The organism is Pseudomonas sp. B8(2017), assembly GCF_002113575.1.
Taxonomy (GTDB): Bacteria; Pseudomonadota; Gammaproteobacteria; order Pseudomonadales; family Pseudomonadaceae; genus Aquipseudomonas; species Aquipseudomonas putida_Z.
In genome coordinates this window covers 336,746-567,431 of record NZ_NEIO01000001.1, presented here as the reverse complement: position 1 = coordinate 567,431, position 230,686 = coordinate 336,746, and the positions used below count along the sequence as shown (strand labels likewise).

Sequence of the window (230,686 nt, the reverse complement as noted above, 5' to 3'; positions counted from 1 at the left end):
TTCCAGGTTGCGCATGTGCCGGTAGAGGAAGCGGCGGTCCTGGCAGATGCTGTTGCCGCAGATCGGCGACTTGCCTTTCGGTACCCACTGCTCGAGGAAGGCAATGGTCTGCGCCTCGGCTGCGGCCATGTCGACCTTGCTCTCGCGTACGCGCTGGGTCAGGCCCGAAGCGCCATGGGTGCGGGTGTTCCACTCGTCCATGCGCGCCAGCACTTCGTCACTGTGGTGGATGGCGATCACCGGCCCTTCGGCCAGGGTGTTCAGTTCGCTGTCGGTGACGATGGTGGCCATCTCGATGATGACGTCGCTGTCCGGATCCAGGCCGGTCATTTCCAGGTCGATCCAGATCAGGTTCTGTGGGTTTTGCATGCGGGGGCTCCTCGTATAGGCCGTCATAGTAGCGTAGTGGCCAAGGCACGCCCATTCACGGCGCGAAGGTAAGCCAAATGGTCCGGCGCCTGGCGTGCTAAACTGCCTGCCGTTTTCAACCTGCCCCCACGCACGGAATCTTCATGGCCAAACGCCAGCTCAATCGCCGCCAGAACTGGCGCATCGAAAAAATCCAGAACGAGCGCGCCGCGCGTGCGGCCAAACGCGAACAGCACGTGCTGCAGGAACTGGAGGGTGGCGACCTGGGGCCGGAACAGCTGGGCCTGGTGATTGCGCACTTCGGTGTGCAGGTAGAAGTGGAAGCCCAGGACGGCGAAGCCGCGGGCCAGGTGTTCCGCTGCCACTTGCGCGCCAACCTGCCAGCGCTGGTTACCGGCGACCGCGTAGTATGGCGCTCGGGCAACCAGGGCATTGGCGTAATCGTCGCGCAGATGCCGCGCAGTACCGAGCTGTGCCGGCCGAACAACCACGGCCAGCTGAAGCCGGTGGCGGCCAACGTCGACCTGATCGTGATCGTCTTCGCCCCCGCGCCCGAACCGCACCCCAACCTCATCGACCGTTATCTGGTGGCGGCGGAGCACGCCGGCATTCGCCCGCTGCTGCTGCTGAACAAGGCCGACCTGATCAACGACGAGAACGGCCCGGGCCTGCATGCGCTGCTGGAGGTTTACCGCGAGTTGGGCTACCCGCTGCTGGAGGTCTCGGCCCACCACGGTGACGGCATGCAACGCCTGCAGCAGATGCTCGACGGCCACATCAGCGTGTTCGTCGGCCAGTCGGGGGTGGGCAAGTCGTCGCTGGTCAACAGCTTGCTGCCGGACGCCGGCACCCGTGTCGGCGACCTGTCGGAGTGGTCTGGCCAGGGCACCCACACCACCACCACCGCGCGGTTGTACCACTTCCCCAACGGTGGCGACCTGATCGACTCGCCGGGCATCCGCGAGTTCGGCCTGGGTCACGTCAGCCGCAGTGATGTGGAGGATGGTTTCATCGAGTTCCGCGACCTGTTCGGCACCTGCCGCTTCCGCGACTGCAAGCATGATCGCGAACCGGGCTGCGCGCTGCTCAAGGCGCTGGACGAGGGGCGTATCAAGCAGCAACGGATGAACAGCTACCGCTCGATCATTGCCAGTTTGCCGGAAGACGCTTACTGACCGCTTGCCCCCCTCAGGTTCTGCGCCGGTTTCAGCTACGGCGCGATCCTGTGGGAGCGGCCTTGCGTCGCGAAAGGGGCGCGCAGCGGCCCCAGATATCAGCATTAATACAAATATTGCCGGGGCCGCGTTGCGGCCCTTTCGCGACACAAGGCCGCTCCCACAAGGGACCGCGCCGGACGAAAAACGGTTTACTGGTCCTTGGCCTCATCCATCTTCAGCGTCCCCTCTTCGAAGATGTTCAGCTTCTGGCGCAGTTCACGCGGCTGCATGGGGGCCTGTCCGGCCTCCCCTGGCGCCGCCGGTGCCGCAGCGGCCGGCGGCGCAGGCTCGGCAGCCGGTGCTTCCGGCGCGCCCTGCTCGCCTTCGATATTGCGCTGGGCCTTCTTGGTCAGCACGATGATGTCGATGCGGCGGTTGACCGGGTTGAACGGGTCCTTGCGATCGAACAGCGACGACGAGGCATAACCCACCACCCGCGCCACCTGGTCATCCGGGTAGCCGCCGGCCACGAGTGCACGGCGCGCGGCGTTGGCGCGGTTGGCCGACAGTTCCCAGTTGCCGAACTCGCCACTACCGGCATAAGGCTTGGCGTCGGTGTGGCCACTGATGCTGATCTTGTTCGGCACCGCCTTGATGGTGTCGGCCATGGCCAGCAGGATGTCCTCGAAGTACGGCTGCAGGCGCGCGCTGCCAATGTCGAACATCGGCCGGTTCTCGGCGTCCATGATCTGGATGCGCAGGCCGTCCTGGGTGATCTCGAACAGGATCTGGTCCTTGAACTTCTGCAGCTGCGGGTTCTCTTCCACCTTGTTCTGCAGTTCCTGCAGCAGCAACTCCAGGCGCTCACGCTCGACCTGCTCGGCCATGGTCTCCACCTGGTCCTTGTCCAGCTGGATGCTGGTATCAGGCGTCGGCTCCGACTTGGCTTCGGGGTTGATGGTCTTTTCCGGCGCCAGCTGAGGCGAGCCGCCCAGGTCGATGACGTAGGGCGTTCCGCTTTCCGAGAAACCGATCGGGTCCTTGAAGTAGCCGGCAATGGCGATCTTCTGTTCCGGCGTGGCCGTGGACAACAGCCACAGCACCAGGAAGAACGCCATCATCGCCGTGGCGAAGTCGGCGAAGGCGATTTTCCAGGCGCCGCCGTGATGGCCGCCGCCAAAGCGCTTGACGCGCTTGACGATGATGGGCTGATTGTTCTCCATGACTCAGCGACCGCGAACCGCTTGTTCCAGTTCGGCGAAGCTTGGGCGGTGCTTGGGGTACAGCACCTTGCGCCCGAACTCGACCGCCAGCGAAGGCGGCATGCCCGAGGCCGAGGCCACCAGCGAAGCCTTGATCGATTCGTAGAGGTTCAGCTCTTCCTTGGCATCGTGCTCCAGGCACTTGGCCAATGGGCCGAAGAAGCCGTAGGCCGCCAGGATACCGAAGAAGGTACCCACCAGTGCCGCACCCACATGGAGGCCGATAGAGGCCTGGTCACCGTCGCCGAGCGAGGCCATGGTCACCACGATACCCAGTACCGCCGCAACGATACCGAAGCCGGGCATGCCGTCGGCGATGCCGGTCACCGCATGGGACGGGTGCTCCAGTTCTTCCTTCATGCTCAGCAGTTCCATGTCGAACAGGCCCTCGAGCTCGTGCGGGGCCATGTTGCCGGTGGACATGATGCGCAGGTAGTCGCAGACGAACGCGGTCATGCGCTCATCGGCCAGCACCGTCGGGTACTTGGCGAAGATCGGGCTGGCGGCGGCATCCTCGATGTCGGCCTCGATGGCCATCATGCCTTCGCGTCGGCTCTTGTTGAGGATCTCGTACACCAGGCCCAGCACTTCCAGGTAGAAGGCATGAGTGAAGCGCGAGCCGAACATCTTCATCGACTTCTTGATGACGTGCATGGTCATGTGGCCAGGGTTGGCCTGCAGGAATGCACCAAAGGCCGCACCGCCGATGATCAGTACTTCGAACGGCTGGATCAGCGCCGCGATCTTGCCGTGGGAAAGCACGTATCCGCCGAGCACGCTCGCGAATACGACGATGATGCCGATAATTTTAGCCATAGGTTCAAAGCACTTGCTGTCGTGGTCAGGGGAAGAGACGGGAGCTTTAAAACTCTTCTTCTACTTATCGGCAGAACTGCGCCAGACTATAGCCACTCAATGCGAAAAGCCAGTTCGGACTGATGTCAAAATGCCAATTGAAACCAAGGTGCCCGCTCAGGCTCCACGTACGCTAGAGGCCTGGGTAAAGCTGCTCGAGAGTGTTCGCATCCCCGTGCCGAAGCACAGCTACGACCGGGTCATGGCCGCCATCCACGATAGCCGCCGCTCGCTGCGCGATATCGCCGAACTGATGCAGGATAGCCCGGCACTGGTGCTGTCGGTGATGCGCGAAGCCAATCACCCCACCAATGCCAGCCTGGCAGAGCCCGCCGAAAGCCTGGAAGTCGCCCTCAACCGCCTGGGCCTGGAGCGCAGCGAACAGCTGCTCAAACGCCTGCCAGCTGTGCCCGTCGAAGAAATCCCACCGGTACTGTGCCAGTTCCAGCTGATCAGCCAGCACGCCTCGCAGCAGGCCAGCGGCCTGTTCGCCAGCCGCCTTGCACGGCTGTGGCAGGAAATCCACTGGGGCAGCCTGTTGTTCCTGTCGCCACTCTGGCCGCTGGCGCTGGCCTACCCCAAGCTGCTCGATACCTGGGAGCTGCGGGTTATCCACAAGGGCGAAGACGCCGCCCATGTCGAGGAAGAACTGTTTGGCGTGCGCATCATGGAGCTTTGCCAGACCATGGCGGAGTACTGGCGCCTGCCACAATGGGTGACCCAGGGTTACCGCCTATTGCTGGAAGAACGCGAACAACTGGCCCAGGTGCTCAGTATCGCCCGCGACCCGGACCTGCTCAGCCAGCAACACCGCCTGGACGCCGAGCCTGGCCTGCGCCGCTGGTTCAACCAGCCGGCCAACACCGTGCTGCTGGCCAACAACCTGGCCCTGGCGGCACAGGTGGGCTGGGACAACCCGCACCTGCTGCGCTGGCAACTGTTGACCGCACTGTACCTGCAGACCTCGCTGGAAGACGTGCAGCAGCAGGTGCACCAGCAGGCTGCGGCCAGCGCCCGCCGCCATGCCCAGCATGCCCTGTTCCACCCGGCCGAAGCGCTGATCTGGCCCTGGCACCAGCGCCGCCCGCACCCAGACATGCTGGCTCCGCCACCGCCCACCAGCGACGAACTGGCGCGCTGGCGCAAGCTGTGCCAGGACCTTCTGGCCCAGCCCAGCCCGTTCACCAACAGCGTGCACCTGGCCACGCAGGTTATCGAGGCCCTTCTGGCCTCTGGCATGCAGCGGATCCTGCTGCTGAGCCTGGACAAGGCCAACGACCAGCTGCGCGTGCAACAGATGGCCGGCCTGCCCAAGGAAGCCGGGGCACTGGTACTGCCGGTGGCACAGAACAAACTGCTGCAAAAGCTGCTGGCCAAGGCCGGGCAATTGCGTATCACCCCGGAAAACCACAGCCAGTTCTCGGCCCTGCTGCCGGCCCCGCTGCGTGCCTTGTTCCGCAGCGAACACGTGCTGCTGCGCTCGCTGGCGGTGGCGGACCAGGTGCTGATGCTGATGGTGGCTGACCAGGGCTGCCGGCCCCTGGCCGATATCAGCGTGCAAGCCTTCGGCAAGACCGCACAGTGCACCGAACGGGCGCTGTCGGTGTTTGCCAACCGCAAGGCCTGAGCCTTGCGCTACAATCGCCCCTCTTTCCACACTGGAGACCGTGGATGACTGACTTTTCCGGCCTGCCCCTGGTGATCGAAGCCGCGGACCTGCTGTCGCGCCTGGATTCGCCACAGCTGATCCTGGTCGACCTAAGCAGCGCCAACCGCTATGTCAGCGGGCATATCCCCGGCGCACGCTTCGTCGAAGGCAAGCGTACCCAGCTCGGCCAGCCCCCCGCGCCCGGCCTGCTGCCGGCCCTGGGCGAGCTGGAAAAACTGTTCAGCGAACTCGGCCACCGCGACGATGCCGTGTATGTGGTGTATGACGATGAGGGCGGCGGCTGGGCCGGGCGCTTCATCTGGCTGCTCGACGTGATCGGCCACAAGCGTTACCACTACCTCAATGGCGGCATCCAGGCCTGGCCCGCCGACAAGCTCTCCACAGAAGTGCCCGCCAGCGGCAACACGCCGGTGCACCTGCGCATCGACAGTTCGCCCACCGCCACCCGCGAGTACCTGCAAAGCCGCCTGGGCGCCGACGATCTGGTCATCTGGGACGCCCGTGGCCCGCAGGAATTCAGCGGCGAGAAAGTGCTGGCAGCCAAGGGCGGCCACATCCCCGGCGCGATCAACTTCGAGTGGACCGCCGGCATGGACCTCAACGACCACCTGCGCATTCGCCAGGACATCGCCGAAGTCCTGCAGAAACTGGGCATCACCCCCGACAAGGAAGTGATTACCCACTGCCAGACCCACCGCCGCTCCGGTTTCACCTACCTGGTGGCCAAGGCCCTCGGCTACCCGCGCGTCAAGGCCTACGCCGGCTCGTGGAGCGAATGGGGCAACCACCCGGACACGCCTGTAGAAGTCTAAGGAACCTGCATGAAATCCCGTTTGTTCATCATCAGCCAGTACCTGCTGCCGCACCACCTGCTGTCGCGGCTGGCCGGCTGCATCGCCGAGTGCCGCGTGCGCTGGTTCAAGAACGCCTTCACCGCCTGGTTCGCCAAGCGTTACCAGGTCAACATGAGCGAAGCGCTGGTCGAGGACCTGAGCGCCTACGAGCACTTCAATGCATTCTTCACCCGCGCCCTGAAGCCGGGTGCCCGCCCGCTGGACGAGACCCCGGGCGCCATCCTGTGCCCGGCCGACGGTGCCGTGAGCCAGCTTGGCCCGATCGAGCACGGCCGCATTTTCCAGGCCAAGGGCCACGGTTTCAGCGCGCAGGAGCTGCTGGGCGGTGACCCGGCCATGGCCGCGCCGTTCATGGGCGGCGAGTTCGCCACCATCTACCTGTCGCCCAAGGATTACCACCGCGTGCACATGCCGCTGGCCGGTACCCTGCGTGAAATGGTCTACGTGCCGGGCCGCCTGTTCTCGGTCAACCAGACCACCGCAGAGAACGTCCCCGAGCTGTTCGCCCGCAACGAGCGCGTGGTCTGCTTGTTCGATACCGAGCGCGGGCCGATGGCCGTGGTGCTGGTTGGCGCGATGATCGTCGCTTCGATCGAAACCGTGTGGGCCGGGCTGGTGACGCCACCCAAGCGTGAACTGAAGACCTTCCGCTACGACGAAGCCAGCCGCGCGCCGATCCACCTGGAGAAAGGCGCCGAACTGGGCCGTTTCAAGCTGGGGTCGACTGCTATCGTGCTGTTCGGGCCGGAGCAGGTGAAGTGGGCGGAGAATCTGGGTGCTGGTTCCGCGGTGCGCATGGGGCAGCAGTTGGCGGCGCCTGTGCAGGTTTGATTGCCTGATGGAACCTGGGGCCGCTTTGCGGCCCTTTCGCGACACAAGGCCGCTCCTACAGGAGATATGCAATTCCCTGTAGGAGCGGCCTTGTGTCGCGAAAGGGCTGCTAAGCAGTCCCGGATTCTCAGATCAGCCGCGCGCGTCGCGGTCCCGCAGGCCCAGCAGATACAACACCCCATCCAGCCCCAGGGTAGAAATCGCCTGCTTGGCCGACTGGCGTACCAGCGGCTTGGCGCGGAACGCCACGCCCAGGCCGGCCAGCGACAGCATCGGCAGGTCGTTGGCACCGTCACCCACGGCAATGGTCTGCTCCAGCTGCAAGCCTTCTTCGCTGGCCAGCTTCTGCAGCAGCTCGGCCTTGCGCTGGGCATCGACGATCGGTTCCACAGCCACGCCGGTCACCTTGCCATCCACCACTTCCAGCTCGTTGGCGAACACATAGTCGATGCCCAGGCGCGCCTGCACCTGGCGGGCAAAGTAAGTGAAGCCACCGGACAGGATCGCCGTCTTGTAACCCAGGCGCTTGAGCTCGGCAAACAGGTTCTCGGCACCCTCGGTCAGGCGCAGCGACGCACCGATCTCGTCCAGCACGCCCACATCCAGGCCCTTGAGCAGCGCCATGCGCTCCTTGAAGCTGGCGCGGAAGTCCAGCTCGCCACGCATGGCACGCTCGGTGATCGCGGCCACCTGCTCACCCACGCCAGCGGCCTTGGCCAGTTCGTCGATGACTTCGGCTTCGATCAGCGTCGAGTCCATGTCGAACACCGCCAGGCGGCGGTTGCGGCGGAACAGGTCGTCCTTCTGGAAGGCGATGTCGATGCTCAGCTCTTCAGCCAAGGCGAAGAAGTCGGCACGCAGCGCCTGGGCATCGCTCGGCACGCCGCGCACGGAAATCTCGATGCTCGCCTTGCCCTTGTCGGTCTCGGCATCCAGCGCCACACGGGCCGACAGGCGCTCGATGCGCTCGATGGTCAGGCCGTACTGGCTGATCACCGCACTCACCCGCTGCAGCTGCTCGGGGGTGATCTTGCGGCTGAGCAAGGTGACGATGTGGCGCGCCTCGCCGTGGCCATCGGCCCAGTGCTGGTAGTCCGCCTCGGAAATCGGCGTGTAGCGGGCCTGCAGGTTCAGTTCGTGGGCCTTGGCCTGCACGCTCTGCAGCAGGGAGGTGGCCACTTCGTTGTCCGGGATATCGACCAGGATGCCGAACGACAAGGTACCGTGCATGACTGCCAGGCCAATGTCGAGGATGCTCACACCGCCCTGCAGCAGGACGCCGGTGATAGCCGCAGTGAGACCGGGACGGTCCTCACCGGTGATGTTGATCAGGACGATTTCGCGCACAACCTGGCTCCGACTTCGATGAAAAATGCGCATTCTACCGATTTTCCGTGACCGTCGGGCGCCAACGATACTTTGCCGACAAAACCCGGCTCGCTATACTGCCCCACACTTTCATGCCATTAAGAGCCGAGCTCAGTGAACCGGCCCACGCCCGTCAAAGCAGACAACTTCTTCCTGATGATCTATCGCGCCCTGAGTCAACGTCGCGTGCCGCTGGCACTGCGCATCGCCTGCACCAACATTTTCCTGGTGGCGCTGGCGTTGGTGATCTACGCCTGCGTGATGGGCCTGCAGTTCAAGCAGGCCATGCACGAGCAGGCCGATGCCCTGGGTCAGAGCCTGACCACCCAGACCGCCACCTCGGCGACCGAGCTGCTGGTGGCCAACGACATCCTCAGCCTCAACGTGCTGCTCGGCAACCTGGTGAAAAACCCGCTGGTGGCCCATGCGGCGATCTACAGCGTGGACAACCGTATCCTCGCCGAGGCCGGCCAGCGCCCGCGCAACAGCCTGCTGGGCGAGGCCGAAGGCCTGTACCAGACCAAGATCACCTTCCAGGACGTGACCGCCGGGCAACTGCGCATCAGCCTGGACATGAGCCAGTTCCAGCAGCCGATGCTGATCAGCCTGCAGAGCATGGGCATCCTTGCCGCCATCCTGCTGGTGCTGGCACTGACCCTGAGCCTGCGCCAGGGCCGCTTCATCACCCTGCCGCTGCTGCAGCTGCGGGTGTGGCTGCGCGACCCGCAACCCTATACCCCGGCTACCGACCGCCAGGACGAGATCGGCGACATCGCCCGCCAGCTGCACGCGCGCCTGGCCCCGCCGCCGCCACCTGAGCCGGAGCCCGAAGAAGAGGACGACGAGCAGTTCGACGACCTGCACGACGCCGCTCCGGCAGCCAAGGCTGCACCGCGCACCAAGCTTGCCGCCCAGGCGGACGAGGATGACGATGAAGCCTTCGCCGGCCTGCTGGACGACGAAAGCGCACCCAAGGCCGCCGTGGTCGAATCCGACGAGCCGCAGTACAGCGCCGTGCTCGCCGTGCAGTTGGGTTCGCAGGAGCAGTTGCGTCGCCTGCCGCGCACGCGCCTGACCGAACTGACCGAGCGCTACCGCGATTGCCTGGAGCACGCCGCCTCGCTCTACGACGGCGAAACCCACACGCTCAACGACGGCAGCACCCTGGTGCTGTTCCACAGCCGCGACTGCGGCGAGGACTACCTGACCAACGCCATCTGCTGCGGCGAGCTGTTGCGCGCCCTGGGCCATGCCCTGCAGATCGAGGTTGCGGACAGCGGCATTACCCTGCAGCTGCAACTGGGCCTGGCTCTGGGCAACGACCTGCAAGGGCTGGAGCTGGTAGACCTGCTGATGGCCGAAAAGGCCCAAGACGCCTTGGCGCTGTCGCAGCACAGCCGCAACCTGTTGCTGGTGGAGCGGCAGATCAGCGATGACACGCTGATTCGCCAGCGCGCCCGCATTCGCCCGATTGCCAGCCCCGAGGGCGCCTGCTGCGTGGAGCGCCTGATGGAGCCCTACCCGTCGATGCTGGAGCGGCAGTTGGCGCGGATGCACGAACGCCGGGTCTGATACCGGGCTGGCCTCTTCGCGGGTAAACCCGCTCCCACAGGGGCCTGCACCAACCTGTGGGAGCGGGTTTACCCGCGAAGAGGCCAGCACAGACAGTACAAAAACAGCAGATACGAAAAAGCCCGCATCGTTGCGGGCTTTTTCGTATCTGGCAGTTGGATCAGAACCGGTAGACTTCCATATCGGTACGAATCGGCGCAGCCATCGGGATCTTGGATTTCTCCGGCGTCTTTTTCACCTGCACCGGAGCAGCCGGCTTTTTTGGCGTCTCTTCGGCAATCGCCGGCTGGTTGGCCAGCGGCTTGACCGCAGTGCTCAGCTGTTCGGCCAGCTTCTGCAGCAACTGGCCCTGGGCCTGTACCTGCGACGCCTCGCTGCCCGCGTGTGGCTGTTCGAGGTGAACGATGCGGTTGTCACGCACATGGCCACGGCGGTCCAACAAGCGCCACTGGGCATCCAGGACGGCCGGCTGGTCCTTGCCCGAGTCCAGGCGAGTGATCGACAGCAGTACTTGTACATCCGGGTTGAAACCGGTCGCCGCCGGGGCCAGCACCACGCGCTGGCTGTCCAGGCGCCAGGCGAGTTGGCGCACCAGCAGCTGGTCGATATCCGACGAAAGGCTGCCGGCCCAACGACCGTCGGTCGCCGAACTCAGGCTGCCATCGGCCTGACGTTGCAGGAACGTCTCACGTTGCAGGTAATCGGCAACCGATACCGGGCCGAGCACCACGGCCATGCCCGCACTCTGCGAAGGCTGGCCAGGATCACCACTGTCGAGCTGGTACAGGGCAACCGGCTGGTGCATGGTGCACCCGCCAAGGCCCAGCAGGCCAGTCATCAACAGCGCAAATGGAAGGCGCAGAAATTTCATCATCCCATCCAGGCGGTCGCCAAAAGGCCAACCGCAGTGATACACATAGATTCAAACGGGCACACGGCCACGCCGGCACCGCAAGGGCCATATCATCCGCGAAATAACCGTCCGACTCCAGCATTTCTGCCCGGAACGACGCTGAAATTGCCGTTCCAGACATTTCAACCGGTTACGCCGGCACTTCCACCTGCAACCCATCGACCCGCTGGAACCCGCGTGGCAGCTTGCTGCCGCGCCGTCCGCGCTCACCCTTGTAATGCTCCAGGTCGTCCGCTTTCAGAGATAGGGTACGCTTGCCGGCTTGCAATACAAGTGTCGCGCCATCGGCAATCACAGCCAGATCGGTAACAAATTCTTCACGGCTGGCTACCCGGTCGCCCGGCACCCCGATGATCTTGTTGCCCTTGCCTTTGCCCAGCTGAGGCAGGTCGCTGACCTTGAACACCAGCAGACGGCCTTCGGTAGTCACCGCCGCCAGCCAGTCCTGCTCGCGGTTCGCCACCGGGCGCGGGGTCATGACCTTGGCACCGTTGGGCAGGCTGAGCAAGCCCTTGCCGGCCTTGTTCTTGGCCTGCAGGTCTTCACCCTTGACCACGAAGCCATAGCCGGCGTCCGAGGCCACCACGTACAACGCATCGTCGTCCGGCAACAGCACGCACTCGAAGGTAGCCCCCGGTGGTGGCGTCAGGCGGCCGGTCAGCGGTTCGCCCTGACCACGCGCCGACGGCAGGCTGTGAGCGGCCAGCGAGTAGCTGCGGCCAGTGGAGTCGATGAGCACGGCAAACTGGTTGGAGCGCCCGGCGGCGGCCGCTTTGAAGCCATCGCCGGCCTTGTATGACAGGCCGGTGGCATCGATGTCGTGGCCCTTGGCGCAGCGCACCCAGCCCTTCTCCGACAGCACCACGGTGACCGGCTCGGTCGGCATCAGTTCGTTTTCCGACAGCGCCTTGGCCTCGGCACGCTCGACGATCGGCGAGCGGCGGTCGTCGCCATAGGTTTCGGCATCCTTGATCAGCTCGCTGCGTACCAGTTTGCGCAGCTTGGCATCGCTGCCCAGCAGGGCGAGCAGTTTGGCCTGCTCTTTCAGCAATTCATCCTGCTCGCCGCGGATCTTCATCTCTTCCAGGCGCGCCAGCTGCCGCAGGCGGGTCTCGAGGATGTAGTCGGCCTGGATTTCGGTCAGGTCGAAACGGGCGATCAGGGCTTGCTTGGGCTGGTCCTCGGTACGGATGATGTGGATAACTTCATCCAGGTTGAGGAACGCGGTCAGCAAACCTTCCAACAGGTGCAGGCGCTTCTCCACCTTGTCCAGGCGGTGCTGCAGGCGGCGACGGACGGTAGTGGTACGGAACTCCAGCCACTCCAGCAGCAGCGCTCGCAGGTTCTTCAGCTGAGGCCGGCCGTCCAGGCCGATGATGTTGACGTTGACCCGGTAGCTGCTCTCCAGGTCGGTGGTGGCAAACAGGTGCTGCATCAGTTCATCGGCATCCACGCGGTTGGAGCGCGGGATGATGACGATGCGGCACGGGTTCTCGTGGTCCGACTCGTCACGCAGGTCGGCGACCATCGGCAGCTTCTTGGCCTGCATCTGCGCGGCGATCTGCTCCAGCACCTTGGCCCCGGAGACCTGGTGCGGCAGCGCGGTAACGACGATGTCGCCATCCTCGACGCGGTACACGGCGCGCATACGGATGGAGCCGCGGCCGCTTTCGTACATCTTCAGGATTTCTGCCCGCGGCGTGACGATCTCGGCCTCGGTCGGGTAGTCCGGCCCCTGGATGTGCTCGCACAGCTGCTCGATGGTGGCCTTGGGCTCGTCGAGCAGGCGCACACAGGCCGTGGCCACTTCACGCAGGTTGTGCGGCGGCACGTCGGTGGCCATGCCCACAGCGATACCAGTGGTGCCGTTGAGCAGGATGTTGGGCAGGCGCGCCGGCAGCACGGCCGGCTCCTGCAGGGTGCCATCGAAGTTGGGCACCCAGTCCACGGTGCCCTGGCCGACTTCGCTGAGCAGCACTTCGGCGTAGCGCGAAAGACGCGCTTCGGTATAACGCATGGCTGCGAACGACTTCGGATCGTCCGGCGCACCCCAGTTGCCCTGGCCGTCGACCAAGGTATAGCGGTAGCTGAACGGCTGCGCCATCAGCACCATGGCCTCGTAGCAGGCCGAGTCGCCATGGGGGTGGAACTTGCCGAGCACGTCACCGACGGTACGCGCCGACTTCTTGTGCTTGGCATCGGCATCGAGCCCCAACTCGCTCATGGCGTAGACGATGCGTCGCTGCACCGGCTTCAGGCCATCGCCGATGTGCGGCAGGGCGCGGTCCATGATCACGTACATGGAGTAGTTGAGGTAGGCCTGTTCGGTGAAGTCAGCCAGCGAGCGGCGTTCCACGCCGTCCAGGCTGAGTTCCAGTGAGTCGCTCATGCGGGCCTCGTCATTTCAGGTTCTGGCGCAGCAGCATGGTGCCGCCGCGCTGGGTAAATTCAAGTTGTTTCAGGGCACTCATGCCCAGCAATACGGTCTGCCCATCCAGGCCCGGCACCACGATGGCGCGTACGTCCTGCAGGCGGATATCCCCCAGCTGCAGGCTGGCCAGGCGCGTGCGGTAGCCTTCGGTACGGCCGTTGGCGGTACTGAGCTGCACCGGGCTGCCACGCTCCAGGCCCAGCTCGCGGCCCAGCGCCTCGGGGATGGCCACGTCGGTGGCACCGGTGTCGAGCATGAAGTGCACCACCTGGCCGTTGATCGCGCCATCCATCACGAAGTGGCCCTGGCCGTTGCCCAGCAGGCGCACCTCGATAAAGCCTTCGCCATGCGACGACTGCACCTGGGCATTGGGGTTGCGCTGGCTGTCTTCCCATTGGCCGAAGAAACGCGTGGCAAGGAACAGCGCCGCCGCCCAGGCGACGATCATCAATACCTTGCCAGCCCGCTTGCCCGGCGCCTGACTCATGGCTTGGCGCTCCATCCGCCTTCCGGCGCATCGAAGCGCCAGACGATCGGGCGTGCCTCGCCATCAGCGCGGGCGCCGTTGTTGTTGTCCACACCGATCCAGGCGCCCTTGGCATCGATCACCAAGGCCTCGGCCAGGCCGAACGGCTGTTGATAGCGGCGCGACTCGACCAGGGCATCGGCAGCGAACGACCAGCAGCGCTCGACCTTGCCACTGTCGGTATCCCGACGGCAGACCCGGTAGGCGTTGCGTTCGAGGGTGAACAGCTTGCCTTCGAACCAGGCAAGGTCAGCGAAGTCGCGCGACAGTGCCTGGGCATTGGGCATCTGCGCCGGCTGCATTTCGACGCCAGCCTCGCTCAGCAGCACGCAGCTGCGGCCGCAGGTCCACACCGATTGCTGGCGCTCGATGGCCACCAGGCCCCGCCGCTCGCGCTCGGCGGCCAGCCACAGGCGGTCACCCGCCGGGTTGATCGCCAGGCCTTCGAACAAGGCGTTGAAGTTCAGCAGCATGCCGCTGGCACGGGCCTGACGAACCATGGCCGGGTCGATCTTCAACCAGTCCGCTTCGCCTTCCAGCGGCAGTTGCAGCACCGCGGCATGCGCCTCGCTGACCAGGTACAGGTTACCCGCCTGGTCACAGCTGATGCCTTCGAAATCCAGCTCGCCACCACGAATATACGACGCCGCCCAGTTGCGCGACTTCAGGCCCCACGGCAAGCCACTTTCCGGCACCGCTGGCGGGGCGAAGGTGAGCGGCTGCGCGCGCCAGGTCGGGTTTTGCTGGTCGAAGCGGTAGATACGGTCGTCGTCGCGGTCGGACACGCCCCACAGCCCGCCCCGGCATTCCACCAGGCCAGACAGGTTGCCACCGCGCATGCCTTCGATCGGGTGCTCGGCGCTCAGCTTCAACTCTGGCCAGTTGCCCGCCAGGCTCGGCAGGGCAACCAGCGCCAGGCAGGCAGCCAGAAGCCGCCGAATCAAACCATGACCTCGGCCAGGTTACCCTTGGTTTCCAGCCAGCTCTTGCGGTCACCCGCGCGCTTCTTGGCCAGCAGCTTGTCCATCAGCTCGCAGGTGGCCTGCACATCGTCCAGGGTCAGCTGCACCAGGCGCCGGGTGTTCGGGTCCATGGTGGTCTCGCGCAGCTGTGGCGGGTTCATCTCGCCCAGGCCCTTGAAGCGGGTGACCTGTGGCTTGCCGCGTTTCTTCTCGGCCACCAGGCGATCGAGGATACCGTCGCGCTCGGCCTCGTCGAGGGCGTAGTAGATTTCCTTGCCCAGGTCGATGCGGTACAGCGGCGGCATGGCCACGTACACATGCCCGGCCTCGACCAGCGCGCGGAAGTGCTGGACGAACAGCGCGCACAGCAGCGTGGCGATGTGCAGGCCGTCGGAGTCGGCGTCGGCGAGGATGCAGATCTTGCCGTAGCGCAGCTGCGCAAGGTCAGTGGCCCCCGGGTCGACGCCAATGGCCACGGCGATGTTGTGCACTTCCTGGCTGGCCAGGACTTCACCACCGTCCACTTCCCAGGTGTTGAGGATCTTGCCGCGCAGCGGCAGGATCGCCTGGAATTCCTTGTCGCGTGCCTGCTTGGCCGAGCCACCGGCCGAGTCACCCTCGACCAGGAAAAGTTCGGCGCGCATCGGATCCTGGCCGGCGCAATCGGCCAGTTTGCCGGGGAGTGCCGGGCCCTGGGTGATGCGCTTGCGCTCGACCTTCTTGCTGGCCTTCAGGCGGCGACCGGCGTTGCTGATGGCCAGCTCCGCCAGTTGCATGCCCAGCTCGGGGTGGGCGTTGAGCCACAGGCTGAAGGCGTCCTTGACCACGCCGGAAACGAAGGCAGCCGCCTCGCGCGACGACAGGCGCTCCTTGGTCTGCCCGGAGAACTGCGGGTCCTGCATCTTCATCGACAGCACGAAGGTGATGCGTTCCCAGACATCTTCCGGCGCCAGCTTCACACCGCGCGGCAGCAGGTTGCGGAACTCGCAGAATTCGCGCATGGCATCCAGCAGGCCCTGGCGCAGGCCATTGACGTGGGTGCCGCCCTGGGCGGTAGGGATCAGGTTGACGTAGCTTTCCTGGATGCTGTCGCCGCCTTCTGGCAGCCACAGCAAGGCCCAGTCCACCGCCTCCTTGTTACCGGCCAGGCTGCCGCAGAACGGCTCGTCGGGCAGGCGTTGGAACTCGTTGACCGAATCGACCAGGTAGGAGCGCAGGCCGTCCTCGTAGTGCCATTCGACCTTCTCGCCGCTGGCCTTGTCCTCGAAGCTGACCAGCAGGCCCGGGCACAGCACGGCCTTGGCCTTGAGCACGTGCTTGAGGCGGCTGATGGAGAACTTCGGCGAATCGAAGTACTTGGGGTCGGGGCTGAAGTACACGCTGGTACCGGTGTTGCGCTTGCCGACCGAGCCGACCACTTCCAGCTCGCTGGCCTTGAAGCCATCGGCGAAGGTCATCTGGTATTCGTTGCCGTCACGTTTGACGCGCACGCGCACCTGGGTCGACAGGGCGTTTACTACCGAGATGCCCACGCCGTGAAGGCCACCGGAGAACTGGTAGTTCTTGTTGGAGAACTTGCCGCCGGCGTGCAGCTTGGTGAGGATCAGCTCGACCCCGGACACGCCCTCTTCCGGGTGGATGTCCACCGGCATGCCACGGCCATCGTCGCTGACTTCCAGCGAGTGGTCGGCATGGAGGATGACCTGCACCGAACGGGCGTGACCGGCCAGGGCTTCGTCGACACTGTTGTCGATGACTTCCTGGGCCAGGTGGTTGGGGCGGCTGGTATCGGTGTACATGCCCGGCCGCTTGCGGACCGGGTCAAGGCCCGAGAGGACTTCGATGGCGTCTGCGTTATAGGCGCTAGCGCTGGGAGTGGCCATAGGGTCTCGTCGTCAGTCTGGTGAATGCAAAAAAGTCAAAATACAGAAAAATCGAGCGCTGCGTACTGCCCAGGGGCAATGCCGGCAAAGGCCAGCAGTGCCGGCAGGCGCTCGGCGAAGCCCTGGAAGCTGTGGTCGCCACCGGCCTGGATGCGCAGCGCACAAGCACGGTAATAGCGCTCGGCGTGGCGATAGTCCAGGGTTTCATCGGCGGTCTGCAGCCACACTTGATAGCGGCTGGCGTCCACCGGGGCTGGTACTTCCAGCTCGGCCAGGGCCTGCACGTGATCGTGGGTCAGCTCCCAGGCTTCACCGGTGTAGTGATTGTGCTGGGTGCCCAGGTAGCCGTCGAAATGCTTGTGCGGTGTTACCGCCGGGTTCACCAGCAGGGCTTTGAGGCCGTGGCGCTCGGCCAGACAGGTGGCATAGTAGCCGCCGAGCGAACTGCCCACCAGCAGTGGCGCGCCCAGCTCGGCGATGGCCGCTTCGAGCTGGGCGATGGCCTGCCGTGGGTGGTGGTGCAAAGCGGGCACCCGCAGTTGGGCCGACAGGCCCAGTTGCTGCATCACGGCCTCGAGTTGGCGCGCCTTGGTCGAAAGTGGCGAGCTGTTGAAGCCATGGATATAGAGGATGGAACCCGACATGCTGCCCCCGGAATCTGTGGCTTCGCGCCCGGTGATATGGGCGCAGGGACGCGCAGTGTAGCGCGTTCGCCGGGTTTTGGCGCCGCACAGGGGTTTTAGCAACAAATTCTTCAACAGCTTTGAGAGTGCCGGGGGCGCTTTGCGCCCCTATCGCGACACAGGGCCGCTCCCACAGGGGTACGCGATCTCCTGTGGGAGCGGCCTTGTGTCGCGATAGGGCTGCGCAGCAGCCCCAAAATCTTCAATAACCAGGGCTATCGAAGTCGAGCTTCACCTTGAAATCCAGTGCCCGCTCCACCCCGGTCTCCAACCGCCCGTCGGCGTGCAGGCGCAGCCAGCGGTATCCAGGCTGCTCCTCGCTCACCTTGAAATCCTCGCTACGCGCCGCGAACTGGATACAGGTAGACGGCGTAGCCAGCAGGCGCAGGCCGCCACGCACTTCATCCCATTCCTGGTGCACATGCCCCCAGAGCAGCGCCCGCACCTGTGGATAACCCTCGACGATATCGAACAGCGCCTGGGCATTGCGCAAGCCGATCGGCGCAATCCAGGCACAGCCGATATCCACCGGCTGATGGTGGAAGCACACCAGGCAATGCCGTTCACCCGCCTCTCGCAAGGCCGTTTCCAGCACTGCCAGCTGGTCATCCTCCAACAGCCCGTGCGTCGCCCCGGGTACGGCCGTGTTGAGCATGACGATGCGCCACGCACCGATATCGGTCACCGCCTGTACCAGCTCCGGCGCCACTTGCGCCATGACTCGGGCCTCGTCATGGTTGCCAGGCAACCAGCGGGTGGGCACGGCAAACGGTGCGGTCAGCTCACGGAATGCTTCATAGGACGCCACGCTGGCGTCCTGGGACAGGTCACCAGTGCACAGCAGCAGGTCGACAAGCGGTTGCTCCCGCCGCACCTGGGCCACTACATGGCGCAGGCTGTCACGGGTATTGAGGCCCAGCATGCTGCCGGCCGGGTCGGCGAACAGGTGGGCATCGGTCAGTTGCACCACATGCACGGGGCGCGATTGGTCTGGCTGCGGCAACGGCCGTCTCCTCGAACGGATTCAGCGCGAATTATGGCTGCACAACGGGTGCGAGCAAACACCCACGAACGACCTGCGTCACACTTCAGCGAACGCTCGCCAGTTCGTGACCACAAGCCAGGCAGTGGCTCAGCCATTCACCGAGGAACAGGTTGAGCTGGGCCTTTTCGTCCGGCTGGTGCATGGCCTCGTTCGGATACGGGTAGATGCTACGCAGGCGCCGGGTGTGTTCGGCACTGACCACTTCGGCCATGCGCGCATCGTGGTACACCTGCACTTCCAGGTGCGGCACCGGCAACCACGGCAGGCTGTGCTCCTGGCGCACGTGCAGGGTGGTGGTGTACGGGCAGGCCAGCACCACGTCGAGCACCAGCACGCCAAGCATCTGGTCGCCCTGGGTCATGCCGATGCGGCGCGAACTCTGGGTGGTGCGCATGTCGGGCAACAGGCGCATCAGCCGGGCGTAGTTGGCCTCGCAGGCTGCCTGCAGCCCGACCAGGTCGACCCGATAACGCTCGCGCAGCAGGTTCACTTCCACATACCTCGTACTTCATCACGGTTCAGCGCCAGCCATTGCAGGCCGATGATGGTCGCCGCATTGCAGATGCGCCCGTCGCGCACCGCCTGCATGGCATCCTCGAACGACCACACGCGCACGCGAATGTCCTCACCCTCTTCTTCCAGGCCATGCAGGCCGCCCGCACCTTCGCTGCTGCAACGGCCGAGGAACAGGTGAACGTATTCGTCACTGCCGCCGGGCGACGGGAAGTAACGGGTCATCGGCCACAGGGCGCTGAAGGTCAGGCCGGCTTCTTCTTCGGCTTCGCGATGGGCCACTTCCTCGGGTTGCTCGTCCTTGTCGATCAGCCCGGCCACCATCTCGATCAGCCAGGGGTTGTCGACCTTGTCCAGTGCACCGACGCGGAACTGCTCGATCAGCACCACTTCATCGCGCAACGGGTCGTACGGCAGCACGCACACCGCATCATGGCGCACGAACAGTTCGCGGCTGATCTCGCGGCCCATGCCCCCGGCAAACAACTCGTGGCGCAGGCGTAGCTTGTCGAGCTTGTAAAAGCCCTGGAAGCAGTTGGCCCGCTCGATGATTTCGAAGCCCTTGGGCACTGAGTTCAACGCGTCTGACATGGAAATCCTCATTACCTCGAATACCGCATCGCGCCATCCTACTCTGCACGCCTGCCGGTTTCATCCCTTTCCGGCAACCGTTCGCGCACTCGGGACAGCGCGCCTTCTCTCTGTTAGCTTAGTGGCGAACTGAAGGCCGCGCAGACGGTCAAAGGCCGACTTTTCCCTGTTCTGCAAGGATCCTCATGACACTTGTCAAACTGACTTCCGTGGCTGTGCTGGCCCTGGCCCTGGGTGCCTGCCAAAGCCTGTTCACGCCCAACTACCGGGCGCCGCTCGAGGTCAAGCGTGATGCCTGGGAGCATGTCAAACCCGGCTGCAGCGAAAACGACTGCCCGCTGGTGAACATCGACATGATCCACTTCCCGGCCTTGCCCAAGCTCGATGGCATCGTCGAGAAACGCCTGCTGCAACTGACCGAAGACAACCAGCGCGGCAACGCACCGACCAGCCTGCAAGCCTACGAGCAGCAGTACCTGGCCAGTGCCGACAAGCGCAACAGCAGCTACCTGCAGGCCAAGGTACGCGAGCAGCATGACGGACTGGTGATCATCGAACTGTCCAGCTACCTGGACAGCGGCGGCGCCCATGGCATGCCCGGGCGTGGTTTCATCAACTATTCGCGCAAGCTGGACAAGGTGCTGACCCTGCAGGACATGCTGGTGCCTGGCCAGGAAGACACCTTCTGGAAAACCGTCGAGGAGTCGCACCGTGCCTGGCTGATCAGCGTAGGCATGGACAAGGACGCCGAGTTCATCAAGACCTGGCCGTTCAAGCAGTCGCCGCACGTCGCCCTGACGTACGGCGCGGTGGTGGTCAAGTACGAGGTCTATTCCATCGCGCCCTACTCGATGGGCCACGTGGAATTGAAGATCCCGTACCCACGCCTGAATGGCGTGCTCAAGCCTGAACTGTTTCCCGGCCGCGGCTGAAGCTCAACAGCCCGTGCAGTAGCCCTGCCAGCAGCAATGCCGGCAGGGTCGCACCCAGGTCGGGCGCTTGCGCGGCGATCAGATGGTACGCGGCAACGCCCACCGCCCAGGCCAGCAGTGCCTGCCAGTGCAAGCCATGCACCTGTGCCGGCAAGCGGCGGCGACGGATCACGTAATGGTCCATCAATACCACACCGAACAGCGGTGCAAACACCGAACCGATCAGCAGCAGGAAGTTCTCGTACTGTGCCAGTGGCGCCAGCAAGGCAATCAGCGTGCACAGCACGCCAATGGCCAGCGCCAGGTGCTCGACCTTCAGGCGCACCAGCACGCCGGTGGAAACGGCCGCCGAGTGAATGTCGGCAAAAGCCTTTTCCGACTCGTCCAGCAGAATCAGCAGCAGTGGAATGCCCATGCCGGCGCCCGCGAGGGCCAGCAGCAGAGCGTTGGCTTCGCCACTGCCGGCGAAGGCCAAGGTGTAGCCCACGCCCAGGCTCATCAGCCAGGTGTTGCCGATGAAGTAGCCCAGCACCGTACCGCCGAATACATGTTTGCCGTTACGGGCAAAACGCGAGTAGTCGGCGATCAGCGGCAACCAGGACAGCGGCATGGCGATGGCGATGTCGAAGCCCACGGCCAGCGACATCGAACCGTCACCGGCACGGTCCCACAGTGCCGCCAGGTCGGCCTTGGCGAACAGGTTCCAGGTCAGCCACAGGCAAGCGCCCAGCAGCAGCCAGATGCCCCAGGTGCGCAGCACCTTGCGTACGAACGCCAGCGGCCCACCGACCGCGAGCAGGGTGGCCAGCGCGCCGAAGCACAGGGTCCAGAGCACAGGACTGTTCCAGGCGCTGGCTTCGCCGAACGCCCGCGCGCCCAGCAGGCTGGCGGCATCGCGCATGACGATGATCTCGAACGCGCCCCAGCCCACCAGTTGCAGCAGGTTGAGCAGCGCCGGCAAGCGCGCGCCGTGGCCGCCCAGGCTCAGTTTCAGTGTGCCCATGGCCGACAGGCCGGTATCGCTGCCGATGACACCGGCAGCCCCCAGCAGCAGCACACCCACACCGGTGCCCAGGGCGATAGCCAGCACCGCGCCGGCAAGGCCCAGGCCAGGGGCCAGCATGGCGCCGACCTGCAGCACCATCAGGCCGATGCCGAGGGAGAACCATAGCGAGAACAGGTCGCGGGCGCCGAAGATGCGCTGGGCGGTGGGGACCGGGTGGTCGGGGGAGAATTGGCTGGGTGATGTCATGGTTGGCGCTCGCCGGCAATGTTGTTGGTGTTCCTGGCGAGGACTTCGTCCTCGTATCGCGACACAAGGCCGCTCCCACAAAAACCGCGCTGGCCTCAAGCCTTGCGCGGTCCCTGTGGGAGCGGCCTTGCGTCGCGAAAGGGCCGCAAAGCGGCCCCAGCGGTCTTAGACTTTGTGATACAGCTGGCTGCCTTCCTGGCGGAACCGCTCGGCCTGCTCACGCATGCCTTGCTCGACCGTCACATCCACGGTTTCGATCTTGGCGGCGTATTCGCGCACTTCCTGGGTGATCTTCATCGAGCAGAACTTCGGCCCGCACATCGAGCAGAAGTGCGCGACCTTGGCCGATTCCTTCGGCAGGGTCTCGTCGTGGTAGGCACGGGCAGTGTCCGGGTCCAGGCCGAGGTTGAACTGGTCTTCCCAACGGAACTCGAAGCGTGCCTTGGACAAGGCGTTGTCACGAATCTGCGCACCCGGGTGGCCCTTGGCAAGGTCGGCGGCATGAGCGGCGATCTTGTAGGTGATGATGCCGGTCTTCACGTCATCCTTGTTCGGCAGGCCCAGGTGCTCCTTGGGCGTGACGTAGCAGAGCATGGCGCAACCGAACCAGCCGATCATCGCCGCACCAATGCCCGAGGTGATGTGGTCGTAGCCAGGAGCGATATCGGTGGTCAGCGGGCCGAGGGTGTAGAACGGCGCCTCGTCGCAGCATTCCAGCTGCTTGTCCATGTTCTCCTTGATCAGCTGCATCGGCACGTGGCCGGGGCCTTCGATCATGCACTGCACGTCGTGCTTCCAGGCGATCTTGGTCAGCTCGCCAAGGGTTTCCAGCTCACCGAACTGCGCGGCATCGTTGGCGTCAGCAATCGAGCCGGGGCGCAGGCCGTCGCCCAGCGAGAAGCTGACGTCGTAGGCCTTCATGATTTCGCAGATTTCGTCGAAGTGGGTGTACAGGAAGTTTTCCTTGTGGTGCGCCAGGCACCACTTGGCCATGATCGAGCCACCACGGCTAACGATACCGGTGACGCGCTTGGCGGTCAGCGGCACATAGCGCAGCAGTACACCGGCGTGGATGGTGAAGTAGTCCACGCCCTGCTCGGCCTGCTCGATCAGGGTGTCGCGGAACAGCTCCCAGGTCAGGTCTTCGGCCACGCCGTTGACCTTTTCCAGGGCCTGGTAGATCGGCACGGTACCAATCGGCACCGGCGAGTTGCGGATGATCCACTCACGGGTTTCGTGAATGTGCTTGCCGGTGGACAGGTCCATGACCGTGTCCGAACCCCAGCGGATGCCCCAGGTCAGCTTGGCCACTTCTTCCTCGATCGAGGAACCCAGGGCGCTGTTGCCGATGTTGCCGTTGATCTTCACCAGGAAGTTGCGGCCGATGATCATCGGCTCCACTTCCGGGTGGTTGATGTTGGCAGGGATGATCGCGCGGCCACGGGCGATTTCCTGGCGAACGAACTCGGGGGTGATTTCTTTCGGGATGTTGGCCCCGAAGCTGTGGCCGGCGTGCTGCTCGTCGAGCAGGCCGGCGGCGCGTGCCTCTTGCAGCTTCATGTTTTCGCGGATGGCCACGTATTCCATCTCGGCGGTGATGATGCCCTGACGGGCATAGTGCATCTGCGAGACGTTGGCGCCCGCCTTGGCACGGCGCGGGTTGCGCACGTGGGCGAAACGCAGCTTGGCCAGTTCGGCATCGTTCAGGCGCTGCTGGCCGAAGTCGGAGCTCAGGCCGGCCAGGCGCTCGGTGTCACCGCGTGCCTCGATCCACGCCGAACGCACGTCGGCCAGGCCCTTGCGCACGTCGATGACAACGTTGGGGTCGGTGTACGGGCCGGAAGTATCGTAGACCAGCACCGGGGCATTGGACTCGCCACCGAAATCGGTCGGGGTGTCGTCCAGGCTGATTTCACGCATGGGCACGCGGATGTCCGGGCGCGAGCCTTCGACATACACCTTGCGCGAACGCGGGAACGGTTGCACGGACTGCTGATCGACTTGTGCCGATTCGCTGAGGTTGATCGCTTTTTCTTGTTTGGTCATCACAGGCTCTCCAGACGGCTTCCTAGCAGTGGAATGTCGGGGTGAACCTGAAAGGCGCGGACGCACCCTTGATGGGTGCAGTGCCGGATATGGGGGGTGCCTGAAGCTGCATGCAGCTGCGACATTCCCGGACCTGGCACAAGAGGCTCCCCGGGAAGGCGAGCAATCTTGTTCCCTACGCAGGCGCTAACCTGATCAGGTTCAACGGGATCCGCAACTTTGCGATCTCAGCCTTTGCTTCAAGGCACCCCGACAAGAACATGCGCAGTCTAGACTGGAGTGGTCGGCAAAGCCAAGCAGGTAAATGCGCGGATGATGAAAGGCACCCCGAGCGATTGTTGCCGGGTGCGCATGGCACTACACTGGCCCATCGCTCGATACTCAACAGTTCAGTAATTAAATTTCGTACAAGGATTGCCCCTATGCTGCGCAAACTCTCACTGGCAATAGCCGTGTCTTGTGCGTCCAACGGAGTGGTCTGGGCAGCGGACGTGCCCACTACAGTGAAAACCGACCTGGTCAGCGTCTATCAGGAAGCGGTCGACAACAACGCTGACCTGGCTGCGGCCCGCGCCGATTACGGCGCCCGCCGTGAAGTGGTACCGCAGGCTCGCGCCGGGTTGCTGCCCAACCTTTCGGCCGGTGCCGAAATGCTGAACACCCGCACCAAGCTGGACGAACCATCGGCCACCAGCAACCGCAGCGGCAATACCTGGAGCGCGACCCTGGCGCAACCTATCTTCCGCGCTGACCGCTGGTTCCAGTTGCAGGCGGCCGAGGCGGTCAACGAACAGGCGGCGCTGGAGCTGTCGGCGACCGAACAAACCCTGATCCTGCAAACCGCGCAGAATTACTTCGCCGTGCTCCGTGCCCAGGACAACCTGGCCGCGACCAAGGCCGAGGAAGCTGCCTTCAAGCGCCAGCTGGACCAGTCCAACGAACGATTCGACGTCGGCCTCTCCGACAAGACCGACGTGCTGCAATCCCAGGCCAGCTACGACACGGCGCGGGCCAACCGGATCATTGCCGAGCGCCAGGTACAGGATGCCTTCGAGGCCCTGGTGACCCTGACCAACCGGGAATACACATCGATTCAAGGCGTGGTCCATACCTTGCCGGTGCAGGTCCCTACGCCCAACGACGCCAAGGCCTGGGTCGAAACCGCCGGGCGCCAGAACCTCAACCTGCTGGCCACCAACCACGCGGTCGTCGCTGCCGAGGAAACCCTGCGCCAGCGCAAGGCCGGCCACGCGCCGACCCTGGACGCAGTTGCCAAGTACCAGAAGGGTGACAACGACAACTTCGGTTTCACCAACCCCGCACCGGCCCCTGTTTCGCGCTATAGCGGCGACGTCGAGCAGACCAGCATCGGCCTGCAGTTGAACATCCCGATCTACAGCGGCGGCCTGACCAGTTCGCAGGTGCGCGAGGCCTACCAGCGCCTGAGCCAGAGCGAGCAGCAGCGTGAAAGCCTGCGCCGCCAGGTGGTGGAAAACACCCGCAACCTGCACCGCGCGGTAAACACCGACGTGGAACAGGTGCAGGCGCGCAAGCAGTCGATCATCTCCAACCAGAGCGCGCTGGAAGCCACCGAGATCGGCTACCAGGTGGGTACCCGCAATATCGTCGACGTGCTTGACGCCCAACGTCAGCTGTACACCTCGGTACGCGATTACAACAACAGCCGCTATGACTACATCCTCGACAACCTGAGCCTGAAACAGGCGGCCGGCACCTTGAGCCCGCAGGACCTGCAGGACCTCAAGCGGTACCTGAAGCCAGACTACAACCCGGACAAGGACTTCCTGCCGCCGGACCTGGCGGCTGCAGCGGCGAAGAACTTCGAGCGTCGCCCCTGAGATAGAGGTGGATTTTCCGCAGGGTGGGTTGCTTTTGATGGCCTCATCGCCGGCAAGCCAGCTCCCACAGGTTCTGCACTGGCCTTAAGCCTTGTGCAGTACCTGTGGGAGCTGGCTTGCCGGCGATGAGGCCAGAAAACCCAACACAGAACTCAGCGGATAAGTGCACCCAGGCCATCGAGCAAGCGCTGCAACGCGCCCTGATTGGCCCGCATTACCGCCCTGCCCGCCTCGCCCATGCGCTGCGCGTCCTGCGGCAACTCGACCAGCCGCCGCACTGCTTCGGCCAGCCCGTCGGCATCGTCCACCTGCTGCAACGCCCCCGCCTCGCGCAGCATCGCGCTGATTTCGAGGAAGTTGAACACATGCGGCCCCATCAGCACCGGCAAGGCCAGCGCCGCGGGCTCCAGCGGGTTGTGCCCGCCGGTCGCCACCAGGCTGCCACCGACGAAGGCAATGTCGCCCAGGGCATAGAGGAACAGCAGTTCGCCCATGGTATCGCCGAGCAATACGCGAGTCTGCGCATCGACCGGCGTGCCGGCAGAGCGCCGCACGGTGGTGAACTGTTCGCTGCACAGCGTATGCACCGCTGCGAATCGCTCGGGGTGGCGCGGCACCAGGATCAGCAGGGCATCACCATGCACCTGCAACAATTGCCGATGTGCCTGCAGGATCAACGCATCTTCACCTTCGTGGGTGCTGGCGGCGATCCACACCGGGCGCTGTTCGGCCCCCCACTGTTCACGCAATGCCTTGGCACGCGGCAACAGTTGCTCATCGATCTTCAGGTCGAACTTGATCGAACCGGTGACCTGCACGCACTCCGGACGCGCGCCCAGGTCACGAAAACGCTGGGCCTCGGTTTCGGTCTGCACGGCAATCAGGCTCATCTCGGCCAGCATCGGCCGGGTCAGCCCGGCAAAGCGCCCATAGCCACGGGCCGAGCGCTCAGACAAGCGTGCGTTGGCCAGCGCTACTGGAATGCCGCGCTTCGCACACTGGTGGATGTGGTTGGGCCACAGCTCGGTTTCCATGATGATGCCCAGCTTCGGCTGCACATGGTCGAGAAAGCGCCCTGCCGCCCAAGGCAGGTCGTAGGGCAGGTAGCAATGCTGCACGCGAGGTTCGTCGGCGAACATGGCGCGAATACGCTCTGAACCGGTGGGGGTCATGCAGGTAAGCGTGATTGGCAATTCCGGGTAGGCCTTGAGCAAGGCGCGCACCATCGGTGCCGCCGCAATGCTCTCGCCCACCGATACCGCGTGTACCCAGATGCCGCCCCGGCGCATGGCCGGCAGCCTGAAAGCAAAGCGCTCGCCGATGCGTTGGCCATAGGCCGGCGCCTTGCGCGCGCGCAGGTACAGGCGCAGCGCAACCAGCGGCAGGCCCAGGTGAAACAACAAGGTATAGAGAGTTCTGTTCATGGCCGCGGAGTTTACCCGATCGCGCGCAGGTGCACCGCAAAGCGCTCGGCCAGCCACTGCGCGGCAGGCCCCAGTGGCTCGTCGCGGCGCCAGGCCAGTTCCACCACCAAGGCCGGTGGCCGCCACTCGCTGTCCAGTTCGACCATGTGCGCCTGGTAGGTCGGATACTGCACCACGTGCCGCGGCAGCCAGGCCCAGCCCAGGCCGCGCATCAGCAGTTCGGCCATGGCGTAGAAGCTGTCGGCGCGCCATACCTGCGGGCTGATCGCTTCGCCGCCGGGGTAGCCGCTTTGCTGCGGGGCAATCAGCAATTGTCGGTGACGCGCCAATTGCTGCCGGGTAACCCGGCCTTCGCCGGCAAGCGGGTGACCGACCGCGCACACCGTGACCATTTCCACACTGCCCAGGGCGCGCCGCTCCAGCGAGGCCGGGATGCTCTCGTGGTGGAAGAAAAGGCCAAGATCGGCGCGCCGCTCCACCAGCTTGCGCGCCACATCGCCCTGGGCACCGCTGGCCAGCTGCACCTCCAGGAATGGGTAGCGGCTGGCCAGCTCGTCGAGGCTGTCGATGACCGGCTGGTAGGGCATGGCTTCGTCCTGGGCGACCCGCAACAAGGCCTCCTGCCCGCGCATCAGCGCCAACGCACGACCATCCAGGCGCTCGCACTGGCGCAACAGTTCGCGGGCATCTTCCAGCAGGGCGCTGCCGTTCTCGGTCAGCTTGGGTTGTCGGCCACTGCTGCGCTCGAACAAGGTGACCCCCAGGTCGGTTTCGAGCAGGGCGATCGCGCTGCTGATCGCCGACTGGGCCTTGCGCTGCTCGCGGGCCACGGCAGAGAACGAGCGTAGTTCTGCAACGCGCAGGAAGGTACGCAACTGTTCAAGGTTCCACTGCTCGGCCATCGACCTATCTCCAATATTGATAGGTAATGACTTTACCCCATCCAGGTTACGTCTAGAATGCCCGACCAGTTACCGGAGGATCCCGCCATGAATGCCTACACCTACCTCGCCATCGCCATCTGCGCCGAAGTCATCGCCACCGCTTCCATGAAAGCGGTGAAAGGCTTGAGCACACCCTTGCCGTTGCTGCTGATGGTGGTTGGCTATGGCATTGCGTTCTGGATGCTGACCCTGGTGGTGCGCAGCATTCCGGTGGGGATCGCCTATGCCATCTGGTCGGGGCTGGGGATTGTACTGATCAGTGTGGCGGCGCTGGTGATCTATGGGCAGAAGCTGGATGTGCCAGCGATGCTGGGGATGGCCATGATCGTGGGTGGGGTGGTGGTGATTCAGCTGTTTTCAAGGACGGCTGGGCATTGAGGCAGCCTGTACGGGCCCTATCGCCGGCAAGCCAGCTCCCACAGAGTTGATACAGGCCGCAGGGTCAACGCCATCCCTGTGGGAGCTGGCTTGCCGGCGATAGGGCCATCACAGGTATACCCTGTATACTTGCCAGCTGTCCCAGTCTTCGAGGTACCGCCATGCCATCCGCCATTTCCACTGACGTGCTGATCGTCGGCGCCGGGGTCGCAGGCCTCTGGCTCAATGCCCGCCTGCGCCGGCTGGGCTACTCGACAGTACTGGTGGAACGCGCCAGCCTTGGCGGCGAGCAGACCATCAAGTCCCAGGGCATCATCCATGGCGGCACCAAGTACGCCCTGCACGGTGCCCTGACCGGCGCCTCGGAAGCCATCGCCGACATGCCGCGACGCTGGCGCGAAGCGCTGAGCGGCAGCGGTGAGCTGGACCTGACCCGCACCCGCCTGCTGTCCGACGCCCACTACCTGTGGTCACCAGGCACCCTGGCCGGCAACCTCACCAGCTTCTTCGCCAGCAAGGCCGTGCGCGGCCGGGTCGATCAGGTGAAGGGCGAGCAACTGCCGCCGGCGCTGCAGGACCGCGCCTTCAAGGGCAAGGTCTATCGCCTGGCCGAACTGGTCATCGACGTACCCAGCCTGCTGGCCAACCTGGCCGAACTGGCAGGCGACAGCCTGCTGGCCGGTGAGCGCATCGAGCCACTGCGCGAGGGCGACGACCTGGTCGGCCTGCGCGTCGACGGGCGCGACATCCGCGCACAGCGCATCGTGCTCAGCGCCGGCGCCGGCACCGAAGAGCTGCTGCATGCCCTGGGCCTGAACCAGCCAGCCATGCAGACACGCCCGCTACATATGGTGATGGCCAAGGGTGCCAACCTGAAACCGCTTTACGCCCATTGCCTGGGTGGCGGGCCAAAGCCACGGGTGACGGTTACCACCCACCCCGCCGCCGATGGCCAGTGGGTCTGGTACCTGGGCGGCGACCTGGCCGAAGCCGAAGGCGTTGCCCGCGAGCCGGCTGCGCAAATCGCCGCGGCACAGAAAGAGATCGCCAGCCTGCTGCCATGGGTCGACCAGAGCCAGGTGCGCTGGGCCACCCTGCGGGTCAACCGTGCGGAACCGGCGCAATCGGGCCTGGTACGCCCGGACAACGCCTTCCTCGCCGACCAGCAACGCCTGCTGGTCGGCTGGCCGACCAAGCTGGCCCTGGCACCGGACTTCAGCGACCGAGTCATCAGCCACCTGGAGCGCGACGGTATCCGCCCACAGGCGCAGGCCGACCTGGCCGACCTGCCACGCCCACCGTTGGGCGTACCGGCCTGGGAGCAACTGCTGCCATGAGCCTGCCGACCCTGCACGACTTCCATCGCCCCTTGGGCAGCACCGGTTTCAAGGTTTCGCCGCTGGGCCTGGGCACGGTCAAGCTGGGCCGCGACCAAGGCGTGAAGTACCCCACCGGCTTCACCATCCCCGGCGATGACGAAGCCCGCCTGCTGCTGGCCCAGGCCCGCGAGCTGGGCATCAACCTGATCGACACCGCCCCGGCCTACGGCCGCAGCGAAGAGCGCCTGGGCCCGCTGCTGCGCGGCCAGCGCGATGAATGGGTGATCGTCAGCAAGGTTGGCGAAGAATTCGACAATGGCCAATCACACTTCGATTTCAGCGCCGCCCACACCCGCCGCTCGGTGGAGCGCAGCCTGCGACGCCTGGAAACCGACCGCATCGAGCTGGTGCTGGTGCATTCCGACGGCAACGACCTGGCGATCCTGGAACAGCAGGAGGTCTACCAGACCCTTGCCGAGCTCAAGCAGGAGGGCAAGATCCTCGGCTTCGGCCTATCCGGCAAGACCGTCGCCGGCGGCCTGAAGGCGCTGGAGCAAGGCGACTGCGCCATGGTCACCTACAACCTCAACGAACAGGCAGAACGCCCGGTGCTGGACTACGCTGCCGAACACGGCAAGGCCATCCTGGTGAAGAAGGCCCTGGCCAGCGGGCATATCTGCCTGGCCCCGGGCGTTGACCCGGTGCGGGCCAGCTTCGAGCTGCTGTTCGCACACCCCGGCGTCAGCAGTGCTATCGTCGGCACCATCAATCCGTTGCACCTGGCCCACAACGTGGCCACCGTCGCCCGTATCCTGGGCCAGCATTGAGTTGCCCCAGGCCCACGGGCCTGGACTGACCCGACGCAAGGAGGAGCCTCGTGGCGCGAACGCTGATCCGCAAGAACCCGAGCAACTTCAAGACACTGCCGCTGCATGTCGAGGCCACGCCCGAAGGGCTGATCTACCAGAGCATCGGCATGCCGCTGAACTTTGCCCAGATCCAACAACGGCGCAAGGCCATCCAGTTGCCCGACGTGCAGCGCTTCGTGATCGAACTGGCCAACCTGGGCGTGTCGGTGCGGCTGACCCTGCATTGGCAGAACCGCGATTATTGGGTGCTGGTACGTCAGCGCCGGCAAGACCGTGGCGACGTGGTGCTGAAACTGATTTCCGGCTATGTGCCGGCGCAGGAGCTGAACCTGCCATTGCACACGGCCGTGCAGGAAGTGGCCGAGGAATGCCTGCTGGAAACCCCGGAAGGCTGGCTGGGCGGGCGCTTCAACGACACCTGGTTGCCGGTGCCCTACGCTGCCGCCCTGCACTACCGCGAAACCCCGCACTTCGTGCTGGCCCCGGAGTCCGGTGCCGCGCGCCCGGTGCACTGCGGCAAGCTGATGCTGCTGGAACGGCCACGGGCGTATGTGCACCTGCCCACCGCCTCGCTGCAACTGATCTACGACATGCGCCTGCAGGTACCCCGGGACGCCAAGAAGCTCAGCCTGTTCCACGTTGATGAGCGGCTGGAGGGCGACCAACTGGTGGCGCGGCTAAACCGCAAACGGCCAGACCTGTACCTGATGCCATTGAAGGACGGCCAGCCACTGGCTGAACTGTATACGGTAAAGAAGGATGAACTGGTGCCGGCGAGCACGCGCGGGCTGTACCTGGCCGAAAGTTTTGCAAGGCAGGAGGGCTGGGTGGTCACGGACGAGCGGGTGCGCTGGAAGGATTGGGTGAAGCAGCAGGGGTTGGTGGAGAACAAGCCGGTGCGGGCATCGCACCTGCAGCGGTTTGGCGACAAGGCGCGGGAACTGCTGGAGCGGGCGCGGACCTCATTGCACAAGTGACATCCTGGGGCTGCTTTGCAGCCCAATCGCCGGCAAGCCAGCTCCCACAGGTACTGCACAGGCCTTGAGAGCAGCGCGGTCGGGGTGGGAGCTGGCTTGCCGGCGATTGGGCCGCAAAGCGGCCCCAGCTTTCTCAGTTCTTGCGAATCTTCTCGACGATCGCCGTGGTCGAGCTGTTCTCGACCAGCCCCAGCACCTTCACGGTACCGCCATAGGCCTTGACGATATCGGCACCCACCACCTGGTCGATGCCATAGTCGCCACCCTTGACCAGCACGTCCGGCTTGACCTGGCTCAGCAGGTTCTCCGGCGTGCCCTCGGGGAAGCTGATGACCCAGTCCACTGCCCCCAGCCCGGCCAGTACGGCCATGCGCCGGTCGACGCTGTTGATCGGCCGGCCCGGCCCTTTCAGGCGGCTGACCGAGGCATCGTCGTTGACCGCGACGATAAGGCGATCGCCCTGGGCCCGCGCCTGCTCCAGGTAGGTGACATGCCCGGCATGCAGGATGTCGAAGCAGCCGTTGGTGAAGACGATCTTCTCTTTGTGCGCCCGCGCGTCGTCGATGGCCAGCAGCAGTTGCTCCAGGCCCAGCACGCCGCGCTCGGAGCCTTCCTCACGCTGGATCGCCCGGCGCAGCTCGGGGGCGCTGATCGCAGCCGTACCCAGCTTGCCGACCACGATGCCCGCCGCCAGGTTGGCCAGGGCCACGGCGTGGGGCAGGTCCTCGCCGGCAGCGATGGCCGCGGCGAGGGTGGAGATGACGGTATCACCGGCACCGGTCACATCGAACACTTCACGCGCCCGCGCCGGCAGGTGCAGCGCCGGCTGGCCGACGCGCAGCAGGGTCATGCCGTGCTCGCCACGGGTCACCAGCAAGGCGCCAAGGTCCAGGTCCTGCAGCAGCTGCAGGCCCTTGGCGACCAGCTCGGCCTCATCGGCGCAACGGCCGACGATGGTCTCGAACTCGCTGAGGTTGGGGGTGATCAGGCTGGCGCCCCGGTAGATGGAAAAGTCCTTGCCCTTGGGGTCGGCCAGCACCGGAATGCCCTTGGCCCGCGCCGCCTGGATCAGGCTCTGGTGGTTTTTCAGTGCGCCCTTGCCGTAGTCGGACAGGACCAGCACCTTGACGCCCTCGAGCAGGCTGTCGACCTCTGCGCCCAGCGACAGCGGGTCGGTGGCGAACGGTTCTTCGAAATCGATGCGCAGCAACTGCTGGTGACGGCTCATGACCCGCAGCTTGACGATGGTCGGCTGGTGCGCGATGCGCTGGAACACCGAGCGCACGCCTGCAGCCTGCAGGCTGTTGGCCAGGCTGTCGGCGGCCTCGTCCTGGCCGGTGACGCCAATCAGCGAAGCCGGCGCGCCCAGGGCGGCGATGTTCAAGGCAACGTTGGCCGCGCCGCCGGGGCGATCCTCGATCTGATCGACCTTGACCACCGGGACTGGCGCTTCAGGCGAGATACGCGAAGTACCGCCATGCCAGTAGCGGTCGAGCATGACATCGCCGACCACCAGTACCGGGGCTTGATCGAAACGCGGCATGGACAACTTCATGGGCAACCCATATGGAAATAATGAACAGGGGCAGGATATTAGCACAGGGTAGACGACGGCTTTATGGCCAGATCACCCCAGGAAAATTCCCGTGACAATCGGGGCCGCGATGGCCCCGATCAACGAGGGTTCAGGTGATATCGGCCTTGGCCGGCTCATCCAGGCCCATGGCATGCAGGCGGGCATAATGGCCATTGGCCGCGAGCAGCTCGGCATGGGTGCCGCGCTCGACCAGCCGGCCCTGGTCCATGACCAGGATCTGGTCGGCCTTCTCGATGGTCGACAGGCGGTGGGCGATCACCAGCGTGGTACGGCCCTGCATTACATGGTCCAGGGCAGCCTGGATATGCCGCTCGGACTCGGTATCCAGCGCCGAGGTGGCTTCGTCTAGGATCAGCAGCGGCGCGTTCTTCAGCAGTGCCCGGGCGATGGCCAGGCGCTGGCGCTGGCCGCCGGAGAGCAGCACGCCGTTTTCACCCACTTCGGTATCGAAGCCTTTTGGCAGCCGGTCGACGAACTCCTTGGCGTAGGCATCGGCCGCAGCGGCTTCGATGTCGGCGCGCGGGGCGCCGGCCAGGTCGCCATAGGCGATGTTGTTGGCCACGGTATCGTTGAACAGGGTGACATGCTGGGTCACCTGCGAAACGTGACGACGCAGGTTGCGCAGGCGATAGTTCTCGATCTCCACGCCATCGAGCAGGATCTGCCCCTGGTCGTGGTGATAGAAGCGCGGGATCAGCGCCGCCAGGGTCGACTTGCCGCTGCCGGAGCGGCCGACCAGGGCAATCATCTGGCCCGGCTCGGCCACGAAGCTGATATCGCTCAGCACCTCACGCTCGGTACCCGGGTAGGTGAAGCTCAGGTTGCGCACTTCCAGGCGCCCTTCCACCCGCTCCTTCTCGACGGTGCCGCTGTCCACTTCAGGCGCTTCGTCCAGCTGCTCGAAGATGCTTTCGGCACCGGCCAGGCCCTTCTGGATGGTCGAGCTGACTTCCGAAAGCTGACGAATCGGCTTGGGCAACAGACCGGCAGCGGTGATGTAAGCTACCAGGTCACCGGCAGTGGAATCACCGCGCAGGAACAACACCAGGAACATCAGCGCGGCCATGGCGGTGTAGATCACCAGTTGCAGCATCGGCGTGTACAGCGAGCCGGTCTTGGTCATTTGCAACTGCTTGTCGGTGTTGCTCTGGCTGGCCTTGCCGAAACGCTGCTCCTCGTAGGCCTCGCCGCCGAAGCTGCGCACCACGCGGTAGCCCTGGATGGTTTCCGAGGCAACGTGGGTGACGTCGCCCATGGCCACCTGGATTTTCTTGCTCTGCTTGCGGAATTTCTTGCTGGCGACGCTCACCATCACCGCGATTACCGGCAGGATGGCAACCATCACCAGTGTCAGGTGCCAGTTCATCCACAGCAGGTAGCCGAACAGGAACACCACGGTCAGGCCTTCGCGGATTACTACCTTGATCGCATCGGTGGCGGCACCGGTGACCATGGTCACGTTGAAGGTGATGCGCGAGATCAGGTGCCCGGAGTTGTGGTTGTCGAAGTAGCGGTTAGGCAGCACCAGCAGCTTGTTGAACAGTTCCACACGCAGGTCGTGCACCAGGCACAGGGAAACCTTGGCCAGGAAGTAGTTGCCGAGGAACGAGCCCAGGCCCTGCCACGCGGCGATCAGGATGATCAGCAGCGGCACAGCCTGCAGCAGTTGCAGGTCGCGCAGGTAGGGGACGTTGGGGAACAACACCGCTTCGGGGTTGCTCAGCCCATCGACGAAATATTTCAGGATCCCGGCCAGCATCGGCTGGGTCGAGGCAAAGATCACGAAACCGATGATGCTCAGCAGGAAAATGCCGACATAGGGTTTCACATAGCTCAGCAGCCGGAAGTAGATCTTCAGGCTGGAGGTGTGTTCCGCCGGTCGCGGTGTTTCGGCCATTATCAAGCTCGCTGTTCAGGTTGAACCGGAAATTTTACCACAGGCATCATTTTCGGCACGCCCCCATGGCAGCAACATGGCCAGGCCCACGGGCAGCCAGCTGATGAACCATTCGGCACGTGGCGTACCGGTAAGGCTGGCGGCATCGAACTGCATGGCCAGGGTGGAGTACACCCAGAAACCAAGCAGGATCTTGCCGAACAGCGTGCCGCGTGCGCGGACGATTTCGCCCAGGGTGCACAGCCACACCATGACCCACAGCAGCATGCCGGGCAGGCCCATCTCCACTGCGATGTGCGTGAACATGTTGTGGGTATGGTCGAAGTGCTTGCCCACTGCACTCACGTCGTAGGCAGCGCCCAGGCCAAGGCCGGTCCAGGGATGCGCGGCGATCATGTCGACCACGGCATGGAAGATTTCCGGCCGGTAGGACGAACCGCGCTGGGCGATCAGGTCGTACACGAGATAGAAGGCCAGGCCGGTGGCGATGGCCGCCAGCACGGCAAACACCCGGCTGTGGCGGTCACGGAACCACAGCGGGGCCAGGATCACGGTGAGCACCAGGGCCAGGATTGCCCCACGGCTCTGGCTGAGCATGGCAAACAACCCCAGGCACGCCAGCGCTGCCAGCCACAATAACTGCAGGCCACGTTGCCGCGGCGGCTCGTAAAGCAGGAAGAGCACGGCCGCACCGATGACGTAGGCGCCCAGGATCGGGTGCGATATCTCGCCGATGCCCTCCAGGCGGGCCAGCAAAGGCATGCCCAGCACGCCGTAGAAATGGATGACCGAGACCAGCGCGGCAACGGCCAGCAAGGCGCTACCGGCCAGCAGCAGCTGACGAATGCGGGCCTGGCCAAGCTGGCCCAGCAGCGGGAACGCCAGCAGGAATACCAGGATGTAGAGCAGGCGCTTGGCCTCGCGCTCCGGGTTTTCTGCGGCCGACCAGACCAGGCTGAGCCCGCTCCACGCCAGCAGCAACAACACACTCCCCCACAAGGCCGGCTGACGCCGCCAGGCCTGCACTATTACTTGCCTTGCGGACCACGCCATTACCAGCGTCGGCAACCACAGGAACAGCACCAGGCCTTGCTGATAGACCTTGTTGCTCGGTGCCAGGGCAATCGCTGCCAGGAACCAGACCAGACCAAACCCCAACCAGGCTTGCGCCCAGTTTTTTTGATACAACATCCTTTCCCCCGATGAATCAAAGACACCATCCAATGGTGCTACAACATTATTTTCGGCATTATTGCCGGTCATTCTGTTCGCCCGACGACAAGGCTCTATTCATGCAATGCTCCCGGCTCCCCCAGGTCGACTTCGATCAGCTGACACAAGGCGCACAGGTGCTTGAGGCAGATAGCCATGGCGCCAAAGTCTACCTGCTCGCGGATGGTAATTTCCTCAAGGTTTTTCGTAGGAAGCGGCTGATTTCATCTGCACTGCTGCGCCCGTACTCGCAGCGCTTCGTCGACAACGCCGCACGCCTTGCACAACTGGGCATCCCCACCCTGGAGGTGATCAGCCAGCACAAGCTCGACCTGCCAGGGCGTACCGCCGTGCTGTACCGCCCGCTGCCAGGGCGCACCTTGCTGCAGATGTCGCGCGATGAGGGTTTCAGCTGGGACACCTACCTGCCGCGCCTGATCGAACTGATCCGCCAGCTGCATCGCAGCGGCGTGTACTTCCGCTCGTTGCACCTGGGTAATGTGGTAGTCACCCCCGACCAGCAACTGGGCCTGATCGACGTGGCCGACATGCGCTTCCTGCGCCCGCCGCTGTCGGCGCGCATGATTCGGCGCAATGTGCAGCATATGGTGCGCTACATCGAGCGGGAGAACCTGGGCGACCGCTTCCCCCTTGCCGCTTTCGAGGCAGCCCTGCTGGCGCGTTGAGCGTCAACTGCGCAGCAGGCTCTGCGAACCGTTGCAGAATGCCTGCCAGGCCTGCTCCGGGGCCAGCGCCTGGCGCTGCCGCGCGGCTACCGCCGGGGCACTGAGCGACGCACAACGCTCGATCGCCTCGGCCCAGGCATTTTCATTGGTAACGGGCAGGTAGCCACCGGTGTCCTGCAACTGCTCACGGAACACCTGCAGGTCGCTGCACACCACCGGCACGTCGGCCATGACCGCCTCCTGCACCACCAGCCCCAGGCCTTCGGAGCGCGAAGGCACCAATAGCCAGTCGAATGCCCGGTACAGCTGCTGCAGGTCGTCTCGGTGACCACTCAGGTGAACACGACCAGCCAGGCCAAGCGCATCGATACGAGCCTGCAGCACCGCACGCAGAGGGCCTTCGCCGATGATTGCCAACTGCAGGTCCGACTGGCGCGCACTGGCCTTGGCGAACGCCTCGATCAGCATCTCGAAACCTTTGCTCTCCACCAGCCGCCCGACCGCGCCCAGCATCACTCCTGCTACCTGTGGCAACTGCAGGGCCTGCCTGGCTGCGTCCCGACTCAACAACGGTTCGGCGAAAGCCAGCGGGTCGAGGGCCATGCGCAAGGTTTGCACCGGCCTGCCCAGGTCGTGTTCGAGTGACGTGGCAAGTGTCTGCGAAACGGCGGCGATGCTCAGCCGCTCGGCCGGGAACATGCGCAACAGGCGAACGTCGCTGGCACTCAGGCGCGTCTTGCCGTGGAACAGCACCTTGGCACGCACCTGCGGAACCTGCTGCAACAACGGCAACACCAACCGCGCCACACCGACACCGTCGAGCAGCACGACTTCAGCCTGGGCCTCGTTCAGCGCCTTGCGCAAGCGCATGCGCAACCATGGGCGCAACAGGCGCCAGAAGTGCCGCCCTTTCAGCGCCCGTGACGGCATATGCCACTCCCGGGTCGAGCCAAGCCCACAGCAGAGCCCGCTACCCAGCAGCAGCCAGTTACTGATCCGGGCATCGGCACCCGCGTGCGACAGCACCTGCCGATGCACCTTGTGGATGGACATGTACGGCGTTCCACCCGCCCACATCATATTGACGATGTTCATGGGCCCTCTCCCGCTCATGTCAGGTGGGACAGCGACTTCACTGAACAAAAATGGTGATTCCCATGCCAATCACGGCACCCGCCACCAGCGTCAATGCCAACTTTATCCGATCACGTTTACGACGTTTGGCCTTGCGCTCCACTTCGATGGGCAAGGTCACGTGATTACCAAATCCAGTGTGCAATACTGCATCACCCTCCAAGGTGACCGCTGTCAGGTTTAACTCAGAATAGCGCCGGGAAAGTGCCTTCTCTCCAGCATAGGCGGCAAATGGCGCGCAACGCTGGTAATCGCTCAAACGACGCAGCCCGGGGTTGAGCGAAAACGCCTGCCACTCGGCCTTGTCGGACAGTAGCGGGTAGCAAGGCACCCCGGCGATCACCCGGCGATCGCCCAGATGGATGTACGGGCTGTGGATGGCCAGGTCATGGGCATGGCTCCGCAGCCACACCTGCAACAGGTCGGGGCTGACCTCCAGAATGGCCCGGGAGTCTTCGACGAAGCCCTGGCGATAGAAGTGCCAGTCGTCCTCGCAGTGAAAGATGTAGGGCGTCTTGACGTGGCTGTAGGCCAGGTCGATAGACGGCAGCTGGCCCAGCTTGGGCCGGTTGACGAACACCTTGCAGTGCGGTTTCCAGTGCTCAGGCACAGCGGCATGCACGGCATCATCACCGGAGTCTTCGGTGATAAACACTTCGCGAATGGGCGCAGTATTGTAGCGATCGAAACTCTCAAGGGTATCTTTGAGCAGATCGAACCGCCCACAACTGGTCACGACGAGCGTGACGTCACTCTCATTTGAAAAGCGCACCGGACTCCCTCCGCATTGCGACTATCGACTTTCAACGCCCGCTCCGCAGGCGCGAAAGTTCTTATGTTAGATGCCCAGCTTCAGGCGCAGCCGCTGCCATGCAGACAACGGCGGATGGGGCCTGAGCGCCGGGCGCATGTGGTCGACGATGCTACGTCCAACTGCCCCGAAACTGAAACGGGAAACCGCCAGGTGGCGGCCATTTTCTGCAATCTGCCGGGCAAGTTCAGGGTCCGCACGCAAGTGGCGGAGCTTTTCCTGGAGGGTCGGGATGCTGTCATAGAACACCACGTTGTGCATGTCCTGCAGGCCCAGCGCGCGGTTCTCTTCCTCGCCCTGGTCATACGCCAGCAACACACAGCCACAGGCCATGGCTTCGAAGTTCTTGATCATGTATTCGCCCATGCCGACGTCGGCACTGACGAAGAAGCGGATCCGGTTGAGCGTGTTGCAGTAGTCCTCACCCGACTTGGTACGGGTCACCACCAGGTTCTCGACGCGGCCCAGCTCGTCCAGCAATGCCTTGCGGCCGCTGTAGGCCACGCTGTTGGTGCTGCCGACGAAGGCCAGTTCGATGTCGCGCTCACGCCCTTGGTCGGCAAGCAACTGCTCGTCGTAGCCCTTGGGCACGAACACGGCGTCGAAACCTTCCTGGCGCAGGCGCTCGCTGACCATGTAGCCGGAGCTGATCACCCGCGCCCAGGGCAGCTTGCGGTAATGGGCGCTGAACTTGCCGGTGTACTTGCACGGGATGTAGTTCTGGTAGGCATCGTGCTCGAGGATTACCAGGTTCGGCACGGTACGGATGAACGCCGCCTGGCGGATTTCCTGCTTGAAACGCAGGAAGAAGACAATGCGGTCATAGCGCTCGACCTGCACTTCACGCTTGAAATAGCGGCGCAGGTTGCGCTGGTCTTCGCTGGTCAACCAGCGCAGGTCGCACTCGCAGTTGGCCGCGACGCCATCGTACAGGCGGTCGAGAATCGCCCGCTGTTCCTTCTGCACCAGAAATAGGACTTTCATTGGGTTCCTTGGGCGCTCTGCGCCATCGCGGTCAACCATGGGGCGTAGCTACAGCTCACGCCGCCAGAACAGTTCATGTCGGCGCACGGCCTTGCGGAAAAATTCATTCTCGCCGTAAGGCGACGGCCGCCGCCCGGCCAGCCAGCGCTGCAACAAGCGGCGCAGGCGGCGCTTGAACGGCGCCGGCGGCTGCAGGTCGTGCATCATGCCCAGGGCCATGGCCTTGTCGCGCTGGGTTGCCAGGTCCAGTACCAGGCTGCAAGGTGCCCACGCCTGGGCAGCGCTCAGCTGCGGCGGCAAGGCCACGCCATCACCACTGTCGCCCATCGGCCAGCGGTCGTTGTCATGCAGGTGGTTGGCGTAGCACAGCAGGGTTTGCGGCTGCCAGGCCAAGCCTTGCAAGGCTTCCAGCACCGCTGCCTGGGCACATATGTGGTCGGGGTGCGGGTCGAGCTGCGGGTGCGGCATCACCAGCACCTCTGGCCTGGCCATTTCCAGCAAGGCCCGCAGGTCGGCGAGCAGGTTGCGCCAGGTCGGCGCGCCATCGACATCGGCCGGCAGCGGGAACGGGTTGAATCGGCGGAATACGCGAATGTCGGCGAGGTCGGCCTCGCGAGAAGCGGCCGGCTGGTCTGGCGCAGCCTGCATGGCAGGCAGTTGCAGACAGAAGTAGCCCAGCTGCACGCAACGCGATTCCGCCACACCAGCCCAGCGTGGCACGGCAACACTATCCCAGGCCCTCAGGCGGCCCTTCAGGCGCGCGGCCTCGGCCTTTGCCAAGCCCATCTGCTGGTAGTGCTCGGCCTCGATTTCACCAGCGGTCAGGGTCACTAGCCAGGCTTCGTCGGCCTGGCTGTAAAGGCCGTAAGCGGCCAGCTCGGCATCATCGGCATGCGGCGCGATCACCATCACCCGGCGCCGTTGCAGCTCGACCGCCGGGGTTATCCACAAGCGCGGCTGGCCAGCCAGCCGGCAATGCCGGCCACGCAGGCGCAACGCGCCAGCCTGCAGAGGTGCGGCGAGGCCGGTGAGGTTGAGGAAGCGCACGCCATCGACGCCGCGCTCGAAGGTTTGCCGGTCGGCCTGCTCGCCAGCCACCAGCTCGACCTGCGGGTCCAGGAAGCGCCCCAGCCAGCTGCTTTTTACCCGCAGCTCGAGGACCAGGGTTTCGTTGCCCTGCAGCACGCACTCAGCCTTGAGCAAGCCGCCGCTCAGGCTGGCAGGAGCCTCCCGGGTCTGCTCGCCGAAGTCGTAGGCGTAGTCCTCACCTGGCGCGTAGAACAGGTGGTCGGCAAACCAGGCCTCGTGAGCCGCCCACAACAGCGGCAACAGCAGCAGTGGCAACCACCACCAGCTGAACGCACCTATGGCCACCAGCGCGACCAGGCCCGCCAACAGGCCCAGGCGCTTGTTGCGCCGGTGGCGCTTGAGCAACTGCTGCTTGCGACTCACGCCTGATACACCGGTACGGGGTTGCACCAGCGGTCCTTGTACTCGCGGTCGGCACGGCCGAACGAGAACCGCAGCGGCTTGTTGCGCGCACGGGCGTCTTCCCAGGCGGCCTGGGTATTGAGGAAGCTCAGCACACTGCCGGGGCTGAAGGCCTTGGTTTCAGGGTCAACACCGCCATTGATGTACTCGACGCTGATCCATTCCGGCGCTTCGACACGGTAAACCAGCTGGATGGCAATCGGCTTGCCGTCCAACAGTAGCACCGAGCCGATCAGCAGCTCGCGCAGGCGTTCCAGCACCTCGGCCATGCGCTCGGCGCCGGTGGCAGGGAAGCCCCAGCGGCGCTGGAACAGGTCGCAGTACATACTGGCGATTTCCTGCGCACTGAAGTCGCCGATCGGGCGCACCACTCCGCCCGCCTCTTCCAGCAGGCGCAGTTCGCGGCGCTGGTTGTAGCGGAACTTCTTCGACAGGTCTTCGTGGGCGCGGGCCATGGCCAGCTGTTCCTTCTGCGCCTTGAGGCCGCTGAAGCGGCCCTGGTTCAGTTCGGACAGGTAGCGCGCGGCATGGCGCAACGGTGCAGCGGCATCGGCCGCCGCCGGCAGGATGATCTCGGCGTTGCCCAGGTCGAACAGGGCCTTTTTGCCGGCGCGCTTGAGCACATCCTTGGACAGCGCAAGGTGGCGCCCCCAGGTGGGGATGGCGGCCTTCAGCTCGCCGGCCTGGTGCCAGCCCAGGTAACGCACCGGGATATGTGCCAGGTCCGCCAGCTGCTCGACCACCAAAGGATGGGTGGCAACACTGCCACCAAAGCGTGCCCATGCCTCGGCGTAGGCCTTGGCGTCGATAACTTGCCAACCGCGTTCGCGGAAGGCCTGGATACGGTTGAGCATCAGGCCTGCCCCACCAACGCACGAACTTGCGGCAGCTGCCAGAAGGCCTCGCGCACCGCCTGGTCAGAGAAGCGTTCACGCAGGCGCTGCAGCATGTGCTCGGCACAGGCCTGGCGCTGCTGCCCATCGAGCACAGCCATGTGCTTCAGGCCCTGGGCCAGTTGCCCGGCATCGCCCAGCGGGAACAGCACGCCAACACCCTCGACCACTTCGCGGGCACCGCCACAGGCCGTGGCCAGTACCGGTACACCGGCGACCATGGCTTCGAGCAGGACCATGCCGAACGGCTCATGGTCGGAGCTCAGTGCGAATACATCGAACGCCTGGAAGTAACGGCGCGCATCCGGCACTTGGCCAAGGAAGTCCACTTGCCCGGCAATGCCCAGCTCGGCGGCCTGGGCCTTGAGCTTGGCTTCCAGGCGCCCCTTGCCAAGGATTGCCAGGCGGGCGCCAGCCGGCAGCCCCGGTAGCGCTTCGGCAAAGCCACGCAGCAGGGTGGCCTGGTCTTTGTCCGGGTGCAGGCGCCCGACGTTACCGACAACCCACGCCTGCGCATCCAGGCCCAAGGCCCGGCGGGCCTCGGCGCGTGGCACCAGGGCTGCTTGCAGGGCGTCGATGTCGATGCGGTTGTACAAGGTCTGGATACGCTCTGCCGGCCACTGCGGCAGGCAGCGGCGCATGTCGTCACGCACTGCGTCCGACACACCCAGCAAGCTCAGGCGTTTGCTGAACAGGTTGGCGAAGATGCGTCGCCCCTTGCGCTCGTAGTCACCGAAAGCATGGTGCACGCCGATCACCGGCAAGCCGGTACCCAGCAACGCCACGTAGATCGGCTTGAAGCGATGGGCAATGCAGAAGGCGAAATTGCGCTCGGCCGCGATCCGCCGCAACGCACGGATGGCGCCGAGTTTCAGGCCGCGCACGGCCTTGGAACTGAACTCCAGGAACAGCACCTCGTCCGACGCGCAGCCAGCCGCTACCTGCGGGTCGGCGGCGCCGGTGAGGAACACCGTGGTGACCTGGTAGCCACGCCCCTGGAACAGGCTGGCGTACTGACGGGCGCAGTCCAGGAACGGCCCGTCATAGCCATGGCAGAACTGCAGGATGCGCGGTTCAGAGCGGCTGGTCATACGGGGCCGCGCCGTCCTTCACAACCAGAATGTCTTCCATGATCAGGTACTGCAGGTCCGAGCCGAAGAACATGTTCAGGGCGTCGGTCGGCGAACAGATCATCGGTTCACCACGGCGGTTCAGCGAGGTGTTCAGCGACACACCGTTGCCGGTCAGGTCTTCCAGCGCCTTCATCATGTCGTAGTAGCGCGGGTTGTACTCGCGCTTGAGCACTTGGGCACGCGAAGTGCCGTCCTCGTGGACCACTTCCGGCACGCGGGTCTTCCACTCTTCAGCCACTTCGAAGGTGAAGGTCATGAACGGCGCCGGGTGGTCGACCTTGATCATTTGCGGGGCGACGGTGTCGAGCATCGACGGGCAGAAAGGTCTCCAGCGTTCGCGGAACTTGATCTGCTCGTTGATGCGGTCGGCTACGCCCGGCACGCTCGGGCAACCGATGATCGAACGGCCGCCCAGGGCACGTGGGCCGAATTCCATGCGGCCCTGGAACCAGGCCACCGGGTTGCCGTCGACCATGATTTTGGCGATGCGCTGCGGCATGTCGTCGAGCTTGCGCCACTTTGGCGCGTTCGGGTGACGGGCACAGGCAGCGATCACGTCTTCGTTGGAGTACGAAGGGCCGAGGTAGACGTGTTCCATCTTCTCGACCGGCACGCCACGGGCGTGGGAAACGTAGGCGGCAGCACCCACGGCGGTACCGGCGTCACCGGAAGCAGGCTGGACGAACAGCTCTTTCAGGTCTGGGCGGGCGATGATCTTCTGGTTGAGCTTGACGTTCAGCGCGCAACCGCCGGCAAAGGCCAGCTTGCCGGTTTCACGCAGGACGTCGCCCAGGTAGTGATCGATCATCTGCAGGGCGATCTTCTCGAACAGCGCCTGCATGCTGGCCGCGTAATGGATGTACGGCTCGTCGGCGATGTCGCCTTCGCGCTTGGGGCCCAGCCATTCGATCAGCTTCGGCGAGAAGTAGAAGCCCTTGCCCTTCTCTTTATAGCGGCGCAGGCCAATGACGTTGGCGTATTCGGTGTTGATCACCAGTTCGCCGTTTTCGAAGCTGGCCAGGCGCGAGAAGTCGTACTTGCTGGCGTCGCCATACGGCGCCATGCCCATGACCTTGAACTCGCCATCGAGCATCTCGAAGCCGAGGAACTCGGTGATTGCGCCGTACAGGCCGCCCAGCGAGTCCGGGTCGAAGAATTCCTTGATCTTGTGGATTTTGCCGTTTTCGCCGTAGCCAAAGAAGGTGGTGGCGTATTCGCCTTTACCGTCGATGCCGAGGATTGCGGTTTTTTCCTTGAAGCCCGAGCAGTGGTAGGCACTGGAGGCGTGGGCCAGGTGGTGCTCGACCGGCTCGATCTTGACCTTTTTCGGGTCGAAGCCCAGTTGTTCCAGGCACCAGACAATCTTCTTGCGGTAGCGCTTGTAGCGACGGTTGCCCATCAGGATGGCGTCGAGGGCGCGGTCCGGGGCGTACCAGTAGCGCTTGGCATAGTGCCAGCGCGCTTTGCCGAACAGGCTGATCGGGGCGAACGGGATGGCTACCACGTCGACGTCGGATGGCTTGATGCCTGCCTGTTCCAGGCAGAACTTCGCCGACTCGTAGGGCATGCGGTTCTTCGCATGCTTGTCACGCACGAAGCGCTCTTCTTCGGCGGCGGCAATCAGTTTGCCGTCAATGTACAAGGCCGCGGAAGGGTCATGGCTAAGGGCGCCGGACAGGCCAAGAATCGTCAATGCCAAGGGATTAGCCTCTTCATTCGGTAGAAATGCGCCAGCGGCCTCTTGGGCGGGTGGCGGCTAAAGGGCGGGATTATAACGCAAACATCAGGATAGGCACTGCATTAACCTGTGGGAGCGGGCGCGCCCGCGAACACCGGCAAAGCCGGTGCCATGCACCGCAGCGCCTGCTTCGCGGGCACGCCCGCTCCCACAGATGCCCCAAGGCAACTGCCTATTCGGCGATCAGCCAGTCCATGCGGAAGCTGCCGGCGGTTTGCGCCAGCTCTTTGGCCAGCCATGGCAGCAGCTCCTTGAGCTCTTCTTCCAACCCCCACGGCGGGTTGGCGATGGCCAGACCTGAGCCATTGAGCCCCTGCGGGCTGTCCTGGTGGTGCACATACAACTCGACCCGCAGCAGTTTCGGTGCGCCGGTGCTGGTCAGGTCCTGGTAGAAGCGGGTCAGCGAACGCTGGTCCTTGATCGGGTACCAGATGGCCGCGACGGTCTGGCGCATGCGACTGATCGCCTCTTTCATGGCGGTAGTGCAGCGCTTGAGCTCGTCAGCCTGCTCGAACGGCGGGTCGATCAGCATGATCGCGCGCTTTTCCTGCACGGGCAGCAAGGCCCGCGGCATATGCCAGCCTTCGCCCAGGTGCACGACCACGCGTGGGTCTTTCTTCATGTTCTCTTTGAGCAGCGGCCCGTCCTCGGGATGCTTCTCGTTGAGCAGGGCGCGGTCCTGCTGGCGCATCAGGCGGCGGGCCAGCTCGGGCGAACCAGGGTAGTAGCGCAGCTCGCCATCGGCATTCAGGCGCTTGATGATACGCAGATAGTCGTCGGCCATGGCCGGCAGGTCATCGCGATTCCACAGGCGGGCGACACCTTCCAGGTACTCGCCGGTGCGGGTTGCCTGGTCGCCCTGCAGGTCATAAAGGCCAAGCCCTGCATGGGTATCGATATAGGCGAACGGCTGCTCCTTGCGCGACATCAGGGCGATGAGGCGGGTCAGCACGATATGTTTGAGGACGTCGGCGTGGTTGCCGGCGTGGAAGGCGTGACGATAGTTCATGGCAACTCCTGCGGGGGTGGCAAGTTTACCTTGCCTTGCAGGCGGAGTCAGGCCTGGCTGCTGATCGGCGACGGCATCTTCGCGGGTAAACCCGCTCCCACAGGCACCTCACAGAATTTGAGTTCTGTGCAATCCCTGTGGGAGCGGGTTCACCCGCGAAGCAGGCGCCGCCGACTCAACGGGTATTACTTGTCAGCGTGATACGCCGCATCAGCAGTCTCGAAGCGCTTGACCATTGCCTGCGACGGGCTGCCCAGCTTGCTCACCACGAAGATGGCGATGCTGGCGAACAGGAAGCCCGGGATGATTTCGTACAGCCCGAGGGTGTCGAAGTTCTTCCACAGGATCACGGTCAGTGCGCCCACCACGATACCGGCCAGTGCGCCGTTACGGGTCATGCCTTTCCACAGTACCGAAATCAGCACCACCGGACCAAAGGCAGCACCGAAGCCGGCCCAGGCGTAAGCCACCAGGCCCAGCACGCGGTTTTCCGGGTTGGCGGCCATGGCGATGGCGATCAGGGCGACGGCCAGCACCATCAGGCGGCCGACCCACACCAGCTCGACCTGCGAAGCGTTCTTGCGCAGGAAGGACTTGTAGAAGTCTTCGGTCAGGGCGCTGGAGCACACCAGCAGCTGGCAGCTCAGGGTACTCATCACCGCCGCCAGGATGGCCGACAGCAGTACACCGGCGATCCATGGGTTGAACAGGATCTTGGCCAGCTCGATGAACACCCGCTCGTGGTTCTCGCTGACCGGGCCTGCCAGGTCAGGATGCGCCGAGAAGTAGGCGATGCCGAAGAAGCCCACGGCGCAGGTACCGACCAGGCAAAGGATCATCCAGGTCATGGAGATACGACGGGCGTTGGCGATCGACTTCACCGAGTCGGCGGCCATGAAACGCGCCAGGATGTGCGGCTGGCCGAAGTAGCCCAGCCCCCAGCCCATCAGCGAGATGATGCCAATGAAAGTGGCGCCCTTGAACATGTCGAAGTGGGCCGGGTTGACCGCATCGATGGCAGCGAAGGTCGTATCGAAGCCGCCAGTGGAGATCAGCACGATCACCGGAGTGAGGATCAGCGCAAAGATCATCAGCGAAGCCTGCACGGTATCGGTCCAGCTCACCGCCAGGAAACCACCGACGAAGGTGTAGGCGATGGTCGCAGCGGCACCGGCCCACAGGGCGGTTTCGTACGGCATGCCGAAGGTGCTCTCGAACAGACGGGCACCGGCAACGATGCCGGAGGCGCAGTAGATGGTGAAGAACACCAGGATCACGATGGCCGAGATGATCCGCAGCAGGCCGCTGTTGTCTTCGAAGCGGCTGGAGAAGTAGTCCGGCAGGGTCAGTGCATCGCCGTTGTGCTCGGTCTGCACGCGCAGACGGCCAGCGACGAACAACCAGTTCAGGTAGGCGCCGACGGTCAGGCCGATGGCAATCCAGGCTTCGGACAAGCCGGAGAAGTAGATGGCGCCCGGCAGGCCCATCAGCAGCCAGCCGCTCATGTCGGAAGCGCCGGCGGAAAGCGCGGTGACCACGCTACCCAGGCTGCGACCGCCGAGGATGTAGTCGGAAAGGTTATTCGTGGAGCGATAGGCGGCGAAGCCGATCAGCACCATTGCCGCGATATAGACCACGAAAGTGATCGTTAGTGGATTGCCCATGCGTGTGCCCTGGCGTTTGTTTTTATGTCATGCACAACCGCAGCCATGGCGGTTGCACCCAGGCGGCGAATCCTATGCAACAACGCAAAGCGGGTGCAACCATTTTTCATTTGCAAGTTGCACCTTCTCGTGCATTTTCAGACAAATCTGATTTTTTGCTCCTTTTGGGAGCAACACCCCCGATTTTCAGAATGAAACGCACCGAAAACGACCCTTTTCCGCGCATGGAAATGAGAGTCGGACGAGTTGCACCTTTTCCATGAAAAATTCGGGTTGCACCTGGTTGCACCCGAATTGTCCTACAGCTACTCTTGGCGCCAGCTTAGGCCACAACCGTGGCAATAACGAGGATAAGAAATGGCGACGACCACCCTTGGGGTCAAACTCGATGACCCGACCCGTGAGCGACTCAAGGCAGCTGCGCAGTCGATTGACCGCACCCCGCACTGGTTGATCAAGCAAGCGATCTTCAACTACCTGGAGAAGCTCGAGGGTGGTGCCACCCTGACCGAACTCAACGGCCATGCCAGCAACCTGGCCGACGACGCCGGTGAGGTCCAACCCGACCACAGCCACCAGTGCTTCCTCGAGTTCGCCGAGAGCATCCTGCCGCAGTCGGTACTGCGCTCGGCGATCACCGCCGCCTACCGTCGCCCCGAGCAGGAAGTGGTACCGATGCTGCTGGAGCAGGCGCGCCTGAGCGCCCCGCTGGCCGAAGCGACCAACAAGATGGCCGCCGGCATCGCCGAAAAACTGCGTAACCAGAAGAGCGCTGGCGGTCGTGCCGGTATCGTCCAGGGCCTGCTGCAGGAATTCTCGCTGTCGTCCCAGGAAGGCGTGGCACTGATGTGCCTGGCCGAAGCCCTGCTGCGCATCCCCGACAAGGGCACCCGTGACGCGCTGATCCGCGACAAGATCAGCACCGGCAACTGGCAGCCACACCTGGGCAACAGCCCGTCGCTGTTCGTCAACGCCGCCACCTGGGGCCTGCTGCTGACCGGCAAGCTGGTGTCCACCCACAACGAATCCGGCCTCACCTCCTCGCTCACCCGCATCATCGGCAAGAGCGGCGAGCCGATGATCCGCAAGGGCGTCGACATGGCCATGCGCCTGATGGGCGAGCAGTTCGTCACCGGCGAAACCATCGCCGAAGCCCTGGCCAATGCCAGCCGCTTCGAGTCCAAGGGCTTCCGCTATTCCTACGACATGCTCGGCGAAGCCGCACTGACCGAGCACGACGCACAGAAGTACCTGGCGTCCTACGAACAGGCCATCCACTCGATCGGCAAGGCCTCCCATGGCCGTGGCATCTATGAAGGCCCGGGCATCTCGATCAAGCTGTCGGCGCTGCACCCGCGCTACAGCCGCGCCCAGTACGAGCGCGTGATGGAAGAGCTGTACCCGCGCCTGCTGTCGCTGACCCTGCTGGCCAAGCAGTACGACATCGGCCTGAACATCGACGCCGAAGAAGCCGACCGCCTGGAGCTGTCGCTCGACCTGCTCGAGCGCCTGTGCTTCGAGCCTTCGCTGGCTGGCTGGAACGGTATCGGCTTCGTTATCCAGGCCTACCAGAAGCGCTGCCCGTATGTGATCGACTATGTCATCGACCTGGCCAAGCGCAGCCGCCACCGCCTGATGATCCGCCTGGTGAAAGGCGCCTACTGGGACAGCGAAATCAAGCGCGCCCAGGTCGAAGGCCTGGAAGGCTACCCGGTCTATACCCGCAAGGTGTACACCGACGTGTCCTACGTCGCCTGCGCCCGCAAGCTGCTGGCCGTGCCAGAAGCCATCTACCCGCAGTTCGCCACCCACAACGCCCACACCCTGTCGGCCATCTACCACATTGCCGGTCAGAACTATTACCCGGGCCAGTACGAGTTCCAGTGCCTGCACGGCATGGGCGAGCCACTGTACGAGCAGGTGGTCGGCAAGATTTCCGAAGGCAAGCTGAACCGTCCGTGCCGCGTCTATGCACCGGTCGGCACCCACGAAACGCTGCTGGCCTACCTGGTACGTCGCCTGCTGGAAAACGGCGCCAACACCTCGTTCGTCAACCGCATCGCCGACCACTCGATCTCCATCCAGGAACTGGTCGCCGACCCGGTCGCCAGCATCGAGCGCATGGGCACCCAGGAAGGCAGCATCGGCCTGCCGCACCCACGCATCCCGCTGCCGCGTGAACTGTATGGCAGCGAGCGGGCCAACTCGGCCGGCATCGACATGGCCAACGAACACCGCCTGGCATCGCTGTCCTGCGCCATGCTGGCCACCGCTCACAACGACTGGAAAGCCACGCCACTGCTGGCCTGCGCTGCCAGCGAAAGCGCAGCCGCACCGGTGCTGAACCCGGCGGACCACCGCGACGTGGTCGGCCATGTTCAGGAAGCCACTGTCGCCGACGTCGACAACGCCATCCAGTGCGCACTGAATGCAGCACCGATCTGGCAGGCCACCCCGCCAGCCGAGCGCGCTGCCATTCTGGAGCGCACCGCCGACCTGATGGAGGCCGAAATCCAGCCGCTGATGGGCCTGCTCATCCGCGAAGCCGGCAAGACCTTCGCCAACGCCATCGCGGAAGTGCGTGAAGCCGTTGACTTCCTGCGCTACTACGCGGTGCAGGCACGCAACGACTTCAGCAACGACGCCCACCGCCCGCTGGGCCCGGTGGTGTGCATCAGCCCGTGGAACTTCCCGCTGGCGATTTTCACCGGCCAGGTAGCCGCAGCGCTCGCCGCCGGCAACCCGGTACTGGCCAAGCCGGCCGAGCAAACCCCGCTGATCGCCGCCCAGGCCGTGCGCCTGCTGCTGGAAGCCGGCATCCCTGAAGGCGTGCTGCAACTGCTGCCAGGCCGCGGTGAAACCGTCGGTGCCGGCCTGGTGGGTGACGAGCGCGTCAAGGGCGTGATGTTCACCGGTTCCACCGAAGTGGCCCGTCTGCTGCAGCGCAACGTCGCCGGCCGCCTGGACAACCAGGGCCGCCCGATCCCGCTGATCGCCGAAACCGGTGGCCAGAACGCGATGATCGTCGACTCCTCGGCACTGACCGAGCAGGTGGTGATCGATGTGGTGTCCTCGGCCTTCGACAGCGCCGGCCAGCGTTGCTCGGCACTGCGCGTGCTGTGCCTGCAGGAAGACTCCGCCGACCGCGTGATCGAAATGCTCAAGGGCGCCATGGCCGAAAGCCGCCTGGGCTGCCCGGACCGCCTGGCCGTGGACATCGGCCCGGTGATCGACGCCGAAGCCAAGGCCGGCATCGAGAAGCACATCCAGGGCATGCGCGAGAAAGGTCGCTCGGTCTACCAGGTGGCAATTGCCGATGCTGCCGAGCTCAAGCGCGGCACCTTCGTCATGCCGACCCTGATCGAGCTGGAAAGCTTCGACGAGCTCAAGCGTGAAATTTTCGGCCCGGTGCTGCACGTGGTGCGCTACAACCGTCGCAACCTGGACCAGCTGATCGAGCAGATCAACAACTCCGGCTACGGCCTGACCCTCGGCGTGCACACCCGCATCGACGAGACCATCGCCAAAGTGGTGGAAACCGCCAACGCCGGCAACATGTACGTCAACCGCAACATTGTTGGTGCAGTGGTAGGTGTGCAGCCGTTCGGTGGTGAAGGCCTGTCCGGCACTGGCCCGAAAGCCGGCGGCCCGCTGTACCTGTACCGCCTGTTGTCGACCCGCCCGGCCGACGCGATTGGCCGCCACTTCCAGCAGCAGGACGGCGAAGGCAAGCCTGACCGCGCCCTGCACGAACAGCTGATCAAGCCACTGCATGGCCTGAAGGCCTGGGCCGAGAGCAACCAGCTGGCCGACCTGGCCGCGCTGTGCAGCCAGTTCGCCAGCCAGTCGCAGAGCGGCATCGCCCGCCTGTTGCCAGGCCCGACCGGCGAGCGCAACAGCTACACCATCCTGCCACGTGAGCACGTGCTGTGCCTGGCCGACAACGAAGCCGACCTGCTGGCGCAGTTCGCCGCAGTGCTGGCCGTTGGCAGCTCGGCGGTATGGGCGGACGGCGAGCCGGGCAAAGCCCTGCGTGCCCGCCTGCCGCGAGAGCTGCAGGCCAAGGTCAAGCTGGTGGCGGACTGGAACAAGGATGAAGTGGCGTTCGACGCCGTGATCCACCATGGCGACTCGGACCAGCTGCGCGGCGTGTGCCAGCAGGTGGCCAAGCGTGCCGGGGCGATCGTGGGTGTGCACGGGCTGTCCAGCGGCGACCACCAGATTGCGTTGGAGCGCCTGGTGATCGAGCGGGCAGTGAGTGTGAACACTGCTGCTGCCGGTGGCAATGCCAGCCTGATGACCATTGGCTGAGGCTGAGGGTTGTTAACGAAAAAAGGAGAGCTTCGGCTCTCCTTTTTTTATGGGGGCTTGGGTTTGGCTGACAGGTGTTCAATTCGCGGACATAACCCATCAACTCCGACGACTGCTCACGGGCGTCCCTGCACGGGATGCCAGGCTCGATGCGGATTGGGTGTCTTCTGTTGTCATTGTTCAATCCCCTGATAATTCTCGAGTGCCTGGCCAGGCCTATTCGCGGGCGCGCCCGCTCCCACAGGATCACCAAAGGCTTCATGACTTGCACCGTACCTGTGGGAGCGGGCATGCCCGCGAAAGGGCCGGCTCAGGCGACACATCAATAAGCCTCAGCGCGAAGTTCGCGACTTAGATTAGGATCTTCGAGTGAATCTGCGTTCAGGGGTGGATCAGGAACTATCACCACCTGCGGTCAAACAAGAGGGTGGCAGCTGTGCATGGGTTGACAGACCGGTAGAAAAATCCAAAAAACCCGGCGCACACCGTTACCCGCGCTTTCGCCAGAGCCACAATAGGCACCAGCCTTTCCCAGCCTCCGAAGTCAGCATCAGCCCAATCCACACCGAGTTACTGATACTGGAAGCCAGCATCGGCAACAACAGGATTATGGATATCGACGGAACGATAAAAAAGATGCGAAAGGGGATCTGCACCATCGCCAAGTAGACAGCCAACCGGCAACGCATAAGAAACAACGCGCAGGTCGCTATCAACGAAAGCTGCAGAACCAGGCCTAGCCAGACGATTAGCTCTAGCCCTCCTCCCCAGATCTGCATGTTGCTCAATGCGTCCTTGAAATCCGTCCAGAAAGGTATGGCACCTCGCTCCGTACTGCGGAAGACACAAAGGCAGATGTAGAACGCGTCCATGCCTCCCCAAAACAGGAAAGCGATCGCATGCCAGCTCAAGTTCGAGTTCTTCAATATGCTCCCTCTTCGAACCGCGCCGGAATACCGAGCTTTGTAGGAGCGGCCTTACGCCGCGAAAGGGCCGCAAAGCGGCCCCGGCAAATTCTGCTGCCACGCTGCTCAAACCATGGACGAAAGTGTGACCAAAGCAAACAGCTGCGCTGCTGTAATTACGGCAGCCAGCAGCATCCACAACCAATTGGCCAGCGTGAAACGGCTGTTAGCCACCCCTGTCTCATCCCCCGCGCTGAAATTGGCGCCTTTCTGCATGGGCACCAGAATGACCAACCAAGCTGCTTGAATGACTACACCCGCAAAATACGCCGCCCACAACTGATCATCCAGAATCACACTGGCAGCCACCCAGGCAGCACACATACCGTAGTAGCCCAGCGTGAGCCCCAGAATGGACCAAGGGTAGGTTCTGCCTGACTCGCGAATATGATCATTCACCCTTCTCAATAACGGGTAGATGAAGAACACTGCAAGAGCGCTTCGCCAGAATGGGCTGACCTTTTCTCCTGTCCTCACTCCATGCAGCTTCCAGCTCTGATAAAAGCAATACAGCCAGTAAAAACCAAGGGTGAAGAAGGTCATTAGGCCAAACTTCAGGGGCGAGACTACGAAGAAGGGAAATTGCTTGCCCTCGAAATCATTCAAGTCGTTCTTGTGGACATCACTCATCAGAAAAGCCTCATTGCGAACACCAAAGCACGCATTCAAGGCCAAATGGCATTCGATCCGCAGTAGTCCAGTTCCGCTCTGACTTGTAGGAAACGTCTCTACATTTTCCTGCGCCTGTTCCGGCCCTTTCGCGGGTAAACCCGCTCCTACAGGTGCAGCGTTGATGGCCGCGGCTGCGCAGTACTTGTGGGAGCGGGTTTACCCGCGAAAGGGCCCGAACAGGCAAAACAACAACTGCCCCCGCGTGAGCTGTGCGACCAACCACCAGACATCCCGGTGTTCTCAACCCATATCACCCAAACCTATTAACCTGTCCCCCACCCCACCACCCTCCTACACTCGCAGCATCCCGCCTCAGGACCGCGACCATGCCCGAGACCCTGCTCAGCCCCCGCAACCTCGCCTTCGAACTCTACGAAGTCCTCGACGCCGAGGCCCTGACCCAGCGCCCGCGCTTCGCCGAGCACAGCCGCGAAACCTTCGATGCAGCGCTATCAACTGCCCGCACCATCGCCGAAAAGTTCTTCGCCCCGCACAACCGCAAGGCCGACGAAAACGAGCCGCGCTACGTGGATGGCCGCGCCGAACTGATCCCCGAAGTGAAACCCGCCGTCGACGCCTTTCTCGAAGCCGGCTTCCTCAACGCCAACCGCGACTTCGAAGCCGGCGGCATGCAGCTGCCGAGCCTGGTCTCGCAGGCCTGCTTCGCCCACTTCCAGGCGGCCAACGCCGGCACCACGGCCTACCCGTTCCTGACCATGGGCGCGGCCAACCTGATCGAGAGCTTCGGCAGCGATGAACAGAAACGCCTGTTTCTGCAGCCGATGATCGAAGGCCGCTACTTCGGCACCATGGCCCTGACCGAACCCCACGCTGGCTCGTCACTGGCCGATATCCGCACCCGCGCCGAACCTGCCGGTGACGGCAGCTACCGGCTCAAGGGCAACAAGATTTTCATCTCCGGCGGTGATCACGAGTTGTCGGAAAACATCGTGCACATGGTGCTGGCCAAGCTGCCGGATGCGCCGCCCGGCGTGAAGGGCATCTCGCTGTTCATCGTGCCCAAGTACCTGGTCAACGAAGATGGCAGCCGTGGCCCGCGCAACGATGTGCTGCTGGCCGGGTTGTTCCACAAGATGGGCTGGCGCGGCACCACCTCCACCGCGCTGAATTTCGGCGACAACGGCCAGTGCGTGGGCTACCTGGTCGGCCAGCCACACCAGGGCCTGGCCTGCATGTTCCAGATGATGAACGAGGCACGCATCGGTGTCGGCATGGGCGCGGTGATGCTCGGCTACGCCGGCTACCTGTATTCGCTGGAGTACGCCCGCCAGCGCCCGCAGGGTCGGTTGCCGGACAACAAAGACCCGCACAGCCCCGCGGTGCCGATCATCGAGCACAGCGATGTGAAACGCATGCTGCTGGCACAGAAGGCCTACGTGGAGGGCGCCTTCGACCTGGGCCTGTATGCCGCGCGCCTGTTCGACGACACCCAGACTGCCAGCGACGACAGCGCCCGCAAGCAGGCGCAGGAGCTGCTCGACCTGCTGACCCCGATCGTCAAATCCTGGCCCTCGACGTTCTGCCTGAAGGCCAATGAACTGGCGATCCAGATCCTCGGCGGCCACGGCTACACCCGCGAATACCCGGTTGAACAGTACTACCGCGACAACCGCCTGAACCCGATCCATGAAGGCACCGAGGGCATCCAGTCGCTCGACCTGCTGGGCCGCAAGCTGGCGCAGAACAATGGCGCTGGCCTCAAGCAGTTGATCCGGTCGATCGCTGCCACCGGCGAGCGCGCCAGCCACCATCCGAACCTCGACCCGCTGCGCCAGCCGCTGGAGCAACTGGTCAACCGCTTGCAAGGTGTGACCCTGGCCTTGCTGAGTGACCTGGCCCAAGGCAAAGTCGCCGGAGCCCTGGCCAACTCGGCCCTGTACCTCAAGGCCTTCGGCCACTGCGTGATCGGCTGGCGCTGGCTGGAACAGGCGATTCATGCCGAACTCGGACTGCTCAAGGGCAACCCCGCCGACCGCGACTTCTACCTTGGCAAGCTGCAGGCCGCGCGTTATTTCCTGACCTGGGAAGTACCTGGCTGCCATAATGAGCTGGCATTGCTCGAGGCGCGCGACGACACTTGCCTCACCATGCAGGACGAGTGGTTCTAAGGGGGAGCCACCGTGTACACGGAGGCTTCCACATGTTCGATACCAGCGCCCTGCTGCGCCAGCGCTTTGCCGCGCTGCGCAGTACGGCCGAGTTGTTTTCACTGCGCCATGTGAAACAGTCGCACCAGGCGCTGTCGGTTCGCCGCAACGTCGCGGAACCACCCTTCTTCAGCCAGGACGAGGGCGCCATGCTCACCGTGCGGGTGAATGGCGTGGAAGCCTATGCCGCCACCGCCGACCTGTCCCAGGCCGGCCTGCAGCGCGCCCTGGAGCACGCCGAGGCGCTGGCCCGGCAGATCGCCCGGTACAACCTGCTGGACCTGCGCGAGCAACCGGTGACCAGCGCACGCCACGACCACATTTCGCCCAACTTCGACCAACCCGTGCCCAACCTCGCCGACTGCCTTGGCCTGCTCGCTGCCGAATCGGCCAGCGTGCCCAAGGACAGCCGCCTGGTGGACTGGCAGGCCAGCCTGGGCCTGAGCCTGGTCGAGCAGACCTACCTGAACTCGGCCGGCGCCGAGCTGCGCCACGCCCAGCGCTTCCTGTTCCCGGGCCTGGGCGTGACCGCCAGCGATGGCCAGGACAGCCAGAGCCGCAGCCTGGGCCGCGACAACTTCGGCCAGCAGGGCGGCTTCGAGATCATCGAGCGCTGTGGCCTGGTCGGGGCTGCCCGCCGGGTGGCCGACGAGGCGCTGCAACTGTTGCTGGCACCGAACACCCCCAGCGGCCCGCGCGACCTGCTGTTGATGCCGGACCAGATGATGCTGCAGATTCACGAATCCATCGGCCACCCGCTGGAGATGGACCGCATTCTCGGCGACGAGCGCAACTACGCCGGCACCAGCTTCGTCAAGGCCGGTGACTTCGGCCACCTGCAGTACGGCTCCGCGCTGCTCAACGTGACCTTCGACCCGACCATCGGCGAAGAGCTGGCCAGCTACAGCTTCGATGATGACGGCACCCCGGCCAGCAAGCAGTTCCTGATCCGCGATGGCCTGCTGCTGCGCCCGCTGGGTGGTGCGCTGTCGCAGTTCCGCTCCGGCCTCGACGGCGTGGCCAACAGCCGCGCCTGCGGCTGGAACCGTGCGCCGATCGACCGCATGGCCAACCTCAACATCGAGCCGGGCGACCAGAGCCTGGATCAGCTGGTGAAGGGCATCGAGCACGGCATCCTGATGCGCACCAACCGTTCCTGGTCCATCGACGATGCACGCAACAAGTTCCAGTTCGGCTGTGAATGGGGGCAGTTGATCGAAAACGGCGAGCTCAAGGGTATCGTCAAGAACCCCAACTACCGCGGCATCTCCGCGCAGTTCTGGCGCAACCTGGCGGCGGTCGGCGACAGCAGTACCTTCCAGGTGCTGGGCACGCCCAACTGCGGCAAGGGCGAACCCAACCAGGTGGTGCGGGTCGGCCACGCCTCGCCGGCCTGCGTGTTCCGCCAGATCGACGTATTCGGAGGAGACGCCTGATGAAACACGCTTTCGAAACCCTGGTCGGGGATGTGCGCAAAGCCCTGCAGACGGGCGAACAGTTCACCCTCGGCTACAGCGCCGAACAGTCGCAATTCGTGCGTTTCAACCATGCCAAGGTGCGCCAGGCCGGCACCGTGAACCAGGCCGGCGCGCAACTGCGGCTGATCCGCGATGGCCGCCAGGCAGAGCAACAGGTGACCTTGAGTGGTGACACGCAACTGGATAGCCAGCGCCTGTTCACGGCCCTGGAGCAACTGCGCCAGACCTTGCCACTGCTGGCGGTCGATCCGTACCTGCGCCTGGACGAAAGCGCCTGGCACAGCCACAGCCAGCAGGAGCAGCCGCTGCCCGAACTGAGCGATGTGCTGACCTTGCTCGAGCGCGAAGCCGGCGACCTGGACCTTGTCGGCATCTACGCCGCCGGCCCCATCTGCCGGGGCTTCGCCAGCTCGTTCGGGGCCTTCGGCTGGCACCAGGCCAACAGCTTCAACTTCGACTGGAGCCTGTTCCACGAAAACGGCGAGGCGGTGAAGGCCAATTATGCCGGGCAAGTGTGGAGCGCCGACGACTTCACCGCACGCCTGCGCCAGGCGCGGGAGCAGCTGGGTTTCCTTGGCCGCCCTGCCGTCACGCTGAAACCTGGCAGCTACCGCGCCTACCTGGCCCCGGCGGCCATGGACGAAATAGCCGGCATGCTGTGCTGGGGCGGCTTTTCCGCACAGGCCCTGGCCACTGGCAACAGCGCCCTGCAGCGCCTGTACAACGGCGATGCGCGGCTGAGCCCGCTGGTTAGCTTCACCGAGCAGGTCAGCGGTTCGCTGAGCCCGGCGTTTTCCGATGAAGGCTCGCCGCGCCTGGATGTGCCGTTGATCCAGCAAGGCGAGGCCCGGCAGCGATTGATCAGTGCGCGCAGTGCGGCCGAGTTCGAGCTGCTGGCCAATGGCGCCGATAGTTACGAGTCGCCGTGTGCGCTGAGCCTGGCAGCAGGTAGCCTGCCGAGCGAGCAGATTCTGGAGCGGCTCGGTACCGGGCTGTACATCAGCAACCTGTGGTACCTGAACTATTCCGACTTGCCGGCGGCACGCATGACCGGGCTGACCCGCTTCGCCACCTTCTGGGTGGAGAACGGGCAGATCCAGGGCCCGGTGAGCACCATGCGCTTCGATGACAGCCTGTACAGCTTGCTAGGTAGCCAACTGGAGGACCTGACGCAGGAGCGCGAGATGATTCTGTCGACCAGTACCTATGGACAGCGCAGTACCGGGTCGAGTCATTTGCCGGGGGCACTGGTCAAAGGCCTGACCCTGACATTGTGATAGGCCATTCCGGCCTCATCGCCGGCAAGCCAGCTCCCACAGGGACCGCACCCAACCTGAGGTCTGTGGTAATCCTGTGGGAGCTGGCTTGCCGGCGATGAGGCCAGTACAGGCAATGCCGAACATTGAGGTTCCTCATGCCCGAACGCACCCCGCTGGACCCTGTCACCGCCCGCTGGATCCCTTGGGTGGTGGCCATCGCCTTCTTCATGCAGTCCCTGGACGGCACCATCCTCAACACCGCACTGCCAGCCATGGCCCGCTCGCTGGCCGAAGACCCGCTGCGCATGCAGGGCGTGATCATTGCCTACATGCTCACCGTGGCCCTGCTGATCCCCGCCTCAGGCTGGATCGCCGACCGCTTCGGCACCAAGCGCATCTTCTTCAGCGCCATCCTGCTGTTCAGCTTCGGCTCGCTGCTGTGCGCCGCCGCCAACAGCCTCGGTTTCCTGATCTTTGCCCGTGTCGTGCAAGGGCTGGGCGGTGCGCTGATGCTGCCGGTCGGTCGGCTGGTGGTCCTGCGCGCCTACCCGCGCACCGAGCTGGTGCGCATCATGAGCTTCATCACCATCCCCGGCCTGCTCGGGCCGCTACTGGGCCCGACGGTTGGCGGCTGGTTGGTGGAAATACTGAGCTGGCACTGGATCTTCCTGCTCAACCTGCCGGTCGGCCTGATCGGCTGCTACGCCGTGTGGAAGTTCATCCCCGACCTGCGCGGCGCCGAGCGCACCACGTTCGACGGCCCCGGGTTCCTGCTGTTTGGCGCAGCGATGGTATTGATCACCATCGCCATGGAAGGCCTGGGCGAACTGCACCTGCCGCACCTGCGGGTGATGTTGCTGCTGTTCGCCGGCATGGCCTGCCTGGCGGCCTACTGGCTGCGCGCCGGGCGCGACCCTGAGCCGCTGTTCTCGCCCAGCCTGTTCCGCGTGCGCACCTTTGCCATCGGTATCCTCGGCAACCTGTTCGCCCGGCTGGGCAGCGGCGCCCTGCCGTTCCTGGTGCCGTTGCTGCTGCAAGTGGCGCTGGGCTACTCGCCGGCCCAGGCCGGCATGAGCATGATCCCGCTGGCGGCTGCGGCGATGCTGGCCAAGTCCATTGCCCGACCACTGATCGAGCGCTTTGGCTACCGCATCATCCTCACCGGCAACACCCTACTGCTGGGCCTGCTGCTGGCCAGCCTCGGTCTGGTCGACGAACAGACGCCCTATGCCGTGCTGCTGATTCAGCTGGGCCTGCTCGGCGCGGTCAACTCGATGCAGTTCACCGCGATGAACACGGTAACCCTGATCGACCTCGACGATGCCAGCGCCAGCAGCGGCAACAGCCTGCTGTCGGTGGTCGCGCAGCTGGCCCTGAGCCTGGGCGTGGCATGTGCGGGTGCATTGCTCGGCGGCTTTACCGCAGCCGGCAGCGCCGACGGCGTGGAAACCACCTTGGGCGCATTCCAGCTGACCTTCGTCACCATCGGCGTGATGGCCATGCTGGCGGCGGCGATCTTCCTGCAACTGTCGCCGACGGACGGAAGGCGTGCCCGTCGTCCGGAACAACACATGGAGTCGTAGGGCGAATGGCCACGAGGCTGGTAGACTGTGCGGCATTTTTCGCTTCGCAACGCAGGCCCGCCTCGTGACCACCGAATCCACCGCCTTTGCCACCTTGCCGCTGTCCACTGCCATGCTGGCCAACCTGGACGCCCTCGGCTATGCCTCGATGACACCAATCCAGGCCCAGAGCCTGCCGGTCATCCTCAAGGGGCAGGACCTGATCGCCCAGGCCAAGACCGGCAGCGGCAAGACCGCCGCCTTCGGCATCGGCCTGCTCAACCCGATCAACCCGCGCTACTTCGGTTGCCAGGCGCTGGTGCTGTGCCCTACCCGCGAGCTCGCCGACCAGGTGGCCAAGGAGCTGCGCCGCCTGGCCCGCGCCGAGGACAACATCAAGATCCTGACCCTGTGCGGCGGCGTTTCGCTGGGCCCGCAGATCGCTTCGCTGGAGCACGGCGCGCACATCATCGTCGGCACCCCAGGGCGCATCCAGCAGCACCTGGACAAGGGCACCCTGGTGCTCGACGGGCTGAACACCCTGGTGCTGGACGAAGCCGACCGCATGCTCGACATGGGCTTCTTCGATGCCATCGCCAGCATCATCGGCAAGACCCCGTCGCGCCGCCAGACCCTGCTGTTCTCGGCCACCTACCCGGCCGGCATCAAGCAACTGGCCGCCGACTTCATGCGCAACCCGCAACAGGTCAAGGTCGAGAGCCTGCATGCCGACAACCAGATCGAGCAGCGCTTCATCGAGATCGACCCGCAACAGCGCCTCGAGGCCGTCACCCGCGTACTCGGCCACTACCGCCCGCAGTCCTGCGTGGCGTTCTGCTTCACCAAGCAGCAGTGCGAGGATGTGGTCGCCCACCTGACCGCCAAGGGCATCGTTGCCCAGGCCCTGCATGGCGACCTGGAGCAGCGCGACCGCGACCAGGTGCTGACCATGTTCGCCAACCGCAGCAGCTCGGTGCTGGTGGCTACCGATGTGGCCGCACGCGGCCTGGACATCGATGGCCTGGACATGGTCATCAACGTCGAACTGGCACGTGATGCGGAAATCCATGTGCACCGGGTGGGCCGTACCGGCCGTGCCGGCGAGAAAGGTATTGCGGTCAGCCTGGTGGCACCGGCCGAAGGCCACCGCGCCCAAGCCATCGAAGATCTGCAGAAGAGCCCGCTGCGCTGGGACCAGCTGGACAGCCTGAAGCACAAGGGTGGCGAGCCGCTGCTGCCGCTGATGAGCACCCTGTGCATCGCCGCCGGGCGCAAGGACAAGCTGCGCCCGGGTGACATCCTCGGGGCGCTGACCGGTGATGCCGGCATCCCCGGCAAGCAGGTGGGCAAGATTGCGATCTTCGATTTCCAGGCGTTCGTGGCCGTTGAGCGGCCGCTGGCCAAGCAGGCCATGCAGCGCTTGAACAGCGGCAAGATCAAGGGGCGCTCCCTGAAAGTCCGCATCGTCTGATGATTTTGGGGCTGCTCTGCAGCCCATCGCCGGCAAGCCAGCTCCCACAGGATTACCACAGGCCCCAGGCTTGTGCTGTACCTGTGGGAGCTGGCTTGCCGGCGATGGGCCGCTCAGCGGCCCCAGCTAACAATGAGGTAACACCGTGCACTCCACCGACGTGATCATCCTCGGCGCCGGCGCCGCCGGCCTGATGTGCGCCCAGCTCAGCGCCCGCCGTGGCCGCCGGGTACTGGTGCTCGACCACGCCAACAAACCGGGCAAGAAGATCCTCATGTCCGGCGGCGGCCGCTGCAACTTCACCAACATGTATACCGAGCCGGGCAACTTCCTCTCACAGAATGCACACTTCTGCAAGTCGGCCCTGGCCCGCTACACCCAGTGGGACTTCATCGAGCTGGTGTACAAGCACGGCGTGGCCTACCACGAGAAGAAGCTCGGCCAGCTGTTCTGCGACAACAAGGCCAGCGACATCCTCGACATGCTGCTGGCCGAATGCGATGAGGCCGGCGCCGAGATCCGCATGCACACCAGCATCGAGCAGATCGAGAAGACCGAAGGCGGCTACCTGCTGCAGACCAGCGGCGGCCAGTTCGCCTGCCAGTCGCTGGTGATCGCCACCGGCGGCCTGTCGATCCCAACCCTGGGTGCCAGCGGCTTCGGCTACCAGGTGGCCCGCCAGTTCGGCCACACCCTGCTGCCGACCCGCGCCGGGCTGGTGCCGTTCACCATCACCGAGCCCCAACTGAAGGCACTGTGCACCGAGTTGTCCGGCACCTCGCTGGATTGCACCGCCAGCTGCAACGGCACCAGCTTCCGCGAGAACCTGCTGTTTACCCACCGCGGCCTCAGCGGCCCGGCGATTTTGCAGATCTCGTCGTTCTGGGAAGCCGGTGACACGGTCGAGATCAACCTGCTGCCCGACCGTGATGCACTGACCTGGCTGCAACAGATGCAGGCCGAACGCGCCAACGCCGAGCTGAAGACCGTGCTGGGTGAGGTGTTTACCCGCAAGCTGGCCAACCTGCTGGCCGAGCAGTGGTTCGAGTCCAGGCCGATGAAGCAGTACACCCCGGCGGAACTGGCACAGATCGCCGAAAAGCTGGCGAACTGGCAAGTGGTGCCGGCCGGCACCGAGGGCTATCGCACTGCTGAAGTGACCCTGGGCGGCGTGGATACCCGCGAGGTGTCGTCCAAGACCATGGAATCGCTGAAGAGCCCCGGGCTGTATTTCATTGGTGAAGTGCTGGATGTGACTGGCCACCTGGGCGGTTTCAATTTCCAGTGGGCCTGGGCCTCCGCCAACGCCGCGGCGCAGTTCGTGTAGAGTAGAATCCATTCAGCAGCACGGAACGCTTCTTGCTGGCCCGTGCTGGAGTGCCGGAAAAGAGTTGGGGCTGCTTTGCAGCCCATCGCCGGCAAGCCGGCTCCCACAGGATCATCACAGCCCTCGGCTCTGTGCAGTACCTGTGGGAGCTGGCTTGCCGGCGATAGGCCGCGGCAGCGGCCCCAATGACACGGCCTCGAACGGTATTTCTCTGATCACTGCCTAGCAGGCCATCATGTCATCGAGCTCGTTCCGTCAGTCACTGCGTCGCCTGTGGGGCCAAGACAAGTTCAGCTACAGCATCCGGGTCACCATCGCCCTCACCGGCAGCCTGGCCCTGTGCTGGTACCAGAACGAAATGGCCCTGCTGATTCCGCTGTTCCTCGGCATCATCGCCAGCGCCCTGGCCGAAACCGATGACAGCTGGCAAGGCCGCCTCAGCGCCCTGGCCGTCACCCTGGTGTGTTTTGCCATCGCCGCACTGGCGGTCGAACTGCTGTTCCCCTACCCGTGGGTATTCGTCATTGCCCTGGCCTTGGCGGCCTTCGGCCTGACCATGCTCGGTGCCCTGGGCGAACGCTATGGCGCCATCGCTTCAGCGACCCTGATCACTGCGGTGTACACCATGATCGGCGTGGACCAGCGCGGCGGCCAGGTCACCGACTTCTGGCACGAACCACTGCTGCTGGTGGCGGGTGCGGCCTGGTACGGGCTGCTGTCGGTGCTGTGGCAGGCGCTGTTTTCCAATCAGCCGGTGCAGCAGAGCCTGGCCAAGCTGTTCTTCGAGCTGGGCAGCTACCTCAAGCTCAAGGCCAGCCTGTTCGAACCCGTCCGCACCCTTGACGTCGAAGCCCGGCGCCTGGAACTGGCCCAGCAGAACGGCAAGGTGGTGGCGGCGCTCAACGCAGCCAAGGAAATCATCCTGCACCGGGTGGGCAACAGCCAGCCGAACTCCAAGGTCAGCCGCTACCTCAAGCTGTACTTCCTGGCCCAGGACATCCATGAACGGGTCAGTGCCTCGCACTATCCCTACAACGCCCTGACCGAGGCTTTTTTCCACAGCGACGTGATGTTCCGCTGCCAGCGCCTGCTGCGCAAGCAGGGCTCGTCCTGCCAGGAACTGGCCCGCTCGATCCGCCTGCGCCAGCCGTTCGTGCTGGCCAGCGGTTATCCCGAAGCCCTCGAAGACCTCAACGCCTCGCTGGAACACCTGCGCATGCAGAACAACCCGGCCTGGCGTAGCCTGCTTCGCTCGTTGCGGGCGCTGGCGGCCAACCTGGCGACGCTCGACCGCCTGCTCAGCGCCGCCAGCAACCCGGACAGCCTGGCCGACACCAGCGATAGCAGCCTGCTCGACCGCTCGCCACGCTCGCTGAAGGATGTGTGGACCCGCCTGCGCACCCAATTGACTCCGACTTCGCTGCTGTTCCGCCATGCCCTGCGCCTGCCGCTGGCACTGTCGATCGGCTATGGCATGGTGCACCTGATCCACCCCACCCAGGGCTACTGGATCATTCTCACCACGCTGTTCGTGTGCCAGCCCAACTACGGTGCGACCCGGCGCAAGCTGGTGCAGCGGATAGCCGGCACCGCCGTCGGCCTGACGGTGGGCTGGGCATTGTTCGACCTGTTCCCAAACCCGGTCATCCAGTCGTTGTTCGCCGTGGTTGCCGGGGTGGTGTTCTTCGTCAACCGCACCACCCGCTACACCTTGGCCACGGCCGCGATCACCCTGATGGTGCTGTTCTGCTTCAACCAGATCGGCGATGGCTATGGCCTGTTCCTGCCGCGCCTGTTCGATACCCTGGTCGGCAGCCTGATCGCCATCCTCGCGGTGTTCCTGTTCCTCCCCGACTGGCAGGGGCGGCGGCTGAACAAGGCGCTGGCCAATACCCTGGCCTGCGCCAGCGTGTACCTGCGGCAGATCATGCAGCAGTATGCCCACGGCAAGCGCGATGACCTGGCCTACCGCCTGGCCCGGCGCAACGCCCACAACGCCGACGCGGCGCTGTCCACCACCCTGGCCAACATGCTGATGGAGCCGGGGCATTTCCGGAAGGAGGCCGACGTCGGCTTCCGTTTCCTGGTGCTGTCGCATACCTTGCTCAGCTACCTCTCGGGGCTGGGCGCGCACCGCGACACCGCCTTGCCGGCGGAGGTGCAGGAGCAGTTGATCGACGGTGCCGGACAAAGCCTGGCCAGCAGCCTGGACGAGATTGCCAACGGCCTGGCCGCGCGGCTGCCGGTGGCGATTCACAGTGATGCCGAAGAAGCGCTGGCCAATGCCCTGGAGCAGATGCCGGAAGAGCTGGACGAACACCAGCGGCTGGTGCAGACGCAGTTGGCATTGATCTGCCGGCAGCTGGGGCCGCTGCGGACCCTGGCAGCGCATTTGATCAAGGAAGGTGCACCGGCCTGAGTTGTACTATCGCCTGTGCCGGCCTCTTCGCGGGTGAACCCGCTCCCACAGGAACCCCACAAGTTTCAAGACCTGTGTAATACCTGTGGGAGCGGGTTTACCCGCGAAGAGGCCGGCACAGAAGATATAGCTCAGAAGCCATGCTGGCGCATGAGCCGCGCATAGCTGCCATCCGCCTTCATCGCCGCTATCGCCTGCTCGAACCGCTCGACGATCCGCGCATGCTCCGGGTTTTTCAGGCTGACCAGGATATGCAGGGTGTTCTCCCCCAACGGCGGCTCCACCAGCATCACACCATCGCGCACCTCCGGCAGTTCGCGCTGCAAGTTGTAACGGGCCACGTACTCGTCTTCCACCGCCAGGTCCACCCGCCCCGCCGCCAGCATGCGTACCGCAGAGGGAAAGTTGCGCACCGCCACCTTGTGCAAGCGGGTGTCGCGGTCGAACTCGGGGGAATAGGCGTAATCACGCACCACAGCGATGCTGTAGGGGTACAAGTCTGACTGGCGCTTGTAGCGAAACGCCTCGCCCTTGCGTTGCAACAGGCGAATGCGGTTGACCAGGTAGGCTCTGGAAAACTGCCCGATGCTGGCGCGCGAGTCGTTGTACCAGGCGTTGATCAGCACGTCGTAACGCCCCTCGCTCACCCCCAGCAGGGCCCGCGCCCACGGTGCCTCTTCGACCCCACTGGTGTAGCCGGCCCGGGCCAGCGCCGTGGTGACGATGCTGGTCGCCAGGCCACCGCCCGGCATGCTGGAATCGGTGAACGGCGGCCAATTGTCGGCCACCAGGCGTAGCTTTTCGTAACCCGATGCGGGTGTTGCAAGTATCATTGCCAGCAACCCCAGAACACAAAGCAGTGGCCGCATGCTCACGTCCTTTCGCAATGGAGGGCACACACTGCCGACGAGATTACACAAAGCCGTCGCACAGGGCAGCGGCCAATAGTGTCATTTAGCCTCTATTTTGGCCGTGCCCCATACATCATGCGATGATCGACGGCCCACTCAAGGAGTTCGCGCCAATGTCCATCGACTGGCTCTGCAAGCACCACACCGATCTCAGCAAGGACCAGCTCTACGCCATTCTGCAATTACGCACTGAAGTGTTCGTGGTCGAGCAGCGCTGCGCCTACCAGGAAGTCGATGGCCAGGACCTGACCGGCGATACCCTGCACCTGATGGGCTGGCAGGATGACAAGCTGGTGGCCTACCTGCGCCTGCTCGACCCGCAATCCCAGGGTGGGGATGTGGTGATCGGGCGGGTGGTGACTGCACCTGCGGCGCGCGAGCTGAAGCTGGGGCATACCTTGCTGCTCAAGGGGTTGGAGGCAGCGGAGCATTGCTGGCCGGGGGTGCCGGTCTATCTGTCGGCGCAGGCGCATTTGCAGGGGTTCTATGCCCGGCATGGGTTCGCGGTGGTGGGCGAGGAATATCTTGAGGATGACATTCCGCATATCGGGATGCGCAAGGGTTGAGATCGCCGGGGGTGCTTCGCCCCCCTTTCGCGACGCAAGGCCGCTCCTACAAGGGAACGCGATTACCTGTAGCAGCCCCCAGTGGATCAGGGATACCCCAGCACTTCGCGAACCTGCCGCAGGTGCCGGATGATCCACTGCTTGTCGATCGCCCCCCAGTCATGAATGCGGTAATGCCCGGCGTGGTTGCGCGCGCCTTCCTGCTGTTCGAACTCGCAGACGATATCCAGGTCGGCCAGCGCCGCAATGGTGTCCTGGGCGGTGCGCCGGGGCATGCCGGTGGCCTCCATCAGGGCCGGCACGCTGGTCGCGGTCTGGCTGTCGATCAGCCAGGCCACGTACAGGCGGCGGTAGAAGCTGCTCTTGGTCTTGCTCACTTCCATGCTGCGTGGTCCTTAACAGTTGCCCGGCAGCTCCCGATAGGTCAGGTAGACGCGCAGGTCGAATTCCAGTTGGTGGTAGTCCGGCTCCATGTGCTGGCAGAGCTGGTAGAACGCCTTGTTGTGGTCGCGCTCGCGCAGGTGTGCCAGTTCGTGCACCACGATCATGCGCAAGAATTGCGGCGCGGCCTCCTTGAACAGCGAGGCAATGCGGATTTCCTTCTTCGCCTTGAGCTTGCCGCCCTGCACCCTTGATATCGCCGTATTCAGGCCCAGGGCCCGATGGGTCAGGTCGAGACGATTGTCAAACAGTACCTTGTCCAGGTTCGGCGCGCTGCGCAGGTATTGCTGGCGCAAATCCTGGGCATAGCCGTACAACGCCTTGTCGTTCTGCACGTCATGGCGGTCGGGGTAGCGGCGCTGCAGGTACTCGCCCAGGCGGTCGCTGTCGATCATCTCCCGCACCTGCTGCTGCAGGTGCGGGGGGTAGGCTTGCAAGTATCGTAATACGGTCATGGCGCTGCATTCGGTGTAACGAATGCCGATTCTAGCCAATCATGGCCCCGCCCAGGAGAAAATCACCGGGAAGCTGCTGGCATCCGTGGCGGTCATCGGGTAAGCCACCAGGAACCCCTGCACGTACTCACAGCCATTGGCCTTGAGCCAGGCCGCCTGGGCCGGGGTTTCCACCCCCTCGGCGATCACCGTGATGCTGTAGTCGGCGCACAGGCCGATGACGCTGCGCACCAGCGCGGCATCCACCGCCGAGTCGGGCAGGCGCGCGACCAGGTGGCGGTCGAGCTTGAGGGTATCGATCGGCAGGTCGCGCAACATGCGCAACGAACAGTCGCCCGCACCAAAGTCATCCAGCGCCACCCGCATACCCAGCTCGCGCAAGCGGTGTATCTGTTTCACCGCCGCATCGATGTTGTACATCAGCGAGGTTTCCGCCACCTCCACTTCCAGCTGCGCCGGGTCCAGCTGGTAAAGCTGGATGACCCGGTGCAGTTCGTCGACCAGGCTTGGCATGGCGAACTGCGCACGGCTCAGGCTGATACCCAGCACCAGGTCCGCCGGGAAATGCTGGCACCAGGCCTGGCGCTGAGCCGCGCCTTGGCGGTAGATCCAGCTGGCCAGGCGGTTGATCAGGCGCGCCTCTTCCAGCAACGGGATGAACAGCCCCGGCGGCACGTCGCCGACACTGGGATGCTGCCAACGCAGCAAGGCCTCGAAGCCACGCAGGCGGCCATCGTTGAAGCCAACCTGCGGCTGGTAAACCAGAGTGAAGTCTTGCTGCTCCACGGCCGTGCGTACGCTGTCCTCGAGCATCAGCCGCGAACGCGCCCGGCCGTTGAGCTCCTGATCGTAGAAGCGATACTGCTGGCGCCCCGCCTGCTTGGCCGCGTACATCGCCGCATCGGCCGCACGCAAGAGGCCTTCGACATTGGCGCCGCAATCCGGATAGGTGGCGATACCGATGCTCACCCCAAGGCTCACATCCAGCCCTTCCACCTGGTGGCTGATGGAAATGCGTTCCAGCAACCGCTCGGCATAGCGCCCGGCCTGCTCCGGGTAAGGCAGGCTGTCGAACAGTGCGGTGAACTCGTCCCCGCCCATGCGCGCCAGCAGCGCTTCACTGCCCAGGCAATCCTTGAGCTGTTCGGCTACCCAGTGCAGCACCCGGTCGCCCGCGTCGTGGCCGAGCGAGTCGTTGATGCGCTTGAAGCCATCCAGGTCCATGTACATCAGCGCCTGCGCCTTGTCCGAACGCTCGTTGCGCAGCAGCGCACCTTCGGCGGCCTGGTAGAACCCGCGGCGGTTGAGCAGGCCGGTAAGCGGGTCGGTGACGGCCTGGTACTCCAGCTGCTGGTGCAGGTTGCGCACCACCGACATGTCCAGCACGGTGACCACCATAGCCTGCTGTTCTGCCGGCAGTGGCGCACAGGACAACGCCACCGGCACCAGCTCGCCACCAAGGGTGCGCAGCTGGGCATCGTGCACGCGGAAGATGCGCCGCCCCAGGTAGGCCTGGTAGAAGTCCGATTCGTTCCACAGGCTGGCACTGGTCAGTTGCACCAGGTCGAGCAGATGGGCGCCCTGCAACTGCTGCACCGGCGCTGACAACAAACGGGAAATGGCCGGGTTGGCAAAGCTGATGATGCCTTGGGCATCCACCACCAGAATGCCCTCGGCGGCGTTCTCCAGGATCGACGCATTGAACGCCCTGGCCGCTTCCAGCTCGCGGGTCAGCCGCTGCAGCATGCGCCGGTTGCGCTGCTGGTCGAGCAGGGCCTGGACCTTGGGCTTGAGGATTTGCGGGTCGAACGGTTTGAACATGTAGTCCACGGCGCCGCTGGCGTAGCCCTTGAGCACGGCCGCTTCGGACTGTTCGTTGGCGGTGAGGAAAATGATCGGGGTCAGCCGGGTACGCTGGCTGCCGCGCATCAGCCGGGCGACTTCGAAGCCGTCCATCTCCGGCATCTGTACATCCAGCAGGACCAGGTCGACATCGTGCTCGAGCAACGCGCTCAGGGCTTCCATCCCCGAGTTTGCCGTCAGCACCTGCCAATCCTGACGGGCCAGCAATGCCCGCATGCTGATGAGGTTTTCGGGGTAATCGTCTACCACCAGAAGAACCGAGCTGCCATCCAGTGGCTGAGGTTGGGGGTGAGGGTGAGCGCCATCCATGCTGCTTCTCTATTATGTGACCGACTTCAAGATACGGTTGGATCCACTAGTACTCTAGACCTGAGCGGATAACACGCAATGCAATCAGAACGCTATCAGTGCCTCAACTATACGGTAGCCGACTAACGGTCGCTTTGCCGGGAATATGTGCCGGCCTCTTCGCGGGTAAACCCGCTCCCACAAGTTCCTCACTGTTTTCCAGGCCAGCGAGTAACCTGTGGGAGCGGGTTTACCCGCGAAGAGGCCGGCACAGGCATAAGGTTCTAACACCCAAAAATGAAAAAACCCGCATCGCTGCGGGCTTTTTCATTAATACCAGAAGATCAGTTGACCTTGGCGGCCAGCTCACCTTTCAGGTAGCGCTGGTACATGCCTTCCAGGGAGATCGGCTTGATCTTCGAGGCATTGCCAGCGGTGCCGAAGGCTTCGTAACGGGCGATGCACACGTCACGCATGGCCTTGACGGTTTCACCGAAGAACTTGCGCGGGTCGAACTCGCTCGGGTTCTGCGCCATCAGGCGGCGCATGGCACCGGTGGAAGCCAGACGCAGGTCGGTGTCGATGTTGACCTTGCGCACGCCGTACTTGATACCTTCGACGATTTCCTCGACCGGTACACCGTAGGTTTCCTTGATGTCGCCGCCGTACTGGTTGATGATCGCCAGCCACTCTTGCGGTACCGAGGACGAACCGTGCATCACCAGGTGGGTGTTGGGGATGCGCTTGTGGATTTCCTTGATGCGGTCGATCGCCAGCACGTCACCGGTTGGTGGCTTGGTGAACTTGTAGGCACCGTGGCTGGTACCGATGGCGATCGCCAGGGCGTCGACCTGGGTCTTCTTGACGAAGTCGGCAGCCTCTTCCGGGTCGGTCAGCATCTGGCTGTGGTCCAGCACGCCTTCGGCACCGATGCCGTCTTCTTCACCGGCCATGCCGGTTTCCAGCGAACCCAGGCAGCCCAGCTCGCCTTCTACCGAAACGCCGCAGGCGTGGGCCATGGCAACGGTCTGCTGGGTAACGCGGACGTTGTACTCGTAGTCGGTCGGGGTCTTGCCGTCTTCACCCAGCGAGCCGTCCATCATCACCGAGCTGAAGCCCAGCTGGATCGAGCGCTGGCAGACGTCAGGGCTGGTGCCGTGGTCCTGGTGCATGCACACCGGGATATGCGGGAATTCTTCGATGGCCGCCAGGATCAGGTGACGCAGGAACGGGGCACCGGCGTATTTGCGGGCACCGGCCGAAGCCTGGACGATCACCGGGGAGTCGGTCTTGTCGGCCGCTTCCATGATGGCGCGCATCTGCTCGAGGTTGTTGACGTTGAAAGCCGGTACGCCGTAACCGAACTCGGCGGCGTGGTCCAGCATCTGGCGCATGCTAATGAGTGCCATTGTGTATCTCTCTCCCGACAAGCGTCGTTTGTTTCGTGCAAGCCTGCCGCAGGGGCGGTTGCTGTTCAAGTAGTGTGGGCCACCCTAGCGGCCCGGCCAGTCACGGTGCCTTGCAGCCCCGCCCAATCAGATCGTTGGTCGCCACCCAGTACACCAGGCCTTCCTCGCCCTTCGTGTGGAAGGCCAGCATGCCATCGCTGTACAGCGCACCCGAGGCACCCGGCTCGGCCTTGAGCCGGTAGACCTGGTCACCGCCACCAAGGCGCACATCGACCTGGTCGCGCTGCGCATCGGCGAAGCGCCACAGCACTTCAGCCTGGGTGTCGCAGACCCAGCGGGTCCAGTCGTCTGCCAGGGCGGGTTGCGCCGGCTTCAGCAGCGAGCATCCTGCCAGTGTCGCCAGGGCCGTCACGGCCAAAAGCGCTTTCATTCAGTTTCCTCGATTGGGGGCTGCTGTGCAGCCCTTCGCGGGCTTGCCCGCTCCCACAGGTCAAGCGCTGTACCTGTGGGAGCGGGCAAGCCCGCGAAGGGCCGCACAGCGGCCCCTACCTCAAGACCACAAATCAGCCTTCAGGTTGCCTGTTACCCGATCAAGGGCAACCCGGCGCCTTGCGCTGGTGGTCTTCGTCGTACTTTTCCAGGCCTTCCGGGCCCACGCGCTTGCTGATGACCGGCACGGTCTCGGCCTGCCACTCGGACTGGTAGCAACCGCCCTTGGGCGGCTGCGCCGGGTCGGCATCCGAGGCCGGGCTGCCGGCGCATGCGCTCAGCAGGCCAGCCAGCATCATCACAGGCAATTGCTTGACCATCAGGCCGCTCCCTTTGCCAAGCGCCGACGTCATCAGGCCTTGGCCCGCTCTTCCAGGATTGCCACGGCCGGCAGGACCTTGCCCTCGACGAACTCGAGGAAGGCGCCACCACCGGTAGAAATGTAGGAGATATCGGCGCCAACGCCATATTTGTCGATGGCTGCCAGGGTGTCACCGCCACCGGCGATGGAGAACGCAGCGCTGTCGGCGATGGCCTTGGCCAGCACCTTGGTGCCGTTGCCGAACTGGTCGAATTCGAACACGCCGACCGGGCCGTTCCACAGGATGGTCTTCGACGACTTCAGCAACTCGGCGAAATTGGCTGCGGTTTGCGGGCCGATGTCCAGGATCATGTCGTCAGCGGCAACGTCGGCAATGGCCTTGACGGTGGCTTCGGCGCTCTCGGCGAACTCCTTGGCAACCACCACGTCGACCGGCAGAGGCACGCTGACCTTGGCGGCGATGGCCTTGGCGGTGTCGACCAGGTCAGGCTCGTACAGCGACTTGCCCACCGGGTGGCCGGCTGCGGCCAGGAAGGTGTTGGCGATGCCGCCACCGACGATCAGCTGGTCGCAGACCGAGCTCAGGCTGTTCAGCACGTCCAGCTTGGTGGAGACCTTGGAGCCGGCAACGATGGCTGCCATCGGTTTGGCCGGGGCCTTCAGGGCCTTGCCCAGGGCGTCCAGCTCGGCTGCCAGCAGCGGGCCGGCAGCAGCGACCTTGGCGAACTTGGCAACGCCATGGGTCGAACCTTCGGCACGGTGGGCAGTACCGAAAGCGTCCATTACGAACACGTCGCACAGGGCGGCGTATTTCTGCGCCAGCTCGTCGGCGTTCTTCTTCTCGCCCTTGTTGAAGCGCACGTTCTCGAACAGTACCAGGTCACCAGCCTTGACCTCGACACCATCCAGGTAGTCGGCAACCAGCGGTACGTCGCGGCCCAGGGCCTTGCTCAGGTAGTCGGCGACCGGCTTGAGGCTGTTCTCGTCAGAGAACTCGCCCTCGGTCGGGCGGCCCAGGTGCGAGCAGACCATTACCGCCGCGCCCTTCTCCAGGGCCAGCTTGATGGTCGGCAGCGCTGCCAGGATACGCGCGTCGCTGGCTACCACACCGTCCTTCACAGGCACGTTGAGGTCTTCGCGGATCAATACGCGCTTACCTTGCAGGTCGAGGTCGGTCATCTTCAACACGGTCATGAATGCAGTCCTTCAGGGCTGTTTGTTGCGGGTTGGGTGGACGACGTGCAGATAGTGTTCGGCAACGTCGAGCATACGGTTGGCGAACCCCCATTCGTTGTCGAACCAGGCCAGCAGGTTCACCAGGCGAGGGCCGGAAACACGGGTCTGGCTGGCATCGACGATCGCCGAATGCGGGTCATGGTTGAAATCACAGCTGGCGTGGGGCAACTCGGTGTAGGCCAGCAAGCCTTTCAGCGGGCCTTCCAGCGCCGCCTCGCGCAGCACCCGGTTGACTTCGGCCGCGCTGGTATCGCGGGCGGTCTGCAGGGTGATGTCCAGGCACGAGACGTTGACGGTAGGTACGCGTACCGCTTTGGCCTGGATTCGCCCGGCAAGTTCCGGAAGCAGGCGCTCGATGCCACGCGCCAGACCAGTGGACACCGGGATCACCGACTGGAAGGCCGAGCGCGTGCGGCGCAGGTCTTCGTGGTGGTAGGCGTCGATCACCGGCTGGTCGTTCATCGCCGAGTGGATGGTGGTGATCTGCACGTACTCGATGCCGAATGCCTGGTCCAGCACGCGCAGCAGCGGCACGCCGCAGTTGGTGGTGCACGATGCGTTGGACACCAGGCGCTCGTTGCCGGTCAGGCAGGCCTGGTTGACGCCGTAGACCACCGTGGCATCGACGTCGGCCTCGCTGGCCATCGGCTGCGAGAACAGCACCCGCGGCGCGCCGGCGTCGAGGAAACGCTGGCCATCGGCGCGGGTGTGATAGGCGCCGGAGCACTCCAGCACCAGGTCGATATCCAGGGCGGCCCAGTCGATGCCTTCGGGGGTGGCACTGCGCATCACCTTCACGCAGTCGCCATTGATATGCAGACAGTCGCCATCGACCTTCACCTCACCGGGGAAACGCCCGTGGGTGGAGTCGAAGCGTGTCAGGTATTCCAGGCTGGCCTGGTCGGCCAGGTCGTTCAGCGCGACGATCTCGAAACCGGCCTTTGCCCCCCGCTCGAACAGCGCGCGCAGGACACAGCGGCCGATACGGCCATAACCGTTGAGTGCAACTTTGTAGGGACGCAGGTGGGGCATTCGTTGGCTCGCTAACGCATGATGGCTGTTGGGGCCGCGTTGCGGCCCATCGCGACACAAGGCCGCTCCTACAAGGAGCTGCATGCGCAGTACCCTGTAGGAGCGGCCTTGTGTCGCGATGGAGGGCGAAGCCCTCCCCCTTGCACGACCTGGAGGGCGTCACTGCCCTCCATTGATACATCAGTCTTCCAGCAGCTCTTCGGCAGTACCGAGGATGTTCTCCAGGGTGAAACCGAACTCTTCGAACAGTGCCGAAGCCGGCGCCGACTCACCGTAAGTGGTCATGCCGATGATACGACCTTCCAGGCCGACGTACTTGTACCAGAAGTCGGCGTGAGCGGCTTCGATGGCGATACGCGCACCCACTTCCAGCGGCAGCACGGACTGCTTGTAGGCAGCGTCCTGGGCATCGAACACGCTGGTGCACGGCATGGAAACCACGCGCACCTTGCGGCCTTGTTCGGTCAGCTTGGCGTGCGCCTGAACAGCCAGGCCCACTTCGGAACCGGTGGCGATCAGGATCAGCTCAGGCTCGCCGGCGCAGTCCTTGAGCACGTAGCCGCCGCGGCTGATGTCGGCGATCTGCTGGGCGTTGCGGTCCTGGTGCTGCAGGTTCTGGCGCGAGAAAATCAGCGCCGAAGGGCCGTCCTTGCGCTCCAGGGCGTTTTTCCAGGACACGGCGGATTCCACCGCGTCGGCTGGGCGCCAGGTGTCCAGGTTCGGCGTGCTGCGCAGGCTGGTCAGTTGCTCGATCGGCTGGTGAGTCGGGCCGTCTTCGCCCAGGCCGATGGAGTCGTGGGTGTAGACGTGGATCACGCGCTGCTTCATCAGTGCCGACATGCGCACTGCGTTGCGGGCGTACTCCATGAACATCAGGAAGGTCGCGCCGTAAGGCACCAGGCCACCGTGCAGGGCAACGCCGTTCATGATGGCGGTCATGCCGAACTCACGCACGCCGTAGAACACGTAGTTGCCGCTGGCGTCGTTGGCTTCTACACCCTTGCAGCCCTTCCACAGGGTCAGGTTGGAACCGGCCAGGTCGGCCGAACCGCCGAGGAACTCTGGCAGCAGCGGGCCGAAGGCGTTCAGGGCGTTCTGGCTGGCCTTGCGGCTGGCGATGGTTTCGCCCTTGGCGGCCACTTCGTTGATGTAGGCCTGGGCCTTCTCGCTGAAGTCGGCCGGCAGTTCGCCGCTGTCACGGCGCTTGAACTCGGCAGCCAGCTCCGGGTAGGCCTTGGCGTAGGCGTCGAAGCGCTGGTTCCAGTCGGCTTCGGCCTTGGCACCGGCAGCCTTGGCGTCCCACTCGGCGTAGATCTCGGCCGGGATTTCGAACGGGCCGTGGTTCCAGTTCAGTTCCTTGCGGGCCAGGGCGATTTCGTCGTTGCCCAGCGGTGCGCCGTGGCAGTCTTCCTTGCCCTGCTTGTTCGGCGAGCCGAAACCGATGATGGTCTTGCAGCAGATCAGGGTCGGGCGATCGCTCTTGCGAGCGGTCTCGATAGCGGTCTTGATCTCGTCGGCGTCATGGCCGTCGACGTTACGGATCACCTGCCAGTTGTACGCTTCGAAGCGCGCCGGGGTGTTGTCGGTGAACCAGCCGTGCACTTCGCCGTCGATGGAAATGCCGTTGTCGTCATAGAAGGCGATCAGCTTGTTCAGGCCCAGGGTGCCGGCCAGCGAAGCGACTTCGTGGGAGATACCTTCCATCATGCAGCCGTCGCCGAGAAACACGTAGGTGTTGTGGTCGACGATGTTGTGGCCGTCACGGTTGAACTGGGCAGCGAGCACTTTTTCGGCCAGGGCGAAGCCCACGGCGTTGGCGATACCCTGGCCGAGCGGGCCGGTGGTGGTCTCGACGCCTGGGGTGTAGCCGTATTCCGGGTGGCCCGGGGTGCGGCTGTGCAGCTGGCGGAAGCCTTTGATGTCATCGATGGTGACGTCGTAGCCGGTCAGGTGCAGCAGCGAGTAGATCAGCATCGAACCGTGGCCGTTGGACAGCACGAAGCGGTCACGGTCGGCGAAACTCGGGTTGCTCGGGTTGTGCTTCAGATAGTCGCGCCAAAGCACTTCGGCGATATCCGCCATGCCCATGGGGGCACCTGGGTGGCCGCTGTTGGCCTTTTGCACGGCATCCATGCTGAGGGCACGAATGGCGTTGGCACGTTCACGACGGCTGGGCATCGCTGATCTCCTGGGGGGCTTGAATAGGTGGTGTCACGAAAAAAGGCGGCCATTTTCGCCCACTGGGGGGGCTTGGGGCAATGACGTATGGTCGCAGTCGGGGGATTTTCCTCTGATTGGCACTGATTTCGGGTAAAAATCCGGGGAACGGTGCTGGCTTCTTCGCGGGCTCGCCCGCTCCCACAGATTCATCACGGGGCTTGGGAGCTGTGCCGAACCTGTGGGAGCGGGCGAGCCCGCGAAGAAGCCAGCAATGGCAACCCCGCACTCCGCCCATCAGCCAATATCAAAACTTTTTGATATTGGCCTTGCTAGGGCAACGATGCCTGTCTAGACTGCCGCACCATGAACCTCCGTGCGCAATCGATCCCCGAGCAACGCGAAGCATTGGCTGCCCTGTGCAAAGCCAGTGGCGACGAGTTGCGCCTGAACGTATTGCGCGCCCTGGCCAACGACTCGTTCGGTGTGCTGGAGCTGGCGCAGATCTTCGACGTGGGCCAGTCGGGCATGAGCCACCACCTGAAGGTACTGGCCCAGGCCGAGCTGGTGGCGACCCGCCGCGAGGGCAATGCCATCTTCTACCGCCGCGCCCTGCCCGACAGCCTGCGCCTGGGCGGTCGGCTGCACGCGGCGCTGCTCGAAGAAGTGGACGACCTGGCCCTTCCGCCTGACGTGCAGGCGCGCATCGCCCAGGTACAGCAACGCCGCGCAGCCACCAGCCAGGACTTCTTCCTGCGCGTGGAAGAGAAATTCCGCGCCCAGCAAGACCTGATCGCCGGCCTGCCGCAGTACCGCGAAAGCCTGCTGGCGCTGCTCGACAAACTGAATTTCGACCCGGCCGCCAGCGCCCTGGAGGTCGGCCCCGGTGACGGTGGCTTCCTGCCTGACCTGGCCCGGCGCTTCGCCCAGGTCACCGCCCTGGACAACAGCCCGACCATGCTCGAACTGGCGCGCCAGGTGTGCCAGCGCGAAGGGCTCGACAACGTGAACCTGCAGTTGGCCGATGCACTGGGTGCAACGGATGTGGCCGCCGACTGCGTTGTGCTGAACATGGTGCTGCACCATTTCAGCGACCCGGCCCTGGCCTTGCGCCAGCTGGCCAAACGGGTGAAGGCAGGCGGCAGCCTGCTGGTAACCGAACTGTGCAGCCATGACCAGGGGTGGGCGCGCGAAGCCTGCGGCGACCTGTGGCTTGGCTTCGAACAGGACGACCTGGCCCGTTGGGCCAACGCCGCCGGGCTGGCCCCCGGGGACAGCCTGTACGTGGGCTTGCGTAACGGTTTCCAGATTCAGGTCCGCCATTTCCAGCGGACGGCTGGCGACATACAACATCGGTAAATTTCAGGAACCTTCGAGATGAGCGAATACTCCCTTTTCACCTCCGAGTCCGTGTCCGAAGGGCATCCGGACAAGATCGCCGACCAGATTTCGGACGCCGTCCTTGATGCCATCATCGCCCAGGACAAATACGCCCGCGTAGCCTGCGAAACCCTGGTCAAGACCGGTGTCGCCATCATCGCCGGCGAAGTCACCACCTCCGCCTGGGTCGACCTGGAAGAGCTGGTGCGCAAGGTCATCATCGACATCGGCTACAACAGCTCCGACGTCGGTTTCGACGGCGCCACCTGCGCCGTGATGAACATCATCGGCAAGCAGTCGGTGGACATCGCCCAGGGCGTCGACCGCTCCCGCCCGGAAGACCAGGGCGCCGGTGACCAGGGCCTGATGTTCGGCTACGCCAGCAACGAAACCGACGTGCTGATGCCGGCACCGATCTGCTTCTCGCACCGTCTGGTCGAGCGCCAGGCCGAAGCGCGCAAATCGAAACTGCTGCCATGGCTGCGCCCGGACGCCAAGTCGCAGGTCACCTGCCGTTACGAAAATGGCAAGGTGGTCGGCATCGACGCCGTGGTGCTGTCGACCCAGCACAACCCTGAGGTTTCGCAGAAAGACCTGCAGGAAGCCGTGATGGAGCTGATCGTCAAGCACACCCTGCCTGCCGAACTGCTGCACAAGGGCACCCAGTACCACATCAACCCGACCGGCAACTTCATCATCGGTGGCCCGGTGGGTGACTGCGGCCTGACCGGGCGCAAGATCATCGTCGACTCCTACGGCGGCATGGCCCGCCATGGTGGTGGCGCGTTCTCCGGCAAGGACCCGTCCAAGGTCGACCGTTCCGCCGCCTACGCCGGCCGCTACGTGGCCAAGAACATCGTCGCCGCCGGCCTGGCCGAGCGTTGCGAGATCCAGGTGTCTTACGCCATCGGCGTGGCCCAGCCGACCTCCATCTCAATCAACACCTTCGGTACCGGCAAGGTCTCCGACGACAAGATCATCCAGCTGGTGCGCGAGTGCTTCGACCTGCGTCCTTACGCCATCACCACCATGCTCGACCTGCTGCACCCGATGTACCAGGAAACCGCTGCCTACGGCCACTTCGGCCGCACCCCGCAGCAGAAGACGGTCGGCGACGACACCTTCACCACCTTCACCTGGGAGCGCACCGACCGCGCCCAGTCGCTGCGTGACGCTGCCGGCCTGTAAGTTTCCTACGGCGCTGGACGAAAGCCCCTGCCGAGCAATCGGCAGGGGCTTTTTTGTGACATATGGGCTGACAAACGCTGCATGGCGACCCTCACGCTACCTGCCTAGGCTGAGGGCTCCCACCCGCCATGCAAGGATGCTGGCCATGCCGCTTATGCTGTTGTTCGCCGTACTGCTCGCACTCCAGGCCCCACTGATTTGGGCCGGCCAATGCGCCAACTGGAACCCGCGACAAGTTGAAACTGAAGTGGCCCAACTGCGTGCCACGCTCGCCCACTGGGACGACCACTACCATCGCCAGGGCATTGCGCTCGTACCCGATGAACTCTATGACCAGAGCCGCCAGCGCCTGGCGCACCTGCAGCAATGCTTTGGCATCGCGACCACCCCGTCCCCGCTGGCCAGCGCTGGCGGGCCAATCCCGCATCCGGTGCCACATACCGGCGTCGACAAGCTGGCCGACCGCCTGGCTGTAGAACGCTGGCTGGCCGGCAAGGCCGATGTGTGGGTACAGCCCAAGGTCGATGGCGTAGCGGTATCCCTCATCTACCGACAGGGCCGGCTGGTGCAGTTGATCAGCCGGGGGGACGGCGTGCAGGGGCACGACTGGAGCCGCCACATCCCCCTGCTCGACGCAATCGACCGGCAGCTGCCCCAGGCCATCGACCTGCAACTGCAGGGCGAACTTTACCTGCGCCTGGATGCGCATGTGCAAGCCCAGGCAGGCAGCGCCAACGCCCGAGGGACGGTAGCCGGGCTGCTGGCTCGCAAGCAGCTGGGCCGTGAGCAAGGCGAGCGCATCGGCCTGTTCGTGTGGGACTGGCCGCAAGGCCCCGAGCAGCAGGCCGAACGCCTCGCGAAGCTGGCGGAACTGGGCTTTGCGCACAGCCAGGATTACAGCGTCGCCATAGCAACAGCGGACGATGCCGCGCACTGGCGTGAGTACTGGTACCGCTCACCCCTGCCCTTCGCCACCGATGGCGTGGTGTTGCGCCAAGGCGTCCGGCCGCCGGCCGAGCGCTGGCAGGCCAAGGCACCCTACTGGATCGCGGCGTGGAAGCACCCGTACACGCAGGCCCTGGCCGAAGTGCGCGAAGTACGCTTCCGCGTTGGCCGCACAGGCAGGGTCACGCCAGTGTTGCACGTGCTGCCGGTTACCCTGGACGACCGGCGAATCACCCAGGTGAGCCTGGGCTCGCTGGCACGCTGGCTCAAGCTCGACATCCGCCCCGGTGACCAGGTGGCCGTCAGCCTTGCCGGGCTGACCATCCCGCGCCTGGAGCAAGTGGTGCACCGCGCCGCCGAGCGCCAACCGGTAACCGCACCAGCGCCCGGCCAACATCATGCCCACAGTTGCTGGCAGGCCAGCGAAGGCTGCGAGGACCAGTTCATTGCCCGCCTCACCTGGCTCAGCGGCAAGCAGGGGCTGGCCCTGCCGCGCACCGGCCCCGGCACCTGGCGCCGACTGGTGGCTGCCGGGCTGGTGACCTCGATGACCGACTGGCTGCATCTGGATGCCGAGCGCCTGGGCCAGGTAGCCGGTATCAGTGACGCAACGGCTGCGCAGTTGCTGGGCAGTTTCGACCAAGCCCGCTCACGGCCCTTTGCCCAATGGCTGCGCGGGCTGGGTGCGCCCACCCCCACCGGCATGCAGGTGACAGGCGACTGGCTGGAGCTTGCTGCCCGCACAAACCTTGAATGGCAAGCCATGCCCGGTATCGGCGAAAAGCGCGGTCAACAGCTTGCAGGATTTTTTGCGACCACCGAGGTTCAAGCCATTGCAACGCAGCTGGCCAAGGCAGGGATCGACGGATTCCGGATCGACAGGCAAAGCATCGAGCAATGATTATTTACCAATTTACCCGTAGGAAAATCCCGAGATTAAGCCGGAAAACCCCAACAAGGGTTTCTAAATGGGCAAAACCAAGGCAGGATTTCCCCCAACTTTTGCTGCCCCGCCCCGTCAAGGAGGCTTTTCATGAAACGTATTTCGACCCTTTTCCTGCTCGCGACACTGGGCCTGGCCGCTGGCGCCGTACCAGCCGCCCAGCCGGATGCCGGCCTGACCGGTTGCGCCGCCAAGCGTAGCGCCATCGAGAACCAGTTGAAGATTGCCCGTGACCACGGCAACAACGATCAGGCCGCGGGGCTTGAAGAGGCACTGCGAGGGGTCGACAACTGCACCGATGCCGGCCTGCGCAAGGAACGTGAGCAGAAGGTGCTCGACGCCCGTCACGAAGTGGCGCAGCGGGAAAAGGACTTGAAGAAAGCCGAGAAGAAAGGCGATTCGGAGAAGATCAACAAGCGCAAGGACAAGCTGGCAGAGTCGCGCAAGGAACTGCAGGAAGCGGTGGAAGATCTGGATCGCTGACAGAGATTCGAATACTGCGTTGCCTTTACTGGCCTCATCGCCGGCAAGCCGGCTCCCACAGGTACTGCATTGCACTCAAGGGCAGCGTGATACCTGTGGGAGCTGGCTTGCCGGCGATGAGGCCGCAACAGGCCATCAATGATTATGAAACTCGGAATGACAGGCCTTGCAAGCCGCTTCGACCTTGTCCATCGGCACCTTCAGCTGAGCAGCGTCCAGCGGCTGGCTGCGGGTGACATCGACCAGTTCGCCAGTGACGCCTTCCAGCTGCCGGGCCAGGTCATGAAAGCGTGCCTGACGCTCCCATACCTCGGCACGCGCGCTACTGTCGCCACCATCACGCGCCTGTGGGAAGTGCTGCCAGGGCTGGTGCGAAAGGTTGTCCAGCTTCAGCGCACCGTCGGCAAACTTCACCCCGTCGAACGGCAACCGCCCACGCAACATGCCGCCCAGGTCTTCGCTGGTCTTGAGCATGTCCTTGAAGATCACCTTGCGCTTGCCCAGCGGGGAGTTCGGGTCAACCCGATCACAACCACCCAGGGCCAGTGCTGCCAGCAGAACAACGGTCAATCGCTTCAACATCACGGTCACTTCGGCCTACGCAAATGGGCGGCCAGTATCGCTGCCCAGCGGCCAAAGACCAATAGCCACATAAAAACAGGGGCGAATATCCGTGTTCACCCATGACAGGAACGTACTCATGAAATCTGCCCTGCGCCATCTGGCCTGGACACTCCCGGCGCTGGCCCTGCTGGCCGGCTGCAACGGTGGCGAAAGCGCCAAACCTGAGCCCCATGCCATCGCCACCTACGCCAATGCCACCTGGCAGGACCTGCCTGCCGTCAGCGACAGCGACCTGGTGGCGGGCTTCCAGGCCTGGCGCAACGGCTGTGAAAAGCTCAAGCGCGACACCGTCTGGGCCAGCACCTGCGAAGCAGCCACCAGCGTGCCCGACAATGCCTTGCAGGTGCGCGCCTTCCTGCAACAGAACCTGCAGGTATACGGCCTGCGTTCGGCCGAAAACAATGCCAACGGCCTGATCACCGGTTACTACGAACCGGTCTACCCTGGCAGCCTGAGCCAATCGGCAACCAACCACGTGGCGGTCTACGGCATCCCCGACGACATGATCGTGGTCGACCTGGCCAGCGTGTACCCCGAACTCAAGGGCAAGCGCCTGCGCGGTCGCCTCGATGGCCGGGTGCTAAAGCCTTACGACACCGCCGAGGTGATCAACCGTGACGGCGTCAAGGCACCGGTGCTGGCCTGGCTGACCGACCCGATGGACCTGCAGTTCCTGCAGATCCAAGGTTCCGGCCGGGTACAACTGGAAGATGGCCGCCAACTGCGCCTGGGTTACGCCGACCAGAACGGCCACCCCTACCGACCGATCGGGCGCTGGCTGGTGGAACAGGGCCAGTTGAAAAAGGAAGAGGTGAGCATGGGCGCCATTCATGCCTGGGCCCAGGCCAACCCGCAGCGGGTGCCGGAACTGCTCGCCAGCAACCCCAGCTACGTGTTCTTCAGCACCCGCCCGGACAGCAACGAAGGGCCGCGGGGTTCGCTGAACGTGCCGCTGACCGCTGGCTACAGCGTGGCCATCGACCGCAAGGTGATTCCGCTGGGCAGCTTGCTGTGGCTATCCACCACTCGCCCGGACGGTACGCCGGTGGTACGCCCGGTGGGGGCTCAGGATACCGGTGGGGCAATTACCGGCGAGGTGCGCGCGGACCTGTTCTGGGGCACCGGGCCGCAAGCCGGAGAACTGGCCGGGAACATGAAGCAACAGGGGCAGATCTGGATGCTGTGGCCCAAGGGCAAGCCGCTGCCTGAGGTGCCGAAAGTGCCTTGATCGGCGGTGGATTCTTCGCGGGCTCGTCGGACCGCCGCACCGCCGCTCCCACAGGTACACCACAGGATTCAAGGGCTGTGATGTACCTGTGAGAGCGTGCAAGCCCGCGAAGAAGGCGACGCGGTCTCAGATGGAAACCACGAAGAAGGCCACGATCATCGCCATCCCGGCAAACCACACCAGCGATCGCAGCATGGCCCAGTCGGCCAGGTAACAGATGATGTAGAGCAGCCGGCTGGTGATGTACATCACCCCCAGCACATCCTGGGTCACCTGCTCGGCATTGCCGACGATATCCGCCACCAGCACCGCCGCGGCAAATGCCGGGAAGGCCTCGAAACTGTTCTGCTGGGCAGCATGCGCGCGCCGCGGCAACCCGGACAGGGTATCCAGGAAGGCGCGCGGGTCGTGGTTGTCGCGCAAGCGGAAGCGGCCACTACCGACTTTGGCGATCAACGCACACAGTGGTGGCAAGAACAGCGCGATCAGGATGCACCACAGGGCAACAGTCATGGACAGGACTCCTTGTTCAGTCTTCGGGTCAAAGCTTCATTACCAGCATGCCGGCCAACACCAGCCCGCAAGCTAGGAGTCTCGGTCCGCCAAAAGGTTCTTTCAGGTAGCGCATGCCCAGCAGCACCACCAGGATCACGCTCAACTCCCTCAACGCCGCCGCTTCGGCCACCGACCCCAGGTGCATGGCCCACAGCACCAGCGCGTAACTGAGCAATACACACAGCCCCACTGCCAGCCCCAGGCGCCACTGCAGGCGCCAGAACAACACGAACGGCGCACGCCGCGCGACGCTGGCCAGCAACGGGAACGGCCAGGCACTGAGCAAGGTCAGCCACACCAGGTAATCCCAGGGTTTGCCCCACAGGCGCACGGCCTGGCCGTCGAACCAGGTGTAGCAACCAATGCACAGGCCGATCAGGGCAACCACCGGCAGCATCGACCAGGGCAGCCGGTCACCGCCACCACCCTGCCACAACAGGCAGGCCATGCCACAGGGGATCAGCAGGATGCCGATTATCTGTTGCTGGCTCAGCGATTCGCCGGCAAAAGCCAGGGTCAGCCCCAGCACCACCAGCGGCGACAGCCCGCGCATCAGAGGATAGACCAGCCCCAGGTCGCCCACGCGGTAGGCCTGGATCAACAGGAAGCGGTACAGCTGCTCGGCCAGCGCCGACGCCAGCAGCCAGGGCCAGATGTTGGCCGGCGGTACCTCGACGAAGGGCACCGCCAGCACCGCGAAGGCCAACGCCACCGTATCCATGCTGGCGATCACCAGCAGGCGCTCGCCGCTGAATTTGATCAGGGTATTCCAGGTCGCATGCAGCAGGGCAGCGATCAGTACCAGGGATGTTGCCAACACGCCTTGTTGTCCTCATGGCTTTTTATGGCTGGGACTATATAGCGTTCGGGGGCCGCTGTGCGGCCCAATCGCCGGCAAGCCAGCTCCCACCTCGACCGCGTCGCTTTCAAGGTTGATGCAGTACATGTGGGAGCTGGCTTGCCGGCGATTGGGCTGCGTAGCAGCCCCTTGGATGGGAACGTTTCAAACGAATCCGGTCAAACCCTGTGTCCCGAACCCCGCGCCAGGTCATCAAAGAACTGCCCGAGCCATTCGGGTTACGACTTGGAAGCCACTGTTACAGGATTCGGGATGCTTGAACTAGTTGCCGCGTTTATCTGCCTTACCACCCTCCTCACCTATGTAAATTACCGTTTCATCGGCCTGCCCCCTGCCATCGGCGTGATGGTCACGGCGCTGCTGTTTTCCCTGATGCTGCAGGGCTTGAGCCTGATCGGCTTCCCTGGCCTGGAAGCGCGCGTCGAAGGGCTGATGAACCAGATCGACTTCAACGACCTGCTGATGCACTGGATGCTGGCGTTCCTGCTGTTCGCCGGCGCCTTGCACGTCAACCTCTCCGACCTGCGCAGCTACCGCTGGCCCATCGGCCTGCTGGCCACCGTCGGCGTACTGATTGCCACCGTGGTCATCGGCTACCTGTCGCACTGGGTGTTCGCCCTGTTCGGCTGGCAGGTGCCGCTGATCTACTGTCTGCTGTTCGGCGCGCTGATCTCGCCCACGGACCCGATTGCCGTGCTGGGCGCGCTACGTACCGCCAATGCCTCCAAACCGCTGAAAACCACTATCGTCGGCGAGTCGCTGTTCAACGACGGCACTGCGGTGGTGGTGTTCACCGTGTTGCTGGGCATCATCCAGCTGGGCGAGACGCCGAGCATGACCGACACCGCGATCCTGTTCGCCCGCGAGGCCATCGGCGGCGTGGTGTTCGGCGGCCTGATCGGCTACGCCACCTACCGCATGATCAAGAGCGTCGAGCAATATCAGGTGGAAGTGATGCTGACCCTGGCGTTGGTCATCGGCGGCTCGGCGATGTGCTACGAACTGCACGTTTCGGCGCCGATCGCCATGGTGGTGGCCGGGCTGATCATCGGCAACCTGGGGCGCAACCTGGCCATGAACGACATGACCCGTCGCTACATGGACGGCTTCTGGGAACTGATCGACGACATGCTCAACGCGCTGCTGTTCGCGTTGATCGGCCTGGAACTGTTGCTGCTGCCATTCAACTGGATGCACCTGGCGGCCGGCAGCGTGCTGGCGCTGGCGGTGCTGCTGTCGCGGCTGCTGACCGTGGCCCCGGCGATCGTGCTGCTGCGCCGCTGGCGCCCGGTGCCCAAGGGCACGGTACGGGTGCTGACCTGGGGTGGCCTGCGCGGTGGGGTGTCGGTTGCCCTGGCACTGTCGCTGCCACTGGGCGAGGAACGTGACCTGCTGCTGTCGATCACCTACATCGTGGTGCTGTCGTCGATCCTGGTGCAGGGGTTGAGCATCGGGCGGGTGGTGCGCAAGGTCAGCGTCCAGCCTTGAGAATGCAGGGGCCGCTTTGCGACCCATCGCGACACAAGGCCGCTCCTACAGGAGATTGCATTCCCCTGTAGGAGCGGCCTTGTGTCGCGATGGGCTGCAAAGCAGCCCCAGAATGTTCATTCCACTGCAGAATCCGGGAACTGGTCCTGGATGTACTTGATCTCGGTCCGCCCATGCGCCGCCGGCAGCCCATCCTCGCCAAGGTTGACGAAGACCATCTTGTCGACCGTGAGGATGGCCTTGCGGGTGATCTTGTTGCGCACTTCGCACTTGAGGGTGATCGAGGTGCGGCCGAACTCGGTGGCGGTGATGCCCAGCTCGATGATGTCGCCCTGGCGCGAGGCACTGACGAAGTTGATTTCCGATATGTACTTGGTCACCACGCGCTGGTTGCCCAGCTGGACGATGGCGTAGATCGCCGCCTCTTCATCGATCCAGCGCAATAGGCTGCCACCGAACAAAGTGCCGTTTGGGTTGAGGTCTTCGGGTTTAACCCACTTGCGGGTATGAAAGTTCATCTGTACTCCTGACCTGCTTGGCTAACGTGTAGCAATGATGGCAGAGCGGCCGCTGTCGCTCCATTGAACATCGACTATCGTCGCGATTAATCGACAGAAAACCTTGGGCAAGCCGGCGGGCGCGGCTATAATCTCCGCCGCTTCACATGGCCGCCCACAGCGGCGCCATGCCCGCCACCCGTCCGAGGGGCGCTGCAGCAGGCTAGGCCTGTCAGGCTCGGATGGGGCGTTGCTCGCTCTCGCGGGCGCTTAACGCACAACGGCGCCCATTCGCACACTACGAATGGAGGCTCTCATGAGCGCTGCAAACATGCCTGCTGGTTTTACCGATTACAAAGTCGCCGACATCTCCCTGGCCGCCTGGGGTCGTCGCGAAACCATCATCGCCGAATCGGAAATGCCTGCACTGATGGGCCTGCGTCGCAAGTACCTGGCCGAGCAACCGCTCAAAGGTGCGAAGATCCTGGGCTGCATCCACATGACCATCCAGACCGCCGTGCTGATCGAAACCCTGGTTGCCCTTGGTGCCGAAGTGCGCTGGTCGTCCTGCAACATCTTCTCCACCCAGGACCAGGCCGCCGCGTCCATCGCCGCCGCCGGTATCCCGGTGTTCGCCTGGAAAGGTGAAACCGAGCAAGAGTACGAGTGGTGCCTGGAGCAGACCATCCTCAAGGATGGCCAGCCATGGGACGCCAACATGGTCCTCGACGACGGTGGCGACCTGACCGAGCTGCTGCACAAGAAGTACCCGCAAGTGCTGGAGCGCGTGCACGGCGTGACCGAAGAGACCACCACCGGCGTGCACCGCCTGCTGGACATGCTGGCCAAGGGCGAGCTGAAAGTCCCGGCGATCAACGTCAACGACTCGGTTACCAAGAGCAAGAACGACAACAAGTACGGCTGCCGTCACAGCCTGAACGACGCCATCAAGCGTGGTACCGACCACCTGCTGTCGGGCAAGCAGGCCCTGGTGATCGGCTACGGTGACGTGGGCAAGGGCTCGGCCCAGTCCCTGCGTCAGGAAGGCATGATCGTCAAGGTCACCGAAGTCGACCCGATCTGCGCCATGCAGGCCTGCATGGACGGTTTCGAAGTGGTTTCGCCGTTCATCGACGGTATCAACAACGGCACCGAAGCCAGCATCGACAAGGCCCTGCTGGGCAAGATCGACCTGATCGTGACCACCACCGGTAACGTCAACGTCTGCGACGCCAACATGCTCAAGGCGCTGAAGAAGCGTGCCGTGGTGTGCAACATCGGCCACTTCGACAACGAGATCGACACCGCCTTCATGCGCAAGAACTGGGCCTGGGAAGAGGTCAAGCCGCAGGTGCACAAGATCCACCGCACCGGCGCTGGCAGCTTCGACCCGCAGAACGACGACTACCTGATCCTGCTGGCCGAAGGCCGCCTGGTAAACCTGGGTAACGCCACTGGCCACCCAAGCCGCATCATGGACGGTTCGTTCGCCAACCAGGTACTGGCGCAGATCTTCCTGTTCGGGCAGAAGTTCGCCGACCTGTCGGCCGAGAAGAAAGCCGAGCGCCTGACCGTTGAAGTACTGCCGAAGAAGCTCGACGAAGAAGTGGCCCTGGAAATGGTCCGCGGCTTCGGCGGCGTGGTCACCCAGCTGACCAAGCAGCAGGCCGACTACATCGGTGTCACCGTCGAAGGCCCGTTCAAGCCGCACGCCTACCGCTACTAAGCGGCCAGCTTGAAGCTTCAAGCGGCAATCAAAGGCAGACCATGCCATTGCCGCTTGCAGCTCAAGCATAAAGGATCTTGAACGATGCCCAAGCCAGGCCGGCCATAACCGATCTGGCTTTTACTTGCAGCCTGCCGCTTGAAGCTTGCTGCCAGAGGAACGCCTGATGTCCCAGGAACGCCGTTACAGTTTCGAGTTCTTCCCGACCAAGACCGATGCCGGTCACGAAAAGCTGATGGGCGTCGCCCGCCAGCTGGCCGCCTACAACCCGGACTTCTTCTCCTGCACCTACGGTGCCGGTGGCTCGACCCGCGACCGCACGCTGAACACCGTGCTGCAGCTGGAAAGCGAAGTGAAGGTACCTGCCGCACCGCACCTGTCGTGCGTAGGCGACACCAAGGCCGAACTGCGTGCCCTGCTGGCCGAATACAAGGCTGCAGGCATCAAGCGCATCGTCGCCCTGCGTGGCGACCTGCCATCGGGTATGGGCATGGCCAGTGGCGAACTGCGCTACGCCAGCGACCTGGTCGAATTCATTCGCCAGGAAACCGCCGATCACTTCCACCTGGAAGTGGCCGCCTACCCGGAGATGCACCCCCAGGCCCGCAACTTCGAGGCTGACCTGGCCAACTTCGTGCACAAGGTCAAGGCCGGTGCCGACAGCGCCATCACCCAGTACTTCTTCAACGCCGACAGCTATTTCTACTTCGTCGAGCGCGCGCAGAAGCTGGGCGTGGACATCCCGGTGGTACCCGGCATCATGCCGATCACCAACTACAGCAAGCTGGCGCGCTTCTCCGACGCCTGTGGCGCCGAAATCCCGCGCTGGATCCGCAAGCAGCTGGAAGCCTATGCCGACGACACCGCCAGCATCCAGGCATTCGGCGAAGAAGTGATCACCCGCATGTGCGAACAGCTGCTGCAAGGCGGCGCACCGGGCCTGCACTTCTACACCTTGAACCAGGCCGAGCCGAGCCTGGCGATCTGGAACAATCTGAAGCTGCCGCGCTGAAATTTTTTGCAAAATCTGTTTAAGATTTGATTAAGGCTTTGGTCATAGACTAAAGCCTTATTCATTTTCCGGTTACACAGGTCTTGCCTGCCATGCAGCCCCTCCAGCCATCGCGTCCACAGCTTGTCTACCTGGCTTTTGGCCCGGCAACCTACCATCAGGAAGCCTGCTTCAGCATCGTCAGCGCCCTCGCCCATCTGGGCACGGCAGCAGGCGAAGCCATGGACATCCAGGTCTACACCGACAACCCGCAGCCCTATGCCGGCCTGCCGGTCACCGTACACCTGCTGGACGAAGCCACACGTCAGGCATGGAACGCCCCTCACGGTTATCACTTTCGCAGCAAGCATGTGCTGTTGCGTCAGGTGCTGCAGCAACACCCGCTGGCAGTGCTGATCGACACCGACACCTTCTTCCGCAAGTCGCCGCTGGAGCTGTTCGCCCGGGTGGCCCCAGGCCGCCTGCTGTGCAATGCCATCGGTGCGCGCTACGGCAGCAACCAGAAGTGCCTGCTGTACAAGAACCTGCTGGCCATCCTCGAGTCCAGGGGCCTGGCCGATTGCCAGATGCCACTGGTCAACTCGGGGGTGATCGGCCTCAGCGCCGAAGACGCCGGCACCCTGGACCGCTCCATCGCCATGATGGACGAGTTCCACCCCCTGGCTCGCGAGGCTTATACCCTTGAGGAGTTCTGCCTGGCGGTGGCAGCCTACCGCACGCTGGAGCTGGCCGAATGCACAGATGTCATCCACCACTACTGGAGCCGAAAGGCGCAGTTCCGCGCCAAGATCCAGGCCTGGCTGCGCAAGCACGGCCATGATCCGCTGAGCCACGCGGCGCTGGCCGACGTGTCCCTGGTCAATGACCAGCTGCCACGGCCGCCGGCCCTGCAACGCCTGGGTTACAAGGCGCTGAGCATGACCCTGCCCAGCCACGAGCGCCAGTTCGCCCGCGAGCTGCTGTATGGCTGCTACCCCTACCCCAATGAGTTCGACCGTGCCTGCGCGCCGGCCTGGTGGGACAAGGCCCTGGAAAACCTCAACGCCCGCCATGGCCACATGGAGCCCGAGCAACTGCGCCAGTGCCTGCGTCACCCGGGGTTGCGCCTGTCACTGGGCGAGCGGCGCAAGGATATCGAAGCGCATCTGCTGCGCACCTCCCACGGCTGAGGCACCCAGAACCACTGCCTTGCGCAACCCCTGTGGGAGCGGGCATGCCCGCGAATCAGGCGACGCGGTGGATGGCACCGGCTTCGCCGGTGTTCGCGGCGGTTCGACGCCTCGACATGCCCGCTCCCACAGGGATCGCGCATGCCTTTAAGTACTCGATTATGGCAATTGCCGCGTTCAATTTCGGGGCTCTGGCCATGCAACGGCCGAGCGCGTAATCTCCGGCCATGCCACACGTCGCCCGTCTGTTCTGGATCCTGTTGCTCGCCTGCCTGAGCCCGCTGGCCCAGGGCGAGCGCCTGCGCCTGGTGACCGACGACTGGGCACCCTATGCGTACCAGCACGACGGCCAGCCGCGCGGCATCGACTACGAAGTCACCACCCAGGTGTTCGAACGCCTTGGCGTCGAGGTGGAGTGGGAGTTCCTGCCATGGAAGCGCTGCCTGGCAATGATCGAGCAGGGCTTGGCCGACGGCATCATGGACATCTTCCAGACCGAGTCACGCCAGCCTTACCTGGTGTACGCCCCCGAGCCCATGTCGGAGGTCGAGTTCGTCCTGTTCCAGGCCAGCGCACGTCGCCATGCCGTCAAGGCGCTGGATGACCTTGCCGGCCTCACCGTCGGCACCTCACCCGGCTACGCCTATGGTGCCGCGTTCAACGAGGCCGTACATTTCAGGCGCGAAGCCGCGCCTACCCATGAAGCCAACTTCGGCAAACTGATGCTGGGCCGCATCGACCTGGCAATCACCGACCGCAGGGTCGGCCAATACCTGCTGCGGCATCTGGGCCTGCAACAGCAGGTCGAGGAGCTGCCGCTGGTGATAAGCCGCCAGGCGCAGTACCTGGGGCTGGCGCGCAAGCCGGGGCGGGAGGCATTGGCCCAGGCCTTCGCCGCGGAACTGCGGCGCTTCAAGCAGGAACCGGCCTATGCAGCGATCAGCAACCGCTACACAGGCGACATCGGAAACATTCTCAACGCCGTTGAGCAGCAGGAAAGCAGCACAGCGCGATAGCTCTGTTATACTCGGGCCTTCCCGCCCGGCTCACGCCCGGACGCTCGGCCTCGCAACAGGCATCCCGATCGGCATCGACGCGCCTTCGCGTCCACCCTCCGCTAACCGGATGTGCAGTGAAAGCCCAGCTGGACCGGACGCGATCGCATCCCTCCGATGCCCGTCGCGCCAGGCAGAACATCCCAAACGGGCCCAGCCCACACGAGAACAGGATTGCCCATGTCCTTTGCTTCCCTCGGTCTCTCCGAGGCTCTTGTCCGCGCTATCGAGGCTGCGGGCTACACCCAGCCGACCCCCGTGCAACAGCGGGCGATTCCCGCCGTGTTGCAAGGCCGCGACCTGATGGTCGCCGCACAGACAGGTACTGGTAAAACCGGCGGTTTCGCCCTGCCGATCCTCGAGCGCCTGTTCCCGGCCGGCCACCCCGACAAGTCGCAGCGCCATGGCCCGCGCCAACCTCGCGTGCTGGTCCTGACCCCGACCCGCGAACTGGCAGCCCAGGTGCATGACAGCTTCAAGGTCTATGCCCGTGACCTGCCACTGGTCAGCGCCTGCATTTTCGGCGGTGTCGGCATGAACCCGCAGATCCAGGCCATTGCCAAGGGTGTGGACGTGCTGGTCGCCTGCCCGGGCCGCCTGCTCGACCTGGCCGGCCAAGGCAAGGTTGACCTGGCCCACGTGGAAATCCTGGTGCTGGACGAAGCCGACCGCATGCTCGACATGGGCTTCATCCATGACGTCAAGAAGGTCCTCGCCCGCCTGCCGGCCAAGCGCCAGAACCTGTTGTTCTCAGCCACCTTCTCCAAGGACATCACCGACCTCGCCGACAAGCTCCTGCACAACCCGGAGCGTATCGAGGTCACCCCGCCGAACACTACCGTCGAGCGTATCGAGCAGCGCGTCTACCGCCTGCCCGCCAGCCACAAGCGCGCGCTGCTGGCGCACCTGATCACCCAGGGTGCCTGGGAACAGGTACTGGTGTTCACCCGCACCAAGCACGGCGCCAACCGCCTGGCCGAGTACCTGGAAAAGCACGGCCTGACCGCCGCCGCGATCCACGGCAACAAGAGCCAGAACGCCCGCACCAAGGCTCTGGCCGACTTCAAGGCCAACAGCGTGCGCGTGCTGGTCGCCACCGACATCGCCGCCCGTGGCCTGGACATCGACCAGTTGCCGCACGTGGTCAACTTCGAGCTGCCGAACGTCGAGGAAGACTACGTCCACCGTATCGGCCGTACCGGCCGTGCCGGGCGTTCGGGCGAGGCCATTTCCATGGTCGCGCCGGATGAAGAGAAGCTGCTCAAGAGCATCGAGCGGGTGACCAGGCAGAAGATCCCGGACGGCGACCTGATGGGCTTCGACGCCAGCCAGGTAGAGGCCGAAAAGCCTGAAGTACGCGAACGCCAGCAGAACAACGGCCGTGGTGGCCGCAACCAGCAGGCCCGCGGCGAAGGCGGCAAAGACGCCAACGGCGGCCGCAAGGACAAGGGCAAGGATAAAGGCAAGGCCAAGCAACAGGCTGCTGACAAGCCGGCCGACAAGGAAAAGAGCGGCGACAAGCAACAGCAGCAACGCAAGCCGCGTGACAAGAAGCCGCGCCAGCAGCAACAGCAGGCCAGCAACGGCAGCGTGCCGAAAGTGCCTGCCGACCGTGATCCTGAAGAGTTCCTGGACGACGATATCGACAACTTCGGCAACCGTGCCGACTATGTCAGCCCGTACCAGGGCAAGAACCAGGGCCGCAATCGCCGCCCGGGTGGCAATGCCGGCCAAGGTCAGGCCCAGGGTAATGGCCAGCGCAGCAACGCCGGTGGCCAGGGTCGCAATAGCGGCCAGCCGCGCAGCGGCGGCGGTGGCGGCGAGAAACGTCCGGCCCGCGCCAACAATGGTGGCGGCGCCCGTCGTGATGGTGGTGGCCGTGGTCGCCCGGCCCGTGACGATGCTGCCCGGCAGGAACCGGCCGTGCGCAACCCGCGCCAGCCGGAAAAACAGCCAGTGATCATCCGCAAGGAATCCAAGCTCGACCGTTATCCGACGCCAGAGCAACTGGATGACCTGCCGAGCCGCCCGCGCGGTGAGCGCCCGGCGCTGTTGACCCGCAAGGGCTGACAAAAAGTATGAGGGGGCCGCTTTGCGGCCCTTTCGCGACACAAGGCCGCTCCCACAGGTATTGCGCAGATTTCACTTGCAGCGCAATACCTGTGGGAGCGGCCTTGTGTCGCGAAAGGGCTGCGAAGCAGCCCCCTCGGTATTTCGGCTAGAGCAAATTACTTCTGCTTCACACCTTCAACACTGATATCCAGGTCCAGGGTCTGCGAGGTAGCGCCCGGGCCCTTGATGCCGAAGTCGTTCAGGTTCAGCGTGGTGGTGGCGTTGAAACCAGCGCGCTCGCCGCCCCATGGGTCCTTGCCTTCACCGTTGAAGGTGGCCTTGAAGGTGACCGGCTTGGTCACACCGTGCATGGTCAGGTCGCCAGTCACGTCAGCGGTCTTGTCGCCAGTCGACTTGACGCTGGTGGAGACGAACTTGGCTTCCGGGTACTTCTTCACATCGAGGAAGTCGGCGCTGGAAATGTGCTTGTCACGCTCGGCGTGGTTCGACCACAGGCTGGCGGTTTTCAGGTCGACGTTGATCTTGCTGGCTTCAGGCTTGGCGCTGTCCCAGGTGAAGTTGCCGTCGAAATCCTTGAAGGTACCGTGAATGAAGCTGTAGCCCAGGTGGCTGATCTTCCAGTCAACGAACGCGTGCTGGCCTTCCTTGTCGATCTTGTACTCGGCAGCCATGGCCTGGCCGGCGGAGAGCAGAGCGGTACCGAGCGCCAGAGCGGCAAAAGTCTTTTTCAACATCCTTACTTCCTTCCTATGCAATTGAGGTTGAGAGTCAAGCTTTGCGGCCCAGCATGCGGGTCAGGGTCGCGTCACGGTCGATGAAATGGTGCTTGAGCGCTGCCAAGCCATGCAGCACGGCAAAAATCACCAAGCCCCAGGCCAGCCAGAGATGAATCACGCCAGCCAGGTCTGCCTGGTCGGGCAGGTCGCTGACCAGTGCCGGCACTTCGAACAGGCCGAACACCGGAATGCCGACACCGTCGGCGGTAGAAATCAGGTAACCGGCAATCATTACCGCGAACAGCCCCAGGTACAGGGCCAGGTGGCCCAACTTGGCTGCCAGGCGGGTAAGTGCGCCGTGGTTGGCCGGTGCCGGTGGTGGCGGGCTGATGAAGCGCCAGACCACCCGCAGCAGCATCACCGCCAGCAGCACCAGGCCGATGCTCTTGTGCAGGTCCGGGCCGGCCTTGCGCCAAGGGCTGTAGTAGTCGAGGCCGACCATCCACAGGCCCAGGCCGAACAGGCCGAAGACTGCCAGAGCCACGCCCCAGTGCAGGACGATGCTGACCACGCCGTAGCGAGAAGATGAATTGCGCAGTTGCATGTTGACGTGTTTCCCCGTGAAAGCTGTGCACAGACTAACGCGTAACGCATCGAATAAAAGCGTAAAAAATTGCTTTGGATTATCGAGAAATCCGATATGTATTCTGTAAGCTTCCCATTAAGGAAACATTAACGATAGTTGGGTAATCAGCGGATGCCAGTGCCGGCCCTATCGCCGGCAAGCCAGCTCCCACAAGGCCAGCATCAAGCTCAGGAGCAGACCAACCTGTGGGAGCAGTCTTGTACTGCCTGTACTGGCCTCATCGCCGGCAAGCCAGCTCCCACAGGTATTGCACAGGCCTTCGAACCTATGATGATCCTGTGGGAGCTGGCTTGCCGGCGATAGGGCCAGCAAAGTCAACAAATCAACCCGCTTTGGCCTGGGTATTGGCCACAGCTTTCTTGGCCGGTTCGGACTTGGCAGTCGCCTTTTTGGTCTGGGCTGGCTTGTGCGCCGGTGCACGCTTGGCAGGTGCAGCCTTGGTAGCAGCAGGCTTGGCCGCCGCTTCCTTGACCACTGGTGCTGGTGCAACCGGGGCCGGCGCAGCTTGCGGGGCTGGCACAGGTGCTGGCGCCACTTCCTCGGCCTTGGCAATCGGCTCGGCCTTCACCTCAGGCTTGTCCGCCCCACCAAACAGGCGCTTGAAGAAGCCCGGCTTGTCCTGCTTGGCCTCATCGACCGGCTTCGGCTCGGCCTTGACCGGGGCCTTGTCAGCCTTGTCGCCCTTGTCGGAAGAACCACCGAACATGTTGGAGAAGAACCCGCCCTTGCTCTCCTTGGCCGCTACGGCGCCTGCAGCTGCTGCCGCCGCCACCGGTGCCGCCTTGGCCGGGTCGAACGACTTGCCGGCCAGCAGGTCCTGCACCTGGCTGGCCGCGCGCTGGCCACTGCGCAGGGCGCCTTCCAGGGTGCCTGGGTAGAGGGCGTCGGTATGCTCACCGGCAAAGGTGATGCGCTGCACCGGGCGCTCCCACAGGCGCCAGTACTTGCTGATCTGGCCCGGGCCATAGGCCAGGTAGGCGCCGCCGGTACCGGCGTCGGTGCTGTAGCGCTTGACCTCGTAGCCGGTGAACGAGCCACGGGCCTGTGGGTAGAACGCATGCAGGCGGATCAGCACCTGATCGACCATCTGCTTGTCGCCGAACGCCTGCAGCAGACGGGCGTTGTCGCCCGACAGGTTGATCACCACGTTGGCGCCACCCTTGAGCGCGGGTTCGATCCACAGCATGCCCAAGCCTGCGTTACTGAAGATTTCGCCCGACATGCGCGCGCGGCTTTCCCACACCGGCTTCTTGAACTTGAGCATCAGCTGGTCGCGCCAGCCATAGTTGGTGCCCTTCAACGCCGCCAGGTGCTGGCTGTCCAGGCCCGGGGTCATCTGGATCTTGGCCAAGGCGCGCAGGGGCACGGCCATGACCAGGTAATCCGCCTGGTAGCCGACGCTGCCGACCTTGACCGTGACACCGTCCTTGTCCTGGACGATGGAGGTCACCGGCGAACTGGTCTTGATGGTCTTCAGTTGCTTGACGAACGCCTGGGCCAGCACTGGGCTGCCGCCGGGCAGGCGCGCGGCACGCAGGTCACGGTCGCTGACGCCGCGATACACGCGGTTCTGCTGGGCAAAGTACAGCAGCGAAAGGCGCGATGGCTCATCGTAGCGGGTACGGATCTGCTGGTTGACCAGCTGACGGGCGGTGGTCGGCAGTTGCAGCTTGTCCAGCCAGCTAGAGACGTTGATCTGGTCGAGGGCGAACAGCGTGCTGTTGGCTTGCGGGTTCAGCGGATCGTCGATCGAACGGGCCAGGTCATCGAGGGTTTTCTCGTAACGTTTGAGCGCATCGGCAGTAGCCGGCTGCTTGGTGGCCAGGTCGGTGGCGCTGAAATACTCGCCATCGATCAGGTAACCGGGGGTACGCACGAACTCTGGTGCCGGCAGTGTTTCAAGTTTGAAACGGTCGAGGTACTGGTTGAGCACCGGCTGCGCCTTGGCGTTGCCAATCCACTCGCTGGTGGCCAGGCCCGAGCGCCCGCCCATGCCCGCCTTGGCCTCCAGCAGCGTCACCTGCCAGCCTTTGTTCTGCAGCTCGTAGGCGGCCGTCAGGCCCGCTAGGCCGCCACCCACTACGATCGCCGAAGGTGTCTTGTCCTTTGCCAGCGCGGCGCCGCTGGACACACCAATCAATACCAACGCGCACAGGCGCACCCAAGCAGCAGCCATGTCGGCGAACTCCGAGTCAGGGGGTTACAGAAATGGGGAGAGGCAGGAATGCCCCGGGAGAGATGCGTTAAGAATACGTCAGGTCCGCCGACCCTGCCAGCGCAGTGACATCAAGTCCTTTTCGCCACTGACATTTTTGCCTGCAGCGATTCCACGCGGTGGCAAGCTCAGCTGGCAAGCCGATGAAAAGCGGCGGTTGTCCTGCCCTGCGGCATTGCTTAGGCTTACGCGGTCGAACCAAGCCGCAAAGCCAGGAGAAGTGCCCATGGGCCTCAATGATCAGTGGATGCAACGCGACCTAAAGGTCCTGTGGCACCCCTGCACCCAGATGAAAGACCACGAGCAGCTGCCGCTGATCCCGATCAGGCGCGGCGAAGGCGTGTGGCTGGAAGACTTCGAAGGCAAGCGCTACCTGGATGCGGTGAGCAGCTGGTGGGTCAACGTGTTTGGCCACGCCAACCCGCGTATCAACCAGCGCATCAAGGACCAGGTCGACCAGCTGGAGCACGTGATCCTGGCCGGTTTCAGCCACCAGCCGGTGATCGAGCTGTCCGAGCGCCTTGTAGCCATGACCCCCGCCGGCCTCGACCGGGTGTTCTATGCCGACAACGGTTCGTCGTGCATCGAAGTGGCGCTGAAGATGAGCTTCCACTACTGGCAGAACGTCGGCAAGCCAGGCAAGAAGCGCTTCGTCACCCTGACCAACAGCTACCACGGCGAAACCATCGCCGCCATGTCGGTCGGTGATGTGCCGCTGTTTACCGAAACCTACAAGGCGCTGCTGCTCGACACCCTCAAGGTGCCCAGCCCCGACTGCTACCTGCGCCCCGAGGGCACGAGCTGGGAAGAGCACTCGCGCACCATGTTCCAGGCCATGGAACAGACCCTGGCCGAGCACCACGCCTCGATCAGCGCGGTGATCGTCGAACCGCTGATCCAGGGTGCCGGCGGCATGCGCATGTATCACCCGGTGTACCTCAAGCTGCTGCGCGAGGCCTGCGACCGCTACGACGTGCACCTGATCCACGACGAGATCGCCGTGGGCTTCGGCCGCACCGGCACCATGTTCGCCTGTGAACAGGCCGGCATTCGCCCGGACTTCCTGTGTCTGTCCAAGGCCCTGACCGGCGGCTACCTGCCGCTGGCCGCCTGCCTGACCACCGACAAGGTGTACCAGGCGTTCTACGACGACTACCCGACCCTGCGCGCGTTCCTCCACTCGCACAGCTACACCGGCAACCCGCTGGCCTGCGCCGCGGCGCTGGCGACCCTGGACATCTTCGAGCAGGACAACGTGATCGAGGCCAACAAGGCACTGGCCACCCGCATGGCCAGCGCCACCGCGCACCTGGCCGACCACGCACATGTGGCCGAGATTCGCCAGACCGGCATGGCTCTGGCCATCGAGATGGTCCAGGACAAGGCCGACAAGGTTGCCTACCCGTGGCAAGAGCGTCGTGGCCTGAAAGTGTTCGAGCATGCCCTGACGCGTGGTGCCCTGCTGCGCCCGCTGGGCAGCGTGGTGTACTTCCTGCCGCCGTATGTGATTACGCCAGAGCAGATCGACTTCCTGGCAGAAGTGGCCAGCGAAGGCATCGACATTGCCACCCGCGATAGCGTCAGCGTGGCCGTACCGGCCAACTTCCACCCCGACTTCCGCGACCCGGGCTAAGCCCGGAGGCCCGCCGCGTACCCTGTGGGAGCGGGTTCACCCGCGAATGCAATAGTGGAGTCACCGCCGCATTCGCGGGTGAACCCGCTCCCACAGGGACCACCTTCTCCCTTTAGCTTGAGCTCAACCATGAGACTGTCCCGCTTTTTCATCGACGCCCCCCTGAGCCTTGGCGAGCATGACCTGCCCGAAGCCCAGGCCCACTACATCGGCCGCGTACTGCGCATGGCCCCCGGCGACGCCGTGCAGCTGTTCGACGGCAGTGGCCAGGAATACCGCGGCCAGTTGCTCGAAGTGGGCAAGAAAACCGTGCGCGTCAGCCTCGACCAGGCCCTCGCCGGCCAGGCCGATTCACCACTGCACGTGCACCTCGGCCAAGGTCTGTCCCGTGGCGAGCGCATGGACTGGGCGATCCAGAAAGCCACCGAACTGGGCGCCAACGAAATCACCCCGATCGTCAGCGAACGCTGCGAAGTGCGGCTGAAGGACGAGCGCGCCGACAAGCGCCTGGCCCACTGGCGCCAGGTGGCGATCAGCGCCTGCGAACAATGCGGCCGCTCGACCTTGCCGGTCATCCACCCGCCAGTGACCCTGGTTGAATGGCTGAACAGTGCCAAGGCCGACTTGAAACTGGTCCTGCACCCGGTGGCCGAACCGCTCACCAGCCATGCCAAGCCTGCCACCCTGGCCTTCCTGATCGGCCCCGAAGGCGGCCTGAGCGAAGCGGAGGTCGACCAGGCCAAGGCTGCCGGTTTCCACGCAGCACGCTTGGGCCCACGCGTGCTGCGCACCGAAACCGCACCGGTGGTGGCACTGTCGGTGGCACAGCAACTGTGGGGCGACTTTTAACTAGCGCACGTAGAACGACACCGCCACGAAGTGCATGAGGCTGCCGGCGATCACGAACAGGTGCCAGATGCCATGCCAGTGGCGGAAGCGGCTGTCGAAAGCGAAGAAGATGATGCCGACGGTGTAGAACACCCCGCCAGCGGCCAGCCAGGCAAAGCCTGCGCTGCCGAGCGAGTGCAGCAATGGTTCGACCGCCACCAGCACGATCCAGCCCATCACCGCATAGATGATGATCGACAGGATGCGCGCCTCGGATCGCGGCTTGATCTCCTGCAGCATGCCGATCACGGCCAGCCCCCAGACCACCCCGAACAGGCTCCAGCCCCAGGGGCCGCGCAGGCTGACCAGGCAGAACGGCGTGTAGCTGCCGGCGATCAGCAGGTAGATCGACAGGTGATCGAGCTTGCGCATGATCACCTTCGCCCGCCCGCGAGTGCTGTGGTACAGGGTAGAAATGCTGTACAGCAACAGCAAGGTGCTGCCGTAGATGGAGAAACTGACGATCTTCCACGGGTCGCCCTGCAGGCCCGCGACCACGATCAGCCAGATGGCACCGATACAGGCCAGGACGGCACCGACCAGGTGGGTCCAGGCGTTGAAGCGTTCACCGTAGTACATGCAAACACAGACCTCCTGAGGTGGGCTGGGTTCCTGATGTGATGCTGATGGCCTCTTCGCGGGCATGCCCGCTCCCACAGGTTATCTACTTGCCTTGAAGTGTATGATTTTCCTGTGGGAGCGGGCGTGCCCGCGAAAGGGCCCTGTGCCTTGCATCCTAACCAAGCTCAGGTTGCAGTTCCGCGTCACGCACCAGCCGTTCCAGCGCAGCCAGGTCCGGCACCCGTGCCACCTGCTCACCCACCTGTACCGCCGCCAGCTCCAGGCGGCCCAGCGCCACGTCCACGTAGTTCAGCTGGCTGTCGAGCTTGCACGAGCGCGGTATGTCCTGCAGCAACAACGCCAGGTAACGCAGGCCGGTATCACCCAGGGCATTGAGCACCACCACGCGCGCCCGCTCGCCGCAGGGTGTCTCGCCACCGCACGCGGCTTCGAAGCCGATCAGCGGCAGGCGCTGCTGGCGCCAGTCGATCCAGCCCAGGTGCCAGGCCGGCTCGCCGCGTTGGCACACCAGGTTGCGCTGGCCACTCAGTTCGGCCACCGCCACGTTGGGCAACACCAGGGTACGGTCGCCCAACGGCAGCAAAAGCCCGGTCAGGCTGCTGCGTTGGCCGGCGATCAGTTCAAGCATGGGTCTGGCTCCAGTGGGCAATGCTCTGCAACAGGACCGACTCCTGGTACGGCTTGCCCAGGTATTCGTTGACGCCGATGGCCATGGCACGGTCGCGGTGCTTCTGCCCGGTGCGCGAGGTGATCATGATGATCGGCAAATCTTTCAGCCGCTCGTCACGGCGAATGCGTGTGGCCACCTCGAAGCCGTCCATGCGCGGCATCTCGATGTCCAGCAGCAACACATCGGGGCGGTGTTCTTCCAGCAGTGCCATGGCATCGACCCCGTCCTTGGCCGTCAGCACACTCATGCCGTGGCGCTCCAGCAGGCGGCTGGTGACCTTGCGTACGGTCACCGAATCGTCCACCACCATTACCAGCAACGCCCGCTGTGGCGCCGGGCCGAACACCTGGCGCCGGGCCGCACCGCCACCCGGCAGGCGCGCCAGGCGCCGCTGCTGGCCACGCAACTGGCCCAGCAGGTCGAGAATCAGTACCACCCGGCCATCGCCCAGCAGCGTTGCCCCCGACAACCCGGCAACCGCGGCAAACTGCGGCCCCAGGCTCTTCACCACGATCTCGCGGCTGGGCGACAGGCTGTCGGCCTGGATGGCGAACGACTGCTCCTGGGAATGCACCAGCAGCACCGGCAGCGGCACGCTCTGCCCGAGCAATGCCGGGCGCGGCATGCCCTGTAGCAGTTCACCCAGGTAGCGCAGCTCGTATTCGTGGCCAGCGTACACATAACGCGGGGCGTCCAGCTGGTAGCACGCCGCCAGTTCGGCCGGCGGCACGCGGACGATGCCCTCGATGGTGTTCAGCGGAATGGCGTACTGCTCTTCGCCCAGATGCACCATCAGCGCACGGTTGACCGACACGGTGAACGGCAGGCGGATCAGGAAGCGCGCGCCCTTGCCCTGGGCCGACTCGATACTCATCGAGCCCCCCAGTTGCTTGACCTCTTCGTGTACCACGTCCATGCCCAGGCCACGCCCGGAAATCTGGGTGATCTTCTCGGCAGTGGAAAAGCCCGGGCGCAGGATGAACTGGAGGATCTCGTGATCGCTCAACTGCGCCTGCGGGTCCAGCAGGCCGCGCTTGATGGCCTTGCGGCGCACCGCTTCGAGTGGCACGCCGGCACCGTCGTCGGTCATTTCGATAACGATGTCCGCGCCTTCGTGCAGCAGATTCAGGTGAATGGTGCCCTGCTCCGGCTTGCCGGCGGCCAGGCGCATTTCGCGGCTTTCCAGGCCATGGTCGACGGCGTTGCGCAGCATGTGCTCCAGCGGCGCCACCATACGTTCGAGCACGCTGCGGTCCAGTTCGCCCTCGGCATTGCCCACCACCAGCTCCACCTGCTTGCCCAATTCGCTGGCCACCTGCCGTACCACGCGCTGCAAGCGTGGCACCAGGCGCTCGAAGGGCACCATCAGGGTCGCGGTCAGGCCTTCCTGCAACTGGCTGTTCACCCGCGCCTGCTGCTGCAGCAGGCTGTAGGCCTCCTGGGCGCGCTGTGCCAGGGTTTCCTTGAGGTCGAGCAAGTCCGAGGCAGACTCGAACAGGGCCCGCGACAGCTGCTGCAGTTGCGAGTGGCGGTCCATTTCCAGCGGGTCGAAGTCGTCATAGGCATCGCCTTCGAACTGCTGCCGGCTGGACATCCGCCCTTGGGTCTCGATATCCAGGCGCAGCAACTGGTCGCGCATGCGTTCGAGGGTGGTTTCCATCTCGTTGAGGGTGAACTGCGCATCGTTTACCTGCTGCTCGATGCGCCCACGGATGATCGAGTGCTCACCGGCCAGGTTGCCCAGCTCGTCGAGCAACTCGGCATCGACCTTCACCATGTCGCCCGGCGCCCGCTCCGGCGCCGCCGCCGGCGCCTCACTGGTCGCGGCCTCGACAGGCCCCTGGCCAGCGGCGCTGTCGGCCAGGGCCGAGAAGCTGAAGTTGCGGATGTAGTCGATCAGCGCAGTGGCGGCATGCAACGGCTGCCCCAGGCGCACGGCATCGAGCATGTGCGCCAGGCGGTCATGGCAGTTCTGCAGCAAGGCGAACAGTGGCGCGCTCGGCGGCATACGGCCAGCGGCCAGCAGCTCGTAGAGGAACTCCAGTTCGTGGGCCAGGTCGCCGATCGGCGCAATTTCGACCATGCGCGCCACACCCTTGAGGGTGTGCAGGTCGCGCATCAGGTTGTCCACCTCCACACTGTTGCGCGGGTCGGCCTGCCAGCGCGCCAGGGCTGCGGCGGCACTCTCGACGATGTCCGAGCTTTCTTCGAGGAAGACTTCCAGCAGCTCTTCGCCTGGGCTTTCCGGCTCTTCGACCAGCGGCTCGGCCACAGCCGGCAGCAAAGGGTTGTGCGCCGCCCCCAGGCCAAGGGTATCGGCCAGGTCCATGTCCGGGTGCAGCGGCGTGACCGTGTCGATGCCCACCAGGCCGGTGGCCTCCGGTGCCAGGGCCTGGCCCAGCAGGTTACGCAGGCTGTCGACCAGCTCCGGCCTTGGCGGGATGTCCTGCCCCGCCGCCACTTCGTCGAGCATGTCCAGCAGGGCTTCATGGGCCCGCTGCACGTGGGCGAAGAAGCGCGCATCGGCGGGCAGGCTGCCCTCCTCCACGGCGCCATACAGGTCGAGCAAGGCCTCGCACACGTCATCCATTTGCCACAAGTCGGCCAAGTGTGCGGCATGGCCCAGGGTGGTCAGTTCGTCGAGCAGGGTGTCCAGTGCATCGCGCTGGCCGGGCTGTTCCTGCCAGCGCGACAGCAACGACTCGGCATCCAGCAGGATATCCATGGCCTGGGCCAGGAAACTGGCGATCAACTGCGGGTCGCGCTTGCTGCGCCGCGCATGCTGCGGGTCGTCATGCAAGCTGGCCAGGTGCGCGTCCACCGCCTGGCCGACCTGCTCGATCAGCTCCGCGGCACCGGGGATGGCCGCCAGCGGCGTGCTGTCGAGTTGCGCCAGGCCCAGGTGGAACAGCGAGCGAGCAGCTTCCAGCCATTCGATCTCGGCCATTTGCAGGGGCAGTTGGTGGCCCTTGTATTCACGAGCCAGGCGGTCGAAGGCGGTGGCCAGTTCGGCGACCGGCATCACCCCGGCCATGGCGGCACTGCCCTTGAGCGTATGCAGGGCGCGCTGGAGGCCATCGCTGACCTGCGTATCGTGGCCGTCGGCGCCCTGCAGGAAAGCATCCAGGCTGGCCAGGTGGCCCTGCGCCTCGCTGCGGAAGATGTCGAGCAATTGCGGGTCGAGGCCGTCGATGTCGGCCGCCACCGGGGCATCGTTTTCGGCCAGGGCATGCAGGTGCCCGGCCAGCTGCTCGATTTCCGTCAGTTGTGGCAGCTGGCCGGCGGCAAAGTCGGCCAGCAGGTCGGGCAGGTAGACGAATGCCTGCTGCAGGGCCACCACGCCTTCCGGGCTGAGCACGCTGCGGCCCTCGAGTACCCGGTTCAGCAGGTGCTCGGCGCCCCAGGCCAGCTCGGCCACCGCCTCGGCATGCACCATGCGGCCGCTGCCCTTGAGCGTATGCAAGGCGCGGCGCACTTCTCCCAGTGCCTCGCGCTGCTGGTTGTCGGCACGCCAGCGCAGCCAGTGGCGCTCGATTTCCGGCAGCAGCTCACCGGCCTCGTCGAGAAACACTTCACGCAACTCGTCATCGATGCCATCAGCGCTGCCATCGTGGCCCGCAGTGGCCTCGACCAGCGCGCAGTGCACACCCAGCGTCGCCAGGCTGGCGCGCGCCATGTCGATGAAGGGCTGGCCATCCGCCAATGGGTCCGCCACCCGCCATTGCAGGTAGCATTCGGCAGCGCTCAGGGCCTCGGCCAGGTGCGTCAGCTCATCGGCAGGCGGCTCCACGTCCAGGTGCTGCAGCCAGCGCTGTACATAGCTGGCGCAACCGGCAAACAGCTCGGCCACGGCCGGCAGCATCAACATCGCCAGCGCACCGCGAATCTGCTGCAACAGCCCTGGCAAGGGTTGCAGGCGTTGCCGCGGCCAGCCGGACTCCAGGCAATCGCCGATCAGGTCCTTGGCCTGCTGCAGCACGTTCAGCGACTCGTTCAACACCAGCTGGCGGATTTCGGCCAGGTCCGAGCCCGGCAGGCCGCCCTGGCCGTTTTCCTCCAGCGGGCCGACCATGCCATTGAGCGTGGCCTCCACGTACAGCAGGGCCCCCGCTACATCCATCAACACCGCGTCGTCCACGGCCCGCTCGCCCTGGGCCAGGGCCTGCAACGCCAGCACCTGGTCGATGATCACCCGGCGTGGCTGCTGGAAGCCAAGCACCGCCAGGGTGTCGGCCACGTGGCGCAGCGGTGCCAGCAGGGCATCGAGCTGCTCGCTGTGCTGGCGGTCGCCACGCACGAACTGGTCCAGGCGCTCCTTGATGCGCATCAGGTCGTCGCACAGCGCGGTCACCACCGAGCGCAGGGCATCGCGGCCAGGCCCTGCCTGCAGCTGCTCGCGCCAGTTGCCCAGCGACAGGTCGAGGTTGGCCAGGTCGTCGGCACCGGCAAAGCGTTGGGTGGCGCCGCTGATCAGGCTGGCCTGGGCCAACGGCTCCTCGCCACGGCAGGCACGCAGCTGGTTGAGCAGCGGCAGCATCACCAGTGGCAGGTCGTGGCGGGCGCCGCGCAGGCGCTCCAGATACGACGGCAATTGCTCCAGACCGCGGAACAACGCGCCCAGGCAATCACCGCGGGGGCTGACCTGGCCATCGGCCAGGGCCCTGGCGAACAGCTCCAGTTCTTCGGCCAGGCGCGTGGCGCCGCGCAGTTCGAGCATGCGCAGGCAGCCGTGCACCTGGTGCAGGTTGTCGACCACGAATGCCAGCATCGACAGGTCGCCAGGCTCGCCGGCAAAGCGCTCCAGCGCCTGGCGCGCCTGGCCCAGGCAGTCGAGGATGGCGGCCTTGGTCCAGGCCAGCGCCACCGTGTCGTGGCGCTCGGGGCTTACAGCTGCTACAGCCATGGGCACTCCTCGGCGCGGCTTTTCAGTAGAGCTCATCAGTAGGGCTCTTCACTTGGGCTCTGCTGGTGGCGGCAGGGTGAACCCGGACACCGAACGGCGCATCTCGCTGGCCATGCGTGCCAGGTGGCGGATGCTGTCGGCGGTGGCGCCGGAGCCGGCGGAGGTCTGCGCGGTAATCTGCTGGATGACTGCCATGGTGTGGGAGATCTGCCCGGCAGACGAAGTCTGCAGCTGGGCGGCATCGGAGATGCTGTGGATAAGGTCGGCGAGGTTCTGCGATACGCCTTCGATTTCGGCCAGCGCCACCCCGGCATCCTGGGCCAGGCGGGCACCGCGCACCACTTCGGCGGTGGTCTGCTCCATGGAGATAACCGCCTCGTTGGTGTCGGCCTGGATGGTGCGCACCAGCGCTTCGATCTGCCGGGTGGCCGACGACGAGCGCTCGGCCAGGCGCTGCACTTCGTCGGCGACCACGGCGAACCCACGGCCGGCCTCGCCGGCAAGCGAGGCCTGAATTGCCGCGTTGAGGGCGAGGATGTTGGTCTGGTCGGCAATGTCGTCGATCAGGCTGACGATATCGCCGATTTCCTGGGAAGACTCACCGAGGCGCTTGATCCGTTTGGCGGTGTCCTGGATCTGCTCGCGAATGTTGTCCATGCCGTTGATGGTGTTGTGCACCACCTCGTTGCCCTTGTTGGCGATCGCCACCGAGCGCTCGGCAACCTTGGCCGACTCGTAGGCATGTGCCGAAACCCGGTCGATCGACTCGACCATGTCGCCGACCGCCTCGGATGCCTCGCTGATCTGCTCGGCCTGGTGTTCAGAGGCCTTGGCCAGCTGGCGTGCGGTGTTCTGTGTGTCCTGTACGGCGGCAGCGACCTGCACGGCGCTGTGGTTGATGGTGGCGACCAGGTCGCGCAATTGGTCCACGGAATAGTTGATCGAATCGGCAATGGCGCCGGTGAAGTCTTCGGTCACCGATACGGTCACGGTCAGGTCGCCGTCAGCCAGCTCTTCGATTTCGTCGAGCAAGCGCATGATCGCCTGCTGGTTGCGTTCGTTCTTTTCCGCCGTCTCGCGCAGCTGGCGGTTGGTGGTGCGCACCATGACCAGGCCGATGAGGATGATCGAAGCCAACGCCAGCAGGCCCAGGACATAGCCGCCGACAGTGTCGAGGGTGCGCCCGCCGGCCAGGTTCTCGAAACCGTTGGCCAGGTGCGAGGCCTCGTCGAGCAAAGTTTGCGACAGGCTGAAGATGTTGCCGGCAGCCTCGCGCACGCGGAACAGTTCTGGCGAGGTTTCGAGGATTTCATCCACCGAGCCGGCAACGAACTGAAACAGCTCGGCAATTTCAGCCAGGCGCGCACGGGCGTCGGCGTCCTCGACACGGGTCACCTGGATCGCCGCGCTGCCACTGAGCATGCCTTCCAGCACTTGGCCGAAGCGCCCGGCATCACGGCCAAAGGCATCCGCAGCCTGGGCCGCGGTGTCGTCACCGGCCAGCACAGTGTTGACCGAGCCGAGGATGCGTTCGGCCAGCAGCAACTGGCGCTGGGCCACCGCCACCTGGCTGGCCGGGGCGCCGCTCTGCAGCAGGATCTCGACCACTTTCTCGTATTCCACCTGCAACTGCGGCACGGTCTCGGCCAGGGTCGCCGCCACCTGGTGCAGCGACAGCACGGTCTGCTCGCTTGCCAGGATGGTATCGGTGTTCTTGCGCAGGTTTTCCCAGTCGCGGCGTACCGCTTCCATCTCGTCACGCACCATGGGCGGCGCGGGTGGCAGGCCGGTGGACTTGTCACCTTCACGCAGGTAGCCCCAGCGCCGTTCGAAATCGTTGCGCGCGTCCGACAGCAGCTTGAAGGCCAGGGCCTTGCCGGTGGCGGCTTCGGTGGCGTTCTTGGCGATGCGCTGCGACAGCACCCGCAGCTCGCCGGCGTGGCCGATGTACTGCTTGTCGTAGTTGGACTGGGTGTTCAGGTAGGCAAAGTTGGCGAACAGCAGGATGATCGACAGGATCAGGATCAGGAACAGCACGGTGATCTGCGCGATGCTGCGGGTACGTGGGGTCACGGTGGTGACGGGGGTGGCAGGCTTGTTCACGTTCGCAGGTCCTATAACGCCACATCGAGAAAGCCCGGCGCCTGGGCCAGGGCGAAGGGGCTGAAGATCGCCCAGTTGCGTTCACGCGGGAAGTGCCCCTGCACGAAACGTGCAGCGGCGCGGATCAGCGGCTGTGGTGGCGACAGTTGCAGGCTGTCCAGGGCAAAGTGCTGCAGGCCCAGCACCTCGTCCACCAGCAGGCCGACGAACAGGTCCTCGTGGTCCAGCACCAGCACCCGCCGCTGCTTGCCCGGGGCGGCGTGGCCCAGGCCGAAGAAGCTGCTCAGGTCCATCACCGGCAACAGCCGGCCGCGCAGGTTGGCTACCCCGCACACCCACGGCTGCACACCGGGGACGCGGCTGCTGCGCGGTTCGCGCAGCACCTCGGCCACCTCGCCCATAGGCGCGACGAACCATTGCCCGGCAATGCGAAAGCCGATGCCGCTCCACTGTTGCAGGCGGTTGTCCTGCGGCGGCTGGTCGGCGACCAGCAGGCGGCAGCGCCGGTCGATGTCCAGCAACAACTCGAAGGCGGTCAGCGACGCGCCCTGCGGGCGGGTGGTCAAGCCCCCAGCACTTCTTTGAGCTTGGCGATCAGCGCGTCCTCTTCCACCGGTTTGGTCAGGAAGTCACGAGCGCCCTGGCGCGTGGCCCAGATACGGTCGGTTTCCTGGTCCTTGGTGGTGACCACGATCACCGGGATGGCGCTGGTTTCCGGGTCCTTGCTGAGCTGGCGGGTGGCCTGGAAGCCGTTCATGCCGGGCATGACGATGTCCATCAGCACCGCGTCGGGCTTGTCCTGCCGGGCCAGGGCCACGCCATCGGCACCGTTGTTGGCCTTGAGCACCTGGTAGCCGTGCTTTTCCAGCCATTCGGTCAATCGGTACATCTCTGTCGGCGAGTCGTCGACAATCAGAACTCGGGCCATGCTGGTTCCCCATCAGGAAAGAAAGACCGTGCCATGGCGGGGCGCGGTCAGGGTGCGTGTTGTTGGGCTGCGGCAAAACCGGGCACGTGGGCGCGGATCGCGTCGAGCAGTTCTTCCTTGCTGAACGGTTTGGTCAGGAACTGGTCGGAGCCGACCACCCGGCCGCGGGCCTTGTCGAACAGGCCGTCACGTGACGACAGCAGAATGACCGGGGTGTCCTTGAAGGCACTGTTGTGCTTGATCACCGCGCAGGTCTGGTAGCCGTCCAGGCGCGGCATCAACACATCGACGAAGATGATGCTGGGCTGGTGGTCGACGATCTTGGCCAGGGCATCGAAGCCATCGCTGGCGGTGATCACCTCGCAGCCCGCTTCACCGAGCAACATCTGCGCGGTGCGGCGGATCGTGCGCGAATCGTCGATCACCATCACCTTCAGGGGTTGTTCCATCTGTTGGGCTACCATTTGCCGAAATCCTGGGGCCGTTGTGGGAGCGGCCTTGCGTCGCGAAAGGGCTGCGCAGCAGCCCCCATGGGCCTGTCATTCAGCACTATGACTGGCATTTTTAGCACACTCCGGGTGGCCGTTCCATCTGCGGCGCCCCTTGACCGGCGGCGTTCACGGCGCCACCCTGAGCCACTTTTCTTTCGATCCATCGCGGCCACGCGCCGCCAAGAGGAACCACCCCATGAGCGTTCGCCTCGGCATTGTCATGGACCCCATCGCGTCCATCTCCTACAAGAAGGACAGCTCGCTGGCCATGCTGCTGGCCGCCCAGGCACGCGGCTGGAGCCTGTTCTACATGGAACAGCGCGATATGTACCTGGGCGCCGGCCAGGCCCGTGCGCAGATGCGCCCGCTGAAAGTGTTCGCCGACCCGGCCCGCTGGTTCGAGCTGGGCGAGGAGCAGGACAGCGCGCTGGCCGAGCTGGACGTGATCCTGATGCGCAAGGACCCGCCCTTCGACATGGAGTTCGTCTACAGCACCTACCTGCTGGAGCAGGCCGAGCGCGAAGGCGTGCTGGTGGTCAACCGCCCGCAGAGCCTGCGCGACTGTAACGAAAAACTGTTCGCCACCCAGTTCCCGCAGTGCATGGCGCCGACCCTGGTCAGCCGCCGTGTCGACATCCTGCGCGAGTTCGCCAACAGCCGTGGTGACGTGATCCTCAAGCCGCTGGACGGCATGGGCGGTGCCTCGGTGTTCCGCCACCGCAAGGACGACCCGAACCTGTCGGTGATCCTGGAAACCCTGACCCAGCACGGCAACCAGCAGATCATGGCGCAGGAATACCTGCCGCAGATCGTCGACGGCGACAAGCGCATCCTGATGATCGACGGCGAGCCGGTGGACTACTGCCTGGCGCGCATTCCGGCCAGCGGCGAAACCCGTGGCAACCTGGCCGCCGGTGGCCGTGGCGAAGCACGCCCGCTGACCGACCGCGACCGCTGGATCGCCGCCCAGGTCGGCCCGGCCCTGCGCGAGAAGGGCCTGATGTTCGTAGGCCTGGACGTGATCGGCGACTACCTCACCGAAATCAACGTCACCAGCCCCACCTGCATCCGCGAGATCGATGCCGCCTACAACACCGATATCGGCGGGCAATTGATGGATGCCATTGATCGCCAGCTGAAGGCGCGCTGACCGCCGACGCACGGCAACAACCCAGAGTGGGGTATGATGCGGGTCCTTTTGGCCTGGCCTGCTACCCCGCCCTGCGGTTGCTGGAAACCTGATGACGCTGCCCGCTGACATCCCCGCCGACCTGCTGCCCCCCCGTGTTCGCCCGGTGGACCGGCTCGGCTTTACCCTGTTCCTGGCTGCCCTGGTGCACCTGGCGCTGATCCTCGGCGTCGGCTTCAGCGTGGTCAAGCCTGCCGAAATCCGCCACACCATGGACATCACCCTGGCCACCTTCAAGAGCGAGAAACCGCCGGAGAAGGCCGATTTCCAGGCCCAGGACAACCAGCAGGGCAGCGGCACCCTGGACAAGAAAGCGGTGCCCAGGACCACCGAACTGGCACCGTTCCAGGACAGCAAGATCAACAAGATCACCCCGCCACCCGCCGCGAAGCCCGAGGTGGTACCGCCCCCTGTCCCGCAGAAGTCGGCGGTAGTGACCACGGCGCCCAAGCCACAGAAGGTCGAGCCCAAGCCCAGGGAAAGCAAGCCACAGCCCAAGCCGGCAGCCCCGGCACCGGACTTCGACAGCTCGCAGTTGTCCAGCCAGATCGCCAGCCTGGAGGCGGAGCTGTCCAACGAACAGCAGATGTACGCCAAGCGCCCGCGCATCCACCGGCTCAATGCCGCCTCGACCATGCGCGACAAGGGGGCCTGGTACAAGGAAGAGTGGCGCAAGAAGGTCGAGCGGGTGGGCAACCTGAACTACCCCGATGAAGCGCGCCGGCAACAGATCTACGGCAACCTGCGCATGATGGTGTCGATCAACCGCGATGGCTCGCTGTACGAGGTGCTGGTGCTGGAGTCGTCCGGGCAACCGGTGCTGGACCAGGCGGCGCAGCGCATCGTGCGGCTGGCGGCGCCGTTTGCGCCGTTTACCGGGGACCTGGCCGAGTTTGACCGGCTGGAGATCATCCGCACCTGGCGCTTTGCCCGTGGGGACCGTCTGTCCAGTAACTGAATCAGGGCCGCTTCGCGCCCCATCGCCGGCAAGCCAGCTCCCACAGGGATAGCACATGGCTTGAGATCAATGCGATCGGTGTGGGAGCTGGCTTGCCGGCGATGGGCTGCACAGCAGCCCCAAAACAGCCATGCCGAGCACCTTGTCAGCCTCGCCACCTGGCGCCACACTATCCCCCATGAAAACCCTCACGCCGAGCTACCTCAAGCATCAGTTCCTGATCGCCATGCCGCACATGGCCGATCCGAACTTCGCCCAGACCCTCACGTACATCGTCGAGCACAACGCCCATGGCGCCATGGGCCTGGTGGTCAACCGACCGCAGGAGCTGAACCTGGCCGACATCCTCGAGCAGCTGCGCCCGGACGAAATGCCACCGGCCAGCACCTTGCAGGTGCCGATCTACCAAGGTGGCCCGGTACAGACCGACCGTGGCTTCGTGCTGCACAGCAGCGAATGCAGTTTCCAGGCCACCGTGGCGCTGGAAGGGCTGTCGCTGACCACCTCGCAGGATATATTGCTTGCCATCGCCGCCGGGGTAGGCCCGAAACAGAGCCTGATCACCCTGGGTTATGCCGGCTGGGAAGCGGGCCAACTGGAAGCGGAGCTTGCCGATAACGCCTGGCTCAACTGCCCGTTCGACCCGGAAATCATCTTCGGCCTGACCAGCGACCTGCGCCTGGAAGCCGCCGCCGCCAGCCTGGGGATCAACCTGAACCTGCTGACCAGCCAGGCGGGCCACGCCTGATGGCCGAACTGCACCCTGAACTGCGTCTGCTGCTGGGCTTCGACTACGGCAGCAAACAGATCGGCGTAGCCGTCGGCCAGGTGGTCACCGGCCAGGCCCGCGAGCTTTGCACCCTGAAGGCACAGAACGGCGTGCCGGACTGGGCCCAGGTGGAAAAGCTGATTGCCGAATGGAAGCCCGACGCCATCGTCGTCGGCCTGCCGCTGAACATGGACGGCACCCCCAGCGAAATGAGCGCCCGCGCAGAAAAGTTCGCCCGCCGCCTGAACGGCCGCTTCAACCTGCCCGTGCACACCCACGACGAACGCCTGACCACCTTCGAGGCCAAGGGCGAGCGCATGGCCCGTGGCGGCCAGCGCGGCAGCTACCGCGACAACCCGGTCGATGCCATCGCCGCCGCCCTGTTGCTGCAAGGCTGGCTGGAGGCCAATACCTGATCATCTTTGCCGCCGGGCCCGCCCGGCGCACCCTTCCGAGGAGCCTGCAATGAGCCTACCCGATCCAGCCGAACTGATTCGGCAGATGGCCGTCGACCTTCGCGCCCACCTGGCCCGCCGGGCAATTACCGAACCGCGCTACATCGGCATCCGCACCGGCGGCGTCTGGGTTGCCCAGGCCCTGCAGGAAGCCATGGGCGACACCAGCCCCATGGGCACTCTGGACGTGTCGTTCTATCGCGACGACTTCAGCCAGAACGGCCTGCACCCGCAAGTGCGCCCGTCCGAGCTGCCGTTCGAGGTCGAGGGCCAGCACCTGGTGCTGGTGGATGATGTGCTGATGAGCGGCCGCACGGTGCGCGCCGCGCTCAACGAACTGTTCGATTATGGCCGCCCGGCCAGCGTCACCCTGGTCTGCTTGCTGGACCTGGATGCCGGCGAACTGCCAATCCGCCCGAATGTACTCGGCGCCACCCTGTCGCTGGCCGCCCATGAACGGGTAAAATTGACCGGACCCGCACCGCTCGCTCTCGAGCGCCAGGACCTCGCCTCCGCTTCCGCCCTTTAAGAGTCCCCCGCGATGACGCCAATCGACGCCAAGCGCCCGCTGCAGCTCAATGATCAGGGCCAGCTGCGCCACTTCCTCTCGCTCGACGGTTTGCCCCGCGAACTGCTCACCGAGATCCTCGACACCGCCGACTCCTTCCTGGAAGTCGGTGCCCGGGCCGTGAAGAAAGTCCCGTTGCTGCGCGGCAAGACCGTGTGCAACGTGTTCTTCGAGAACTCCACCCGTACCCGTACCACCTTCGAACTGGCGGCCCAGCGCCTGTCGGCCGACGTGATCAGCCTGAACGTGTCGACATCCTCGACCAGCAAGGGCGAGACCCTGTTCGACACCCTGCGCAACCTCGAAGCCATGGCCGCCGACATGTTCGTGGTGCGCCACTCCGACTCCGGAGCCGCGCACTTCATCGCCGAGCACGTGTGCCCGGAAGTTGCCGTGATCAACGGCGGTGACGGCCGCCATGCGCACCCGACCCAGGGCATGCTCGACATGCTCACCATCCGCCGCCACAAGGGCAGCTTCGAGAACCTGTCGGTGGCCATCGTCGGCGACATCCTGCACTCGCGCGTGGCCCGCTCCGACATGCTGGCGCTCAAAGCGCTGGGCTGCCCGGACATCCGCGTGATCGGCCCGAAAACCCTGATCCCGATCGGTATCGAGCAGTACGGCGTGAAGGTTTACACCGACCTCGCCGAAGGCCTGAAGGATGTCGACGTGGTGATCATGCTGCGCCTGCAGCGTGAGCGCATGGCCGGTGGCCTGCTGCCCAGCGAAGGCGAGTTCTACCGCCTGTTCGGCCTGACCACCGCGCGCCTGGCCGGGGCCAAGCCCGACGCCATCGTCATGCACCCGGGCCCGATCAACCGCGGCGTGGAAATCGAGTCGGCGGTGGCCGACGGCAAGCACTCGGTGATCCTCAACCAGGTCACCTACGGCATCGCCGTGCGCATGGCCGTGCTGTCCATGGCCATGAGCGGGCAGAACGCGCAACGTCAATTCGACCAGGAGAACGCCCAGTGACCATCAGTATTCTCGGCGCCCGGGTCATCGACCCCAACAGCGGCCTGGACCAGGTCACCGACCTGCACCTGGACGGCGGCCGCATTGCCGCCATCGGTGCCGCCCCGGCCGGCTTCAGCGCCAGCCGCACGATCCAGGCTGATGGCCTGGTCGCCGCCCCCGGCCTGGTCGACCTCGGCGTGTCCCTGCGCGAGCCGGGCTACAGCCGCAAAGGCAACATCGCCAGTGAGACCCGCGCCGCCGTCGCCGGCGGTGTCACCAGCCTGTGCTGCCCGCCGCAGACCAAGCCGGTGCTGGACACCTCGGCCGTGGCCGAACTGATCCTCGACCGCGCCCGCGAGGCCGCCAACAGCAAGGTCTACCCGATCGGCGCCCTGACCAAGGGCCTGGAAGGCGAGCAACTGGCCGAGCTGGTGGCCCTGCGCGACACCGGCTGCGTGGCTTTCGGCAATGGCCTGAAGGAAATCCCCAACAACCGTACCCTGGCCCGCGCCCTGGAATACGCCGCCACCTTCGACCTGACCGTGGTGTTCCACTCCCAGGACCGCGACCTGGCCCAAGGCGGCCTGGCCCACGAAGGTGCCATGGCCAGCTTCCTCGGCCTGCCGGGCATTCCGGAAACCGCCGAGACCGTGGCCCTGGCGCGCAACCTGCTGCTGGTGGAACAGACCGGCGTGCGTGCGCACTTCACCCAGATCACCAGCGCCCGTGGCGCACGGCTGATCGAGCAGGCCCAGCAGCTTGGCCTGCCGGTGACCGCCGATGTGGCGCTGTACCAACTGATCCTTACCGACGAGTCGCTGCGTGAGTTCTCCAGCCTGTACCACGTGCAGCCACCGCTGCGCACCGCCGCCGACCGTGACGGCCTGCGTGCGGCGGTGAAGTCGGGCGTGATCCAGGCGATTTCCAGCCACCACCAGCCGCACGAGCGCGACGCCAAGCTGGCCCCGTTCGGCGCCACCGAGCCGGGCATCAGCAGCGTCGAACTGCTGCTGCCGCTGGCCATGACCCTGGTGCAGGACGGCCTGCTCGACCTGCCAACCTTGCTGGCCCGCCTGAGCAGCGGCCCGGCGGCGGCCCTGCGCCTGCCGGCCGGCGAGCTGAAAGTGGGTGGCGCGGCCGACCTGGTGCTGTTCGACCCGCAAGCCTCGACCGTGGCCGGCGAGCAGTGGTTCTCGCGCGGCGAGAACTGCCCGTTCATCGGCCACTGCCTGCCAGGTGCGGTGCGTTATACCTTGGTCGATGGGCATGTCTGCCACGAGGCCTGAGTAACCCTCACTGGCCTCATCGCCGGCAAGCCAGCTTCCACAGGAAATCACTGCCCTCAAGGCCTGTGATATCCCTGTGGGAGCTGGCTTGCCGGCGATGAGGCCAGTGCAAGGGAACACCTACCATTCATCCCCCACGGTTGAAATCCTTCCCCCCACCCCCATATGAGTCTGCATCAGGCACTTTCGCCCCGCTGCGTGGAGACTCTCCCCTTGACCACCATCGTTTCTGTCCGCCGTAACGGCAAAGTCGTCATGGGCGGCGACGGCCAGGTATCCCTCGGCAACACCGTGATGAAAGGCAACGCCAAGAAGGTGCGCCGCCTGTACCACGGCCAGGTCATCGCGGGCTTCGCCGGCGCCACCGCCGATGCGTTCACCCTGTTCGAGCGCTTTGAAGGCCAGCTCGAGAAACATCAGGGCCACCTGGTCCGCGCTGCCGTGGAGCTGGCCAAGGAATGGCGTACCGACCGCTCCCTGAGCCGCCTGGAGGCCATGCTGGCCGTGGCCAACAAGGACGCCTCCCTGATCATCACCGGCAACGGCGACGTGGTCGAACCCGAAGACGGCCTGATCGCCATGGGTTCCGGCGGCGCCTACGCCCAGGCCGCAGCCCGCGCCCTGCTGAACAAGACCGACCTCTCGGCCCGTGAAATCGCCGAGACCGCCCTGAACATCGCCGGCGACATCTGCGTGTTCACCAACCACAACCTGACCATCGAGGAGCAGGACCTGGCCGACTGATCAGCTGTTCTGGCGCCTCATCCCGGTGATGGGGTTTTTCCACGCTGATTTATTCCGCCCGAGGACCATTTTCATCATGTCCATGACCCCCCGCGAGATCGTCCACGAACTCAACCGCCACATCATCGGCCAGGACGACGCCAAGCGCGCCGTGGCCATCGCCCTGCGCAACCGCTGGCGGCGCATGCAGCTCCCCGCCGAGCTGCGCGCCGAAGTGACCCCGAAGAACATCCTGATGATCGGCCCTACCGGCGTCGGCAAGACCGAAATCGCCCGCCGCCTGGCCAAGCTGGCCAACGCGCCGTTCCTCAAGGTTGAAGCCACCAAGTTCACCGAAGTGGGCTACGTGGGCCGCGACGTCGAGTCGATCATCCGCGACCTGGCCGATGCCGCGCTGAAGATGCTGCGTGAGCAAGAGATCATCCGCGTGCGCCACCGCGCCGAAGACGCCGCCGAAGACCGCATCCTCGACGCCCTGCTGCCGCAGGCTCGGGTCAGCAGCTTCGCCGAGGAAGCCGCGCAGACCAGCACCGATTCCAACACCCGCCAGCTGTTCCGCAAGCGCCTGCGCGAAGGCCAGCTGGACGACAAGGAAATCGAGATCGAAGTGGCCGATGCCGTGGGCGTCGAAATTGCCGCGCCGCCCGGCATGGAAGAAATGACCAACCAGCTGCAGAGCCTGTTCGCCAACATGGGCAAAGGCAAGCGCAAGGCGCGCAAGCTGAAGGTGAAAGAAGCACTGAAGATGGTTCGCGATGAAGAAGCGAGCCGCCTGGTCAACGAGGAAGAACTCAAGGCCAAGGCCCTGGAAGCTGTCGAGCAGCACGGCATCGTATTCATCGACGAAATCGACAAGGTTGCCAAGCGCGGCAATGTTGGCGGCGCCGACGTGTCCCGTGAAGGCGTGCAGCGCGACCTGCTGCCGCTGATCGAAGGCTGCACCGTCAACACCAAGCTGGGCATGGTCAAGACCGACCACATCCTGTTCATTGCCTCGGGTGCGTTCCACCTGAGCAAGCCGAGCGACCTGGTGCCCGAGCTGCAAGGCCGCCTGCCGATCCGTGTGGAACTCAAGGCCCTGACCCCGGAAGACTTCGAGCGCATCCTGCAGGAGCCGCACGCGTCGCTGACCGAACAGTACCAGGCCCTGCTCAAGACCGAAGGCCTGAACATCGAGTTCCTCGCCGACGGTATCAAGCGCCTGGCCGAGATTGCCTACCAGGTGAACGAGAAGACCGAGAACATCGGCGCCCGCCGCCTGCACACCCTGCTCGAGCGTTTGCTCGAAGAGGTGTCGTTCAGCGCTGGCGACCTGGCCAGCACCCATGACGAAGCGCCGATCCAGATCGACGCGGCGTATGTGAACAGCCACCTGGGTGAGCTGGCGCAGAACGAAGACCTGTCGCGTTACATCCTGTAAGACCGCAGGGGGCCGCCTTGCGGCCCAATCGCCGGCAAGCCAGCTCCCACAGGTACTTCACAATCCTGAACCTGTGGAGTACCTGTGGGAGCTGGCTTGCCGGCGATTGGGCTGCAGAGCAGCCCCTTGCACAATGACCCGAATCTCCCGAAGCTGTGCACTATCAGCTCCCGAGAGATTCCAGCCATGGCCCGCCTGCCCACCGCCATCAACCTGCACAAAGCCTCGAAAACCCTCAGCCTCACCTACGCCCCCGGCGAGGTCTACCACCTGCCCGCCGAATTCCTGCGCGTGCACTCCCCCTCCGCCGAGGTCCAGGGCCACGGTAACCCCATCCTGCAGTTCGGCAAGATCAACGTCGGCCTCAGCGGCCTGGAGCCAGCCGGGCAATACGCACTGAAACTGACCTTCGACGACGGCCATGACAGCGGCCTGTTCACCTGGGAATATCTCGAGCAGCTGTGCCTGCGCCAGGAACAGCTGTGGGCCGAGTACCTCGACGAACTGCACAAGGCCGGGAAATCCCGCGACCCCGCCGAGTCGGTGGTCAAACTCATGCTCTAGCGCAAGGCCTGCAGCATTTAGAGCGCATTTTCTAAAATCATCTGTTTGAATGACTTACAGACAGCCCAGTGACGGGCTGTCTTGCGCATTACATGAAAGTCGGGTAACCAATGGGGGTGGCAAGTTCCCTGCATCAAATTGCAGGTAGTCAGAACCCTCGCAGCACCGCTGTTCCTTATCACTGGTCACCCGAGTAGCAGTACCGGGCTCAGAACTGTGCACCCGCCACAGCAACCGGTACTCGTCTCAGGACAACGGAGCGTCGTAGATGAGTAACAAGAACAACGATGAGCTGCAGCGGCAGGCCTCGGAAAACACCCTGGGGTTGAACCCGGTCATCGGTATCCGCCGCAAAGACCTGTTGAGCTCGGCACGCACCGTGCTGCGCCAGGCCGTGCGCCAACCGCTGCACAGCGCCAAGCATGTGGCCCACTTTGGCCTGGAGCTGAAGAACGTGCTGCTGGGCAAGTCCAGCCTTGCCCCGGAAAGCGACGACCGTCGCTTCAATGACCCGGCATGGAGCAACAACCCACTTTACCGTCGCTACCTGCAAACCTACCTGGCCTGGCGCAAGGAGCTGCAGGACTGGATCGGCAACAGCGACTTGTCGCCCCAGGACATCAGCCGCGGCCAGTTCGTCATCAACCTGATGACCGAAGCCATGGCTCCGACCAACACCCTGTCCAACCCGGCAGCGGTCAAACGCTTTTTCGAAACCGGCGGCAAGAGCCTGCTCGATGGCCTGTCCAACCTGGCCAAGGACCTGGTCAACAACGGTGGCATGCCCAGCCAGGTAAACATGGACGCCTTCGAGGTGGGCAAGAACCTGGGCACCAGTGAAGGCGCCGTGGTGTACCGCAACGATGTGCTGGAGTTGATCCAGTACAGCCCCATCACCGAGCAGGTGCATGCCCGCCCGCTGCTGGTGGTGCCGCCGCAGATCAACAAGTTCTATGTATTCGACCTGAGCCCGGAAAAGAGCCTGGCGCGCTACTGCCTGCGCTCGCAGCAGCAGACCTTCATCATCAGCTGGCGCAACCCGACCAAAGCCCAGCGCGAATGGGGCCTGTCCACCTACATCGACGCGCTCAAGGAGGCGGTCGACGCGGTGCTGGCGATTACCGGCAGCAAGGACCTGAACATGCTCGGTGCCTGCTCCGGCGGCATCACCTGCACGGCATTGGTCGGCCACTATGCCGCCCTCGGCGAAAACAAGGTCAATGCCCTGACTCTGCTGGTCAGCGTGCTGGACACCACCATGGACAACCAGGTCGCCCTGTTCGTCGACGAGCAGACTTTGGAGGCCGCCAAGCGCCACTCCTACCAGGCCGGCGTGCTCGAAGGCAGCGAGATGGCCAAGGTGTTCGCCTGGATGCGCCCCAACGACCTGATCTGGAACTACTGGGTCAACAACTACCTGCTCGGCAACGAGCCGCCGGTGTTCGACATCCTGTTCTGGAACAACGACACCACGCGCCTGCCGGCCGCCTTCCACGGCGACCTGATCGAAATGTTCAAGAGCAACCCGCTGACCCGCCCGGACGCCCTGGAGGTTTGCGGCACCCCGATCGACCTGAAACAGGTCAAATGCGACATCTACAGCCTTGCCGGCACCAACGACCACATCACCCCGTGGCAGTCGTGCTACCGCTCGGCGCATCTGTTCGGCGGCAAGATCGAGTTCGTGCTGTCCAACAGCGGCCACATCCAGAGCATCCTCAACCCGCCAGGCAACCCCAAGGCGCGCTTCATGACCGGTGCCGATCGCCCGGGTGACCCGGTGGCCTGGCAGGAAAACGCCACCAAGCATGCCGACTCCTGGTGGCTGCACTGGCAAAGCTGGCTGGGCGAGCGTGCCGGCGAGCTGAAAAAGGCGCCGACCCGCCTGGGCAACCGTGCCTATGCCGCTGGCGAGGCATCCCCGGGCACCTACGTTCACGAGCGTTGAGCTGCAGCGCCGTGGCCACCTGCGGGGCGCCACGGTGTTCATTTCACCCCATGAGTCACGCGCATGCCGCAACCCTACATCTTCAGGACCGTCGAGCTGGACAACCAGTCCATCCGCACCGCCGTCCGCCCGGGCAAACCGCACCTGACGCCGCTGCTGATCTTCAACGGCATCGGTGCCAACCTGGAGCTGGTGTTTCCGTTCATCGAAGCACTGGACCCGGACCTGGAAGTCATTGCCTTTGACGTACCCGGGGTCGGCGGCTCGTCCACGCCGCGCCACCCGTACCGCTTCCCCGGGTTGGCCAAGCTGACGGCACGCATGCTCGACTACCTCGACTACGGCCAGGTCAATGTCATCGGTGTGTCGTGGGGCGGCGCCCTGGCCCAGCAGTTCGCCCACGATTACCCCGAACGCTGCAAGAAACTGGTGCTGGCCGCCACCGCAGCCGGTGCGGTGATGGTGCCAGGCAAGCCCAAGGTGTTGTGGATGATGGCCAGCCCACGGCGTTACGTGCAGCCGTCGCATGTCATCCGCATTGCGCCGACGATCTATGGCGGCGGCTTCCGGCGTGACCCCGAACTGGCCATGCAGCACGCCGCCAAGGTGCGCTCCGGCGGCAAGATGGGCTACTACTGGCAGCTGTTCGCCGGGCTCGGCTGGACCAGCATCCACTGGCTGCACAAGATCCAGCAACCGACCCTGGTGCTGGCCGGCGACGACGACCCACTGATCCCGCTGATCAACATGCGCCTGCTGGCCTGGCGGATTCCCAATGCCCAGCTACACATTATCGACGACGGTCATTTGTTCCTGATCACCCGGGCCGAGGCCGTCGCCCCGATCATCATGAAGTTCCTTCAGCAAGAACGACAGCGCGCCGTCATGCACCCTCGCCCGGCTTCGGGCGGGTAAATCGATGCGGCCTTCTTCGCGGGCGCGCCCGCTCCCACAGGGATGGCGCCGAACCTGTGGGAGCGGGCATGCCCGCGAAGGTCTCGACAGCGAAATGGCTTAGACGAGGGAGTGTTGCCATGAAAGACAAACCGGCCAAAGGAACGCCAACGCTTCCCGCCACCAGCATGAACGTGCAGAACGCCATCCTCGGCCTGCGCGGCCGTGACCTGATTTCCACGCTGCGCAATGTCAGCCGCCAAAGCCTGCGTCACCCGCTGCACACCGCACATCACCTGTTGGCCCTGGGTGGCCAGCTGGGCCGGGTGATGCTGGGTGACACACCGCTTCAGCCGAACCCGCGCGATACGCGCTTCAATGACCCGACATGGAGCCAGAACCCGTTCTACCGTCGCGGCCTGCAGGCCTACCTGGCCTGGCAGAAGCAAACCCGACTGTGGATCGAGGAAAGCCACCTGGACGACGATGACCGGGCCCGTGCGCACTTCCTGTTCAACCTGATCAACGATGCCCTGGCGCCGAGCAACTCGCTGCTCAACCCGCTGGCGGTCAAGGAACTGTTCAACAGCGGTGGCCAGAGCCTGGTGCGCGGTGTGGCCCACCTGCTCGATGACCTGCGCCACAATGACGGCCTGCCACGCCAGGTCGACGAGCGCGCCTTTGAAGTTGGCGGCAACCTCGCCGCGACTGCCGGCGCCGTGGTGTTTCGCAACGAGCTGCTGGAGCTGATCCAGTACAAACCGATGAGCGAAAAGCAGCATGCCCGGCCACTGCTGGTGGTGCCGCCACAGATCAACAAGTTCTACATCTTCGACCTCAGCTCGACCAACAGCTTCGTCCAGTACATGCTCAAGAATGGCCTGCAGGTGTTCATGGTCAGCTGGCGCAACCCCGACCCGCGCCACCGCGAATGGGGCCTGTCCAGCTACGTGCAGGCCCTGGAAGAAGCGCTCAACGCTTGCCGCAGCATCAGCGGCAACCGCGACCCCAACCTGATGGGCGCCTGCGCCGGCGGCCTGACCATGGCCGCACTGCAGGGCCACCTGCAGGCCAAGCACCAACTGCGCCGGGTGCGCAGCGCCACCTACCTGGTCAGCCTGCTGGACAGCAAGTTCGAAAGCCCCGCCAGCCTGTTCGCCGACGAGCAGACCATCGAGGCCGCCAAGCGCCGCTCCTACCAGCGCGGCGTGCTGGATGGCGCCGAGGTGGCGCGGATCTTCGCCTGGATGCGGCCCAACGACCTGATCTGGAACTACTGGGTCAACAACTACCTGCTCGGCAAGACACCACCAGCCTTCGACATCCTGTACTGGAACGCCGACAGCACGCGCCTGCCCGCCGCGCTGCATGGCGACCTGCTGGACTTCTTCAAGCTCAACCCGCTGACCCACCCCGCCGGCCTGGAGGTATGCGGCACCCCCATCGACCTGCAGAAGGTCGAGCTGGACAGTTTCACCGTGGCCGGCAGCAACGACCACATCACCCCGTGGGATGCGGTGTACCGCTCGGCCTTGCTGCTGGGTGGCGACCGGCGCTTCGTGCTGGCCAACAGCGGGCATATCCAGAGCATCATCAACCCGCCCGGCAACCCCAAGGCCTACTACCTGGCCAACCCCAAGCTATCCAGCGACCCGCGTGCCTGGTTCCACGACGCCAAGCGCAGCGAAGGCAGCTGGTGGCCGTTGTGGCTGGAGTGGATCACCCCGCGCTCCGGCCCGCTCAAGGCACCGCGCAGCGAACTGGGCAATGCCACCTACCCACCGCTGGGCCCCGCGCCGGGCACCTACGTGCTGACCCGATGAGCATGCCGACTGGATGAAGACTCGCGACCGTATCCTCGAATGTGCCCTGCAGCTGTTCAACCAGCAGGGCGAACCGAACGTATCCACCCTGGAAATTGCCAACGAACTGGGCATCAGCCCTGGCAATCTCTACTACCACTTCCACGGCAAGGAGCCGTTGGTGCTGGGGCTGTTCGAGCGCTTTGAAGAAGCGCTGATGCCCTTGCTCGACCCGCCGCTGGAGGTACGCCTGGACGCCGAGGATTACTGGCTGTTTCTGCACCTGATCGTCGAACGCATGGCGCAGTACCGCTTCCTGTTCCAGGACCTGTCGAACCTGACCGGGCGCCTGCCCAAACTGGCCCGCGGCATGCGCAACCTGATCAACGCGCTCAAGCGCACACTGGCGGCGTTGCTAGCCAGCCTCAAGGGCCAGGGGTTGGTAGAGAGCGAGACCCAGGCGCTGGGGCAACTGGTGGAGCAGATCACCCTGACACTGATGTTCTCGCTGGATTATCAGCGGGTACTGGGGCGCGAGGGGGATGTGGGGATTGTGGTGTACCAGGTGATGATGCTGGTGGCGCCGCATCTGCAGGCCCAGGCGCGGGGGGCGGCGGAGCAGTTGGCGGTGCGGTATCTGGAGGGGTAAGCCTGTTGTTTCGGTGTCGCGGCTTTCGCGGGCATGCCCGCTCCCACAGGTGAAATGCAGTGCTCGAGTGCACACAGGACCTGTGGGAGCGGGCAAGCCCGCGAAGAAGGCGACGCGGTATCAGATCAGGGTACCGGTGCCTGTCTGTGCCGAAGGTGGGTTGCTGGCCGGAGCCGCAGTTGGCGCCGGAGCTGCACTAGCGGCCGGAGCGGCGCTGGCCGCCGGAGCTGCCGGCTTGGCGGCTGCCGGCTTGGCGGCTGCCGGCTTGGCCGGTGCTTTCTTCACTGCAGGCTTCTTCGCCACAGCCGGTTTGGCCGCTGCCGGTTTCGCCGCAGGCTTGGCCGCCGCAGTCTTGGCAGCAGGTTTAGCCGCTGCGGCCTTGGCTGCCGGCTTGGCTGCCGCGGTTTTTGCCGCAGGCTTGGCCGCTGCCGTCTTGGCCAGTGGCTTGGCCGCCGCCTTGCTCGCAGCCGGTTTGGCTGCAGTGCGCGACGAAATCGGGGTAACCGAAGCGCCGGTGAGTTTCTCGATCTGCTTGGTCAGGCTGTCCACCTGCTGGTGCAGGGCCTTGATCTCGTTGCGGCTCGGCACGCCAAGGCGCGAGATGGCACTGTTCAGGCGCTTGTCGAAGGCCTCTTCGAGTTCGCTCCACTTGCCCAGCGCACGGTCCTTCACGCCCGACACACGCGAAGTGGTCGACGACTTGGCAGTTTCAGCAACATCTTCTGCGGTCTTCTTCGCCTGCTTCTCGGCCTTCTCGCCATCCTTCACCAGCGAGTCGAACAGCTTCGGGCCGTCCTGGTCGATCTTCGAATAGATACCAAGCCCCGCCAGCCAGATCTTGCGGGAGTACTTCTCGATCCCGCCGACCCAGGAGCTGCCTTCTTTCTCGGAATTCTTCTTGCCAGCCATCCTGCTCTCCTTATGGTTTGTGCGCGACGCGCTCGAGCAGCTCGTGCAGCTGTTCAAGCTTGATGGACAACGCCTCAACGTCATGTTTAGACGGAATGCCAAGGCGATTCAAGGCGCGACCTACCCGCGCGTCGAAAGCTTTTTCGATCTTGTCCAGTTGAACTTCGACCTTGCCGCGTACGCGACTGACTTCCTGGGTCGCTTCGTCGATCTGGTTGTTGGCAGCATCGAGCTCCTTGTCGATACGCTTCTTGCCACGCTTCTCGACGCCTTCGCCGGCCTTGACCAGCTCATTGAAGTAGTCGGAGCCTTCCTGGCCCACACGCGCATAGGCGCCGATGCCCGCCAGCCAGATCTTGCGCGCGTAGCCGCGCACCTCGCCCAGCGTACCCGGGGCGTCGTCCTTTTTCTTCACAGTCACTTTGGCCATGCTCTGTACCTCATGCTCATGAGTGGAGGAGGAACCGCCCATGGAGGTTGGGCTTGAGCACAAGGTAGAGAGGGAAATTAGAATCTTCACCCTAAGGTGAACGAGCATGGCCCGGGAAGGGGTCAGGCCAGGGCTTTGTCCAGCGCCCGCTCGATCTCGCCCTTGATGGTGCCGCTCATCATCGACAGCATCATCCCCAGCTTCAATTCGACGCGGATGCGGTCATCGAAGATGTGCACGCTGCCGTTGGCACCGCTGCGCGCCACGTCGACCCGGTCACCGTTCCAGGTGGCCTTGAGGTCGTACTCGCGGGTCAGTTTGTCGACCAGCGCTTCAGCCTTGGCACGGGCGGCATCACGGCCGAGGGAATGTTTGCGTTCGACGCTGATCTGGGTCATGCGGGTGTTCCTGAAGATGAAGACATAATGGGCATTATGCCCGCCCCTGCCCACTGGCACACCCCGCCAAGACAAATCCGCCCGTTCGCCCTAGAATGGCGGTAATTTTTTCCGGTGAAGCGATATGAACGACCAGCGCAAAGGCGACCACGCCGAACCCACCACCCATTTCGGTTACCAGGACGTCCCTGAAAGCCAGAAGGCGAAGAAAGTCGCCGAGGTGTTCCACTCGGTAGCGGCCAAGTACGACCTGATGAACGACGTGCTTTCCGGCGGCATGCACCGCCTGTGGAAGCGCTTCACCATCGAGCTGTCGGGCGTACGCGCCGGCAACCGTGTACTGGACATCGCCGGCGGTACCGGCGACCTGGCCGCCAAATTCTCGCGGCTGGTCGGCCCGACCGGCCAGGTAGTGCTGGCCGACATCAACGAGTCGATGCTCAAGGTGGGCCGTGACCGCCTGCTCGACCGTGGCGTGGCCGGCAACATCGAGTTCGTCCAGGCCGACGCCGAGAAGCTGCCATTCCCGGACAACCACTTCGACTGCGTGACCATCGCCTTCGGCCTGCGCAACGTCACCCACAAGGACGAAGCCATCCGCTCGATGCTGCGCGTGCTCAAGCCGGGCGGTCGCCTGCTGGTGCTGGAGTTCTCCAAGCCGACCAACAAGCTGATGTCCAAGGCCTACGACGCCTACTCGTTCGCCTTCATGCCGCTGGCCGGCAAGCTGATCACCAACGACTCGGAGAGCTACCGTTACCTCGCCGAGTCGATCCGCATGCACCCCGATCAGGAAACCCTGAAGGCCATGATGGTCGAGGCCGGTTTCGACCGCGTCACCTACCACAACATGACCAGCGGCATCGTTGCCGTGCACCGGGGGATCAAGCCCTGATGCTGCTGGCCGGGCTGCTCGCCAGCGTCGAACATGGCCTGAACCGCGTCCTGCGCATGGACAGCACGGCCCTGCCGCGGCTGGCCGCGCTGGAGGGCAAGGTCATCGAGATCGACTGCCGCCAGCCAGCCTTGCAGGTGTTCATCCTGCCCGATGAAGAGGGCCTGATGCTCGCCGCCCACTGGCAAGGCGAGGTCGACTGCAGCCTGCGCGCCCCGGCCGGCAGCCTGGCGCAACTGGCCCTGGCCAGGGACAAGACTGCCGTGCTGCACAGCCCGCAAGTCGAACTGCATGGCGACAGCGCCGTGCTGCTCGACCTGTTCGGTGTGCTGCAGGACCTGGAGCTGGACTGGGAGCACGAGCTGCAACGCTGGCTCGGCCCGGTCGCCACAGCGCTGCTGTCGGGCCACATCCGCCTGCGTGCACGCTGGACCCGCCAGGGCCTGGCGCGCTTCAGCCAGAACCTTTCCGAGTACCTGGCCGAAGAGTCCCGCACCTTGGTCGGCAAGCGCGAAGCCGAAGCCGCCTTCAGCGAGCTCGATGCCCTGAAGCTCGATACAGAACGCCTTGAGGCGCGCCTCAAGCGCCTCTCCCGATCCCTTGATACCAGCGATAACGCATGAAGCTGCTCGCCGTCCGCCGTCTTTTTCGCATCCAGCGTGTGGTGATCCGCTACCGTCTCGATGACCTGCTGTTCGACCTGCCGCTGCCCTGGTGGCTGATGAGCCTGCGCCTGCTGATGCCGTGGCGCTGGCTGCCGCGCAAGCCGTCCGAGCTCAGCCGTGGCGCGCGCCTGCGCCTGGCCCTGCAGGACCTGGGGCCGATTTTCATCAAGTTCGGCCAGTTGTTGTCCACCCGCCGTGATCTGCTGCCCAACGACATTGCCGATGAGCTGATGCTGTTGCAGGACCGTGTGCCGCCGTTCGACCCCAAGCAGGCCGTGGCACTGATCGAGGCGCAGCTGGGCGCCCCGGTAACGCAACTGTTCAGCCGCTTCGACGTCGAGCCGCTGGCCTCGGCCTCGGTGGCCCAGGTGCACGCTGCGCGCCTGAAAAGTGGCGAAGAAGTGGTGGTCAAGGTGGTACGCCCGGGCCTGAAGCCGGTGATCGCCCAGGACCTGGCCTGGCTGTTCCTGATCGCCAAGGCCGCCGAGCGCGCTTCGGCCGACGCCCGCCGCCTGCACCCGGTGGAAATCGTCGGCGACTACGAAAAAACCATCTACGACGAGCTCGACCTGCTGCGCGAAGCGGCCAACGCCAGCCAGCTGCGGCGCAACTTCGAAGGCTCCGAGCTGATGTACGTGCCCCAGGTGTACTGGGACCTGTGCCGTCCCAAGGTGCTGGTGATGGAGCGCATCTACGGCGTGCCGGTTACCGACATGGCCACCTTGGCCGACCAGCGCACCGACATGAAGCTGCTGGCCGAACGAGGCGTGGAGGTGTTCTTCACCCAGGTGTTCCGCGACAGCTTCTTCCATGCCGACATGCACCCCGGCAACATCTTCGTCAGCACGGTCAAACCATGGAGCCCGCAGTACATCGCCATCGACTGCGGCATCGTCGGCAGCCTGACCGCCGAGGACCAGGACTACCTGGCGCGCAACCTGATCGCTTTCTTCAAGCGTGACTACCGCCGCGTCGCCCAGTTGCACATCGACTCGGGCTGGGTGCCGGCGCACACCAAGGTGAACGAGTTCGAAGCGGCGATCCGCACCGTGTGCGAGCCGATCTTCGAAAAACCGTTAAAGGATATTTCCTTCGGCCAGGTGCTGATGCGCCTGTTCCAGACCGCCCGCCGCTTCAACATGGAAGTGCAGCCGCAGCTGGTGTTGCTGCAGAAGACCCTGCTCAACATCGAGGGCCTGGGCCGCCAGCTGTACCCCGAGCTGGACCTGTGGAGCACCGCCAAGCCATTCCTCGAGCGCTGGATGCGCGACCGCATGAGCCCCAAGGCCGTGCTCGGCAACATCCACAGCCAGGTCGAGCAACTGCCGCACCTGGCCGACATGGCCCGCGACCTGCTCGAGCGCCTGTCGCAACCGCACCTGCACGATCCGCAACTGCCGGAGCGGCGCCGCCAGGGCGACCGCTGGGCGCTGCGCCTGCTCGGCGCCGGCCTGCTCGGCGGTGGTGCGGTACTGGCCGCTGGTGCCGCCGCGGCCACCAGCCTGGCCGCCCCTGCCGCCTGGCCGGCCTGGCTGATGCTGGCCGCCGGCCTTTACCTGATCGTGCGCCAATAGCCAGCCGCGCCCATGGCTGGCACACTAGCGCAAAGGGCCCGGCACAGGAGCGGGCCCGCTTTGGAGTCGACGATGAAAGACTGGCTGGACGAGATCAAGTGGAACAGCGAGGGCCTGGTACCGGCGATCGCCCAGGACCACAAGACCGGACGCGTGCTGATGATGGCCTGGATGAACCGCGAATCGCTGGCCCTGACCGCCGCCGAGCAACGCGCCATCTACTGGTCGCGTTCGCGTGGCAAGCTGTGGCGCAAGGGCGAGGAATCCGGGCATGTGCAGAAACTGCATGAAATGCGCCTGGACTGCGATGCCGACGTGATCATCCTGATGGTCGAGCAACTGGGCCATATCGCCTGCCATACCGGCCGTGAAAGCTGCTTCTACCGCGTCTTCGAAGACGGCCAGTGGAAAACCGTCGACCCGGTCCTGAAAGACCCGGATGCCATCTACAGCGCAGGACACTGACATGAGCGACACCCTCAACCGCCTGGCCGAAGTGCTTGAAGAACGCAAGCAAGCGGCGCCCGACAGCTCCTACGTGGCCAGCCTGTACCACAAGGGCCTGAACAAGATCCTCGAAAAGCTCGGCGAAGAGTCGGTCGAGACGATCATTGCCGCCAAGGATGCCGCGGTCAGCAAGGATTACAGCGATGTCATCTACGAAACCGCCGACCTGTGGTTTCATAGCCTGGTAATGCTCAGCGCGCTGGGCCAGCATCCGCAAGCCGTGCTCGATGAGCTGGAACGCCGCTTCGGGCTTTCCGGGCATGATGAGAAGGCCGCACGAACGCCTTCTGCCTGACGTATTTTGGGGCGCCTGTGGGAGCGGGCGTGCCCGCGAAGAATGCGACGCGGTGCATGGCACCGGCTACGCCGGTGTTCGCGGGCATGCCCGCTCCCACAGGGGCCGTGTTGCCGGATCGATTTGCTGTACACACATTTTTCAGGAGTACGAAATGGGTATCTTTGACTGGAAACACTGGATCGTCCTGCTGGTGGTCGTGGTCCTGGTGTTTGGCACCAAGAAGCTGAAGAACTTCGGCAGTGACCTGGGTGAGTCGATCAAGGGCTTCCGCAAGGCCATGAGCGACGAAGAGAACAAGCCGGCCGAGCAGACCCCGCCGCCTGCCCAACCCGTTCCACCGGTGCAGAACACTGCCCAGCAGAACCAGGGCCACACCATCGAAGGCCAGGCCCAGCCGGCTCAAGAGCCGCAGCGGAAAGACTGACCCATGTTCGGCATCAGTTTCAGCGAGCTGCTGCTCGTCGGCCTGGTCGCCCTGCTGGTGCTCGGCCCCGAGCGCCTGCCCGGTGCCGCGCGCACCGCAGGCCTGTGGATCGGCCGGCTCAAGCGCAGTTTCAACAGCATCAAGATGGAAGTGGAGCGCGAAATCGGCGCCGACGAAATCCGCCGCCAGCTGCACAACGAGCACATCCTGCAGATGGAAGAGGAAGCCAAGCGCATCCTCAACCCGATGACGCCACCGGCGCAGCCGCCTGTCACCACCGCCACCGTTCAGCCCCCCGCCGGGCTCGAAGCCAGGCCGGTCGAGACCGCTGCCGCCCCGGCCACGCCTTCTGAACCGCCTCAACCGCCGCGAGCCCCATGAGCGAAAATCCGGAACACGACCAGCCAATGCCGCTGGTTTCGCACCTGACCGAACTGCGCACCCGCCTGTTGCGCTGCGTTGCCGTCATTTTCCTGATCTTTGCCGGGCTGTTCTCCTTCGCCCAGCAGATCTACACCCTGGTCTCCGCACCGCTGCGCGAGCACCTGCCGGCCAATGCGACGATGATCGCCACCGACGTGGCATCGCCGTTCCTCACGCCGTTCAAGCTGACCATGATCGTCTCGCTGTTCCTGGCGATTCCGTTCATCCTCCAGCAGATCTGGGGCTTCATCGCACCCGGGCTGTACCGCCATGAAAAGCGCATCGCCATTCCGCTGCTGGTGTCGAGCATCTTCCTGTTTTACGCCGGCATGGCCTTCGCCTATTTCCTGGTGTTCCCGCTGATCTTCGGCTTCTTCGCCAGCGCCACGCCGGAAGGCGTGTCGATGATGACCGACATCGCCAGCTACCTCGACTTCGTGATGACGCTGTTCTTCGCCTTTGGCGTGGCCTTCGAAATCCCGGTGGCGGTGGTGCTGCTGGTATGGATCGGCGTGGTCGACGTGAAGTACCTGAAGAAGATTCGCCCCTACGTGATCATCGGCTGCTTCGTGGTCGGCATGGTCCTTACCCCGCCGGACATCTTCTCCCAGACCCTGCTGGCCGTACCCATGTGGCTGCTGTTCGAGATCGGCGTGCTGTGCGGCAGCCTGATCCGCAAGCGCAGCGCCCACGACGAAACCGCCAACGACCACAACGACCAGCCACCAGCGACCCAACCGTGAACCTGTTGCTCCTTGAAGAGGCCGACTTCGTCTCGGCCGACCGCGTCGTTCTCGCAGACCGGCGCTTCACCCACATGCAGGACATCCACCGTGTGGCGGTGGGCGACAACCTGCGCGTGGGCCGTATCAACGGCCTGATGGGCAAGGCCACAGTGCTGCGTCTGGAAAAGCACGAAGCCGAACTGGAAGTCGCCTTTGACCAGCAGCCACCGGCCAAGCTGCCGCTGACCCTGGTGCTGGCCGTACCTCGGCCGAAAATGCTGCGCCGGCTGTTCCAGACCGTGGCCACCCTTGGCGTGCCGCGGCTGATCCTGCTGAACAGCTACAAGGTCGAGAAAAGCTTCTGGCAAACACCGTTCCTGCACCCGGACAGCGTTCGCGAGAACCTCATCCTGGGCCTGGAACAAGCCCGCGACACCGTGCTGCCCGAAGTGATCATCGAGAAGCGCTTCAAACCGTTCGTCGAAGACCGCCTGCCGGCCATCGCCGCAGGCACCCTGGGCCTGGTCGGCCACCCCGGCCCCTACCCCGCCTGCCCGCGCGCCGTGGAGCAGCCCGTGACCCTGGCCATCGGCCCGGAGGGCGGCTGGATCCCCTACGAAGTGGACCTGCTGGGCAAGGCAGGCCTGGCTCCGGTCCAGCTGGGCGACCGCATCCTGCGGGTAGAGACCGCGGTGACAGCGCTGCTTTCACGAATTTTCTGACACTCAAGTCAACTTTTACCCATAAAGTTTCCCCTCCCCAGGCCGATTGTCTTGGCAACACAACAATTAATCGTGCTGCCAAGGCGCCGGGGAGTCGTACATGTATCAATGGTTCGCCCAATCATTGGGCAATGTGAGCGTCAATCGCAAACTGGGGCTGGGCTTCGGCCTAGTGCTGCTGTTGACCCTGGCCATTACCCTGGCGGGCTGGCACGGCATGGACAGCATCATCAACCGTGGCGACAAGCTGGGAAACATCTCGGTCATCCAGCAGTACACCCAGGAACTGCGCATCGCTCGCCAGCATTACCAGCGCCAGCCGGACGAAGCCTCGGTGGCAGAGCTGGAAAAAGCCCTGGGCAATCTCGAGCGCCAGGTGCAGCTTATGCTCGGGCAGATCGAGCAGCCCGCTGACATCCAGCGCCTTGAGCAGCAGCGCGAGGCCGTGCGCGGCTACCAGCAGGCGTTCAACGAGCTGAAACAGGCCGGCCATCGCCGCGAGGCCAGCCGCGCCGTGCTAGGCGACACTGCCGACAAGGCCGCGGAGCTGATTGGCCGGGTGCAACGCGGCCTGCTGCAGGGTGGCGATATCAGCCAGTACCAGCACGCCGTGGAAGTCAGCGCCCTGTTGCAACAGGCGCGGTTCCAGGTACGCGGTTACACCTACAGCGGCAACGCCGACTATCAGCAGACGGCGCTGAAAGCTATCGACCAGGCCTTGGCCGAACTGCGCGCGCTACCGGCCAAAGTGCCGGCGGAGCATGCTGCCAGCCTGGACGATGCCACCACCGCCCTGGCAGGCTACCGCGACGCGGTCACCCAGTTCGGCAGTGCCCAGGTCGCCAGTGAGCAGGCGCTGCAGAGCATGGTCGAGCACGGCACGGTACTGCTGCAGAACAGCCAGGCGATGACCACCTCGCAAACCGCTGTGCGCGACGCCGGGGCGGCACAGGCCAAGACCGTGCTTGCCGTGGCCACCGTGCTGGCCCTGACCCTCGGCCTGCTGGCGGCCTGGGCCATCACCCGGCAGATCATCGTCCCGCTGCGCCAGACCTTGCACGCCGCCGAACGCGTGGCCAGTGGCGACCTGACCCTGAACCTGCAGGTACAACGCCGCGACGAACTGGGCCAGTTGCAAGCCAGCATGCATCGCATGACCCAGGGCCTGCGCGAACTGATCAGCGGCATCGGTGATGGCGTCACGCAGATCGCCAGTGCTGCCGAGGAGCTGTCGGCGGTGACCGAGCAGACCAGTGCCGGGGTCAACAACCAGAAGGTCGAGACCGATCAGGTGGCGACCGCCATGAACCAGATGACCGCTACCGTGCATGAGGTGGCGCGCAATGCCGAGCAGGCCTCGGAAGCTGCGTTGATGGCCGACCAGCAAGCCCGCGAAGGCGATCGTGTGGTGGGCGAGGCGGTGGCGCAGATCGAGCGCCTGGCCGGCGAAGTGGTCAATTCCAGCGAAGCGATGAACCAGCTCAAGGCCGAAAGCGACAAGATCGGCAGCGTGCTCGACGTGATCAAGTCGGTGGCCCAGCAGACCAACCTGCTGGCCCTCAACGCAGCGATCGAGGCGGCCCGGGCCGGCGAGGCCGGGCGTGGCTTTGCCGTGGTGGCCGATGAGGTGCGCAGCCTGGCGCAGCGCACTCAGCAATCGACCGAAGAGATCGAAGAACTGATTGCCGGCCTGCAAAGCGGCACCCAGCGCGTGGCCAGCGTGATGGACAGCAGCCGCCAGCTGACCGACAGCAGCGTCGAACTGACCCGCCGTGCCGGCAGCTCGCTGGAGACCATCACCCGGACCGTATCGTCGATCCAGGCCATGAACCAGCAGATTGCCACGGCAGCTGAAGAACAGACGGCCGTGGCAGAAGAGATCAACCGCAGCGTGATGAACGTGCGGGATATTTCTGACCAGACCTCGGCGGCCAGTGAAGAGACGGCCAGCTCCAGCGTGGAGCTGGCGCGGTTGGGTACCCACCTGCAAGGGTTGGTGGGGCGGTTCAGGCTGTGATCTCAAGCATGAGCCATCTGTGCCGGCCTCTTCGCGGGCTTGCCCGCTCCCACAGGCACTGCATGGCCCTTGAAGCCTGTGCGATCCCTGTGGGAGCGGGCGAGCCCGCGAAGAGGCCGGCACAGGCAATAAATCCCACCTAATGAAGTGAAATTTCCTACCTGATTATCAGGTCAAGTCCTACAGCTCCGCTGCCGATTGGCAAAGGTGTGATGCCAGCAATGCGCCTGCATCCTCGCCCCCAATCGCACGGAGATTCCTCATGCTCGGCTACCTAAACCGCAAGCTCGGCAACATCAGTGTCGCAGCCAAGCTCGCCCTCGGCTTTGCCGTAGTCCTGCTGCTTACCCTGGCCACCACCGTCAGTGGCTGGCGTGCACTGGATGACGCCATTGTGCGTTCGCAGCAACTCAGCGAAATCGGCCTGATCAACGACCTGACCAAAGACTTGCGCGCAGAGCGCATCACTTACCGCGTACTCAACGACAACGCCAGCAGAACGCGGATAGCCAACATTCTCGACCAGCTCAACAGCATGCTGAGCACCTTGCAACAACGTAGCAGCGTGGATGAATCCCGGCAGATGCTGACCGAAAAACTGGCGTTGCTGCAGCGCCTGCGCGACGATTTCAGCGAGCTGGAGAATACTGTCGCCAAGCGTATCGCCCTGCGCCAGGCCATGCAGGCCCATGAGCAGAAGCTCACCGAAGTGATCGACGATCTCCAGACCCAGGCCTTGCTGAGGATGCCTGCCGACAGCCAGCAAGGCGGTGTGCTGGGGCTGATGGACACGCTTGGCCGACATGTCGACGGTGCCAACCAGCAGAGCCTGGTGCCGGCCTATACCTTCTCCCCTGTGGAAAGCTTCGCCAAGGTCGGCGACACCTCCCTGGATGCCGCCGCCAGCAGCCTTGCGCAACTGCTCAAAGGCCTTGCTCCACTTGGCTTGCCCCGTGCGCTCACCCAGCAGCCCGGCGAGCAGCTGGCCAAGTACCGCGCCAGCCTGGATGAGTATCGTCGGGCTGCGGTGCGTGTCGAACAGCTGCAAAACAATATGGAGAACATGGGCAACGAGCTGCGCGCGGTAAGCCTGGAACTCGGCAAACGCAAGATCGAGCAGCGCGACAGGGAAGCCCTTGAAGCCCGTTCGCTGCTGACCACTGTAGCCCTGCTGGCGTTGGTCGTAGGCGTCGTGGCCGGCTGGCTGATCACCCTGCAGATTACCCAGCCTTTGCGACAGACCCTGGCCGTGGCCGGGCGCATCGCCAAGGGCGACCTGAGCCAAGTCGAACCAGTGCAACGCCGCGACGAGATGGGCCAGTTGCAAACCAGCATGCGCGAAATGACCTTGAGCCTGCGCGAGCTGATCGGTGGCATCGACCAGGGCGTCGGCCACCTGTCACAGGCCGCCACACAGCTGGCGGCCAGCAGCGAAGACACCAAGCTGCGCATCAACCAGCAACGCGAAGAAACCGACCAGGTGGCCACAGCCATGAACCAGATGAGCGCCACAGTGCAGGAAGTGGCGCAGAACGCTGAACAAGCCTCGCTGGCGGCGACCAACGCCGACCAGCAGGCGCAGATCGGCGACCAGGTGGTGGCCGAAGCTATTGGCCGTATCGAACAGTTGGCCGGGCAGATGGACCATTGCCTGGCGGCCATGCAGCACCTGGCGGGCGAGAGCCAGCGCATTGGCAGCATCCTCGATGTGATCAAGTCAGTGTCCGAGCAGACCAACCTGCTGGCCCTGAACGCGGCGATCGAAGCAGCACGGGCGGGTGAAGCCGGGCGTGGTTTTGCCGTGGTGGCCGATGAAGTGCGCGGTCTGGCCCAGCGCACCTCGACGGCGACCGAGGAAATCGGCCAACTGATCGACAGCCTGCATAACGGCACCGACGAAGTGACCCGCCTGCTGGACAACAGCAAGAACCTGACCGAGCAGAGTGTGGAGCTGAGCCGCAAGGCGGGGCATGCGTTGAGCCAGATCACCGACACGGTGTCCAGCATCCAGGGCATGAACCAGCAGATTGCCACGGCCAGCGAAGAGCAGAGCGTGGTCGCCGAGCAGATCAACCGCAGTGTGCTGAATGTGCGCGATGTGTCGGATCAGACCAGTGCGGCCAGTGAGCAGACGGCGGCTTCGAGTGGGGAACTGGAGCAGTTGGGGCAGCAGTTGCGGGGGATGGTGGGGCGGTTCAGCATTTGAGATTGCGGGGGGCTGCTTTGCAGCCCATTCGCCGGCAAGCCAGCTCCCACAGGGACCGTACAGTTCTCAGTACCTGTGGTACTCCTGTGGGAGCCGGCTTGCCGGCGATTGGGGCGCAAAGCGCCCCCTTCGGTTAAAGCACCTGACGCAGGAACGCCTGCGCGCGCGGGTCTTTCGGCGAGGCGAAGAATGCGGCCGGCGCCGAATCTTCCAGCAGCTTGCCATGATCGAAGAACAGCACCCGGTCCGCCACTTCACGAGCAAAGCCCATTTCGTGGGTAACGCAGACCATGGTCATGCCTTCCTGGGCCAAGGTCTTCATCACGTCCAGCACCTCGCCGACCATTTCCGGGTCGAGCGCCGAGGTTGGCTCGTCGAACAGCATCACTTTCGGGTCCATGGCCAGGGCACGGGCGATCGCCACCCGCTGCTGCTGGCCACCGGACAGGCGCGATGGGTATTCGTTGGCTTTCTGCGCAATGCCCACCTTCTCCAGCAGCGCCCGGGCCTTGGCCTCGCGGTCGGCCTTGTTGCGCTTGCGCACCACCTTCTGTGCCAGGCACAGGTTCTCCAGCACGGTCATGTGCGGGAACAGGTTGAAATGCTGGAACACCATGCCGACTTCGCGGCGGTAGGCGTTGATGTCGGTCTTCGGGTCGGCCAGTTGCAGGCCGTCGATGGCCACATGGCCTTCGTCGAAATGCTCCAGGCCGTTGAGGCAGCGCAGGAAGGTCGACTTGCCCGAACCCGACGGGCCGAGCACCACCACCACTTCGCCCTTGGCGACCTGGGTGGTGACGTTATCCACGGCCCGTACCACGTGGCCACGGGTGTCGAAGACTTTCAGCAGGTCACGGACTTCAATCACTTTGCGCAAGCCTCCGCTCGAGCCGGCTGGCCAGGTGCGACAGCGGCAGGTTGATCAGCAGGTACAGGCCTGCCACGCAGAACCAGATCTCGAAGGTCGAGAAAGAGGTGGTAATGGCCTCGCGGCCGCTCTTGGTCAGTTCGGTGATGGCGATCACCGAGACCAGCGAGGTGTCCTTGACCAGGCTGATGAACTGGCCGGCCAAAGGCGGCAGCACGCGCTTGAAGGCCTGCGGCAGGATCACGTGGCGCATCGACTGGCCCGCGTTCAGGCCCAGCGAGCGGGCCGCTTCGTTCTGGCCCTTGGCGATGGACTGCACGCCGGCACGAACGATTTCGGCCACGTAGGCGCCGGTGAACAGCGCCAGTGCAGCCACCCCGGCAAACTCGCGGGACAGGTTGAGCACGGTACCGATGAAGAAGTAGAAGATGAAGATCTGCACCAGCAGCGGTGTACCGCGCACCAGCTCGACATACACCGTCGACAGGTCACGCAGCGTAGGGTTGCTGGACAGGCGGCAGAGGCCGGCGAACAGGCCGATCAACAGGCCCAGGGCACCGGATACCACCGAAATCCAAAGCGTGGTCCACAGGCCCCAGGCCAGCGGGCCAGCCGCCCAGTGGCGGGTGACGCCAATCTGGTCGCCTTCGGAAACATCGTCGCCACGGGCCAGCTGCAGGCTGTCCTTGTCCACATCGAGCACCTGCTCGGCACCGCTCTCGTCTTTCAGCGTGACACGGGCATTGTCGCCAGAGATGACGATGTCCTGCACGGTGCCGTAACCGGCGGCGCGCTGTGCTTCCTCGGCCTTGTAGGCGAAGTACTGCGGTACGCGGTTCCAGCGCCACTCGTAGGAAATCATCGAGGTGGCCATGTACAGGCTGAACGCCAGGCCCACCAGGACCAGGGCAGTCAAACCGTGCCAGGGCCACTGGGCTTTCTTGTGTTTGATCACGTGGGGTACTTCCGTAAATACGAACGCGCAGGGTTTGCCTGCGCGTCGGGGTCATAAAGCCGGCTTGTGGCCTGGGCCTTATTCCATTTCCTTCAGCCAGTCCTTGTTCTTGAACCACTTGTCGTGAATACGATCGTAGGTCCCGTCATGCTTGATCTGGTGCAGGAAGTTGTTGATGAAATTGATGCTGTCGTAGTCGCCTTTCTTCAGGCCGAAGGCCAGCGGCTCGTAGGTGAAGGGTTCTTCGAGGAACAGCAGCTTGCCGGCACCGGCCTTGTCCACTGCCACCACGTTGTACGGCGCGTCGTAGACGAAGGCGTCAGCCTTGCCGTTGACCACGTCCATCACCGCTTCCTGCTCGTTGTCGTAGCCGTGGTACTTGGCCTTGGCGATCAGCTTCTTGGAAACCATTTCGCCGGTGGTGCCGAGCTTGGAGGTGATGCGGTACTTCTCGTTGTTCAGGTCCTTGTACGACTTGATCTCGCCCGCCAGTTCCTTGCGGATCAGCAGGGTCTGGCCAACCACGATGAAGGGTTCGCTGAAGTTCAGGCGCAGGTTGCGTTCCTGGGTCAGGGTCATGCCGCTGCCGATCATGTCGAACTTGTCGGTCAGCAGGGCCGGGATGATTCCGTCATAGGCCGTGGATACCGGCTCGAACTTGACGCCCATGGACTTGGCCATGGCTTTGAGGATATCGACTTCGAAGCCGATGATCTCGCCACGCTTGTTGGTCATCTGGAATGGCATGTAGGTCGGGTCCATGCCCACCCGCAAGGTGCCGCGCTTGACTGCGTCATCGATCGCGCCCGCCTGGGCCGCCGTCACGGCGACCAGGGCGGTGACACCGACCAGCAGTCGCGAAAGGTATTTCTTGATCATCACCAAGTCCCCTAGCAAGAAAAGTAGCGAATCTTATTGTTGGCATGGCCGTGGCGGCCGATGCGTCATATCGGAGAGGGATGCTAACGCATGGCGGCTCGGGGACCTAGAGCCGGGGGGGACTTTGTTGGCCAAAATCGGTGGGAGCCCCGAAAAGCTTCGCGGGCACGCCCGCTCCCACAGGTACAGCGCATGCCTCAAAGGCTGTGAAGTACCCTGTGGGAGCGGGCGTGCCCGCGAATAGGCCCGATCAGGCGCCGACGAGTGCCGGTTGGCCTTCATTCTCCGGATGCAGCGGCAACAGCGGCGAATGCGGGTCGTTCTTGATCGATGCACGCCACACGTTGATCCACGCCGCATTGTGCTCGGCCCAGACCTGCTCGTGCAGGCGGGTCAGCGCCACCGGGTCGCTGAGCAGGGCCAGGCGGGTATTGAGGTCCAGCCCTTGCGGCCCGACCTCCATCGCCTTGGCCACGCGCTCGACGCGCAGTGCCTCGATCGGCGCCGCCTGACCATGACGGGCAGTGGCCATGGCGCAGGCCAGGGCGTTCTGCCGCGGGTCGACCACAGCCCGCACGAAGCCGTCATGCAGGGCATGCCAGCGGTTTTCGTGGGTGTACTGGTCGGTGGCCAGCAGCTCCTGCGGGGTAGCGTATTCCTCGGGGATGAGGAACAGCTTCTCGTCCTTGGCCGCCAGGCCCAGTCGGGTGCGACTGGAGATCACCGAAACCGGGATCGACAGCACCAGAGAACCAACGATCGGCGCCAGCCACCACAGGAAGCTTGGGTTCAGCCAGGCCACCAGCGCCGCCCAGGCAATGCCCAGCAGGGTCTGCGGGCCGTGGCGGCGCACCGCTTCGCTCCACGGCGTGGAGTCGTCGTCACGCTGCGGCGAGTTCCAGGTCGCGGCCCAGCCGAGGAACGCGGCCAGCACGAAGCGGGTGTGGAAGATCATGCGCACCGGTGCCAGCAGCATGGAGAACAGCATCTCCATCAGCATCGACAGGGTGACCTTGATGCGCCCGCCAAACTCGGTCGCGCCCTTGGCCCAGATCAGGATGACGCTGAGCAGCTTGGGCAGGAACAGCAGCACGATGGTGGTGGAGAACAGCGCCACGGCCTTCTCCGGGTGCCACTGCGGCCACAGCGGGTAGAGCTGGTACGGCTCGATGAAGTACTGCGGCTCCATCAGCGTGTTGGTCGCCAGCAGCGCGGTCGACAGCACCAGGAACAGGAACCACAGCGGTGCCGACAGGTACGACATCACCCCGGTGAGGAACACCGCACGGTGCACCGGGTGCATACCCTTGACCAGGAACAGGCGGAAGTTCATCAGGTTGCCGTGGCACCAGCGGCGGTCGCGCTTGAGCTCGTCGAGCAGGTTCGGCGGCAGTTCTTCGTAGCTGCCCGGCAGGTCGTAGGCAATCCACACGCCCCAGCCGGCACGGCGCATCAGCGCGGCTTCGACGAAGTCGTGGGAGAGGATTGCACCGGCGAACGCACCCTTGCCCGGCAACGGCGCCAGGGCGCAGTGCTCGATGAACGGCTTCATGCGGATGATCGCGTTGTGGCCCCAGTAGTGCGACTCGCCCAGCTGCCAGAAGTGCAGGCCGGCGGTGAACAGCGGGCCGTACACGCGGGTGGCGAACTGCTGCAGGCGCGCATACAGGGTGTCCATGCCCGAGGCCTTCGGCCCGGTCTGGATGATGCCGGCGTCCGGGTTGGCCTCCATCAGGCGCACCAGGCTGCTCAGGCACTCGCCGCTCATGACGCTGTCGGCGTCGAGTACGACCATGTACTTGTATTCGCCGCCCCAACGACGGCAGAAGTCGTCGAGGTTGCCGCTCTTGCGCTTCACCCGGCGCCGACGGCGGCGGTAGAAGATACGGCCGAAGCCTTTGGTTTCGCGGCACACGTCCAGCCAGGCCTGTTGCTCGGCCACGGCGATGTCGGTGTCGTTGGTGTCGCTGAGCACGAAGAAGTCGAAGCGATCGAGGTTGCCGCTGGCGGCCACCGACTCGAACGTTGCGCGCAGGCCGGCGAACACGCGCGGCACGTCTTCGTTGCAGATCGGCATCACCAGCGCGGTACGCGCCTCGGGCGCGATCGGCTCGTTGCCTGCACTGCTACCCGAAATCTTGTACTTGTCACGCCCGGTGAGCAGCTCGAGGAAGCCCATCAGCGCGGTCCAGAAGCCCGCCGATACCCAGCAGAACAGGATGCCGAAGAGAACCAGGATGGACGTCTGCAAGGCATACGGCCAAACCTGCACCACGGTGTCCCACAGCGGCTGGTTGACGACTTCGTCAAAGTCCACGAACGACCAGCCCTGATACGGCAGGATGCCCTTCATGTACCAGCCGGCAACGATAGTCTGGCCGATCATCAGCGCCAGCAGGATGTAACGGCGGATCGAGCCAACCGTACGCCAGCGAGCTGGCGGCAGCTCGCGCTTGGGCGGCTGCGGGGCGTTGGTGCGGCCAGTCATGCGCCGCCACATGCGGATCAGCACGTTGGTACGCCATGGCTCGGGCACGACCTTGGTGCGCTTGATCGGCGGAGCGATCTTCAGGCACAGGCGGCCGCTGCCGTCGACACCAAGCATTTCGGCGTCTTCCAGCTCGGCGGCGCTGCCTACGGTCAGGCGCGGGCCCACCGAGGCCTGCACGGCCTCGGCAGAGCTGGCGGCCGGGTTGGCCGCCAGGCGTTGGTGCAGCTCACTGAATGACGTGCAGCTGGCGAGTTCCGCCCGTTGCTCGTCGCTCAGTGGTAGGTGGGCCAGGTACTCGCGAAGCGATTCCGGCCTTGCGCTTGAGTTACTCATCGGCAGGCAACTGATAGCTCCAGGTCTCGGTCAGCACCTTCTCGGTGGTGGCCGGGGTCCCGTTGGTGGGCGCCGCATCGGCGGCAGGTTGTTCGGCCTTGGCAGCTTTCTCGGCCTTGGCTTGCTTGGCTGCAGCCTTGTCCTGCTTGGCGTCCTTGGCAGGCTTGGCGGCTTCGACCGGCACATCACGCACCAGCGCGGCACGCATTTCGGTCGATTTGTTGGCTTCCTTGACCTTCAAACGCAGGGTCAGGCGCCAGCCCTTGGTCTCAGGGTTATAGCGCAGGTTGTTCTCGACCACCTCGGCGTTGTCGCCCACGCTGATCTGGCTGCGCACGGCGGTGTCTTCCGGCAGGGCGGCCAGCGCCGGGCCGGCGAAGTCGACCAGGAAGGCCACGCTGCCGTCTGGCTGGCGGATCAGGTTGGACTGCTTGACGTCGCCGGTGGAACGCAGGGTCTGCTTGACCCAGCCCAGCTCGGAAGCCTGGAACTTCGGCTCGTCGATGGTCCAGTGCAGGCGGTAGGCGTACTCGAATGGCTTGCCTGGCTCAGGCAGCTTCTCCGGGCTCCAGAAGGCCACGATGTTGTCGTTGGTCTCGTCGGCGGTCGGGATTTCGACCAGGTCGACGGTGCCCTTGCCCCAGTCACCCTTCGGCTCGATCCAGGCGCTCGGGCGCTTCTGGTAGTTGTCGTCGAGGTCTTCGTAGTCGCTGAAGGCGCGCTGGCGCTGCATCAGGCCGAAACCACGCGGGTTCTCGACGCTGAAGTTGCTCACGGCCAGGTGTTTCGGGTTGTTCAGCGGGCGCCACAGCCATTCGCCGTTGCCGGCATGGATCGACAGGCCTTCGGAGTCGTGCAGGGCCGGGCGGTAGTTGAGGACCTTGGACGGCTGATTGGGGCCGAACAGGTACATGCTGGTCAGCGGGGCAATGCCCAGGCGGCTGACATGGTCACGCAGGAACACGCGGGACTGCACGTCGACCACGGTGTCGTTGCCTGGACGCAGGATCAGCTTGTAGGCACCGGTGGAGCGTGGCGAGTCCAGCAGGGCGTAGATGACCAGGTGCTTGTCGGCCGGCTTGGGCTTTTCGACCCAGAACTCGGTGAAGCGCGGGAACTCCTCGCCCGACGGCAGTGCGGTGTCGATGGCCAGGCCACGGGCCGACAGGCCGTACACGTGGCCCTTGCCGACCACGCGGAAGTAGCTGGCGCCAAGCAGGGTCATGATCTCGTCCTGCTTGTCGGCCTTGTTAATCGGGTACAACACGCGGAAGCCGGCGTAACCCAGGTTCTTGGTGGTTTCCGGGTCGTGTGGCACGTCACCGAACTCGAAACGGCTCGGGTCGTACTTGATTTCCTCGACCTTGGTGGCGGTGACCTGGTTGATCTTCACCGGGGTGTCGAAGTGCATGCCCTGGTGATAGAACGACAGTTTGAACGGGGTCTTGTCCTTGGCCCACTCGGCCTTTTCCTGCAGGAAATGAATCTTCTGGTAGTCCGCGAACTTCATGTCGCGGAATACGGCCGGCAGGTTGCTTTTCGGTGCTTCGTACTTCTGGCCGGCCAGATCCTTTGCCTTGGCTGCAACATCGTCAAGATTGAATGCCCACAGCTGGCCCGCGCTCATCAGGCCGACCACTGCCACACTGGCCATCAGGGCCTTGCGCAGCCCGGTACCGGGGATTCTTGATGCTTTTTGGGGACTAACAATCACGAGCAACCCTCGCCGAAAACAGATCATGAAACCAACGGCCAGCGACAAATGCCGGGTTGGCGAGCACTGTTCGGACCCCGTGAGGGCGTAATGATTCCCCAAACGGATCCAGACAATGCTCGAGTCAGAGTGAAACGAACCTGCGAACGCAGGTCCATGCAGCGCGCGATTATCCAGCAGGTCGCGTGACAACGCATCAGGCTGGAACAACTATTTATCGTACAAAACCCCTTGTTTTCCTGTGAACAAGGGGTTTTTTACACTCACATTTGTAACATAAATGTTACAGGGCCATCATTGACCAGGTGCACCTGCATGTCTGCGCCGAATTGCCCGCTTGCCACATCGGCGTGCCGGGCCTTCGCCTGCTGCAAAAGATAGTCGAACAACTCGGCGCCGAGGGCCGGTGGCGCTGCCGTCGAGAAGCTCGGGCGCATGCCGTTGCGGGTGTCTGCCGCCAGGGTGAACTGCGACACCAGCAACAAACCTCCCCCCACATCCTTGAGCGACAGGTTCATCTTGCCCTGCTCGTCGCTGAACACCCGGTAGTTCAACAGCTTGTGCAACAACTTGTCGGCCTGCTCACGGGAATCTTCAGGCTCGACGGCCACCAGCACCAGCAAACCCTGGTCGATGGCACCTACCACCTCCCCCGCTACTTCCACCCGCGCACCACGCACGCGCTGCAGCAGGCCCCTCATGCTTCTTCCAGGGGCAGGTCGAGCAGGCGCCGGGCCATCTGGTCGGCGGCACGCACCAAGGCATCGGTGATGCCCGGCTCGGAAGCCGCGTGGCCAGCGTCACGGATCACCTTCAGTTCGCTGTTCGGCCAGGCCTGGTGCAGCGCCCAGGCGTTGTCCAACGGGCAGATCACATCATAGCGGCCATGCACGATCACGGCCGGCAGGTGGGCGATCTTTGGCAGATCGCGGATCAGCTGGTCCGGCTCGAGGAAGGCGTTGTTCATGAAGTAGTGGCATTCGATACGGGCGATCGACAGTGCACGCTGCGGCTCGGAGAAGCGGTCGACCACCAGCGGGTTGGGACGCAGGGTGGCGGTACGGCCTTCCCAGGTAGACCAGGCCTTGGCCGCGTGCATCTGGGCGATCTGGTCGTTGCCGGTCAGGCGCTTGTGGAAGGCCGTGACCAGGTCACCGCGCTCCTCCGGCGGGATCGGCGCGATGTAGTCCTGCCAGTAATCGGGGAACAGGCGGCTGGCGCCTTCCTGGTAAAACCATTGGATTTCCTGGGGCCTGCACAGGAAGATGCCGCGCAGGATCAGGCCATGCACCCGCTCGGGGTGGGTCTGGGCGTAGGCCAGGGCCAGGGTGGAGCCCCACGAGCCGCCGAACAGCACCCACTTGTCGATGCCAAGGTGCTCGCGGATGCGCTCAAGGTCCTCGACCAGGTGCCAGGTGGTGTTGTTTTCCAGGCTCGCGTGCGGCGTGGAGCGGCCACAGCCGCGCTGGTCGAAGGTGATGATGCGGTACAGGGTCGGGTCGAAGTAGCAGCGGCTCTGGGCGTCGCAACCGGCGCCCGGGCCGCCGTGGATGAATACCACCGGCAGACCTTCTGGCGAGCCGCTTTCGTCGACATACAGCACATGCGGCGCTTCCACGGCCAGATCGTGCCGGGCGTAGGGTTTGATCTGCGGGTACAGGGTCTGCATTGCGCACTCCGTGTGAGGATTATTCGGCCGTGGGCCATCATAAACCTGAATTGCGCTTTGAGCACTGCCCGCGCTGATGCCGCCGCACCTCAAGGGCACATATATCTACCTCCAGCAGTTCAGGCAGGCCCGCGATAGTCCCTCGCCCCAAATCAAGCAAGGGCCTCGCCATGCCAACTGCAGTCACTGCCGTGCCTAGTGTTCATTACGCCACCATCGAGCGCAGAATCCCCACCTGGCTCAAGCAGGCTCCCCCAGAAACCCGACGTGCGTTGCGCAACTGGCATCAGCCCCCTGCCTGGCTGGTGACGGCACTCCAGCAACAACCGGAGGTCGCCAAGGCATGGCAGGAAGAGCACGCACGCCACCGCGAGCACCAGGTGCAGGTGCACAAGCTGTTCGAACAGCTTCCAACCCTGGAAACCTACGCCACCAAGGCACTCACCGATGCCATCAAGCAGCAATTCAGGCTTGACCTGGATGTGCGCGACACCTACCTCGTCGATGCCCGCCTGATCGAAACGACCGACGCCATCGACAGCCGCCAGGCCGTAGACCGGGCTACACGCTCGCTGCTGCACTGCGCCTTGCACAACTTCGACCAGGCCGCCGCTGCCGAACACGGCATGGACGCGCCCGCCTCCCTGCTCAAGAGGTCGGTCATCGTCGATCACCGGCGCTTCATGGGCACCGTGCCGATCACCAATGCACTGGATATCGCCGCCGAAGACTTCGCCGACTTGTGTCGCACGCTGGATATCGGCGGCAAGTATCACGAACAGGTACATGCCATCTACTACCCGGCGGCCACGCCGTCACTCGGCGCCGATGAAGCCGCACTGGCCGTTTATGAAACCCTGGGGCGTGCCGAGGTATCGGCATTCCGGCAATCCCTGCATTTCGCGCGCCTCAAGGGTGATATCAGCGAAACGCTATATTCCGCCGCTCTCGCCACACCACTTGACCAGGCGCCATCGCCCTCTTCGCCGGTGACATTCAGCTTGCTCGAGTTATGGGAAGCCGAGCCGACTGGCGTTGTGCTCATTACCCTGCAAGCTGAAGGGCATCAGGCCGTGGCGCTGTACATCCCTGAAGACAGCACCACGCCCCTCAAGGAGTTCACCAGCCAGCAAGCCATGCACGACGAATTGCGCGACAGGCTCCAGGCCGATATCGGCTACCTGGACAAGCACCTCGCCGACCGCGACAAGGCGCCGATAACCACCCGCCTGAAGGACCGGCTCATGCCCCTCGCCTGGAGTGCCCGCGGCTTGCATGAACGTGTTCCGGACCCGCACGCCACCCTGTATCCGGTCATGAAGCCTTTCAGCCACGCCTTCCAAGGCGTGATGGCTTTCCAGAAGGCCCAGCGTCATGAAAAGGATGTGCTGTTCCACGCCACTCCCACCGAAATCGTCGACCGGCGCACCACGCAAGCCCATCGGGAACTGATCGCCGGCCGTGTGCTTACGGCCTTGAACATCGCCGGCTTCTTCGTGCCGGGGCTTGGCGAGGCAATGCTTGCCGTTTGCCTGGCCCAGCTGGCCCATGAGGTGTATGAAGGGATCGACGCCTGGGAAAACGACGAGCGTGATACTGCCTATGGCTATCTGCTCGATGTGATCGAAAACGTGGCCGTCATGGCCGCCCTCAGCGCAGCAGCCAAAGCATTGAGAGGCTCGCAGGGCAGCGAAACCGGCATGGCTTCGGAAGGGCCGGAGATAGAAGAGCCAGAGGATGAGGAGCCAGGGATAGCCCGTATTCCTGTAGAAACACCTTCATTCATCGAAGAACTGGAAGACGTGGAAACATCCGATGGTCAGATGCGGCTGTGGAAACCCGACCTCACGCCCTACCAGAGCTTCGAGACACTGCCCCATGACCTGGTACCGGACGAACTGGGCCTACGGCATCACCAAGGCAAACGCTGGCTGGTACTGCAGGGCAATCAGTACATCGTCAGCCAAACGCCAACGACTGGTGAATATCGTTTGCAACACCCTGCAAGTCCTCGCCGTTACCAGCCGCCAGTGCGGCACAACGGTGCCGGAGCATGGCTGCACGTTACCGATAAGCCACTGAGTTGGTCGGGCATGACACTCCTGCGCCGCATCGGCCACTTGAGTGGGCACTTCGACGAGCCGACGCTGCAACGGATTATCGCCGTCAGCGGCGTACACGAAGACGAGCTGCGCCGGGCCCTGGCCGAAAGCCAGCGGCTGCCGGCCTTGCTGGAAGACACCCTGCAACGCTTCAAGCTGGACGAAACGGTCCGCCAGCGGGCGGACGAGAGCACTCGGCCCGCTGAGTTTGCCAGGGCCTACGCCGGCCTTTCGCGCGACCTGGCGCCGGGCGCCGAGGCCATCCAGAGGACGTATCCGAAATTGCCGTCAGCAGTCGCCAATGAGCTGGCGCGCGAGGCCAGTGCCAACGAACTGCAGATACTCGACAACGGCAAGGTACCACTGCGCCTTGCCGAAGAGGCCCGCATCTACCAGCAACAAATTCGCCTTGCCCGCGCCTGCGAAGGGATGTACCTGTCCAGCGTGCCGAACTGGGATAGCGACCTGTTGATCATGCATACGCTCGAACGCTTGCCAGGCTGGCCTGCACAGACCAGGCTCCGGCTGCTCCAGCGCATGTCCTGGCCGACCCAGGATCATGCCATAGGCACCCCGGGCACTCGCCCATACACGACCATTACCCATGCTTCGGCAGGGTACATCGTCCACGACGAAAGCCTGCCCAGTGCGGCGGTCAAGGTGTACCCAAGCCTTTACGCTGCATTGTACGAGGCACTGCCCGCGGCGATGGCGGGCATGGACGTCACCGATCAGCAAGCGCTGCAGCGCCTTGTACAGGAAAGCCCGTTACTACCCCGCCCAGCCCTGAGGGTGCTGCTGGGCATGCAGCCCGTACGCCCCGGCTACCGTTCTCCCATGCGCCTGGCCGATGGCCGCCTGGGCTACCCACTCAGTGGCGGCGGCCCGGCCACCCACGGCATCACCCGTCAGCGCCTGCTCGAAGCTATCGAAGCCACAGGGCTCGCCACACGCACCGGCCGCTCGGCAGATCAGATTCTGCTGGCACTTGCCAGCCGCGGCCGTACACAGCTGCAGATATTCGAGCATTTGCAGACGCTGGTGGAGCAACGCAACGAGCTGCAAAGCAGCCTGGACGATTGGAGCGAAGCCATTTCGCCGGCAAGCGACCAGGCAGCACAGGACTACGACAGCCTGCGTGACTCGATCATGCAACATTGGTACGACACTGCGCTGGACGAGAGCACCGGGCCCACCACAGAACTGCGTATCGCCCGCGTCCCCCTTGCCGACGTGCCCCTCACCTTGCCCGCTTTTTTCAACGCACGCGTGCGCAGCCTGAGCCTGATCGACTTACCGTCAGGGTCCTTGGCGGGCTGGGCGCAAAACGAGCGCCTGCTGCAACGCCTGCTCAGGCAGATGCCGCAGATCGAGTCGCTTGAAATCAGCCGTCCGTTTGACCCCAGGGCAACGCCCTCGCCCTTCCTGTTCAGCGTGCCCACCATCACCGAGTGCCTGCCAGGGTTGCAACGATTGGTGCTCACCAACCAGAACATGACGCTTTCCGAAAGCGACCTGAACCTGCTGTCAGGGCTTCGCCAATTGAGATACCTCGACCTGAGTGGTAACCGGCTGGCGCAGAGCAACAGGCCAAGCTTCCATGAATTGACCCTGGATTACCTGGGCCTGGACCAGATGCAATTGGCCCAATGGCCGATCGGGATTGGCAGCGACGCCCTGGCGCGCATTGCCCACCTGTCATTGCGCCACAACAATCTCAGGTCGTTGCCCTCGTTCCTGCTTCATGAAGCGGACATGCTGACAACCCCACCGGTGATCTCGCTGGAAGGCAACAGCATCAATGAGTCCCACCTGCAGCGCTTGTTGCTGAACGAGCACGTCGACACCTCGGGTATCACCACGGACCAGCCAGCAGCACTTTCCGAACAGCTAGCACGCATTCGCGATGAGCGACGGCAGATGCGCGATGCGATCGATGGCTGGGCCCAGGCATCCAGTTCGAGCAACCCATTGACCCAGGCCGCACTGGCGGACAGGCAACGTATCGCGTCAGCGATCGATCAATTCTGGGAACAGCAGGAGCAGGGCCAGTCATACCTGCGCCTGCAACTCGAGGACGTGGCCATCGAGCATTTCCCCAGGCGGCTTCCAGCGTTCTTCGGCGCCCGCGTACGTGCACTCAGCCTGACGCGGTTGCGAGGCAGCACCTCACAGCTCGATGAACTACTCAGCCGGTTCCCTAACATCAGCCGACTGACCATCGATGAACACCAGGCCGCCATGCCCTCGCTGGCATCCGCCCTGACCCGCCTTCATCAGCTCACCTACCTGGAGTTTCGCAACATGGGGCTGGAGGTCGACCAGGCCATGATGGACATTTTCGCAGGGCTGCGAAACCTGACCTCGCTGGACCTGTCGGGCAACCGTGCAGGCAACATCGACCATGTGCCCGCATCGCTGGCCAGCAACCTGCAGTCACTCGCATTGACCAACATGAACCTGCAAGCCTGGCCCAGCTGGTGTGACAGTTTGCTGCCACTGGAACTTCTGGACCTGAGCTCGAACAACATCACCCAGTTGCCCGAGCACATCCTGACGAACCTGAACAATCCCATGCCAATCTCGTCGATCGCCTTGTTCGACAACCCACTGCCTCTTGAAACCATCCTGCGGGTACGCACCTTCTCGGACAGCCAGCACAGCTATTCCTTTGCCCTGGATATCCCCGACGACCTGATGTTCTTCGATTCTTCCAGCGAAGGATCTCTCGACCACCCTCACTTCCCACTGCTGGGCGATGATACGCCCAGGCTGGAGGACTGGCTGCTGGGTAGCGAAGCACAGAATGCCGCATTGCAGGACTGCTGGGAGCGGCTCGAAGGCAGTGATCTGTTGCGTCTGGCGGGCCGTTTGCACAATGCCGCCCCATACGTTGACCCGAATACGCGTGCCACCTTCTGCGAACGGGTGCGCTTGATGCTGGTGGTGGCTGCAAGCAACGAAACCGAACGCCCGATCATGGAGAGCATCGCCGCAGCGGCATTGCCAGACCCGGTAACCGGCTCGCAGACCTGCCATGACGGAGCGCTGCAGGAGTTCAACAATATTGAACTGTACCTGATGAGCCAACGCCTGTTGGTCGACGCCGGCGATTCCCTGCAAGCACTGCGTCGTCGCCTGTTGCAGCTTTTCCGGATCGAACAGCTGGAGCTGCTGGCCAACCAACGGACTGGTTCGGGTGACCTGGTCTCGGTACGCCTGGCCTACCGCCGGGAACTGGCCAGGGAACTGGACCTGCCGATCGCCGACAGCATGCGTTTTCGAGGTGCTGCGAACCTGGCGCGCGATGAGCTATCCAGTGTGCTGGAAAAGGTCCGGAAAAGTGAACTGAGCGATGCACTGGTCGACTACATGCTGGCGAATACGGACTGGACCACGCGCCTGCGCGCCGAGTGTGCCGACCGCTTCGCCGAAATAGACGCACGTTTCCGCCTGCGGGTGCTCGAGCTGGCCAGCAAGGACCACTCGCTTCAGGACGAGTTGAACTTGCAGCAAGGCCTGCAAGATGACAAGGATCAGGAGGAGAAGGAGCTACTGCGCGAACTTACCATCAAGCAGATCAACAACAACTGACCCGTAGTGACTGGCGACGCGCATGGCCTGCATCGCGTCGCCATTCTTACTGGCGAACTTCACCGCCCGTAATGTGCCTTGCCCCAGTCCAGCACTGCCTGCAGAAGCTGCTTCAACACCTCCTGTGTCGGCCGTGCCAGGTCTTCGCGGTAATCGAACGGCTCGGTCTCTTCCATATAGGTGCTCTGCGCCAGCTCCAGCTGCACCGCATGGATGTGATTGGCCGGATCGCCGTAATGCCGGGTGATATGCCCGCCCTTGAAACGGCCATTGAGCACATGGCTGTAGCCTTGGGCCTGGGCGCACACCTCTTTCAGCCGTTCGGCCAGAGCCGGGTCGCAGCTGGCGCCGTTGAAAGTACCCAGGTTGAAGTCCGGCAGCTTGCCGTCGAACAGGTGCGGGATCAGCGAACGGATCGAATGGGCGTCCCACAGCAGGGCGTAGCCGAACTGCTCGCGCAGCCGCGCCAGCTCGCGACGAATCGTGTCGTGGTAGGGGCGCCAGATCTGCTCCAGATACTGCTTGCGCTCCTCGCCTGTCGGCACCAACCCGTCCTTGAACAATGGCTCGCCATCGAACAGCGTGGCCGGGTACAGGCCGGTGGTGGCACCAACGTACAGTGGCTTGTCGTCATCCGGCCGGTTCAGGTCGATGACGAAGCGGGAATACTCCGCCGCCACCACGCTGGCGCCCATGTCACGGGCAAAGTCATACAACCGTGGAATATGCCAGTCGGTGTCCGGCAGGCTGCGCGCCTGGTCGACCAAGCCGTCTCGTACCGCCGGCGACAGTTGCAGGCCGGCATGGGGCATGCTGATCAGCAGCGGCAGGCGCCCCTGGTGAAAACTCAGTACCTTGTCCATCGTGCCTCACTCAGTTGGAAATCTCGTGGCCCTTGCGCACCACGCGCTTGGGCAGGTCGCCGCCCAGCCAGTAGGCCAGGTCGGCGGGGCGTTCGATCTGCCAGGCGACGAAGTCGGCGACCTTGCCCACTTCCAGCGAGCCGTGGCTGTCGCCCAGGCCCAGCGCCGTGGCGGCGTGCACGGTGACACCGGCCAGGGCTTCTTCCGGGGTCATGCGGAAGCAGGTGCAGCCCATGTTCAGCATCAGCCGCAGCGACAACCCTGGCGAGGTGCCGGGGTTGAGGTCGCTGGCCAGGGCAATCTTCACGCCGTGGCGGCGCAAGGCGTCCATCGGCGGCAGCTGGGTTTCGCGCAGGAAGTAGAACGCGCCCGGCAGCAGCACGGCGACCGTGCCGGCTTTTGCCATGGCAATGGCGTCTTCCTCGGTCATGAATTCCAGATGGTCAGCCGAAAGCGCCTGGTAGCGCGCCGCCAGGCTGGAGCCGTGCAGCGACGACAACTGTTCGGCGTGCAGCTTGACCGGCAGACCCAGCTCGCGCGCCTTGATGAACAGCCGCTCGACCTGGGCCGGGGAGAACGCCAGGTGTTCGCAGAAGGCATCCACTGCGTCCACCAGGCCTTCGGCGGCCAGGGCCGGCAGCATTTCGTCGCAGATGTGCGCGATGTAGTCGTCAGCCCGGCCGACGTATTCCGGCGGCAAGGCATGGGCTGCCAGGCAGGTGGCGCGGACCGCCAGCGGCAACTCGTCGGCCAGGCGCCGGGCCACGCGCAGCATCTTGCGCTCGTTGGTCAGGTCCAGGCCGTAGCCGGACTTGACCTCGATGGTGGTCACGCCATCGCGCATCAGCGCCTGGACCCGCTGGCGAGCACTGGCGAACAGCTCGTCTTCGCTGGCCGCGCGGGTGGCCCGCACGGTGCTGGCGATGCCACCGCCCTGTGCGGCGATTTCGGCATAGCTCACACCCTGCAGGCGCTGCTCGAACTCACCGCTGCGGTTGCCACCGAACACCGCGTGGGTGTGGCAGTCGATCAGCCCCGGGGTGACCCAGGCGCCGCCCAGGTCCACCGTACGCTCGGCATCGACCGACGCCAGCTCGACGCGTGGGCCGATCCACTCGATCAGCCCGGCGTTGGTGACGATGGCCGCGTCCTCGATGGCCGAGTAACGGCCCTCGGCCATGGTTGCCACATGGCAGTGCTGCCAGACGGTTCTCATACATTGACTCCTGTACTTAGCGGTGCAGCTCGGCCGGTTCCGCTACCGGTTTGCCCTGCCCTGCGCGCGGCTTGCACCACAGCAGGTAGGACGCCACCAGGAACACCACCCAGACCACGCCGACGAGCAGTGCCGCCTGGGTATCCGGGAAGTAACCGAGCACGCCAAAGATGAACACCATGAACGCAATGGCCATGGCCGGGCCGTAAGGCCAGAACGGTACCGGGAACTGTAGCTGGGCCACTTGTTCACGGCTCATGCTGCGGCGCATGGCCACTTGGGTGAGCAGGATCATCAGCCACACCCACACGGTGGCGAAGGTAGCGATCGAGGCGATCAGCAGGAACACGTTCTCCGGGATCAGGTAGTTGAGCAGCACGCCGATCAGCAGCGCAGCACCCATTACCACAACGGTCATCCACGGCACGCCGTGCTTCGACAGCTTGCTGAAGCCGCGCGGCGCGTGGCCTTGCTGGGCCAGGCCGTACATCATGCGGCCGGCGCCGAAGATGTCGCTGTTGATGGCCGAGATCGCGGCGGAAATCACCACGATGTTCAGCACTGCGGCGGCAGAGCCGATGCCCAGGTTACTGAAGATCTGCACGAACGGGCTGCCCTGGCTGCCGATTTGCGGCCATGGGAACAGGCACATCAGCACGAACAGGGTGAGCACGTAGAACAGCAGGATGCGCAGCGGCACGGCGTTGATCGCCTTGGGGATGACCCGCTGCGGGTCCTTGGCCTCACCGGCGGTGACACCGATGATCTCGATGCCGCCGAACGCGAACATCACCACGGCAAAGGAGGCGATCAGGCCACCCACGCCATTGGGCATGAAGCCGCCGTGGTCGAACAGGTTGCTGACACCCACGGCCTGCCCGGTGCCAACCTGGCTGAAGCCGAAGGCCATGATGCCGAGGCCGGCCAGGATCATCGCCACGATGGCGCCGACCTTGAGCAGCGACAGCCAGAATTCCATTTCGCCAAAGACCTTGACGTTGCACAGGTTGAGGCCGCCGATCAGGAAGACGATGCCCAGCACCCAGATCCAGCGGGCCACTTCCGGGAACCAGAAGCCCATGTAGATACCGAAGGCGGTGACGTCGGCGATGGCGACGATGACCATCTCGAAGGCGTAGGTCCAGCCGAGGATGAAGCCGGCCATGGGGCCGAGGTAGGTGCTGGCGTAGTGGCCGAACGAGCCGGCGACCGGGTTGTGCACAGCCATTTCGCCGAGGGCGCGCATGACCATGAACACGGCGGCGCCGCCGATCAGGTAGGCCAGCAGCACGGCCGGGCCGGCCATCTGGATGGCCGAGGCGGAGCCGTAGAACAGACCGGTGCCGATGGCGGAACCGAGGGCCATGAAGCGGATGTGGCGGGCACTTAGCCCGCGCTTTAGACCTTGAGCTTGTTGCATGTCACGTCCTTAAATTGTTTTTGTGGTCGTGAGATCGAAGGGGGCTGCCTTGCAGCCCAATCGCCGGCAAGCCAGCCCCCACAGAGATGGTGTGTCGCATCTCCATCTGTGGGAGCCGGCTTGCCGGCGATGGGCCGCACAGCGGCCCCTGGGGGGCATTACAGGCTTGGCAGCACACCAGCCGGCAGCAGGCCGGTCAGGCGACCCTTGGCCAACAGTTCCACGGCCTTTTCGATGTCGGGCGCGAAGAAGCGGTCACGGTCGTAGTGCGGCACTTCGCTGCGCAGCGCCTGGCGCGCCTGCTCCAGCTTGGCCGAGGTCTTCAGGCCCTTGCGCAGGTCCAGGCCCTGGCAGGCGCCCAGCCATTCGATGGCCAGCACGCCACGGGTGTTTTCGGCCATTTCCCACAGACGCTTGCCGGCAGCCGGGGCCATCGACACGTGGTCTTCCTGGTTGGCCGAGGTCGGCAGGCTGTCGACGCTGTGCGGGTGCGACAGGGCTTTGTTCTCGCTGGCCAGGGCAGCAGCGGTGACCTGGGCGATCATGAAGCCCGAGTTGACCCCGCCGTTTTCCACCAGGAACGGCGGCAGCTGGGACATGTGCTTGTCCATCATCAGCGAGATACGGCGCTCGCTGAGCGAACCGATTTCGGCAATGGCCAGGGCGATGTTGTCGGCGGCCATGGCCACCGGCTCGGCGTGGAAGTTACCGCCGGAAATCACGTCACCTTCGGCAGCGAACACCAGCGGGTTGTCCGACACGGCGTTGGCTTCGATGCCCAGTACCTCGGCGGCCTGGCGCAGCTGGGTCAGGCAGGCGCCCATGACCTGCGGCTGGCAGCGCAGCGAGTACGGGTCCTGGACCTTGTCGCAGTTCTTGTGCGACAGCGACACTTCGCTGGAGTCGCCCAGCAGGTCACGGAAGCAGGCAGCGGTGTCGATCTGGCCGCGCTGGCCACGCACTTCGTGGATACGCGCATCGAACGGCGAGCGCGAGCCCAGTGCGGCTTCGACGCTCAGGCCGCCGCAGGCGATGGCAGCGGCGTACAGGTCTTCGCCCTGGAACAGGCCACGCAGGGCATAGGCGGTGGACGCCTGGGTGCCGTTGAGCAGGGCCAGGCCCTCCTTGGCGGCCAGGGTCAGCGGCTCGAGGCCGGCCACGGCCAGGGCTTCGGTGGCTGGCAGCCACTGGCCCTTGTAGCGGGCCTTGCCTTCACCCAGCAGCACCAGCGACATGTGCGCCAGCGGGGCGAGGTCGCCGGATGCGCCCACCGAACCCTTCAGCGGGATGTGCGGGTAGACTTCGGCGTTGACCAGGGCGATCAGCGCGTCGATGACTTTGCGACGGATGCCGGAGAAGCCACGGCTGAGGCTGTTGATCTTCAGCACCATGATCAGCCGCACCAGGTCGTCATCCAGCGGCGCGCCGACACCGGCGGCGTGGGACAGCACCAGCGAGCGCTGCAGGTTTTCCAGGTCGTGGCTGGCGATGCGGGTCGAGGCCAGCAGGCCGAAACCGGTGTTGATGCCGTAGGCGGTACGGTCTTCGGCAATGATCTGCTCGACGCAGGCAACGCTGGCGTCGATGGCTGGCGCGGCGCTGGCGTCCAGTTGCAGGCGCACGGGCGCGGCATGGATGGCGCGCAGCTGGGCCAGGGTCAAGGTGCCGGGCTTGAGGGTCAATTCGGTCACTTCACTACTCCAATCGCGTGGAGCCGCAGGCCCGTTTGTGAGTGCCTGCGTGCTCCTTCTTGTTGTTCAGTATCACCCCTTGTGGGGTGCGATCCAAAGCGTGGCGATCAGCCAGTGATCATCGGCAGGTCCAGGCCCTGCTCCTTGGCGCACTCGATGGCGATGTCGTAACCGGCATCGGCATGACGCATCACACCGGTCCCTGGGTCGTTGGTCAGCACGCGAGCGATACGCTCGGCGGCTTCATCGGTACCGTCGCAGACGATGACCATGCCAGAGTGCTGGGAGAAGCCCATGCCCACACCACCACCGTGGTGCAGCGAAACCCAGGTAGCACCGCCGGCGGTGTTCAGCAAGGCGTTGAGCAGCGGCCAGTCGGAGACAGCGTCGGAACCGTCGCGCATGGCTTCGGTTTCACGGTTGGGGCTGGACACCGAACCGGAGTCCAGGTGGTCACGGCCGATCACGATCGGTGCCGACAGCTCGCCGCTGCGTACCATTTCGTTGAACGCCAGGCCCAGCTTGGCGCGCAGGCCCAGGCCAACCCAGCAGATACGTGCCGGCAGGCCCTGGAAGCTGATGCGCTCGCGAGCCATGTCCAGCCAGCGGTGCAGGTGGGCGTCGTCGGGGATCAGTTCCTTGACCTTGGCGTCGGTCTTGTAGATGTCTTCGGCATCACCGGACAGCGCCGCCCAGCGGAACGGGCCGATGCCACGGCAGAACAGCGGGCGGATGTAGGCCGGCACGAAGCCTGGGAAGTCGAAGGCATTGGCCACGCCTTCTTCCTTGGCCATCTGGCGGATGTTGTTGCCATAGTCGAAGGTCGGAACACCCTGCTTCTGGAAATCGAGCATGGCTTGCACGTGCACGGCCATCGACTGCTTGGCGGCCTTGACCACTGCAGCCGGCTCGGTCTGCGCGCGGTCGCGGTACTGTTCCCAGGTCCAGCCGGCTGGCAGGTAACCGTTCAGCGGGTCGTGGGCGCTGGTCTGGTCGGTGACCATGTCCGGGCGCACGCCACGCTTGACCAGCTCTGGCAGGATTTCAGCAGCGTTGCCGTGCAGGGCGATGGAGATGGCCTTGCCTTCGGCGGTGTACTTGGCAATGCGTGCCAGAGCGTCGTCGAGGTCAGTGGCCTGCTCGTCGACGTAGCGGGTTTCCAGACGGAAGTCGATGCGGCTCTGCTGGCATTCGATGTTCAGCGAGCAGGCACCGGCCAGGGTGGCGGCCAGTGGCTGGGCGCCGCCCATGCCGCCCAGGCCGGCGGTCAGTACCCACTTGCCTTTAAGGCTGCCGCCGTAATGCTGGCGACCGGCTTCGACGAAGGTTTCGTAGGTGCCCTGGACGATGCCCTGGCTGCCGATGTAGATCCAGCTGCCGGCGGTCATCTGGCCGTACATGGCCAGGCCCTTGGCGTCCAGTTCGTTGAAGTGTTCCCAGTTGGCCCAGTGCGGCACCAGGTTGGAGTTGGCGATCAGTACGCGCGGGGCGTTGCTGTGGGTCTTGAACACGCCGACCGGCTTGCCCGACTGCACCAGCAGGGTTTCGTCGTCTTCCAGGCGGGTCAGGGTCTCGACGATCTTGTCGTAGCACGCCCAGTTACGGGCAGCGCGGCCGATACCGCCGTACACCACCAGTTCTTTCGGGTTTTCCGCGACCTGTGGATCGAGGTTGTTCATCAGCATGCGCAGTGGCGCTTCGGTCAGCCAGCTTTTGGCAGTCAGCTTGTTGCCACGTGGGGCACGGATTTCAACGTCACGGTATTTGTTGTTGTCGGTCACGGGAAAGGTCCTCTGCGGTCGTCCGCGGGCGGGTATGTCGTGGTAGATATACAAACACACCTTTACTTGTATGTACAAGCATGGACAACCAAAATAATTGGACTTTTCCGCTGAATGGCAAAAGAAATGGGGCCGCTGCGCGGCCCTTCGCGGGCTTGCCCGCTCCCACAGAGAGCTCCACTGCCTTCAAGGCGTGCGCTGTACCTGTGGGAGCGGGCAAGCCCGCGAAGGGCTGCGCAGCAGCCCCCCGGCTATCTCAACGTGAAACGAGTTCGATCAGGCAGAACCGCCCCTGCACATCCAACCCCAGCAACTGGTCATTGCCCTCCAGCCGCAGGCAGTCATACAACCCCAACCGCTGCGTCTCGCACCCGGCAATACCCACCTCGACCTGGCTGCTGGCAGCGAACAGCAACACCGTCGACGCCGAGCTGTACAAGCGGCTGGTGCCATCGAACCACTGCAACCGCGCCCGGTAGCGCTGCGGTGCGTAGATCAGGTTGAAATCGCGGATCGCCCCGCCCAGCAGCTTGCAGCTGACCTGGCTCTCGCCGCTGAAGGCGAAGGCATCGAACGGCAGCAACGGCCTGCTGGCCTGGCCGTCGACCAGCAGGCGCATGCCGTCACCCTGCAGCACGGTGATGATCCGCTGGTAGCCGGCGAAGGTGGAAAACCCGCCGGACTCCTCGATATCGGCAATCGACAAGCGCCAGCCAAAGCCGTCCAGGCCTTCGCCACTGTCGCGGGTAATCTCTTCGGTGAAACCGCCACCGTTCTTCCACGGCATGCGCGGGTAGCCCTGCGCTCGCAACAACTGCAGCTGACTCATTTACTGAAACGTCCTTCCAGGCGATGACGGGAACCGGGGTGGATCAGCCGCGCGGCGGTCACCGGCTGGCGGCCGGACCAGGTGCGACGACGGATCAGCAGGCAAGGCTCGCCCCGCTCGATCTGCAACAGGCGGCATTCTTCCGGCTCGGCCAGGATTGCCTCGACCACGTGCTCACCCTCGGTCAGCGGCGCCACCTGCGACAGGTAGGCGTAAGGCGTCTGCCGGGTGAAGTCCTGCTTGAGGTAGTCGGGGGCAATCGCCGCATTGACGTAGCGGTCCTCGATCTGCACCGGCACGCCGTTCTCGAAATGCACGATCAGCGAGTGGAACACCCGTTGGCCTTCGCGCATGTCCAGGGCCAGGGCCCGCTCGGAACCGGCCGTTTCCTCGATGAGGGTGATCACCTGGCAGCTATGCTGGTGGCCACGCGCGGCAATTTCGTCGGCGATGTTGTTGACCTCGAACAGCGCCGAACGCCCCTTGGGCTCGGCCACGAAGGTACCGACCCCTTGCATGCGCACCAGCAGGCCTTCGGCGGTAAGTTCGCGCAGGGCGCGGTTGATGGTCATGCGGCTGAAGCCCAGCTCGCTGACCAGTTCGCTCTCCGAGGGTACCCGGTGATGCGGTGGCCAGCTGCCGTTGTCGATCTGCTGGATGATCATCTGTTTGACCCGGGCGTACAGCGGAGCCGGGCCCTCGCCCATCTGGGCAACCAGCGCGGAGACAGGTGGTGTCGGCACGGCGTTGGATCCTTGTGCAAATGGAATGAGCGGTAGCTTGCCGCAGTTTACCCGGCAGGCAAACGCCTGTATATGTATATACAAGTTAACAATAACAGGATTTTCACCGATGTCCGCCTACTTCGCCGAACGCGCCCTGCTGCCCACGGGCTGGGCCAGCCATGTCCGCATCGAGGTCACCAGTGATGGCCATGTGGCCCGCATCGAACCAGGTGCCTCGGCGGAAGGCGCCGAGCGGCTGGCCGGCCCGCTGCTGCCCGGCATGCCCAACCTGCACTCGCATGCCTTCCAGCGCGCCATGGCAGGGCTGGCGGAAGTCGCCGGCAACCCCAACGACAGTTTCTGGACCTGGCGCGACCTGATGTATCGCCTGGTCGGCCAGATCAGCCCGGAGCAGCTGCAGGTCATCGCCCGTCAGCTGTACATCGAGATGCTCAAGGCCGGCTACACCTCGGTCGCCGAGTTCCACTACGTGCACCATGACCAGGCCGGCAAGGCCTACGCCGACCCGGCCGAACTGTCCCGCCGCATCAGCGCGGCTGCAGCCGACAGCGGCATTGGCCTGACCTTGCTGCCGGTGCTGTACAGCCACGCAGGCTTCGGCGGCCAAGCCCCGAATGACGGGCAACGGCGCTTCATCAACTCCACCGAACAATACCTGCAACTGCAAGCGCAGCTGGCCCCGCTGCTGGCCGCGCAACCCGCGCAGCAACTGGGTCTGTGCTTCCATTCGCTGCGCGCCGTGACGCCCGGGCAGATCGCCGAAGTGCTGGCAGCCAGCGACAAGCAGTGCCCGGTGCATATCCATATCGCCGAGCAGCAGAAGGAAGTCGACGACTGCCTGGCCTGGAGCGGCCTGCGCCCGCTGCAGTGGCTGTACGAGCACGTGGACGTGGACCCACGCTGGTGCCTGGTGCATGCCACCCATGCCGAGCCGGATGAAGTCACCGCCATGGCCCACAGTGGCGCGGTAGCCGGGCTGTGCCTGACCACCGAGGCCAACCTGGGCGACGGGATTTTCCCGGCAGTGGACTACCTGGCGCAGGGCGGGCGCATGGGCATTGGTTCGGACAGCCATGTGTCGCTGAGCGTGGTGGAGGAACTGCGCTGGTTGGAATACGGCCAGCGGCTGCGCGACCAGCGGCGTAACCGCCTGTATCGCGGCGACCAGCCGATGGTCGGGCGCACGCTGTATGACGCTGCGCTGGCGGGCGGTGCGCAGGCGCTGGGGCAGGCGGTCGGGGAGCTGGCCGTGGGCAAGCGCGCCGACTGGCTGGTGCTCGATGGGCAGGACCCTTACATCGCCATGGCCGATGGGGATGCGATTCTCAACCGCTGGCTGTTTGCCGGGGGCGATCGCCAGGTGCGGGATGTGATGGTGAATGGGCAGTGGGTGGTGCGCCAGGGGCGGCATGCGCAGGAAGAGCAAAGCGCGCTGGCGTTTGCCGAGGTGTTGCGACAGCTGTTGGGGTGAGTTTATTGGGGCGGCTTTGCGGCCCATCGCGACACAAGGCCGCTCCTACAGGAATGTGCGTTCCCCTGTAGGAGCGGCCTTGTGTCGCGATGGGCTGCAAAGCAGCCCCCAGAAATTCAGTGCCTCTTGACGATCTGCTGGTCCGACGCCCGCCAGATCAGCCGATTGGTGTCATACCCCTGCTGCCGGGCCTTGGACATCAGGTTCTCGCGCTCCCAGGCCGGTAGCGTCGGCGTACGCGACAGGATCCACAAGTGCTTGCGGTCCGGGCTGCCGACCACCGCCGTGCGGTAGCGATCATCCACATAAAGAATCCAGTACTCGCCCCTCGCCACCCCTGGCACCAGCTTGGTGAACCAGTTGTCGAACTCGACCCACAATTTGTCGGTGTGCCCCGGCTCCTGGATGTTCGCATGCCCTTCGGCGCGCAGCCATTCGTCACCCATGGTGCGGCAGCGGTTGAGCACGCCGAGGCTACCATCGAGCCGGAGGTTGTAGTGCGCTTCGGACTGCTCGCAGCCGGTCTGGTAGCGCATCGGCAGGCGCGCCAGCTCGTACCACTTGCCCTGGTAGCGCTTGAGGTCGATGTTGCCCGCGGTTTTCGGCGCCAGCGGGTCATGCACGGAGCCGGCACAACCGCCCAGCAGCAGCGCCAGGCATACCCCCATCAGCAGATACAGGTGCCTCATTTGAGACCCTGCCCTGAATACATGAGCACCTTGTCAGCCGCATATTGCACACTGATGAAGCTCTTCTCGTCCCCCCAGGTGCAGCTGCTCATCCCCAGCGCACCAGAGCACTCGGTCGGCGTGCCGAGCAGCTGCTCGACCTCGGCCTTGTTCATACCGGCCTTGATCTTGGAATAGTTTTCCTGGTTGATCTTGCTGCAGGCAGTCAGGACGACGCACAGCGACAACAGGGCGAGGGAACGCAACGACATGAAGGACACTCCTGGAGAGGGGATACAGGCGAGTGGCCTGCAGTGACCTTCGACGGTAAAAACCCTCCCAGGTTCCCTGACCTCCCTCCTCTACCCCTACGCCATTGGTCGGATGGCCACTACTGTGCGATTAATCACAAAGAATTACCCCGCCCAAACAAAAAGGCCGCCCCGTGAAGGAGCGGCCTTGCGTCGCGACGGCCTGCGCAGCAGGCCACGAAGCCTCAGAACCTGGACCCAGGCTCCAGCAAAAAGTCCATCTCTTCGCTGGTACTCGGCCGCTCCAGCACCAGGTTGCGGTGCGGGAAGCGCCCGAAACGGGCAATTACCCGCTGGTGCTGCTCGGCGTAGTCGAGGAAGCCTTCGAACAACCGGCGGTTGGCATCGGGCTGCTCGTCCAGCAGCACCTGGTAGCGCTCGACGCACAGGTTCTGCCAGTCCAGCACCTCGGCATGCTCCAGCACCAGCAGCACGAACACCCGCTGGATCGGCAGCAGCTGGTAATCCCAGTTCTTCTGCAAACCCTGCATCGCCACCACCTGGGCACGCCGGTCGCCCTCGAAGGCACGCGGCGTGTCGCGGTGGATCATGCGCGGCAGCTGGTCCAGCAGGATCAGCAGGCCCAGCCAGCCCTGCGGGCTTTGCTGCCACTCGTCGAGCCCACCCGCCAGGGCATGCTCGACCAGGTCGCCAAACAGCGCATGGGCGTCGGCATCATGATGCTTGCCGAACCACAGCGTGCTCTTCTCGTCAGCCACGGCCTGGGGACTGGTGCCCCAACCGAACCACCACTCCAGCAACGGCTGCCAAGGTGCGAGCATGACTTACTCCTTGTGGTAGGCGGTGACGCGCTCGACCTCTTCCTTCGAGCCGAGGATTACCGACACACGCTGGTGCAGGCTATCTGGCTGGATGTCGAGGATGCGATCGTAACCGTTGGTGGAGGCGCCGCCGGCCTGTTCGATGATGAAGGACATCGGGTTGGCTTCGTACATCAGGCGCAGTTTGCCCGGCTTGCTCGGCTCGCGGGCGTCACGTGGGTACATGAACAGGCCGCCACGGGTCAGGATGCGGTGTACGTCGGCCACCATCGAGGCGATCCAGCGCATGTTGTAGTTCTTCTTCAGCGGGCCGGTCTCGCCTGCCAGCAGTTCGCCCACGTAGCGCTGAACCGGGGCTTCCCAGTGGCGCTGGTTGGACATGTTGATGGCGAACTCTGCGGTGCTTTCCGGCACGCGGATGTTTTCGTGGGTGAGGACGAAGCTGCCCAGTTCGCGGTCCAGGGTGAAGCCCTTGACGCCGTTGCCCAGGGTCAGGATCAGCATGGTCTGCGGGCCGTAGATGGCGTAACCGGCGGCGACCTGCTGGGTGCCTGGCTGCAGGAAGGCATTTTCGTTCAGGGTTTCGTTCTGGCTCAGGTATTCGTTAGGGCAACGCAGTACCGAGAAGATGGTGCCGACCGAAACGTTGACGTCGATGTTGGACGAGCCGTCCAGCGGGTCGAAGACCAGCAGGTAGGCGCCTTTCGGGTACTTGCCCGGGATCTGGTAGGCGTTGTCCATTTCTTCGGAAGCCATGCCGGCCAGGTGGCCGCCCCACTCGTTGGCTTCAAGCAGGATATCGTTGGAAATCACGTCCAGTTTCTTCTGGACTTCGCCCTGCACGTTTTCAGTGCCCATGCTGCCCAGCACGCCACCAAGGGCGCCTTTGGACACGTGATGGCTGATTTCCTTGCACGCACGCGCCACCACTTCGATCAGGAAGCGCAGATCGGCAGGGGTATTGTTGCTGCGGGTCTGCTCAATCAGATAGCGACTCAGGGTAACGCGGGACATGTATGGCTCCGAAAGGATTGGGGGATAAAAACCCCCGCAGTTTACAGGGAGAGTTGCGGGCTAGCGAGCAAAGAGACTCGACTTCGGCCCCTGAAGTTCAGCAAGCACCAAGCCGATGGTCGGTTGGGGCTGCTGTGCAGCCCATCGCCGGCAAGCCAGCTCCCACAGGGACTGCACATGGCTCGAGGTCGACGCGGTCGAGGTGGGAGCTGGCTTGCCGGCGATGGGCCGCACAGCGGCCCCTTTTCCTCAATCCAGCGCCTTCCAGATCTCGCTGGCATATTCCCGAATGGTCCGGTCCGAGGAGAACCAGCCCATCCGCGCGGTATTCAGCACCGCCATGCGCCACCATTCCTGCGGCGTGTGCCACAGCTCCTCGACCCGTCGCTGGGCATCCCAGTAGGCATCGAAATCGGCACACACCAGGAAGCGGTCATGAGCCACCAGCCCGTCGATCAGCGCGCTGTAGCGCGACGGGTCGTCCGGTGAGAACACCCCGCTGCGAATGGCCTGCAACACGTCATTCAGGCGACTGGACGCGGCAATCGCCGCACTGGCGCCAAAGTCCCCGTCGCGCCGTCTGGCCTCCACCTGCTGCGCGGTAAGGCCGAAGATGAACATGTTTTCGGTACCCACCTGCTCGCTCATCTCGACGTTGGCACCATCCAGGGTGCCGATGGTCAGCGCACCGTTCAGGCCGAACTTCATGTTGCTGGTACCGGAGGCTTCGTAACCGGCGGTGGAAATCTGCTCGGAAAGGTCCGCCGCCGGGATGATGCTTTCAGCCAGGCTGACGTTGTAGTTGGGCAGGAATACCACCTTCAGCAGGCCGCGCACGGTCGGGTCGTTGTTCACCACCCGGGCGATGTCGTTGGCCAGCTTGATGATCAGCTTGGCCTGGTGATAGCTGGCCGCGGCCTTGCCGGCGAAAATCTTCACCCGCGGCACCCAGTCGGTACCGGGGTCATTGCGCATGGCCTGGTACAGCGCCACGGTGTGCAGCAGGTTGAGCAACTGGCGCTTGTATTCGTGAATGCGCTTGACCTGCACATCGAACAACGCCTCGGGGTTCACCGTAACGCCCAGGCGGTCCTGGATGATGCTGGCCAGGGCACGCTTGCTGTGCAGGCGCTGCGCGGCGAACTGCTTGCGGAAGCCGCTCTTGTCGGCGAACGGCACCAGATTGACCAGGCGCCCTTCCGGATCGTCCAGCAACTCAGGGCCCAGCGCCTCGACCAGCATGGCGGTCAGCTGCGGGTTGGACTGGTACAGCCAGCGGCGGAAGGTAATGCCGTTGGTCTTGTTGTTGATCCGTTGCGGGTAGAGCTTGTGCAGCTCGGAGAACACCGTGCTTTTCATCAGCTTGCTGTGCAGCGCCGACACACCGTTGACGCTGTGCGAACCGAGGAACGCCAGGTTGCCCATGCGCACCCGGCGGCCGTTGTCTTCTTCGATCAGCGACACGGCCCGCAGCACATCGAAGTCGTGCAGGCCTTTCGCCCGTAGCGCGTCGATGTGGTAGGCGTTGATCAGGTAGATGATCTGCATGTGCCGCGGCAGCATGCGTTCCATCAGCGCCACCGGCCAGGTTTCCAGGGCTTCGGGCAGCAAGGTGTGGTTGGTGTAGGCCAGAGTGCCGACGGTCAGCTCCCAGGCGGTATCCCAAGGGATTTCATGCTGGTCGACCAGCAGGCGCATCAGCTCGGCCACGGCGATCGACGGGTGGGTGTCGTTGAGCTGGATGGCCGCCGCATCCGGCAGGTTGAGCAGGTTGTCGTGCATGTTCAGGTGGCGGCGCAGCAGGTCCTGCAACGAAGCCGAGACGAAGAAGTACTCCTGGCGCAGGCGCAGCTCCTGGCCCGCCTCGGTGCTATCGGCCGGGTACAGCACCCGCGAAATGCTTTCGGCCCGCGCCACCTCGGCTACCGCACCCAGGTGGTCACCGGCATTGAAGCGTTCCAGGTGCAGCTCTTCCAGCGCCCGCGCACGCCACAGGCGCAGGGTATTCACGCTGGCCCCGCGCCAACCGACTACCGGGGTGTCATAGGCCACCGCTCGCACGGTCTCGCCCGGCCACCACACCTGGCGCTGCTGGCCGTGGGTGTCGTGCACCGTTTCGACGCTCCCGCCAAAGCTGATCGGGTAGATCACCTCCGCGCGCTCGAACTCCCAGGGGTTGCCGAAGTCCAGCCAGTTCTCGGTCTGCTCCTGCTGCCAGCCATCAACCATGGCCTGGCGAAACAGCCCGTGCTCGTAGCGGATGCCATAACCGTGAGCAGCGATGCCCAGGGTCGACATGCTCTCCATGAAGCACGCCGCCAGGCGGCCCAGGCCACCGTTGCCCAGCGCGGCATCGGGCTCGAGCAGGCGGATGCGCTCCAGGTCCACGTCCAGCCCTTCCAGTGCATCGCGGGCAATGTCGAGCAGGCCCAGGTTGCTCAGGCTGTCGTACAGCAAGCGGCCGATGAGGAATTCGAGGGAAAGGTAATAGACCCGCTTCTGGCTGCGGCGATAAGCCTGGCGGGTGTGGTCCATCCAGTGATCGACCATGTGATCGCGCGCGGCCAGTGCAATGGCTTCGAACCAGTCGTGGTCGAAAGCGTGCTCCGGGTCCTTGCCGACCGCATAGGTCAGCTTGTCCAGTACAGCGGCGCGAAATTCGGCCACCTCGGCGTCACGAGCTTTGGGTTCCTGGGACATGCGGCATCCTCGGGCAAGTTGACGAAAGCGGAGGGAGACTGTTGAGCCTAGACCCTTCGACAGGGAGTGACAGTTAGCGTTCGCAGTTTTCATGCCCACTCTGCGATTCCGGCAAAAGGTTGTTCATAAATTGAACAATTCCGGTATGATCGCGCGCCCCAAGACCGTGATACACCCCCATAACGATGAAAACGACCCTGATCGCCGCGGCCGAAGTCGACCGCCTGGAGACCTGGCAGCGCTATACCAGCAACATGTGCCATGGCTGCCATTCGACCTGCTGCACCCTGCCGGTGGAGGTGAAGATCAAGGATCTGATCCGTATCGGCGTGGTCGACGAGTTCGAGAAAGACGAACCGCCGAAGAACATCGCCAAGCGCCTGCAGAAGGACGGCATCATCGAACGCTTCAACCAGAAGTCGGGGATCTTCACCCTGACCCGGATGAGCAATGATGACTGCCTGTACCTGGATCGTAAAAGCCGGCTGTGCACCATTTATGACAAGAGGCCGGATACCTGCCGCAACCACCCCAAGGTCGGGCCGCGGCCGGGGTATTGTGCGTACAAGCCCAAGGTGGTCGGGCGCTGATCCTGCTTTGCATTTGAGATCCTGGGGCTACTTTGCAGCCCTTTCGCGACACAAGGCCGCTCCTACAGGAGATCGCGGTCCCTTGTAGGAGCGGTCTTGTGTCGCGATGGGCCGCAAAGCGGCCCCAAAATCTGCAGGCAAACAAAAACGCCCCCGGCCTTTCGACCGGGGGCGTTTTCGTTTCAGCTCAAGCTAGACGATCAAGCCTTGGCTTTCTTGGCAGCGCGGGTACGCTCGCCTTCGTCCAGGATCTTCTTGCGCAGGCGGATCGACTTCGGAGTCACTTCGCACAGCTCGTCGTCCTGGATGAATTCCAGGGCCTGTTCCAGGGTGTGGCGAACCGGCGGTACCAGGGCGATGACTTCGTCTTTGCCCGAAGCACGCATGTTGTCGAGCTTCTTGCCCTTGGTCGGGTTCACGCCCAGGTCGTTGTCACGGCTGTTCAGGCCGATGATCTGACCGTTGTAGATGTCCTGGCCGTGCTCGATGAACAGCTTGCCGCGAGCCTGCAGGGTTTCCAGCGAGTAGGTCAGCGCCTTGCCGGTCTCGATCGAAACCAGTACACCGTTCAGGCGACCGGACATCTGGCCGGCTTTCATGGTGTCGTAGCGATCGAAGATCGAGGTCAGGATGCCGGCACCGTTGGTCAGGGTCAGGAACTGGTTACGGAAACCGATCAGACCACGAGCAGGTACGTTGTACTCCAGACGTACACGGCCCTTGCCATCCGGCGCCATGTTGGTCAGGTCGCCCTTACGCAGGCCCATTTCTTCCATGACCTTGCCCTGGGATTCTTCAGGGATGTCGATGGTGACGTTCTCGAACGGCTCCTGCTTCACGCCGTTGACTTCGCGGATGATCACTTCAGGGCGGCCTACAGCCATCTCGAAGCCTTCACGACGCATGGTTTCGATCAGAACCGACAGGTGCAGCTCACCACGGCCGGAAACCTTGAACTTGTCAGCCGAGTCGCCTTCTTCAACGCGCAGTGCAACGTTGTACAGCAGCTCTTTGTCCAGACGTTCCTTGATGTTACGGCTGGTGACGAACTTGCCTTCCTTGCCGCAGAACGGCGAGTCGTTGACCTGGAAGGTCATCGAAACGGTCGGCTCGTCAACGGTCAGTGGCTTCATCGCCTCGACGTTGTTCATGTCGCACAGGGTGTCGGAGATGAACAGCTCGTCGAAACCGCTGATGCAGACGATGTCGCCAGCCTGGGCTTCTTCAACGTCGACGCGGTGCAGGCCGTGGTGGCCCATCAGCTTGAGGATACGGCCGTTACGCTTCTTGCCTTCGGTGTCGATGGCAACAACCGGGGTGTTCGGCTTGATACGACCACGGGCGATACGGCCAACGCCGATAACACCGAGGAAGCTGTTGTAGTCCAGAGCGGAGATCTGCATCTGGAACGGGCCATCGACGTCAACGTTCGGCGCCGGTACGTTGTCGACGATCGACTGGTACAGCGGGGTCATGTCTTCAGCCATGTCGGTGTGGTCCAGACCGGCGATGCCGTTCAGGGCCGAGGCGTAGACAACCTGGAAGTCCAGCTGGTCGTCGGTGGCACCGAGGTTGTCGAACAGGTCGAAGATCTGGTCCAGAACCCAGTCAGGACGCGCGCCCGGGCGGTCAACCTTGTTGATCACGACGATCGGCTTCAGGCCAGCTTCGAAAGCCTTCTTGGTCACGAAGCGGGTTTGCGGCATCGGGCCGTCCTGGGCATCGACCAGCAGCAGCACGGAGTCGACCATCGACATTACACGCTCAACCTCGCCACCGAAGTCGGCGTGGCCGGGGGTGTCGACGATGTTGATGTGGTAGCCGTTCCAGTTGATGGCGGTGTTTTTCGCCAGAATGGTAATGCCGCGCTCTTTTTCCTGGTCGTTGGAGTCCATCACGCGCTCGTCGTTGAGCTCGTTACGCTCCAGGGTGCCGGACTGGCGCAGGAGTTTGTCGACCAGGGTGGTTTTACCATGGTCAACGTGGGCGATGATGGCGATGTTACGCAGATTTTCGATCACAACTGTATCTCGATCAGAGGATTCGGTTGCCGCCAGTGTAGGCGGCGAATATGTACGGTTTGAGGCTCAGCGGGCCCGATGGTCGGGAGGGCGATGGCGGATGCTGCCGCCATACAGCCCTGGCGTCTTATGTCGGACGATAAACACGCACATTGGCATGTCCCTCACTGAGCAGGTGGTGTGCGTGCAGACGGCTCATCACACCTTTGTCGCAATACAGCAAGTACTGGCGGTTGGCATCCAGGTGCTTGAACTTGCTGTTGATGGCATAGAACGGCATGGCCTGCACTTCGATACCGTCGAGCACCAGAGGTTCGTCTTCCTGGGCATCGGGGTGACGAATGTCGATGACGATCTGGCCGGGCAGTGCCTCGGTCACTTCCTCGATTTCGATGTCCTTGCCCAGTTCGTCGATCACATGGTCGATGGAGATCAACCGGGCGCGTTCCAGGGCACGCTCCAGCACGGCCATGTCGAACTGCTTCTCTTCATGCTCCATGCGGTGGCGCTTGGCGTGGGTGGTCGGGTTTACCGAGATCACGCCGCAGTATTCTGGCATGTGCTTGGCGAAGTCGGCAGTGCCGATCGCGTAGGCCTGGTCGATGATGTCCTGCTTGTGGCTGGCCAGCAGCGGGCGCAGCACCAGCTTGTCGGTGGCCGAGTCGATGATCGACAGGTTCGGCAGGGTCTGGCTGGACACCTGGGAAATCGCCTCGCCGGTGACCAGCGCGTCGATCTCCAGGCGGTCGGCCATGTGCGCGGCACCGCGCAGCATCATGCGCTTCAGGGTCACACCCATGTAGCTGTTGTCGACCTTGTTGAGGATCTCGCCGACCACTTCCTCGAACGGCACGCTGATGAACAGCACGCGCTGGCTGCTGCCGAACTTCTTCCACAGGTAGTGGGCCACTTCCATCACGCCCAGCTCGTGGGCACGGCCGCCGAGATTGAAGAAGCAGAAGTGGGTCATCAGGCCACGGCGCATCATCTGGTAGGCCGCCACGGTGGAGTCGAAGCCGCCGGACATCAGCACCAGGGTCTGCTCCAGGGCGCCCAGCGGGTAGCCGCCGATGCCCTGGTGCTGGTTGTGGATCACGTACAGGCGCTGGTCGCGGATTTCGATGCGCACCAGCACTTCCGGGTTCTTCAGCTCGATGCCGGCTGCCCCGCACTGCTGACGCAGCTGGCTGCCGACGTAACGATCGACGTCCATCGAGGTGAAGTCGTGGTGGCCGCCGCGCTTGCAGCGCACGGCGAAGTGCTTGCCGGCCAGCAGGTGACCGAAGTGCTGCTTGCACTTGGCGACGATGTCGTCGAAGTCGCCGAGCGGGTATTCCTCTACCTGCAGGAAGTGGGTGATACCCGGGGTGCAGGTGAGGCGCTCGATCATCTCGCGCTGGACTTTTTCGTCTTCGACGCGGGTGACCACTTCGAGATTGTCCCAGACACCATCGACCACGAGCTCAGGGTCGAGGTCCTTGAGCACGTTGCGGATGTTCTTGCCGAGCTGGCGGATGAAGCGCTTGCGCACCGGCCGGCTCTTGATGGTGATTTCTGGGAAGACTTTGACGATAAGTTTCATTGGTTAACAGCGCGCGCAGGGCCTGCCGAAAATGAGGGGCGCGAATTATAGCGGAAATTGCTCAGGATTTGACCAACTTTTGTACAGAAGGTCGGATTTATATTGCCTGCGCCGGCCTCATCGCCGGCAAGCCAGCTCCCACAAGCTATCCGCAGCTCTCAAGACGTACGCCCTAACTGTGGGAGCGGGCGAGCCCGCGAAGAGGCCCTCAAAGAAAGCACACAACTCAAGCAATGCACACTATTGGTGCACCGCTACCAAAATTCGCATCTTAAGGGTGCATTTTTACCCGCCAACCCTGCGCCCAATGCCCGCAAACGCCCCCTTTTATCCCGCCCTCGCCATTTTCGGGCACTGGCATGCAATTTGCTCCCTTGTGAGGCAGGTAAGCTTGGCCGACTATCCGCGCCCGGCAACACCCTTTTTCCAGGGCAGCGGCCCACCGCGCTCTAGACCATCCGGAGGACAACATGTCGAAGTCGGTTCAACTCATCAAAGATCATGACGTCAAGTGGATTGATCTGCGTTTCACGGACACCAAAGGCATTCAGCACCACGTGACCATGCCGTCGCGTGATGCGCTGGAAGACGACTTCTTCGAAGTCGGCAAGATGTTCGACGGTTCCTCCATCGCTGGCTGGAAAGGCATCGAAGCTTCCGACATGATCCTGATGCCGGTCGACGAAACTGCCGTACTGGACCCGTTCACCGAAGAGCCAACCCTGATCATCACCTGCGACATCGTCGACCCGTCGAGCATGCAGGGCTACGATCGTGACCCTCGCGCCATCGCCAAGCGCGCCGAAGAGTACCTGAAGAGCACCGGCATCGGTGACACCGTATTCGCCGGCCCGGAGCCAGAGTTCTTCATCTTCGACGAAGTGAAGTTCCAGTCGGACATCTCCGGCTCGATGTTCAAGATCTTCTCCGAGCAAGGCTCGTGGATGACCGGCGCTGACGTGGAAGGCGGCAACAAAGGCCACCGTCCAGGCGTGAAAGGCGGCTACTTCCCGGTTCCGCCGTTCGACCACGACCACGAAATCCGTACCGCCATGTGCAACGCACTGGAAGAAATGGGTCAGACCGTCGAAGTTCACCACCACGAAGTGGCGACTGCCGGCCAGAACGAAATCGGCGTCAAGTTCAACACCCTGGTGAAGAAGGCTGACGAAGTACAGGCACTGAAGTACGTCGTGCACAACGTTGCCGACGCCTACGGCCGTACCGCCACCTTCATGCCGAAGCCTCTGTACGGCGACAACGGCTCGGGCATGCACGTGCACATGTCGATCTGGAAAGACGGCAAGAACACCTTCTCGGGTGAAGGCTATGCCGGCCTGTCCGACACCGCCCTGTACTTCATCGGCGGTATCATCAAGCACGGTAAGGCCCTGAACGGCTTCACCAACCCATCGACCAACTCCTACAAGCGTCTGGTCCCAGGCTTCGAAGCCCCGGTAATGCTGGCCTACTCGGCTCGCAACCGTTCCGCCTCGATCCGTATTCCTTACGTCGGCAGCCCGAAAGCCCGCCGTATCGAAGCTCGCTTCCCGGACCCATCGGCCAACCCATACCTGGCCTTCGCGGCCCTGCTGATGGCCGGCCTGGACGGTATCCAGAACAAGATCCACCCAGGCGATGCGGCCGACAAGAACCTGTACGACCTGCCGCCTGAAGAGGCCAAGGACATCCCGCAGGTTTGCGGCAGCCTGAAGGAAGCTCTGGAAGAGCTGGACAAGGGCCGTGCGTTCCTGACCAAGGGCGGCGTGTTCTCCGACGACTTCATCGATGCCTTCATCGAGCTGAAGAGCGAAGAAGAAATCAAGGTCCGCACCTTCGTTCACCCGCTGGAATACGAGCTGTACTACAGCTGCTGATCTGATCGGCGCCTGGCGCCGATGACATGATCACGAACGGCCTCCTTCGGGAGGCCGTTTTCGTTTCCGTGGCTGCCTCATCGATTTCATACAGAACCAGCAGATGCCGCTGACATTTCGCCGCCCCCTCAGCACGCAGGGTAGGCGTCCCTTCAGTCAACGGACATCACGCCATGCGCAACCTTCTACCTGCAATGATTACCGTATCCGCCCTCCTCGCCGGCTGCGCCAGCAACGGCACCGCGCCAGGCCAGGCAACGTCACAGGTGCTTCACCGCGCCACCGGCAGTTGGGACGGCACCCCCTATCTCGATTACCCCGAAGGACGACCAGTGCTGTCGCTGGTGAAAGTCAGCATCCCCGCCCACACAACCCTCGGCTGGCACTGCCATCAGGCGCTCAATCTGGGCTATCTGGCAGAGGGCACACTTGAGGTGGAAACACGCGACGGCAAGCGCACAAGCCTGGTTGCGGGCCAGACGCTGGCAGAACTTCAAGGGGTAGTGCACCGCGGGCACACCACCGCGCAGCCCGCCACTGTCATGGTGTTCCACGCAAGCAATGAAGACCTGGCGTTTTCAACGCCAGAAGCCGAATGCCCGCCAACTGTGCGATAAACCCTGAAACCACCTATGCTCCATATTGGTGCATTCGGTGGACTAACGCCCCCGAATGCACCCCAAAAGCGATCACATGAACCGTTTAATCAGTTCATTCTGGTGCGAATTGTCCCGTCTCCAGGGCTTTATCGGCAAATTCCGCTTCTTTTCGGAGCCTTGGTTTGGTTCTTGCATTTTTTGCCCAAAGACTGGAATCAGCGGATCCACCGCGCGCCCGACCATGGCCGCGCCCATGCCCGACACGCGCCAAAAGAGGTCGACGACGCCCTATGACCATCAGCGATGCCCAGCACCGTCTGCTTCTGGACAACCTGACCACCGCCACGCTGCTGCTCAACGCCGAGCTGCGCCTGGAGTACATGAACCCAGCCGCGGAAATGCTCCTGGCGGTCAGTGGCCAGCGCAGCCATGGGCAGTTCATCAGCGAACTGTTCACCGAGTCGACCGAGGCCCTCAGCTCGCTGCGCCAGGCGGTCGAGCAGGCGCACCCGTTCACCAAGCGCGAAGCGCAGCTCACCTCGCTGACCGGGCAGACCATCACCGTCGACTACGCGGTAACGCCGATCCTGCACCAGGGCCAGACCCTGCTGCTGCTGGAGGTGCACCCGCGCGACCGGCTACTGCGCATTACCAAGGAAGAGGCCCAGCTGAGCAAGCAGGAAACCACCAAGATGCTGGTGCGTGGCCTGGCCCACGAAATCAAGAACCCTCTTGGCGGCATCCGCGGCGCAGCCCAGCTGCTGGCCCGCGAACTGCCTGAAGAAGGCCTGCGTGACTATACCAACGTGATCATCGAGGAAGCCGACCGCCTGCGTAACCTGGTCGACCGCATGCTCGGCTCGAACAAGCTGCCGTCGCTGGCCATGACCAACATCCACGAAGTGCTCGAGCGGGTTTGCAGCCTGGTAGAAGCCGAAAGCCAGGGCTGCATCACTTTGGTGCGCGACTACGACCCCAGCCTGCCGGATGTGTTGATCGACCGCGAGCAGATGATCCAGGCCGTGCTCAACATCGTGCGCAATGCCATGCAGGCGATCAGTTCGCAGAACGAACTGCGCCTGGGCCGCATCACCCTGCGCAGCCGTGCCCTGCGCCAGTTCACCATCGGCCACGTGCGCCATCGCCTGGTGGCGCGGGTGGAGATCATCGACAACGGCCCGGGCATCCCGCCGGAACTGCAGGACACCCTCTTCTATCCCATGGTCAGCGGCCGCCCGGACGGTACCGGGCTGGGCCTGGCCATTACCCAGAACATCATCAGCCAGCACCAGGGCCTGATCGAGTGTGAAAGCCATGCAGGCCACACCGCCTTCTCGATCTACCTGCCCCTGGAACAAGGAGCCACCGCCTCATGAGCCGAAGTGAAACCGTATGGATCGTCGACGATGATCGCTCCATCCGCTGGGTCCTGGAAAAAGCCCTGCAACAGGAAGGCATGACCACCCAGAGCTTCGACAGCGCCGATGGCGTGATGGGCCGCCTGGCACGCCAGCAACCGGACGTGATCATTTCCGACATCCGCATGCCGGGCACCAGCGGCCTCGACCTGCTGGCACAGATCCGTGAGCAGCACCCGCGCCTGCCGGTCATCATCATGACCGCCCACTCCGACCTGGACAGCGCCGTGGCATCGTACCAAGGCGGTGCCTTCGAGTACCTGCCCAAGCCGTTCGATGTGGACGAGGCGGTCTCGCTGGTCAAGCGCGCCAACCAGCACGCCCAGGAGCAACAAGGGCTGGATGTGCCGCAGAGCCTGGCGCGCACCCCGGAAATCATCGGTGAAGCGCCGGCGATGCAGGAGGTGTTCCGCGCCATCGGCCGCCTCAGCCACTCCAACATCACCGTGCTGATCAACGGCGAGTCCGGTACCGGCAAGGAGCTGGTGGCCCACGCCCTGCACCGCCACAGCCCGCGTGCGGCGTCGCCGTTCATTGCCCTGAACATGGCCGCCATCCCCAAGGACCTGATGGAGTCCGAGCTGTTCGGCCATGAAAAAGGCGCCTTCACCGGCGCCGCCAACCTGCGCCGGGGGCGCTTCGAGCAGGCCGACGGCGGCACCCTGTTCCTCGACGAGATCGGCGACATGCCCGCCGACACCCAGACCCGCCTGCTGCGGGTGCTGGCCGATGGCGAGTTCTATCGCGTGGGCGGCCACGTGCCGGTCAAGGTCGATGTGCGCATCATCGCCGCCACCCACCAGAACCTGGAGTCGCTGGTACAGGCCGGCAAGTTCCGCGAGGACTTGTTCCACCGCCTGAACGTGATTCGCATCCACATTCCACGGCTGGCCGACCGCCGCGAGGATATCCCCGCCCTCGCCCGCCACTTCCTCGCCCGCGCCGCCCAGGAGCTGGCGGTCGAGCCGAAGATCCTCAAGCCGGAAACCGAGGAATTCATCCGCAACCTGCCGTGGCCGGGCAACGTACGGCAAATGGAAAACACCTGCCGCTGGATCACCGTGATGGCCTCCAGCCGCGAAGTGCTGATCGGCGACCTGCCGCCCGAGCTGCTGAACCTGCCACAGGACGCCGCGCCGGTAACCAACTGGGAGCAGGCCCTGCGCCAGTGGGCCGACCAGGCGTTGGCGCGCGGACAGACCAGCCTGCTGGACAGCGCAGTGCCGAGCTTCGAGCGGATCATGATCGAGACGGCGCTCAAGCACACCGCTGGCCGTCGGCGCGATGCAGCACTGTTGCTGGGTTGGGGGCGCAACACCCTGACGCGCAAGATCAAGGAGCTGGGGATGAATGTGGCGGGTGGCGATGATGAGGAAGGGGACGAGCACTGAGTTCGAGGTAAACCCATAGTTCTTTGGGGCTGCTGCGCAGCCCATCGCGACACAAGGCCGCTCCTACAGGAGAATGCGATCACCTGTAGGAACGGCCTTGTGTCGAGATGGGCCGCAAGGCGGCCCCAAACATTTCAGCCCTTCGATGCACCGATCCTGTGCCCGATGCACCTCTCGAAGGCACAAATCCCCCGCAAAAACGGCCAAATCACCCTGAAAAACCATAATTCACGGGCTTTTCAAAACTGGCACGCCCCCTGCAATAGCCCATACATATCCAGTTTCGGGGGCCCTGGTACAGGCAGGCCGGGTGAACCCCTCTTTTATTCGCAACATCGCCAGTTTTGGGGACCTCGGTACAGGCAGGCCGGGCCATCCCCCCTTTATACGCAGTACCCCTTTCGGGGACCCTGGTACAGGCAGGCCGGGATATCCCCTCTTTTATTCGTGCAGTTTCACCTGCAACCGCCAGCGCCCAGCGTCCTCTGCACCGGCCCACTCGCCGTGCAGGGGGCGCGCGGCCACCACCGTCAGCAACAGACCTTCCTTGCTATTCTGCACCCGCCAGCTCACAGGCTTGCCCTGCAGGCTCAGTTGCCCTTGCCGGGCCTTGCCCTGGGCCTGGAACAATAGCGCTACCGTACCTTCCACATTCTCGCCATGCAGCTGGGGCTCTTCGTTGAACCACAGCTCCAGGCCATCCTGCACCACCTCCACCTGCTGCAGCTCGCGCTCGTCGGGTGTGGTCAGGCGGCCGATCATCAGCCCCACCATCAAGCCGACGATCGCCAGCGACAGCATCACCCGCGGGAACGCCTTCGAACGCACATCCGGTTCGGGGGTAGAATGCCCGTCATCTTCACGCTTGGAGCCGTGCATGTTTCACGTCATCCTTTTTCAACCAGAAATTCCGCCGAATACCGGCAACATCATTCGCCTGTGCGCCAACAGCGGCTGCGACCTGCACCTGATCGAGCCCATCAGCTTCGAACTGGATGACAAGCGCCTGCGGCGCGCGGGGCTGGATTACCACGAGTATGCCACGCTCAAGCGCCACGAGAGCCTGGCCGGATGCCTGGAAAGCCTGGGCAACCCACGGCTGTTCGCCTTCACCACCAAGGGCTCGCACCCGTTCCACGAAGTGGCCTACCAGCCGGGTGATGCCTTCCTGTTCGGGCCAGAAAGCCGTGGTTTGCCGACCGAGGTACTGGACAGCCTGCCGGCCGAACAACGCCTGCGCCTGCCGATGCGGCCGGGGTGCCGCAGCCTGAACCTGTCCAATACCGTGGCTGTGACGGTGTATGAGGCGTGGCGGCAGAATGGGTTTGCCGGCAGTTGATGCGCTGCCTGCACTGGCCCTATCGCCGGCAAGCCAGCTCCCAGAGGGACCGCACCAGCCTTGAAACCTGTGCAGTACCTGTGGGAGCTGGCTTGCCGGCGATAGGGCCGGAACAGGCCAACAAAAAAGGCGACCGAAGTCGCCCTTTTTCAAATGCAGCTATTACTGCACAGTCGGCGCTTCGCCGGCTTCCTGCATGCGCTGCATTTCCTGCGCGTACAGGGCGTCGAAGTTGACCGGCGACAGCATCAGGGCCGGGAACGAACCGCGGGTCACCAGGCTGTCCAAGGTCTCGCGGGCGTACGGGAACAGGATGTTCGGGCAGAACGCACCCAGGGTGTGGCTCATCGAAGCCGCGTCCAGGTTCTTGATCAGGAAGATACCGGCCTGCTGCACTTCAGCGATGAAGGCCACTTCGTCACCGTTCTTGACGGTAACCGACAGGGTCAGCACCACCTCGTGGAAGTCACCTTCCAGGGCTTTCTGCTTGGTGTTCAGGTCCAGGGCAACGCTCGGCTCCCAGGTCTGACGGAAGATCTGCGGGCTTTTCGGGGCTTCGAACGACAGGTCGCGCACATAGATGCGCTGCATGGAGAACTGAGGGCTGTTGTCTTCTGCAGCAGCGCCGTTGGTCTGTTGGTCAGTCATGGCAGATCCTTATCCTAATGTTTTTGAATGCAGTGCAAATCAGGCCGCCAGCAGCGCGTCGAGCTTGCCGGCGCGCTCCAGGGCATAAAGGTCATCGCATCCACCGACGTGGGTGCTGCCGATCCAGATCTGCGGCACAGATGTACGGCCGGCCTTCTGGCTCATCTCGGCACGAACCTGTGGCTTGCCGTCGACCTTGATTTCCTCGAAGGCCACGCCCTTGCTCTCGAGCAGGTACTTGGCGCGCATGCAGTAGGGGCAGTAGTCGCTGGAATAGACGATGACGGGCTTCATATCACTTCACCAGGGGCAGGTTATCGGCTTTCCAGCTGGAAACGCCACCGCTCAGTTTGGCGGCGTTGTAACCAGCCTTGAGCAGCTCGCGGCAGATGGTGCCGGACTGCTGGCCCATCGAGTCGACAACGATCAGGGTCTTCTCTTTGTGCTTGTCCAGCTCGCTCATGCGGTTGACCAGCTTGTCCTGCGGGATGTTCACCGCACCGACGATGTGACCGGCGGAGTATTCCTTGGTCGGGCGAATGTCGATGACCAGGGCTTTCTCGGCATTGACCAGGGCAGTCAGCTGGCCGTTGCTCAGGCTCTGGCCGCCACGACGGATTTCGTTGACCAGCAGCGCGACCAGCAAAACAACGAAGATCGCCACCAGGATGTAGTGGTTTGTCGCAAATTGAATCAGGTTAGCAACCATCTGGGGTGTTCCACGCGATTGAAAATGCCGGCCAGTATACACAGCCCCCCAGTGCCACCAAAGCCCGACGGGCCGGCCGGAAAGGTACCTTCATGTTGCCACATTGGCCACGCTGGTCAGGGAACAGGACGAATATTCGCCGCCGGTGGCGCATTTGCCCTAAAATGCGTGTCTTTATCATCTTTGAACAACCGTGAGTTTGATTGATGACGAGTACGCCCAAACCCCTGGTCCTGATCATCCTGGATGGCTTCGGCCACAGCGAAAGCCCCGAATACAACGCCATCTACGCCGCCAAAACACCGGTCTATGACCGCCTGCGCGCCAGCCAGCCGCATGGCCTCATTTCCGGCTCGGGCATGGATGTCGGCCTGCCGGACGGGCAGATGGGCAACTCCGAAGTCGGTCACATGAACCTCGGCGCCGGCCGCGTGGTGTACCAGGACTTCACCCGGGTGACCAAGGCCATCCGCGACGGCGAGTTCTTCGAGAACCCGGTTCTGACCGGCGCCGTGGACAAGGCAGCCAGTGCCGGCAAGGCCGTGCACATCCTCGGCCTGCTGTCCGACGGCGGCGTACACAGCCACCAGGACCACCTGGTAGCCATGGCCGAACTGGCCGCGCAGCGCGGTGCGGAAAAGATCTACCTGCACGCCTTCCTCGATGGCCGCGACACGCCGCCACGCAGCGCACAGTCGTCCATCGAACTGCTCGACGCCGCCTTCGCCAAGCTGGGCAAGGGCCGCATCGCCAGCCTGATCGGCCGCTACTACGCCATGGACCGCGACAACCGCTGGGACCGCGTCAGCGCCGCCTACAACCTGATCGTCGACAGCGCTGCCGAATACACCGCCGACACCGCCCTGGCCGGCCTGGAAGCGGCCTACGCCCGCGACGAGAGCGACGAGTTCGTCAAGGCCACGCGCATCGGTGAAGCAGTCAAGGTCGAAGACGGCGACGCGGTGATCTTCATGAACTTCCGCGCCGACCGCGCCCGCGAACTGTCGCGCGTGTTCGTCGAAGCCGACTTCAACGAATTCCCGCGTGCCCGCCTGCCAAAACTGGCCGCCTACATCGGCCTGACTCAGTACTCGGCGAAAATCCCGGCCCCCGCCGCCTTCGCCCCGGCCAGCCTGAACAACGTGCTGGGCGAGTACCTGGCGAAGAACGGCAAGACCCAGCTGCGCATCGCCGAGACCGAGAAGTACGCCCACGTCACCTTCTTCTTCTCCGGAGGCCGCGAAGAGCCGTTCGAAGGCGAAGAGCGCATCCTGATCCCTTCGCCGAAGGTCGCCACCTACGACCTGCAGCCGGAAATGAGCGCACCGGAAGTTACCGACCGCATCGTCGAGGCCATCGAGCAGCAGCGTTATGACGTGATCGTGGTCAACTACGCCAACGGCGACATGGTCGGCCATACCGGCGTGTTCGAGGCGGCGGTGAAAGCCGTCGAAGCCCTGGATGGCTGCGTCGGGCGCATCGTCGAAGCACTGGACAAGGTCGGCGGCGAAGCGCTGATCACCGCCGACCACGGCAACGTCGAGCAGATGGAAGACGAGTGCACCGGCCAGGCGCACACCGCGCACACCACCGAGCCGGTGCCGTTCATCTATGTCGGCAAGCGCAACGTCAAGGTGCGTGACGGCGGCGTGCTGGCCGATGTGGCGCCGACCATGCTGAAGCTGCTGGGGCTGGAAAAGCCGGTGGAAATGACTGGTACCTCGATCCTGGTCGACGCCTAATTCTGTGTATTGGGGCCGCTCTTCGGCCCTTCGCGGGCTCGCCCGCTCCCACAAAAGCAGGTTGTGCCGCTGATTCTGTGGGAGCGGGCGTGCCCGCGAAGGGCTGCACAGCAGCCCCAACAACACATGAATTCCAGACAAACGCCCCTCTGCACCCGCAGCGAGGCGTTTTTTTTGCCCGCCCGCGCGGGCATACTAGGCCAGTCTCCATCCTTGGTACGCCAAACCCCATGCTTCGCGCCCTGATCCTCCTAGCCCTGTCTTGCCTGCTCAGCCCGGCCTTTGCCGATGAGCGTGCGCAGACCCAGCAGCAACTGGACGCCACCCGCCAGGACATTGCCGAGCTCAAGAAGACGCTGGGCAAGCTCCAGGAAGAAAAGGCCGGTGTGCAAAAGGACCTCAAAGCCACCGAGACCGATATCGGCAACCTGGAAAAGCAGGTGGAGGCCCTGCAGCAAGAACTAAAAAAGACCGAGGGCGAGCTGGAGCGCCTTGATACCGAGAAAAAAAAACTCCAGAGCGCCCGCGTTGAACAACAGCGACTGATCGCCATCCAGGCCCGTTCGGCCTACCAGAACGGCCGCGAGGAATACCTCAAGCTGCTGCTCAACCAGCAGAACCCCGAGAAGTTCGCCCGCACCCTCACCTACTACGACTACCTGAGCAAGGCGCGCCTGGAGCAATTGCGCACCTTCAACGAGACCCTGCGCCAACTGGCCAACGTCGAACAGGAAATCGCTACCCAGCAGCAACAGCTGCTGGCCCAGCGCGCCGACCTCGACAGCCGCCGCCAGGCCCTGGAAACCGAGCGTGGCAAGCGCCAGCAGGTGCTGGCCAAGCTCAACAGCGACATGAAGGACCGCGACCAGAAGCTGCAATCGCGCGAGCAGGATCAGGCCGACCTGTCCAAGGTACTCAAGACCATCGAGGAAACCCTCGCCCGCCAGGCCCGCGAGGCCGAAGAAGCGCGCAAGAAGGCCTTGCTGGCCCAGCAGGAAGCGGAAAAACGCCGCCAGCAGGAAGCCCTGGCCGCCGCTGCCGCCCGCGAACAGGCCCGCGAACCGGTGGAGCCACCGAAAAAGGCCCGCACTACCCTGGGCCCGCTGGTTTCCAGCGACGGCGCGAGCTACGGCGGCGCATTTTCTGCCGCACGGGGAAAACTTCCATGGCCAGTCAATGGTCGATTGCTGGCACGTTTCGGTGATGCCCGCGGCAGCGATGCCCGTGCCAAGTGGGACGGGGTGATGATCAGCGCCAACCCGGGCACCCAGGTCCATGCCGTGCACGGCGGGCGCGTGGTGTTCGCCGACTGGTTGCGCGGTGCCGGGCTTCTGGTCATTCTCGACCATGGCAACGGTTACCTGAGCCTGTACGGCCATAACCAGAGCCTGCTCAAGAGCGCCGGTGATATCGTCAAGGCTGGCGAGGCCATTTCCACCGTTGGCGACAGCGGCGGCCAGGACGCTTCCGGCTTGTACTTCGCCATCCGCCAGCAGGGCCGGCCTACCGACCCTTCGCAGTGGTGCCGGGGCTAGTCAAATTTCTACGGGGTAGCCCACGGGCTGCGCCGATGCTCCCCAGGGAGCGCTTACAGGATCAGGAGTTCGTTCGACATGCTGCACTCGCCTCGTCTCACCCAGCTGGCCCTGTCCATCGCCCTGGCGGTCGGCGCGCCCCTGGCCACTGCCGCGGAGCCGGCCAAGCCGGCCGCAGTACCGGCCACCGAGGTGACCGCCAAGGCGCCACTGCCGCTTGAAGAGCTGCGCACCTTCGCCGAGGTCATGGACCGCATCAAGGCGGCCTATGTGGAGCCGGTGGATGACAAGACCCTGCTGGAAAATGCCATCAAGGGCATGCTCAGCAACCTTGACCCGCACTCGGCCTACCTCGGCCCCGAGGACTTCCAGGAGCTGCAGGAAAGCACCAGCGGCGAGTTCGGCGGGCTGGGCATCGAAGTAGGCCAGGAAGACGGTTTCATCAAGGTGGTCTCGCCGATCGACGACACCCCGGCCTCGCGTGCCGGCGTGCAGGCCGGCGACCTGATCGTCAAGATCAACGGCGCCCCGACTCGTGGCCAGACCATGACCGAAGCGGTCGACAAGATGCGCGGCAAGGTCGGCGAGAAAATCACCCTGACCCTGGTGCGCGACGGCGGCAACCCCTTCGACGTGACCCTGGCCCGCGCGGTCATCCAGGTCAAGAGCGTGAAGAGCCAGCTGCTGGAGAACGACTACGGCTACATCCGCATCACCCAGTTCCAGGTCAAGACCGGCGACGAAGTAGGCAAGGCCCTGGCCAAGCTGCGCAAGGACAACGGCAAGAAGCTGCGCGGCGTGGTGCTGGACCTGCGCAACAACCCGGGCGGCGTGCTGCAGTCGGCGGTGGAAGTGGCCGACCACTTCCTGACCAAGGGCCTGATCGTCTACACCAAGGGCCGCATCGCCAACTCCGAGCTGCGCTTCTCGGCCGACCCGGCCGACGCCAGCGACGGCGTGCCACTGGTGGTGCTGATCAACGGCGGCAGTGCCTCGGCCTCGGAAATTGTCGCCGGCGCCCTGCAAGACCAGAAACGCGCCGTGCTGATGGGCACCGACAGCTTCGGCAAAGGCTCGGTGCAGACCGTGCTGCCACTGGCCAATGACCGTGCGTTGAAGCTCACCACCGCACTGTACTTCACCCCCAACGGCCGCTCGATCCAGGCCCAAGGCATTGTCCCCGACATCGAAGTGCGCCCGGCCAAGCTCACCGCCGAAGCCGACACCGACAACTTCAAGGAAGCCGACCTGCAGGGCCACTTGGGCAACGGCAACGGCGGTGCCGACCGCCCGACCGGCAGCGGCAAGCGCAAGGAGCGCCCGCAGGATGACGACTTCCAGCTGAGCCAGGCCCTGAGCCTGCTCAAAGGCCTGAACATCACCAAGGGCGACTGATCCACCCCATGCGTTATCTGCTGTGTCTGCTGTTCTGCCTGATGGCCGGGGTCGCGCAAGCGGCGCCGGCCGGCAAGGCCTACATGAGCATCATCATCGACGACCTGGGCCAGAGCAGCGAGCGCGACAGCCGTACCTTGGCCCTGCCCGGTCCGGTGACCATGGCGATCATGCCCGACACCCCGCATGCCACCGACTTTGCCCGCCAGGCGCACAAGGCTGGCAAGATGGTGATCCTGCACATGCCCATGGACCCGGCCACCGGGCCCTATGCCTGGCACCCTGGCACACCGATCGAAGAACTGGCCAAACGCCTGGACGCAGCCCTGGCCAAGGTTCCGTATGCCGCCGGCATCAACAACCACATGGGCAGCCGCATGACCGCCCAGCGTGAGCCGATGGCCTGGCTGATGGGGGAACTGCAGCGCCGACACCTGTTCTTCGTCGACAGCCGCACCAGCGCCGCCACCGTGGCAGCGGCCGAAGCCCAGGCGCAGGGGCTGGCGCATGTTTCGCGGGATGTATTCCTCGATGATGTGCGCACCGTTGAAGCGATTACCGGGCAGTTGCAGCAGGGCATCGCCCTGGCACGCAAGCAGGGGTCGGCGGTGCTGATCGGGCATCCTTATCCACAGACCCTGGAAGTGCTGGAACGGGAGTTGCCAAGGTTAAGGAGCCAGGGCATCGAGCTGATCAGGCTCAAGCAGATGATCGCCGTGCGCAGCAATCAGGCGATGCCGGGGCATGGCCGGAATGGCCGCTACAGCAATCGCTGATATTGCTGTCGACCCGGCCGCCTCATAGAACAACACATAACTCATTGAATTAGCAGGGACCCTGTGGGAGCGGGCGTGCCCGCGAACACCGGCGAAGCCGGTGCCATACACCGCGTTGTCTGCTTCGCGGGCACGCCCGCTCCCACAAGAGACGGTGACACGCTCTCGAACATTGTTCCCTGCGCGACAGCACAACCCAAAGGGCTGGGAAATCTCCCACAGAGACCACATTGGCTTCAGGTCATAAAAAACCCGCTCATGCGAGCGGGTTTTCTTTTGCCTCAACAGCGATCAGCTGTACACACGCCCCAGCAACTGGCGGTGGCTTTCGAACTGATCCAGCACATCACGCACGATCTGCTCCGGCGCAAAGCCCATCAGGTCGTACTCCTGGCTGCCATCGTGCAGGTACACCTCGGCGCGGTAGAAGCGCTGGCGCACTTCCGGCTCACCTTCCACCGGCGCTTCGCTCGGCGCGGCCAGGTAGCCATCCAGGCTCACTTCATAGACGAACGGGTTGCCCTCTTCCATCATCACCCGCAGGCCCATCATGTTGCGCGACTGGCCAACCCGGGTTTCCACCTCGAAGCCCAGGGTCTGCAACTGCGCGGCGGCTTCTTTCAGCGCCGGGCTGACCTGCTTGTCCATGAAACGCTGCACCACGGCCTGGGTCGGCTGCAGTTCCAGCTGGGTCAGGCGCTCGCTGAAGCCGCGACGGCCACGGGCGGCCAGCTCGGCACGCTCCTGCTCGACCGCCACGTCCTGTTTCATGGCCTTGTACAGGCCGAACATGAACAGCACCAGCACCACCGAGAACGGCAGGCCCGCCAGCACTACCATGGTCTGCATCGCTTCGAAGTTACCGGCGAACAGCAGGCCGATGGTGACCAGGGTGATGACCACCGACCAGAACACCACCATCCAGTGCGGGGCGTCTTCGTCGACCTTGCCACCTTTGCACGACAGGTTGGCCATCATCACCGCGCCGGAGTCGGCCGGGGTGAGGAACAGCACGAAGCCGACGAACACTGCTACACCGATCACGATCTTCGCCGCCGGGAAGTATTCCAGCAGTTGGTAGATCGACATCGACGGCTGTTCCAGGGCGGTCTTGCCCAGCTCAACGGCGCCCTGGTTGATCACCAGGTCTAGCGCGGTGTTGCCGAAGATCGACAGCCAGGCCAGGGTGAAGCCCAGCGGGATCAGCAACACGCCGCTGACCAGTTGGCGCACGGTGCGGCCCTTGGAGATACGGGCAATGAACATGCCGACGAACGGGCCCCAGGAGATCCACCAGGCCCAGTAGAACACGGTCCACAGGCCCAGCCAGCGCTCGGACTTGCCGGCTTCGCCTTCATACACATAGAGGTCGAAGGTTTTCAGCACGATGCCGTTGAGGTAGTCGCCGATGTTCTGCACGAAGCCGTTGAGCAGGTGCAGGGTTTCGCCGCCCAGCAGGACGAAGATCAGCAGGCCGCTGAACAGCACGATGTTGAGGTTGGACAGGCGGCGAATGCCGTTTTCCACACCCGAGACCGCCGCCACGGTGGCGACGCCGGCCATGACCAGGATCACCACCAGCAGGTTGGTCTTGCTGTGGTCCATGCCGAACAGGTATTCCAGCCCGGAGGCCACCTGCATCGAGCCGATGCCCAGGTTGGTCACCAGGCCCAGCAGGGTGACGAACATGCCGAAGATGTCCACGGCATTGCCGGCAGCACCCTTGACCCAACGCTCACCCACCAGCGGGTACAGCGCCGAGCGCAGGGCCAGCGGCTGGTTGTGGCGGTATGCGAAGTAACCCACGGCCAGGCCGACCAGCGCATAGATCGCCCAGCCATGAAGGCCCCAGTGCAGGAAGGTCAGCTGCAGGCCCTGGCGCGCTGCGTCGAGGCTGGCAGAGGTGCCTTCCGGTGGGTTGAAGTAGTGGTCCAGCGGCTCGGAAGCGCCGAAGTACAGCAGCGAAATGCCGATACCGGAGGAGAACAGCATGCCGGCCCAGGCGCCATAGCTGAAGTCGGGCTGGTCATCCTTGCCGCCAAGCTTGAGCTTGCCGTAGTCGGAGAAGGCCAGGTAGATGACGAACAGCAGGTAACCGCCGATTACCAGCATGTAGTACCAGCCGAAGGTGCGCGTCAGCCATTTCTGGGCCACGCCCAGCACCTGGCCGGCGGTTTCGGGTACAGCGATAAGCAAGGCAGTCAGAACGAGGATCATCAGCGCGGAGGTGAAGAACACCACGCGGTTGACCCGTACCCTCTCGGCCGGAGGGTTGGTAAGTGAGGCAGAACTCATTGCACGAATGCTCCGGGCAGTACAGCTGTGGAGGCTAATCAGTCTTTCCCGAGCAATTGGTGGAATATCCCCACTGCATCAGGTGTTATAAAAGCACCCTGGAAACCGTGATCCCGAATCGATACGTTGCAAAAAAACAGACAGGTGGCCTGCTGCAAATGCCACGCCTCAGCCGAGGTGCGCGCATTCGTCACAGATCACCCCGCCCGCTCCAAGGGCCCGCCGCAGGGTCCATGACCGCACGGCAGAATCTGCATTTCGCATCGCTCATGCCCGTCAACGCCTTGTATTCCGGGGGTTACGCGATTTCCTGGGGTGTCAATCCGTGCCTTCTCGACCGCCTGAAAAACTGTCAATGGCACAAATTGTCGCAGAGCTTATTCTTTATTGATTGAACGTTCAATCAAAACAAAATAGACTGGCCTTCGCCGAGTCAGCCGCCCGTCGTCTGCTCGCAGGCCTGAGGAGATAGCAAGATGCCCAAGGTCGGTATGCAACCCATCCGCCGCCAGCAGTTGATCGAAGCCACGTTGCAGGCGGTCGATCAGGTCGGACTGGGCGACGCCAGCATTGCGCTGATTGCCCGTTTGGCCGGTGTGTCGAACGGCATCATCAGTCACTACTTTCGGGACAAGAACGGCCTGATCGCAGCGACGATGGGTTACATCATGAACATGCTCAACGAAGGTGTCAGAGCACGTCGCCAGGCCCTGACGGACGACAGCCCGCGCGCCCACCTGAAGGTGATCATCGAGGGCAACTTCGATGCCAGCCAGGTGAACGGCCCGGCGATGAAAACCTGGTTGGCCTTCTGGGCTTCCAGCATGCACCAGCCCGATTTGCACAGGTTGCAGCGGATCAACGACCACCGCTTGTATTCCAACCTGTGCTGCCAGTTCCGCCGCGCCCTGCCGCTTTACCATGCGCGCAAGGCAGCCCGCGGCCTGGCAGCTTTGATCGACGGCTTGTGGCTGCGTGGCGCCCTGTCGGGTGATGCATTCGACACCGACCAGGCGATACGGATTGCTTACGAATACATGGATCTACAACTGGCTAAACAGCACACCCTGGGTACAAACGACCAGGCCGCTGAACCAACGCGCACGGCCCTTGCCAACCCGGCAGGAGCGTGACGCGCAAGCCAAACCACACACTGCACTTGCGAGGACACTATGGCCCGTTTCGGAACGCAAAAACTCTACATTGATGGCGCTTACGTCGACGCTGGCAGCGATGCCACCTTCGAAGCCATCAACCCGGCTACCGGCGAAGTCCTCGCCCACGTGCAACGTGCCACCGAGGCTGACGTCGAGAAGGCCGTCGAAAGCGCCGAGCGTGGCCAGAAAGTCTGGGCCGCGATGACCGCCATGCAGCGTTCGCGCATCCTGCGCCGCGCCGTCGAGATCCTGCGCGAGCGCAACGACGAGCTGGCCATGCTGGAAACCCTGGACACCGGCAAGTCGTACTCGGAAACCCGCTACGTCGACATCGTCACCGGCGCCGACGTGCTGGAGTACTACGCTGGCCTGGTTCCGGCCATCGAAGGCGAGCAGATCCCGCTGCGTGAATCGTCCTTCGTCTACACCCGCCGCGAGCCGCTGGGCGTGACCGCCGGTATCGGCGCCTGGAACTACCCGATCCAGATCGCCCTGTGGAAATCCGCCCCGGCCCTGGCCGCCGGCAACGCGATGATCTTCAAGCCGTCGGAAGTCACCTCGCTGACCACCCTGAAACTGGCCGAGATCTACACCGAAGCCGGCCTGCCGAACGGCGTGTTCAACGTCCTGACCGGCAGCGGCCGCGAAGTCGGCACCTGGCTGACCGAGCACCCACGCATCGAAAAAGTCTCCTTCACCGGCGGCACCACCACCGGCAAGAAGGTCATGGCCAGCGCCTCGAGCTCGTCGCTCAAGGAAGTCACCATGGAACTGGGCGGCAAGTCGCCACTGATCATCTGCGCCGACGCCGACCTGGACAAGGCCGCCGACATCGCCATGATGGCCAACTTCTACAGCTCGGGCCAGGTTTGCACCAACGGCACCCGCGTGTTCATCCCGGCTGAAATGAAAGCTGCCTTCGAGGCCAAGATCGTCGAGCGCGTTGCCCGCATCCGCGCTGGCAACCCGGAAGACGAAAACACCAACTTCGGCCCGCTGGTCAGCTTCCAGCACATGGAAAGCGTGCTTGGCTACATCGCCAAGGGCAAGGAAGAAGGTGCCCGCGTGCTGTGCGGTGGCGAACGTCTGACCGCCGGTGATTTCGCCAAGGGTGCGTTTGTGGCCCCGACCGTGTTCACCGACTGCACCGACGACATGACCATCGTCAAGGAAGAGATCTTCGGCCCGGTGATGAGCATCCTCACCTACGAAACCGAAGAAGAAGTCATCCGTCGTGCCAACGACACCGAGTACGGCCTGGCCGCCGGTGTCTGCACCAACGACATCACCCGCGCCCACCGCATCATCCACAAGCTGGAAGCCGGTATCTGCTGGATCAACGCCTGGGGCGAATCGCCGGCCGAAATGCCGGTCGGTGGCTACAAGCAGTCGGGCGTCGGCCGTGAGAACGGCGTCAGCTCGCTGGCTCAATACACTCGCATCAAGTCGGTCCAGGTCGAGCTGGGCGGCTACAACTCGGTTTTCTAAACCCTGTATAGCCCCGCCCGTGCCGCTGCGCACGGGCGTTCCCGCTCCCTGATCACCGCCAACACGAGGGTACTTTCATGTCCCAAGAATTCGATTACATCATCGTCGGTGCCGGCTCGGCCGGTAACACCCTGGCGACCCGCCTGACCGAAGACGCCGGCGTCACCGTACTGCTGCTGGAAGCCGGTGGCCCCGACTACCGCTTCGACTTCCGTACCCAGATGCCGGCCGCCCTGGCCTTCCCGCTGCAGGGCCGCCGCTACAACTGGGCCTACGAGACCGACCCGGAGCCGTACATGGACGGCCGCCGCATGGAATGTGGCCGCGGCAAGGGCCTGGGCGGCTCGTCGCTGATCAACGGCATGTGCTACATCCGCGGTAACGCCATGGACTTCGACGGCTGGGCAGAACTGCCAGGCCTGGAAGACTGGACCTACCTGGACTGCCTGCCGTACTTCCGTAAAGCCGAAACCCGCGACATCGGCCCGAACGACTACCACGGTGGCGAAGGCCCGGTCAGCGTTGCCACGCCAAAGGCTGGCAATAACCCGCTGTTCCACGCCATGGTCGAGGCCGGCGTGCAGGCCGGTTACCCGCGCACCGAAGACCTCAACGGCTACCAGCAGGAAGGCTTCGGCCCGATGGACCGTACGGTGACCAAGAACGGCCGCCGTTCCAGCACCGCCCGTGGCTATCTGGACCAGGCCAAGAAGCGCCCGAACCTGACCATCGTCACCCACGCCCTGACTGACCGCGTGCTGTTCGACGGCAAGCGCGCCATCGGCGTGACCTACCTGGTCGGCGACAGCGAAGAACGCGTTGAAGCCCGCGCCCGCAAGGAAGTGATCGTCAGCTCCGGCGCCATCGCTTCGCCGCAACTGCTGCAGCGCTCCGGCGTCGGCCCGCGCGCCCTGCTGGAAAGCCTCGACATCCCGGTGGTGCACGACCTGCCGGGCGTTGGCGAGAACCTGCAGGACCACCTGGAACTGTACCTGCAGTACGCCTGCACCCAGCCGGTGTCGCTGTACCCGTCGCTGCTGTGGTGGAACCAGCCGGCCATTGGTGCCGAGTGGATGTTCAACGGCACCGGCATCGGCGCCAGCAACCAGTTCGAGGCCGGTGGTTTCATTCGTACCCGCCCTGAATTCAAGTGGCCGAACATCCAGTACCACTTCCTGCCGGTGGCCATCAACTACAACGGCTCCAACGGCGTGAAGGAACACGGCTTCCAGGCGCACATGGGCTCGATGCGTTCGCCTGCCCGCGGCCGCATCCAGGCCAAGTCGAAGGACCCGCGCCAACACCCGAGCATCCTGTTCAACTACATGTCCACCGAGCAGGACTGGCAGGAGTTCCGTGACGGCATCCGCCTGACCCGCGAAATCATGGCCCAGCCGGCACTGGACCCGTACCGTGGCCGTGAGATCAGCCCGGGCGCGCACGTGCAGACCGATGAAGAGCTGGACAAGTTCATCCGCGAGCACGCCGAAACCGCCTTCCACCCGTCCTGCTCGTGCAAGATGGGCACCGACGACATGGCGGTGGTCGACGGCGAAGGCCGCGTGCATGGCATGAAGGGCCTGCGCGTGGTCGATGCGTCGATCATGCCGCTGATCATCACCGGCAACCTCAACGCCACCACGATCATGATCGCCGAGAAAATCTCGGACAAGATCCGTGGCCGCAAGCCGCTGCCGCGCAGCACCGCCAAGTACTACGTGGCTGGCGATGCACCGGTGAAGGGCAAGCCGATGCGTGAGGTCAAGCAGGCGTAAACCTGCACCGGCCCTTTCGCGGGCATGCCCGCTCCCACAGGATTCTCACAGAATTTGAGATTTGTGATTCACCTGTGGGAGCGGGCGCGCCCGCGAAGAGGCCCACCCAGGCAACACCAGAAAAGGCACCCACCGCGGTGCCTTTTTTTCATCTGCAGAAACGCTTTACAGCCTGCCAATTCATCAGGTTAGAATCATTTGGCACGCGACCTGCTAGCGTCATGCTATCAAGTCCCCTCCCCCCTGCGGTCCCCGGAGTACCTGCCTTTGGATGCAAGCACCATCAACAGCCTGTTCCTGATCGGCGCATTGCTGGTGGGCGCAAGTATCCTGGTCAGTTCGCTGTCGTCGCGCCTGGGCATCCCTATCCTGGTCATCATCCTCGCCGTCGGCATGGTCGCCGGGGTCGATGGTGGCGGCATCATCTTCAACAACTACCCGACCGCCTACCTGGTGGGCAACCTGGCGCTGGCCGTGATCCTGCTCGACGGCGGCCTGCGCACGCGGGTGGCGAGTTTCCGCGTGGCGCTGTGGCCGGCGCTGTCGCTGGCCACCATCGGCGTGATGATCACCACCGCCCTCACCGGCCTGGTCGCCGCCTGGCTGTTCGACCTGAGCCTGATCCAGGGCCTGCTGATCGGCGCCATCGTCGGCTCTACCGACGCCGCGGCGGTGTTCTCGCTGCTCGGCGGCAAAGGCCTGAACGAGCGGGTTACCGCCACCCTGGAGATCGAGTCGGGCAGCAACGACCCGATGGCAGTGTTCCTCACCGTCACCCTGATCGACATGATCGCCAGCGGCCAGACCGGCCTGCACTGGAGCCTGCTCACCCACCTGCTGCGCGAATTCGGCATAGGCGGGCTGCTGGGCCTGGGCGGCGGCTGGCTGATGCTGCAACTGGTCAACCGCATCAAGCTGGCTGGCGGCCTGTACCCCATCCTGGTGATCGCCGGCGGCCTGGTGGTGTTCTCGCTGACCAACGCCCTGCACGGCAGCGGCTTCCTTGCCGTGTACCTGTGCGGCCTGGTGCTGGGCAACAAGCCGATCCGCAGCCGCCACGGCATCCTGCACATGCTCGACGGCATGGCCTGGCTGGCGCAGATCGGCATGTTCCTGGTGCTGGGGCTGCTGGTCACGCCCCACGACCTGCTACCCATCGCCCTGCCGGCGCTGGGCCTGGCGCTATGGATGATCCTGGTGGCGCGGCCGCTGTCGGTGGTCGCCGCCCTGCTGCCGTTCAAGGCTTTCCATGGCCGCGAAAAGGGCTTCATTTCCTGGGTCGGACTGCGCGGTGCGGTACCGATCATTCTGGCAGTGTTCCCGCTGATGGCCGGCCTGCCGGACGCCCAGCTGTTCTTCAACCTGGCCTTCTTCATCGTGCTGGTGTCGCTGCTTGTGCAAGGCACCAGCCTGCCGTGGATGGCCAAGCTGTTGAAAGTGACAGTACCGCCAGACCCGGCACCAATCTCCCGCTCCGCCCTGGAAGTGCACATCACCAGCGAGTGGGAAATGTTCGTCTACCGCCTGGGCGCCGAAAAATGGTGCATCGGCGCCGCCCTGCGCGAGTTGAAGATGCCCGAAGGCACGCGGATCGCCGCGCTGTTCCGGGGCGAGCAGCTGCTGCACCCGTCCGGCAGTACGGTACTGGAAGTAGGCGACATGCTCTGCGTGATCGGCCACGAACATAACCTGCCGGCCCTGGGCAAACTGTTCAGCCAGGCGCCACAACGTGGCCTCGACCTGCGTTTCTTCGGCGACTTCGTGCTCGAAGGCGATGCCGAACTGGGTGCGGTGGCAGCGTTGTACGGCCTGAAACTCGACGGCCTGGACGCGAAAATGCCGCTGGCCCAGTTCATCCGACAGAAGGTCGGAGGCGCTCCAGTAGTAGGTGACCAGGTCGAATGGCATGGCACGATCTGGACCGTGGCCACCATGGACGGGAACAAGATCCAGAAAGTAGGCGTCAGATTCCCCGAAGGAACGCGACCCGGACCAGGATTGTTCCTCTAAACTTCGTTTCTGCCGGATCCACAAGTAGTCTGCCTATGTCCCTGCGCGTGTACCTCCGCACAGCCCTGCTCGGGCTGTGCCTGTCTCTCTCGTTCGCCGCTGGTGCGGCCGAGCTTCCCACCACGACCAGCATCCAGAGCAGCCTGAACAAGATTTCCCAGCCCAAGGGTGCCGAGGCCGACCCCAAGGCTGCGCAACAGACACCGGAGCAGAAGGCCCAGCAACAGGTGCTGGAACAGACCTTGGCACTGCTGCTCAGCAAGGAAGACAGCGAAAAGAAGCTTGAGGCACTCAAGCAGCAATTGGCTGGCGCGCCCAAGGAAACCGCCGACAGCCAGCGCGAGCTGATCAAGCTCAAGGCCAGCAAGCCACTGCCGGTGGCCCAACGCTACGCCACCCTGAACGTGCCACAGCTGGAGCAGATGCTCAGCGAGCGCAGTACGCAACAAGGCGAACTGCAAAAGGCACTGTCGGATGCCAACAGCCTGATCATCAACTCGCAGACCCGCCCAGAGCGGGCTCAGGCAGAAATCAGCAACAACCAGACACGTACCCAGCAGATCAACCTCAGCCTCAAGAGCGGCAAGGAGAACGGCAAGCCGCTCAACAGCGACCAACGCAACAGGCTCAATGCCGAGCTGGCGTCGCTAAATGCCCTGACCTCGTTGCGCCGCCAGGAACTGGCTGGCAACGGCCTGCTGCAGGACCTGGGCAATGCCCGTCACGACCTGCTGATCGAGCGCGCCACACGAATGGAGCAGGAAATCCAGGACCTGCAATCGCTGATCAACGAAAAACGCCTGGCCCAGTCGCAACAGGCGGTCACCCAGCAGTCGATCGAAGCGCAGAAAGCCGGCGGCAGCACCCTGCTGGCCAACGAAAGCGCTGCCAACCTGAAACTTTCCGACTACCTGCTCAAGAGCACCGACCGTCTCAACGAGCTGACCCAGCAGAACCTGCGCAGCAAGCAGCAGCTAGACAGCCTGACCCAGGCCGACCAGGCCCTGGACGAACAGATCAGCGTGCTCAAGGGCAGCCTGCTGCTGTCCAAGATCCTCTACAAGCAGAAGCAGGCCCTGCCGCACCTGAAAGTCGACCGCGACCTGGCTGACCAGATCGCCGATATCCGTCTTTACCAGTTCGAAGTGAACCAGCAACGCGAGCAGATGAGCAGCCCCGCCGCGTACGTCGACAACCTGCTGCTCGGCCAGCCGCAGGAGCAGGTTACCCCTCAGCTGCGCAAGGCGCTGCTGGAGGTGATGATTACCCGCGTCGACCTGCTCGAACGCCTCAGCCGGGAGCTGTCGGCACTGCTCAACGAATCGATCACCTTGCAGCTCAACCAGAAGCAGCTGCTCGGCACCGCCCAGGGCTTGCGCACCACGCTCGAAGAGCAGATGTTCTGGATTCCCAGCAACAAGCCACTGGACTGGGAATGGCTGAGCCTGGTGCCGGCACGCTTCGCCGACCAGGTAGCCAGCCTGCCCTGGGGTTCGGGCCTCAAGGAACTGGCCGATGGGCTGGGCCAGCGCCCCCTGCTGTTCCTGCCCTTGCTGCTGGTGATCGGCGCCCTGCTGTGGCGGCGCAAATACCTGTACCAACGGCTGGGCAAGGTGCACCAGGACATCGGCCACTTCCGCCGTGACAGCCAGTGGCACACGCCACAGGCGATCCTCATCAACATCCTGCTGGCGATGCCGGTCAGCCTGGGCCTGGCCCTGTGCAGCTACGCCCTGCAGATCGACGCCCGCGGGCAGAATGCCAACCTCGGCGCCGCCCTCTGGCAACTGGCCCAGGCCTGGCTGGTGTTCTACACCGCCTACCGCATCCTCGCCCCGGGCGGCGTGGCGGAAATCCACTTCCGCTGGCACAAGCCGCAGGTCGAGTTCCTGCGTGGCTGGGTGCGTCGCCTGGGCACCGTGGTACTGGCACTGGTCGGCGTGGTGGCAGTGGCCGAACATCAGCCTTCGGCGCTGGCCGATGATGTGCTGGGTATCGGCGTGGTACTGACCTGCTACGCACTGATGGCCTGGCTGCTCAGCCGCCTGCTGCTCAGCAGCCCGGCGCACCGCGACACTTCGCTGTTCCGCAAGGCCGTGGGCGTGGCCTTCACCGCCCTGCCCATCGCCCTGTTCGTGGCCGTGTGCTTCGGCTACTACTACACCGCACTGAAACTTACCGACCGGCTGATCTACACCCTGTACCTGCTGCTGTTCTGGCTGGTGATCGAAGCCGCGTTCGTGCGTGGCCTGTCGGTGGCGGCACGGCGCCTGGCCTACCAGCGCGCGCTGAGCAAGCGGGCGGCGGCCAAGGAAGGGCTGGATGGCGAAGTCATCACCGAAGAGCCGACCCTGGACATCGAGCAGGTCAACCAGCAGTCGCTGCGCCTGATCCGCCTGGCCCTGCTCGGCGGCTTCATCGCCGGCCTGTACTGGGTGTGGTCGGACCTGATCTCGGTGTTCGCCTACCTCAACAATTTCACCCTGTACGAGTACTCCAGCGGCACCGGTGCCACCGCCAGCATGGTGCCGATCAGCCTGGGCGACTTCCTCGGTGCGCTGGTCATCATCGGCATCACCTTCGCGCTAGGACGGAACTTGCCCGGCCTGCTCGAAGTACTGGTGCTGTCGCGGCTCAACCTGGCCCAGGGCAGTGCGTATGCCACTACTACCTTGCTGTCCTATGTCATCGTCGGCGTCGGTATCGTCAGTACCCTGTCGACCCTCGGGGTCAGCTGGGACAAGCTGCAATGGCTGGTGGCCGCGCTGTCGGTGGGCCTGGGCTTCGGCATGCAGGAGATCTTCGCCAACTTCATCTCCGGCATCATGATCCTGTTCGAGCGCCCGGTGCGGATTGGCGACACCATTACCATCGGCAACCTGTCGGGCACGGTGAGCAAGATCCGCATCCGCGCCACCACCATCACCGACTTCGACCGCAAGGACATCATCGTCCCCAACAAGACCTTCATCACCGGTCAGCTGATCAACTGGTCGCTGACCGACACGGTCACCCGGGTAACGCTGAAGCTGGGCATCGACTATGGCTCGGACCTGGACCTGGTGCGCGACCTGCTGCTCAAGGGTGCCCACGAAAACCCACGCGTGCTCAAGGACCCGGAGCCGATCGTGTACTTCCTCAACTTCGGCGAGAGCTCGCTGGACCACGAGCTGCGCATGCACGTACGCGACCTGGGCGACCGCAACCCGACGCTGGACGAGATCAACCGCTACATCAACCGCGAGTTCAAGGCGCACAACATCAAGATCTCGGTGCGCCAGGTCGAGGTGTTTCTGATGGATCCGAAGGGCGGCAAACAGCAGCTGATTCCGGTGGAGCAGCCGAAACCGGATGGCACTCAACCTGTGTGAGTGGACTCCATAGAGCATGAACGCCCAGAATGCCTGCGAGGGCTTCGCCCTCGATCGCCGGCAAGCCAGCTCCCACAGGGGCCGTGCCGCACCCAGGCCCTGCACATCCCCTGTGGGAGCTGGCTTGCCGGCGATGGGCCGCAAAGCGGCCCCCTAGGTACCGACTTCCAGGAGCAGCCCGTGAAAGCCCTCGACCAACTCACTTTCGACAATCGCTTCGCCCGCCTGGGCGACGCGTTCTCCACCCAGGTCCTGCCCGAACCCATCGCAGACCCACGCCTGGTGGTAGCGAGCGAGTCGGCCATGGCGCTGCTCGACCTCGACCCGGCCCAGGCAGAGCTGCCGGTTTTCGCCGAGCTGTTCAGCGGCCACAAGCTATGGGAGGAGGCCGACCCGCGGGCGATGGTCTATTCCGGCCATCAGTTCGGCTCCTACAACCCGCGCCTGGGTGATGGCCGCGGCCTGCTGCTGGCCGAAGTGCTGAATGACCAGGGCGAGCACTGGGACCTGCACCTCAAGGGTGCCGGGCAGACGCCCTACTCGCGCATGGGCGACGGCCGCGCCGTGCTGCGTTCCTCGATCCGCGAGTTCCTCGCCTCCGAGGCCCTGCACGCCCTGGGCATTCCCAGCAGCCGGGCACTGTGCGTGATCGGCTCGAGCACCCCGGTGTGGCGCGAAACCCGCGAAAGCGCGGCCATGCTCACCCGCCTGGCGCAGAGCCATGTGCGTTTCGGGCATTTCGAATACTTCTACTACACCAGGCAGCCAGAACAGCAGCGCGTGCTCATCGACCACGTGCTGGAGCAGCACTACCCCGAATGCCGCGATGCCGAGCAGCCTTATCTGGCCATGTTCCGCACCATCGTCGAGCGCAATGCCGAGCTGATCGCACGCTGGCAGGCCTATGGCTTCTGCCACGGGGTAATGAACACCGACAACATGTCGATCCTCGGCATCACCTTCGACTTCGGCCCGTACGCCTTCCTCGACGACTTCGACGCCAACTTCATCTGCAACCACTCCGACGACCGTGGCCGCTACAGCTACGCCAACCAGGTACCGATCGCCCACTGGAACCTCAGTGCGCTGGCCCAGGCGCTGACCACGGTGATCGAAGTCGAACCGCTCAAGGAGGCGTTGGGCCTGTTCCTGCCGCTGTACCAGGCACACTACCTGGACCTGATGCGCCGGCGCCTGGGCCTGACCACCGCGGAAGAGGACGACATGGCATTGGTCGAGCGCCTGCTGCAGCGCATGCAGAGCGGTGGTGTGGACTACAACCTGTTCTTCCGCAAGCTGGGCGATCAGCCCGTGGCCGAGGCGCTGAAGGTAGTGCGTGACGACTTCATCGACCTGGCCGGTTTCGATGCCTGGGGGGCGGACTACCTGGCCCGCTGCGAGCGCGAAGCGGATAATGCCGAAGGGCGGCGTGAGCGCATGCATGCGGTGAACCCGCTGTACGTGCTGCGCAACTACCTGGCACAGAAAGCCATCGAAGCAGCCGAAGCGGGGGATTACAGTGAAGTGCGACAGCTGCATGAGGTGCTGAGCCGCCCGTTCGAGGAGCAGGCCGGGATGCAGGGCTATGCCGAACGCCCGCCGGAATGGGGCAAGCACCTGGAAATCAGCTGCTCCTCCTGACCAACTCCGAACCCTGTGGGAGCGGGTTCACCCGCGAAGAATGCGACGCGCTGGATGGCACCGGCTACGCCGGTGTTCGCGGGTAAACCCGCTCCCACAGGTACGGCGCTCAACCCAAGGCTTGCGCCGTACCTGTGGGAGCTGGCTTGCCGGCGATAGCGCCCGAACAAACAACACAAGGAATTGATATGTCCGACCCACTGGTAATCCCCTGCCCCCACTGCAACGGCCTCAACCGCCTGCCCGCCGAGCGCCTGGGCGACGCGCCGAAATGCGGCCGCTGCAAACAGGACGTGCTGCTGAGCACCCCCTTCGAACTCACCGAAGCCAGCTACGCCAGCCAGATCAAAGGCGACCTGCCACTGCTGGTCGACATCTGGGCGGATTGGTGCGGTCCGTGCAAATCCTTCGCCCCCACCTTCGAACAGGCCGCCCGCCAACTGGCCGGCCGCTGCCGCCTGGCCAAGCTCGACAGCGAAGCCAACCGCAACCTGGCCGGGCAACTGGGCATCCGCTCGATCCCCAGCCTGCTGCTGTTCAAGAATGGCCGTGAAGTCAGCCGTCAGGCCGGGGCGTTTCCACTCCAGTCGTTGCTGGAGTGGTTGCGTAGCCAGGGGGTCTAAGCGTTCTCTTCGAGCAGCGAATGCAACTCGACAAACTGCTGGGTCAGCTTGTGCCTGGGCTCCAGGTGAATCAGCGGAAGGCTGGCATGGTGCGACTCACGCATCTTCACCGAGCTGCCCAGGTACACCGGTAGCACCGGGAGCCCTTCGGCCAGCAGCTCGTCGAGCATCTGCTGTGGCAAGCTGGCGCGGGACTGGAACTGGTTGACCACAATGCCTTCGACCACCAAGTCTTCGTTGTGGTCTTCCTTGAGTTCTTCGATCTCGGCCAGCAGGCCATACAGGGCCTGGCGTGAGAAGCTGTCGCAGTCGAAAGGAATCAGCACGCGATCGGCGGCGATCAGTGCGGAAACCGCATAGAAGTTCAGCGCTGGCGGGGTATCGATGTAAATGCGCTCGTAGTCCTCGTCCAGTTCGTCGAGCAACTTACGCAGCTTGTTGATCTTGTGCTTCGCCTCAAGCTTCGGTTGCAGATCGGCCAGCTCGGCCGTGGCGGTGACCACGTGCAGGTTGTCGAACGGGGTTTCGTAGATATCGACCTGGTTCTTCTTGCTGAACGGCCCGCTGGACAGGCTTTGCTTGAAGAAGTCGGCGATGCCCATGGGGATATCGTCGCCGGTCAGGCCAGTCAGGTACTGGGTCGAGTTGGCCTGGGCATCCAGGTCGATCAGCAGGGTCCGATAACCTTCGCTGGCGCTCACCGCCGCCAGGTTGCAAGCGATGCTCGACTTGCCCACACCACCTTTCTGATTGAACACCACGCGCCGCATGATTGACCTCCGTGTATCAACGAATGCCCGAGTATGTGGCGCCGCTGCGGCAATGACCAGTGCCATTTGCCCGGAACAACAGCCTTGTGCTGCCTGCCCTGGCCCTATCGCCGGCAAGCCAAGCGCGTCCCCTGTGGGAGCTGGCTTGCCGGCGATCGGGGCCCGATCAGGCAACTACACTGCCCCCGCCAGCCACCTGCCCTGTGAGCAACTCGGCAAATGCCCGTGCCATCGCCGACCCACCATGCTCGCGCTGCACCAGCCACACCGCCGACATCGCCCCTTCATCCAGCAGCGTGCGATAGACCACCCCCTCGATGCGCATGCGCTGGAACGACGCCGGCAGCACCGATACCCCAAGCCCTGCCGATACCAGCCCGATGATGGTCATCGCCTCCCCCGCCTCCTGGGCAAAATGCGGGCTGAAACCCGCCTGGCGCGCCAGGCTCAGCAACTGTGCGTGCAACCCGCTGCCATAGCTGCGCGGGAAGAACACGAACGGCTCATTGGCCAGCGCGGCCATGTGCAGGCCATGCTCCGTGCCTTCGGCCAATGGATGCGAGGCATTTATCACTGCCACCAGCGGCTCGCGAAACAACTCGGTGGCCACCAGCCCTTCCGGCAGCGGCATCGGCCGCATCAGCCCGACCTCGATGGACTCGTCGAACACCCCTTCTGCCACGTCGCGACTGCTCATTTCCTTGAGGTTCAGGTGCACCGCCGGGAAGCGCTGGCGAAACGCGTGGATGGCCTTGGGGATCTTCGAGGTGAACGGTGCCGAGGAGGTAAAGCCGATCTTCATCTCCCCCAGCTCCCCCAACTGCGCACGCCGGGCGACATCGGCGGCCTTTTCCACCTGCGCCAGCACCTGGCGGGCTTCCTCGAGGAACAACCGCCCCGCCTCGCTCAGCTCGACCCGACGGTTGGTACGCTCGAACAGACGGGCCCCCAGTTCCTGCTCCAGCGCCTGGATCTGCTGACTCAAGGGTGGCTGCGAAATGCCCAGCTGCTGGGCGGCGCGGCCAAAATGCAGCTCTTCGGCCACGGCGATGAAGTAACGCAGATGGCGCAGTTCCATGATCAGCTCCGAACAGGTCGTAGAACATCTCAAATAGGTCGAACAATATATTGGATCTAATCATTAGCCAGCTATATGCTTTTTTCATTGCGCCAGAGGTACCCCCCGTGAAAACTGCTGTAGCTCCCCTTCCCGCCGAACCCGAACCTGCCCCGCTGAACGAAATGTGGATCGAAAAAGGCACCCCCGCTTTCATGAAGACCGTGCTGGCGCTATTCAGCGGCGGCTTCGCCACCTTCGCCCTGCTGTACTGCGTGCAGCCGATGATGCCGTTGCTGTCGAAGGAATTTGCCATCAATGCGGCGCAGAGCAGCCTGGTGCTGTCGGTCTCCACAGCCATGCTGGCGTTCGGCCTGCTGATCACCGGCCCTATCTCCGACCGCATCGGGCGCAAGCCGGTGATGGTGTTTGCCCTGGTCTGCGCCGCCCTTTCCACCCTGGCCAGCGCGGTGATGCCGAGCTGGGAGCTGGTACTGGCCACCCGCGCCCTGGTCGGCCTGTCGCTGAGCGGCCTGGCGGCGGTGGCGATGACCTACCTGAGCGAAGAGATCCACCCGCAGCACATCGGCCTGGCCATGGGCCTGTACATCGGCGGCAACGCCATTGGCGGCATGAGCGGGCGCCTGATCACCGGCGTGCTGATCGACTTCGTCAGCTGGCACACGGCGATGCTGACCATCGGCGGCCTGGCCTTGGTGGCGGCGCTGGTGTTCTGGAAGGTGCTGCCCGAATCGCGCAATTTCCGCCCGCAGGCGATGAACCCACGCAGCCTGCTGGATGGCTTCGTCATGCACTTCAGGGATGCCGGCCTGCCCTGGCTGTTCCTCGAAGCCTTCCTGCTGATGGGCGCCTTCGTCACCCTGTTCAACTACATCGGCTACCGCCTGCTGGCCGAGCCCTATCACATGAACCAGGCGCTGGTCGGCTTGCTGTCAGTGGTGTACCTGTCTGGCATCTACAGCTCGGCGCAGGTCGGCGCACTGGCTGACAAACTGGGCCGGCGCAAGGTGTTCTGGGCCAGTATCGTGGTGATGGCGGGCGGCTTGCTGATGACCCTGGCCAGCCCGCTGGTGATGGTTATCGTCGGTATGCTGGTGTTCACCTTCGGCTTTTTTGGCGCGCACTCGGTGGCCAGCAGCTGGATCGGCCGCAGGGCTTTGAAGGCCAAGGGACAGGCGTCGTCGCTGTACCTGTTCAGCTATTACGCCGGGTCGAGCGTGGCCGGTACGGCGGGCGGGGTGTTCTGGCACCAGTGGGGCTGGAATGGCATCGGGCTGTTCATTGGCAGCCTGCTGGCGGTGGCGTTGCTGGTGGCACTGCACCTGAGCAAGCTGCCACCTAAATCGAGCTGAACCCCATCGCGACACAAGGCCGCTCCTACAGCGGAACGCGAATCCCTGTAGGAGCGGCCTTGTGTCGCGATGGGCTGCAAAGCAGCCCCAAAATCTCAGATCAGTTGATGATCTCGACCATATCCACATCCACCTCCCGGCTCATCAGGTGCTTCTCCACCTCACCGGTCAGCTTGACCTTGGTCTTGTCGTTGAACGGCGTCGGCGGCAGGTCTTCATCATCGATTTCCACGGTGATGGTGCCGGTGTTGTCCTTGAACTCGTACTTGTCGTCGTTGTTGATCTTCTTGGTCACGAAGCCTTGCAGTACCACTGGGGTGTCGTCGGCAGCATCGTTGGCCGCAGCTACGGTGGTGACCGACTGGGCGCCGGGGCCGGTATAACCGGCAGCCAAGGCAGCAGTGCTGAACAAGGGGGCGAGGATCAACGCAAGATAGCGTGCTTTCATGAGGATCAGGTCCTGTTTCGGTTTCGATGGGACCAGATTAACGACGATCGCTGAATTAAAACTTAATGCAACAAAAAGCCCGGCTCATGGCCGGGCTTTCGTGTTCAGAGATCAATTCACTGATGGTATTGCGCCGACAGCTCATGAACGGCGTTGATGAACACGCCGGCGTGCTCCGGGTCGACTTCCGGCGTGATGCCGTGGCCCAGGTTGAACACATGGCCTGTGCCGTGGCCATAGCTGGCCAGGATGCGCGCCACTTCCTTGCGGATTGCCTCGGGCTTGGCGTACAGCACGGTCGGGTCCATGTTGCCCTGCAGCGCAACCTTGTCACCCACGCGGCGGCGGGCATCGCCGATCTCGCAGGTCCAGTCCAGGCCCAGCGCGTCGGCGCCGGCTTCGGCGATGCTTTCCAGCCACAGGCCGCCGTTCTTGGTGAACAGGATCACCGGCACCTTACGCCCTTCGTGCTCGCGGATCAGGCCGCTGACGATCTTGCGCATGTAGGCCAGGGAGAACTCCTGGTAAGCCGCCGCCGACAGGTTGCCGCCCCAGGTGTCGAAAATCTGCACGGCCTGGGCACCAGCGAGGATCTGGCCGTTGAGGTAGCTGGTGACCGACTGGGCCAGCTTGTCCAGCAGCAGGTGCAGTGCCTGCGGGTTGTCGTAGGCCATGGCCTTGGTCTTGCGGAAGTCCTTCGACGAGCCGCCTTCGACCATGTAGGTGGCCAGGGTCCACGGGCTGCCGGAGAAGCCGATCAGCGGCACGCGGCCGTTGAGCTCGCGGCGGATGGTGCTGACCGCGTCCATCACGTAGCCAAGGTCTTTCTGCGGGTCGGGGATCGGCAGCGCTTCGATGTCGGCCGGGGTGCTGATGACCTTCTTGAAACGCGGGCCTTCGCCGCTTTCGAAGTACAGGCCCAGGCCCATGGCATCGGGGATGGTGAGGATGTCCGAGAACAGGATCGCCGCGTCCAGCGGGTAGCGGTCCAGCGGCTGCAGGGTGACCTCGCAGGCGAACTGCGGGTTCATGCACAGGCTCATGAAGTCACCGGCCTTGGCGCGGCTGGCGCGGTACTCCGGCAGGTAGCGGCCGGCCTGGCGCATCATCCACACCGGGGTGACGTCTACGGGTTGCTTGAGCAGTGCACGCAGGAAACGATCGTTCTTCAGGGCAGTCATGTCGGCATCCGGAAAAATAGTGCGGGCATTTTCTCAGACGCACAAAGAAAAGGCACGGCCGTTTGCCGTGCCTTTTCTCTATAGGTATGTCCTGGATCAATAGATTTTGTATACAAAATCCTAATGATGGGGCTGCCGATGGCCCTATCGCCGGCAAGCCAGCTCCCACAGGGTGAGCCGCAGCCCTTGTGGGAGCTGGCTTGCCGGCGATGAGGCCAGCACAGGCAGCCTCAGACTTCCAGGTAGTCCAGGATACCTTCAGCAGCAGTACGCCCTTCGAAGATGGCCGTCACCACCAGGTCCGACCCACGCACCATGTCGCCACCGGCAAACACTTTCGGGTTGCTGGTCTGGTGCTTGAACTTGCCCTTCTCCGGTGCCACCACGCGGCCCTGGCTGTCCAGCTGGATGCCATGCTGCTCGAACCACGGCGCCGGGCTTGGGCGGAAGCCGAAGGCAATGACCACGGCATCGGCCGGCAGGATCTCTTCAGACCCCGGGATCGGCTCCGGGCTGCGGCGGCCACGGGCATCCGGCTCGCCGAGACGAGTCTCGACCACCTTCACGCCTTCGACCTTGTCCTCGCCGACAATGGCGATAGGCTGGCGGTTGTAGAGGAACTTCACGCCCTCTTCCTTGGCGTTTTTCACCTCACGACGCGAACCCGGCATGTTGGCCTCGTCACGGCGATAGGCGCAGGTCACCGACTTGGCGCCCTGGCGGATCGAGGTGCGGTTGCAGTCCATCGCGGTGTCACCACCGCCCAGTACCACCACCTTCTTGCCCTGCATGTCGACGAAGTCTTCCGGCGACTTCTCGAAGCCCAGGTTGCGGTTGACGTTGGCGATCAGGAAGTCCAGCGCGTCATGCACGCCCGGCAGGTCCTCGCCCGGGAAGCCGCCCTTCATGTAGGTGTAGGTACCCATGCCCATGAACACTGCGTCGTATTCGGCGAGCAGTTGCTCCATGGTCACGTCCTTGCCCACCTCGGTGTTCAGGCGGAACTCGATGCCCATGCCGGTGAACACTTCACGGCGGTTGCTGAGCACGGTCTTTTCCAGCTTGAACTCGGGAATACCGAAGGTCAGCAGGCCGCCGATTTCCGGGTTGCGGTCGAATACCACCGGGGTCACGCCGGCACGTACCAGCACGTCGGCACAGCCCAGGCCGGCCGGGCCGGCACCGATGATGGCGACGCGCTTGCCGGTTGGCTTGACCTTGGACATGTCCGGGCGCCAGCCCATGGCGAAGGCGGTGTCGGTGATGTACTTCTCCACCGAGCCGATGGTCACCGCACCGAAGCCGTCGTTCAGGGTGCAGGCACCCTCGCACAGGCGGTCCTGCGGGCATACGCGGCCGCACACTTCCGGCAGGGTGTTGGTCTGGTGCGACAGTTCCGCCGCGGCCAGGATGTTGCCTTCGGAAACCAGCTTCAACCAGTTGGGGATGAAGTTGTGTACCGGGCACTTCCATTCGCAATAGGGGTTACCGCAGCCCAGGCAGCGGTGCGCCTGCTCCACGGACTGCTGCGGCTTGAACGGCTCGTAGATTTCCACGAACTCCTTCTTGCGCTGGCGCAGCAGCTTTTTCTTCGGGTCCTTGCGGCCCACTTCGATGAACTGGAAGTCGTTGTTCAGACGTTCAGCCATTTTTCAAAACCTCTTTACCGCAGTTGCCAGCCTCAGGCTGCAAGCTGCAAGACGATCACTTGAGCACGACAGGCCCCGCGCACGGGGCCGTCACTTGCAGCTGTTGTTACTGCGGGTTGGCACGGGTGCTGGACAGCAGTTGCTTCAGGTTGGCTGCCTTCGGCTTGACCAGCCAGAAGCGCCGCACGTAATCGTCCAGGTTCTCCGAGAGCTCACGCCCCCACTCGCTGCCGGTCTCTTCCACGTACTCGGCAAGGACCCGCGCCAGGTGGCTGCGGTAGGCCTCCATCGCTTCACCACTGATACGCTGGATTTCCACCAGCTCATGGTTGAGCTTGTCGACGAAGGTATTGTCCATGTCGAGCACGTAGGCGAAGCCGCCAGTCATGCCAGAACCGAAGTTGTAACCGGTCTTGCCCAGCACGCAGACAAAGCCGCCGGTCATGTATTCACAGCAGTGATCGCCAGTGCCCTCGACAACAGCGTGGGCGCCGGAGTTACGTACAGCGAAGCGCTCGCCAGCAGTACCGGCGGCGAACAGCTTGCCGCCGGTGGCGCCGTACAGGCAGGTGTTGCCCACGATGGCGCTGTGCTGGGTTTCGAACGGGCTGCCGGCTGGCGGCACGATGGTGACCTTGCCACCGGTCATGCCCTTGCCGACGTAGTCGTTGGCGTCGCCTTCCAGGTGCAGGTTCAGGCCACCGGCGTTCCACACGCCGAAGCTCTGGCCCGCAGTACCCTTGAAGCGGAAGGTGATCGGCGCCGCGGCCATGCCCTGGTTGCCATGCAGGCGGGCGATTTCGCCCGACACGCGCGCACCGATGGAGCGGTCGCAGTTGCAGATGTCGAGGCTGAACTCGCCACCGGCCTGGTCGCGGATGGCCGGCATGGCCATTTCCACCATCTTCTCGGCCAGCTCGCCCTGGTCGAACGGCGGGTTCTTGTCGACTTCGCAGAACTGCGGCTTGTCAGCCGGGATGTGCGAGCTGCCCAGCAGCGGCGACAGGTCCAGGTACTGCTGGCGCTCGGTGTCGCCTGGCAGCACGTCGAGCAGGTCGGTACGGCCGATCAGCTCGCCGAGGCTGCGCACGCCCAGCTTGGCCAGCCACTCACGGGTTTCTTCGGCGACGAAGGTGAAGAAGTTGATCACCATGTCGACGGTGCCGATGTAGTGGTCCTTGCGCAGCTTGTCGTTCTGGGTGGCCACGCCGGTGGCGCAGTTGTTCAGGTGGCAGATTCGCAGGTACTTGCAGCCCAGGGCGATCATCGGCGCGGTACCGAAGCCGAAGCTTTCGGCGCCGAGGATGGCTGCCTTGATCACGTCCAGGCCGGTCTTCAGGCCACCGTCGGTCTGTACCCGTACCTTGCCGCGCAGGTCGTTGCCGCGCAGGGTCTGGTGGGTCTCGGCCAGGCCCAGCTCCCATGGGGCGCCGGCGTACTTGATCGAGGTCAGCGGCGAAGCACCGGTACCACCGTCGTAGCCGGAGATGGTGATCAGGTCGGCATAGGCCTTGGCCACACCGGCGGCGATGGTGCCGACGCCAGCTTCTGCCACCAGCTTGACCGAAACCAGGGCCTGCGGGTTGACCTGCTTGAGGTCGTAGATCAGCTGGGCCAGGTCTTCGATCGAGTAGATGTCGTGGTGCGGCGGCGGCGAGATCAGGGTCACGCCCGGTACCGCGTAACGCAGCTTGGCGATCAGGCCGTTGACCTTGCCGCCTGGCAGCTGGCCGCCTTCACCGGGCTTGGCGCCCTGGGCAACCTTGATCTGCAGCACTTCGGCGTTGACCAGGTACTCCGGGGTCACGCCAAAGCGGCCGGTGGCCACCTGCTTGATCTTCGAGCTCTTGATGGTGCCGTAGCGCGACGGGTCTTCACCGCCCTCGCCAGAGTTGGAACGCGCGCCCAGGCGGTTCATCGCCTCGGCCAGCGCTTCGTGGGCCTCTGGCGACAGTGCACCCAGCGAGATACCGGCGGAGTCGAAGCGCTTGAGGATCGCCTCCAGCGGCTCGATCTGCTCCAGCGGCAGCGGCTGGTCGGCCACTTTCACCTTCAGCAGGTCGCGGATCATCGACACCGGGCGCTGGTCGACCAGCGTGGTGTATTCCTTGAACTTGGCGTAGTCGCCCTGCTGCACGGCGGCCTGCAGGGTGTTGACCACGTCCGGGTTGTAGGCGTGGTATTCGCCACCGTGGACGAACTTCAGCAGGCCGCCTTGCTGGATCGGCTTGCGCGCGCTCCAGGCTTCGGCTGCCAGCAGCTTCTGGTCGCTTTCCAGGTCTGCGAAACGCGCACCCTTGATGCGGCTGGAAACGCCCTTGAAGCTCAGGCCCACCACTTCCTCGGCCAGGCCGATGGCTTCGAACAGCTGCGCGCCACGGTACGAGGCGATGGTGGAGATACCCATCTTCGACAGGATCTTCAGCAGGCCCTTGGAGATGCCCTTGCGGTAGTACTTGAAGACTTCGTCCAGGTCGCCCAGCACTTCGCCGGTACGGATCAGGTCAGCCAGCACTTCATAGGCCAGGTACGGGTAAACGGCCGAGGCACCGAAGCCCAGCAGCACGGCGAAGTGGTGCGGGTCGCGGGCGGTGGCGGTTTCCACCAGGATGTTGCTGTCGCAACGCAGGCCCTGCTCGGTCAGGCGGTGGTGCACCGCACCAACGGCCAGCGAGGCGTGCACCGGCAGCTTGCCCGGGGCAATGTAGCGGTCGCTCAGAACCAGCTGGGTCTTGCCAGCGCGCACGGCTTCTTCAGCCTGGTCGGCGATGTTGCGGATGGCCGCTTCCAGGCCGACGCTCTCTTCATAGTTGAGGTCGATCAGCTGGCGGTCGAAGCCTTCGCGCTCCAGGTTCATCAGCGAACGCCACTTGGCGGGCGAGATGACCGGCGAGCTGAGGATTACCCGCGAAGCGTGCTCCGGGGATTCCTGGAAGATGTTGCGCTCGGCACCCAGGCAGATTTCCAGGGACATGACGATCGCTTCGCGCAGCGGGTCGATCGGCGGGTTGGTCACCTGGGCGAACTGCTGGCGGAAGAAGTCGTACGGCGAACGCACGCGCTGCGACAGCACGGCCATTGGCGTGTCGTCACCCATCGAACCGACCGCTTCCTGGCCCTGCTCGCCGAGCGGGCGCAGCACCTGGTCACGCTCTTCGAAGGTGACCTGGAACATTTTCATGTACTGCTTGAGCTGGTCAGCGTCGTAGCTGGCCACGCCCTGGTCATCGGTCAGTGTCGCCTGGATGCGCGTGGCGTGCTGACGCAGCCAGCGCTTGTACGGGTGGCGCGACTTCAGACGGTTGTCGATGGCGTCGGTGTCGAGGATCTGGCCGGTTTCGGTGTCCACGGCGAAGATCTGGCCCGGGCCGACGCGGCCCTTGGCGATGACGTCCTCGGGCTTGTAGTCCCATACGCCGATTTCCGACGCCAGGGTGATGTAGCCGTTCTTGGTGGTCACCCAGCGCGCCGGGCGCAGGCCGTTACGGTCGAGCAGGCACACCGCATGGCGGCCTTCGGTCATTACGATACCGGCCGGGCCATCCCACGGTTCCATGTGCATGGAGTTGTATTCGTAGAAGGCGCGCAGGTCGGCGTCCATGGTCTCGACGTTCTGCCAGGCTGGCGGTACCAGCATGCGCACGCCACGGAACAGGTCGATGCCGCCAGTGACCATCAGCTCCAGCATGTTGTCCATGCTCGAGGAGTCGGAACCGACGCGGTTGACCAGCGGGCCGAGCTCGTCGAGGTCGGGGATCAGGTCGTTGGCGAACTTGGTGCGACGAGCCATGGCCCAGTTGCGGTTGCCGGTGATGGTGTTGATCTCGCCGTTGTGGGCGAGGAAGCGGAACGGCTGCGCCAGCGGCCATTTCGGCAGGGTGTTGGTGGAGAAGCGCTGGTGGAACACGCAGATCGCGGTTTGCAGGCGCTCGTCACCCAGGTCTGGGTAGAAGGCCGCGAGATCGCGCGGCATCATCAGGCCTTTGTAGATGATGGTCTTGTGCGAGAAGCTGCAGATGTAGTGGTCGGCGTCGTGGGCGTTGGCCACGGACGAACGGCGACGGGCACTGAACAGCTTGATGGCGAATTCCTGGTCGCTCAGGCCTTCACCGCCGATGAACACCTGCTCGATCTGCGGCAGGCGCTCAAGGGCCAGGCGGCCGAGCACGCTGGTATCGATCGGCACCTTGCGCCAGCCGACCAGCTTCAGGCCAGCAGCGAGGATTTCGCGGTCCATGTTGGCGCGGGCGGCTTCGGCTTTGACCGGGTCCTGGTTGAAGAACACCATGCCGACGGCGTACTGCTTGGGCAGCTCGACAGCGAAGTGCTCCTGGGCCACGGCACGCAGGAATTGATCGGGCTTCTGCATGAGCAGACCGCAACCGTCACCGGTCTTGCCGTCGGCGTTGATACCGCCGCGGTGGGTCATGCAGGTCAGTGCCTGCATGGCGGTTTGCAGAAGGTGGTGGCTCGGTTCGCCCGTCATATGGGCGATCAGGCCAAAACCACAGTTGTCCTTGAATTCTTCGGGATGGTACAGACCTGTTTTCATAGACACATTCTCACCAGGTTCACCTCTCAACGGAGGTAAATCTCTTTTTTAACAACCACTTACCATCCACGCCGATCAAACGCCAGCTTTTTTGCGGTGGCCATGGAAAACCATTGTTGCACAGCGACAGCGATGCCCACAAATTTTCATGTCTCACCATTGAAAATTTATGTCGCAATTTTGAATGTTTTTGCGCCATGCGCCGTGATAGCGGCTTGGCTCGAGTCTGAAGCGTTTCAGCCATGACTGCAAGTAAGGCTTGTGGCCGGCAGTCTGGGACAGAAAAGCCTGCCGCGTGACAACGCAGCAGGCTATTCGAAAGTCAGTAATCGCTCAGCAACTGGGCGGCGGGGTGGTGCCGCCCGGAAGGTATCAGCGGGCCGAGGCCAGCTCTTGTTGGACGCTGGCGACGGTACGTGGCCAAGGTTTACCAGCCTGGACCTTCGCTGGCAAGTTCTTGATTGCCGCAACCGCTGCGTCGCGGTTGGCGAAGTTGCCGTAAGTGACTACGTACAGCGGCTTGCCCTGCAGGTTTTTCTTGAAGTAGCGATAGTCGCCACCCTGGGCCTTGACGAACGCCTGGGCCGAAGCCTCGGAGCTGGTACCCAGGATCTGCACCACGTAATTGCCCGGTTTCTGCCCGGCGTACCAGCCGCTGTTGCCGCTGCCACCGGCTGCCGGCTTCTCGACAGGCTTGGCGGCCGGCTTGGCCACGGCGACCTGGGTCGGTGCTGGTGCAGGCTTGGCTGGCGCAACCGGCTTGGCAGGCTGGGTTGCGACAGGTTTTGGCGCAGGCGCAACCGGCTGCGGTTGCGGCTGTACCGGCTGGGCCGGCGCCGTGACTACAGGCTGGGCAGGTACCGGTGCCGGGCCCGCCGGCACACCTTGCGGCGGTGCGATGGTGGTCACGGTTGGCGGCGGGTTGCCTGGCTGCAGGGCGGTATCACCGGCCGGGCTACCCTCTTCACCCTCACCCATGCCCGCCGCCTGGGCCAGCGGCTCGCGCATCACCGGCTGCGACTGGCCAACCAGCGGCAGCGGCATCGGCTGGGACGAACCCGAGAACTCGATGGCTGGGTTGCCACCATTGGCCTGGCCCTCGCCAAGCGGCAACTGGGCCTGGGCGGCCGGCGCTTCGGCAGGCGCCTTGTCACCTTTCTTCGGCATCAACACCGCGGCCGCAACGGCGACCACAACCACAGCGGACAGCGCGAGCACATGTTTTTTAGGCATCTTGAACCCCATGGATGGTCGCTTGGCCGTCGAACGGCTGGCGATCATGGCTTCGATCAAAGTGTCACGGGCGACCTGGTTGATGTTGCCAGGCCAGCCGTCGGAGTTTTCATGGATATCGACGATCTGTTCACGGCTGAACACCTCGATGCCCCGGCCAGCACCTTCCAGGCGCTGCTCCAGGTACTCGCGGGTTTCTTCTTCACTGTAGGGGGCGAGTTCGATGATGTGGAAGCGTTCTTCCTCGACATTGATCTCGTCCAGCCCGGCAATCAGCGACGGCTCACCGAACAGGAACACATGCGGGCGCCCTTCCGGTACACCCGCCGCCAATTCCAGCAACGCTTGGAGTGCCGACTCGTCGAGTTGTTCCGCATCGTCCACCAGCAAGTACACTTCCTGGCCGGTCAGTGCCAGTTGCACCACCTTGGCCAGGATCGCCTGCATTTCGGCCTCGGCCACATCCAGGCTCTGCGCGACCTGGCCGAGTACGCTGGCGGCATCGCTGGCGCCACGGGCGGACACCACCACGCTCTGCACCGCCTGCTTGTTGGTACTGGCCACCAGGGCCTGGCGCAGCAGGGTCTTGCCGCTGCCCAGCGGGCCGGTGACAACCAGCATCAGCTGGCTGTAGCGCGCCAGGTGGTGCAGTTGGCCGAGCACGGGCTTGCGCTGGGCCGGGAAGAACTTGAAGCCGGGCACGCGGGGCGCGAACGGATCGTGGCTCAACTGGTAATGGTCGAGAAAGGCCTCATCGGCATGCAAACTGGTCATTGCGCTGTCACAACCTCAAAGCTGGGCCACGATCGCGCGGTAATCCGCCGACAACGTGGCCTGTAGAATCTCTTTCGGATAGTCGTCGGTCACCACGGCCTCGCCCATCTGGCGCAGCAGCACCAGACGCAGACGGCCGTCGAGCACCTTCTTGTCGACCGCCATGTGCTCCATGAAATGCGCCGGGGTCATTTCCTGTGGTGGCACCACCGGCAAACCTGCGTCCTGCAACAGGCGGATTCCGCGATCGCGCTCGGCCTGGTCGATCCAGCCAAGGCGCATGGACATCTCCAGGGCCATCACCGTGCCCGCCGCCACGGCTTCGCCGTGCAGCCACACGCCGTAACCCATGTGGGTCTCGATGGCATGCCCGAAGGTATGCCCCAGGTTCAGCGTGGCGCGTACGCCAGACTCGCGCTCGTCGGCACCCACCACCGCGGCCTTGGCCGCGCAGGAGCGGCGGATGGCTTCGGTCAGCGCCACCGGGTCGAGGGCACGCAGCGCCTGCATATTGTCCTCGAGCCAGGCGAGGAACGGCTTGTCGCAGATCAGGCCGTACTTGATCACTTCGGCCAGGCCTGCGGACAGCTCGCGCGCCGGCAGGGTCTTGAGGCTGGTGGTGTCGATCAGCACCGCATTGGGCTGGTAGAAGGCACCGACCATGTTCTTGCCCAGCGGGTGGTTGATGCCGGTCTTGCCGCCGACCGAAGAGTCGACCTGGGACAGCAGGGTTGTCGGCACCTGGATGAAGTCGACGCCGCGCTGATAACAGGCGGCAGCGAAGCCGGCCATATCACCGATCACGCCGCCACCCAGGGCGACCACGGTGGTGCGGCGGTCGTGCCGTGCAGTCAGCAGGCCATCGAAGATCAGTTGCAGGGTTTCCCAGTTCTTGTGGGCTTCGCCATCGGGCAATACCACCGGCAGCACCGAATAGGCACCCAGGGTCTTGCTCAGGCGTTCGAGATACAGAGGCGCGACGGTCTCGTTGGAAACGATGGCAACCTGCCGCCCGGCGATGTGCGGCGCCAGCAGCTCGGGCTGGTCCAGCAGGCCTTCGCCAATGTAGATCGGGTAGCTACGCTCGCCCAGGTCGACCTTTAGTGTCTGCATGTATCCCCACAATGTACTTGGGCGCGGCGCCGTTCAGGCACCCGCGCGGTAACGTTGAACCTCGCCTCGGCGCTGGTGGCCGAGAATAGTCCCGGGCTAACGGGGCGGCAACTGCTGCAAGCGCTCGAGAATATCGATCACCACCATGCGTGGCGGCCGCTCGTCGGTTTCCACCACCAGGTCGGCGATCTCGCGGTAGAGCGGGTCGCGGGTTTCCAGCAGGGCGCGCAAGGTCGCCTCGGGATTGGCGGTGCGCAGCAGGGGGCGATTACGATCACGCGCGGTGCGGCCAACCTGCTGTTCCACCGAAGCATGCAGGTAGATCACCCGGCCACCCTGGTGCAGGGCCTGGCGGTTGGCTTCGCGCATTACCGCGCCACCGCCGGTCGCCAGGACCACGCCGTCGAGTGCGCACAGCTCGGCGATCATCGCCTGCTCGCGGTCACGGAAACCCGGCTCGCCTTCCTTGTCGAAAATCCACGGGATGTTGGCGCCGCATCGCAGTTCGATTTCCTTGTCGGAATCCTTGAACAGCAGGCGCAGCTCTTTGGCCAATAGGCGTCCGATGGTGCTTTTACCAGCGCCCATGGGCCCCACAAGTATCAAATTTCGCACAGAATCAACGACTCACAGCAATCGCCTGGTCACTCATGATACGCGGAGTCAGGAAGACCAGCAGCTCGGATTTTTTCTCTTGTAATGCATCGCGTCGAAACAGCCGCCCAACATACGGCAGATCGCCGAAAAATGGCACCTTGTCGACCACATTGTTTTGCGAAGTCGAGTACACGCCACCAATCACGATCGTTTCACCGTCCACCACGCGAACCTTGGCATTGACCTCGTTCTTGCGGATCGGCGGTACGTTGTTCAAGGCATTGACGTAATCCGGCTCGTCCTTGGTCACCCTGACGGTCATGATCACCTTGTTGTCCGGGGTGATCTGCGGGGTCACCTCCAGCGACAACGAGGCTTCGCGGAACGCTACCGAGGTGGCGCCGCTCTTGCTGGTTTCCTGATACGGCACCTCGGTACCCTTGAGGATCCTGGCGGTTTCCTTGTCGGCCGTGACTACCTTGGGCTGCGAGATGATTTCGCCGTTGCCGCTCTTTTCCATGGCACTGAGCTCCAGGTCGAGCAGCACGTCGCCACGCAGCAGGCCCAGGCCGATACTGCCGCCCACCCGCTCCACCCCGAGGTCGACGAACAGGTCCTTGCCCGGCAGCGGGTCTTCAACGTAAAGCGGCCCACCCCAGCGCACCCCCAGGCTTTTTTCGTAATCGACGTTGGCCTCGACGATACGCGCCTCGATCGCCACCTGGCGCACCGGTACGTCCAACTGCGCCACCAGTTGCCTCAGCTCGGCAAGGCGGTCGGCCGGCAGGTGTACCACCAGCGTATTGGTGCGCTCGTCGACACTGAGGCTGCCCCGACCGGTGAGGATGCCGTCATCCGCCAGGCTCGCCAGCAGCAGCTCCGCCAGTTCGCCAGCCTTGGCGTGATGGATGGGCAACAGCTCCCGGCGCAACGGCTGCAACTGCGCATCCAGCGCCTGGCCCACACGGGCATCGACAGACTGCGCGGCAAACTCGGCCGCAGGCGCCACCAGCAGCACATTGCCCTCCTGGCGCCGGGCCAGGCCCTTGCTGCGCAGCACCAGGTCCAGCGCCTGGTCCCATGGCACGTCCTGCAAGCGCAAGGTGACGCTACCCTGCACGGCATCGCTGGCGACCAGGTTGACGCCGGCATAGTCAGCCAGCACCTGCAGCACCGAGCGCACTTCCACATCCTGGAAGTTCAGCGACAGTGGTTCACCCTGATAAGGCGTCGCCGACGCCAGCGGGACCGGCAGCAGGGCTGCCAGCATCCATTTCATCAATGTTTTCATCGTCGTCCGGGGCCTCCTTGCCCAGGTGCTTTGCGAGTGTGATGAACGCCGTGCGCTCATGCCATACCCCTGCCATGAACAGCCGTTCGCGTACTTCGACCTGGGCTTGATCAACCCTCGCCACCACCCCCTGGTCACGCCCGACCCGGTCCCCAGGGCGCACGCGATAGAGCCTGCCGGCCGCCATCAGCAGTGCTTCGTGTACCGCCCCACGCGACAGGCTGCCGACCATCTCCAGTTGCGCCAAAGGCACGTCGGCCAACCCGCTACCCGTCAATCGCGTCGCCCCAGGCGCAAACGGGTCGACCGGGGGCGCTGCCGTCACGCCCCTGGCCGGCATGAGCGCGAGCATCGCAGGCTCCGGCACTGGCGCCAGCGCCTCATAGGCATCAACCCGCAACTGCAGGCGCAGCAGGCCAGGCTTGCCATCGGCTGCAGCCAGCTGCAGGTCACCGCTGCGCAGCACACGCGCCTGGCCCAACCAGTCGCCCAGCCACTGGCGCAAAGCCGCGTATCGCCCCACCACCTGTAGCTCCAGCGGTACCTTGCGAAAGCCAGCCTGTTGTTCGTCTTCATGTACATCGAAGCGCTCGATGAGCAAGCCATGCGCATGCCCCGACGCTGCCAGGCGCTCGAGCAGGTCGCTCATGCCCTCCCCGGCCGCCAGGTGCCAGTACGCCTCCCGCAAGCGTCGCTCGGCAATGGCCACAGACGCGTGGAGTTGCTCCAGCTCGGCCAGCTGCAGCGCGCCGGCTGAATGCTGTTCGTGCAACTCGGCGTGCCGGGCCTCCTCCTGCGCCTGCTGCTGCAGCGCTGCCGGGAGACGTATGGCGCAGCCCAGGCCGAACAACGCCAAGGCCATCAGCACTGGCGCCAGCTGCCTGAAGCGGCTGGAGCGCTCGGCCATGGCCAGCCAGCCGAGCACCTGTGCAGCATTCACGACCAGAACGCCGAAACGCGCGCACCCAGCAGGAATTCATCGCCGCCCGGCAGGCTCCTGATGCGCTTGAGCTCCAGACCAACCAGCGCACTCGAGCGGCTCAGGTCCCGCATGAACTGCGCGACCACGGCACCGGACGTGGCCAGCCCGGTCATCTGCAGGCTGCCGTCTTCCAGGCTGAGGTCGAGCAGTTGCACACCCACTGGCAGCGCCCGCTCGAGGTCAGCGAACACCCCGGCCAGCACATCCTGGTTGGCACGCAGGCCTTCCAGCGCCACCGCACGTGCCAGTAGCGCCTCATGCTGCGCACGCACATCGGCCAGCGGCTGCAATTGTTCGCCCAACACCTCAAGGGCCGCCTGGTGGCGGATATTGGCCAGCGCCTGCTGCTGCCCGCGCTGGCGGGCCAGCTGGTCGACCAGCGTCACGCCACACAGGGCCAGCAGCGCGCCGGCGACCAGTCGCCTGCGGAAAGACCGCAACGCAGCCTGGCGTTGCCGTTCGCGCCAGGGCAGAAGGTTCAGCCGCATCATCGGCGCAACCCTCCGAGAGCCAGGGCGCACGCCAGGATCATCGCGCCATCGACGTGTTCCACGCGCGCCAGCTCGGGTACCAGGCGACACGGCAGGTTCAACCGGGAGCCGAGGCTCTGCAACTGGCCCGGTTCGATCGGAGAACGGCTGGCGATCAACAGGCAATCGGGCAAAGGCCCACCGGCGAGCAAGGCCAGCAGGCGCTCCGGCAGCGCCCCCGCTATCGTCGACAGCCCCAGGTTCAGCTCACGCCGTTGCTGAGGCCGACCCGACTGCCAGCCATGAAGGGTGGTGCTTTGCGCCTCGATACGCAGCAGCGCCGAGCTTTGGTGCCTGCCCAGCGGCAGCATGCGCCCCAAGGCAATGCTGTCGACCTCCACGGCCTCCAGTTGCAACCCGGCCTCTTCGACGATGCCCTCAAGTGGCGCCAGTGCACTCTGCCGACACGCAGCCACCATCACTTCGGCGCAGCCTGGCTGGACGCGAGAGCCTCCCAGGACCTGAAAATCCAGGGCCAGGTCTTCCAGCGGAAATGGAAACAGCCGTTCGGCGTCAGCCAGCAGCTGCGCCTCCATTTCTGACCCGCCCTGTTCAACCGGCAGGTGGCACAGCTTGCAGATCACCTGGTTGCCCGGCAGTGCCAGCGCGACCCGGCGCTGCCTGAGGCCGCTGCGTCGGTAGGCGCGCCTCAAGGCAGCCGCCACGGCGCCAGGCTCTGCCGCCCAGTCACCGCCAGCCGGTGATTCGAACGGTTCTTGTACCGAGGCAAGCACCCGGCAGCGCCGGTTACGCCGCTGCAGTTGCACAATCCGAACGGAGTCGGGGGCAATTTCCACCCCCACGAGTGAACCGGCATCCTTGCCGAAGCGTCCTAGCATCGTGGCATCCTTGTTGTCTGTCGCCGCCATCTGTCGCGGCTACCTGCCCCAACCCCGCGTCAACACTAGGCCGCGCCGGCCCATCGAGGCGACGGGCAGCCTGGCCGGTAACCCGGAGAGGCGAAAAAATGCTTATAATGCCCAGCGTTTTTTGGTCCGCCGGACCTGCGTGCAATCCACTCCCAACCTGGACACCGAAAAGCCTTGATACGTCTGCTGAAGTTCTTCTGGTGGTCTTCCGTCGCAGTCATCTGCGCGCTCGTACTCGGTGTGAGCGGTGCGTTTCTGTATCTTAGCCCCAGCCTGCCCTCGGTCGAGTCGCTCAGAAGCATCCAGTTGCAGATCCCCCTCAGGGTGTACAGCAGCGACGGCAAGCTGATTGCCGAGTTCGGCGAAATGCGCCGCTCGCCGATCCGCTTCGCGGAAATTCCCCCACAATTCATCCAGGCGCTTCTGTCGGCCGAGGACGACAATTTCCTCAACCACTATGGTGTCGACCCCAGCAGCCTGATGCGCGCCGCGACCCAGCTGGTGAAAACCGGCCATATCCAGACCGGCGGCAGTACCATCACCATGCAGGTGGCGAAGAACTTCTTCCTCACCAGCGAGCGCAGCTTCTCGCGCAAGACCAACGAGATTCTGCTGGCCCTGCAGATCGAGCGCGAGCTGACCAAGGACGAGATCCTCGAGCTGTACGTGAACAAGATCTACCTGGGCAACCGCGCCTACGGCATCGATGCCGCCGCGCAGGTGTACTACGGCAAATCGATCCGCGACGTGAGCCTGGCGCAGATGGCGATGATCGCCGGCCTGCCCAAGGCACCCTCGCGCTTCAACCCGCTGGCCAACCCGGTGCGCGCCAAGGAGCGCCGCGACTGGATCCTCGGCCGCATGTACAAGCTGGGCAAGATCGACGAAGCCAGCTACCAGGCAGCCTTGGCCGAGCCGCTCAACGCCAGCTACCACGTGCCCACGCCTGAAGTGAATGCGCCTTACATCGCCGAAATGGCTCGCGCCGAAATGGTCGGCCGCTACGGCAGCGACGCCTACACCGAAGGCTTCCGCGTCACCACCACGGTGCCCAGCGACATGCAGGAAATGGCCAACAAGGCCATCCTCAACGGCCTCTCCGACTACGATGAGCGCCACGGCTACCGCGGCCCCGAAGCACGCTTCCCGGGCCGCACCCAGGCGGCCTGGCTGCAGGAGCTGGGCAAGCAGCGCAGCCTTGGCGGCCTGGAGCCGGCCATCGTCACCCAGGTCGAAAAAACCGGCCTCAAGGTGCTGACCCGCAGTGGCCAGGAAGAGCTGGTGGCCTGGGACACCATGAAATGGGCGCGCCCGTTCATCAATAGCAACTCCCAGGGCCGTGCGCCGCAGTCGCCGGCAGACGTTGCCCAGGTCGGCGACCTGGTGCGCCTGCAGCGCCTGGAGGATGGCATGTTCAAGTTCAGCCAGGTGCCTGGCGCGCAGAGTGCGCTGGTCACCCTCGACCCTTACAACGGCGCCATCCGCGCCCTGGTCGGCGGCTTCTCGTTCGAGCAGAGCAACTACAACCGCGCCATGCAGGCCAAGCGGCAGCCGGGCTCGAGCTTCAAACCGTTCATCTACAGCGCCGCCCTGGACAGTGGCTACACCGCATCCAGCCTGGTCAACGATGCACCGATCGTGTTCGTCGACGAGTACCTGGACAAGGTCTGGCGACCGAAGAACGACACCAACACCTTCCTTGGCCCGATCCGCATGCGCGAAGCGCTGTACAAGTCGCGCAACCTGGTGTCGATCCGCCTGCTGCAGGCCATGGGCGTGGACCGCACCATCGACTACATCGCCAAGTTCGGCTTCAACAAGCAGGACCTGCCGCGCAACCTGTCGCTGGCACTGGGCACCGCCACCCTGACCCCGATGGAAATCGCCACAGGCTGGAGTACTTTCGCCAACGGTGGTTACAAGATCACCCCGTACCTGATCGAACGCATCGAAAGCCGCAGCGGCGAGACGTTGTTCACCGCCAACCCGGCCCGGGTACCGCAAGGTGCCGAGGACCAGGCAGGTGTGGCCGCGCCCGAACAGCCGATCAGCACCGCCGCCATGCCGGGCGAGGCACCCGCAGCCTTCAGCCAGGTGGCGTCTGCACCGCAGGCGCCGGCCGTGGCCGAGCAGATCATCGACGGGCGCACCACCTACATCCTCACCAGCATGCTGCAGGACGTGATCAAGCGCGGTACCGGCCGCCGGGCGCTGGCCCTGGGCCGCACCGACCTGGCAGGCAAGACCGGTACCACCAACGAGTCCAAGGACGCCTGGTTCTCCGGCTACAACGCCGACTACGTGACCACCGTGTGGGTCGGTTTCGACCAGCCCGAAACCCTTGGTCGCCGCGAGTACGGCGGCACCGCGGCACTGCCGATCTGGATGAGCTTCATGGGCGCAGCCCTCAAGGACAAGCCTGCGCATGCGCCGGCAGAGCCGGAAGGCATCCTCAGCCTGCGCGTCGACCCGGTCAGCGGCCGTGCCGCTTCGCCGAGCACACCGAATGCCTACTTCGAGCTGTTCAAGGCCGAAGACTCGCCGCCGTCGGTGGACGAACTGGGCACTGGCGCAGCACCGGGCAGCCCGTTGCCGGCGGATGAAGCGGCGCCGATGGATCTGTTCTGAAGGTTAACGCCGTCCGTGTAGGAGCGGCCTTGTGTCGCGAAAGGGCCGCAAAGCGGCCCCAGCAATGTCTGCTTGATGCATGAACCCCGGGGGCGCTTCGCACCCCTTTCGCGACACAAGGCCGCTCCCACAAGGGACCGCAACATCAGTGCAGCGTGTAAACAAAAAGCCCCGGCTCATACGAGCCGGGGCTTTTTTGTGTCGCCAGGCAGCAATCAGCCTTTGAACACGTCATCCACGCTGGTCAGCGGGTAGTGCTTCGGATACGGCAGGGTAGCCACGCCGGATTCGATGGCGGCCTTGGCCACAGCGTCGGAAACGACGGTGATCAGGCGCGCGTCCAGCGGTTTCGGAATGATGTACTCACGGCCAAATTCCAGAGCCTGTACGCCGTAGGCGTCGCACACTTCCTTCGGCACTGGCAGCTTGGCCAGGTCTTTCAGGGCGATGGCGGCGGCGATCTTCATTTCTTCGTTGATGCGCTTGGCGCGAACGTCCAGGGCACCACGGAAGATGAACGGGAAGCCCAGTACGTTGTTGACCTGGTTCGGGTAGTCGGAACGACCGGTAGCCATGATCACGTCGCTGCGAGTGGCGTGCGCCAGCTCTGGCGAGATTTCCGGGTCCGGGTTCGAGCAGGCGAACACGATCGGGTTGGCAGCCATCGACTTCAGGCCTTCGGCGCTCAGCAGGTTCGGGCCGGACAGGCCTACGAACACGTCGGCACCGTCGAGGGCGTCAGCCAGGGTGCGCTTGTCGGTGGCGTGGGCGAACTGCGCCTTGTACTGGTTCAGGTCGTCACGGCCAGCGTGGATCACGCCACTGCGGTCGATCATGTAGATGTTCTCGACCTTGGCACCCATGCTCACCAGCAGCTTCATGCAGGAGATGGCGGCAGCGCCGGCACCCAGGCAGACGATCTTGGCGTCTTCCAGCTTCTTGCCGGCGATTTCCAGGGCGTTGATCATGCCGGCCGCGGTGACGATGGCGGTACCGTGCTGGTCATCGTGGAATACCGGGATGTCGCACTGTTCGATCAGGGTGCGCTCGATTTCGAAGCACTCAGGCGCCTTGATGTCTTCGAGGTTGATGCCACCGAAGGTGATCGAGATGCGGCGAACGGTGTCGATGAACGCCTGCGGGCTTTCCGATTCCACTTCGATGTCGAACACGTCGATACCGGCGAAACGCTTGAACAGAACACCCTTGCCTTCCATGACCGGCTTGGAAGCCAGTGGGCCGAGGTCACCCAGACCGAGGATGGCGGTGCCATCGGAAATCACCGCAACCAGGTTGCCTTTGCCGGTGTATTTGTAAGCCAGCTCTGGATCACGGCCGATTTCACGCACGGGCTCAGCAACACCTGGGCTGTAGGCCAGGGCGAGGTCACGGGCGGTGGCGGTGGGCTTGGAGAGTTCGACGCTCAGTTTCCCCGGACGAGGTTGAGCGTGATATTCGAGAGCGGCGGTTTTCAGGTCTGACATGGTGGGCATTCCGCTATTTACTGTTCTGACGGACCGCCGAGGATACGCAAAGAGCCGGGGAGCCACAAGACTGGTCGGTCACTTGTGTCAAGGCCTTTAGCCTACGACTTTACGCTATAACCCACGGGGCATACGGCTAACAGTGTGTACAATCCAATAGCGAAATGTCTACATCTTTTAGCCTGAAATGCGCTCCAACATGCTCGGATCGGTCAACGGCAACAGCCAGCGTCGCTGCCCGGGCTTGAGGCCGCCCTTGCGGGAACGATCCAGCACCCAGCCACGCGCCTCGACTTGGCGTCCCTTGAGGTTATCGAAGAAGCTGGCGGGGAAGTTGCGCTGCAGACGAGCGGGAACCTGCAGCACCACCGCACCCTCCAGGTTCAGCCAAACCCCGCCACGGTTGCGCTCCACGCCTTCGATGCGGCCCGCAATGACCGCGAAACCCGACTGCCGGACATCCCCGGCACGCACCACCGGCGAACGACGCCACAGCCCGGAGCCAGCCTTGCGCGCAGCCTGCTCGGCAAGCTGCTGGCAAGCGCTGAGGCGCACATTTGGGGCAACCGCGACGCGATAGCCCAAGCCCTCGCTGAGCAACTGTGCTTCGATATTGTCGCCATTGCGGCCGTAGATATGCGCCAGCGTGCGGCCGTATTTGTCCTTGGCCTCTACGCCCGGCTCCAGCCCGACGCGCCCGTCGCTGGCCTTGACCAAGGCCTGCAAACGCTGCTTGGCGGCCTCGGCATAGGGCTCGCTGGTGCGCCCGTTACGGCCGATTTCCGGGGCATTGATGCCGATCAGTCGCACGCTGCGGCCATCGACCAGACGCAAGGTATCGCCATCGACCACCTGGCGCACCGCCACCTGCTGAGGGCTGCCTGGTAGCGGGCAGAACGCCAGGGCCGGGAAATGCCAGATGACGCCCATAAAAAAGGCGCCCACAAGGGGCGCCTTTTTTTGCAGCAATGCGAAACCCGAGGGGTTCGCCATGCGCATGATTACTTCTTGGTACCGAACATACCGAAGCGATCGGCGAACTTCTGTACGCGACCACCGGTGTCCAGGACTTTCTGCTTACCGGTGTAGAACGGGTGGCACAGGTTGCAAACGTCGATCGCCAGGGTGCTGCCCAGGGTCGAACGGGTTTCAAACTTGTTGCCGCAGCTGCAGGTGACTGCAACTACTTCGTAGTTCGGATGAATATCTGCTTTCATGGTCACTTCCTCGAGCTGCGTGCCGCCACCCAACACCAATTGTTGAATACCGCACGTAATTAGGCGGCGAATAATACCAGAGCATCACGCCAACGCAAGTTGTCGCTTGCACCGACCGTCGTCTGCTAGGCTCGCCAGTCTTTGAAACGCCCTCCGAGACTTTCCGCGTGTCCGACGTCATCCTGCGCCTTGCCCTGCCCTCCCCGCTGCGTCGCCTGTTCGACTACAAGGCGCCGGCAAGCATGGCGCGCCAGGCCTTGACCCCGGGCATGCGCATTCGCGTGCCATTTGGCCGCCGCGAAATGATCGGCGTGCTGGTGGAGGTGTGCGAGCAGAGCGAAGTGCCCGCCGACAAGCTCAAGCCGGCCAGCGCCCTGCTCGACCCGGTGTCGCCGATCCCGCCGTCGCTGTTCAAGTTATGCCTGTGGACCGCCCAGTACTACCAACACAGCCTGGGTGACACCCTGAGCTGGGCATTGCCGACCCTGCTGCGCCAGGGCGAGCCCGCCGAGATGCGCCAGGAGCGCTTCTGGCACGTCGCCCCCGGCGCCCGCCTGGAAGACCCGCGCATCGCCCGCGCACCGCGCCAGCGCGATGCCCTCAAGACCCTTGCCCAGCACCCGCACGGCGTGGCCCACAGCTTGCTGGCCAAGCTCAACCTGAACAAGGACAGCCTCGACCTGCTGCTGGCCAAGGACCTGGTGCAGATCGAGGTCCGCCGCCACCTGCCGTCGCTGCGCCACGAACACTGGTTGGCACAGCCGGAGCTGCCGCTCAACGAAGAGCAACGCGACGCCTTCGACGCCGTGCGCGAAGGCTTTGGCGGCTTCGGCGCCTTCCTGCTGGCCGGTGTCACCGGCAGCGGCAAGACCGAGGTGTACCTGCAGCTGATCCGCGAAACACTGGAAGCCGGCAAGCAGGCCCTGGTGCTGATCCCGGAGATCAACCTCGGCCCGCAGACCCTGGCCCGCTTCGAGCAACGCTTCAACGCCCGCATCGCCCTGCTGCATTCGGCGGTGAACGACCGCGAACGCCTGGATGCCTGGCTGGCAGCCAGGGACGGCGAGGCCGACATCATCATCGGCACCCGCTCGGCGCTGTTCACGCCGATGAAGAACCCCGGCCTGATCATCATCGACGAGGAGCACGACGGCTCCTATAAACAGCAGGAAGGCTTGCGCTACCACGCCCGCGACCTGGCGCTGGTGCGCGCCCACCAGGAAAACGTCCCGATCCTGCTAGGTTCTGCCACGCCATCGCTGGAAACCCTGCACAACGCCCTGACCGGCCGCTACCGCCTGCTGCGCATGAACCTGCGCGCCGGCGGTGCCCGCCCGCCACGCATGCTGCGCCTGGATGTGAAGAGCCTGCCGCTGGACAGCGGCATCAGCGGCCCACTGCAGCAGGCCATCCGCCAAACCCTGGAAGCGGGCCAGCAAGTACTGGTGTTCCTCAACCGCCGCGGTTTCGCCCCGACCTTGCTGTGCCACGATTGTGGCTGGCTGTCCGAATGCCCGCGCTGCGATGCGCGCATGACCGTGCACCAGCGCTCCGGCGTGCTGCGTTGCCACCATTGCGGCTATGACGAGCGCCTGCCGCAGCAGTGCCCGCAGTGCAACCACGTTGACCTGCGCCCGGTCGGCGCCGGCACAGAGCGTGCCGAGGAACGCCTGAAAGTGCTGTTCCCGGATTACCCGATCCTGCGTGTGGACCGCGACAGCACGGCGCGCAAGGACGCCATGCACAACCTGTTCAGCACCATCCAGCGCGGCCAGCCGAGCATCCTCGTCGGCACCCAGATGCTCGCCAAGGGCCATCACTTCCCGCGGGTGACCCTGGTGGCCATCCTCGATGCCGATGGCGGGCTGTTCTCCGGCGATTTCCGCGCCAGCGAACGCATGGCGCAGCTGATCGTGCAGGTTGCCGGGCGGGCCGGGCGGGCCGAGGAACCCGGCAAGGTCATCATCCAGACCCACCTGGCCGACCATCCGCTGCTGGTGCAGCTTACCGAGCAGGGCTATTTCGCCTTCGCCGAGCAGGCCCTGGACGAACGCCGCGCCGCCGGGCTGCCGCCTTACTCGCACCTGGCGCTGCTGCGTGCCGAAGCGCACAAGCCCGGGCAGGCCGAAGGTTTCCTCGACGAGGCCTGCGCCGCCGCCGAGCGCCTGGTGGCCGAACAGCGCCTGCCCGGCATCGAGTTGCTGGGGCCGGTGCCAGCACCGATGGAGCGCCGCGCCGGGCGCTTCCGCGCGCAACTGTTGATACAGGCCAATACGCGGGCGCCTTTGCATCGACTGATCAGCGCCTGGTTGCTAGTGTTGGAGCAGATGCCGAGCGGGCGCCAGGTGCGGTGGTCGCTGGATGTCGACCCGGTAGACCTGTACTGAATCGACCGGCCTCATCGCCGGCAAGCCAGCTCCCACAGGTTGCGCGCGCTCTTCTGTGGGAGCTGGCTTGCCGGCGATGAGGCCCTCGAACACAACATGGAACCCTTGATGGTTGCACCCCAAAGGTTGGCAACCCGCCCCCAGCCACGGATAATGCCCAGTTTTTCCACCTGCGCATCCAAGCGCTCCACCGCGCTTGCGGTCGAAAAGAGATCCCCATGAAAGACACCATTCGCCAGCTGATCCAGCAAGCCCTCACCCAACTCGTCACCGACGGTGTGCTGCCTGAAGGGCTGTCGCCGGCGATCCAGGTGGAAAACGCCCGGGACAAGACCCACGGCGACTTCGCCAGCAACATCGCCATGATGCTGGCCAAGCCGGCCGGCATGAAGCCGCGCGACCTGGCCGAGAAACTGATCAATGCCCTGCCGGCCAGCGCCGACATCAGCAAGGTCGAGATCGCCGGCCCCGGCTTCCTCAACTTTTTCCAGAACACCGACGCCCTGGCCAACCGCCTGGATGCCGCACTGGCCGACGCCCACCTGGGCGCGCGCAAGGCCGGCCCTGCGCAAAAGGTTGTGATCGACATGTCGGCACCCAACCTGGCCAAGGAGATGCACGTCGGCCACCTGCGTTCGACCATCATCGGTGACAGCGTGGCGCGCGTGCTGGAGTTCCTCGGCGATGACGTGATCCGCCAGAACCACGTGGGCGACTGGGGCACCCAGTTCGGCATGCTGCTGGCCTACCTGGAAGAAAACCCGATCACCAGCGACGAGCTGTCGGACCTGGAAAACTTCTACCGCGCCGCCAAGAAACGCTTCGACGAATCCGAAGAATTCGCCACCCGCGCCCGCGGCCTGGTGGTCAAGCTGCAGGCCGGCGACCCGGACTGCATGGCCCTTTGGACGCGCTTCAAGGACATTTCGCTGTCGCACTGCCAGAAGACCTACGAGCTGCTCAACGTCAAACTGACCATGGCCGACGTGATGGGTGAAAGCGCCTACAACGACGACCTGGCCAACGTGGTCGCCGACCTCAAGGCCAAGGGCCTGCTGGTCGAAGACCAGGGCGCACAGTGCGTGTTCCTCGACGAGTTCAAGAACAGCGAAGGCGAACCTCTGCCGGTTATCGTGCAGAAGGCCGACGGCGGCTATCTGTACGCCACCACCGACCTGGCTGCCGTGCGCTACCGCAGCAACGTGCTCAAGGCAGACCGCGCCCTGTACTTCGTCGACCAGCGCCAGGCCCTGCACTTCAACCAGGTGTTCGAAGTTGCACGCCGCGCAGGCTTCGTCGGCCACCCGATGCAGATGGAGCACATGGGCTTCGGCACCATGAACGGCGCCGATGGCCGCCCGTTCAAGACCCGTGACGGCGGCACCGTGAAGCTGATCGACCTGCTCACCGAGGCCAAGGAGCGCGCCTACGCGCTGGTCAAGGAAAAGAACCCGAGCCTGGCCGACGAAGAGCTGCGCCACATCGGCGAAGTGGTTGGCATTGGCGCAGTGAAGTACGCCGACCTGTCCAAGCACCGCACCAGCGACTACAGCTTCAACTTCGAGCTGATGCTCAACTTCGAAGGCAACACCGCGCCTTACCTGCTGTACGCCTACACCCGCGTGGCCGGCGTATTCCGCAAACTGGGCAAGGGCTTCGATGAAGTCGACGGCAACATCGTGCTGCAGGCTGCCCACGAGCAAGACCTGGCCGCGCGCCTGGCGCAGTTTGGCGAAATCCTCAACAACGTCGCCGACAAGGGCACGCCGCACGTGCTGTGCAGCTACCTGTACGACCTGGCCGGCCTGTTCTCCAGCTTCTACGAGAATTGCCCGATTCTTGCCGCCGAAACCCCGCAGCAGCAGCAGAGCCGCCTGCGCCTGGCGGCGCTGACCGGCCGCACCCTCAAGCAAGGTCTGGAACTGCTCGGCCTGGAAACCCTGGAGCGCATGTAAGTTGGCTGCCAAGAAAAAACCCGCACCCAAACGCGGCGCCAGCCGCCAGACGGCGCCGGCCAAGCAGCCGATTCCCGGTTGGGTATGGCTGGCGGTCGGCCTGACCGTAGGCGCGTTCATCGTGTTCCTGATGAAGCTCGAGCCCGGTGGCGAAGACATCAAGCGCACCAAGCCCGAGCAGCAGAAGGCGGAGAAAGTGGCCGAAGCCGGCAAGCCGGCGCAGGCCACCCCGCAGCAGCCGGTGAAGCCGAAGTACGACTTCTACACGCTGCTGCCGGAGTCCGAGGTGATCGTGCCGCCGGAGGCCGTGCCAGAGAAGACGCCACCCGTCCCGGCCCAGCCGGTGACCCCGGTGACGCCGGCCGAAGCGGCGAAGATCGACACGGCGCGAGCCCAGGCGGCGCTGATGGGCCAGACCCCGCCACCGGCACCACCGGTGATCAAGCCGGCGGCAACCACCCAGTTCTTCCTGCAGGCTGGTTCGTTCCGCAAGCAGGCCGATGCCGACAAGGTGCGTGCGCAGATCATCCTGCTGGGCCAGTCGGTGAAGGTGGAGTCGGGCACGGTCAAGGACGAAACCTGGTACCGCGTGCTGGTGGGGCCGTTCAGCAACCGCGAGCAGCTGACCGGGGCGCAGAAGCAGTTGGCCGGGGCAGGTTTCAGCAACCTGCTGCTGCAACAGCGGCAGACCCGTCAGTAACCTGCATTCGGGGGGCGCTTTGCGCCCCTATCGCGACACAAGGCCGCTCCTACAATGTGCGGGTAAACCTGAAAGTCAGGTTTACGCGATCCATGGAGGAGCGGCCTTGTGTCGCGATAGGGCTGCAAAGCAGCCCCCATGTGAACTCAACCCCGCCCCGCATTCCGCTCGGAAACCTGGCTGTTCAGCGTCCAGAAGTCATACAGCACCCCCACCAGGAACAGCCCGCCGGTAAAGAAGTAGATGATCGCGGTGATCCACTTGCCCTGATACAGCCGGTGCAGCCCAAACACCCCGAGGAAGGTCAGCAGGATCCAGGCGATGTTGTAGTCAATGCGCCCGGACTGGAACCTGAGGTCGGCTTCACGGTCCATGGACGGGATCAGGAACAGGTCGATCAACCAGCCGATGCCCAGCAGGCCCAGGGTGAAGAACCAGATGGTGCCGGTTACTGGCTTGCCGTAATAGAAACGATGCGACCCGGTAAAGCCGAAAATCCATAGCAGGTAGCCAATGGTCTTGCTGTGGGTGTCGTGAAACGGCGCCCCCTGTTGATAACTGTTCATTCATAGCCCCCGTGGGTTATCCGAAAATTTTCTAAGAAAAAATGTGACTTTCTTGTCGCAGGCCGACGTACGGCACCTGGACAATCGACCAACGGATCAAAGATTGATCAAAAAGCTGTTATAAAGTTGCGCGCCCAACACATAACTATTCATAAGAGCTTCATCTATGCCGCCTTTACTCAAGACATGGCTGACCCTCTGCCTATTATTGCCCCTGGCCGCCCACGCCACCAATCGTGAGCAACGTCTTCCCAATGGTTTTACCGGCTACACCACCAATGCCTCGGTAAGACACGCACCGGTCAAGCAGACCGCGCTGCGCACCCGCCCAAGCTATGCCGCCAGCAGCCGCAGCGTGCCCGGTGCGCCGGTCGCCGCCATGTCGCCGAAGCAGAGCAGCGATGTGCTCAGCCGTGCGGTGAATGTGCTCGGCACCCCTTATGTCTGGGGCGGCAGCAGCCCGAAGAAAGGCTTCGACTGCAGCGGGCTGGTCAAATACGCCTTCAACGACGTCGCCGACGTCGACCTGCCGCGCACCTCCAATGCCATGGCCCAGGGCCACGGCGTCAAGGTAGCCAAGGGTGACCTGAAGCCAGGTGACCTGATCTTCTTCAACATCAAGAGCCGCCGGGTGAACCACGTTGCCATCTACCTCGGCAACGACCGCTTCATCCATGCTCCACGCCGTGGCAAGCGGGTAAGCATCGACACCCTGAGCAAGCCTTACTGGCAGAAGCATTACGTGGTGGCCAAGCGAGTGCTGCCGAAAGAACAGCAGCAGCTGAACCTGGCCAAGCGCTGATCTGATCGGCGCTCTCCTGTATCGGCCTCTTCGCGGGCACGCCCGCTCCCACAGGTACACCACAGCATTCGAAGGCTGTGTTATCCATGTGGGAGCGGGTTTACCCGCGAAAGGGCCAGCACAGGCACTATAGATCGCTGATCAGCCCCCTCTCCTTCAACCCTCGCATCGCCCCTTCCATCGTCCGCATTCCGTCCGCACCACCCGCCTGCATCACCGAACACAACTGCGCCATCCGCCCCTCCCGAACCAGGTTACGCACCGCTGGCGTCACCACCAGCACTTCCCGCGCAGCAACCCGCCCACCGCCCGCACGCCTGACCAGCACCTGCGCCACCACCAAGCGCAACGACTCGGCCAGCATCGCCCGCACCAGCGGCTTCTCTTCGGCAGCGAACACCTCCACCAACCGGTCAATACTGCTCACCGCCGAACGCGTATGCACGGTCGCCAGCACCAGGTGCCCAGTCTCGGCCGCTCGCAAAGCCAGGCGAATGGTTTCCAGGTCGCGCAGCTCACCGATCATGATCACATCCAAGTCCTGACGCAGGGCACTGCGCAGCCCCTGGGCGAACCCACCGCAATGGCGGCCGACCTCACGCTGGTTGACCAGGCTGCGCTGGCTACTGTGGATAACTTCGACAGGGTCTTCGAGGGTGATGATATGCAGAGCCCGATCGCGGTTCAGTTGGTCAAGCAGTGTCGCCAAGGTGCTGGACTTGCCGCTGCCGGTCGGCCCACCCACGAGGATCAAGCCATCGCTGCACTGCGCAACAGCTTGAAACACATCCCCCAGGTCGAGTTCATCGAGCGTGGCGATATGCCCCGGGATCAGGCGAAAGGTGGCCGCTGGGCCATGCAACTGGCGAAACAGGTTCAGCCGAAAGCGCCCCAGCACCGGCAATTCCAGCGCCAGGTCCAGCTCATCACCTTGGGCCCACTGTCGGCGCTGGTCTTCATCCAGCATGGGTGCCATGCCCTCGGTCAAGGCAACCGGGCCCAAGGTCGGGAGGGCCATGCGCTGCAGCTCGCCATCCAGGCGCAACATCGGTATCTGGCCCGCCGCCAGGTGCAGGTCGGAAGCCCCCGCATCCACGGCCCGGGCCAACAGGTCGGTCACATCCATGAGACTCCCCAAAGGCCTTCAAGTAGGTAGAATGCCGCAAACCCCACAGCCGCCGGCATCAGTCCATGTCCACCCTAGCAGACAACCTTTCCGCTATTTCCGCCCGTATCGCCAGCGCTGCCCAGGCTGCCGGGCGTGAACCGGCCAGCGTCCAGTTGCTGGCCGTGAGCAAGACCAAGCCAGCCAGCGCCATCCGCGAGATCCACGCCGCCGGCGTGTGCGATTTCGGGGAAAACTACCTACAGGAAGCGCTGACAAAGCAGCAGGCGCTCGGCGACCTGCCCTTGATCTGGCACTTCATCGGCCCCATTCAGTCGAACAAGACCAAAGCCATCGCCGAGCATTTCGACTGGGTACATTCCGTGGACCGCCTGAAAATCGCCCAACGCCTCTCGGAGCAGCGCCCGGCCGGGCTGGCGCCACTGAACATCTGCCTGCAGGTGAACGTCAGCGGCGAAGACAGCAAATCCGGCTGCGCCCCCGCCGACCTGCCGGCCCTGGCCAAGGCGGTAGCCGCGCTGCCCAACCTGCGCCTGCGCGGGCTGATGGCCATCCCAGAACCCACTGATGACCGCGCCGCCCAGGAAGCCGCCTTTGCCACCCTGCGCCAATTGCAGGAAGGCCTTGACCTTGGCCTGGACACCCTTTCCATGGGCATGAGCCACGACCTGGAAGCGGCCATTGCACAGGGTGCGACCTGGGTGCGTATCGGTACCGCCCTGTTCGGTGCCCGCGACTACGGGCAGCCCTGATTCCATGCTTTACTCACTCTTTCCCACAAGGACCTGACATGAGCAAGACTCGTATTGCCTTTATCGGCGCCGGCAACATGGCCGCCAGCCTGATCGGTGGTCTGCGTGCCCAGGGCCTGGACGCCTCGCAGATCCGCGCCAGCGACCCGGGCGCCGAGACCCGCAGCCGCATCCAGGCCGAGCACGGCATCGAAACCTTCGAGAACAACGCCCAGGCCATCGATGGTGCCGACGTCATCGTCCTGGCGGTCAAGCCCCAGGTCATGAAAGCCGTGTGCCAAGCCCTGCAACCGAACCTGCAGGATGGCCAGCTGATCGTTTCCATCGCCGCCGGCATCACCTGCGCCAGCCTGCAAAGCTGGGTCGGCGCTCGCCCGGTGGTGCGCTGCATGCCCAACACCCCGGCACTGCTGCGCCAAGGCGTCAGCGGCCTGTACGCCACAGCGGAAGTATCCAGCGAACAACGCCAGCAGGCCGAGCAACTGCTGTCGGCCGTGGGCACCGCCCTGTGGCTGGAGCAGGAGCAGCAACTGGACGCCGTGACGGCTGTCTCCGGCAGCGGCCCGGCGTATTTCTTCCTGCTGATCGAAGCCATGACCGCGGCCGGCGAAAAACTTGGCCTGCCACGTGAAACCGCC

Annotated in this window: 189 protein-coding genes, 1 pseudogene and 2 riboswitches (2 of these 192 cut by a window edge); of the genes and pseudogenes, 89 read left to right on the top strand and 101 right to left on the bottom strand. The window is 64.1% G+C overall.

Features of this window, described 5'->3' with window-relative positions; translation table 11 throughout:
* Positions 1-369, bottom strand: the 5' portion of a protein-coding gene (gene orn / locus CAG22_RS02590) for an oligoribonuclease (protein WP_025340831.1). 174 nt of this gene lie to the left of the window's left edge; the window shows 369 of its 543 coding nt (coding positions 1-369); it begins with the start codon at positions 367-369; the stop codon falls past the left edge of the window.
* Positions 370-512: 143 nt separating this feature from the next.
* On the opposite strand from orn, the gene rsgA reads away from it, so the two are divergent.
* Positions 513-1,544: a small ribosomal subunit biogenesis GTPase RsgA gene (gene rsgA, locus CAG22_RS02585; protein WP_025340832.1), complete on the top strand. Its 1,032-nt coding sequence runs from the start codon at positions 513-515 to the stop codon at positions 1,542-1,544.
* A gap of 191 nt (positions 1,545-1,735) precedes the next feature.
* On the opposite strand, the gene motB is transcribed toward rsgA, so the two are convergent.
* Both motB and motA read right to left on the bottom strand, forming a co-directional pair.
* Positions 1,736-2,749, bottom strand: coding sequence for a flagellar motor protein MotB (gene motB, locus CAG22_RS02580; protein WP_085587910.1), 1,014 nt, complete (start codon positions 2,747-2,749; stop codon positions 1,736-1,738).
* Positions 2,750-2,752: 3 nt separating this feature from the next.
* A complete protein-coding gene (motA, locus tag CAG22_RS02575; protein ID WP_015272014.1) occupies positions 2,753-3,604 on the bottom strand; it encodes a flagellar motor stator protein MotA in 852 nt (283 codons plus the stop codon).
* 130 nt (positions 3,605-3,734) lie between these two features.
* On the opposite strand from motA, the gene CAG22_RS02570 reads away from it, so the two are divergent.
* Genes CAG22_RS02570 through asd form a run of 3 tightly spaced genes read left to right on the top strand, consistent with a single transcriptional unit; the run spans position 3,735 to position 6,997 of the window.
* A complete protein-coding gene (locus tag CAG22_RS02570) occupies positions 3,735-5,270 on the top strand; it encodes an HDOD domain-containing protein (protein ID WP_085587908.1) in 1,536 nt (511 codons plus the stop codon).
* A 44-nt stretch (positions 5,271-5,314) separates the two neighbouring features.
* Positions 5,315-6,124: a rhodanese-like domain-containing protein gene (locus tag CAG22_RS28685; RefSeq protein ID WP_085704278.1), complete on the top strand. Its 810-nt coding sequence runs from the start codon at positions 5,315-5,317 to the stop codon at positions 6,122-6,124.
* Positions 6,125-6,133: 9 nt separating this feature from the next.
* Positions 6,134-6,997: an archaetidylserine decarboxylase gene (asd, locus tag CAG22_RS28680; protein ID WP_085704276.1), complete on the top strand. Its 864-nt coding sequence runs from the start codon at positions 6,134-6,136 to the stop codon at positions 6,995-6,997.
* A gap of 132 nt (positions 6,998-7,129) precedes the next feature.
* Here asd and serB read toward each other — a convergent pair whose 3' ends face one another.
* On the bottom strand, positions 7,130-8,344 hold the full coding sequence (serB, locus tag CAG22_RS02555; RefSeq protein ID WP_085704274.1) for a phosphoserine phosphatase SerB: 1,215 nt from the start codon (positions 8,342-8,344) through the stop codon (positions 7,130-7,132).
* A 135-nt stretch (positions 8,345-8,479) separates the two neighbouring features.
* On the opposite strand from serB, the gene CAG22_RS02550 reads away from it, so the two are divergent.
* A complete protein-coding gene (locus CAG22_RS02550) occupies positions 8,480-9,937 on the top strand; it encodes an AhpA/YtjB family protein (protein WP_085587901.1) in 1,458 nt (485 codons plus the stop codon).
* 160 nt (positions 9,938-10,097) lie between these two features.
* On the opposite strand, the gene CAG22_RS02545 is transcribed toward CAG22_RS02550, so the two are convergent.
* From CAG22_RS02545 to CAG22_RS02505, 9 genes are all read right to left on the bottom strand, one after another.
* On the bottom strand, positions 10,098-10,808 hold the full coding sequence (locus CAG22_RS02545) for a membrane integrity-associated transporter subunit PqiC (RefSeq protein ID WP_085587899.1): 711 nt from the start codon (positions 10,806-10,808) through the stop codon (positions 10,098-10,100).
* 172 nt (positions 10,809-10,980) lie between these two features.
* Entirely contained in the window at positions 10,981-13,239 is a 2,259-nt protein-coding gene (parC, locus tag CAG22_RS02540; protein ID WP_075046538.1) for a DNA topoisomerase IV subunit A, read from the bottom strand.
* Positions 13,240-13,249: 10 nt separating this feature from the next.
* Positions 13,250-13,768 (bottom strand): TIGR02281 family clan AA aspartic protease, encoded by a 519-nt coding sequence (locus CAG22_RS02535; protein ID WP_025340840.1) that lies wholly within the window; start codon positions 13,766-13,768, stop codon positions 13,250-13,252.
* Complete coding sequence (locus CAG22_RS02530; protein ID WP_085587897.1) at positions 13,765-14,751, bottom strand: esterase-like activity of phytase family protein; 987 nt, start codon at positions 14,749-14,751, stop codon at positions 13,765-13,767. Before CAG22_RS02530 ends, CAG22_RS02535 begins: the two co-directional genes overlap by 4 nt.
* Complete coding sequence (gene parE / locus CAG22_RS02525; protein ID WP_015272020.1) at positions 14,748-16,652, bottom strand: DNA topoisomerase IV subunit B; 1,905 nt, start codon at positions 16,650-16,652, stop codon at positions 14,748-14,750. The genes CAG22_RS02530 and parE overlap by 4 nt, the downstream gene beginning before the upstream one ends.
* 35 nt (positions 16,653-16,687) lie before the next feature.
* Positions 16,688-17,296, bottom strand: a complete 609-nt coding sequence (locus tag CAG22_RS02520; protein WP_085691372.1) for a YqiA/YcfP family alpha/beta fold hydrolase — start codon at positions 17,294-17,296, stop codon at positions 16,688-16,690.
* A gap of 241 nt (positions 17,297-17,537) precedes the next feature.
* Complete coding sequence (cpdA, locus tag CAG22_RS02515) at positions 17,538-18,338, bottom strand: 3',5'-cyclic-AMP phosphodiesterase (RefSeq protein WP_085691373.1); 801 nt, start codon at positions 18,336-18,338, stop codon at positions 17,538-17,540.
* Between the two features lie 85 nt (positions 18,339-18,423).
* On the bottom strand, positions 18,424-18,876 hold the full coding sequence (locus CAG22_RS02510) for a DUF1249 domain-containing protein (protein WP_016501905.1): 453 nt from the start codon (positions 18,874-18,876) through the stop codon (positions 18,424-18,426).
* Positions 18,867-19,484 carry an NUDIX domain-containing protein gene (locus CAG22_RS02505; RefSeq protein WP_085614742.1) on the bottom strand — a complete coding sequence of 206 codons (618 nt, stop codon included), beginning with the start codon at positions 19,482-19,484 and terminating at the stop codon, positions 18,867-18,869. The genes CAG22_RS02510 and CAG22_RS02505 overlap by 10 nt, the downstream gene beginning before the upstream one ends.
* A 185-nt stretch (positions 19,485-19,669) precedes the next feature.
* On the opposite strand from CAG22_RS02505, the gene CAG22_RS02500 reads away from it, so the two are divergent.
* On the top strand, positions 19,670-20,416 hold the full coding sequence (locus tag CAG22_RS02500) for an RsiV family protein (RefSeq protein WP_085704272.1): 747 nt from the start codon (positions 19,670-19,672) through the stop codon (positions 20,414-20,416).
* Here CAG22_RS02500 and cytX read toward each other — a convergent pair.
* A complete protein-coding gene (cytX, locus tag CAG22_RS02495) occupies positions 20,385-21,668 on the bottom strand; it encodes a putative hydroxymethylpyrimidine transporter CytX (RefSeq protein ID WP_085691374.1) in 1,284 nt (427 codons plus the stop codon). The two genes, CAG22_RS02500 and cytX, sit on opposite strands and share 32 nt — an antisense overlap.
* Before the next feature lie 165 nt (positions 21,669-21,833).
* Positions 21,834-23,714, bottom strand: coding sequence for a phosphomethylpyrimidine synthase ThiC (gene thiC, locus CAG22_RS02490; protein ID WP_025340847.1), 1,881 nt, complete (start codon positions 23,712-23,714; stop codon positions 21,834-21,836).
* 155 nt (positions 23,715-23,869) lie between these two features.
* Positions 23,870-23,976, bottom strand: a riboswitch (TPP riboswitch).
* A gap of 160 nt (positions 23,977-24,136) precedes the next feature.
* Here thiC and CAG22_RS02485 point away from each other — a divergent pair.
* Entirely contained in the window at positions 24,137-25,573 is a 1,437-nt protein-coding gene (locus tag CAG22_RS02485) for a TolC family outer membrane protein (protein ID WP_085704270.1), read from the top strand.
* A 152-nt stretch (positions 25,574-25,725) separates the two neighbouring features.
* On the opposite strand, the gene waaA is transcribed toward CAG22_RS02485, so the two are convergent.
* Both waaA and CAG22_RS02475 read right to left on the bottom strand, forming a co-directional pair.
* Entirely contained in the window at positions 25,726-26,997 is a 1,272-nt protein-coding gene (gene waaA / locus CAG22_RS02480) for a lipid IV(A) 3-deoxy-D-manno-octulosonic acid transferase (protein WP_085704268.1), read from the bottom strand.
* 11 nt (positions 26,998-27,008) lie between these two features.
* Positions 27,009-27,899: a LysR family transcriptional regulator gene (locus CAG22_RS02475; RefSeq protein ID WP_025340850.1), complete on the bottom strand. Its 891-nt coding sequence runs from the start codon at positions 27,897-27,899 to the stop codon at positions 27,009-27,011.
* An 87-nt stretch (positions 27,900-27,986) separates the two neighbouring features.
* Between CAG22_RS02475 and CAG22_RS02470 the strand changes: the two genes are divergently transcribed.
* The 4 genes from CAG22_RS02470 to CAG22_RS02455 all read left to right on the top strand — a co-directional run bounded on the left by CAG22_RS02470 (position 27,987) and on the right by CAG22_RS02455 (position 31,484).
* The gene (locus CAG22_RS02470; protein ID WP_085587883.1) at positions 27,987-28,319 is read left to right on the top strand and encodes a multidrug efflux SMR transporter; all 333 of its coding nucleotides are present in this window, start codon (positions 27,987-27,989) and stop codon (positions 28,317-28,319) included.
* A gap of 161 nt (positions 28,320-28,480) precedes the next feature.
* Positions 28,481-29,656, top strand: a complete 1,176-nt coding sequence (locus tag CAG22_RS02465; protein ID WP_085704266.1) for an FAD-binding oxidoreductase — start codon at positions 28,481-28,483, stop codon at positions 29,654-29,656.
* Positions 29,653-30,465 carry an aldo/keto reductase gene (locus tag CAG22_RS02460; RefSeq protein WP_085704264.1) on the top strand — a complete coding sequence of 271 codons (813 nt, stop codon included), beginning with the start codon at positions 29,653-29,655 and terminating at the stop codon, positions 30,463-30,465. The genes CAG22_RS02465 and CAG22_RS02460 overlap by 4 nt, the downstream gene beginning before the upstream one ends.
* 50 nt (positions 30,466-30,515) lie before the next feature.
* Positions 30,516-31,484, top strand: coding sequence for a metal ABC transporter ATPase (locus CAG22_RS02455; RefSeq protein ID WP_075046548.1), 969 nt, complete (start codon positions 30,516-30,518; stop codon positions 31,482-31,484).
* 133 nt (positions 31,485-31,617) lie between these two features.
* Here the strand turns inward: CAG22_RS02455 and hldE are convergent, their stop codons facing one another.
* The 3 genes from hldE to CAG22_RS02440 form a co-directional block, all read right to left on the bottom strand.
* Positions 31,618-33,039 (bottom strand): bifunctional D-glycero-beta-D-manno-heptose-7-phosphate kinase/D-glycero-beta-D-manno-heptose 1-phosphate adenylyltransferase HldE, encoded by a 1,422-nt coding sequence (gene hldE, locus CAG22_RS02450; RefSeq protein WP_061550410.1) that lies wholly within the window; start codon positions 33,037-33,039, stop codon positions 31,618-31,620.
* A 130-nt stretch (positions 33,040-33,169) separates the two neighbouring features.
* On the bottom strand, positions 33,170-34,978 hold the full coding sequence (gene msbA / locus CAG22_RS02445) for a lipid A export permease/ATP-binding protein MsbA (RefSeq protein ID WP_025340855.1): 1,809 nt from the start codon (positions 34,976-34,978) through the stop codon (positions 33,170-33,172).
* Positions 34,979-34,993: 15 nt separating this feature from the next.
* Positions 34,994-36,169, bottom strand: coding sequence for an O-antigen ligase (locus tag CAG22_RS02440; RefSeq protein WP_085704262.1), 1,176 nt, complete (start codon positions 36,167-36,169; stop codon positions 34,994-34,996).
* Positions 36,170-36,270: 101 nt separating this feature from the next.
* On the opposite strand from CAG22_RS02440, the gene CAG22_RS02435 reads away from it, so the two are divergent.
* Complete coding sequence (locus CAG22_RS02435; RefSeq protein WP_015272032.1) at positions 36,271-36,876, top strand: toluene tolerance protein Ttg8; 606 nt, start codon at positions 36,271-36,273, stop codon at positions 36,874-36,876.
* A 3-nt stretch (positions 36,877-36,879) separates the two neighbouring features.
* On the opposite strand, the gene CAG22_RS02430 is transcribed toward CAG22_RS02435, so the two are convergent.
* From CAG22_RS02430 to putP, 9 genes are all read right to left on the bottom strand, one after another.
* Entirely contained in the window at positions 36,880-37,971 is a 1,092-nt protein-coding gene (locus tag CAG22_RS02430) for a glycosyltransferase (protein ID WP_085704260.1), read from the bottom strand.
* 37 nt (positions 37,972-38,008) lie between these two features.
* The gene (locus tag CAG22_RS02425; RefSeq protein WP_039612457.1) at positions 38,009-38,782 is read right to left on the bottom strand and encodes a glycosyltransferase family 2 protein; all 774 of its coding nucleotides are present in this window, start codon (positions 38,780-38,782) and stop codon (positions 38,009-38,011) included.
* A gap of 66 nt (positions 38,783-38,848) precedes the next feature.
* Positions 38,849-39,805, bottom strand: a complete 957-nt coding sequence (locus tag CAG22_RS02420; RefSeq protein ID WP_085691383.1) for a glycosyltransferase — start codon at positions 39,803-39,805, stop codon at positions 38,849-38,851.
* 48 nt (positions 39,806-39,853) lie between these two features.
* Complete coding sequence (locus CAG22_RS02415; RefSeq protein ID WP_085704258.1) at positions 39,854-41,257, bottom strand: PIG-L family deacetylase; 1,404 nt, start codon at positions 41,255-41,257, stop codon at positions 39,854-39,856.
* Positions 41,254-42,150, bottom strand: coding sequence for an antimicrobial resistance protein Mig-14 (locus CAG22_RS02410; RefSeq protein WP_085704253.1), 897 nt, complete (start codon positions 42,148-42,150; stop codon positions 41,254-41,256). The genes CAG22_RS02415 and CAG22_RS02410 overlap by 4 nt, the downstream gene beginning before the upstream one ends.
* A complete protein-coding gene (locus tag CAG22_RS02405) occupies positions 42,150-43,280 on the bottom strand; it encodes a glycosyltransferase (protein ID WP_085704251.1) in 1,131 nt (376 codons plus the stop codon). The genes CAG22_RS02410 and CAG22_RS02405 overlap by 1 nt, the downstream gene beginning before the upstream one ends.
* On the bottom strand, positions 43,264-45,021 hold the full coding sequence (locus CAG22_RS02400) for a carbamoyltransferase (RefSeq protein ID WP_013974482.1): 1,758 nt from the start codon (positions 45,019-45,021) through the stop codon (positions 43,264-43,266). Before CAG22_RS02400 ends, CAG22_RS02405 begins: the two co-directional genes overlap by 17 nt.
* A 211-nt stretch (positions 45,022-45,232) precedes the next feature.
* Positions 45,233-46,069: a 23S rRNA (adenine(2030)-N(6))-methyltransferase RlmJ gene (locus CAG22_RS02395; RefSeq protein ID WP_085704248.1), complete on the bottom strand. Its 837-nt coding sequence runs from the start codon at positions 46,067-46,069 to the stop codon at positions 45,233-45,235.
* Between the two features lie 185 nt (positions 46,070-46,254).
* Positions 46,255-47,733, bottom strand: a complete 1,479-nt coding sequence (gene putP, locus CAG22_RS02390) for a sodium/proline symporter PutP (protein WP_085704245.1) — start codon at positions 47,731-47,733, stop codon at positions 46,255-46,257.
* A gap of 74 nt (positions 47,734-47,807) precedes the next feature.
* Here putP and CAG22_RS27035 point away from each other — a divergent pair, with 74 nt between their 5' ends.
* The 3 genes from CAG22_RS27035 (at position 47,808) to CAG22_RS28440 (ending at position 52,713) form a co-directional block, all read left to right on the top strand.
* Positions 47,808-47,996, top strand: a complete 189-nt coding sequence (locus tag CAG22_RS27035; RefSeq protein WP_139833383.1) for a hypothetical protein — start codon at positions 47,808-47,810, stop codon at positions 47,994-47,996.
* Between the two features lie 94 nt (positions 47,997-48,090).
* Positions 48,091-52,044 carry a trifunctional transcriptional regulator/proline dehydrogenase/L-glutamate gamma-semialdehyde dehydrogenase gene (putA, locus tag CAG22_RS02385; RefSeq protein WP_025340865.1) on the top strand — a complete coding sequence of 1,318 codons (3,954 nt, stop codon included), beginning with the start codon at positions 48,091-48,093 and terminating at the stop codon, positions 52,042-52,044.
* A 369-nt stretch (positions 52,045-52,413) separates the two neighbouring features.
* Positions 52,414-52,713: a hypothetical protein gene (locus CAG22_RS28440; protein WP_158091088.1), complete on the top strand. Its 300-nt coding sequence runs from the start codon at positions 52,414-52,416 to the stop codon at positions 52,711-52,713.
* A 362-nt stretch (positions 52,714-53,075) separates the two neighbouring features.
* Here CAG22_RS28440 and CAG22_RS02375 read toward each other — a convergent pair whose 3' ends face one another.
* A complete protein-coding gene (locus CAG22_RS02375) occupies positions 53,076-53,639 on the bottom strand; it encodes a hypothetical protein (protein ID WP_085587857.1) in 564 nt (187 codons plus the stop codon).
* Between the two features lie 368 nt (positions 53,640-54,007).
* Here CAG22_RS02375 and CAG22_RS02370 point away from each other — a divergent pair, with 368 nt between their 5' ends.
* From CAG22_RS02370 to yccS, 7 genes are all read left to right on the top strand, one after another.
* Complete coding sequence (locus CAG22_RS02370) at positions 54,008-55,810, top strand: acyl-CoA dehydrogenase (RefSeq protein ID WP_085587855.1); 1,803 nt, start codon at positions 54,008-54,010, stop codon at positions 55,808-55,810.
* A gap of 32 nt (positions 55,811-55,842) precedes the next feature.
* Positions 55,843-57,285: a TldD/PmbA family protein gene (locus CAG22_RS02365; RefSeq protein WP_025340872.1), complete on the top strand. Its 1,443-nt coding sequence runs from the start codon at positions 55,843-55,845 to the stop codon at positions 57,283-57,285.
* Positions 57,285-58,604, top strand: coding sequence for a TldD/PmbA family protein (locus CAG22_RS02360; protein WP_085704242.1), 1,320 nt, complete (start codon positions 57,285-57,287; stop codon positions 58,602-58,604). Before CAG22_RS02365 ends, CAG22_RS02360 begins: the two co-directional genes overlap by 1 nt.
* 137 nt (positions 58,605-58,741) lie before the next feature.
* Positions 58,742-60,169 carry a multidrug transporter subunit MdtD gene (gene mdtD / locus CAG22_RS02355; protein WP_085587851.1) on the top strand — a complete coding sequence of 476 codons (1,428 nt, stop codon included), beginning with the start codon at positions 58,742-58,744 and terminating at the stop codon, positions 60,167-60,169.
* Positions 60,170-60,281: 112 nt separating this feature from the next.
* Complete coding sequence (gene dbpA / locus CAG22_RS02350; protein ID WP_230396947.1) at positions 60,282-61,619, top strand: ATP-dependent RNA helicase DbpA; 1,338 nt, start codon at positions 60,282-60,284, stop codon at positions 61,617-61,619.
* Between the two features lie 145 nt (positions 61,620-61,764).
* On the top strand, positions 61,765-62,946 hold the full coding sequence (locus CAG22_RS02345) for an NAD(P)/FAD-dependent oxidoreductase (RefSeq protein ID WP_085704239.1): 1,182 nt from the start codon (positions 61,765-61,767) through the stop codon (positions 62,944-62,946).
* 235 nt (positions 62,947-63,181) lie between these two features.
* Complete coding sequence (gene yccS, locus CAG22_RS02340; RefSeq protein WP_025340876.1) at positions 63,182-65,365, top strand: YccS family putative transporter; 2,184 nt, start codon at positions 63,182-63,184, stop codon at positions 65,363-65,365.
* A gap of 131 nt (positions 65,366-65,496) precedes the next feature.
* On the opposite strand, the gene CAG22_RS02335 is transcribed toward yccS, so the two are convergent.
* Positions 65,497-66,234 carry an ABC transporter substrate-binding protein gene (locus CAG22_RS02335; RefSeq protein ID WP_085704236.1) on the bottom strand — a complete coding sequence of 246 codons (738 nt, stop codon included), beginning with the start codon at positions 66,232-66,234 and terminating at the stop codon, positions 65,497-65,499.
* 155 nt (positions 66,235-66,389) lie between these two features.
* Between CAG22_RS02335 and CAG22_RS02330 the strand changes: the two genes are divergently transcribed.
* Positions 66,390-66,842: a GNAT family N-acetyltransferase gene (locus CAG22_RS02330; protein ID WP_075046569.1), complete on the top strand. Its 453-nt coding sequence runs from the start codon at positions 66,390-66,392 to the stop codon at positions 66,840-66,842.
* 86 nt (positions 66,843-66,928) lie between these two features.
* Here the strand turns inward: CAG22_RS02330 and CAG22_RS02325 are convergent, their stop codons facing one another.
* From CAG22_RS02325 to tkt, 9 genes are all read right to left on the bottom strand, one after another.
* On the bottom strand, positions 66,929-67,225 hold the full coding sequence (locus CAG22_RS02325) for a helix-turn-helix domain-containing protein (protein ID WP_075046570.1): 297 nt from the start codon (positions 67,223-67,225) through the stop codon (positions 66,929-66,931).
* Positions 67,226-67,237: 12 nt separating this feature from the next.
* Positions 67,238-67,738, bottom strand: coding sequence for a M48 family metallopeptidase (locus CAG22_RS02320; RefSeq protein WP_084785286.1), 501 nt, complete (start codon positions 67,736-67,738; stop codon positions 67,238-67,240).
* A 39-nt stretch (positions 67,739-67,777) separates the two neighbouring features.
* Positions 67,778-69,910, bottom strand: coding sequence for a bifunctional diguanylate cyclase/phosphodiesterase (locus tag CAG22_RS02315; RefSeq protein ID WP_085587842.1), 2,133 nt, complete (start codon positions 69,908-69,910; stop codon positions 67,778-67,780).
* Positions 69,911-70,233: 323 nt separating this feature from the next.
* Positions 70,234-71,298: a class II fructose-bisphosphate aldolase gene (gene fba / locus CAG22_RS02310; RefSeq protein WP_016712383.1), complete on the bottom strand. Its 1,065-nt coding sequence runs from the start codon at positions 71,296-71,298 to the stop codon at positions 70,234-70,236.
* Between the two features lie 100 nt (positions 71,299-71,398).
* Positions 71,399-71,728, bottom strand: coding sequence for an MliC family protein (locus CAG22_RS02305; RefSeq protein ID WP_085704233.1), 330 nt, complete (start codon positions 71,726-71,728; stop codon positions 71,399-71,401).
* Positions 71,729-71,888: 160 nt separating this feature from the next.
* A complete protein-coding gene (locus CAG22_RS02300) occupies positions 71,889-72,140 on the bottom strand; it encodes a hypothetical protein (RefSeq protein ID WP_025340881.1) in 252 nt (83 codons plus the stop codon).
* Positions 72,140-73,303 carry a phosphoglycerate kinase gene (locus tag CAG22_RS02295; protein ID WP_085691394.1) on the bottom strand — a complete coding sequence of 388 codons (1,164 nt, stop codon included), beginning with the start codon at positions 73,301-73,303 and terminating at the stop codon, positions 72,140-72,142. Before CAG22_RS02295 ends, CAG22_RS02300 begins: the two co-directional genes overlap by 1 nt.
* A gap of 12 nt (positions 73,304-73,315) precedes the next feature.
* Positions 73,316-74,377 carry an erythrose-4-phosphate dehydrogenase gene (epd, locus tag CAG22_RS02290; protein ID WP_013974502.1) on the bottom strand — a complete coding sequence of 354 codons (1,062 nt, stop codon included), beginning with the start codon at positions 74,375-74,377 and terminating at the stop codon, positions 73,316-73,318.
* 180 nt (positions 74,378-74,557) lie between these two features.
* Positions 74,558-76,555, bottom strand: a complete 1,998-nt coding sequence (gene tkt / locus CAG22_RS02285; protein ID WP_085587838.1) for a transketolase — start codon at positions 76,553-76,555, stop codon at positions 74,558-74,560.
* Positions 76,556-76,900: 345 nt separating this feature from the next.
* On the opposite strand from tkt, the gene CAG22_RS02280 reads away from it, so the two are divergent.
* The 4 genes from CAG22_RS02280 to CAG22_RS02265 all read left to right on the top strand — a co-directional run bounded on the left by CAG22_RS02280 (position 76,901) and on the right by CAG22_RS02265 (position 81,473).
* Positions 76,901-77,893, top strand: a complete 993-nt coding sequence (locus tag CAG22_RS02280; RefSeq protein ID WP_025340884.1) for a metalloregulator ArsR/SmtB family transcription factor — start codon at positions 76,901-76,903, stop codon at positions 77,891-77,893.
* Between the two features lie 18 nt (positions 77,894-77,911).
* Positions 77,912-79,102, top strand: coding sequence for a methionine adenosyltransferase (metK, locus tag CAG22_RS02275; RefSeq protein WP_015272060.1), 1,191 nt, complete (start codon positions 77,912-77,914; stop codon positions 79,100-79,102).
* 145 nt (positions 79,103-79,247) lie between these two features.
* Positions 79,248-80,948 carry an NAD-dependent DNA ligase LigB gene (gene ligB / locus CAG22_RS02270; protein ID WP_085704230.1) on the top strand — a complete coding sequence of 567 codons (1,701 nt, stop codon included), beginning with the start codon at positions 79,248-79,250 and terminating at the stop codon, positions 80,946-80,948.
* A gap of 132 nt (positions 80,949-81,080) precedes the next feature.
* Positions 81,081-81,473: a DUF1090 domain-containing protein gene (locus CAG22_RS02265; RefSeq protein ID WP_085587832.1), complete on the top strand. Its 393-nt coding sequence runs from the start codon at positions 81,081-81,083 to the stop codon at positions 81,471-81,473.
* 135 nt (positions 81,474-81,608) lie between these two features.
* Here CAG22_RS02265 and CAG22_RS02260 read toward each other — a convergent pair whose 3' ends face one another.
* Positions 81,609-82,055 carry a cytochrome c gene (locus CAG22_RS02260; RefSeq protein ID WP_085704227.1) on the bottom strand — a complete coding sequence of 149 codons (447 nt, stop codon included), beginning with the start codon at positions 82,053-82,055 and terminating at the stop codon, positions 81,609-81,611.
* A gap of 118 nt (positions 82,056-82,173) precedes the next feature.
* On the opposite strand from CAG22_RS02260, the gene CAG22_RS02255 reads away from it, so the two are divergent.
* Positions 82,174-83,325, top strand: a complete 1,152-nt coding sequence (locus CAG22_RS02255; protein WP_085587827.1) for a murein transglycosylase A — start codon at positions 82,174-82,176, stop codon at positions 83,323-83,325.
* A gap of 126 nt (positions 83,326-83,451) precedes the next feature.
* Here CAG22_RS02255 and CAG22_RS02250 read toward each other — a convergent pair whose 3' ends face one another.
* Positions 83,452-83,838: an MAPEG family protein gene (locus tag CAG22_RS02250; RefSeq protein ID WP_025340889.1), complete on the bottom strand. Its 387-nt coding sequence runs from the start codon at positions 83,836-83,838 to the stop codon at positions 83,452-83,454.
* Positions 83,839-83,866: 28 nt separating this feature from the next.
* On the bottom strand, positions 83,867-84,700 hold the full coding sequence (locus CAG22_RS02245; RefSeq protein ID WP_063911985.1) for an EamA family transporter: 834 nt from the start codon (positions 84,698-84,700) through the stop codon (positions 83,867-83,869).
* Positions 84,701-84,991: 291 nt separating this feature from the next.
* Between CAG22_RS02245 and CAG22_RS02240 the strand changes: the two genes are divergently transcribed.
* The gene (locus tag CAG22_RS02240) at positions 84,992-86,227 is read left to right on the top strand and encodes a sodium:proton antiporter (protein WP_085587823.1); all 1,236 of its coding nucleotides are present in this window, start codon (positions 84,992-84,994) and stop codon (positions 86,225-86,227) included.
* 116 nt (positions 86,228-86,343) lie between these two features.
* Here CAG22_RS02240 and CAG22_RS02235 read toward each other — a convergent pair whose 3' ends face one another.
* The gene (locus CAG22_RS02235; protein WP_003257757.1) at positions 86,344-86,745 is read right to left on the bottom strand and encodes an acyl-CoA thioesterase; all 402 of its coding nucleotides are present in this window, start codon (positions 86,743-86,745) and stop codon (positions 86,344-86,346) included.
* 178 nt (positions 86,746-86,923) lie between these two features.
* Positions 86,924-87,020, top strand: a riboswitch (S-adenosyl-L-homocysteine riboswitch).
* 20 nt (positions 87,021-87,040) lie between these two features.
* On the opposite strand from CAG22_RS02235, the gene ahcY reads away from it, so the two are divergent.
* The 5 genes from ahcY (at position 87,041) to CAG22_RS02210 (ending at position 93,756) form a co-directional block, all read left to right on the top strand.
* The gene (ahcY, locus tag CAG22_RS02230) at positions 87,041-88,450 is read left to right on the top strand and encodes an adenosylhomocysteinase (protein ID WP_085704224.1); all 1,410 of its coding nucleotides are present in this window, start codon (positions 87,041-87,043) and stop codon (positions 88,448-88,450) included.
* A 166-nt stretch (positions 88,451-88,616) separates the two neighbouring features.
* The gene (gene metF, locus CAG22_RS02225) at positions 88,617-89,462 is read left to right on the top strand and encodes a methylenetetrahydrofolate reductase [NAD(P)H] (RefSeq protein WP_025340893.1); all 846 of its coding nucleotides are present in this window, start codon (positions 88,617-88,619) and stop codon (positions 89,460-89,462) included.
* Between the two features lie 92 nt (positions 89,463-89,554).
* A complete protein-coding gene (locus tag CAG22_RS02220) occupies positions 89,555-90,631 on the top strand; it encodes a hypothetical protein (protein WP_085587821.1) in 1,077 nt (358 codons plus the stop codon).
* Positions 90,632-90,858: 227 nt separating this feature from the next.
* Complete coding sequence (locus tag CAG22_RS02215) at positions 90,859-91,647, top strand: ABC transporter substrate-binding protein (RefSeq protein WP_085587817.1); 789 nt, start codon at positions 90,859-90,861, stop codon at positions 91,645-91,647.
* Positions 91,648-91,866: 219 nt separating this feature from the next.
* Complete coding sequence (locus tag CAG22_RS02210) at positions 91,867-93,756, top strand: DEAD/DEAH box helicase (RefSeq protein ID WP_170929253.1); 1,890 nt, start codon at positions 91,867-91,869, stop codon at positions 93,754-93,756.
* 158 nt (positions 93,757-93,914) lie between these two features.
* On the opposite strand, the gene CAG22_RS02205 is transcribed toward CAG22_RS02210, so the two are convergent.
* The 3 genes from CAG22_RS02205 to CAG22_RS02195 all read right to left on the bottom strand — a co-directional run bounded on the left by CAG22_RS02205 (position 93,915) and on the right by CAG22_RS02195 (position 97,297).
* Positions 93,915-94,493, bottom strand: a complete 579-nt coding sequence (locus CAG22_RS02205; protein WP_075046586.1) for a YceI family protein — start codon at positions 94,491-94,493, stop codon at positions 93,915-93,917.
* Between the two features lie 34 nt (positions 94,494-94,527).
* A complete protein-coding gene (locus tag CAG22_RS02200; RefSeq protein ID WP_025340898.1) occupies positions 94,528-95,079 on the bottom strand; it encodes a cytochrome b in 552 nt (183 codons plus the stop codon).
* A gap of 364 nt (positions 95,080-95,443) precedes the next feature.
* On the bottom strand, positions 95,444-97,297 hold the full coding sequence (locus tag CAG22_RS02195) for a flavin monoamine oxidase family protein (RefSeq protein ID WP_085704221.1): 1,854 nt from the start codon (positions 97,295-97,297) through the stop codon (positions 95,444-95,446).
* A gap of 265 nt (positions 97,298-97,562) precedes the next feature.
* Here CAG22_RS02195 and CAG22_RS02190 point away from each other — a divergent pair, with 265 nt between their 5' ends.
* A complete protein-coding gene (locus tag CAG22_RS02190) occupies positions 97,563-98,969 on the top strand; it encodes an adenosylmethionine--8-amino-7-oxononanoate transaminase (RefSeq protein ID WP_085704218.1) in 1,407 nt (468 codons plus the stop codon).
* A 129-nt stretch (positions 98,970-99,098) separates the two neighbouring features.
* Positions 99,099-99,818, top strand: a complete 720-nt coding sequence (locus CAG22_RS02185; RefSeq protein WP_061550440.1) for a 16S rRNA (uracil(1498)-N(3))-methyltransferase — start codon at positions 99,099-99,101, stop codon at positions 99,816-99,818.
* On the opposite strand, the gene CAG22_RS02180 is transcribed toward CAG22_RS02185, so the two are convergent.
* The 7 genes from CAG22_RS02180 to CAG22_RS02150 all read right to left on the bottom strand — a co-directional run bounded on the left by CAG22_RS02180 (position 99,819) and on the right by CAG22_RS02150 (position 109,492).
* On the bottom strand, positions 99,819-100,436 hold the full coding sequence (locus CAG22_RS02180) for a hemolysin III family protein (RefSeq protein ID WP_085704215.1): 618 nt from the start codon (positions 100,434-100,436) through the stop codon (positions 99,819-99,821). It abuts the gene before it with no gap.
* 157 nt (positions 100,437-100,593) lie between these two features.
* Positions 100,594-101,067 (bottom strand): chemotaxis protein CheW, encoded by a 474-nt coding sequence (locus CAG22_RS02175; RefSeq protein ID WP_025340902.1) that lies wholly within the window; start codon positions 101,065-101,067, stop codon positions 100,594-100,596.
* Positions 101,060-106,012 carry an Hpt domain-containing protein gene (locus tag CAG22_RS02170; RefSeq protein WP_085704212.1) on the bottom strand — a complete coding sequence of 1,651 codons (4,953 nt, stop codon included), beginning with the start codon at positions 106,010-106,012 and terminating at the stop codon, positions 101,060-101,062. The genes CAG22_RS02175 and CAG22_RS02170 overlap by 8 nt, the downstream gene beginning before the upstream one ends.
* 48 nt (positions 106,013-106,060) lie before the next feature.
* Positions 106,061-108,115: a methyl-accepting chemotaxis protein gene (locus CAG22_RS02165; protein ID WP_025340904.1), complete on the bottom strand. Its 2,055-nt coding sequence runs from the start codon at positions 108,113-108,115 to the stop codon at positions 106,061-106,063.
* 11 nt (positions 108,116-108,126) lie between these two features.
* Complete coding sequence (locus CAG22_RS02160; RefSeq protein WP_025340905.1) at positions 108,127-108,681, bottom strand: chemotaxis protein CheW; 555 nt, start codon at positions 108,679-108,681, stop codon at positions 108,127-108,129.
* Positions 108,678-109,043, bottom strand: coding sequence for a twitching motility response regulator PilH (pilH, locus tag CAG22_RS02155; RefSeq protein WP_025340906.1), 366 nt, complete (start codon positions 109,041-109,043; stop codon positions 108,678-108,680). Before pilH ends, CAG22_RS02160 begins: the two co-directional genes overlap by 4 nt.
* 47 nt (positions 109,044-109,090) lie before the next feature.
* The gene (locus tag CAG22_RS02150; RefSeq protein ID WP_003257770.1) at positions 109,091-109,492 is read right to left on the bottom strand and encodes a PleD family two-component system response regulator; all 402 of its coding nucleotides are present in this window, start codon (positions 109,490-109,492) and stop codon (positions 109,091-109,093) included.
* Positions 109,493-109,730: 238 nt separating this feature from the next.
* Between CAG22_RS02150 and gshB the strand changes: the two genes are divergently transcribed.
* The 14 genes from gshB to CAG22_RS02080 all read left to right on the top strand — a co-directional run bounded on the left by gshB (position 109,731) and on the right by CAG22_RS02080 (position 123,740).
* Complete coding sequence (gene gshB / locus CAG22_RS02145) at positions 109,731-110,684, top strand: glutathione synthase (RefSeq protein ID WP_085704209.1); 954 nt, start codon at positions 109,731-109,733, stop codon at positions 110,682-110,684.
* A 91-nt stretch (positions 110,685-110,775) separates the two neighbouring features.
* Positions 110,776-111,681, top strand: a complete 906-nt coding sequence (locus tag CAG22_RS02140) for an energy transducer TonB (RefSeq protein WP_085704206.1) — start codon at positions 110,776-110,778, stop codon at positions 111,679-111,681.
* A gap of 178 nt (positions 111,682-111,859) precedes the next feature.
* Positions 111,860-112,429, top strand: coding sequence for a YqgE/AlgH family protein (locus CAG22_RS02135; RefSeq protein ID WP_015272081.1), 570 nt, complete (start codon positions 111,860-111,862; stop codon positions 112,427-112,429).
* Entirely contained in the window at positions 112,429-112,866 is a 438-nt protein-coding gene (gene ruvX, locus CAG22_RS02130; protein WP_013974530.1) for a Holliday junction resolvase RuvX, read from the top strand. Before CAG22_RS02135 ends, ruvX begins: the two co-directional genes overlap by 1 nt.
* A 49-nt stretch (positions 112,867-112,915) precedes the next feature.
* Positions 112,916-113,434, top strand: a complete 519-nt coding sequence (gene pyrR, locus CAG22_RS02125; RefSeq protein WP_025340908.1) for a bifunctional pyr operon transcriptional regulator/uracil phosphoribosyltransferase PyrR — start codon at positions 112,916-112,918, stop codon at positions 113,432-113,434.
* 12 nt (positions 113,435-113,446) lie between these two features.
* Entirely contained in the window at positions 113,447-114,451 is a 1,005-nt protein-coding gene (locus CAG22_RS02120) for an aspartate carbamoyltransferase catalytic subunit (RefSeq protein WP_003257774.1), read from the top strand.
* Positions 114,448-115,719, top strand: a complete 1,272-nt coding sequence (locus tag CAG22_RS02115) for a dihydroorotase (protein ID WP_015272083.1) — start codon at positions 114,448-114,450, stop codon at positions 115,717-115,719. The genes CAG22_RS02120 and CAG22_RS02115 overlap by 4 nt, the downstream gene beginning before the upstream one ends.
* Positions 115,720-115,932: 213 nt before the next feature.
* Positions 115,933-116,463 (top strand): ATP-dependent protease subunit HslV, encoded by a 531-nt coding sequence (gene hslV, locus CAG22_RS02110; protein ID WP_003249309.1) that lies wholly within the window; start codon positions 115,933-115,935, stop codon positions 116,461-116,463.
* 76 nt (positions 116,464-116,539) lie between these two features.
* A complete protein-coding gene (gene hslU / locus CAG22_RS02105; RefSeq protein ID WP_015272084.1) occupies positions 116,540-117,883 on the top strand; it encodes an ATP-dependent protease ATPase subunit HslU in 1,344 nt (447 codons plus the stop codon).
* A gap of 186 nt (positions 117,884-118,069) precedes the next feature.
* The gene (locus tag CAG22_RS02100) at positions 118,070-118,447 is read left to right on the top strand and encodes a gamma-butyrobetaine hydroxylase-like domain-containing protein (protein ID WP_003249306.1); all 378 of its coding nucleotides are present in this window, start codon (positions 118,070-118,072) and stop codon (positions 118,445-118,447) included.
* A 268-nt stretch (positions 118,448-118,715) separates the two neighbouring features.
* On the top strand, positions 118,716-120,395 hold the full coding sequence (phaC, locus tag CAG22_RS02095; RefSeq protein ID WP_025340910.1) for a class II poly(R)-hydroxyalkanoic acid synthase: 1,680 nt from the start codon (positions 118,716-118,718) through the stop codon (positions 120,393-120,395).
* 63 nt (positions 120,396-120,458) lie between these two features.
* The gene (gene phaZ / locus CAG22_RS02090) at positions 120,459-121,310 is read left to right on the top strand and encodes a poly(3-hydroxyalkanoate) depolymerase (protein WP_025340911.1); all 852 of its coding nucleotides are present in this window, start codon (positions 120,459-120,461) and stop codon (positions 121,308-121,310) included.
* Positions 121,311-121,429: 119 nt separating this feature from the next.
* Complete coding sequence (gene phaC, locus CAG22_RS02085; RefSeq protein ID WP_085587798.1) at positions 121,430-123,112, top strand: class II poly(R)-hydroxyalkanoic acid synthase; 1,683 nt, start codon at positions 121,430-121,432, stop codon at positions 123,110-123,112.
* Between the two features lie 13 nt (positions 123,113-123,125).
* On the top strand, positions 123,126-123,740 hold the full coding sequence (locus CAG22_RS02080) for a TetR/AcrR family transcriptional regulator (protein WP_075046596.1): 615 nt from the start codon (positions 123,126-123,128) through the stop codon (positions 123,738-123,740).
* A 120-nt stretch (positions 123,741-123,860) separates the two neighbouring features.
* Here CAG22_RS02080 and CAG22_RS02075 read toward each other — a convergent pair whose 3' ends face one another.
* The 3 genes from CAG22_RS02075 to CAG22_RS02065 form a co-directional block, all read right to left on the bottom strand.
* Positions 123,861-124,649 carry a phasin family protein gene (locus CAG22_RS02075; RefSeq protein WP_085691406.1) on the bottom strand — a complete coding sequence of 263 codons (789 nt, stop codon included), beginning with the start codon at positions 124,647-124,649 and terminating at the stop codon, positions 123,861-123,863.
* A gap of 10 nt (positions 124,650-124,659) precedes the next feature.
* Positions 124,660-125,079 (bottom strand): phasin family protein, encoded by a 420-nt coding sequence (locus CAG22_RS02070; RefSeq protein ID WP_023663112.1) that lies wholly within the window; start codon positions 125,077-125,079, stop codon positions 124,660-124,662.
* Between the two features lie 122 nt (positions 125,080-125,201).
* Positions 125,202-125,477, bottom strand: a complete 276-nt coding sequence (locus CAG22_RS02065) for a polyhydroxyalkanoic acid system family protein (protein WP_015272091.1) — start codon at positions 125,475-125,477, stop codon at positions 125,202-125,204.
* A 124-nt stretch (positions 125,478-125,601) separates the two neighbouring features.
* Here CAG22_RS02065 and ubiE point away from each other — a divergent pair, with 124 nt between their 5' ends.
* The 12 genes and pseudogenes from ubiE (at position 125,602) to CAG22_RS28915 (ending at position 135,933) form a co-directional block, all read left to right on the top strand.
* Positions 125,602-126,372, top strand: coding sequence for a bifunctional demethylmenaquinone methyltransferase/2-methoxy-6-polyprenyl-1,4-benzoquinol methylase UbiE (ubiE, locus tag CAG22_RS02060; protein ID WP_013974541.1), 771 nt, complete (start codon positions 125,602-125,604; stop codon positions 126,370-126,372).
* A complete protein-coding gene (locus tag CAG22_RS02055; protein WP_085691407.1) occupies positions 126,372-126,995 on the top strand; it encodes an SCP2 domain-containing protein in 624 nt (207 codons plus the stop codon). Before ubiE ends, CAG22_RS02055 begins: the two co-directional genes overlap by 1 nt.
* The gene (gene ubiB, locus CAG22_RS02050) at positions 126,992-128,611 is read left to right on the top strand and encodes a ubiquinone biosynthesis regulatory protein kinase UbiB (protein WP_075046599.1); all 1,620 of its coding nucleotides are present in this window, start codon (positions 126,992-126,994) and stop codon (positions 128,609-128,611) included. The genes CAG22_RS02055 and ubiB overlap by 4 nt, the downstream gene beginning before the upstream one ends.
* 72 nt (positions 128,612-128,683) lie before the next feature.
* Positions 128,684-129,076 carry a phosphoribosyl-AMP cyclohydrolase gene (gene hisI / locus CAG22_RS02045; RefSeq protein WP_013974544.1) on the top strand — a complete coding sequence of 131 codons (393 nt, stop codon included), beginning with the start codon at positions 128,684-128,686 and terminating at the stop codon, positions 129,074-129,076.
* Between the two features lies 1 nt (position 129,077).
* Positions 129,078-129,413 (top strand): phosphoribosyl-ATP diphosphatase, encoded by a 336-nt coding sequence (locus CAG22_RS02040; protein WP_046613456.1) that lies wholly within the window; start codon positions 129,078-129,080, stop codon positions 129,411-129,413.
* Positions 129,414-129,567: 154 nt separating this feature from the next.
* Positions 129,568-129,840: a twin-arginine translocase TatA/TatE family subunit gene (locus tag CAG22_RS02030; RefSeq protein WP_025340917.1), complete on the top strand. Its 273-nt coding sequence runs from the start codon at positions 129,568-129,570 to the stop codon at positions 129,838-129,840.
* Positions 129,841-129,843: 3 nt separating this feature from the next.
* Positions 129,844-130,221, top strand: coding sequence for a Sec-independent protein translocase protein TatB (gene tatB / locus CAG22_RS02025; protein WP_003259854.1), 378 nt, complete (start codon positions 129,844-129,846; stop codon positions 130,219-130,221).
* On the top strand, positions 130,218-131,006 hold the full coding sequence (gene tatC / locus CAG22_RS02020) for a twin-arginine translocase subunit TatC (protein WP_013974546.1): 789 nt from the start codon (positions 130,218-130,220) through the stop codon (positions 131,004-131,006). The genes tatB and tatC overlap by 4 nt, the downstream gene beginning before the upstream one ends.
* A complete protein-coding gene (locus CAG22_RS02015) occupies positions 131,003-131,710 on the top strand; it encodes a 16S rRNA (uracil(1498)-N(3))-methyltransferase (RefSeq protein ID WP_013974547.1) in 708 nt (235 codons plus the stop codon). The genes tatC and CAG22_RS02015 overlap by 4 nt, the downstream gene beginning before the upstream one ends.
* Positions 131,711-131,810: 100 nt before the next feature.
* On the top strand, positions 131,811-133,727 hold the full coding sequence (locus tag CAG22_RS02010; RefSeq protein ID WP_085704203.1) for a methyl-accepting chemotaxis protein: 1,917 nt from the start codon (positions 131,811-131,813) through the stop codon (positions 133,725-133,727).
* Positions 133,728-133,989: 262 nt separating this feature from the next.
* Positions 133,990-135,078, top strand: a pseudogene (locus CAG22_RS28920) (methyl-accepting chemotaxis protein); the annotation flags it as partial.
* Positions 135,061-135,933, top strand: coding sequence for a methyl-accepting chemotaxis protein (locus CAG22_RS28915; RefSeq protein WP_371916767.1), 873 nt, complete (start codon positions 135,061-135,063; stop codon positions 135,931-135,933). The pseudogene CAG22_RS28920 and the gene CAG22_RS28915, both read left to right, overlap by 18 nt.
* A 133-nt stretch (positions 135,934-136,066) precedes the next feature.
* Here CAG22_RS28915 and CAG22_RS02000 read toward each other — a convergent pair whose 3' ends face one another.
* From CAG22_RS02000 to pip, 7 genes are all read right to left on the bottom strand, one after another.
* Positions 136,067-136,801 (bottom strand): amino acid ABC transporter ATP-binding protein, encoded by a 735-nt coding sequence (locus tag CAG22_RS02000; RefSeq protein WP_013974550.1) that lies wholly within the window; start codon positions 136,799-136,801, stop codon positions 136,067-136,069.
* A complete protein-coding gene (locus CAG22_RS01995; RefSeq protein ID WP_015272097.1) occupies positions 136,794-137,756 on the bottom strand; it encodes an amino acid ABC transporter permease in 963 nt (320 codons plus the stop codon). Before CAG22_RS01995 ends, CAG22_RS02000 begins: the two co-directional genes overlap by 8 nt.
* Positions 137,757-137,834: 78 nt before the next feature.
* Positions 137,835-138,632, bottom strand: a complete 798-nt coding sequence (locus tag CAG22_RS01990) for a transporter substrate-binding domain-containing protein (protein WP_024087841.1) — start codon at positions 138,630-138,632, stop codon at positions 137,835-137,837.
* A 253-nt stretch (positions 138,633-138,885) separates the two neighbouring features.
* Positions 138,886-141,459, bottom strand: a complete 2,574-nt coding sequence (gene mdoH / locus CAG22_RS01985) for a glucans biosynthesis glucosyltransferase MdoH (protein ID WP_025340923.1) — start codon at positions 141,457-141,459, stop codon at positions 138,886-138,888.
* Positions 141,452-143,113, bottom strand: a complete 1,662-nt coding sequence (locus tag CAG22_RS01980) for a glucan biosynthesis protein G (protein ID WP_085704201.1) — start codon at positions 143,111-143,113, stop codon at positions 141,452-141,454. Before CAG22_RS01980 ends, mdoH begins: the two co-directional genes overlap by 8 nt.
* Positions 143,114-143,436: 323 nt before the next feature.
* Positions 143,437-143,874: a D-aminoacyl-tRNA deacylase gene (dtd, locus tag CAG22_RS01975; protein WP_025340925.1), complete on the bottom strand. Its 438-nt coding sequence runs from the start codon at positions 143,872-143,874 to the stop codon at positions 143,437-143,439.
* Positions 143,871-144,842: a prolyl aminopeptidase gene (pip, locus tag CAG22_RS01970; RefSeq protein ID WP_013974556.1), complete on the bottom strand. Its 972-nt coding sequence runs from the start codon at positions 144,840-144,842 to the stop codon at positions 143,871-143,873. The genes dtd and pip overlap by 4 nt, the downstream gene beginning before the upstream one ends.
* A 170-nt stretch (positions 144,843-145,012) precedes the next feature.
* On the opposite strand from pip, the gene CAG22_RS01965 reads away from it, so the two are divergent.
* Complete coding sequence (locus tag CAG22_RS01965) at positions 145,013-150,538, top strand: dermonecrotic toxin domain-containing protein (RefSeq protein ID WP_256582398.1); 5,526 nt, start codon at positions 145,013-145,015, stop codon at positions 150,536-150,538.
* 59 nt (positions 150,539-150,597) lie between these two features.
* Here the strand turns inward: CAG22_RS01965 and hutG are convergent, their stop codons facing one another.
* The 7 genes from hutG to hutC all read right to left on the bottom strand — a co-directional run bounded on the left by hutG (position 150,598) and on the right by hutC (position 159,045).
* Positions 150,598-151,401: an N-formylglutamate deformylase gene (hutG, locus tag CAG22_RS01960; protein WP_085587775.1), complete on the bottom strand. Its 804-nt coding sequence runs from the start codon at positions 151,399-151,401 to the stop codon at positions 150,598-150,600.
* A gap of 10 nt (positions 151,402-151,411) precedes the next feature.
* On the bottom strand, positions 151,412-152,617 hold the full coding sequence (hutI, locus tag CAG22_RS01955) for an imidazolonepropionase (RefSeq protein WP_085704195.1): 1,206 nt from the start codon (positions 152,615-152,617) through the stop codon (positions 151,412-151,414).
* Between the two features lie 16 nt (positions 152,618-152,633).
* Positions 152,634-154,037 carry an amino acid permease gene (locus CAG22_RS01950; RefSeq protein WP_023663049.1) on the bottom strand — a complete coding sequence of 468 codons (1,404 nt, stop codon included), beginning with the start codon at positions 154,035-154,037 and terminating at the stop codon, positions 152,634-152,636.
* A 158-nt stretch (positions 154,038-154,195) separates the two neighbouring features.
* Positions 154,196-155,728, bottom strand: coding sequence for a histidine ammonia-lyase (hutH, locus tag CAG22_RS01945; protein WP_003259868.1), 1,533 nt, complete (start codon positions 155,726-155,728; stop codon positions 154,196-154,198).
* 107 nt (positions 155,729-155,835) lie between these two features.
* A complete protein-coding gene (hutU, locus tag CAG22_RS01940) occupies positions 155,836-157,509 on the bottom strand; it encodes a urocanate hydratase (protein WP_013974561.1) in 1,674 nt (557 codons plus the stop codon).
* A 256-nt stretch (positions 157,510-157,765) separates the two neighbouring features.
* Positions 157,766-158,338, bottom strand: coding sequence for a HutD family protein (locus CAG22_RS01935; RefSeq protein ID WP_085587769.1), 573 nt, complete (start codon positions 158,336-158,338; stop codon positions 157,766-157,768).
* A complete protein-coding gene (hutC, locus tag CAG22_RS01930) occupies positions 158,335-159,045 on the bottom strand; it encodes a histidine utilization repressor (RefSeq protein ID WP_170929261.1) in 711 nt (236 codons plus the stop codon). Before hutC ends, CAG22_RS01935 begins: the two co-directional genes overlap by 4 nt.
* A 145-nt stretch (positions 159,046-159,190) precedes the next feature.
* Between hutC and CAG22_RS01925 the strand changes: the two genes are divergently transcribed.
* A complete protein-coding gene (locus tag CAG22_RS01925) occupies positions 159,191-160,555 on the top strand; it encodes a formimidoylglutamate deiminase (protein ID WP_085704189.1) in 1,365 nt (454 codons plus the stop codon).
* A gap of 116 nt (positions 160,556-160,671) precedes the next feature.
* On the opposite strand, the gene CAG22_RS01920 is transcribed toward CAG22_RS01925, so the two are convergent.
* The 5 genes from CAG22_RS01920 to CAG22_RS01900 all read right to left on the bottom strand — a co-directional run bounded on the left by CAG22_RS01920 (position 160,672) and on the right by CAG22_RS01900 (position 166,030).
* Positions 160,672-161,244, bottom strand: a complete 573-nt coding sequence (locus tag CAG22_RS01920) for a lipocalin family protein (protein ID WP_025340931.1) — start codon at positions 161,242-161,244, stop codon at positions 160,672-160,674.
* Positions 161,241-161,495, bottom strand: coding sequence for an outer membrane protein assembly factor BamE (gene bamE, locus CAG22_RS01915; protein ID WP_003249234.1), 255 nt, complete (start codon positions 161,493-161,495; stop codon positions 161,241-161,243). Before bamE ends, CAG22_RS01920 begins: the two co-directional genes overlap by 4 nt.
* Before the next feature lie 224 nt (positions 161,496-161,719).
* Positions 161,720-162,316: a DUF924 family protein gene (locus CAG22_RS01910; RefSeq protein ID WP_085704187.1), complete on the bottom strand. Its 597-nt coding sequence runs from the start codon at positions 162,314-162,316 to the stop codon at positions 161,720-161,722.
* Positions 162,317-162,319: 3 nt separating this feature from the next.
* Positions 162,320-163,330 (bottom strand): class 1 fructose-bisphosphatase, encoded by a 1,011-nt coding sequence (locus CAG22_RS01905; protein ID WP_085704184.1) that lies wholly within the window; start codon positions 163,328-163,330, stop codon positions 162,320-162,322.
* A 249-nt stretch (positions 163,331-163,579) separates the two neighbouring features.
* A complete protein-coding gene (locus CAG22_RS01900) occupies positions 163,580-166,030 on the bottom strand; it encodes a glycogen/starch/alpha-glucan phosphorylase (RefSeq protein WP_085704182.1) in 2,451 nt (816 codons plus the stop codon).
* Between the two features lie 185 nt (positions 166,031-166,215).
* Between CAG22_RS01900 and CAG22_RS01895 the strand changes: the two genes are divergently transcribed.
* Positions 166,216-166,620 carry a YkgJ family cysteine cluster protein gene (locus CAG22_RS01895; protein WP_003259873.1) on the top strand — a complete coding sequence of 135 codons (405 nt, stop codon included), beginning with the start codon at positions 166,216-166,218 and terminating at the stop codon, positions 166,618-166,620.
* Positions 166,621-166,820: 200 nt separating this feature from the next.
* Here CAG22_RS01895 and typA read toward each other — a convergent pair whose 3' ends face one another.
* Entirely contained in the window at positions 166,821-168,641 is a 1,821-nt protein-coding gene (gene typA, locus CAG22_RS01890; RefSeq protein WP_003259874.1) for a translational GTPase TypA, read from the bottom strand.
* A 127-nt stretch (positions 168,642-168,768) separates the two neighbouring features.
* A complete protein-coding gene (thiI, locus tag CAG22_RS01885) occupies positions 168,769-170,223 on the bottom strand; it encodes a tRNA uracil 4-sulfurtransferase ThiI (RefSeq protein WP_025340935.1) in 1,455 nt (484 codons plus the stop codon).
* Positions 170,224-170,693: 470 nt separating this feature from the next.
* On the opposite strand from thiI, the gene glnA reads away from it, so the two are divergent.
* From glnA to ntrC, 4 genes are all read left to right on the top strand, one after another.
* Positions 170,694-172,100, top strand: coding sequence for a type I glutamate--ammonia ligase (glnA, locus tag CAG22_RS01880; protein ID WP_025340936.1), 1,407 nt, complete (start codon positions 170,694-170,696; stop codon positions 172,098-172,100).
* Positions 172,101-172,273: 173 nt separating this feature from the next.
* Positions 172,274-172,717, top strand: a complete 444-nt coding sequence (locus CAG22_RS01875; RefSeq protein WP_085587762.1) for a cupin domain-containing protein — start codon at positions 172,274-172,276, stop codon at positions 172,715-172,717.
* A gap of 272 nt (positions 172,718-172,989) precedes the next feature.
* Positions 172,990-174,075 (top strand): nitrogen regulation protein NR(II), encoded by a 1,086-nt coding sequence (gene glnL / locus CAG22_RS01870; protein ID WP_025340937.1) that lies wholly within the window; start codon positions 172,990-172,992, stop codon positions 174,073-174,075.
* A complete protein-coding gene (gene ntrC / locus CAG22_RS01865) occupies positions 174,072-175,508 on the top strand; it encodes a nitrogen regulation protein NR(I) (RefSeq protein WP_013974578.1) in 1,437 nt (478 codons plus the stop codon). Before glnL ends, ntrC begins: the two co-directional genes overlap by 4 nt.
* 441 nt (positions 175,509-175,949) lie before the next feature.
* Here ntrC and CAG22_RS01860 read toward each other — a convergent pair whose 3' ends face one another.
* Positions 175,950-176,387: a hypothetical protein gene (locus tag CAG22_RS01860; protein WP_025340938.1), complete on the bottom strand. Its 438-nt coding sequence runs from the start codon at positions 176,385-176,387 to the stop codon at positions 175,950-175,952.
* Between CAG22_RS01860 and trmL the strand changes: the two genes are divergently transcribed.
* Positions 176,386-176,847 carry a tRNA (uridine(34)/cytosine(34)/5-carboxymethylaminomethyluridine(34)-2'-O)-methyltransferase TrmL gene (gene trmL, locus CAG22_RS01855; protein WP_025340939.1) on the top strand — a complete coding sequence of 154 codons (462 nt, stop codon included), beginning with the start codon at positions 176,386-176,388 and terminating at the stop codon, positions 176,845-176,847. The genes CAG22_RS01860 and trmL overlap by 2 nt on opposite strands.
* 162 nt (positions 176,848-177,009) lie before the next feature.
* Here the strand turns inward: trmL and secB are convergent, their stop codons facing one another.
* Genes secB through CAG22_RS01840 form a run of 3 tightly spaced genes read right to left on the bottom strand, consistent with a single transcriptional unit; the run spans position 177,010 to position 178,204 of the window.
* Positions 177,010-177,495: a protein-export chaperone SecB gene (secB, locus tag CAG22_RS01850; protein WP_013974581.1), complete on the bottom strand. Its 486-nt coding sequence runs from the start codon at positions 177,493-177,495 to the stop codon at positions 177,010-177,012.
* 39 nt (positions 177,496-177,534) lie between these two features.
* A complete protein-coding gene (gene grxC / locus CAG22_RS01845) occupies positions 177,535-177,789 on the bottom strand; it encodes a glutaredoxin 3 (RefSeq protein ID WP_003249204.1) in 255 nt (84 codons plus the stop codon).
* Position 177,790: 1 nt separating this feature from the next.
* On the bottom strand, positions 177,791-178,204 hold the full coding sequence (locus tag CAG22_RS01840) for a rhodanese-like domain-containing protein (protein ID WP_003259887.1): 414 nt from the start codon (positions 178,202-178,204) through the stop codon (positions 177,791-177,793).
* 206 nt (positions 178,205-178,410) lie between these two features.
* Between CAG22_RS01840 and gpmI the strand changes: the two genes are divergently transcribed.
* The 4 genes from gpmI to CAG22_RS01820 all read left to right on the top strand — a co-directional run bounded on the left by gpmI (position 178,411) and on the right by CAG22_RS01820 (position 183,652).
* Entirely contained in the window at positions 178,411-179,946 is a 1,536-nt protein-coding gene (gpmI, locus tag CAG22_RS01835) for a 2,3-bisphosphoglycerate-independent phosphoglycerate mutase (RefSeq protein ID WP_025340940.1), read from the top strand.
* 230 nt (positions 179,947-180,176) lie between these two features.
* Positions 180,177-181,481, top strand: a complete 1,305-nt coding sequence (locus tag CAG22_RS01830; RefSeq protein ID WP_085704179.1) for a murein hydrolase activator EnvC — start codon at positions 180,177-180,179, stop codon at positions 181,479-181,481.
* A 78-nt stretch (positions 181,482-181,559) separates the two neighbouring features.
* Positions 181,560-182,876, top strand: a complete 1,317-nt coding sequence (locus CAG22_RS01825) for a S41 family peptidase (RefSeq protein WP_023660970.1) — start codon at positions 181,560-181,562, stop codon at positions 182,874-182,876.
* 8 nt (positions 182,877-182,884) lie between these two features.
* A complete protein-coding gene (locus tag CAG22_RS01820; protein WP_085704177.1) occupies positions 182,885-183,652 on the top strand; it encodes a divergent polysaccharide deacetylase family protein in 768 nt (255 codons plus the stop codon).
* Positions 183,653-183,943: 291 nt separating this feature from the next.
* On the opposite strand, the gene CAG22_RS01810 is transcribed toward CAG22_RS01820, so the two are convergent.
* Positions 183,944-185,890: a BCCT family transporter gene (locus CAG22_RS01810; protein ID WP_223998156.1), complete on the bottom strand. Its 1,947-nt coding sequence runs from the start codon at positions 185,888-185,890 to the stop codon at positions 183,944-183,946.
* A gap of 533 nt (positions 185,891-186,423) precedes the next feature.
* Between CAG22_RS01810 and betI the strand changes: the two genes are divergently transcribed.
* From betI to trxC, 7 genes are all read left to right on the top strand, one after another.
* Positions 186,424-187,080, top strand: a complete 657-nt coding sequence (gene betI / locus CAG22_RS01805; protein ID WP_025340942.1) for a transcriptional regulator BetI — start codon at positions 186,424-186,426, stop codon at positions 187,078-187,080.
* A 39-nt stretch (positions 187,081-187,119) separates the two neighbouring features.
* Positions 187,120-188,592: a betaine-aldehyde dehydrogenase gene (gene betB / locus CAG22_RS01800; RefSeq protein WP_025340943.1), complete on the top strand. Its 1,473-nt coding sequence runs from the start codon at positions 187,120-187,122 to the stop codon at positions 188,590-188,592.
* Positions 188,593-188,669: 77 nt separating this feature from the next.
* Positions 188,670-190,367, top strand: a complete 1,698-nt coding sequence (gene betA, locus CAG22_RS01795; RefSeq protein WP_085587752.1) for a choline dehydrogenase — start codon at positions 188,670-188,672, stop codon at positions 190,365-190,367.
* Positions 190,368-190,634: 267 nt separating this feature from the next.
* A complete protein-coding gene (locus CAG22_RS01790) occupies positions 190,635-192,377 on the top strand; it encodes a potassium/proton antiporter (RefSeq protein WP_025340945.1) in 1,743 nt (580 codons plus the stop codon).
* 35 nt (positions 192,378-192,412) lie between these two features.
* Positions 192,413-195,748: a mechanosensitive channel MscK gene (mscK, locus tag CAG22_RS01785; protein ID WP_085587750.1), complete on the top strand. Its 3,336-nt coding sequence runs from the start codon at positions 192,413-192,415 to the stop codon at positions 195,746-195,748.
* A 180-nt stretch (positions 195,749-195,928) separates the two neighbouring features.
* Positions 195,929-197,389 carry a protein adenylyltransferase SelO gene (gene selO, locus CAG22_RS01780; protein ID WP_085704176.1) on the top strand — a complete coding sequence of 487 codons (1,461 nt, stop codon included), beginning with the start codon at positions 195,929-195,931 and terminating at the stop codon, positions 197,387-197,389.
* A 188-nt stretch (positions 197,390-197,577) separates the two neighbouring features.
* On the top strand, positions 197,578-198,012 hold the full coding sequence (gene trxC, locus CAG22_RS01770) for a thioredoxin TrxC (protein ID WP_025340948.1): 435 nt from the start codon (positions 197,578-197,580) through the stop codon (positions 198,010-198,012).
* Here the strand turns inward: trxC and CAG22_RS01765 are convergent.
* Positions 198,009-198,782 (bottom strand): ParA family protein, encoded by a 774-nt coding sequence (locus CAG22_RS01765; protein ID WP_025340949.1) that lies wholly within the window; start codon positions 198,780-198,782, stop codon positions 198,009-198,011. The two genes, trxC and CAG22_RS01765, sit on opposite strands and share 4 nt — an antisense overlap.
* A gap of 166 nt (positions 198,783-198,948) precedes the next feature.
* On the bottom strand, positions 198,949-199,860 hold the full coding sequence (locus CAG22_RS01760) for a LysR family transcriptional regulator (RefSeq protein ID WP_085691420.1): 912 nt from the start codon (positions 199,858-199,860) through the stop codon (positions 198,949-198,951).
* A 164-nt stretch (positions 199,861-200,024) separates the two neighbouring features.
* On the opposite strand from CAG22_RS01760, the gene CAG22_RS01755 reads away from it, so the two are divergent.
* Entirely contained in the window at positions 200,025-201,212 is a 1,188-nt protein-coding gene (locus CAG22_RS01755) for an MFS transporter (RefSeq protein ID WP_256582400.1), read from the top strand.
* Positions 201,213-201,312: 100 nt separating this feature from the next.
* On the opposite strand, the gene CAG22_RS01750 is transcribed toward CAG22_RS01755, so the two are convergent.
* From CAG22_RS01750 to pilM, 11 genes are all read right to left on the bottom strand, one after another.
* Positions 201,313-201,660, bottom strand: a complete 348-nt coding sequence (locus CAG22_RS01750) for a NirD/YgiW/YdeI family stress tolerance protein (RefSeq protein ID WP_039612521.1) — start codon at positions 201,658-201,660, stop codon at positions 201,313-201,315.
* A 116-nt stretch (positions 201,661-201,776) separates the two neighbouring features.
* A complete protein-coding gene (gene hemE, locus CAG22_RS01745) occupies positions 201,777-202,841 on the bottom strand; it encodes a uroporphyrinogen decarboxylase (RefSeq protein WP_025340953.1) in 1,065 nt (354 codons plus the stop codon).
* Between the two features lie 230 nt (positions 202,842-203,071).
* The gene (locus CAG22_RS01740; protein ID WP_013974599.1) at positions 203,072-204,490 is read right to left on the bottom strand and encodes an FAD-dependent oxidoreductase; all 1,419 of its coding nucleotides are present in this window, start codon (positions 204,488-204,490) and stop codon (positions 203,072-203,074) included.
* 106 nt (positions 204,491-204,596) lie between these two features.
* Positions 204,597-209,042 (bottom strand): glutamate synthase large subunit, encoded by a 4,446-nt coding sequence (gene gltB, locus CAG22_RS01735; protein ID WP_025340954.1) that lies wholly within the window; start codon positions 209,040-209,042, stop codon positions 204,597-204,599.
* Positions 209,043-209,414: 372 nt separating this feature from the next.
* Entirely contained in the window at positions 209,415-211,049 is a 1,635-nt protein-coding gene (locus CAG22_RS01725; protein ID WP_085704169.1) for an SPOR domain-containing protein, read from the bottom strand.
* 15 nt (positions 211,050-211,064) lie between these two features.
* Entirely contained in the window at positions 211,065-212,162 is a 1,098-nt protein-coding gene (gene aroB, locus CAG22_RS01720; protein WP_015272135.1) for a 3-dehydroquinate synthase, read from the bottom strand.
* Between the two features lie 96 nt (positions 212,163-212,258).
* Positions 212,259-212,777, bottom strand: a complete 519-nt coding sequence (gene aroK / locus CAG22_RS01715; RefSeq protein ID WP_025340956.1) for a shikimate kinase AroK — start codon at positions 212,775-212,777, stop codon at positions 212,259-212,261.
* Positions 212,778-212,781: 4 nt separating this feature from the next.
* Positions 212,782-214,050 carry a type IV pilus secretin PilQ gene (locus CAG22_RS01710; protein WP_085704166.1) on the bottom strand — a complete coding sequence of 423 codons (1,269 nt, stop codon included), beginning with the start codon at positions 214,048-214,050 and terminating at the stop codon, positions 212,782-212,784.
* The gene (locus CAG22_RS01705) at positions 213,974-214,975 is read right to left on the bottom strand and encodes a pilus assembly protein PilP (RefSeq protein ID WP_085704403.1); all 1,002 of its coding nucleotides are present in this window, start codon (positions 214,973-214,975) and stop codon (positions 213,974-213,976) included. The genes CAG22_RS01710 and CAG22_RS01705 overlap by 77 nt, the downstream gene beginning before the upstream one ends.
* A gap of 11 nt (positions 214,976-214,986) precedes the next feature.
* Complete coding sequence (locus CAG22_RS01700; RefSeq protein WP_085587737.1) at positions 214,987-215,523, bottom strand: PilN domain-containing protein; 537 nt, start codon at positions 215,521-215,523, stop codon at positions 214,987-214,989.
* Complete coding sequence (gene pilM / locus CAG22_RS01695; RefSeq protein ID WP_085704163.1) at positions 215,520-216,401, bottom strand: type IV pilus biogenesis protein PilM; 882 nt, start codon at positions 216,399-216,401, stop codon at positions 215,520-215,522. Before pilM ends, CAG22_RS01700 begins: the two co-directional genes overlap by 4 nt.
* A 207-nt stretch (positions 216,402-216,608) precedes the next feature.
* Here pilM and CAG22_RS01690 point away from each other — a divergent pair, with 207 nt between their 5' ends.
* Positions 216,609-219,059, top strand: coding sequence for a penicillin-binding protein 1A (locus CAG22_RS01690; protein WP_371916845.1), 2,451 nt, complete (start codon positions 216,609-216,611; stop codon positions 219,057-219,059).
* 215 nt (positions 219,060-219,274) lie between these two features.
* On the opposite strand, the gene CAG22_RS01685 is transcribed toward CAG22_RS01690, so the two are convergent.
* From CAG22_RS01685 to rpmE, 3 genes are all read right to left on the bottom strand, one after another.
* The gene (locus CAG22_RS01685; protein WP_024087853.1) at positions 219,275-220,543 is read right to left on the bottom strand and encodes a malic enzyme-like NAD(P)-binding protein; all 1,269 of its coding nucleotides are present in this window, start codon (positions 220,541-220,543) and stop codon (positions 219,275-219,277) included.
* Positions 220,544-220,720: 177 nt separating this feature from the next.
* The gene (locus tag CAG22_RS01680) at positions 220,721-221,542 is read right to left on the bottom strand and encodes a thermonuclease family protein (protein ID WP_085704157.1); all 822 of its coding nucleotides are present in this window, start codon (positions 221,540-221,542) and stop codon (positions 220,721-220,723) included.
* A 2-nt stretch (positions 221,543-221,544) separates the two neighbouring features.
* On the bottom strand, positions 221,545-221,760 hold the full coding sequence (gene rpmE, locus CAG22_RS01675; protein ID WP_003257833.1) for a 50S ribosomal protein L31: 216 nt from the start codon (positions 221,758-221,760) through the stop codon (positions 221,545-221,547).
* Between the two features lie 167 nt (positions 221,761-221,927).
* Here rpmE and CAG22_RS01670 point away from each other — a divergent pair, with 167 nt between their 5' ends.
* The 3 genes from CAG22_RS01670 to CAG22_RS01660 all read left to right on the top strand — a co-directional run bounded on the left by CAG22_RS01670 (position 221,928) and on the right by CAG22_RS01660 (position 226,802).
* Positions 221,928-224,147, top strand: coding sequence for a primosomal protein N' (locus CAG22_RS01670; RefSeq protein ID WP_085704154.1), 2,220 nt, complete (start codon positions 221,928-221,930; stop codon positions 224,145-224,147).
* Positions 224,148-224,365: 218 nt separating this feature from the next.
* On the top strand, positions 224,366-226,102 hold the full coding sequence (argS, locus tag CAG22_RS01665; RefSeq protein WP_013974613.1) for an arginine--tRNA ligase: 1,737 nt from the start codon (positions 224,366-224,368) through the stop codon (positions 226,100-226,102).
* Position 226,103: 1 nt separating this feature from the next.
* Positions 226,104-226,802: an SPOR domain-containing protein gene (locus tag CAG22_RS01660; protein WP_025340965.1), complete on the top strand. Its 699-nt coding sequence runs from the start codon at positions 226,104-226,106 to the stop codon at positions 226,800-226,802.
* A gap of 146 nt (positions 226,803-226,948) precedes the next feature.
* Here CAG22_RS01660 and CAG22_RS01655 read toward each other — a convergent pair whose 3' ends face one another.
* Positions 226,949-227,368 (bottom strand): TM2 domain-containing protein, encoded by a 420-nt coding sequence (locus CAG22_RS01655; RefSeq protein WP_013974614.1) that lies wholly within the window; start codon positions 227,366-227,368, stop codon positions 226,949-226,951.
* 166 nt (positions 227,369-227,534) lie between these two features.
* Between CAG22_RS01655 and CAG22_RS01650 the strand changes: the two genes are divergently transcribed.
* Positions 227,535-228,170, top strand: a complete 636-nt coding sequence (locus tag CAG22_RS01650; protein ID WP_085587723.1) for a C40 family peptidase — start codon at positions 227,535-227,537, stop codon at positions 228,168-228,170.
* 127 nt (positions 228,171-228,297) lie between these two features.
* Here the strand turns inward: CAG22_RS01650 and CAG22_RS01645 are convergent, their stop codons facing one another.
* The gene (locus CAG22_RS01645) at positions 228,298-229,296 is read right to left on the bottom strand and encodes a type IV pilus twitching motility protein PilT (RefSeq protein ID WP_085704152.1); all 999 of its coding nucleotides are present in this window, start codon (positions 229,294-229,296) and stop codon (positions 228,298-228,300) included.
* A gap of 65 nt (positions 229,297-229,361) precedes the next feature.
* On the opposite strand from CAG22_RS01645, the gene CAG22_RS01640 reads away from it, so the two are divergent.
* Together CAG22_RS01640 and proC are read left to right on the top strand one after the other, a co-directional pair.
* Positions 229,362-230,048, top strand: coding sequence for a YggS family pyridoxal phosphate-dependent enzyme (locus CAG22_RS01640; RefSeq protein ID WP_085587719.1), 687 nt, complete (start codon positions 229,362-229,364; stop codon positions 230,046-230,048).
* A 38-nt stretch (positions 230,049-230,086) separates the two neighbouring features.
* Positions 230,087-230,686, top strand: partial view of a pyrroline-5-carboxylate reductase gene (proC, locus tag CAG22_RS01635; RefSeq protein WP_025340969.1) — the 5' portion only. It continues 219 nt past the right edge of the window; 600 of the gene's 819 nt are visible here — the first part of the coding sequence; its start codon is at positions 230,087-230,089; the stop codon falls past the right edge of the window.

What these genes read in the sequence shown, in the direction of transcription:
- rsgA (WP_025340832.1), top strand. Translation starts at nt 513, where the DNA reads ATGGCCAAACGCCAGCTCAATCGCCGCCAGAACTGGCGCATCGAAAAA.
- motB (WP_085587910.1), bottom strand. Translation starts at nt 2,749, where the DNA reads ATGGAGAACAATCAGCCCATCATCGTCAAGCGCGTCAAGCGCTTTGGC.
- motA (WP_015272014.1), bottom strand. Translation starts at nt 3,604, where the DNA reads ATGGCTAAAATTATCGGCATCATCGTCGTATTCGCGAGCGTGCTCGGC.
- CAG22_RS02570 (WP_085587908.1), top strand. Translation starts at nt 3,735, where the DNA reads ATGCCAATTGAAACCAAGGTGCCCGCTCAGGCTCCACGTACGCTAGAG.
- CAG22_RS28685 (WP_085704278.1), top strand. Translation starts at nt 5,315, where the DNA reads ATGACTGACTTTTCCGGCCTGCCCCTGGTGATCGAAGCCGCGGACCTG.
- asd (WP_085704276.1), top strand. Translation starts at nt 6,134, where the DNA reads ATGAAATCCCGTTTGTTCATCATCAGCCAGTACCTGCTGCCGCACCAC.
- CAG22_RS02545 (WP_085587899.1), bottom strand. Translation starts at nt 10,808, where the DNA reads ATGAAATTTCTGCGCCTTCCATTTGCGCTGTTGATGACTGGCCTGCTG.
- parC (WP_075046538.1), bottom strand. Translation starts at nt 13,239, where the DNA reads ATGAGCGACTCACTGGAACTCAGCCTGGACGGCGTGGAACGCCGCTCG.
- CAG22_RS02535 (WP_025340840.1), bottom strand. Translation starts at nt 13,768, where the DNA reads ATGAGTCAGGCGCCGGGCAAGCGGGCTGGCAAGGTATTGATGATCGTC.
- parE (WP_015272020.1), bottom strand. Translation starts at nt 16,652, where the DNA reads ATGGCCACTCCCAGCGCTAGCGCCTATAACGCAGACGCCATCGAAGTC.
- CAG22_RS02520 (WP_085691372.1), bottom strand. Translation starts at nt 17,296, where the DNA reads ATGTCGGGTTCCATCCTCTATATCCATGGCTTCAACAGCTCGCCACTT.
- CAG22_RS02505 (WP_085614742.1), bottom strand. Translation starts at nt 19,484, where the DNA reads ATGTCAGACGCGTTGAACTCAGTGCCCAAGGGCTTCGAAATCATCGAG.
- CAG22_RS02500 (WP_085704272.1), top strand. Translation starts at nt 19,670, where the DNA reads ATGACACTTGTCAAACTGACTTCCGTGGCTGTGCTGGCCCTGGCCCTG.
- cytX (WP_085691374.1), bottom strand. Translation starts at nt 21,668, where the DNA reads ATGACATCACCCAGCCAATTCTCCCCCGACCACCCGGTCCCCACCGCC.
- thiC (WP_025340847.1), bottom strand. Translation starts at nt 23,714, where the DNA reads ATGACCAAACAAGAAAAAGCGATCAACCTCAGCGAATCGGCACAAGTC.
- CAG22_RS02485 (WP_085704270.1), top strand. Translation starts at nt 24,137, where the DNA reads ATGCTGCGCAAACTCTCACTGGCAATAGCCGTGTCTTGTGCGTCCAAC.
- waaA (WP_085704268.1), bottom strand. Translation starts at nt 26,997, where the DNA reads ATGAACAGAACTCTCTATACCTTGTTGTTTCACCTGGGCCTGCCGCTG.
- CAG22_RS02475 (WP_025340850.1), bottom strand. Translation starts at nt 27,899, where the DNA reads ATGGCCGAGCAGTGGAACCTTGAACAGTTGCGTACCTTCCTGCGCGTT.
- CAG22_RS02470 (WP_085587883.1), top strand. Translation starts at nt 27,987, where the DNA reads ATGAATGCCTACACCTACCTCGCCATCGCCATCTGCGCCGAAGTCATC.
- CAG22_RS02465 (WP_085704266.1), top strand. Translation starts at nt 28,481, where the DNA reads ATGCCATCCGCCATTTCCACTGACGTGCTGATCGTCGGCGCCGGGGTC.
- CAG22_RS02460 (WP_085704264.1), top strand. Translation starts at nt 29,653, where the DNA reads ATGAGCCTGCCGACCCTGCACGACTTCCATCGCCCCTTGGGCAGCACC.
- hldE (WP_061550410.1), bottom strand. Translation starts at nt 33,039, where the DNA reads ATGAAGTTGTCCATGCCGCGTTTCGATCAAGCCCCGGTACTGGTGGTC.
- msbA (WP_025340855.1), bottom strand. Translation starts at nt 34,978, where the DNA reads ATGGCCGAAACACCGCGACCGGCGGAACACACCTCCAGCCTGAAGATC.
- CAG22_RS02440 (WP_085704262.1), bottom strand. Translation starts at nt 36,169, where the DNA reads ATGTTGTATCAAAAAAACTGGGCGCAAGCCTGGTTGGGGTTTGGTCTG.
- CAG22_RS02435 (WP_015272032.1), top strand. Translation starts at nt 36,271, where the DNA reads ATGCAATGCTCCCGGCTCCCCCAGGTCGACTTCGATCAGCTGACACAA.
- CAG22_RS02430 (WP_085704260.1), bottom strand. Translation starts at nt 37,971, where the DNA reads ATGAACATCGTCAATATGATGTGGGCGGGTGGAACGCCGTACATGTCC.
- CAG22_RS02420 (WP_085691383.1), bottom strand. Translation starts at nt 39,805, where the DNA reads ATGAAAGTCCTATTTCTGGTGCAGAAGGAACAGCGGGCGATTCTCGAC.
- CAG22_RS02410 (WP_085704253.1), bottom strand. Translation starts at nt 42,150, where the DNA reads ATGCTCAACCGTATCCAGGCCTTCCGCGAACGCGGTTGGCAAGTTATC.
- CAG22_RS02405 (WP_085704251.1), bottom strand. Translation starts at nt 43,280, where the DNA reads ATGACCAGCCGCTCTGAACCGCGCATCCTGCAGTTCTGCCATGGCTAT.
- CAG22_RS02395 (WP_085704248.1), bottom strand. Translation starts at nt 46,069, where the DNA reads ATGAACTATCGTCACGCCTTCCACGCCGGCAACCACGCCGACGTCCTC.
- putP (WP_085704245.1), bottom strand. Translation starts at nt 47,733, where the DNA reads ATGGGCAATCCACTAACGATCACTTTCGTGGTCTATATCGCGGCAATG.
- CAG22_RS27035 (WP_139833383.1), top strand. Translation starts at nt 47,808, where the DNA reads ATGCAACAACGCAAAGCGGGTGCAACCATTTTTCATTTGCAAGTTGCA.
- putA (WP_025340865.1), top strand. Translation starts at nt 48,091, where the DNA reads ATGGCGACGACCACCCTTGGGGTCAAACTCGATGACCCGACCCGTGAG.
- CAG22_RS02375 (WP_085587857.1), bottom strand. Translation starts at nt 53,639, where the DNA reads ATGAGTGATGTCCACAAGAACGACTTGAATGATTTCGAGGGCAAGCAA.
- CAG22_RS02370 (WP_085587855.1), top strand. Translation starts at nt 54,008, where the DNA reads ATGCCCGAGACCCTGCTCAGCCCCCGCAACCTCGCCTTCGAACTCTAC.
- CAG22_RS02365 (WP_025340872.1), top strand. Translation starts at nt 55,843, where the DNA reads ATGTTCGATACCAGCGCCCTGCTGCGCCAGCGCTTTGCCGCGCTGCGC.
- CAG22_RS02360 (WP_085704242.1), top strand. Translation starts at nt 57,285, where the DNA reads ATGAAACACGCTTTCGAAACCCTGGTCGGGGATGTGCGCAAAGCCCTG.
- mdtD (WP_085587851.1), top strand. Translation starts at nt 58,742, where the DNA reads ATGCCCGAACGCACCCCGCTGGACCCTGTCACCGCCCGCTGGATCCCT.
- dbpA (WP_230396947.1), top strand. Translation starts at nt 60,282, where the DNA reads ATGCTGGCCAACCTGGACGCCCTCGGCTATGCCTCGATGACACCAATC.
- yccS (WP_025340876.1), top strand. Translation starts at nt 63,182, where the DNA reads ATGTCATCGAGCTCGTTCCGTCAGTCACTGCGTCGCCTGTGGGGCCAA.
- CAG22_RS02335 (WP_085704236.1), bottom strand. Translation starts at nt 66,234, where the DNA reads ATGCGGCCACTGCTTTGTGTTCTGGGGTTGCTGGCAATGATACTTGCA.
- CAG22_RS02330 (WP_075046569.1), top strand. Translation starts at nt 66,390, where the DNA reads ATGTCCATCGACTGGCTCTGCAAGCACCACACCGATCTCAGCAAGGAC.
- CAG22_RS02325 (WP_075046570.1), bottom strand. Translation starts at nt 67,225, where the DNA reads ATGGAAGTGAGCAAGACCAAGAGCAGCTTCTACCGCCGCCTGTACGTG.
- CAG22_RS02320 (WP_084785286.1), bottom strand. Translation starts at nt 67,738, where the DNA reads ATGACCGTATTACGATACTTGCAAGCCTACCCCCCGCACCTGCAGCAG.
- CAG22_RS02315 (WP_085587842.1), bottom strand. Translation starts at nt 69,910, where the DNA reads ATGGATGGCGCTCACCCTCACCCCCAACCTCAGCCACTGGATGGCAGC.
- fba (WP_016712383.1), bottom strand. Translation starts at nt 71,298, where the DNA reads ATGGCACTCATTAGCATGCGCCAGATGCTGGACCACGCCGCCGAGTTC.
- CAG22_RS02305 (WP_085704233.1), bottom strand. Translation starts at nt 71,728, where the DNA reads ATGAAAGCGCTTTTGGCCGTGACGGCCCTGGCGACACTGGCAGGATGC.
- CAG22_RS02300 (WP_025340881.1), bottom strand. Translation starts at nt 72,140, where the DNA reads ATGACGTCGGCGCTTGGCAAAGGGAGCGGCCTGATGGTCAAGCAATTG.
- CAG22_RS02295 (WP_085691394.1), bottom strand. Translation starts at nt 73,303, where the DNA reads ATGACCGTGTTGAAGATGACCGACCTCGACCTGCAAGGTAAGCGCGTA.
- epd (WP_013974502.1), bottom strand. Translation starts at nt 74,377, where the DNA reads ATGCCCCACCTGCGTCCCTACAAAGTTGCACTCAACGGTTATGGCCGT.
- tkt (WP_085587838.1), bottom strand. Translation starts at nt 76,555, where the DNA reads ATGCCCAGCCGTCGTGAACGTGCCAACGCCATTCGTGCCCTCAGCATG.
- CAG22_RS02280 (WP_025340884.1), top strand. Translation starts at nt 76,901, where the DNA reads ATGAACCTCCGTGCGCAATCGATCCCCGAGCAACGCGAAGCATTGGCT.
- metK (WP_015272060.1), top strand. Translation starts at nt 77,912, where the DNA reads ATGAGCGAATACTCCCTTTTCACCTCCGAGTCCGTGTCCGAAGGGCAT.
- ligB (WP_085704230.1), top strand. Translation starts at nt 79,248, where the DNA reads ATGCCGCTTATGCTGTTGTTCGCCGTACTGCTCGCACTCCAGGCCCCA.
- CAG22_RS02265 (WP_085587832.1), top strand. Translation starts at nt 81,081, where the DNA reads ATGAAACGTATTTCGACCCTTTTCCTGCTCGCGACACTGGGCCTGGCC.
- CAG22_RS02260 (WP_085704227.1), bottom strand. Translation starts at nt 82,055, where the DNA reads ATGTTGAAGCGATTGACCGTTGTTCTGCTGGCAGCACTGGCCCTGGGT.
- CAG22_RS02255 (WP_085587827.1), top strand. Translation starts at nt 82,174, where the DNA reads ATGAAATCTGCCCTGCGCCATCTGGCCTGGACACTCCCGGCGCTGGCC.
- CAG22_RS02250 (WP_025340889.1), bottom strand. Translation starts at nt 83,838, where the DNA reads ATGACTGTTGCCCTGTGGTGCATCCTGATCGCGCTGTTCTTGCCACCA.
- CAG22_RS02240 (WP_085587823.1), top strand. Translation starts at nt 84,992, where the DNA reads ATGCTTGAACTAGTTGCCGCGTTTATCTGCCTTACCACCCTCCTCACC.
- CAG22_RS02235 (WP_003257757.1), bottom strand. Translation starts at nt 86,745, where the DNA reads ATGAACTTTCATACCCGCAAGTGGGTTAAACCCGAAGACCTCAACCCA.
- ahcY (WP_085704224.1), top strand. Translation starts at nt 87,041, where the DNA reads ATGAGCGCTGCAAACATGCCTGCTGGTTTTACCGATTACAAAGTCGCC.
- metF (WP_025340893.1), top strand. Translation starts at nt 88,617, where the DNA reads ATGTCCCAGGAACGCCGTTACAGTTTCGAGTTCTTCCCGACCAAGACC.
- CAG22_RS02220 (WP_085587821.1), top strand. Translation starts at nt 89,555, where the DNA reads ATGCAGCCCCTCCAGCCATCGCGTCCACAGCTTGTCTACCTGGCTTTT.
- CAG22_RS02215 (WP_085587817.1), top strand. Translation starts at nt 90,859, where the DNA reads ATGCCACACGTCGCCCGTCTGTTCTGGATCCTGTTGCTCGCCTGCCTG.
- CAG22_RS02210 (WP_170929253.1), top strand. Translation starts at nt 91,867, where the DNA reads ATGTCCTTTGCTTCCCTCGGTCTCTCCGAGGCTCTTGTCCGCGCTATC.
- CAG22_RS02205 (WP_075046586.1), bottom strand. Translation starts at nt 94,493, where the DNA reads ATGTTGAAAAAGACTTTTGCCGCTCTGGCGCTCGGTACCGCTCTGCTC.
- CAG22_RS02200 (WP_025340898.1), bottom strand. Translation starts at nt 95,079, where the DNA reads ATGCAACTGCGCAATTCATCTTCTCGCTACGGCGTGGTCAGCATCGTC.
- CAG22_RS02195 (WP_085704221.1), bottom strand. Translation starts at nt 97,297, where the DNA reads ATGGCTGCTGCTTGGGTGCGCCTGTGCGCGTTGGTATTGATTGGTGTG.
- CAG22_RS02190 (WP_085704218.1), top strand. Translation starts at nt 97,563, where the DNA reads ATGGGCCTCAATGATCAGTGGATGCAACGCGACCTAAAGGTCCTGTGG.
- CAG22_RS02185 (WP_061550440.1), top strand. Translation starts at nt 99,099, where the DNA reads ATGAGACTGTCCCGCTTTTTCATCGACGCCCCCCTGAGCCTTGGCGAG.
- CAG22_RS02180 (WP_085704215.1), bottom strand. Translation starts at nt 100,436, where the DNA reads ATGTACTACGGTGAACGCTTCAACGCCTGGACCCACCTGGTCGGTGCC.
- CAG22_RS02175 (WP_025340902.1), bottom strand. Translation starts at nt 101,067, where the DNA reads ATGCTTGAACTGATCGCCGGCCAACGCAGCAGCCTGACCGGGCTTTTG.
- CAG22_RS02170 (WP_085704212.1), bottom strand. Translation starts at nt 106,012, where the DNA reads ATGGCTGTAGCAGCTGTAAGCCCCGAGCGCCACGACACGGTGGCGCTG.
- pilH (WP_025340906.1), bottom strand. Translation starts at nt 109,043, where the DNA reads ATGGCCCGAGTTCTGATTGTCGACGACTCGCCGACAGAGATGTACCGA.
- CAG22_RS02150 (WP_003257770.1), bottom strand. Translation starts at nt 109,492, where the DNA reads ATGGAACAACCCCTGAAGGTGATGGTGATCGACGATTCGCGCACGATC.
- gshB (WP_085704209.1), top strand. Translation starts at nt 109,731, where the DNA reads ATGAGCGTTCGCCTCGGCATTGTCATGGACCCCATCGCGTCCATCTCC.
- CAG22_RS02140 (WP_085704206.1), top strand. Translation starts at nt 110,776, where the DNA reads ATGACGCTGCCCGCTGACATCCCCGCCGACCTGCTGCCCCCCCGTGTT.
- CAG22_RS02135 (WP_015272081.1), top strand. Translation starts at nt 111,860, where the DNA reads ATGAAAACCCTCACGCCGAGCTACCTCAAGCATCAGTTCCTGATCGCC.
- ruvX (WP_013974530.1), top strand. Translation starts at nt 112,429, where the DNA reads ATGGCCGAACTGCACCCTGAACTGCGTCTGCTGCTGGGCTTCGACTAC.
- pyrR (WP_025340908.1), top strand. Translation starts at nt 112,916, where the DNA reads ATGAGCCTACCCGATCCAGCCGAACTGATTCGGCAGATGGCCGTCGAC.
- CAG22_RS02120 (WP_003257774.1), top strand. Translation starts at nt 113,447, where the DNA reads ATGACGCCAATCGACGCCAAGCGCCCGCTGCAGCTCAATGATCAGGGC.
- hslU (WP_015272084.1), top strand. Translation starts at nt 116,540, where the DNA reads ATGTCCATGACCCCCCGCGAGATCGTCCACGAACTCAACCGCCACATC.
- CAG22_RS02100 (WP_003249306.1), top strand. Translation starts at nt 118,070, where the DNA reads ATGGCCCGCCTGCCCACCGCCATCAACCTGCACAAAGCCTCGAAAACC.
- phaC (WP_025340910.1), top strand. Translation starts at nt 118,716, where the DNA reads ATGAGTAACAAGAACAACGATGAGCTGCAGCGGCAGGCCTCGGAAAAC.
- phaZ (WP_025340911.1), top strand. Translation starts at nt 120,459, where the DNA reads ATGCCGCAACCCTACATCTTCAGGACCGTCGAGCTGGACAACCAGTCC.
- phaC (WP_085587798.1), top strand. Translation starts at nt 121,430, where the DNA reads ATGAAAGACAAACCGGCCAAAGGAACGCCAACGCTTCCCGCCACCAGC.
- CAG22_RS02080 (WP_075046596.1), top strand. Translation starts at nt 123,126, where the DNA reads ATGAAGACTCGCGACCGTATCCTCGAATGTGCCCTGCAGCTGTTCAAC.
- CAG22_RS02075 (WP_085691406.1), bottom strand. Translation starts at nt 124,649, where the DNA reads ATGGCTGGCAAGAAGAATTCCGAGAAAGAAGGCAGCTCCTGGGTCGGC.
- CAG22_RS02070 (WP_023663112.1), bottom strand. Translation starts at nt 125,079, where the DNA reads ATGGCCAAAGTGACTGTGAAGAAAAAGGACGACGCCCCGGGTACGCTG.
- CAG22_RS02065 (WP_015272091.1), bottom strand. Translation starts at nt 125,477, where the DNA reads ATGACCCAGATCAGCGTCGAACGCAAACATTCCCTCGGCCGTGATGCC.
- ubiE (WP_013974541.1), top strand. Translation starts at nt 125,602, where the DNA reads ATGAACGACCAGCGCAAAGGCGACCACGCCGAACCCACCACCCATTTC.
- CAG22_RS02055 (WP_085691407.1), top strand. Translation starts at nt 126,372, where the DNA reads ATGCTGCTGGCCGGGCTGCTCGCCAGCGTCGAACATGGCCTGAACCGC.
- ubiB (WP_075046599.1), top strand. Translation starts at nt 126,992, where the DNA reads ATGAAGCTGCTCGCCGTCCGCCGTCTTTTTCGCATCCAGCGTGTGGTG.
- hisI (WP_013974544.1), top strand. Translation starts at nt 128,684, where the DNA reads ATGAAAGACTGGCTGGACGAGATCAAGTGGAACAGCGAGGGCCTGGTA.
- CAG22_RS02040 (WP_046613456.1), top strand. Translation starts at nt 129,078, where the DNA reads ATGAGCGACACCCTCAACCGCCTGGCCGAAGTGCTTGAAGAACGCAAG.
- CAG22_RS02030 (WP_025340917.1), top strand. Translation starts at nt 129,568, where the DNA reads ATGGGTATCTTTGACTGGAAACACTGGATCGTCCTGCTGGTGGTCGTG.
- tatB (WP_003259854.1), top strand. Translation starts at nt 129,844, where the DNA reads ATGTTCGGCATCAGTTTCAGCGAGCTGCTGCTCGTCGGCCTGGTCGCC.
- tatC (WP_013974546.1), top strand. Translation starts at nt 130,218, where the DNA reads ATGAGCGAAAATCCGGAACACGACCAGCCAATGCCGCTGGTTTCGCAC.
- CAG22_RS02010 (WP_085704203.1), top strand. Translation starts at nt 131,811, where the DNA reads ATGTATCAATGGTTCGCCCAATCATTGGGCAATGTGAGCGTCAATCGC.
- CAG22_RS28915 (WP_371916767.1), top strand. Translation starts at nt 135,061, where the DNA reads ATGCGCGAAATGACCTTGAGCCTGCGCGAGCTGATCGGTGGCATCGAC.
- mdoH (WP_025340923.1), bottom strand. Translation starts at nt 141,459, where the DNA reads ATGAGTAACTCAAGCGCAAGGCCGGAATCGCTTCGCGAGTACCTGGCC.
- CAG22_RS01980 (WP_085704201.1), bottom strand. Translation starts at nt 143,113, where the DNA reads ATGGCCAGTGTGGCAGTGGTCGGCCTGATGAGCGCGGGCCAGCTGTGG.
- dtd (WP_025340925.1), bottom strand. Translation starts at nt 143,874, where the DNA reads ATGAGGGGCCTGCTGCAGCGCGTGCGTGGTGCGCGGGTGGAAGTAGCG.
- pip (WP_013974556.1), bottom strand. Translation starts at nt 144,842, where the DNA reads ATGCAGACCCTGTACCCGCAGATCAAACCCTACGCCCGGCACGATCTG.
- CAG22_RS01965 (WP_256582398.1), top strand. Translation starts at nt 145,013, where the DNA reads ATGCCAACTGCAGTCACTGCCGTGCCTAGTGTTCATTACGCCACCATC.
- hutG (WP_085587775.1), bottom strand. Translation starts at nt 151,401, where the DNA reads ATGGACAAGGTACTGAGTTTTCACCAGGGGCGCCTGCCGCTGCTGATC.
- hutI (WP_085704195.1), bottom strand. Translation starts at nt 152,617, where the DNA reads ATGAGAACCGTCTGGCAGCACTGCCATGTGGCAACCATGGCCGAGGGC.
- CAG22_RS01950 (WP_023663049.1), bottom strand. Translation starts at nt 154,037, where the DNA reads ATGCAACAAGCTCAAGGTCTAAAGCGCGGGCTAAGTGCCCGCCACATC.
- CAG22_RS01935 (WP_085587769.1), bottom strand. Translation starts at nt 158,338, where the DNA reads ATGAGTCAGCTGCAGTTGTTGCGAGCGCAGGGCTACCCGCGCATGCCG.
- hutC (WP_170929261.1), bottom strand. Translation starts at nt 159,045, where the DNA reads ATGGGCGAGGGCCCGGCTCCGCTGTACGCCCGGGTCAAACAGATGATC.
- CAG22_RS01925 (WP_085704189.1), top strand. Translation starts at nt 159,191, where the DNA reads ATGTCCGCCTACTTCGCCGAACGCGCCCTGCTGCCCACGGGCTGGGCC.
- CAG22_RS01920 (WP_025340931.1), bottom strand. Translation starts at nt 161,244, where the DNA reads ATGAGGCACCTGTATCTGCTGATGGGGGTATGCCTGGCGCTGCTGCTG.
- bamE (WP_003249234.1), bottom strand. Translation starts at nt 161,495, where the DNA reads ATGTCGTTGCGTTCCCTCGCCCTGTTGTCGCTGTGCGTCGTCCTGACT.
- CAG22_RS01910 (WP_085704187.1), bottom strand. Translation starts at nt 162,316, where the DNA reads ATGCTCGCACCTTGGCAGCCGTTGCTGGAGTGGTGGTTCGGTTGGGGC.
- CAG22_RS01905 (WP_085704184.1), bottom strand. Translation starts at nt 163,330, where the DNA reads ATGTCCCGCGTTACCCTGAGTCGCTATCTGATTGAGCAGACCCGCAGC.
- CAG22_RS01900 (WP_085704182.1), bottom strand. Translation starts at nt 166,030, where the DNA reads ATGTCCCAGGAACCCAAAGCTCGTGACGCCGAGGTGGCCGAATTTCGC.
- CAG22_RS01895 (WP_003259873.1), top strand. Translation starts at nt 166,216, where the DNA reads ATGAAAACGACCCTGATCGCCGCGGCCGAAGTCGACCGCCTGGAGACC.
- thiI (WP_025340935.1), bottom strand. Translation starts at nt 170,223, where the DNA reads ATGAAACTTATCGTCAAAGTCTTCCCAGAAATCACCATCAAGAGCCGG.
- glnA (WP_025340936.1), top strand. Translation starts at nt 170,694, where the DNA reads ATGTCGAAGTCGGTTCAACTCATCAAAGATCATGACGTCAAGTGGATT.
- CAG22_RS01875 (WP_085587762.1), top strand. Translation starts at nt 172,274, where the DNA reads ATGCGCAACCTTCTACCTGCAATGATTACCGTATCCGCCCTCCTCGCC.
- glnL (WP_025340937.1), top strand. Translation starts at nt 172,990, where the DNA reads ATGACCATCAGCGATGCCCAGCACCGTCTGCTTCTGGACAACCTGACC.
- ntrC (WP_013974578.1), top strand. Translation starts at nt 174,072, where the DNA reads ATGAGCCGAAGTGAAACCGTATGGATCGTCGACGATGATCGCTCCATC.
- trmL (WP_025340939.1), top strand. Translation starts at nt 176,386, where the DNA reads ATGTTTCACGTCATCCTTTTTCAACCAGAAATTCCGCCGAATACCGGC.
- CAG22_RS01860 (WP_025340938.1), bottom strand. Translation starts at nt 176,387, where the DNA reads ATGCACGGCTCCAAGCGTGAAGATGACGGGCATTCTACCCCCGAACCG.
- secB (WP_013974581.1), bottom strand. Translation starts at nt 177,495, where the DNA reads ATGACTGACCAACAGACCAACGGCGCTGCTGCAGAAGACAACAGCCCT.
- grxC (WP_003249204.1), bottom strand. Translation starts at nt 177,789, where the DNA reads ATGAAGCCCGTCATCGTCTATTCCAGCGACTACTGCCCCTACTGCATG.
- CAG22_RS01840 (WP_003259887.1), bottom strand. Translation starts at nt 178,204, where the DNA reads ATGGTTGCTAACCTGATTCAATTTGCGACAAACCACTACATCCTGGTG.
- gpmI (WP_025340940.1), top strand. Translation starts at nt 178,411, where the DNA reads ATGACGAGTACGCCCAAACCCCTGGTCCTGATCATCCTGGATGGCTTC.
- CAG22_RS01830 (WP_085704179.1), top strand. Translation starts at nt 180,177, where the DNA reads ATGCTTCGCGCCCTGATCCTCCTAGCCCTGTCTTGCCTGCTCAGCCCG.
- CAG22_RS01825 (WP_023660970.1), top strand. Translation starts at nt 181,560, where the DNA reads ATGCTGCACTCGCCTCGTCTCACCCAGCTGGCCCTGTCCATCGCCCTG.
- CAG22_RS01820 (WP_085704177.1), top strand. Translation starts at nt 182,885, where the DNA reads ATGCGTTATCTGCTGTGTCTGCTGTTCTGCCTGATGGCCGGGGTCGCG.
- betI (WP_025340942.1), top strand. Translation starts at nt 186,424, where the DNA reads ATGCCCAAGGTCGGTATGCAACCCATCCGCCGCCAGCAGTTGATCGAA.
- betB (WP_025340943.1), top strand. Translation starts at nt 187,120, where the DNA reads ATGGCCCGTTTCGGAACGCAAAAACTCTACATTGATGGCGCTTACGTC.
- betA (WP_085587752.1), top strand. Translation starts at nt 188,670, where the DNA reads ATGTCCCAAGAATTCGATTACATCATCGTCGGTGCCGGCTCGGCCGGT.
- mscK (WP_085587750.1), top strand. Translation starts at nt 192,413, where the DNA reads ATGTCCCTGCGCGTGTACCTCCGCACAGCCCTGCTCGGGCTGTGCCTG.
- trxC (WP_025340948.1), top strand. Translation starts at nt 197,578, where the DNA reads ATGTCCGACCCACTGGTAATCCCCTGCCCCCACTGCAACGGCCTCAAC.
- CAG22_RS01765 (WP_025340949.1), bottom strand. Translation starts at nt 198,782, where the DNA reads ATGCGGCGCGTGGTGTTCAATCAGAAAGGTGGTGTGGGCAAGTCGAGC.
- CAG22_RS01760 (WP_085691420.1), bottom strand. Translation starts at nt 199,860, where the DNA reads ATGGAACTGCGCCATCTGCGTTACTTCATCGCCGTGGCCGAAGAGCTG.
- CAG22_RS01755 (WP_256582400.1), top strand. Translation starts at nt 200,025, where the DNA reads ATGTGGATCGAAAAAGGCACCCCCGCTTTCATGAAGACCGTGCTGGCG.
- CAG22_RS01750 (WP_039612521.1), bottom strand. Translation starts at nt 201,660, where the DNA reads ATGAAAGCACGCTATCTTGCGTTGATCCTCGCCCCCTTGTTCAGCACT.
- hemE (WP_025340953.1), bottom strand. Translation starts at nt 202,841, where the DNA reads ATGACTGCCCTGAAGAACGATCGTTTCCTGCGTGCACTGCTCAAGCAA.
- CAG22_RS01740 (WP_013974599.1), bottom strand. Translation starts at nt 204,490, where the DNA reads ATGGCTGAACGTCTGAACAACGACTTCCAGTTCATCGAAGTGGGCCGC.
- gltB (WP_025340954.1), bottom strand. Translation starts at nt 209,042, where the DNA reads ATGAAAACAGGTCTGTACCATCCCGAAGAATTCAAGGACAACTGTGGT.
- CAG22_RS01725 (WP_085704169.1), bottom strand. Translation starts at nt 211,049, where the DNA reads ATGACCAGTTTGCATGCCGATGAGGCCTTTCTCGACCATTACCAGTTG.
- aroB (WP_015272135.1), bottom strand. Translation starts at nt 212,162, where the DNA reads ATGCAGACACTAAAGGTCGACCTGGGCGAGCGTAGCTACCCGATCTAC.
- CAG22_RS01710 (WP_085704166.1), bottom strand. Translation starts at nt 214,050, where the DNA reads ATGAAAACATTGATGAAATGGATGCTGGCAGCCCTGCTGCCGGTCCCG.
- CAG22_RS01700 (WP_085587737.1), bottom strand. Translation starts at nt 215,523, where the DNA reads ATGATGCGGCTGAACCTTCTGCCCTGGCGCGAACGGCAACGCCAGGCT.
- pilM (WP_085704163.1), bottom strand. Translation starts at nt 216,401, where the DNA reads ATGCTAGGACGCTTCGGCAAGGATGCCGGTTCACTCGTGGGGGTGGAA.
- CAG22_RS01685 (WP_024087853.1), bottom strand. Translation starts at nt 220,543, where the DNA reads ATGTCAGACCTGAAAACCGCCGCTCTCGAATATCACGCTCAACCTCGT.
- CAG22_RS01680 (WP_085704157.1), bottom strand. Translation starts at nt 221,542, where the DNA reads ATGCGCATGGCGAACCCCTCGGGTTTCGCATTGCTGCAAAAAAAGGCG.
- rpmE (WP_003257833.1), bottom strand. Translation starts at nt 221,760, where the DNA reads ATGAAAGCAGATATTCATCCGAACTACGAAGTAGTTGCAGTCACCTGC.
- argS (WP_013974613.1), top strand. Translation starts at nt 224,366, where the DNA reads ATGAAAGACACCATTCGCCAGCTGATCCAGCAAGCCCTCACCCAACTC.
- CAG22_RS01655 (WP_013974614.1), bottom strand. Translation starts at nt 227,368, where the DNA reads ATGAACAGTTATCAACAGGGGGCGCCGTTTCACGACACCCACAGCAAG.
- CAG22_RS01650 (WP_085587723.1), top strand. Translation starts at nt 227,535, where the DNA reads ATGCCGCCTTTACTCAAGACATGGCTGACCCTCTGCCTATTATTGCCC.
- CAG22_RS01645 (WP_085704152.1), bottom strand. Translation starts at nt 229,296, where the DNA reads ATGGATGTGACCGACCTGTTGGCCCGGGCCGTGGATGCGGGGGCTTCC.
- CAG22_RS01640 (WP_085587719.1), top strand. Translation starts at nt 229,362, where the DNA reads ATGTCCACCCTAGCAGACAACCTTTCCGCTATTTCCGCCCGTATCGCC.